Source organism: Nocardioides sp. HDW12B (genome assembly GCF_011299595.1).
Lineage (GTDB): Bacteria > Actinomycetota > Actinomycetes > Propionibacteriales > Nocardioidaceae > Marmoricola_A.
On the sequence record NZ_CP049867.1, the window covers coordinates 3,196,786 to 3,421,695 of the forward strand.

The 224,910-nt window shown below is 72.3% G+C and carries 230 protein-coding genes and 4 tRNA genes (2 of these 234 cut by a window edge); 88 read left to right on the plus strand and 146 right to left on the minus strand.

The annotated features are described in order from the left end of the window. A protein-coding gene (dapE, locus tag G7072_RS14855) for a succinyl-diaminopimelate desuccinylase (protein WP_166087677.1) crosses the window boundary here: on the minus strand, nucleotides 1–305 show its 5' portion. The gene continues 787 nt to the left of window position 1, outside the view; the window shows 305 of its 1,092 coding nt (coding positions 1–305); it begins with the start codon at nucleotides 303–305; the stop codon falls past the left edge of the window. Nucleotides 306–508: 203 nt separating this feature from the next. On the opposite strand from dapE, the gene dapD reads away from it, so the two are divergent. The 4 genes from dapD to G7072_RS14875 all read left to right on the plus strand — a co-directional run bounded on the left by dapD (nucleotide 509) and on the right by G7072_RS14875 (nucleotide 3,287). Next, nucleotides 509–1,396, plus strand: a complete 888-nt coding sequence (gene dapD / locus G7072_RS14860) for a 2,3,4,5-tetrahydropyridine-2,6-dicarboxylate N-succinyltransferase (RefSeq protein WP_240917294.1) — start codon at nucleotides 509–511, stop codon at nucleotides 1,394–1,396. Then, nucleotides 1,383–2,402: a hypothetical protein gene (locus G7072_RS14865; RefSeq protein ID WP_206063146.1), complete on the plus strand. Its 1,020-nt coding sequence runs from the start codon at nucleotides 1,383–1,385 to the stop codon at nucleotides 2,400–2,402. The genes dapD and G7072_RS14865 overlap by 14 nt, the downstream gene beginning before the upstream one ends. A 164-nt stretch (nucleotides 2,403–2,566) precedes the next feature. Further along, nucleotides 2,567–2,854, plus strand: coding sequence for a hypothetical protein (locus tag G7072_RS14870; protein WP_166087681.1), 288 nt, complete (start codon nucleotides 2,567–2,569; stop codon nucleotides 2,852–2,854). Nucleotides 2,855–2,996: 142 nt separating this feature from the next. Further along, complete coding sequence (locus G7072_RS14875) at nucleotides 2,997–3,287, plus strand: hypothetical protein (RefSeq protein ID WP_166087683.1); 291 nt, start codon at nucleotides 2,997–2,999, stop codon at nucleotides 3,285–3,287. Nucleotides 3,288–3,290: 3 nt separating this feature from the next. On the opposite strand, the gene dapC is transcribed toward G7072_RS14875, so the two are convergent. Together dapC and fdxA are read right to left on the minus strand one after the other, a co-directional pair. Next, nucleotides 3,291–4,424 (minus strand): succinyldiaminopimelate transaminase, encoded by a 1,134-nt coding sequence (dapC, locus tag G7072_RS14880; RefSeq protein WP_277343375.1) that lies wholly within the window; start codon nucleotides 4,422–4,424, stop codon nucleotides 3,291–3,293. A gap of 26 nt (nucleotides 4,425–4,450) precedes the next feature. Next, nucleotides 4,451–4,777 (minus strand): ferredoxin, encoded by a 327-nt coding sequence (gene fdxA / locus G7072_RS19825; protein ID WP_206063149.1) that lies wholly within the window; start codon nucleotides 4,775–4,777, stop codon nucleotides 4,451–4,453. Nucleotides 4,778–4,934: 157 nt separating this feature from the next. On the opposite strand from fdxA, the gene G7072_RS14885 reads away from it, so the two are divergent. After that, on the plus strand, nucleotides 4,935–5,981 hold the full coding sequence (locus G7072_RS14885; RefSeq protein WP_166087687.1) for a GNAT family N-acetyltransferase: 1,047 nt from the start codon (nucleotides 4,935–4,937) through the stop codon (nucleotides 5,979–5,981). A gap of 46 nt (nucleotides 5,982–6,027) precedes the next feature. On the opposite strand, the gene G7072_RS14890 is transcribed toward G7072_RS14885, so the two are convergent. Next, the gene (locus G7072_RS14890) at nucleotides 6,028–7,821 is read right to left on the minus strand and encodes a VanW family protein (protein ID WP_166087690.1); all 1,794 of its coding nucleotides are present in this window, start codon (nucleotides 7,819–7,821) and stop codon (nucleotides 6,028–6,030) included. Between the two features lie 95 nt (nucleotides 7,822–7,916). Further along, nucleotides 7,917–8,825, minus strand: coding sequence for an N-acetyl-1-D-myo-inositol-2-amino-2-deoxy-alpha-D-glucopyranoside deacetylase (gene mshB, locus G7072_RS14895; RefSeq protein WP_166087692.1), 909 nt, complete (start codon nucleotides 8,823–8,825; stop codon nucleotides 7,917–7,919). A 57-nt stretch (nucleotides 8,826–8,882) separates the two neighbouring features. Here mshB and G7072_RS14900 point away from each other — a divergent pair, with 57 nt between their 5' ends. After that, complete coding sequence (locus G7072_RS14900; protein ID WP_166087694.1) at nucleotides 8,883–9,980, plus strand: hypothetical protein; 1,098 nt, start codon at nucleotides 8,883–8,885, stop codon at nucleotides 9,978–9,980. Between the two features lie 149 nt (nucleotides 9,981–10,129). Here G7072_RS14900 and G7072_RS14905 read toward each other — a convergent pair whose 3' ends face one another. From G7072_RS14905 to G7072_RS14915, 3 genes are all read right to left on the minus strand, one after another. Then, nucleotides 10,130–10,537, minus strand: coding sequence for a hypothetical protein (locus tag G7072_RS14905; RefSeq protein WP_166087696.1), 408 nt, complete (start codon nucleotides 10,535–10,537; stop codon nucleotides 10,130–10,132). 173 nt (nucleotides 10,538–10,710) lie between these two features. Beyond that, nucleotides 10,711–11,871, minus strand: coding sequence for an acyl-CoA dehydrogenase family protein (locus G7072_RS14910; RefSeq protein WP_166087699.1), 1,161 nt, complete (start codon nucleotides 11,869–11,871; stop codon nucleotides 10,711–10,713). Further along, nucleotides 11,871–12,899 (minus strand): LLM class F420-dependent oxidoreductase, encoded by a 1,029-nt coding sequence (locus G7072_RS14915; protein ID WP_166087701.1) that lies wholly within the window; start codon nucleotides 12,897–12,899, stop codon nucleotides 11,871–11,873. Before G7072_RS14915 ends, G7072_RS14910 begins: the two co-directional genes overlap by 1 nt. A gap of 108 nt (nucleotides 12,900–13,007) precedes the next feature. Here G7072_RS14915 and G7072_RS19830 point away from each other — a divergent pair, with 108 nt between their 5' ends. Both G7072_RS19830 and G7072_RS14925 read left to right on the plus strand, forming a co-directional pair. Next, on the plus strand, nucleotides 13,008–13,760 hold the full coding sequence (locus tag G7072_RS19830) for a MerR family transcriptional regulator (RefSeq protein WP_206063151.1): 753 nt from the start codon (nucleotides 13,008–13,010) through the stop codon (nucleotides 13,758–13,760). 12 nt (nucleotides 13,761–13,772) lie between these two features. Further along, nucleotides 13,773–14,654, plus strand: coding sequence for a hypothetical protein (locus tag G7072_RS14925; protein WP_166087703.1), 882 nt, complete (start codon nucleotides 13,773–13,775; stop codon nucleotides 14,652–14,654). A 161-nt stretch (nucleotides 14,655–14,815) separates the two neighbouring features. Here G7072_RS14925 and G7072_RS14930 read toward each other — a convergent pair whose 3' ends face one another. The 6 genes from G7072_RS14930 to G7072_RS14955 form a co-directional block, all read right to left on the minus strand. After that, a complete protein-coding gene (locus G7072_RS14930; RefSeq protein ID WP_166087705.1) occupies nucleotides 14,816–15,163 on the minus strand; it encodes a hypothetical protein in 348 nt (115 codons plus the stop codon). Between the two features lie 144 nt (nucleotides 15,164–15,307). Next, nucleotides 15,308–16,087 carry a fructosamine kinase family protein gene (locus G7072_RS14935; RefSeq protein WP_240916973.1) on the minus strand — a complete coding sequence of 260 codons (780 nt, stop codon included), beginning with the start codon at nucleotides 16,085–16,087 and terminating at the stop codon, nucleotides 15,308–15,310. Further along, complete coding sequence (locus G7072_RS14940) at nucleotides 16,066–16,533, minus strand: isoprenylcysteine carboxylmethyltransferase family protein (RefSeq protein WP_166087707.1); 468 nt, start codon at nucleotides 16,531–16,533, stop codon at nucleotides 16,066–16,068. Before G7072_RS14940 ends, G7072_RS14935 begins: the two co-directional genes overlap by 22 nt. A 9-nt stretch (nucleotides 16,534–16,542) precedes the next feature. Beyond that, nucleotides 16,543–16,947, minus strand: coding sequence for an NUDIX domain-containing protein (locus tag G7072_RS14945; protein ID WP_166087709.1), 405 nt, complete (start codon nucleotides 16,945–16,947; stop codon nucleotides 16,543–16,545). Between the two features lie 7 nt (nucleotides 16,948–16,954). Then, on the minus strand, nucleotides 16,955–17,788 hold the full coding sequence (locus tag G7072_RS14950) for an MOSC N-terminal beta barrel domain-containing protein (protein WP_166087711.1): 834 nt from the start codon (nucleotides 17,786–17,788) through the stop codon (nucleotides 16,955–16,957). A gap of 9 nt (nucleotides 17,789–17,797) precedes the next feature. Continuing rightward, nucleotides 17,798–18,481 (minus strand): phosphatase PAP2 family protein, encoded by a 684-nt coding sequence (locus tag G7072_RS14955; protein WP_166087713.1) that lies wholly within the window; start codon nucleotides 18,479–18,481, stop codon nucleotides 17,798–17,800. 106 nt (nucleotides 18,482–18,587) lie between these two features. Between G7072_RS14955 and G7072_RS14960 the strand changes: the two genes are divergently transcribed. Genes G7072_RS14960 through G7072_RS14975 form a run of 4 tightly spaced genes read left to right on the plus strand, consistent with a single transcriptional unit; the run spans nucleotide 18,588 to nucleotide 20,464 of the window. Next, complete coding sequence (locus G7072_RS14960) at nucleotides 18,588–18,902, plus strand: antibiotic biosynthesis monooxygenase (RefSeq protein WP_166087715.1); 315 nt, start codon at nucleotides 18,588–18,590, stop codon at nucleotides 18,900–18,902. Nucleotides 18,903–18,907: 5 nt separating this feature from the next. After that, the gene (locus tag G7072_RS14965; protein WP_166087717.1) at nucleotides 18,908–19,093 is read left to right on the plus strand and encodes a hypothetical protein; all 186 of its coding nucleotides are present in this window, start codon (nucleotides 18,908–18,910) and stop codon (nucleotides 19,091–19,093) included. A 56-nt stretch (nucleotides 19,094–19,149) separates the two neighbouring features. Then, nucleotides 19,150–20,103 carry an acyl-ACP desaturase gene (locus G7072_RS14970; RefSeq protein ID WP_166087719.1) on the plus strand — a complete coding sequence of 318 codons (954 nt, stop codon included), beginning with the start codon at nucleotides 19,150–19,152 and terminating at the stop codon, nucleotides 20,101–20,103. Nucleotides 20,104–20,119: 16 nt separating this feature from the next. Further along, a complete protein-coding gene (locus tag G7072_RS14975) occupies nucleotides 20,120–20,464 on the plus strand; it encodes a VOC family protein (RefSeq protein ID WP_166087721.1) in 345 nt (114 codons plus the stop codon). 16 nt (nucleotides 20,465–20,480) lie between these two features. Here the strand turns inward: G7072_RS14975 and G7072_RS14980 are convergent, their stop codons facing one another. From G7072_RS14980 to ychF, 5 genes are all read right to left on the minus strand, one after another. After that, on the minus strand, nucleotides 20,481–21,140 hold the full coding sequence (locus G7072_RS14980; protein WP_166087723.1) for a class I SAM-dependent methyltransferase: 660 nt from the start codon (nucleotides 21,138–21,140) through the stop codon (nucleotides 20,481–20,483). A gap of 3 nt (nucleotides 21,141–21,143) precedes the next feature. Further along, complete coding sequence (locus G7072_RS14985; RefSeq protein ID WP_166087725.1) at nucleotides 21,144–21,869, minus strand: hypothetical protein; 726 nt, start codon at nucleotides 21,867–21,869, stop codon at nucleotides 21,144–21,146. Between the two features lie 3 nt (nucleotides 21,870–21,872). Continuing rightward, nucleotides 21,873–22,778, minus strand: coding sequence for an NAD(P)-dependent oxidoreductase (locus tag G7072_RS14990; protein WP_166087727.1), 906 nt, complete (start codon nucleotides 22,776–22,778; stop codon nucleotides 21,873–21,875). Nucleotides 22,779–22,837: 59 nt separating this feature from the next. After that, the gene (locus tag G7072_RS14995) at nucleotides 22,838–23,356 is read right to left on the minus strand and encodes a hypothetical protein (RefSeq protein ID WP_166087729.1); all 519 of its coding nucleotides are present in this window, start codon (nucleotides 23,354–23,356) and stop codon (nucleotides 22,838–22,840) included. 184 nt (nucleotides 23,357–23,540) lie between these two features. Beyond that, nucleotides 23,541–24,617, minus strand: coding sequence for a redox-regulated ATPase YchF (gene ychF / locus G7072_RS15000; protein WP_166087731.1), 1,077 nt, complete (start codon nucleotides 24,615–24,617; stop codon nucleotides 23,541–23,543). 64 nt (nucleotides 24,618–24,681) lie between these two features. Between ychF and G7072_RS15005 the strand changes: the two genes are divergently transcribed. After that, a complete protein-coding gene (locus G7072_RS15005) occupies nucleotides 24,682–25,935 on the plus strand; it encodes a cysteine desulfurase-like protein (RefSeq protein WP_240916974.1) in 1,254 nt (417 codons plus the stop codon). 177 nt (nucleotides 25,936–26,112) lie between these two features. Continuing rightward, on the plus strand, nucleotides 26,113–27,306 hold the full coding sequence (locus tag G7072_RS15010; protein ID WP_166087735.1) for a GAF domain-containing sensor histidine kinase: 1,194 nt from the start codon (nucleotides 26,113–26,115) through the stop codon (nucleotides 27,304–27,306). 26 nt (nucleotides 27,307–27,332) lie between these two features. Here the strand turns inward: G7072_RS15010 and G7072_RS15015 are convergent, their stop codons facing one another. Continuing rightward, complete coding sequence (locus tag G7072_RS15015; RefSeq protein ID WP_240916975.1) at nucleotides 27,333–28,649, minus strand: DUF2252 domain-containing protein; 1,317 nt, start codon at nucleotides 28,647–28,649, stop codon at nucleotides 27,333–27,335. Between the two features lie 76 nt (nucleotides 28,650–28,725). On the opposite strand from G7072_RS15015, the gene G7072_RS15020 reads away from it, so the two are divergent. Genes G7072_RS15020 through G7072_RS15030 form a run of 3 tightly spaced genes read left to right on the plus strand, consistent with a single transcriptional unit; the run spans nucleotide 28,726 to nucleotide 31,380 of the window. Further along, nucleotides 28,726–29,517 carry an exodeoxyribonuclease III gene (locus G7072_RS15020; RefSeq protein ID WP_166087740.1) on the plus strand — a complete coding sequence of 264 codons (792 nt, stop codon included), beginning with the start codon at nucleotides 28,726–28,728 and terminating at the stop codon, nucleotides 29,515–29,517. Nucleotides 29,518–29,564: 47 nt separating this feature from the next. Beyond that, nucleotides 29,565–30,728 carry a DNA recombination protein RmuC gene (locus G7072_RS15025; RefSeq protein ID WP_166087742.1) on the plus strand — a complete coding sequence of 388 codons (1,164 nt, stop codon included), beginning with the start codon at nucleotides 29,565–29,567 and terminating at the stop codon, nucleotides 30,726–30,728. A 19-nt stretch (nucleotides 30,729–30,747) separates the two neighbouring features. Next, the gene (locus G7072_RS15030; protein ID WP_166087744.1) at nucleotides 30,748–31,380 is read left to right on the plus strand and encodes a DUF6542 domain-containing protein; all 633 of its coding nucleotides are present in this window, start codon (nucleotides 30,748–30,750) and stop codon (nucleotides 31,378–31,380) included. Nucleotides 31,381–31,386: 6 nt separating this feature from the next. Here the strand turns inward: G7072_RS15030 and G7072_RS15035 are convergent, their stop codons facing one another. Continuing rightward, the gene (locus G7072_RS15035; protein WP_166087747.1) at nucleotides 31,387–32,406 is read right to left on the minus strand and encodes a 4-hydroxy-3-methylbut-2-enyl diphosphate reductase; all 1,020 of its coding nucleotides are present in this window, start codon (nucleotides 32,404–32,406) and stop codon (nucleotides 31,387–31,389) included. Between the two features lie 47 nt (nucleotides 32,407–32,453). Here G7072_RS15035 and xseA point away from each other — a divergent pair, with 47 nt between their 5' ends. Further along, nucleotides 32,454–33,707, plus strand: coding sequence for an exodeoxyribonuclease VII large subunit (gene xseA / locus G7072_RS15040; RefSeq protein WP_166087749.1), 1,254 nt, complete (start codon nucleotides 32,454–32,456; stop codon nucleotides 33,705–33,707). Continuing rightward, nucleotides 33,704–33,934: an exodeoxyribonuclease VII small subunit gene (locus G7072_RS15045; protein ID WP_166087751.1), complete on the plus strand. Its 231-nt coding sequence runs from the start codon at nucleotides 33,704–33,706 to the stop codon at nucleotides 33,932–33,934. The genes xseA and G7072_RS15045 overlap by 4 nt, the downstream gene beginning before the upstream one ends. A 45-nt stretch (nucleotides 33,935–33,979) precedes the next feature. Here G7072_RS15045 and G7072_RS15050 read toward each other — a convergent pair whose 3' ends face one another. Next, nucleotides 33,980–34,516 (minus strand): DUF4245 domain-containing protein, encoded by a 537-nt coding sequence (locus G7072_RS15050; RefSeq protein ID WP_166087753.1) that lies wholly within the window; start codon nucleotides 34,514–34,516, stop codon nucleotides 33,980–33,982. Nucleotides 34,517–34,663: 147 nt separating this feature from the next. Here G7072_RS15050 and G7072_RS15055 point away from each other — a divergent pair, with 147 nt between their 5' ends. The 6 genes from G7072_RS15055 to G7072_RS15080 are packed head-to-tail and all read left to right on the plus strand — an operon-like array spanning nucleotide 34,664 to nucleotide 39,771. Then, nucleotides 34,664–35,071 carry a TOBE domain-containing protein gene (locus G7072_RS15055; protein ID WP_166087755.1) on the plus strand — a complete coding sequence of 136 codons (408 nt, stop codon included), beginning with the start codon at nucleotides 34,664–34,666 and terminating at the stop codon, nucleotides 35,069–35,071. After that, a complete protein-coding gene (gene modA / locus G7072_RS15060) occupies nucleotides 35,068–35,829 on the plus strand; it encodes a molybdate ABC transporter substrate-binding protein (protein ID WP_166087757.1) in 762 nt (253 codons plus the stop codon). The genes G7072_RS15055 and modA overlap by 4 nt, the downstream gene beginning before the upstream one ends. After that, a complete protein-coding gene (locus G7072_RS15065; RefSeq protein WP_240916976.1) occupies nucleotides 35,826–36,641 on the plus strand; it encodes an ABC transporter permease in 816 nt (271 codons plus the stop codon). Before modA ends, G7072_RS15065 begins: the two co-directional genes overlap by 4 nt. After that, on the plus strand, nucleotides 36,638–37,768 hold the full coding sequence (locus G7072_RS15070) for an ABC transporter ATP-binding protein (RefSeq protein ID WP_206063152.1): 1,131 nt from the start codon (nucleotides 36,638–36,640) through the stop codon (nucleotides 37,766–37,768). The genes G7072_RS15065 and G7072_RS15070 overlap by 4 nt, the downstream gene beginning before the upstream one ends. 5 nt (nucleotides 37,769–37,773) lie before the next feature. Continuing rightward, the gene (gene glpX / locus G7072_RS15075; RefSeq protein WP_166087762.1) at nucleotides 37,774–38,799 is read left to right on the plus strand and encodes a class II fructose-bisphosphatase; all 1,026 of its coding nucleotides are present in this window, start codon (nucleotides 37,774–37,776) and stop codon (nucleotides 38,797–38,799) included. A gap of 12 nt (nucleotides 38,800–38,811) precedes the next feature. Then, entirely contained in the window at nucleotides 38,812–39,771 is a 960-nt protein-coding gene (locus tag G7072_RS15080) for a carbohydrate kinase (RefSeq protein WP_166087764.1), read from the plus strand. Nucleotides 39,772–39,866: 95 nt separating this feature from the next. Here G7072_RS15080 and G7072_RS15085 read toward each other — a convergent pair whose 3' ends face one another. Beyond that, a complete protein-coding gene (locus G7072_RS15085) occupies nucleotides 39,867–40,727 on the minus strand; it encodes an alpha/beta fold hydrolase (protein WP_166087766.1) in 861 nt (286 codons plus the stop codon). Between the two features lie 89 nt (nucleotides 40,728–40,816). Here G7072_RS15085 and G7072_RS15090 point away from each other — a divergent pair, with 89 nt between their 5' ends. Continuing rightward, nucleotides 40,817–41,752: an alpha/beta hydrolase gene (locus G7072_RS15090; protein ID WP_166087768.1), complete on the plus strand. Its 936-nt coding sequence runs from the start codon at nucleotides 40,817–40,819 to the stop codon at nucleotides 41,750–41,752. 140 nt (nucleotides 41,753–41,892) lie between these two features. Here G7072_RS15090 and ugpC read toward each other — a convergent pair whose 3' ends face one another. Then, a complete protein-coding gene (ugpC, locus tag G7072_RS15095; RefSeq protein WP_166087771.1) occupies nucleotides 41,893–42,972 on the minus strand; it encodes a sn-glycerol-3-phosphate ABC transporter ATP-binding protein UgpC in 1,080 nt (359 codons plus the stop codon). Nucleotides 42,973–43,094: 122 nt separating this feature from the next. On the opposite strand from ugpC, the gene G7072_RS15100 reads away from it, so the two are divergent. From G7072_RS15100 to G7072_RS15120, 5 genes are all read left to right on the plus strand, one after another. Beyond that, nucleotides 43,095–44,792, plus strand: coding sequence for a fumarate hydratase (locus G7072_RS15100; protein ID WP_166087773.1), 1,698 nt, complete (start codon nucleotides 43,095–43,097; stop codon nucleotides 44,790–44,792). Nucleotides 44,793–44,868: 76 nt separating this feature from the next. After that, nucleotides 44,869–45,324 (plus strand): DUF3817 domain-containing protein, encoded by a 456-nt coding sequence (locus G7072_RS15105; RefSeq protein WP_166087775.1) that lies wholly within the window; start codon nucleotides 44,869–44,871, stop codon nucleotides 45,322–45,324. 148 nt (nucleotides 45,325–45,472) lie between these two features. After that, nucleotides 45,473–45,973, plus strand: coding sequence for a DUF427 domain-containing protein (locus G7072_RS15110; RefSeq protein ID WP_166087777.1), 501 nt, complete (start codon nucleotides 45,473–45,475; stop codon nucleotides 45,971–45,973). A gap of 46 nt (nucleotides 45,974–46,019) precedes the next feature. Further along, nucleotides 46,020–46,790 (plus strand): hypothetical protein, encoded by a 771-nt coding sequence (locus G7072_RS15115; protein ID WP_166087779.1) that lies wholly within the window; start codon nucleotides 46,020–46,022, stop codon nucleotides 46,788–46,790. Further along, nucleotides 46,787–48,187 (plus strand): class II fumarate hydratase, encoded by a 1,401-nt coding sequence (locus G7072_RS15120; RefSeq protein WP_166087781.1) that lies wholly within the window; start codon nucleotides 46,787–46,789, stop codon nucleotides 48,185–48,187. The genes G7072_RS15115 and G7072_RS15120 overlap by 4 nt, the downstream gene beginning before the upstream one ends. A gap of 165 nt (nucleotides 48,188–48,352) precedes the next feature. On the opposite strand, the gene G7072_RS15125 is transcribed toward G7072_RS15120, so the two are convergent. From G7072_RS15125 to G7072_RS15135, 3 genes are all read right to left on the minus strand, one after another. Next, a complete protein-coding gene (locus G7072_RS15125) occupies nucleotides 48,353–49,072 on the minus strand; it encodes a lytic transglycosylase domain-containing protein (protein ID WP_206063154.1) in 720 nt (239 codons plus the stop codon). A 333-nt stretch (nucleotides 49,073–49,405) separates the two neighbouring features. Then, a complete protein-coding gene (locus G7072_RS15130; protein ID WP_240917295.1) occupies nucleotides 49,406–50,677 on the minus strand; it encodes a PhoH family protein in 1,272 nt (423 codons plus the stop codon). A gap of 386 nt (nucleotides 50,678–51,063) precedes the next feature. Next, on the minus strand, nucleotides 51,064–51,849 hold the full coding sequence (locus G7072_RS15135) for an isoprenyl transferase (RefSeq protein ID WP_166087784.1): 786 nt from the start codon (nucleotides 51,847–51,849) through the stop codon (nucleotides 51,064–51,066). A gap of 102 nt (nucleotides 51,850–51,951) precedes the next feature. On the opposite strand from G7072_RS15135, the gene G7072_RS15140 reads away from it, so the two are divergent. The 12 genes from G7072_RS15140 to G7072_RS15195 all read left to right on the plus strand — a co-directional run bounded on the left by G7072_RS15140 (nucleotide 51,952) and on the right by G7072_RS15195 (nucleotide 65,824). After that, entirely contained in the window at nucleotides 51,952–52,686 is a 735-nt protein-coding gene (locus G7072_RS15140; protein ID WP_166087787.1) for a hemolysin III family protein, read from the plus strand. Nucleotides 52,687–52,943: 257 nt separating this feature from the next. Further along, complete coding sequence (locus tag G7072_RS15145; protein ID WP_166087789.1) at nucleotides 52,944–54,440, plus strand: MFS transporter; 1,497 nt, start codon at nucleotides 52,944–52,946, stop codon at nucleotides 54,438–54,440. Beyond that, nucleotides 54,440–56,542 carry a molybdopterin oxidoreductase family protein gene (locus tag G7072_RS15150; RefSeq protein ID WP_166087791.1) on the plus strand — a complete coding sequence of 701 codons (2,103 nt, stop codon included), beginning with the start codon at nucleotides 54,440–54,442 and terminating at the stop codon, nucleotides 56,540–56,542. Before G7072_RS15145 ends, G7072_RS15150 begins: the two co-directional genes overlap by 1 nt. Continuing rightward, nucleotides 56,539–58,131 (plus strand): FAD-dependent oxidoreductase, encoded by a 1,593-nt coding sequence (locus G7072_RS15155; protein WP_240916977.1) that lies wholly within the window; start codon nucleotides 56,539–56,541, stop codon nucleotides 58,129–58,131. The genes G7072_RS15150 and G7072_RS15155 overlap by 4 nt, the downstream gene beginning before the upstream one ends. Before the next feature lie 41 nt (nucleotides 58,132–58,172). Then, nucleotides 58,173–60,806 (plus strand): nitrite reductase large subunit NirB, encoded by a 2,634-nt coding sequence (gene nirB, locus G7072_RS15160; protein ID WP_166087793.1) that lies wholly within the window; start codon nucleotides 58,173–58,175, stop codon nucleotides 60,804–60,806. Beyond that, nucleotides 60,803–61,150, plus strand: a complete 348-nt coding sequence (gene nirD, locus G7072_RS15165; protein WP_166087795.1) for a nitrite reductase small subunit NirD — start codon at nucleotides 60,803–60,805, stop codon at nucleotides 61,148–61,150. Before nirB ends, nirD begins: the two co-directional genes overlap by 4 nt. Continuing rightward, complete coding sequence (locus tag G7072_RS15170) at nucleotides 61,063–62,346, plus strand: uroporphyrinogen-III synthase (RefSeq protein ID WP_240916978.1); 1,284 nt, start codon at nucleotides 61,063–61,065, stop codon at nucleotides 62,344–62,346. Before nirD ends, G7072_RS15170 begins: the two co-directional genes overlap by 88 nt. Continuing rightward, nucleotides 62,343–63,047: a CbiX/SirB N-terminal domain-containing protein gene (locus tag G7072_RS15175; protein ID WP_166087797.1), complete on the plus strand. Its 705-nt coding sequence runs from the start codon at nucleotides 62,343–62,345 to the stop codon at nucleotides 63,045–63,047. Before G7072_RS15170 ends, G7072_RS15175 begins: the two co-directional genes overlap by 4 nt. Nucleotides 63,048–63,213: 166 nt before the next feature. Continuing rightward, on the plus strand, nucleotides 63,214–63,603 hold the full coding sequence (gene trxA, locus G7072_RS15180; protein ID WP_166087799.1) for a thioredoxin: 390 nt from the start codon (nucleotides 63,214–63,216) through the stop codon (nucleotides 63,601–63,603). A 14-nt stretch (nucleotides 63,604–63,617) separates the two neighbouring features. Continuing rightward, nucleotides 63,618–64,226: a class I SAM-dependent methyltransferase gene (locus G7072_RS15185; RefSeq protein WP_166087801.1), complete on the plus strand. Its 609-nt coding sequence runs from the start codon at nucleotides 63,618–63,620 to the stop codon at nucleotides 64,224–64,226. Nucleotides 64,227–64,348: 122 nt separating this feature from the next. Further along, nucleotides 64,349–64,780, plus strand: coding sequence for an organic hydroperoxide resistance protein (locus G7072_RS15190; protein ID WP_166087803.1), 432 nt, complete (start codon nucleotides 64,349–64,351; stop codon nucleotides 64,778–64,780). Between the two features lie 135 nt (nucleotides 64,781–64,915). Continuing rightward, on the plus strand, nucleotides 64,916–65,824 hold the full coding sequence (locus G7072_RS15195) for an oxygenase MpaB family protein (protein ID WP_166087805.1): 909 nt from the start codon (nucleotides 64,916–64,918) through the stop codon (nucleotides 65,822–65,824). Between the two features lie 79 nt (nucleotides 65,825–65,903). Here G7072_RS15195 and G7072_RS15200 read toward each other — a convergent pair whose 3' ends face one another. Further along, nucleotides 65,904–66,227 (minus strand): hypothetical protein, encoded by a 324-nt coding sequence (locus G7072_RS15200; RefSeq protein ID WP_166087808.1) that lies wholly within the window; start codon nucleotides 66,225–66,227, stop codon nucleotides 65,904–65,906. Continuing rightward, nucleotides 66,224–67,099, minus strand: a complete 876-nt coding sequence (gene mca / locus G7072_RS15205; RefSeq protein ID WP_166087810.1) for a mycothiol conjugate amidase Mca — start codon at nucleotides 67,097–67,099, stop codon at nucleotides 66,224–66,226. The genes G7072_RS15200 and mca overlap by 4 nt, the downstream gene beginning before the upstream one ends. Before the next feature lie 85 nt (nucleotides 67,100–67,184). Here mca and G7072_RS15210 point away from each other — a divergent pair, with 85 nt between their 5' ends. Beyond that, the gene (locus G7072_RS15210) at nucleotides 67,185–67,619 is read left to right on the plus strand and encodes a DUF4307 domain-containing protein (RefSeq protein WP_166087812.1); all 435 of its coding nucleotides are present in this window, start codon (nucleotides 67,185–67,187) and stop codon (nucleotides 67,617–67,619) included. 139 nt (nucleotides 67,620–67,758) lie between these two features. Then, nucleotides 67,759–68,259 carry a transcription elongation factor GreA gene (gene greA, locus G7072_RS15215; RefSeq protein ID WP_206063158.1) on the plus strand — a complete coding sequence of 167 codons (501 nt, stop codon included), beginning with the start codon at nucleotides 67,759–67,761 and terminating at the stop codon, nucleotides 68,257–68,259. A 30-nt stretch (nucleotides 68,260–68,289) separates the two neighbouring features. Here the strand turns inward: greA and ilvA are convergent, their stop codons facing one another. Further along, nucleotides 68,290–69,633, minus strand: a complete 1,344-nt coding sequence (gene ilvA / locus G7072_RS15220) for a threonine ammonia-lyase (protein ID WP_166087816.1) — start codon at nucleotides 69,631–69,633, stop codon at nucleotides 68,290–68,292. Between the two features lie 84 nt (nucleotides 69,634–69,717). Between ilvA and G7072_RS15225 the strand changes: the two genes are divergently transcribed. Beyond that, the gene (locus G7072_RS15225) at nucleotides 69,718–70,263 is read left to right on the plus strand and encodes a MarR family winged helix-turn-helix transcriptional regulator (RefSeq protein ID WP_166087818.1); all 546 of its coding nucleotides are present in this window, start codon (nucleotides 69,718–69,720) and stop codon (nucleotides 70,261–70,263) included. Beyond that, nucleotides 70,260–71,813 (plus strand): MDR family MFS transporter, encoded by a 1,554-nt coding sequence (locus tag G7072_RS15230; RefSeq protein WP_166087820.1) that lies wholly within the window; start codon nucleotides 70,260–70,262, stop codon nucleotides 71,811–71,813. The genes G7072_RS15225 and G7072_RS15230 overlap by 4 nt, the downstream gene beginning before the upstream one ends. A gap of 33 nt (nucleotides 71,814–71,846) precedes the next feature. On the opposite strand, the gene G7072_RS15235 is transcribed toward G7072_RS15230, so the two are convergent. Then, a complete protein-coding gene (locus G7072_RS15235) occupies nucleotides 71,847–72,494 on the minus strand; it encodes a TetR/AcrR family transcriptional regulator (RefSeq protein ID WP_166087822.1) in 648 nt (215 codons plus the stop codon). Between the two features lie 91 nt (nucleotides 72,495–72,585). Between G7072_RS15235 and G7072_RS15240 the strand changes: the two genes are divergently transcribed. Then, on the plus strand, nucleotides 72,586–74,121 hold the full coding sequence (locus G7072_RS15240; RefSeq protein ID WP_166087824.1) for an MFS transporter: 1,536 nt from the start codon (nucleotides 72,586–72,588) through the stop codon (nucleotides 74,119–74,121). A gap of 90 nt (nucleotides 74,122–74,211) precedes the next feature. On the opposite strand, the gene G7072_RS15245 is transcribed toward G7072_RS15240, so the two are convergent. Then, on the minus strand, nucleotides 74,212–75,666 hold the full coding sequence (locus tag G7072_RS15245) for a glutamate mutase L (protein ID WP_166087827.1): 1,455 nt from the start codon (nucleotides 75,664–75,666) through the stop codon (nucleotides 74,212–74,214). Then, complete coding sequence (locus G7072_RS15250) at nucleotides 75,663–76,826, minus strand: cystathionine gamma-synthase (protein ID WP_166087829.1); 1,164 nt, start codon at nucleotides 76,824–76,826, stop codon at nucleotides 75,663–75,665. Before G7072_RS15250 ends, G7072_RS15245 begins: the two co-directional genes overlap by 4 nt. A 124-nt stretch (nucleotides 76,827–76,950) precedes the next feature. Here G7072_RS15250 and msrA point away from each other — a divergent pair, with 124 nt between their 5' ends. Next, nucleotides 76,951–77,598, plus strand: coding sequence for a peptide-methionine (S)-S-oxide reductase MsrA (msrA, locus tag G7072_RS15255; RefSeq protein WP_166087831.1), 648 nt, complete (start codon nucleotides 76,951–76,953; stop codon nucleotides 77,596–77,598). Nucleotides 77,599–77,663: 65 nt separating this feature from the next. Here msrA and G7072_RS20220 read toward each other — a convergent pair whose 3' ends face one another. The 3 genes from G7072_RS20220 to G7072_RS15270 form a co-directional block, all read right to left on the minus strand. After that, nucleotides 77,664–78,239 (minus strand): DapH/DapD/GlmU-related protein, encoded by a 576-nt coding sequence (locus tag G7072_RS20220; protein ID WP_166087833.1) that lies wholly within the window; start codon nucleotides 78,237–78,239, stop codon nucleotides 77,664–77,666. A 5-nt stretch (nucleotides 78,240–78,244) separates the two neighbouring features. Continuing rightward, nucleotides 78,245–78,604, minus strand: a complete 360-nt coding sequence (locus tag G7072_RS15265) for a cyclophilin-like fold protein (RefSeq protein WP_240916979.1) — start codon at nucleotides 78,602–78,604, stop codon at nucleotides 78,245–78,247. Nucleotides 78,605–78,831: 227 nt separating this feature from the next. Continuing rightward, complete coding sequence (locus tag G7072_RS15270) at nucleotides 78,832–79,905, minus strand: zinc-dependent alcohol dehydrogenase family protein (RefSeq protein WP_166087835.1); 1,074 nt, start codon at nucleotides 79,903–79,905, stop codon at nucleotides 78,832–78,834. A 157-nt stretch (nucleotides 79,906–80,062) separates the two neighbouring features. Between G7072_RS15270 and G7072_RS15275 the strand changes: the two genes are divergently transcribed. The 4 genes from G7072_RS15275 to G7072_RS15290 all read left to right on the plus strand — a co-directional run bounded on the left by G7072_RS15275 (nucleotide 80,063) and on the right by G7072_RS15290 (nucleotide 83,277). Next, a complete protein-coding gene (locus G7072_RS15275) occupies nucleotides 80,063–80,932 on the plus strand; it encodes a helix-turn-helix transcriptional regulator (RefSeq protein WP_166087837.1) in 870 nt (289 codons plus the stop codon). 71 nt (nucleotides 80,933–81,003) lie between these two features. Further along, nucleotides 81,004–81,351, plus strand: a complete 348-nt coding sequence (locus tag G7072_RS15280; protein WP_166087839.1) for a PAS domain-containing protein — start codon at nucleotides 81,004–81,006, stop codon at nucleotides 81,349–81,351. Nucleotides 81,352–81,530: 179 nt separating this feature from the next. After that, nucleotides 81,531–82,274, plus strand: coding sequence for a sulfotransferase family protein (locus G7072_RS15285; protein ID WP_166087841.1), 744 nt, complete (start codon nucleotides 81,531–81,533; stop codon nucleotides 82,272–82,274). Between the two features lie 22 nt (nucleotides 82,275–82,296). Further along, a complete protein-coding gene (locus G7072_RS15290) occupies nucleotides 82,297–83,277 on the plus strand; it encodes an NYN domain-containing protein (protein WP_166087843.1) in 981 nt (326 codons plus the stop codon). 33 nt (nucleotides 83,278–83,310) lie between these two features. Here the strand turns inward: G7072_RS15290 and G7072_RS15295 are convergent, their stop codons facing one another. Continuing rightward, nucleotides 83,311–83,751 (minus strand): PaaI family thioesterase, encoded by a 441-nt coding sequence (locus tag G7072_RS15295; RefSeq protein ID WP_206063161.1) that lies wholly within the window; start codon nucleotides 83,749–83,751, stop codon nucleotides 83,311–83,313. Between the two features lie 42 nt (nucleotides 83,752–83,793). Here G7072_RS15295 and G7072_RS15300 point away from each other — a divergent pair, with 42 nt between their 5' ends. Together G7072_RS15300 and G7072_RS15305 are read left to right on the plus strand one after the other, a co-directional pair. Further along, complete coding sequence (locus G7072_RS15300) at nucleotides 83,794–84,147, plus strand: DUF202 domain-containing protein (RefSeq protein WP_166087845.1); 354 nt, start codon at nucleotides 83,794–83,796, stop codon at nucleotides 84,145–84,147. Then, nucleotides 84,144–84,416, plus strand: coding sequence for a DUF202 domain-containing protein (locus G7072_RS15305; protein ID WP_166087848.1), 273 nt, complete (start codon nucleotides 84,144–84,146; stop codon nucleotides 84,414–84,416). Before G7072_RS15300 ends, G7072_RS15305 begins: the two co-directional genes overlap by 4 nt. Here G7072_RS15305 and G7072_RS20270 read toward each other — a convergent pair. Next, nucleotides 84,409–85,032, minus strand: coding sequence for a YigZ family protein (locus tag G7072_RS20270; protein WP_166090252.1), 624 nt, complete (start codon nucleotides 85,030–85,032; stop codon nucleotides 84,409–84,411). The two genes, G7072_RS15305 and G7072_RS20270, sit on opposite strands and share 8 nt — an antisense overlap. Then, complete coding sequence (locus G7072_RS15315) at nucleotides 85,029–85,811, minus strand: TSUP family transporter (protein ID WP_166087850.1); 783 nt, start codon at nucleotides 85,809–85,811, stop codon at nucleotides 85,029–85,031. Before G7072_RS15315 ends, G7072_RS20270 begins: the two co-directional genes overlap by 4 nt. A 222-nt stretch (nucleotides 85,812–86,033) precedes the next feature. On the opposite strand from G7072_RS15315, the gene G7072_RS15320 reads away from it, so the two are divergent. After that, nucleotides 86,034–87,548 carry a kelch repeat-containing protein gene (locus G7072_RS15320; RefSeq protein WP_166087852.1) on the plus strand — a complete coding sequence of 505 codons (1,515 nt, stop codon included), beginning with the start codon at nucleotides 86,034–86,036 and terminating at the stop codon, nucleotides 87,546–87,548. A gap of 153 nt (nucleotides 87,549–87,701) precedes the next feature. Here G7072_RS15320 and G7072_RS15325 read toward each other — a convergent pair whose 3' ends face one another. From G7072_RS15325 to rpsJ, 29 genes are all read right to left on the minus strand, one after another. Then, nucleotides 87,702–88,688, minus strand: coding sequence for a glycine betaine ABC transporter substrate-binding protein (locus tag G7072_RS15325; RefSeq protein WP_166087854.1), 987 nt, complete (start codon nucleotides 88,686–88,688; stop codon nucleotides 87,702–87,704). 1 nt (nucleotide 88,689) lies between these two features. Continuing rightward, nucleotides 88,690–89,541 (minus strand): ABC transporter permease, encoded by an 852-nt coding sequence (locus G7072_RS15330; RefSeq protein ID WP_166087857.1) that lies wholly within the window; start codon nucleotides 89,539–89,541, stop codon nucleotides 88,690–88,692. Continuing rightward, complete coding sequence (locus tag G7072_RS15335) at nucleotides 89,538–90,779, minus strand: ABC transporter ATP-binding protein (RefSeq protein ID WP_166090254.1); 1,242 nt, start codon at nucleotides 90,777–90,779, stop codon at nucleotides 89,538–89,540. The genes G7072_RS15330 and G7072_RS15335 overlap by 4 nt, the downstream gene beginning before the upstream one ends. A 1-nt stretch (nucleotide 90,780) precedes the next feature. Further along, complete coding sequence (locus G7072_RS15340; RefSeq protein WP_240916980.1) at nucleotides 90,781–91,434, minus strand: ABC transporter permease; 654 nt, start codon at nucleotides 91,432–91,434, stop codon at nucleotides 90,781–90,783. Nucleotides 91,435–91,559: 125 nt separating this feature from the next. Beyond that, nucleotides 91,560–92,987: a cystathionine beta-synthase gene (locus G7072_RS15345; protein ID WP_166087858.1), complete on the minus strand. Its 1,428-nt coding sequence runs from the start codon at nucleotides 92,985–92,987 to the stop codon at nucleotides 91,560–91,562. 119 nt (nucleotides 92,988–93,106) lie between these two features. Beyond that, complete coding sequence (gene map, locus G7072_RS15350; RefSeq protein ID WP_166087859.1) at nucleotides 93,107–93,928, minus strand: type I methionyl aminopeptidase; 822 nt, start codon at nucleotides 93,926–93,928, stop codon at nucleotides 93,107–93,109. Nucleotides 93,929–93,935: 7 nt separating this feature from the next. Next, nucleotides 93,936–94,505: an adenylate kinase gene (locus tag G7072_RS15355; RefSeq protein WP_166087861.1), complete on the minus strand. Its 570-nt coding sequence runs from the start codon at nucleotides 94,503–94,505 to the stop codon at nucleotides 93,936–93,938. Further along, nucleotides 94,505–95,800, minus strand: coding sequence for a preprotein translocase subunit SecY (secY, locus tag G7072_RS15360; protein ID WP_166087863.1), 1,296 nt, complete (start codon nucleotides 95,798–95,800; stop codon nucleotides 94,505–94,507). The genes G7072_RS15355 and secY overlap by 1 nt, the downstream gene beginning before the upstream one ends. A gap of 165 nt (nucleotides 95,801–95,965) precedes the next feature. After that, complete coding sequence (rplO, locus tag G7072_RS15365) at nucleotides 95,966–96,406, minus strand: 50S ribosomal protein L15 (protein ID WP_166087865.1); 441 nt, start codon at nucleotides 96,404–96,406, stop codon at nucleotides 95,966–95,968. Between the two features lies 1 nt (nucleotide 96,407). Then, on the minus strand, nucleotides 96,408–96,602 hold the full coding sequence (gene rpmD / locus G7072_RS15370; RefSeq protein ID WP_166087867.1) for a 50S ribosomal protein L30: 195 nt from the start codon (nucleotides 96,600–96,602) through the stop codon (nucleotides 96,408–96,410). After that, a complete protein-coding gene (rpsE, locus tag G7072_RS15375) occupies nucleotides 96,602–97,201 on the minus strand; it encodes a 30S ribosomal protein S5 (RefSeq protein WP_166087869.1) in 600 nt (199 codons plus the stop codon). Before rpsE ends, rpmD begins: the two co-directional genes overlap by 1 nt. 45 nt (nucleotides 97,202–97,246) lie before the next feature. Continuing rightward, on the minus strand, nucleotides 97,247–97,630 hold the full coding sequence (rplR, locus tag G7072_RS15380) for a 50S ribosomal protein L18 (RefSeq protein ID WP_166087871.1): 384 nt from the start codon (nucleotides 97,628–97,630) through the stop codon (nucleotides 97,247–97,249). 2 nt (nucleotides 97,631–97,632) lie between these two features. Next, nucleotides 97,633–98,175: a 50S ribosomal protein L6 gene (rplF, locus tag G7072_RS15385; RefSeq protein ID WP_166087873.1), complete on the minus strand. Its 543-nt coding sequence runs from the start codon at nucleotides 98,173–98,175 to the stop codon at nucleotides 97,633–97,635. Between the two features lie 37 nt (nucleotides 98,176–98,212). Beyond that, nucleotides 98,213–98,620, minus strand: a complete 408-nt coding sequence (rpsH, locus tag G7072_RS15390; RefSeq protein WP_166087875.1) for a 30S ribosomal protein S8 — start codon at nucleotides 98,618–98,620, stop codon at nucleotides 98,213–98,215. Nucleotides 98,621–98,711: 91 nt separating this feature from the next. Then, nucleotides 98,712–98,897, minus strand: a complete 186-nt coding sequence (locus G7072_RS15395) for a type Z 30S ribosomal protein S14 (protein ID WP_011757321.1) — start codon at nucleotides 98,895–98,897, stop codon at nucleotides 98,712–98,714. 5 nt (nucleotides 98,898–98,902) lie between these two features. Next, nucleotides 98,903–99,478: a 50S ribosomal protein L5 gene (rplE, locus tag G7072_RS15400; protein ID WP_166087877.1), complete on the minus strand. Its 576-nt coding sequence runs from the start codon at nucleotides 99,476–99,478 to the stop codon at nucleotides 98,903–98,905. Beyond that, entirely contained in the window at nucleotides 99,478–99,852 is a 375-nt protein-coding gene (gene rplX / locus G7072_RS15405) for a 50S ribosomal protein L24 (RefSeq protein ID WP_240916981.1), read from the minus strand. The genes rplE and rplX overlap by 1 nt, the downstream gene beginning before the upstream one ends. A 2-nt stretch (nucleotides 99,853–99,854) precedes the next feature. After that, nucleotides 99,855–100,223 carry a 50S ribosomal protein L14 gene (gene rplN, locus G7072_RS15410; protein ID WP_166087879.1) on the minus strand — a complete coding sequence of 123 codons (369 nt, stop codon included), beginning with the start codon at nucleotides 100,221–100,223 and terminating at the stop codon, nucleotides 99,855–99,857. A gap of 91 nt (nucleotides 100,224–100,314) precedes the next feature. Continuing rightward, nucleotides 100,315–100,602 (minus strand): 30S ribosomal protein S17, encoded by a 288-nt coding sequence (rpsQ, locus tag G7072_RS15415; protein ID WP_166087882.1) that lies wholly within the window; start codon nucleotides 100,600–100,602, stop codon nucleotides 100,315–100,317. After that, entirely contained in the window at nucleotides 100,599–100,838 is a 240-nt protein-coding gene (rpmC, locus tag G7072_RS15420) for a 50S ribosomal protein L29 (protein WP_166087884.1), read from the minus strand. The genes rpsQ and rpmC overlap by 4 nt, the downstream gene beginning before the upstream one ends. Beyond that, the gene (gene rplP / locus G7072_RS15425) at nucleotides 100,838–101,257 is read right to left on the minus strand and encodes a 50S ribosomal protein L16 (protein ID WP_166087887.1); all 420 of its coding nucleotides are present in this window, start codon (nucleotides 101,255–101,257) and stop codon (nucleotides 100,838–100,840) included. Before rplP ends, rpmC begins: the two co-directional genes overlap by 1 nt. Before the next feature lie 3 nt (nucleotides 101,258–101,260). Continuing rightward, a complete protein-coding gene (gene rpsC / locus G7072_RS15430; RefSeq protein WP_166087889.1) occupies nucleotides 101,261–102,109 on the minus strand; it encodes a 30S ribosomal protein S3 in 849 nt (282 codons plus the stop codon). Then, on the minus strand, nucleotides 102,109–102,546 hold the full coding sequence (rplV, locus tag G7072_RS15435; RefSeq protein WP_166087892.1) for a 50S ribosomal protein L22: 438 nt from the start codon (nucleotides 102,544–102,546) through the stop codon (nucleotides 102,109–102,111). Before rplV ends, rpsC begins: the two co-directional genes overlap by 1 nt. A gap of 28 nt (nucleotides 102,547–102,574) precedes the next feature. Then, a complete protein-coding gene (rpsS, locus tag G7072_RS15440; protein ID WP_166087895.1) occupies nucleotides 102,575–102,856 on the minus strand; it encodes a 30S ribosomal protein S19 in 282 nt (93 codons plus the stop codon). Nucleotides 102,857–102,869: 13 nt separating this feature from the next. Beyond that, nucleotides 102,870–103,703, minus strand: coding sequence for a 50S ribosomal protein L2 (gene rplB / locus G7072_RS15445; protein ID WP_166087897.1), 834 nt, complete (start codon nucleotides 103,701–103,703; stop codon nucleotides 102,870–102,872). A gap of 35 nt (nucleotides 103,704–103,738) precedes the next feature. Further along, a complete protein-coding gene (gene rplW / locus G7072_RS15450; protein WP_166087899.1) occupies nucleotides 103,739–104,044 on the minus strand; it encodes a 50S ribosomal protein L23 in 306 nt (101 codons plus the stop codon). Then, entirely contained in the window at nucleotides 104,041–104,688 is a 648-nt protein-coding gene (rplD, locus tag G7072_RS15455) for a 50S ribosomal protein L4 (protein ID WP_166087901.1), read from the minus strand. Before rplD ends, rplW begins: the two co-directional genes overlap by 4 nt. Further along, nucleotides 104,685–105,344: a 50S ribosomal protein L3 gene (gene rplC / locus G7072_RS15460; protein ID WP_166087903.1), complete on the minus strand. Its 660-nt coding sequence runs from the start codon at nucleotides 105,342–105,344 to the stop codon at nucleotides 104,685–104,687. Before rplC ends, rplD begins: the two co-directional genes overlap by 4 nt. Nucleotides 105,345–105,354: 10 nt before the next feature. After that, a complete protein-coding gene (rpsJ, locus tag G7072_RS15465) occupies nucleotides 105,355–105,663 on the minus strand; it encodes a 30S ribosomal protein S10 (RefSeq protein WP_007078637.1) in 309 nt (102 codons plus the stop codon). 564 nt (nucleotides 105,664–106,227) lie between these two features. Here rpsJ and G7072_RS15470 point away from each other — a divergent pair. The 3 genes from G7072_RS15470 (at nucleotide 106,228) to G7072_RS15480 (ending at nucleotide 109,602) form a co-directional block, all read left to right on the plus strand. Next, on the plus strand, nucleotides 106,228–107,577 hold the full coding sequence (locus tag G7072_RS15470; RefSeq protein ID WP_240916982.1) for an ABC transporter substrate-binding protein: 1,350 nt from the start codon (nucleotides 106,228–106,230) through the stop codon (nucleotides 107,575–107,577). Between the two features lie 97 nt (nucleotides 107,578–107,674). Then, the gene (locus tag G7072_RS15475) at nucleotides 107,675–108,637 is read left to right on the plus strand and encodes a sugar ABC transporter permease (RefSeq protein WP_166087907.1); all 963 of its coding nucleotides are present in this window, start codon (nucleotides 107,675–107,677) and stop codon (nucleotides 108,635–108,637) included. Next, complete coding sequence (locus G7072_RS15480; protein WP_166087909.1) at nucleotides 108,634–109,602, plus strand: carbohydrate ABC transporter permease; 969 nt, start codon at nucleotides 108,634–108,636, stop codon at nucleotides 109,600–109,602. The genes G7072_RS15475 and G7072_RS15480 overlap by 4 nt, the downstream gene beginning before the upstream one ends. A 73-nt stretch (nucleotides 109,603–109,675) precedes the next feature. Here G7072_RS15480 and G7072_RS15485 read toward each other — a convergent pair whose 3' ends face one another. Beyond that, complete coding sequence (locus G7072_RS15485; RefSeq protein ID WP_166087911.1) at nucleotides 109,676–111,046, minus strand: GH1 family beta-glucosidase; 1,371 nt, start codon at nucleotides 111,044–111,046, stop codon at nucleotides 109,676–109,678. Between the two features lie 47 nt (nucleotides 111,047–111,093). Here G7072_RS15485 and G7072_RS15490 point away from each other — a divergent pair, with 47 nt between their 5' ends. Continuing rightward, nucleotides 111,094–112,449 (plus strand): transaminase, encoded by a 1,356-nt coding sequence (locus tag G7072_RS15490; RefSeq protein ID WP_166087913.1) that lies wholly within the window; start codon nucleotides 111,094–111,096, stop codon nucleotides 112,447–112,449. 128 nt (nucleotides 112,450–112,577) lie between these two features. Continuing rightward, nucleotides 112,578–112,997: a hypothetical protein gene (locus G7072_RS15495; RefSeq protein ID WP_166087915.1), complete on the plus strand. Its 420-nt coding sequence runs from the start codon at nucleotides 112,578–112,580 to the stop codon at nucleotides 112,995–112,997. 22 nt (nucleotides 112,998–113,019) lie between these two features. Here the strand turns inward: G7072_RS15495 and trmB are convergent, their stop codons facing one another. From trmB to G7072_RS15540, 9 genes are all read right to left on the minus strand, one after another. Beyond that, nucleotides 113,020–113,733 (minus strand): tRNA (guanosine(46)-N7)-methyltransferase TrmB, encoded by a 714-nt coding sequence (gene trmB, locus G7072_RS15500; RefSeq protein WP_166087917.1) that lies wholly within the window; start codon nucleotides 113,731–113,733, stop codon nucleotides 113,020–113,022. Beyond that, entirely contained in the window at nucleotides 113,730–114,533 is an 804-nt protein-coding gene (locus G7072_RS15505) for a siderophore-interacting protein (RefSeq protein ID WP_240916983.1), read from the minus strand. Before G7072_RS15505 ends, trmB begins: the two co-directional genes overlap by 4 nt. Nucleotides 114,534–114,660: 127 nt before the next feature. Then, nucleotides 114,661–115,854 (minus strand): elongation factor Tu, encoded by a 1,194-nt coding sequence (gene tuf / locus G7072_RS15510; protein WP_166087919.1) that lies wholly within the window; start codon nucleotides 115,852–115,854, stop codon nucleotides 114,661–114,663. Nucleotides 115,855–115,950: 96 nt separating this feature from the next. Next, nucleotides 115,951–118,062, minus strand: a complete 2,112-nt coding sequence (gene fusA, locus G7072_RS15515; RefSeq protein WP_166087921.1) for an elongation factor G — start codon at nucleotides 118,060–118,062, stop codon at nucleotides 115,951–115,953. 133 nt (nucleotides 118,063–118,195) lie between these two features. Next, on the minus strand, nucleotides 118,196–118,666 hold the full coding sequence (gene rpsG / locus G7072_RS15520) for a 30S ribosomal protein S7 (protein WP_166087923.1): 471 nt from the start codon (nucleotides 118,664–118,666) through the stop codon (nucleotides 118,196–118,198). Continuing rightward, a complete protein-coding gene (rpsL, locus tag G7072_RS15525) occupies nucleotides 118,666–119,040 on the minus strand; it encodes a 30S ribosomal protein S12 (protein WP_056681807.1) in 375 nt (124 codons plus the stop codon). Before rpsL ends, rpsG begins: the two co-directional genes overlap by 1 nt. 363 nt (nucleotides 119,041–119,403) lie before the next feature. After that, nucleotides 119,404–122,175 (minus strand): FAD-binding and (Fe-S)-binding domain-containing protein, encoded by a 2,772-nt coding sequence (locus G7072_RS15530; RefSeq protein ID WP_240916984.1) that lies wholly within the window; start codon nucleotides 122,173–122,175, stop codon nucleotides 119,404–119,406. Then, nucleotides 122,172–123,437, minus strand: a complete 1,266-nt coding sequence (locus G7072_RS15535; RefSeq protein WP_166087925.1) for a hydroxyacid-oxoacid transhydrogenase — start codon at nucleotides 123,435–123,437, stop codon at nucleotides 122,172–122,174. The genes G7072_RS15530 and G7072_RS15535 overlap by 4 nt, the downstream gene beginning before the upstream one ends. After that, nucleotides 123,434–123,910, minus strand: coding sequence for an NUDIX domain-containing protein (locus G7072_RS15540; protein ID WP_166087928.1), 477 nt, complete (start codon nucleotides 123,908–123,910; stop codon nucleotides 123,434–123,436). Before G7072_RS15540 ends, G7072_RS15535 begins: the two co-directional genes overlap by 4 nt. A gap of 59 nt (nucleotides 123,911–123,969) precedes the next feature. Here G7072_RS15540 and G7072_RS15545 point away from each other — a divergent pair, with 59 nt between their 5' ends. Further along, the gene (locus tag G7072_RS15545; protein ID WP_166087930.1) at nucleotides 123,970–127,395 is read left to right on the plus strand and encodes a BTAD domain-containing putative transcriptional regulator; all 3,426 of its coding nucleotides are present in this window, start codon (nucleotides 123,970–123,972) and stop codon (nucleotides 127,393–127,395) included. A gap of 85 nt (nucleotides 127,396–127,480) precedes the next feature. On the opposite strand, the gene G7072_RS15550 is transcribed toward G7072_RS15545, so the two are convergent. The 16 genes from G7072_RS15550 to rplJ all read right to left on the minus strand — a co-directional run bounded on the left by G7072_RS15550 (nucleotide 127,481) and on the right by rplJ (nucleotide 150,238). After that, nucleotides 127,481–129,664, minus strand: a complete 2,184-nt coding sequence (locus G7072_RS15550; RefSeq protein WP_166087932.1) for an MMPL family transporter — start codon at nucleotides 129,662–129,664, stop codon at nucleotides 127,481–127,483. Nucleotides 129,665–129,843: 179 nt separating this feature from the next. Continuing rightward, on the minus strand, nucleotides 129,844–133,683 hold the full coding sequence (locus G7072_RS15555) for a DNA-directed RNA polymerase subunit beta' (RefSeq protein WP_166087934.1): 3,840 nt from the start codon (nucleotides 133,681–133,683) through the stop codon (nucleotides 129,844–129,846). A gap of 128 nt (nucleotides 133,684–133,811) precedes the next feature. Further along, entirely contained in the window at nucleotides 133,812–137,297 is a 3,486-nt protein-coding gene (gene rpoB, locus G7072_RS15560; RefSeq protein WP_166087936.1) for a DNA-directed RNA polymerase subunit beta, read from the minus strand. Nucleotides 137,298–137,600: 303 nt separating this feature from the next. Continuing rightward, on the minus strand, nucleotides 137,601–138,407 hold the full coding sequence (locus G7072_RS15565) for a hypothetical protein (protein WP_166087938.1): 807 nt from the start codon (nucleotides 138,405–138,407) through the stop codon (nucleotides 137,601–137,603). 3 nt (nucleotides 138,408–138,410) lie between these two features. Further along, on the minus strand, nucleotides 138,411–138,968 hold the full coding sequence (locus G7072_RS15570; RefSeq protein ID WP_166087940.1) for a hypothetical protein: 558 nt from the start codon (nucleotides 138,966–138,968) through the stop codon (nucleotides 138,411–138,413). 25 nt (nucleotides 138,969–138,993) lie between these two features. Beyond that, nucleotides 138,994–140,277 carry an MlaD family protein gene (locus G7072_RS15575; RefSeq protein WP_166087942.1) on the minus strand — a complete coding sequence of 428 codons (1,284 nt, stop codon included), beginning with the start codon at nucleotides 140,275–140,277 and terminating at the stop codon, nucleotides 138,994–138,996. Next, entirely contained in the window at nucleotides 140,274–141,566 is a 1,293-nt protein-coding gene (locus G7072_RS15580) for an MCE family protein (protein ID WP_206063163.1), read from the minus strand. The genes G7072_RS15575 and G7072_RS15580 overlap by 4 nt, the downstream gene beginning before the upstream one ends. Further along, complete coding sequence (locus G7072_RS15585; protein ID WP_166087944.1) at nucleotides 141,563–142,825, minus strand: MCE family protein; 1,263 nt, start codon at nucleotides 142,823–142,825, stop codon at nucleotides 141,563–141,565. The genes G7072_RS15580 and G7072_RS15585 overlap by 4 nt, the downstream gene beginning before the upstream one ends. Nucleotide 142,826: 1 nt before the next feature. Then, nucleotides 142,827–143,795 (minus strand): MCE family protein, encoded by a 969-nt coding sequence (locus G7072_RS15590; RefSeq protein ID WP_166087946.1) that lies wholly within the window; start codon nucleotides 143,793–143,795, stop codon nucleotides 142,827–142,829. Between the two features lie 76 nt (nucleotides 143,796–143,871). Beyond that, complete coding sequence (locus G7072_RS15595; protein ID WP_166087948.1) at nucleotides 143,872–144,921, minus strand: MCE family protein; 1,050 nt, start codon at nucleotides 144,919–144,921, stop codon at nucleotides 143,872–143,874. Continuing rightward, on the minus strand, nucleotides 144,918–146,213 hold the full coding sequence (locus G7072_RS15600) for an MCE family protein (protein WP_166087950.1): 1,296 nt from the start codon (nucleotides 146,211–146,213) through the stop codon (nucleotides 144,918–144,920). The genes G7072_RS15595 and G7072_RS15600 overlap by 4 nt, the downstream gene beginning before the upstream one ends. 6 nt (nucleotides 146,214–146,219) lie before the next feature. Beyond that, nucleotides 146,220–147,047, minus strand: coding sequence for an ABC transporter permease (locus G7072_RS15605; RefSeq protein WP_166087952.1), 828 nt, complete (start codon nucleotides 147,045–147,047; stop codon nucleotides 146,220–146,222). Between the two features lie 11 nt (nucleotides 147,048–147,058). Further along, nucleotides 147,059–147,844, minus strand: coding sequence for an ABC transporter permease (locus tag G7072_RS15610; RefSeq protein WP_166087954.1), 786 nt, complete (start codon nucleotides 147,842–147,844; stop codon nucleotides 147,059–147,061). A 5-nt stretch (nucleotides 147,845–147,849) separates the two neighbouring features. Further along, complete coding sequence (locus G7072_RS15615; protein WP_166087956.1) at nucleotides 147,850–148,797, minus strand: ABC transporter ATP-binding protein; 948 nt, start codon at nucleotides 148,795–148,797, stop codon at nucleotides 147,850–147,852. 341 nt (nucleotides 148,798–149,138) lie between these two features. After that, entirely contained in the window at nucleotides 149,139–149,525 is a 387-nt protein-coding gene (gene rplL, locus G7072_RS15620; RefSeq protein WP_166087958.1) for a 50S ribosomal protein L7/L12, read from the minus strand. A 74-nt stretch (nucleotides 149,526–149,599) separates the two neighbouring features. Further along, the gene (gene rplJ / locus G7072_RS15625) at nucleotides 149,600–150,238 is read right to left on the minus strand and encodes a 50S ribosomal protein L10 (RefSeq protein WP_166087960.1); all 639 of its coding nucleotides are present in this window, start codon (nucleotides 150,236–150,238) and stop codon (nucleotides 149,600–149,602) included. Between the two features lie 320 nt (nucleotides 150,239–150,558). Between rplJ and G7072_RS15630 the strand changes: the two genes are divergently transcribed. Next, entirely contained in the window at nucleotides 150,559–151,572 is a 1,014-nt protein-coding gene (locus G7072_RS15630) for a DnaB-like helicase C-terminal domain-containing protein (protein WP_166087962.1), read from the plus strand. 501 nt (nucleotides 151,573–152,073) lie between these two features. On the opposite strand, the gene rplA is transcribed toward G7072_RS15630, so the two are convergent. From rplA to G7072_RS15655, 5 genes are all read right to left on the minus strand, one after another. Next, the gene (rplA, locus tag G7072_RS15635) at nucleotides 152,074–152,787 is read right to left on the minus strand and encodes a 50S ribosomal protein L1 (protein ID WP_166087964.1); all 714 of its coding nucleotides are present in this window, start codon (nucleotides 152,785–152,787) and stop codon (nucleotides 152,074–152,076) included. A gap of 138 nt (nucleotides 152,788–152,925) precedes the next feature. Continuing rightward, nucleotides 152,926–153,360: a 50S ribosomal protein L11 gene (rplK, locus tag G7072_RS15640; RefSeq protein ID WP_166087967.1), complete on the minus strand. Its 435-nt coding sequence runs from the start codon at nucleotides 153,358–153,360 to the stop codon at nucleotides 152,926–152,928. 111 nt (nucleotides 153,361–153,471) lie between these two features. After that, nucleotides 153,472–154,413, minus strand: a complete 942-nt coding sequence (gene nusG / locus G7072_RS15645) for a transcription termination/antitermination protein NusG (RefSeq protein WP_240916986.1) — start codon at nucleotides 154,411–154,413, stop codon at nucleotides 153,472–153,474. A 91-nt stretch (nucleotides 154,414–154,504) separates the two neighbouring features. Then, a complete protein-coding gene (gene secE, locus G7072_RS15650; protein WP_240916987.1) occupies nucleotides 154,505–154,717 on the minus strand; it encodes a preprotein translocase subunit SecE in 213 nt (70 codons plus the stop codon). A gap of 79 nt (nucleotides 154,718–154,796) precedes the next feature. Next, nucleotides 154,797–154,869: transfer RNA gene (locus G7072_RS15655), tRNA-Trp, on the minus strand. Between the two features lie 170 nt (nucleotides 154,870–155,039). Between G7072_RS15655 and G7072_RS15660 the strand changes: the two genes are divergently transcribed. Together G7072_RS15660 and G7072_RS15665 are read left to right on the plus strand one after the other, a co-directional pair. Continuing rightward, on the plus strand, nucleotides 155,040–156,257 hold the full coding sequence (locus G7072_RS15660; RefSeq protein WP_166087971.1) for a pyridoxal phosphate-dependent aminotransferase: 1,218 nt from the start codon (nucleotides 155,040–155,042) through the stop codon (nucleotides 156,255–156,257). Nucleotides 156,258–156,274: 17 nt separating this feature from the next. Next, the gene (locus G7072_RS15665) at nucleotides 156,275–157,330 is read left to right on the plus strand and encodes an adenosine deaminase (protein WP_166087973.1); all 1,056 of its coding nucleotides are present in this window, start codon (nucleotides 156,275–156,277) and stop codon (nucleotides 157,328–157,330) included. A 170-nt stretch (nucleotides 157,331–157,500) separates the two neighbouring features. Here the strand turns inward: G7072_RS15665 and G7072_RS15670 are convergent, their stop codons facing one another. The 6 genes from G7072_RS15670 to G7072_RS15695 all read right to left on the minus strand — a co-directional run bounded on the left by G7072_RS15670 (nucleotide 157,501) and on the right by G7072_RS15695 (nucleotide 159,954). Beyond that, a complete protein-coding gene (locus G7072_RS15670; RefSeq protein ID WP_166087975.1) occupies nucleotides 157,501–158,571 on the minus strand; it encodes a UDP-N-acetylmuramate dehydrogenase in 1,071 nt (356 codons plus the stop codon). Then, complete coding sequence (locus G7072_RS15675) at nucleotides 158,564–158,998, minus strand: MaoC/PaaZ C-terminal domain-containing protein (protein WP_166087977.1); 435 nt, start codon at nucleotides 158,996–158,998, stop codon at nucleotides 158,564–158,566. The genes G7072_RS15670 and G7072_RS15675 overlap by 8 nt, the downstream gene beginning before the upstream one ends. Beyond that, nucleotides 158,995–159,390: a MaoC family dehydratase N-terminal domain-containing protein gene (locus G7072_RS15680; protein WP_166087979.1), complete on the minus strand. Its 396-nt coding sequence runs from the start codon at nucleotides 159,388–159,390 to the stop codon at nucleotides 158,995–158,997. The genes G7072_RS15675 and G7072_RS15680 overlap by 4 nt, the downstream gene beginning before the upstream one ends. Nucleotides 159,391–159,482: 92 nt before the next feature. Then, entirely contained in the window at nucleotides 159,483–159,653 is a 171-nt protein-coding gene (rpmG, locus tag G7072_RS15685; protein WP_166087982.1) for a 50S ribosomal protein L33, read from the minus strand. 105 nt (nucleotides 159,654–159,758) lie between these two features. Then, nucleotides 159,759–159,832: transfer RNA gene (locus tag G7072_RS15690), tRNA-Met, on the minus strand. A gap of 49 nt (nucleotides 159,833–159,881) precedes the next feature. Continuing rightward, nucleotides 159,882–159,954: transfer RNA gene (locus tag G7072_RS15695), tRNA-Thr, on the minus strand. Between the two features lie 260 nt (nucleotides 159,955–160,214). Here G7072_RS15695 and G7072_RS15700 point away from each other — a divergent pair. Together G7072_RS15700 and G7072_RS15705 are read left to right on the plus strand one after the other, a co-directional pair. Then, entirely contained in the window at nucleotides 160,215–160,676 is a 462-nt protein-coding gene (locus G7072_RS15700) for a hypothetical protein (RefSeq protein WP_166087984.1), read from the plus strand. A gap of 31 nt (nucleotides 160,677–160,707) precedes the next feature. After that, the gene (locus G7072_RS15705) at nucleotides 160,708–162,192 is read left to right on the plus strand and encodes a multicopper oxidase family protein (protein ID WP_166087986.1); all 1,485 of its coding nucleotides are present in this window, start codon (nucleotides 160,708–160,710) and stop codon (nucleotides 162,190–162,192) included. Nucleotides 162,193–162,210: 18 nt separating this feature from the next. Here the strand turns inward: G7072_RS15705 and G7072_RS15710 are convergent, their stop codons facing one another. Next, on the minus strand, nucleotides 162,211–163,686 hold the full coding sequence (locus G7072_RS15710) for an FAD-binding protein (protein WP_166087988.1): 1,476 nt from the start codon (nucleotides 163,684–163,686) through the stop codon (nucleotides 162,211–162,213). Between the two features lie 212 nt (nucleotides 163,687–163,898). Between G7072_RS15710 and G7072_RS15715 the strand changes: the two genes are divergently transcribed. The 4 genes from G7072_RS15715 (at nucleotide 163,899) to G7072_RS15730 (ending at nucleotide 167,442) form a co-directional block, all read left to right on the plus strand. After that, nucleotides 163,899–164,846, plus strand: a complete 948-nt coding sequence (locus G7072_RS15715) for a type IV toxin-antitoxin system AbiEi family antitoxin domain-containing protein (RefSeq protein WP_166087990.1) — start codon at nucleotides 163,899–163,901, stop codon at nucleotides 164,844–164,846. 435 nt (nucleotides 164,847–165,281) lie between these two features. After that, nucleotides 165,282–166,397, plus strand: coding sequence for an LLM class flavin-dependent oxidoreductase (locus G7072_RS15720; RefSeq protein ID WP_166087992.1), 1,116 nt, complete (start codon nucleotides 165,282–165,284; stop codon nucleotides 166,395–166,397). Continuing rightward, nucleotides 166,394–167,026, plus strand: coding sequence for an FMN reductase (locus tag G7072_RS15725; protein ID WP_166087994.1), 633 nt, complete (start codon nucleotides 166,394–166,396; stop codon nucleotides 167,024–167,026). The genes G7072_RS15720 and G7072_RS15725 overlap by 4 nt, the downstream gene beginning before the upstream one ends. Nucleotides 167,027–167,049: 23 nt before the next feature. Further along, nucleotides 167,050–167,442, plus strand: coding sequence for a PaaI family thioesterase (locus tag G7072_RS15730; protein WP_166087996.1), 393 nt, complete (start codon nucleotides 167,050–167,052; stop codon nucleotides 167,440–167,442). A gap of 101 nt (nucleotides 167,443–167,543) precedes the next feature. Here G7072_RS15730 and G7072_RS15735 read toward each other — a convergent pair whose 3' ends face one another. Together G7072_RS15735 and G7072_RS15740 are read right to left on the minus strand one after the other, a co-directional pair. Beyond that, the gene (locus G7072_RS15735; RefSeq protein WP_166087998.1) at nucleotides 167,544–168,701 is read right to left on the minus strand and encodes an acyl-CoA desaturase; all 1,158 of its coding nucleotides are present in this window, start codon (nucleotides 168,699–168,701) and stop codon (nucleotides 167,544–167,546) included. Between the two features lie 50 nt (nucleotides 168,702–168,751). Continuing rightward, nucleotides 168,752–169,882: a ferredoxin reductase gene (locus tag G7072_RS15740; RefSeq protein WP_166088000.1), complete on the minus strand. Its 1,131-nt coding sequence runs from the start codon at nucleotides 169,880–169,882 to the stop codon at nucleotides 168,752–168,754. A gap of 106 nt (nucleotides 169,883–169,988) precedes the next feature. Here G7072_RS15740 and G7072_RS15745 point away from each other — a divergent pair, with 106 nt between their 5' ends. Further along, nucleotides 169,989–171,197: a PucR family transcriptional regulator gene (locus tag G7072_RS15745; protein WP_166088002.1), complete on the plus strand. Its 1,209-nt coding sequence runs from the start codon at nucleotides 169,989–169,991 to the stop codon at nucleotides 171,195–171,197. Nucleotides 171,198–171,209: 12 nt separating this feature from the next. Here the strand turns inward: G7072_RS15745 and G7072_RS15750 are convergent, their stop codons facing one another. The 3 genes from G7072_RS15750 to G7072_RS15760 are packed head-to-tail and all read right to left on the minus strand — an operon-like array spanning nucleotide 171,210 to nucleotide 173,943. Further along, nucleotides 171,210–172,550 carry a phosphodiester glycosidase family protein gene (locus G7072_RS15750; RefSeq protein WP_166088006.1) on the minus strand — a complete coding sequence of 447 codons (1,341 nt, stop codon included), beginning with the start codon at nucleotides 172,548–172,550 and terminating at the stop codon, nucleotides 171,210–171,212. Beyond that, nucleotides 172,547–173,539, minus strand: a complete 993-nt coding sequence (locus G7072_RS15755) for an adenylate/guanylate cyclase domain-containing protein (RefSeq protein WP_166088008.1) — start codon at nucleotides 173,537–173,539, stop codon at nucleotides 172,547–172,549. Before G7072_RS15755 ends, G7072_RS15750 begins: the two co-directional genes overlap by 4 nt. A gap of 5 nt (nucleotides 173,540–173,544) precedes the next feature. Continuing rightward, complete coding sequence (locus tag G7072_RS15760) at nucleotides 173,545–173,943, minus strand: cyclic nucleotide-binding domain-containing protein (RefSeq protein ID WP_166088010.1); 399 nt, start codon at nucleotides 173,941–173,943, stop codon at nucleotides 173,545–173,547. Between the two features lie 240 nt (nucleotides 173,944–174,183). Between G7072_RS15760 and G7072_RS15765 the strand changes: the two genes are divergently transcribed. Next, nucleotides 174,184–175,806 (plus strand): GMC family oxidoreductase N-terminal domain-containing protein, encoded by a 1,623-nt coding sequence (locus tag G7072_RS15765; protein ID WP_166088012.1) that lies wholly within the window; start codon nucleotides 174,184–174,186, stop codon nucleotides 175,804–175,806. Between the two features lie 22 nt (nucleotides 175,807–175,828). On the opposite strand, the gene fahA is transcribed toward G7072_RS15765, so the two are convergent. From fahA to G7072_RS15785, 4 genes are all read right to left on the minus strand, one after another. After that, nucleotides 175,829–177,058 carry a fumarylacetoacetase gene (gene fahA, locus G7072_RS15770; protein WP_166088014.1) on the minus strand — a complete coding sequence of 410 codons (1,230 nt, stop codon included), beginning with the start codon at nucleotides 177,056–177,058 and terminating at the stop codon, nucleotides 175,829–175,831. Continuing rightward, entirely contained in the window at nucleotides 177,055–177,657 is a 603-nt protein-coding gene (locus tag G7072_RS15775; protein ID WP_240917301.1) for a TetR family transcriptional regulator, read from the minus strand. Before G7072_RS15775 ends, fahA begins: the two co-directional genes overlap by 4 nt. Nucleotides 177,658–177,779: 122 nt before the next feature. Further along, the gene (locus G7072_RS15780; protein ID WP_166088017.1) at nucleotides 177,780–178,070 is read right to left on the minus strand and encodes a hypothetical protein; all 291 of its coding nucleotides are present in this window, start codon (nucleotides 178,068–178,070) and stop codon (nucleotides 177,780–177,782) included. A gap of 20 nt (nucleotides 178,071–178,090) precedes the next feature. Continuing rightward, entirely contained in the window at nucleotides 178,091–178,312 is a 222-nt protein-coding gene (locus G7072_RS15785) for a hypothetical protein (RefSeq protein ID WP_166088019.1), read from the minus strand. Between the two features lie 146 nt (nucleotides 178,313–178,458). Here G7072_RS15785 and G7072_RS15790 point away from each other — a divergent pair, with 146 nt between their 5' ends. Then, nucleotides 178,459–178,947, plus strand: coding sequence for a hypothetical protein (locus tag G7072_RS15790; protein WP_166088021.1), 489 nt, complete (start codon nucleotides 178,459–178,461; stop codon nucleotides 178,945–178,947). A 53-nt stretch (nucleotides 178,948–179,000) separates the two neighbouring features. Here G7072_RS15790 and G7072_RS15795 read toward each other — a convergent pair whose 3' ends face one another. Then, nucleotides 179,001–179,978 carry a zinc metalloprotease gene (locus tag G7072_RS15795; protein ID WP_166088023.1) on the minus strand — a complete coding sequence of 326 codons (978 nt, stop codon included), beginning with the start codon at nucleotides 179,976–179,978 and terminating at the stop codon, nucleotides 179,001–179,003. Between the two features lie 250 nt (nucleotides 179,979–180,228). On the opposite strand from G7072_RS15795, the gene G7072_RS15800 reads away from it, so the two are divergent. The 3 genes from G7072_RS15800 (at nucleotide 180,229) to G7072_RS15810 (ending at nucleotide 182,490) form a co-directional block, all read left to right on the plus strand. After that, a complete protein-coding gene (locus tag G7072_RS15800) occupies nucleotides 180,229–181,026 on the plus strand; it encodes an alpha/beta hydrolase (RefSeq protein ID WP_206063166.1) in 798 nt (265 codons plus the stop codon). A 133-nt stretch (nucleotides 181,027–181,159) separates the two neighbouring features. Further along, nucleotides 181,160–181,687, plus strand: a complete 528-nt coding sequence (locus tag G7072_RS15805) for a SigE family RNA polymerase sigma factor (RefSeq protein WP_240916988.1) — start codon at nucleotides 181,160–181,162, stop codon at nucleotides 181,685–181,687. Beyond that, nucleotides 181,684–182,490, plus strand: a complete 807-nt coding sequence (locus tag G7072_RS15810) for a hypothetical protein (protein WP_166088029.1) — start codon at nucleotides 181,684–181,686, stop codon at nucleotides 182,488–182,490. Before G7072_RS15805 ends, G7072_RS15810 begins: the two co-directional genes overlap by 4 nt. Nucleotides 182,491–182,518: 28 nt before the next feature. On the opposite strand, the gene G7072_RS15815 is transcribed toward G7072_RS15810, so the two are convergent. The 10 genes from G7072_RS15815 to G7072_RS15860 form a co-directional block, all read right to left on the minus strand. Then, nucleotides 182,519–182,594 (minus strand) — tRNA-Thr (locus G7072_RS15815). Nucleotides 182,595–182,707: 113 nt separating this feature from the next. Next, nucleotides 182,708–182,863, minus strand: a complete 156-nt coding sequence (locus G7072_RS15820) for a hypothetical protein (protein WP_166088060.1) — start codon at nucleotides 182,861–182,863, stop codon at nucleotides 182,708–182,710. Between the two features lie 64 nt (nucleotides 182,864–182,927). After that, nucleotides 182,928–184,478 carry an alpha/beta hydrolase gene (locus G7072_RS15825; RefSeq protein WP_166088062.1) on the minus strand — a complete coding sequence of 517 codons (1,551 nt, stop codon included), beginning with the start codon at nucleotides 184,476–184,478 and terminating at the stop codon, nucleotides 182,928–182,930. Continuing rightward, a complete protein-coding gene (locus tag G7072_RS15830; protein WP_166088064.1) occupies nucleotides 184,475–185,623 on the minus strand; it encodes a DNA polymerase III subunit delta' in 1,149 nt (382 codons plus the stop codon). The genes G7072_RS15825 and G7072_RS15830 overlap by 4 nt, the downstream gene beginning before the upstream one ends. Next, a complete protein-coding gene (gene tmk / locus G7072_RS15835; protein ID WP_240916989.1) occupies nucleotides 185,620–187,647 on the minus strand; it encodes a dTMP kinase in 2,028 nt (675 codons plus the stop codon). The genes G7072_RS15830 and tmk overlap by 4 nt, the downstream gene beginning before the upstream one ends. 295 nt (nucleotides 187,648–187,942) lie before the next feature. Further along, nucleotides 187,943–190,690, minus strand: a complete 2,748-nt coding sequence (gene topA, locus G7072_RS15840) for a type I DNA topoisomerase (protein ID WP_240916990.1) — start codon at nucleotides 190,688–190,690, stop codon at nucleotides 187,943–187,945. A 157-nt stretch (nucleotides 190,691–190,847) separates the two neighbouring features. Then, nucleotides 190,848–192,329 (minus strand): methyltransferase, encoded by a 1,482-nt coding sequence (locus G7072_RS15845; protein ID WP_166088066.1) that lies wholly within the window; start codon nucleotides 192,327–192,329, stop codon nucleotides 190,848–190,850. Nucleotides 192,330–192,399: 70 nt separating this feature from the next. After that, a complete protein-coding gene (locus G7072_RS15850; protein ID WP_166088068.1) occupies nucleotides 192,400–194,739 on the minus strand; it encodes a sodium-translocating pyrophosphatase in 2,340 nt (779 codons plus the stop codon). Between the two features lie 205 nt (nucleotides 194,740–194,944). Continuing rightward, entirely contained in the window at nucleotides 194,945–195,355 is a 411-nt protein-coding gene (locus G7072_RS15855; protein WP_166088070.1) for an ATP-binding protein, read from the minus strand. 24 nt (nucleotides 195,356–195,379) lie between these two features. Then, nucleotides 195,380–195,718 (minus strand): anti-sigma factor antagonist, encoded by a 339-nt coding sequence (locus G7072_RS15860; RefSeq protein WP_166088072.1) that lies wholly within the window; start codon nucleotides 195,716–195,718, stop codon nucleotides 195,380–195,382. A 169-nt stretch (nucleotides 195,719–195,887) separates the two neighbouring features. Between G7072_RS15860 and G7072_RS15865 the strand changes: the two genes are divergently transcribed. Then, nucleotides 195,888–198,263: a DEAD/DEAH box helicase gene (locus G7072_RS15865; protein WP_240916991.1), complete on the plus strand. Its 2,376-nt coding sequence runs from the start codon at nucleotides 195,888–195,890 to the stop codon at nucleotides 198,261–198,263. Between the two features lie 98 nt (nucleotides 198,264–198,361). On the opposite strand, the gene G7072_RS15870 is transcribed toward G7072_RS15865, so the two are convergent. The 7 genes from G7072_RS15870 to ssd all read right to left on the minus strand — a co-directional run bounded on the left by G7072_RS15870 (nucleotide 198,362) and on the right by ssd (nucleotide 203,575). Next, nucleotides 198,362–198,715, minus strand: coding sequence for an Rv3654c family TadE-like protein (locus G7072_RS15870; RefSeq protein ID WP_166088077.1), 354 nt, complete (start codon nucleotides 198,713–198,715; stop codon nucleotides 198,362–198,364). Continuing rightward, nucleotides 198,712–199,182: a TadE family type IV pilus minor pilin gene (locus G7072_RS15875; protein WP_240916992.1), complete on the minus strand. Its 471-nt coding sequence runs from the start codon at nucleotides 199,180–199,182 to the stop codon at nucleotides 198,712–198,714. Before G7072_RS15875 ends, G7072_RS15870 begins: the two co-directional genes overlap by 4 nt. A 3-nt stretch (nucleotides 199,183–199,185) precedes the next feature. Further along, nucleotides 199,186–199,488 (minus strand): DUF4244 domain-containing protein, encoded by a 303-nt coding sequence (locus G7072_RS15880; protein ID WP_166088079.1) that lies wholly within the window; start codon nucleotides 199,486–199,488, stop codon nucleotides 199,186–199,188. A gap of 166 nt (nucleotides 199,489–199,654) precedes the next feature. Then, complete coding sequence (locus G7072_RS15885) at nucleotides 199,655–200,443, minus strand: type II secretion system F family protein (protein ID WP_166088081.1); 789 nt, start codon at nucleotides 200,441–200,443, stop codon at nucleotides 199,655–199,657. Further along, on the minus strand, nucleotides 200,440–201,348 hold the full coding sequence (locus G7072_RS15890) for a hypothetical protein (RefSeq protein ID WP_166088083.1): 909 nt from the start codon (nucleotides 201,346–201,348) through the stop codon (nucleotides 200,440–200,442). The genes G7072_RS15885 and G7072_RS15890 overlap by 4 nt, the downstream gene beginning before the upstream one ends. After that, nucleotides 201,345–202,502 (minus strand): TadA family conjugal transfer-associated ATPase, encoded by a 1,158-nt coding sequence (locus G7072_RS15895; protein ID WP_206063464.1) that lies wholly within the window; start codon nucleotides 202,500–202,502, stop codon nucleotides 201,345–201,347. Before G7072_RS15895 ends, G7072_RS15890 begins: the two co-directional genes overlap by 4 nt. Then, nucleotides 202,496–203,575 carry a septum site-determining protein Ssd gene (gene ssd / locus G7072_RS19835; RefSeq protein ID WP_206063167.1) on the minus strand — a complete coding sequence of 360 codons (1,080 nt, stop codon included), beginning with the start codon at nucleotides 203,573–203,575 and terminating at the stop codon, nucleotides 202,496–202,498. The genes G7072_RS15895 and ssd overlap by 7 nt, the downstream gene beginning before the upstream one ends. A gap of 386 nt (nucleotides 203,576–203,961) precedes the next feature. Here ssd and G7072_RS15900 point away from each other — a divergent pair, with 386 nt between their 5' ends. Next, nucleotides 203,962–204,810, plus strand: coding sequence for an HAD-IB family hydrolase (locus G7072_RS15900; RefSeq protein WP_166088085.1), 849 nt, complete (start codon nucleotides 203,962–203,964; stop codon nucleotides 204,808–204,810). A gap of 337 nt (nucleotides 204,811–205,147) precedes the next feature. On the opposite strand, the gene G7072_RS15905 is transcribed toward G7072_RS15900, so the two are convergent. Continuing rightward, nucleotides 205,148–205,882, minus strand: a complete 735-nt coding sequence (locus G7072_RS15905; protein ID WP_166088087.1) for an oxidoreductase — start codon at nucleotides 205,880–205,882, stop codon at nucleotides 205,148–205,150. A 44-nt stretch (nucleotides 205,883–205,926) separates the two neighbouring features. Beyond that, nucleotides 205,927–206,481 carry a hypothetical protein gene (locus G7072_RS15910; RefSeq protein WP_166088089.1) on the minus strand — a complete coding sequence of 185 codons (555 nt, stop codon included), beginning with the start codon at nucleotides 206,479–206,481 and terminating at the stop codon, nucleotides 205,927–205,929. A 65-nt stretch (nucleotides 206,482–206,546) separates the two neighbouring features. Between G7072_RS15910 and G7072_RS15915 the strand changes: the two genes are divergently transcribed. Further along, complete coding sequence (locus G7072_RS15915; protein WP_166088091.1) at nucleotides 206,547–207,464, plus strand: class I SAM-dependent methyltransferase; 918 nt, start codon at nucleotides 206,547–206,549, stop codon at nucleotides 207,462–207,464. Nucleotides 207,465–207,470: 6 nt separating this feature from the next. Here G7072_RS15915 and G7072_RS15920 read toward each other — a convergent pair whose 3' ends face one another. Then, a complete protein-coding gene (locus tag G7072_RS15920; RefSeq protein WP_166088093.1) occupies nucleotides 207,471–207,680 on the minus strand; it encodes a hypothetical protein in 210 nt (69 codons plus the stop codon). Between the two features lie 81 nt (nucleotides 207,681–207,761). Here G7072_RS15920 and G7072_RS15925 point away from each other — a divergent pair, with 81 nt between their 5' ends. The 7 genes from G7072_RS15925 to acs all read left to right on the plus strand — a co-directional run bounded on the left by G7072_RS15925 (nucleotide 207,762) and on the right by acs (nucleotide 215,878). Next, complete coding sequence (locus tag G7072_RS15925) at nucleotides 207,762–208,898, plus strand: histidine kinase (RefSeq protein WP_166088095.1); 1,137 nt, start codon at nucleotides 207,762–207,764, stop codon at nucleotides 208,896–208,898. Continuing rightward, nucleotides 208,895–209,635 (plus strand): LytTR family DNA-binding domain-containing protein, encoded by a 741-nt coding sequence (locus G7072_RS15930; RefSeq protein ID WP_206063169.1) that lies wholly within the window; start codon nucleotides 208,895–208,897, stop codon nucleotides 209,633–209,635. Before G7072_RS15925 ends, G7072_RS15930 begins: the two co-directional genes overlap by 4 nt. Continuing rightward, nucleotides 209,632–210,036, plus strand: a complete 405-nt coding sequence (locus tag G7072_RS15935; protein ID WP_166088098.1) for a hypothetical protein — start codon at nucleotides 209,632–209,634, stop codon at nucleotides 210,034–210,036. The genes G7072_RS15930 and G7072_RS15935 overlap by 4 nt, the downstream gene beginning before the upstream one ends. Then, on the plus strand, nucleotides 210,033–211,586 hold the full coding sequence (locus G7072_RS15940; protein WP_166088100.1) for a cation acetate symporter: 1,554 nt from the start codon (nucleotides 210,033–210,035) through the stop codon (nucleotides 211,584–211,586). The genes G7072_RS15935 and G7072_RS15940 overlap by 4 nt, the downstream gene beginning before the upstream one ends. A gap of 185 nt (nucleotides 211,587–211,771) precedes the next feature. Next, a complete protein-coding gene (locus G7072_RS15945; RefSeq protein WP_166088103.1) occupies nucleotides 211,772–212,125 on the plus strand; it encodes a DUF485 domain-containing protein in 354 nt (117 codons plus the stop codon). Nucleotide 212,126: 1 nt separating this feature from the next. Continuing rightward, nucleotides 212,127–213,758 (plus strand): cation acetate symporter, encoded by a 1,632-nt coding sequence (locus tag G7072_RS15950; RefSeq protein ID WP_166088105.1) that lies wholly within the window; start codon nucleotides 212,127–212,129, stop codon nucleotides 213,756–213,758. Between the two features lie 128 nt (nucleotides 213,759–213,886). Next, nucleotides 213,887–215,878: an acetate--CoA ligase gene (gene acs / locus G7072_RS15955; RefSeq protein ID WP_166088108.1), complete on the plus strand. Its 1,992-nt coding sequence runs from the start codon at nucleotides 213,887–213,889 to the stop codon at nucleotides 215,876–215,878. 148 nt (nucleotides 215,879–216,026) lie between these two features. On the opposite strand, the gene G7072_RS15960 is transcribed toward acs, so the two are convergent. From G7072_RS15960 to nth, 5 genes are all read right to left on the minus strand, one after another. Then, nucleotides 216,027–216,452: a phage holin family protein gene (locus G7072_RS15960; RefSeq protein WP_166088110.1), complete on the minus strand. Its 426-nt coding sequence runs from the start codon at nucleotides 216,450–216,452 to the stop codon at nucleotides 216,027–216,029. An 84-nt stretch (nucleotides 216,453–216,536) separates the two neighbouring features. Next, nucleotides 216,537–217,709 (minus strand): MarP family serine protease, encoded by a 1,173-nt coding sequence (locus tag G7072_RS15965; RefSeq protein WP_166088112.1) that lies wholly within the window; start codon nucleotides 217,707–217,709, stop codon nucleotides 216,537–216,539. Beyond that, the gene (locus tag G7072_RS15970) at nucleotides 217,706–218,503 is read right to left on the minus strand and encodes a CoA pyrophosphatase (protein ID WP_240916993.1); all 798 of its coding nucleotides are present in this window, start codon (nucleotides 218,501–218,503) and stop codon (nucleotides 217,706–217,708) included. Before G7072_RS15970 ends, G7072_RS15965 begins: the two co-directional genes overlap by 4 nt. A 9-nt stretch (nucleotides 218,504–218,512) precedes the next feature. Next, entirely contained in the window at nucleotides 218,513–219,235 is a 723-nt protein-coding gene (locus tag G7072_RS15975) for a TlpA disulfide reductase family protein (protein ID WP_166088114.1), read from the minus strand. Beyond that, nucleotides 219,232–219,924, minus strand: coding sequence for an endonuclease III (gene nth / locus G7072_RS15980; protein WP_166088116.1), 693 nt, complete (start codon nucleotides 219,922–219,924; stop codon nucleotides 219,232–219,234). The genes G7072_RS15975 and nth overlap by 4 nt, the downstream gene beginning before the upstream one ends. A 155-nt stretch (nucleotides 219,925–220,079) precedes the next feature. On the opposite strand from nth, the gene G7072_RS15985 reads away from it, so the two are divergent. Further along, on the plus strand, nucleotides 220,080–220,757 hold the full coding sequence (locus G7072_RS15985) for a Crp/Fnr family transcriptional regulator (protein WP_166088118.1): 678 nt from the start codon (nucleotides 220,080–220,082) through the stop codon (nucleotides 220,755–220,757). A gap of 71 nt (nucleotides 220,758–220,828) precedes the next feature. Here the strand turns inward: G7072_RS15985 and G7072_RS15990 are convergent, their stop codons facing one another. The 5 genes in view from G7072_RS15990 to G7072_RS16010 are tightly spaced (at most 55 nt apart) and all read right to left on the minus strand, a layout consistent with a single transcriptional unit that may run on beyond the window. After that, nucleotides 220,829–221,605, minus strand: a complete 777-nt coding sequence (locus G7072_RS15990) for an MBL fold metallo-hydrolase (RefSeq protein WP_240916994.1) — start codon at nucleotides 221,603–221,605, stop codon at nucleotides 220,829–220,831. Continuing rightward, complete coding sequence (locus tag G7072_RS15995) at nucleotides 221,602–222,486, minus strand: NUDIX hydrolase (protein WP_206063170.1); 885 nt, start codon at nucleotides 222,484–222,486, stop codon at nucleotides 221,602–221,604. The genes G7072_RS15990 and G7072_RS15995 overlap by 4 nt, the downstream gene beginning before the upstream one ends. Before the next feature lie 35 nt (nucleotides 222,487–222,521). Then, nucleotides 222,522–222,980, minus strand: coding sequence for a RidA family protein (locus tag G7072_RS16000; protein WP_166088120.1), 459 nt, complete (start codon nucleotides 222,978–222,980; stop codon nucleotides 222,522–222,524). Further along, entirely contained in the window at nucleotides 222,977–223,132 is a 156-nt protein-coding gene (locus tag G7072_RS16005) for a DUF4177 domain-containing protein (RefSeq protein WP_166088121.1), read from the minus strand. The genes G7072_RS16000 and G7072_RS16005 overlap by 4 nt, the downstream gene beginning before the upstream one ends. A 55-nt stretch (nucleotides 223,133–223,187) precedes the next feature. Further along, nucleotides 223,188–224,910, minus strand: the 3' portion of a protein-coding gene (locus G7072_RS16010; RefSeq protein ID WP_166088123.1) for an ATP-binding protein. 32 nt of this gene lie beyond the right edge of the window; 1,723 of the gene's 1,755 nt are visible here — the last part of the coding sequence; its start codon lies off the right edge, out of view; it ends in the stop codon at nucleotides 223,188–223,190.

A 224,910-nucleotide genomic window follows, 5' to 3' on the forward strand; every position in this document is an offset into this window, starting at 1 on the left:
GTGCCGAGGCCGTGCAGGATGCCGTCCTCCAGGCGCGACGGCAGGTTGTCGTGCTCGGGCACGGTGTCGAGGTGCCCGGCGAGCACCACCCGGTCGGCCCGGCCGAGCTGCGTCCGGGCGACGACGGTGTGGCCGAACCGCTCGACCTCGAGGTGCGGGTAGCGGCGCAGCAGACCCTCGACGGCGTCGGCGATCGCCTGCTCGTCGCCGCTCACCGAGGGGATGTCGACCAGCCGGCGGGTCAGCTCGAGCGGGTCCCCGACGGCGTCGGCGAGGTGGTCGGACAGAGGGGTGGCAGGGGACATGTCGACCATCCAACCTCATGGCACCGACGCACCCCGCCGTACGCCGTGGCGGGGCCGGGACGGTTGCCCGACTTCGGTAGCCTGCCCCCGTGAGCACCCCCTCCTCCGGCCCGTCCGCCACGCCCTCGTCGACGTCGTCCACGCCCGCCGTCGAGGCCCACGGATCCGCCCTCGTCACCCGGGTCGCCGGAGGCGAGGGCACCGTGCTCGACGCGTGGTTCCCCGCCCCGGCGCTGGGCGCCCCCGCGGCGGGCCACGCAGCACCGGCCGAGCTCGCGTCGCTGGCCGGCGAGGACGAAGTGCGCGGCGTCGTCCGCGAGGTCGTCGAGGTCCACGTCACCGACCTCCAGTCGCCGCCGACCGACACCGTCGACGCGTGGCTGCGCCTGCACCTGCTGAGCCACCGGCTCGTGCGCCCCCACGGCGTCAACCTGGACGGCGTCTTCGGGCTGCTGACCAACGTGGTGTGGACGAGCGTGGGTCCCTGCGCCGTCGAGGGCTTCGAGCAGACCCGGCTGCGGCTGCGGGCCGCCGGCCACCACGTGACCGTGCTGGGGGTCGACAAGTTCCCCCGGATGACCGACTACGTGCTGCCCTCCGGCGTCCGCGTCGCCGACGCCGACCGGGTCCGGCTCGGCGCCCACCTGGCCTCCGGCACCACCGTCATGCACGAGGGCTTCGTGAACTTCAACGCCGGCACGTTGGGCTCCTCCATGGTCGAGGGCCGCATCAGCGCCGGCGTCGTCGTCGGCGACGGCTCCGACGTCGGCGGGGGCTCCTCGATCATGGGCACGCTCTCGGGCGGCGGCACCCAGGTCATCTCGGTCGGCGAGCGGTGCCTGCTCGGCGCCAACGCCGGCCTCGGCATCACCCTCGGTGACGACTGCGTCGTCGAGGCCGGCCTCTACGTCACCGCCGGCACCAAGGTGCTCGTCCACGAGGGCGACGGCACCCGCGTCGCCAAGGCGCGGGAGCTCTCGGGCGCGAGCAACGTGCTGTTCCGACGCAACTCCACCACCGGCGCGGTCGAGGCCGTGCCGTGGAAGGGCGACGGCATCGCCCTCAATGCCGCCCTGCATGCCAACGACTGACCCCGACGCCGGGAGGTCGGGCGACGCGCGGGAGAACGGCCGGGTCCTGCTGCCGCTGCTCGCCGTCGTCGTGGTGGTCGTGCTGGGGGTCGCGCTCGCCGTACGCCTGGGGGCGGGGCCGTTCCCGGACTCCGAGGTGTGCCGCGCCGAGGTCGGCGACGTCACCGCGGAGCTGAGCGGCGAGCAGGCCGAGAACGCCAGCCTCATCGCCGGCATCGGCGTACGGCGAGGTTTGCCGGCCCGCGCGGTCTCCATCGCACTCGCGACGGCGTTCCAGGAGAGCAAGCTGGAGAACCTCGAGGGCGGCGACCGCGATTCCCTCGGGCTGTTCCAGCAGCGGCCCTCGCAGGGCTGGGGCAGCGCCGAGCAGATCAGCGACCCGGTCTACGCCACGAACGCCTTCTACGACGGGCTGGTGGAGATCGAGGGCTACGAGGACATGCGGATCACCGAGGCCGCCCAGGCGGTGCAGCGCTCGGGCTTCCCCGAAGCCTACGAGGAGCACGCCGAGGGGGCGCGCGCGCTGGCGTCTGCCCTGACCGGCTACAGCCCCGGGGCGTTCTCGTGCGTGGTGCGCCACGGTGACCTGGAGGCCGAGGAGCCGGGCGAGCGTGGCCTCACCGCGCGCGCCGAGGCCGCGGTGGTCGACGTGGAGCGGGTCTTCGGAGAGCTGCCACTCGGGGGGTTCTCGCCCGAGGGCGTCACCACCGGGCACATGGAGGGCTCGGCGCACTACGCCGGCCGCGCCGTCGACGTCTTCTTCCGGCCGGTGAACGACGCGAACCTGCGACGCGGGTGGGCCGTCGCGCAGTACCTCGTCGCGAACGCCGAGCGCCTCGGCGTCGACCACGTCATCTTCGACGACCGCATCTGGTCCAGCGGGCTGCGCTCCGAGCAGGGCTGGCGCGACTACGACGCCCCGGTCGAGTCCTCGACGGCGCCGGCCACCCGCGTGATCCTCGAGCACCGCGACCACGTCCACCTCGACGTGGTCGAGGGCGGCTGACGGCTGCTGAGGGCGGGACCTTCGCCCCCCGTCGGTCCTGACCTTCCCCGGATCGGCACCTGCCCCCTCGCCCTGGGCGGCTCCCGAGCCCCACACTGTCGTCAGTCGGGTGGGGTGCTCGGCGGGGGACGCCGGACGTGGGCCGGCAGGCAAGAGGAGCAGACATGGGATCGACCTCGATGATGTACACGATGGGCATGGCGCTCGACCGGGCGGCGGACGGCGGGCACCCGGTGAGCATCCTCGTGGAGGGCTCGTGGGTCGACGGCCAGATCGCCGCCGTCGACAGCATGGGGGTCGTCCTGGAGGGCAACGACGGCGACCACACCGTCATCCGCGTCGACCGGGTGGCAGCGGTGAAGGTGCACGCGGAGTCGCCGTTCCGCACGTCGATCTCGCGGGCACCGGCGGCGCCCGAGGCGCGTCCCATGCCCGGCCCGCGGACCGCCTGAGGCACCTCCGGCCGGGCACCCGATCGGTCAGACTTGGCGGGACCTTGGTCCGGAATCGGGTTTGTCCGCTTTCGTCACGACTGTCGGTTGCGCCATCCTGAGGACGTGCCGCGGGGGCGCGGCCACCAGGAGGGGACGAGACATGCAGACGTCGATGCTCTACACGATGGGGATGGCCCTGGACCGGGCCGCCGAGCACGGACACCCGGTGCGGTTGCTGGTCGAGGGGGCCTGGCTCGACGGCAGCATCGCCGCCGTCGACAGCCTCGGGGTCGTGCTCGAGACGGCTCAGGGCCACCACTCGGTGGTGCGCCTCGAGCGCGTCGCCGCCGTCAGCGTCGCCTCCGAGTCGCCCCTGCGGGCGCCGATCGCGCGCACGCCGTACCGCGAGGAGACGGTCGTGCGCCCGATGCCGGGCGCACGCACCGCCTGAGCCTCAGGCGGGCCGGCCCAGCCGCGCGACCGCGGCGCCGACGCGCTCGTCGGTCGCGGTGATCGCGACGCGCACGTGGCGGGTCCCGGCGGTGCCGTAGAAGTCGCCGGGCGCGACGAGGATGCCGCGGTCGGCCAGCCAGGCGACCGTGTCCCAGCAGGGCTCGTCGCGCGTCGCCCACAGGTAGAGCGCTCCCTGCGAGTGGTCGACGGTGAAGCCGGCGCCCAGCAGCGCGTCGCGCAGCGCCGTACGCCGTGCCGCGTAGCGCTCGCGCTGCTCCGCGACGTGGGCGTCGTCGTCGAGGGCGGCAGCCATCGCGACCTGCATCGGACCGGGCAGCATGAGCCCCAGGTTCTTGCGCACCGCCGTCAGCTCCGCGACGACCGTGGGATCGCCGGCGACGAAGGCGCAGCGGTAGCCGGCCAGGTTCGACCGCTTCGACAGCGAGTGCACGGTGAGGATCCCGGTGACGTCGCCGTCGCAGACGTCGGGGTGCAGCACCGAGACCGGCTCGGCGTCCCAGCCGCTCTCGAGGTAGCACTCGTCGGAGACCAGCAGCGCCCCGCGCTCGCGGCACCACGCCACGACCTTGCGCAGGTGCTCGACGGGGAGGACCTGACCGGTCGGGTTCGACGGCGAGTTGATCCACACCAGGGTCGGGCTCTCCGGACCGAGGCTGGTCAGCGCGTCGGCGGCCACGACGCGGGCCCCGGCGAGCGCGGCGCCCACGGTGTACGTCGGGTAGGCCAGCCGCGGGGCGACCACGAGGTCACCGGGGCCGAGCCCCAGGTGGGTCGCCAGGCCGGCGATCAGCTCCTTGGAGCCGACGCTCGGCAGTACTTGGCGCGGCTCGAGGCCGACCGCCCCGGCGCGCCGCTCGAGCCAGCCGACGATCGAGGCGCGCAGGGCCGGCGTGCCGATGGTGAGGGGGTAGCCCGGGGAGTCGGAGGCGTCGGCGAGCGCCTGACGCACGACGGCCGGGGTCGGGTCGACCGGGGTGCCGACCGAGAGGTCGACGATGCCGTCGGGGTGCGCCCGAGCGCGATCGCCCATCGGGACCAGCGCGTCCCAGGGGAAGTCGGGGAGCCGCCCGGAAACCGGACGTGCCGCCCACCGGGGAGCCCCGGGAGACGGCACGGTCGAGTCGTTCGAGGACCCCGAGGTCACTCGTCGTGCTCCTGCGGGGGCAGCGCGGCGACGACGGGGTGGTCCTTCTCGATGACGCCCATCTTGGCGGCGCCGCCGGGAGAGCCGAGGTCGTCGAAGAACTCCACGTTGGCCTTGTAGTAGTCCTTCCACTGCTCCGGGGTGTCGTCCTCGTAGTAGATGGCCTCCACCGGGCAGACGGGCTCGCAGGCTCCGCAGTCCACGCACTCGTCGGGGTGGATGTAGAGCATGCGCGAGCCCTCGTAGATGCAGTCGACAGGACACTCGTCGACACAGGCGCGGTCCTTCAGGTCCACACAGGGCTCGGCGATGACGTAGGTCACCTGGTTCCTCCTCGACGGGTGCGCCCGTGGCAGTCACGGGCGGAGATGCTGGCTCCGACAGCCTAGTATCCACACGCGCCGTTGACGCGGCGCCCTCCCGAAGTCTCGCTCCGCGTCGCCCGACGTCCCGCTCCCACGCTTCCCGAAGAAGGACCCCGTGCCCCTGCCGACCGCCCTCGGGCCCGCCTGCCTGGGGCTGCGCGTCGTCGTACGGCGCGTGCTGCCCGGCGAGACCGGCCCGAGCGGCGGGCCGGCGATGACCGACGTGCTCGGGGTGCTGGAGAGCTGGGAGGACGACGCGCTGACGGTGCGGCGCGAGGACGGCTCAGTCGTCCGGGTCGACCGGTCGACGCTGGTCTCGGGCAAGGCAGTGCCGCCGCGGGCGTCGGTGCGCCACCGGGTGCCGGCCGAGGTGGCCGCCCGGAGGGCGCTGGGCTCGTGGCCGGCCGTCGAGGCCGAGCCGCTCGGCGACTGGGTGCTGCGGGCGTCGGGGGGCTTCAGCGCCCGGGCCAACTCGGTGTTCCTCACCGGCGACCCGGGGATGCCCTGGGACGAGGCCGTGGCGCGGGCACGGGCGTTCTACGCCGAGCGCGACCTGCCGGCGTGGGCGCAGGTCGTCGTCGGCTCCCCCGAGGACCTGCGCGCCGACGCCGAGGGGTGGCACCAGGCCCGCCCCGGTGAGGCCGACTCGCTGCTGCAGGTCGCCTCGGTCGCCCAGGCCGTCCGTCAGGCGCGCGAATTCCGTTCACAAGAACGTTCAGACCCTCCCCGTGACGGCGTGGACGGGGATCTGAACGTTCTTGTGAACGAGATGTTCGTCCGAGAGGAGATGACCGACGGGTGGCTGGCGACCGACGAGCGGGCCCGCGAGCGGCCGGAGGCGTCGCGGGCGGTGCTGGAGGGGCCGGACCACGTGGCGTTCGTGACGCTCGAGGTCGACGGCGCGGTCGTGGCGCGGGCCCGGGCGGCGATGCCCGACAGCGACGACTGGGTCGGCCTCACCGACGTGTGGGTCGACCCCGAGCGGCGCCGCGGCGGGCTGGCCCGGTCGGTGGTGGGCGCGCTGATGCCGTGGGCGGCCGAGCGGGGCGCGAGCACGGCGTACCTCCAGGTCCGCGCGGACAACGCCGCCGGGCTGGCGCTCTACCAGCGGTTCGGGTTCGTCACCCACCACGCCTACCGCTACCTGCGCCTGCCGGACTGACCCCCGAGTACGTCGCTCCGCTCGGAGCGACGCTCGCCGGGCGGGCTCACTCGCAGATGACGGTGTCCGAGGGCGTGTAGACGGTCGTGTCCTTCTCGCGCTTCACGACCTCCGACGAGCCGGGCTCGCGGAAGATCCGGGTGACGTCGACGGTGAAGCCGCCGTACCCCTCGTTGGGCACGCAGTCCTCGCCGCTGCCGTAGCGGGTGTCGGGCGAGGTGAAGTCGTACTGCCCGCTGGTGACCGACTCGATGTCCCACACCTTGGTCGACCACATCCGCACCGTCAGCCCGCCGGTGCCGCCGGGAGCGCTCGGGCTGTGGATGGCCTGGATGAGCACCCCGTAGTCGGTGTCGTTGCGGAACTTCAGGTCGACCACCGGGAACGCGACGGTGGCCTCGCGCCCCATCGGGTAGCGGTCGATGTAGAACGAGTGCGGCTTGTGCTCGACGTCCTCGAGCCCGGCGAAGAACGCCGCGTTGTACGTCGTGGTGGCCACCTGGCTGACCCCGCCGCCGAGCTCGGACTTGAAGACGCCGTCGCTGATGATGAAGCCCTCGGTGAAGCCGTTCGCCCGGGTGCGCTCGCCGACCGTCTCGTTGAGGCTGAAGGTGTCGCCCGGCGCCAGCACGGTGCCGTCGATCAGCTCCGCCGCCCGGCCGATGTTGGTGTTGCGGTAGTCCTCGTGCGGGTAGTAGGTCGGGAACTCCGAGACCTTCTCGCGGATCTGCCAGTCGCGGGCCTCCGCGGTGCTGATCGCCGGGTCGACGGGACGCGGGTCGATGCGGGCGCGTCGGTCGGCTCCGGTGCCGGTGAGGAGATCGGGCAGGACCTCGACGATGCGGTCGCGGTCGATGGTCGCGCCACGACGTCCGGGCACGACCTCGGGCCGCCCGTCGCGGATCGCGACGGTCGCGTCCACCGGCTCGCGCGCCACCGACCGGGTCGCGGGGCCGAAGAGCCGCAGCAGCCGGTCCTCGTCGACCCGCGGCACGAGCTCGCCGTCGTCGACCTCCATGGAGAGCGCGTCGGCGAACTGGGCCGGGCGGACCGTGACGTCCCGGGGCCCGAAGCTGTAGACGACCGACGCGGACATCGCGGGGTTCGCGAAGTCGCGCATGGCCTCGCTGACCTGCCGCGCGGAGAGCTCGGGCCGCGCGTTGCGCACGGGCAGCGGCACCACCTCGCGGGTCGGGAACGACGCCACCACCTGCGCGACCGCCGCCGACACGTCGAGGCGCCGACCCGGCTCGGGGTAGACCGGGCGCGCCCGTCCGTCGCCGAACTCCACGTCGCCCTCGACCGGCGCGACGTCGACGCGACCGGCCACCTCCTCGAGCCGCTGCTCGAGGAGGTCGTCGATCGTCACCACGACGGGGTCGTAGTCCTCGCCCCCGACGAACGACTCCCAGATGTCGGCCGGGTGCCAGCTGCGGCCCACCGGGACCTGCTCGACGGAGGCAGCGGCATCGACCTCGAGCCCCACCTCCTCGGGGTCCAGGGCGAACTCACGGTCGGAGGCGGCCACCACCAGCGGGCGGCGCTGCGCGTCGGCGAGCCCGCGACGCAGCTCCGCCGCCGCGGCCTGGGGCTTGAGCCCTCCCACGTCGACGCCGGCCACGGTCGTGGCGCGCGGCAGCCGGTCGCTGGCCAGCACGTAGCCGGCGAGGTAGAAGCCGCCCACGATCACCGCCACGGCCACCGTGAGCCACACGAGGATCCGTCGGTCCCGTCGCCGCCGTGACCGCTCGCGCTCCTGCTCCCGCGCGTCGTCGGCGTCGTCGGGGCGGTCAGGGTCGTCGGCGCGGTCGTCGAGCCACGATGTCGGTCCGGAGGTCACGGGGTCCAGGGTACGAACACCCGCCGACGTACGCCGCCCGACGCTCTCAGCCGAACGGTCCCGACCTGGCGCTCACCCGGCCGCCGGGCCGGGCGTCACAGACCGGCGAAGAGGTCGCTCTCCCAGCCACGCTCGTCGACCGGGCCCTTCGTGCCCTTCGCCAGCCGGTAGACCTCGGTGCCCCAGACCTGGTTGCCGAGGTTGTTCGACAGCGCGAAGAACGGCCCGTCGACCTCGATCTGCGTCGCGTGGGCGGCCATGGCGGCCATCTTCTGCTCGGCGTACGCCGTGCCGTCGACCTCGCAGGCGATCGCCTCGTCGGGGACCATGAACCGCGGCGGGTTGTCGTAGTCCATGTCGGAGAACGGGTTCTCGATCCCGTTCTCCTTCATCATGCGTGCGCCCTCGCGCATCTTGGACAGCGACATCGCCGTCCAGTAGATCTTCGCGACGTCCCAGGGCTCGCCCAGGTCGAGACGGTAGTGGGGCACTGCCGCGAGCTGTGCGGCGTACATCGCGACACGGTGGGCCTGGATATGGTCCGGGTGACCATAATTGCCGAACTCGTCGTAGGTGACGAGGACCTGCGGGCGCACCTCGCGGATGACCTCGACCAGCAGATGAGCCGCCTCGGTCAGGTCCGCGCGCCAGAAGATGTCCGTGCGGTCGGTCTCGGCCGGCTTGGCGTGGCCGGTCTCGTCCCACTCCATGCCGGAGTCGCGGTAGTGGCCGGGGCCTCCGAGGAAGCGGTGGTCGGTGACGCCGACCTCCTTCATCGCCGCCTCGAGCTCGCCGACGCGGTGGGCGCCGAGCCCGTCCTCCTTGTCGGCGGCCAGGTGGGCGAGGTCGGGGACCAGCACCTCCCCCTCCTCGCCGAGGGTGCAGGTCACGAGCGTGACACCGCGCCCCTCCGCGACGTAGCGCGCCATGGTGGCGCCATTGTTGATCGACTCGTCGTCGGGGTGCGCGTGCACCAGCAGCAGCCGCTGCTCGGGGGACTCCATAGGGTCACTGTAGGAGCAGCGCCGCGGCCCCGCGCCCGCGGCAGGAGGAGGTCGACGATGACGAGCCCGTCCCGCAGCGCACCGACCCTGGTCCCGGGCCTCGCGGCCGACGACGCCATCGACGCGCTCGTCGAGGCCAGCGGCGGCCGCGTCGGCCTCACGGGCGTGCTCGGGCACCTCAACCGCGTCGCCGAGCCGGCCTGGGGGCCGGGGTCGGCGGTGAGCCACGCCTTCGCGTGGGACGAGGCCGACCAGCGCAGCCGCCGGTGGTGGCCCCAGGGCGTCACCTCCTCGTCCGAGGCGCGCCTGCCCCGAGGTGACCCCTGGCCCGGGCCGCCGGTGCTGCTGACCACGTCCTACGCCAAGAAGGTCGGCGGGCTGGACAAGGGCTCCCGCATCACGGTGGCCGACCTCGGCGACCCCGACCGGGTGCGCTACCGGCACGTGCTGCTGGTCCGCGCCGTGCGCGACGACACCGGCGCCGTCGACCTGCGCCCGGTGAAGGCGCACGCCGGCGGGGTGGTGTGGCACGGGCCCTGGCTCTACGTCGCCGCCACCCGCCGCGGCGTCCTGGCCTTCCGCCTCGACGACGTCGTGCGCGTGTCCCCCGCACCACCGGATCGTCTCGGGCGCCACGAGGACGGTGACGGGCTGGCCGGGTTCGGGCACGGCTACGCCCTGCCGCTGCACCACGTGCTCGGCCCGCCGGAGCCCTCGGACGGGGAGGCCGCGACCCCGCCGGCGATGCGCTACTCGTTCCTCTCCCTGGCGCGCGGGCTCGACGGCAGGACGGCGCTCCTCGCCGGGGAGTACGACGCGGGCGGCGGCACCCGGCGCCTGGTCGTCTTCGACCTCGACGCGACGGGCGCTCCGGTCACCGACCCGTCCGGGGTGGCGGCCTCGACCCACGTCGCCGACGGGGTCGATCGCATGCAGGGTGCGGTGTGGCTGCCCGACGGTCGGCTCGCGGTCACCGCCAGCGACGGTCGCTACCGGCGCGGGCACCTGTGGGTCGGTGCGCCGGGCGCGCTCGAGCGGCGGCGGAGCGCCGTACCGGTGGGGCCGGAGGACCTGACGTCCTGGCCGGAGCGGGGCGAGCTGTGGACCGCCACCGAGTACCCGGGCCACCGCCTCGCCGTGGCCCTCCACCTCTGAGCCGCTCCACCCGGTTTCACCCACCCCACCCCTTCTGCCGGGTTGTCGGTTTCACTAGGTACCTAGTGATCCTGGCGCTTCCCGAGCGAAGTTTCGTGCGGGAAGCGCCGGTTTCACTAGGTACCTAGTGAAACCGACACGGCACCGGCTCAGTCGGCGGCGACGCGCTGCGCGGGGACCCGCGCCTGCTGGGCGACGATGTGGACGGTGACGTAGTGGCCGTTGCTGCCGGCGCGGGTGGCGCCCTGGAACTCGATCTGGTCCTTGTCGACGAGCAACGAGTGGGCCTCCCAGAACGGGTAGCGCAGGCGGTCCTCCCACATGAGCTCGAGGCGCCGGGCGACCTCGCTGCGCGAGAGCTGCTCGGGGAACGTGAACATCGCGATGACGAGCTGGTCGAGGTCGTCGGTGTACTCGACCTCCACCTCCTCGAAGAGGCCGACGGAGGCGAGCGCGGTGCGCAGGTCGGACTGCACGGCGCGGAGCTCCTGGGCCGACCCAGGGCTGGCGTTGACCTGCACCGCCCGACGCATCTTGTGGTACTGCGCGATCTCCACGACCTTGGTCCCTTCCCTCGTCCCCTGGGTTCCCATGATGGTGCGCGCACACGGGACGTTTCCAGGGAAGATGCCGGGCCCGGGCATATTCAGGACCTAGGGCACAGGTCAGTTCAGGACCTTCGGGTCCGCCCGGATCGGGCGACTGGTCCCGTGGGGCCCGGGACGGGGTCTCAGAACCCCAGGGACCGCCCGATGATCTCCTTCTGGATCTCGGTGGTGCCCCCGTAGATCGTCTGGATTCGGCTGTCGAGGAACGCCTGCGCGATGGGGTACTCCAGCATGTAGCCGTAGCCGCCGTGCAGCTGCACGCCGCGGTCGACGATCTTGGTCTGGAGCTCGGTGGTCCACCACTTCGCCATGGCCGCCCCCACGGCGTCGAGCCGGCCCTCGTTGTGCCGACGCACGCAGTCGTCGACGTACACCTGGCAGACCTCGGTCTCGGTGGCCATCTCCGCAATGAGGAACCGGTTGTGCTGGAAGACGCCGATCGGCTTGCCGAAGGCGGTGCGCTCCTTGGCGTAGGCCATCGACATGGCGAGCACCTGCTGGCAGGCCGCGGCCGCCATCATCGCGATCGAGAGCCGCTCCTGCGGCAGGTTCATCATCAGGTAGATGAACCCCTGGCCCTCCTCGCCGAGCAGGTTCTCCTTGGGCACCACCACGTTGTCGAAGAACAGCTCGGCGGTGTCCTGGGCCTTGAGGCCGACCTTCTCGAGGTTGCGGCCGCGCTCGAAGCCCTCCATGCCGCGCTCGACGACGAGCAGGCTGATGCCCTGGTGGCCGGCCTCCGGGTCGGTGCGCACGACCACGACGACGAGGTCGGACAGGATGCCGTTGCTGATGAAGGTCTTCGACCCGTTCACCACGTAGTGGTCGCCCTTGTCGACCGCGGTGGTGCGGATGCCCTGCAGGTCGCTGCCGGCGCCCGGCTCGGTCATCGCGATGGCCGTGATGAGCTCGCCGCTGACGCAACCGGGCAGCCAGCGCTGCTTCTGCTCCTCGGTCCCGAGCGACGAGAGGTAGGGGACGATGATGTCGGTGTGGACGATGAAGCCGGGCCCGCTGGCTCCGGCCCGGGCCGACTCCTCGGCCATCACCTGGTTGTAGCGGAAGTCGCTGACGCCGGCGCCGCCGTACTCCTCGGCGACGTCGAAGCAGAGCAGGCCCTGCTCGCCGGCCTTGCGCCACACCTCGCGGGAGACGACGCCGTCGGCCTCCCACTGCTTGTGGTGGGGCACGACCTCGCGCTCCATGAAGGTGCGCACGGTCTGGCGGAACGACTCGTGCTCCTCGGTGAACAGGTCGCGCTTCTCCTGCGTCGCTGCGGTCATCAGCTGATCCACTCCTTGAGCTGCGAGATCGTCTTCGCGGGGTCCTCGCTGGCCGGGACGACGTTCAGGTGCGTGACGCCGGAGGCCTGGAAGGCCGCGATGCGCTCCTTGATGTAGGACTCCGGTCCCACGAGGTTGCACATCTCCAGCAGGTCCTCCGGTACGGCGGCCGCCGCCTCGTCCTTCTTGCCGTCGAGGTAGAGGTCCTGGATGAGCTCGGCCTCCTTCTCGTAGCCGTACTGCACGCACAGGTCGTTGTAGAAGTTCTTGCCCTTGGCGCCCATGCCGCCGATGTAGAGCGCGAACATCGGACGGGCGAAGTCGAGCATGCCCTTGACGTCCTCACCGATCGACACCATGCCGCCGGCCGCGATCTGCAGCGGGCCCAGCTCGGCCGAGCGCTTCGCCGCTCCGGTGGCGAGCGAGTCGCCCCACACCTTCTCGGCCAGCTCGGGAGCGTAGAGGTGCGGCAGCCAGCCGTCGGCGTACTCGGCGGTGGCGGCGACGTTCTTCTGCCCCAGCGAGGCGATCCAGATCGGGATGGTGTCGCGCTCGGGCTTGGTGAGCATCTTGAGCGGCTTGCCGAGACCGGTGCCCTGCCCCTCGGGCAGCGGCAGCTTGATGATGCCGTCGTTCTCGAGCTTCTCGCGCTTGAGCGCCCGGCGGACGAGGTCGACGACCTCCCGGGTGCGGCCCAGCGGCTTCTCGTAGGGCAGGCCGTGCCAGCCCTCGATGACCTGGGGGCCGGAGGCACCGAGGCCGAGGATCGCGCGGCCGCCGGAGATGTTGTCGAGACCGGCGGCGGTCTGCGCGATCAGCGCGGGCGTGCGCGAGTAGATGTTGAGGATGGCCGAGCCGATCTCGACGGTCTCGGTCTTCGCCGCGAGGTAGCCCATGAGCGTCGGCGAGTCGAAGCCGTAGGCCTCCGCGACCCAGACGGTGTCGAGGCCGGCCTTCTCCCACGCCACGACCTGGTCGGCGGCGTTGCGGGGGTTGCCGTCGTACATCAACGGGGTGGAGAGCTTCATGGACCGTCCTCGGCTGTGGTGGTGGGTCGGGGCTGTGCTGCGGAGCCTAAGACCCTGACAGTAATACTGTTAGAGTCCGTGGGGAACACCACAGCAGGAGGAAGTCCGGTGACCGAGCGCGAGGCCGCGGATGGCACGGAGGAGCACACGCTCACCGTCGACGAGCTCGCCGCCGCGACGGGCCTGACGGTCCGCAACACCCGCTACTACGCGAGCCTGGGCCTGCTGCCCCCGCCGGTACGCCGCGGACGGGTCGCCTTCTACGGTCCCAGCCACCTCGCCCGCCTCGAGCTGGTGCGGGCCCTGCAGGACCACGGCTTCACGCTGTCGGCGATCGAGCGCTACCTCGCCAACGTCGCCGAGAGCGCGACGCCGGCCGAGCTCTCGGTCCAGCGCGCCGTGCTCACCGCGTGGCGGCCCAGCCGGCGCGAGGACGTGCGGGCCGAGGAGCTCGCCGAGCGTGCCGGCCGCCCGCTGAGCGAGGACGACGTCGCGTGGCTGGTCGACGTCGGGGCGCTGCGCCGGGTCGGTCGCGACTTCCAGGCCCTGCCGGTGCTGCGGCTCGCCGTCGAGCTGCTCGACGTGGGCATGCCGGTCGCCGGCATCCGGGCCGCGGACCGCGCCGTACGCCGTCACATGGGTGAGCTGGCCGACGAGCTGCAGGGCATCCTCGACGACGTGCTGGCCGGCTACGACGTGGCTGCCATGTCGCGCGACGAGGCGCGTGAGCTCGAGCAGGCCCTGGGGGCGCTGCGGACGCTGACCCTGGACTCGATCGTCGAGAGCTTCCAGCACGCCGCCCACCAGCTGGCGACGCGGTCGCTGACCACGTCGCCCCTCTCGGACACCGCGCACGGCTGAGGCGGGTACGACGTGGGGCTGGGCGGGCGGCTGGGCGAGCGGCTGGGCGGGCGACACCTGGTCACCGCGCTGGTGCTCGTCGTGCTGCTGACCTCTGCCGGGTGCACGACGCAGGAGGCGTCCGACGAGACCTCCGCGGTCCGGGCGCCGCGCCTGACCCTGGGGCTGACGCAGCTGATCCCGGAGGAGGGCACCGACCAGGCGCTGCTGCGCGTCACCAACGACGGCGACGAGCCGCTGCTGGTGACGGCGGTCGGTCTCGACTGGGCGGGGTACGGCCCGGCCTTCGCCGTGCCCAACGACGCGACCGTCGCGCCCGGGCAGACGCTCGACCTGCGGACGACGCTGCCGGAGCCGGTGTGCGACGACCGCTCCCCCGAGCCCGCCGCCGGTGTCCTCGACACCAGCACCGGCCGGGTGGTGGTGCCGCTGAAGGACCTCAGCCAGGACTACCTGCGCCGGCTCTGGCGCACGCAGTGCGACGCCCGGCTGGTCGCCGAAGCGCTGTCGGTGGACTTCGAGGGCGGGTGGAGCCAGGAGGGCGTCGGCGACGACGCCTCGACCGCGAGCACCCTGGTCCTGACACGGCGCTCCGGCGACGAGCCGCTCGAGGTGCGCCGGGTCGACGGCAGCGTGCTCTACGACCTGGCGCTGGACGCTCCGCTGCGGGTCGCTCCCGGCGAGGCCGGCGGCCGCACGACCGTGCGCATCCTGCCCGGCAACCGATGCGACGAGCACGCCCGCGGCCAGGCGACGGCGCCGTTCGACTTCGAGCTCGGCCTCGTCGTCGGGGACCGGCGCGTGACCGTGCCGTTCCCGGTCTCCACCGCGACCTCCAACGCCGCCCAGACCATGCTCGACCGGGTCTGCGGCAGGGTCACCACCGCAGGGTGAGACGCCGACGGGGACGCCGGACGAGACTCCGGAGCCGCCGGCTGGGACACGGGCGGGGACGTCAGCTGCGACGTCGGCTGAGAGACGGCTGCAGCCTCGGCTGAGACACCGACGGGCGCACCCCCCGCCAGGAGGATGCGCCCGTCGGTCGAACCGCTCGGTCAGCTCGGCGGCGGCGGCGGCGGCGTGTAGGGCTCGCACGCCGAGTGTGCGGGGTTGCCCAGGGCGATTCCCTGGTTGCCGTCGCACTCGTACCCCTGGTTGCCGTCGGACTCGTCAGGCGCCTGGCCCGGCGGGTTCTTGTCGTCGGCGTTGCCCTGCGAGCCGGCGAGGTGAGGCGCCTTGCCCTGGCCGTTGCCCGATGGGAAACCCGGGTTGGGGCAGTAGTTGCCACAGTCGGTGTTGTCGTTGAACGTCGGCTTCCCCGCGTGGGCGGCCGGCGTGGCGAAGGCGAAGACGGCCAACGAGGCCGCCGCGGTCGCGCCGAGGCGCGAGATCGTACGGTTCATGAGATCCCCTTGCTCGGTGCCGCCTCCCGAGTTCCCCCCCGGGTGGATCAGCACATTGGTGGTGTGACGGCCTAACGTTAGGGAGACCGAACGGTCACGCGCCAGGGTCCAAAGGGCCCTTGCGCACCACCCGATCCGTCGTGGTCACGCCCACCGACGCGCGATCCCGTAGGCCTGCGCCCCGTATCCCCCACCGAACAGCACGGCGTGCACGAGCAGGCAGTGCAGCTGGTGCACCCCCACCCGCTCGGACCGCCCGGCGGCCGGTGGGTGCGCCTCGTCGTAGCCGGCCAGCAGCGCGTCGAGGTGCGGCGCCCCGAAGAGCGCCAGCAGCGCCAGGTCGGTCTCGCGGTGCCCGCCGTGGGCGGCCGGGTCGATGAGCACCACCCCGTCCGCGGTCCACATCACGTTGCCCGACCACAGGTCGCCGTGGATGCGTGCCGGGCGGTCGTCGGTGTCCAGCTCCCCGCCGGCGACCCGCTGCACGAGCCGCTCCAGGACGACGACCTCCCCGGCGTCGTACAGCCCGGCGTCACGGCACCGCGCCACCATCGGCGCCAGCCGCGCCTCGGCGGAGAAGGCACCCCAGGTGGCCCAGGCCCCGAGCGGCAGCGGGAGCGGCTGGGACAGCGGTCCGAAGAACCCGGCACCGGTCCATCCCGCGGGCGGGCTCCCCCAGGCGTCGGCGCCGGCGTCGTGGGTGGCGGCCAGGGCACGACCGAACGAACGGGCAGCTTCCCGGGTCGGGGACACCGGGACGAGCCGTTCGAGGTCGAGGTGCCCGTCCGAGCGTGCGTCGACCTCGACGACGCGCGCCCCGTCGGCGGCGCGCAGCCACTCCAGCCCGGCCGCCTCCCAGGCGAAGTAGCCGGGGGGTGCGGTGGGATCGGCCTTGCGGAACGTCAACGCACGGGCCCGACCCACCGCGGCACGGTGGAGCGGTAGGAGGCGTAGCGGTCGCCGAAGAGCTCGGCCATCGACGCCTCCTCGGGCGGGATCTGCAGGTTGTCGATGACGGCCACCCAGGCCAGCAGCGGCAGGGCGGCGGCCGGACGCCCGCGCCACACCGCGTGTGCCGTCAGCACGCCCGCCATGCCGACGTACATCGGGTTGCGGGTGTGGGCGAACGGGCCGTCGACGACGAGCTCGGTGGACTCACCGAGCCTGATCGGGTTCACGGTCGTGCCGCGGCGGCGGAAGCCACCGGCTGCGGAGCCCGCGAGCCCGGCCGACGCGGCCGCGACAGCGACCGCCACGGCACGGCGTGGCGCCGAGGGGCGAGGCCGGGGCACGAGGGCCCGCTGGGCCAGGGCGGCGGCCAGGCCGAGCACGGGCGGTGGGACGGGGAAGCCTCGGGTCGTGTGCGCCATCGACTCAGGCTAGGCCTCGGGCGCCTCTCCCGCGAGCAGCCGCCGGCGCAGCTCGGGCAGGAAGGGGCGGTCCGGCTCCAGCCAGTCGACGTCGCCGAGCTCGTCGGCGCCCAGCGCCCGCACCCGGTCGTGCTCGAGCGGTCGCGGCTCGTCGTCGGTGGCGCACACCGCCACCCGCAGCAGGAGGCTGTCCCCGATGGGCTGCTCACCCGCGAGCCACCCCACCACGCGCGCCTCAACCCCCAGCTCCTCGCGCAGCTCGCGCACGACGGCGGCCTCCGGCGACTCCCCGGGCTCGACCTTCCCACCGGGGAGCTCCCAGCGTCCGGCGGCCGCCGGCGGGGAGGTACGCCGTGCAGCGAGGACCGTGCCGTCGCGCAGCAGGGCGGCGCCGACGACCAGGGTCCTGGTCACCCGGCCCTCACAGCGGCGCCACCGTGTCGCCCACGCGCACCTCGGCGGCCGGGCCCTCGGCGCCCAGCTCCGGGACGAGACGGACGCCGAACCAGGTCGTCGCGTCCCACCTCCGGTGCCGCGCGAGGGTGCGGATCGGCTCGGCGGTGGTCTCGAGGCTGTCCAGCGCGATGGTCGTCATCACGCACCGGTCACAGAGCTCGCCCTGCCGGTACGTCGTGCCGCCGATGCGCAGGCGCTGCCAGCCGTCCTCGGCGAACGGCTCCTCCCCGTCGACGACGACGTTGGGGCGGAACCTCTCCACGGCCTCCTCCGGGTCGAGCCACTCCTCCTGGGACTCCTCGAGCACCCAGTCCCGCAAACGCTGCACTGATGTCTGACTGACAAGAAGAATCGGTCCGGCGTCGGCCAGGCTCATCGACTCCCCGGGCCGCCCGCCGTGGGAGGCGCCGATCTCGCGAGCGGACGGGTCGGCCAGCCGCACGAACCGCAGCGGACGACCCACGAGGTCCGACAGCCACGTGCTCGCACCCGCGTCGCCGAGAGCCAGCCGGCTCACCCGGCTGAAGCCGACCTCCACGGTGGGGGCGTCGGGAGCGACGGTCGGCAGAAGGCACTCCGCCCCCTCGCGCGTGACGAGCCTGACCGCACCGTCGCCGGTGGGCTCAGCCGTGACGCCGAGCAGGGCGTGGCACTCGCGCGCCGTGACCGGGCGCCCGTCCGGGTCGACCAGGGCCCACCGCCGGTCCTCGTGCAGCCCCTGCGGCGTGACGACCGCGTGGTCGGTGCGGGTCCCCGCCATCGACTTCACCGGGTACGTCGTCAGCCGGGTCACCTGCACCCGGTCACCCTAGAGGGCAGGAGCCGTCCTGGCCGGTCGGCGCCGCGACGGCACCAGCGCCTCGCCCAGGCCGGCACAGGCGACGGCGATCAGGACCGACGCGACCACGTCGCTGGGTCGGTGCCAGGCGAGCACCACGGTCGCGAGTCCCACCGCCCCCACGACCGGGAGGGTGACCAGGAGGGTGGGCGCGCGCAGCACCCGCGGCACGGCGAGCACGAGTGCGGCCGCGACACCCGCGACCGCGGCGACGTGCCCGCTGGGGAACGAGTTCATCATCGTGGCGTCGAGCAGCGAGGGCCGCTCGAGACCGGCCTTGAGCACCTGCGAGACCACCACCGTCGTCGCCGCCACCGCCGCCACCACGACCGCGCGCCAGGGTCCGTGCACGGCGCCGGCGAGCGCGGCGACGGCCCCGGTCACGAGCAGCAGCAGCGGCACCTGGCCGACCTCGCCGAGGAGCCGGGCGGCCCAGCCGGTGTCCTCGACGGTCGTCGCCGCCCAGGTCATGAGCCGGTCGTCGACGTGCTGACCGGTGGGCGTCAGCACCGCGAGCAGGTAGACGCCGCCGACCGAGGCGGCCGCGACCAGGGCGGTGGCCCACGCCGCGACGGTCCGGGCCCGGCCACCCCCGACGGGCTCCGGGCGGACGACGGTCCCGGGCTCGCGCGGCGGGGTGGTCAGGGGGCTCATGCACCGACTGTGCCCGGGCGACCTGACAGTTCCCTGTGAGCCCGCTGGCCCGCGGGTGTGAGCCCGGCACCCTGGTGGACGGACCACGCTGGAGGACACTGACCCGGTGATCACCGAGCACGCCCTGCTGCCCGTCGTCCCCGGCCGCGAGGAGGAGTTCGAGCGTGCGCTCGACGACGCCCTCCCGATCATCGCCGGCATGCCCGGGTTCGGCGGCCTGACGGTCAGCCGGGGGATCGAGTCGCCCTCGACGTACCTCCTGCTCGTCGCGTGGGACTCCCTGGAGGACCACACGGAGGGGTTCCGCGGCTCGCCGGAGTACGCCCGTTGGAAGGCGCTGCTGCACGAGTTCTACGACCCGTTCCCGGTCGTGGAGCACTTCGCGGCCGTCGCGACCGTCGCGCCCGATGGGGCACGATAGGGGGCATGCAGGGAGCGATCGTCGGGGACCCGGCCCAGCGCTGGAAGTGCTGGGTGATCACCCACAAGTACGTCCGCATTCGCTACCCCGACAGCCCCGACGGCTACTTCCTGCGTTGCGCGCGCTGCGGCAAGGAGCGGGAGGAGCGTGGCGGCGCCGGCTACTCCGGCGGGATGGACCTCGGCTCCTGACGGGCCCGTCGGCGGCGGCGTACGGTGGAGGAGGGGCCCGACCCGAGGAGCCGCACATGCCGGACACACCGACCAACCTGCTCGAGCAGCTCGAGCCCGTCGTGGCCGAGAACCTCGACCGCCACCTGGGCCTGGCCCAGGAGTGGCACCCCCACGACTACGTCCCGTGGAGCCAGGGGCGCGACTTCGCCTTCCTCGGCGGTGAGGACTACTCACCCGAGCAGTCGCAGCTGTCGGAGACCGCCAAGGCCGCGATGTTCACCAACCTGCTCACCGAGGACAACCTGCCCTCCTACCACCGCGAGATCGCCACCCGCTTCGGGCGGGACGGCGCCTGGGGCACCTGGGTGGGCCGTTGGACCGCGGAGGAGAACCGGCACGGCATCGCGATGCGCGACTACCTCGTCGTCACCCGCGGTGTCGACCCGGTCGAGCTCGAGCGGGCGCGGATGGACTACATGACCTCCGGCTACGACTCCGGCGACAAGACCGCGCTGGAGGCCGTGACCTACGTGTCCTTCCAGGAGCTGGCCACGCGGGTCTCGCACCGCAACACCGGCAAGGTGACCGGCGACCCGATCGCCGACAAGATGCTGGCGCGGATCTCCAAGGACGAGAACCTGCACATGGTCTTCTACCGCAACATCGTCGCGGCGGCGCTCGAGATCGCCCCCGACGAGACGATGCGGGCGATCGCCGACGAGGTCATCGGCTTCGAGATGCCCGGCGCGACCATGGCCGGCTTCCGGCGCAGCTCGATGATCATCGCCAAGGCCGGGATCTACGACCTGCGCCTGCACCACGACGAGGTGATCATGCCGATCCTGCGGCACTGGAAGGTCTTCGACCGCTCCGACTTCGGCCCCGTCGGCGAGCAGGCCCGCGACGACCTGGCCCAGTTCCTGTCCGCGCTGGACAAGCAGGCGGCGACGTTCGTCGACCGGCGCGCGGTCGGGCGCGAGCGCGACATCGCGCGGGGGCGGGACAACTCGGCCGACATCGCCTCCTGAGGGCAGGTACGTCGACGTGCGGCACGTCTTCGCGGGCATCCGCGTCTCCGACCTCGAGGCCTCGGCGGCCTGGTTCGAGCGACTGCTCGGCCGGGCGGCCGACTTCGCCCCCAACGACACCGAGCTGGTCTGGGACCTCAACGAGGGCGGCTCGCTCTTCCTCGAGCGGTCGTCCGAGGGCGCGGGTTTCGCGCGGGTGACGGTGTTCGTCGACGACCTGGAGGCGTTCCTCGCCGCGGCCGCGTCGCGGGGCGTCGAGCCGACGAAGCGCGAGACCTACGACAACGGCGTGCGGCACGCCACCTTCCACGACCCCGACGGCAACGACGTCAGCTTCGGCGACCTGCCCGCTGCTCCCTGACCTGGGTGCGTCACCGTCAGTCGTCGCCGAGGCCGTGCTTGCGCAGCAGCAGCGCCCCGTGGAGGAAGCGCTCGTCGGGACCCGGCTCGCGGACGCGCCGGTGGGTCTCCTCCAGGCCCGCGTCGTGCAGCCGGGCGACCAGCTCGTCGGTGGGCCACAGGTATCCGGTCACGACGCGGTGGTCGTAGGCGACGACCTCGCCGCGCTCTCCGTCCTGGTCCGCCTTGAAGCCGACGAGCAGACGCCCGCCGGGCACGAGCACCCGCGCCACCTCGGCGAGCACCGTGCCGAGGTCCTCCGGCGGCGTGTGGATGAGGGAGAACCAGCAGGCGGCGCCGTCGAGCGTCTCGTCGTCGAAGGGGAGGTCGGACAGCGAGCCGACCTGGACGTCGAGGTCGGGGTGCGCCAGGCGGGCCATCGTCACGAAGACCGGAGAGAGGTCGACGGCGACGACGTCGAGGCCCTGGTCCGCGAGGTGCGCCGCCCAGTGGCCGGGCCCGCAGCCGAGGTCACCGACCCGGACGCCGCCGTCGTCGAGCACTAGCCGGGCGAGCTCGCCGTACGCAGCCCGGTCGGCCGGGTGTGCCCGACGGACGTCGGCGAAGAGCTCGGCGTACTGCGGGGCGAGACGGTCGTAGGCCTCGCTGACGTCGCGTTCGCTCGGGGTGGTCGGCACCGCTCAGCTGCTCGTGGTGCTCCGGCCGAGCGCCTCGAGGAACCGGGGCGCTCCGCCGTAGCGCTGCCAGACCTCGGGCGGCACGTGGCGCCACGGGGCGGCAGCCTTCTCGAGCTCCTCGAACATCTGGTCCTCGCCCGACCAGAACCGCCACGGGGTGACGCGCGTGACCCACCCGGGCTGGAAGGCGAAGCCGAAGCCGAGGTCGTCGATGGCGGCGCGGACCTGCTCGGTCAGGAGAGCCTGGCCGAAGGCCGGGTCGCCCACCGTCTGCCAGCGCCGGTCGAAGCGGCCGTCGCCGACCTCGAACTCCGGCACGTTGGCGGTGAGCTGCTCGCGGCCCATCTTGTGGTTGCCGCGCACCACCGACAGACGCGGGAAGTCCTGCTCGACGGCGATCGCGACGATGTTGTAGCTCTCGGAGTCGGTCTGCCCCTCGCCGGGGTCCGGCTCCTGCTGCGTCCACCGCAGGCTCATGAACCGCACGCCCTGGTGCTCGCCGACGACCGCGTCACGGATTCTGCCGCCGGGCCGGATCGCGCGGGCGAAGGGCCAGCCCTCCCAGCCGCTGAGCGCCTCGAAGCTGTCGTCGGGCAGGCGCTGGAAGCCACGCTCCTCGATGGCGGCCTTGCCGCGCTGGGTGCGACGCACCGAGCGGACGACGACGAGGACCATCGCCAGGGCGAGCAACGCGAAGGCGGATCCGAAGATGATCGCGGGGAGCGGCACGGGTCACGCCCGTCCGGTGCCGGGGTCGTCGAGGACGTCGCGCCACGAGTGCTGCGGGTCGAAACCCACCAGCTCACGCGCCTTGTCGATGGCGTAGAACGTCTCGTCGCGCCCCATCTCCCGGCGCACCTCGACGCCGTCGTAGAACCGCTCGATGACCTCGCTCGTCGTCGCGGTCACGGACATGTCGGCGTTGGCGACGTTGAACACCTGGTAGCCGAGGCCGTCGGTCTCCAGGCAGCGCTGGACCATCTGGCCCAGGTCGCGCACGTCGATGTAGGCGAAGATGTTGCGCCGCCGCAGGGACGGGTCGGTCAGGAACGGCGGGAACATCTCGGCGTACTCGTGGGGCTCGATGACGTTGTTGATCCGCAGGCCGTAGACGTCGGCGCCCGTGCGGCGCTGGAAGGAGCGCGCCGTCACCTCGTTGGCCACCTTCGACGTCGCGTAGGAGTCCTCCGGGACCGTTGGGTGCTCCTCGTCGACGGGGACGTAGAGCGGCTTGCGCTCGCCCTGCGCGAAGCAGACGCCGTACGTCGTCTCCGAGGACGCGAAGATGACCTTCTTGATCCCCAGGCGGGTGGCGGCCTCGAGCACGTTGTAGGTGCTGACCGTGTTGGTGGCGTACGTCGTGGCGTCACTGGTCACGAGGATCGCCGGGATGGCGGCGAAGTGGACGACGGCGTCGTACGACGGCTTCTCGTCCAGCTCCAGCTCGTCGAAGGAGGCCGTGCCCGCGAGGGCGGAGTAGACCTCCCCGGCGTTCGTGAGGTCGACGCGGAGGTCGTTGACGTGGGGGTGCTTGAGGGGGACGAGGTCGGCGTTGGTGACCTGGTGACCCTGCTCGGCGAGGTAGGGCGCGACGTGCTTGCCGGCCTTGCCGCTGCCACCGGTGAAGAGGATGCGCATGGCGTCTGTCTACCCCTCGTGGCCGGGGTCCAGTCCTCCCCGGCCACGCGGGCAGCGGCTCAGGACGTGACGCAGTGGTGCCAGAACAACTGGCCGGAGGCGTTGGTGACGCTGAAGCCAAAGCTGTCGAGGGCGATGGGCGTGTGCGGGTACTCCGTCGTGAAGTCTCCGCTGAACTCGTACTGACTGAGGTTCCCGTCCGCCCACGTGTACTCGTCGTGCGTCGCGATCCACCGGAGCTCGGCGATGGTCGGGAGCCGGCCGCCGCGCCGGTTGCAGTCGTCGACCGCGGACTGGTGGCTCGTCGGGCCGGTGGCGACGCGACGGACACAGCCCCCGAACGCCTTGGACTCCCCGGTGGCGCATCGGGTGTTCAGTCGATCGCGCGGGATCGACCCGGGAGCGACGTCGCGGCCTGCGATCGTGCCGTCGCGGATGTCGCGACTCTGGACCGTGTCGTCCTTGATGTCGCTCGAGGTGATCTGCCCGGCGGCGTAGCCCACCCCGCCCGAGGCGAGGACGAGCGCGGCGACGACGAGGAGCAACGAGGGGGTCAGGCGGTGTCGAGGTCTCGGCATGCCTCACGGTATTTCTCGCTCCGCGACGCGTGCAGGGACAGAGGTCCTGGGGCGTTGCCCCTCGCGGACTGCCTCCGGTCTCGGACTCGATGGTTCGCCGTGGTCGCGCGATCGTGTGCGATCGGAGTCACCCTGGCGGCAGCAGATGCACACGATCCGGGCTCGGCCGCGCCGGCCTCCGCCGTCAGACGTTGAAGCGGAACTCCACGACGTCTCCGTCGGCCATGACGTAGTCCTTGCCCTCCATGCGGACCTTGCCGGCCGACTTGGCCGCGGCCATCGACCCGGACCCGACGAGGTCGTCGAAGGACACGACCTCGGCCTTGATGAAACCCTTCTGGAAGTCGGTGTGGATGACGCCGGCGGCCTCGGGAGCGGTGGCGCCCTTGCGGATCGTCCAGGCGCGCGACTCCTTCGGCCCGGCGGTCAGGTAGGTCTGCAGGCCGAGGGTGTCGAAGCCGACGCGGGCCAGCACGTCCAGGCCGGGCTCGTCGATGCCCATCTCGGCGAGCATCTCGCGCGCCTCGTCCTCGTCGCCGAGCTCGACGAGCTCGGACTCGAACTTCGCGTCGAGGAAGATCGCCTCGGCCGGCGCCACGATGTCGCGCATCTGCTGCTTGAGGTCCTCGTCGCCGAGCTCGTCGGCGTCGCAGTTGAAGACGTAGATGTAGGGCTTCGCCGTGAGCAGCGACAGCTCGCGGATCAGGTCGCGGTCGATCGTCGTGGCGATGATCGGCGTGCCCGCCTCGAGCGCCTCCATCGCCTCCTTGGTGGCGTCGAGGTTAGCCTTGAGCTCCTTGCGGCCGCGCGCATCCTTCTCCAGACGCGGGATCGCCTTCTCCACGGTCTGCAGGTCGGCCAGGATCATCTCGGTCTGGATCGTCGAGATGTCGGAGGCCGGGTTCACCTCGCCGTCGACGTGGGTGACGTCCTCGTCGCGGAAGACGCGCGTGACCTGGCAGATCGCGGCCGACTCGCGGATGTGCGAGAGGAACTTGTTGCCCAGCCCCTCCCCCTGCGAGGCGCCGGCGACGATGCCGGCGATGTCGACGAACTCGACGGTGGCGGGCAGGATCTTGGCCGAGGAGAAGATCTCGGCGAGCTTCGCCAGGCGCGGCTCGGGCACACCGACGATGCCGACGTTCGGCTCGATGGTCGCGAAGGGGTAGTTCGCCGCGAGCACGTCGTTCTTGGTGAGCGCGTTGAACAGGGTCGACTTGCCGGCGTTGGGGAGACCGACGATCCCGATGGTGAGTGCCACGTGCCGGGATTCTACGGCGGCGCAGGACGCGGAGCCGAATCGTGCACGACGTACCGTCTGCCGGGTGAGCAGCGACCAGCCGAGACCCGAGACCGCCGCCGAGTTCACCGCCCGCGTCCGGGCCGCGTTCCCGGCCCTCAGCGACACCGGTGACGGTACGGCGTACTTCGACGGGCCCGGCGGGTCCCAGGTCCCGGCCGTCGTGGCGCGGGCCGTCGCCGACGCCATGACCGCGGGGCTGTCCAACCGCGGCACCGTGACCGCGTCCGAGCGTCGCGCCGAGGAGGTCGTCGTCGCCGCTCGCGCCGCCCTCGGCGACCTGCTCGGCAGCGACCCCCGCGGCGTGGTCCTCGGCCGCTCGATGACGCAGCTGACCTTCGACGTCGCCCGCACGCTCGCCGACGACTGGGGCCCCGGCGACGAGGTGATCGTCACGACGCTCGACCACGACGCCAACCTCCGCCCGTGGGTCACCTGGGCCCAGCGCGCCGGCGCCACGGTCAAGCGGCTCGGCTTCGACCCTGTTACCGCCGAGCTGGACGACGTCACGCCCCTGCTGTCCGACCGCACCCGGCTCGTCGCGGTCACCGCCGCCTCCAACCTGTTCGGCACCCGGCCCGACGTCCGCGCCATCGCCGACGCCGCCCACACCTCCGGTGCCCTCGTGTACGTCGACGCGGTGCACCTGACCCCGCACGCCGTCGTCGACCGCGCGGCCCTCGGCGCCGACTTCCTGGCCTGCTCGCCCTACAAGTTCTTCGGGCCGCACCTCGGCGCGGTGGCGGCCGACCCGGCGCTGCTGGAGATCCTGCGGCCCAACAAGCTGCTGCCCTCGACCGACACCGTCCCGGAGCGGTTCGAGCTCGGGACGCTGCCCTACGAGCTCCTCGCCGGCGTGACCGCGGCGGTCGACTTCATCGCCGACCTCGCGCCGGGCACGGCCACGACCCGTCGGGAGCGCATCGTCGCCTCGATGACCCACCTCGAGGTGCACGAGGGCGCGCTGTTCAGCACCCTGCTGCACGCGCTCGCGGGGATCGACGGCGTCACCCTCCACGGCAACGCCACCCACCGCACCCCCACGGCGCTCTTCTCGGTCGCCGGCCGCACCGGCCGGGAGGTCCACGAGGCGCTGGCGACCGAGGGGGTCAACGCCCCGGCCAGCCACTTCTACGCCCTCGAGGCGTCCCGCCACGCCGGTCTCGGGGACGCCGGCGCCGTCCGGGCGGGCCTCGCGCCGTACACCTCCGAGAGCGACGTGGAGCGCCTCCTGACGGGCGTCGGGAGGCTCGCCGCCGCGGCCTCGAGCGTGCCCTGAGCGTCCACGGGGCGGGCGTCCGTGTAAGACAACGCCGCATGTCAGCTCCGGACCCCCTACCATCGAGGTGGGGCAAGGGTCGGCGAGGGGTCGTCGACCGGAGCGGGACGGGAGTGTGCCGGGGTGGCAGTCGTGCAACCGACCGCTGAGCCCGTACGGGTGAGGGCGGTGGCGCCGATGAGATCGGCACCGGACGAGCTGGAGGCGAGGGCGGAGCGCGCCCTGGCCCGTGACGTCCTCGCGACCTCGCAGGACACCGACGTCCAGGAGATCGTCAACCTGCTGCACAGCATCTGCGACGTCGACATCGCCGCGGTGGCCGTGCCCGACAACGGCCAGTTCCACTACCTGGTCACCGCCGGCATCGACCCGCTGGCCAGCGACGCCGCCGACACGATGTGCCAGCACACGATGCGTGCCGACCAGCTCGTGGTCGTGCCCGACACCGCCGAGGACCCGCGCTTCGCCGTGAGCCCCTTCGCCGACGGGCGGATCATGTCGCTGCGCTTCTACGCGTCGGCTCCGCTGCACGCACCCACGGGCACCATCGTGGGTCGGCTCTGCGTCTTCGACACCAGCCCGCGCGACCTGACGCCGCTGCAGGAGCAGGCGCTCCTGACGCTGGCCGACAGCGTCTCCTCCATCCTCGACCTGCGCCAGCGCAAGCTCGACGCCCCGGCGGCCGCGGAGGCGGCCGCCGCACGCGGGGCGCACGACGAGGTCGTGAGCGTGGCCTCCCAGGTCAGCCACGACCTGCGGGTGCCGCTGACGGCGCTGAGCACCAGCCTCGGGATGCTCGAGGAGTCGACGCCGCCCGACGAGTCGCCGCTGCGCCGCAACCTGCTGGCCAGCGCGCTGCGGAGCACCGCCCGCATGGCGAGCCTGGTGGACGGGCTGCTGCGGCTCAACGACGTGCAGCGCGGCCTCGACCTGGTCGAGGTCGACCTCGGTGAGGCGGCGCGGCAGGTGGTCCTCGACCTGGAGGGCCTGATCACCGAGACCGGCGCGACGGTGTCCGTCGGGGCGATGCCCTCGGTGCGCTGCGACGAGGGACTGATCGCCGCGGCCCTGCTGAACCTCGTCAGCAACGCCGCGAAGTTCGCCCGCCCCGGCGTCGCCCCGGTCATCGAGGTCGCGGCACGACGTACGGCGTTCGGGGTGCGCGTGCTCGTGCGCGACAATGGGATCGGGATCCCGCCGGAGGACCGGCACCGCGTCTTCGCGCTCTTCTCACGGCTCACCCACACGCCCGGTCACGGCATCGGCCTGACGACGGTCGCCCGGGTCGCCGAGGCCCACGGCGGGATGGTCGGCATCGACGACGGCCCCTCGGGCGTCGGCTCCGAGATCTGGTTCGAGCTCCCCGCCTGACCCGCCACCGGGGCGGGTCGCGCCGGTCAGGTGGCGGCGATGCCGATCCGGCCGGTGCGGAACGCGTCGACGAACAGCGCGTGGTCGTGGCGGACCTTCTGGGCGTAGTCCACGCCGAACTCGGTCACCGCCTCGACGAACGCGCGACGACGCCCCTCGAGGCTCTCGCTGATGGCGTCCTCGACCTGGAAGCTGACCAGCGACTGGTCGCTGTCCTCGTCGGAGGCGCAGTGCACCTTGGCGGTGGCGCGGCCGAGCTGCTCGACGACCGGAGCGATCTCCGACGGCTCGTAGAGCGAGCCCCAGTCGAGGTCCATCTCGTACGGCGAGATCTCCGCGACGACGTAGCCGACGCCGTCGACCGTGGTGAACCCGAGGTTCGGGTCGGTGTGCGACTGCAGCGCCCGCTGGCTGACGACCGTGCGCTGGCCCTCGTGCTCGAAGTAGCGCTCGACCTTCTTGGTGTCGACGAAGCGGCTGACGGCCGGCACGTTGGCCTGCTTCATCGACAGCACCACGTCGTTGTCGAGCGACTGGCTGAAGCCCTCGACGAGCACGTTGTACGCCGGGAGCCCGGCGCTGCCGATGCCGAAGCCGGACATCCCCACGATGTCGCGGACGTCGTAGAACAGCGAGCGGTTGATGCGCTTGGTGTCGGGGATGGACTCCAGGTAGGCGTCGAACGCCTTCTCGATCTTGCGCCGCTCGGTCTTGGACAGGTGGCGGGCCGCTCCCCCCTCCTTGAACATGCGCACGCCGGTGTCCTGGCTGGTCATCCCGTCGAGCATGGCCGCACGGGTGGACTGGCGCGCCTTCTGCAGCAACGCCTGGACGGGCCCGTCGGTGTTGTGGAGCTGGAGAGCGAAGTCGTCGTCCTCGACGACCTCGGTGTAGTGCGTGACCTGGGCGAGGTAGCCGCGCAGGTAGCGCCCGATGAGGGACCGGACGTCCTCCTCCGGCAGCGCCTTGCTCCAGCCCAGCAGCGCCAGGCTCGCGCTGAAGCGCTTGAGGTCCCACGTGTAGTGCCCCAGGTAGGCCTCGTCGAAGTCGTTGACGTCGAAGACGAGCCGGCCGTCGGCGTTCATGTAGGTGCCGAAGTTCTCGGCGTGCAGGTCGCCGTGGATCCAGATGCCGCCGCTGCGCTCGTCGACCCAGGGGTCCTCCTCCGGGGTGACGTCGGCGTAGAACAGGCACGCGGTGCCGCGGTAGAACGCGAAGGGGTCGACGGCCATCTTGCGGTACTTCACCCGGAACGCCGCGGGGTCGGCCTTCATCAGCGGCGCGAAGGCCTCGCCGAGGACGTCGATGATCTGCTTCTGGCGGCGGTCGTCGGCTTTCGTCACCCCGACACCATGCCCGCTCGCACCGGGGAGCACACGCCGCTGTGGACCGCGTCGGGCCGGGGGTAGCCTGCCCGGCGTGCGCCTGGCCACATGGAACGTCAACTCCGTCCGCTCCCGCATCGACCGCGTGGAGGCGTTCCTGACCCGCCACGACGTCGACGTCCTCGCCCTGCAGGAGACCAAGGCCCGTGACGACCAGTGGCCCACGATGGGGCTGCAGGCGATGGGCTACGAGGTCGCGACCAACGGCTACAACCAGTGGAACGGCGTCGCGATCGTCTCCCGCGTCGGGCTGGAGGACGTGACGCCCGGCTTCTCCGCCATGCCGGAGTACGGCGACCCGCCGGTCAGGGAGGCGCGCGCGCTCGCCGCGACCTGTGGCGGCGTACGGCTGTGGTCGCTGTACGTGCCCAACGGACGCAAGGTCGGCGACCCGCACTACGACTACAAGCTGGCCTGGCTGGAGGCGCTGCGCGCGGAGGCGACCGCCTGGTCCCGGGCCAACCCCGAGGTGCCGGTGGCGCTGGGCGGCGACTGGAACGTCGCCCCGCAGGACGAGGACGTGTGGGACATGGCGGTCTTCGCGACGAGCACGCACGTCACCGAGCCGGAGCGGGCGGCCTTCCGCGCCTTCGTCGACGACGGGTTCACCGACGTGGTGAGGCCCTACGACCCGGGCCCGGACGCCTTCACCTACTGGGACTACTACCGCCAGCGCTTCGAGCGGAACAAGGGCATGCGCATCGACTTCGTGCTGGGGTCCGCCGCACTGTCCGAGCGGGTCGTGGACGCGTTCGTCGACCGCGAGGAGCGCGCCGGCAAGGGCGCCTCCGACCACGCCCCGGTCGTGGTCACGCTCGCGGACTGAGGGCGCCGCGCGACTCTTCTGTCGGACGTCTCGGGCAGGGTGGGCCCATGACTGACGCGATGCTTCTCGGCCTGCTGCTGGCGGCCGCCCTCGGACTCGTGGTGGGCCTGCTCGTCGGTGCCTCGGTCACCGGTCGGCGCGGCCGCTCCGCCGAGGAGCTGTACGTCGACCGGTCCCGCGTCGAGGGCGAGGCCGTCGTCGCCGAGCGGCTGGCGCAGCTCCAGGGGCAGATGCAGGCGCTCCAGGTCGACCGCGCCTCGTGGCAGAGCCAGCTGCGCCAGCAGGTCGAGGACATGCAGCACTCCACCGACCTGCTGCGCCGCGAGACCCAGTCGCTGTCGAGCGCGCTGCGCCGTCCGTCGGTCCGCGGCCGCTGGGGCGAGCTGCACCTGCGCCGCGCCGTGGAGCTGGCCGGGCTCGTCGCACGGTGCGACTTCGACGAGCAGGTCGCGACCAACGACGCCGAGGGCCAGGTGCGCCGCCCCGACCTGGTGGTCCGTCTCGCCGGCGGGCGCAGCGTGGTCGTCGACGCGAAGGTGCCCCTGGACGCCTTCCTCGACGCCACCGAGGCCGACGACGAGGACGAGCGGCTGGCCCACCTGCGCCGGCACGCCCGCCAGCTGCGGGCCCACGTCGACGTCCTCGCGGCCAAGTCCTACTGGCGGGCGCTGGAGCGGACCCCGGAGTTCGTCGTGCTGTTTGTGCCCGGGGAGTCGTTCCTGTCGGCCGCCCTGGAGAGCGACCCCTCGCTCCTGGAGACAGCGGCCGAGCGTCGGGTCATCCTGGCGACGCCGACGACCCTCATCGCGCTGCTGCGCACCGTCGCGCTGGGCTGGACCCAGGAGGCGCTGGTCGAGCGGTCCGAGGACATCCTCCAGGTCGGTCGGGAGCTCCACGAGCGCCTGTCGACGATGGGCGCGCACCTGGACAAGGTCGGCCGTTCCCTGGGTGCTGCGGTCGGCGCCTACAACCAGGCGCTGGGCTCGCTGGAGAGCCGGGTGCTCGTGACGGCACGGCGGTTCAACGCCCTGGGCATGACCGACCGGGAGCTGGCTTCTCCGGCCCCGCTCGAGGTCGCCCCGCGCACCCCGACGGCCGAAGAGCTCGTGGCCGACCCGCGGGCGGGGGTCGCCGACCCGGAGCGCGGCGTCCCGACGTCGGGGCGCGGACCGCTCCCGGGCACCGGCGTGGCGGACGTGTCGTCGGCCTGATGCGCCGTACCTTGGGCTCGTGCACAGCCGCGTGCCCCACGAGCCCGCCGGCGCCGTGACCGTCGAGGTCACCGACGCCCCCGCCTCCGCGCCCGGACCGCGGGACGGCCTTCCCGCCGCCGAGCGCCTCGACGACACCGGACCGGTCACTGCTCCCCCGTCGGTCGACCCGTCGTCCAGCACGCCGACCGCGACGGCACCACCGTCGGAGGGCCGACACCCTGCGCGGCGCCCGGCCCGTCCGACGCTGTGGATGCAGGGGCACCACCCGGGCCGTCTCGTCCTCCGCGCGACGTCGCTGATCCTGCTCGCCGTGCTCGGCCTCAACCTCCTCGTGACCGGCAGCATGGGCCTCGGGTTCGACCTGGCGTTCGTCGCGGCCTGCGCCGTGATCGCGCTGTGGGTGCGCCCGCGCGACTTCTTCATGATCGGCGTCTTCCCGCCGATCTTCCTGGGCGTCGTCGTGATCGTGCTCGGCATCGCCGACCCGGCCTCGGTGGCCCGCGCCTCCGACAACGCCGGCCAGGCGGTCGTCTCGGGCCTGGCCCACCAGGCCCAGACGCTCGTCCTCGGCTACGGCCTGACGCTCGCCGTCATCGCGCTGCGCCAGGTGGCGATCCGCAACGGCGGCCGCCTCCGCGTCCGCCGCTGACCGCTCCTAGGCGCTCGAGGCTGCCTTCTCGGCCGCGCGGATGTCGCGCCGCAGCTCCGGCGGCAACGCGAAGATCAACGACTCCTCTGCGGTGTGGACCGCCTCGGCGTCGGGGTAGCCCCGCTCGGCCAGGAAGGACAGCACGCCGTCGACCAGGTCCTCGGGGACCGAGGCGCCCGAGGTGACGGAGACCCGCTCGACACCCTCGAGCCACGCCTCGTCGATCTCGCTCGCGTCGTCGACCCGGTAGGAGGCCTTGGCCCCCGCCTCGAGGGCGACCTCGACCAGCCGCACCGAGTTCGACGAGTTGCCGGACCCGACCACGATGACCAGGTCGGCGGCCTTCGAGATCTCCTTCACGGCCATCTGCCGGTTCTGCGTGGCGTAGCAGATGTCGTCCGAGGGCGGGTCGAGCAGCAGCGGGAAGCGCTCGCGGATGGCGTCGACCACGGCCAGAGTCTCGTCGACCGACAGCGTGGTCTGGCTCAGCCAGGCCACCTTGGCCGGGTCGCGGACCTCGATCGCGGCGACGTCCTCGGGCCGCTCCACGAGCTGGATGTGCTCGGGCGCCTCCCCGGCGGTGCCCTCGACCTCCTCGTGGCCGGCGTGGCCGATGAGGAGGATGTCGTAGTCGTCGCCGGCGAAGCGCTTCGCCTCGTGGTGGACCTTGGTCACCAGCGGGCAGGTGGCGTCGATCGTCTTCAGCGCGCGCTCGGCGGCCTCGGCGTGAACCATCGGCGAGACGCCGTGGGCGGAGAAGACGACCGTGGCGCCCTCGGGCACCTCGTCGAGCTCCTCGACGAAGACCGCCCCGCGCTCCTCGAGACCGGCCACGACGTGCTTGTTGTGGACGATCTGCTTGCGGACGTAGACGGGCGCGCCGTACAGGTCCAGCGCCTTCTCGACGGTGATGACGGCCCGGTCCACCCCGGCGCAGTAGCCCCGCGGCGCAGCCAGCAGCACCGCCCGCTCGTCGGCGCGGTCGGCGGTCAGCACGGGAGGCATCCCCAGGTCAGCACTGCTCATGACCCCATCGTAGGAGGCCGGTCGGAAGTCGGGGCTAGGGTGCCTGCGTGGCACTCGAGACCAGCCCCGAGCAGCCGGCCCCTGTCCGGCAGATCGCCACCCTGCTCACGAGCTGGATCGACCGCCTCGGCGCGGTCTGGGTCGAGGGTCAGATCACCCAGCTCAACCGTCGCCAGGGCATGGCCACCGTCTTCATCGTGCTGCGCGACCCCCTCGGCGACATCTCGATGTCGGTCACCTGCCAGCGCCAGGTCATCGACTCCGCCGACCCGCCCGTCGTCGAGGGCGCGAGCGTCGTCGTGCACGGCCGTCCGCGCTACTACACCAACCGCGGCACCCTCAGCCTCGTCGCCGACGACATCCGCATGGTCGGCCTCGGCGAGCTGCTGGCCCGCCTCGAGCGGCGGCGCCAGCTGCTGGCCGCGGAGGGCCTCTTCGCCCGGGAGCGCAAGCAGCGCCTCCCGTTCCTGCCGCACCGCATCGGGCTGGTGACCTCCCGTGGCTCTGCGGCCGAGCGCGACGTGCTGGAGAACGCGCGCCGCCGGTGGCCGGCGGTCGCCTTCGAGACCCGGTACGCCGCCATGCAGGGACCCAGCTGTGCCCGGGAGGTGATGGAGGCCGTCCAGCGGCTCGACGCCGAGAGCAGCGTCGACGTCATTCTCGTCGCCCGCGGGGGCGGGTCCATCGAGGACCTGCTGCCCTTCTCCGACGAGGGGCTCGTGCGGGTCGTGGCGAAGGCCCGCACCCCGGTCGTCTCCGCGATCGGGCACGAGCCCGACACGCCTCTGCTCGACCTGGTCGCCGACGTCCGCGCCTCGACCCCGACCGACGCGGCGAAGATGCTGGTGCCCGACGTCGGCGAGGAGCTCGAGCGGGTCGCCGAGCTCCGGCGCCGTGCCCGGCGGCACCTCAGCACCTTCCTGGCCCACGAGCTGTCCCAGCTGGCCAACCTGCGAGCCCGCCCCGTGCTGGCCGCCCCCACCACGGTGCTCGAGCAGCGTGCGGCCGAGGTCGACGAGCTGGTGGCCCGCGCCCGCCGTACGCTCGGCCACCGGCTGGACCGGGCCGCCGACGACCTCGACCACTCTCGCGCCCGGGTGCGGGCGCTGTCGCCGCGCGAGACCCTGAGGCGCGGCTACGCCGTGGTCCAGGACGCGGACGGGCACGTGCTCACCAGCACCGACCAGACCGCGGCGGGCGCCCACGTCACCGCGCGGCTCTTCTCCGGCCACCTGGCGATGACCGTCGACGGTCTCGCGCCCGAAGCACACCCCGACCCCGAGGACGAGGACGACGCATGAGCGAGGACACCACCACCGGAGTCGCGGACGACATCGGCGGCGAGGGAGCACTGGGCTACGAGGAGGCGCGCGCCGAGCTCCTCGACGTCGTGCGCACCCTCGAGCAGGGCGGAGCCTCCCTGGAGGACTCCCTCGCGCTCTGGGAGCGCGGCGAGCGCCTGGCCCAGGTCTGCCAGGAGTGGCTCGACGGGGCCCGGCAGCGGCTCGAGGCCGTCACCGACCGCTGAGCGCCGCGCCGCCTGCGCGACCGGCGTCTCGCGTGAGGAGGTGGGTCAGGGCGTCGTCAGCGAGGCGGCGTACGCCGTGAGCGTGTCCTCGTCGACCGACCCGACCACGACGGTCACGACGTCGGAGTCCTCGGTGACCAGCGCGAGGTCGTCGTCCGCGGTGTCGCGGAACAGCTGCCAGGCCGTGCCGTCGACGTCGACCTCGCCGGCCTCCTCGGTCTCCTCGCCGACGAAGGCGGCGACCAGGTCGCCCACGGACCGGTCGGCCTGCTCGAGGCCGATGTACTTCTCGTCGTCGGTCAGCACCCCGAGGTGCCAGGTCTGGTCGCGGCCCTGGTCGAAGCGCACGCTGGTCGCCTTCCAGCCGTCCGGCAGCTCGTCGGGCACGAGCACGGTGAAGTCGGCCGTGTCCTGGGCGTAGTCGGCCGGACCGGCGTAGTCGACGGCCTCGATCTCGACCGTGGCGTCGTTGCGGTTGACGGCCCGGAAGGCCACGAAGGCCAGCACCACCAGGACGAGCACGACCATGGCGCCGATCATCCCGGAGAAGGACCGGTTGTACTTCGCTGGTTGCTCGCTCACCCCGTCATTGTCCCAGGCGCCCCGAAACCGCCCGACCACGCTCTGCAGGGCCCGTGCGGGAGCCCGATCACGGTGCCACACCGCACGTGGGCCCGCAGATGCGGCTGATCGGTCGCTTTCGGGCCGCAGGTGCGGCATGATCGCCGGGTGCCCGACTACCGCATCACCGAGGCGGCCGCCGTCCTCGGCCTCAGTGACGACACCCTCCGACGCTGGGTCGACGCCGGCCGCGTCGCCTCCCACCGTGACGCCGACGACCGCGTGCGGATCGCCGGCACGGACCTGGCCGACCTGGCGCGCAGCATGGCCGAGACCGGGCCGCCGGGGCTGTCGGACGGCCGGCGCGCCGCCTCCGTCAGCGCCCGCAACCGGATGCGGGGCGTCGTGACCCGGGTCGTGCACGACAGTGTGATGGCCCAGGTCGAGATGGTCTGCGGCCCCTACCGCGTCGTGTCGCTCATGAGCTCCGAGGCCGCCCTGGAGCTGGGCCTGAGCCCCGGCGTCATCGCCGTTGCCTCGGTGAAGTCCACCAACGTGGTGGTGGAGCTGCCGTGAGGGCCGTTGCCGTCGTCCTGGTCGCGCTCGCCACCCTGACCGCCTGCGGCGGGTCCGGCCGGTCCGGCGGGTCGGGTGCCGAGGACGTCACCCTGGACGTCCTGGCCGCCTCGTCCCTGACGGAGTCCTTCGAGGCGCTTGCCGAGGACTTCGAGGCCGACAACCCCGGCGTCACGGTGCGGCTGTCCCTCGGGTCCTCTTCCGCCCTGGCCCAGCAGGTCACCGAAGGAGCACCCGCCGACGTCCTGGCGACCGCCGACCTGCCGAGCATGGAGCTGGCCGGCGACGACGTGGCGGCGGCCACCGAGTTCGCCACCAACGAGCTCGTGCTCGTGACCCCGTCGGACGACCCCGGGGGGATCTCGTCCCTCGACGACCTTGCCGACGCCCAGTTCGTCACCTGCGTCGACTCCGCCCCCTGCGGCGCGCTGGCCGACCAGCTGCTCGAGGACGCCGGCGTCACCGCCGAGCCGGTCTCCCGCGAGGCGGACGTCAAGGCGGTGCTGGCCAAGGTCACCTCCGGCGAGGTCGACGCCGGCTTCGTCTACGTCACCGACGCGGTCGCGGCCGGCGACGAGGTCCGTCGGGTCGAGGTGCCCGGCGCGGCCGACCTGCCGGCGCGCTACGCCGTCGCCACCGTCACCGAGGCGCGGGAGCCCGAGCTGGCCGAGGCGTGGGTCGACCTCGTCCTGGGCGAGGACGGTCAGCAGGCGCTCGCCGACGCCGGGTTCGGCCCACCCGTCGACGGGTCCCCGTGACCCCACCCGCCACGGTCGATCGGCCCGCCCTGGGCCGCCCGCCCGCCCTGCTCGTCGTCCCGGCCGTCGTCGCGGTCGTGCTGCTGGTGCTGCCGCTCGTCGGACTGGTGAGCCGCTCGCCCTGGACCCGGTTGCCCGAGCTGCTCGGCGACCCCGACGTCCGCAGCGCCCTGGTGCTCTCCCTCGGCGTCGCGACCACCACCGCCGTCCTGTGCGTGCTGCTCGGCCTGCCGCTGGCGTGGCTGCTGGCGCGGGTCGAGGTGCCCGGCAAGGGCGTGCTGCGTGCGCTCGTCACCGTGCCGCTGGTGCTCCCGCCCGTGGTGGCCGGCGTGGCGCTGCTCGCGTCGCTGGGTCGCAACGGGCTCCTCGGGGCCCCGCTGCGCGAGACGTTCGGCGTCACGATCCCCTTCACCACCACGGCGGTGGTGCTGGCCCACACCTTCGTGGCGCTGCCCTTCTTCGTGCTCAGCGCGGAGGGAGCGCTGCGCGCCGCCGGGCGCGAGTACGACGCCGTGGCCGCCACCCTGGGCGCCGGACGCTGGCGGGCGTTCCGCACCGTCACGCTGCCGCTCGTCCTGCCGGGCGTACTGGCCGGCACGCTGCTGGCGTGGGCCCGCTCGCTGGGCGAGTTCGGCGCCACCATCACCTTCGCCGGCAACTACCCGGGCATCAGCCAGACGATGCCGCTGCTGGTGTTCGAGAAGCTCCAGCGCGAGCCGGAGGCGGCGTACGCGACCAGCCTCGTGCTGCTGGCTGTGTCCGTGCTGGTCCTCGGGCTGCTGCGCGAGCGCTGGCTCGGAGCGCTCCGGTGACCGGACCGCGGGAGGACGGTCTCGACGCGCGGGTGGTCGTCCGGCGGCCCGGCCACACCCTCGACGTCCACCTGACCGTGGCGCCCGGCGAGACCGTGGCGGTGGTCGGGCCCAACGGCTCGGGCAAGACGACCCTGCTGCGGGCGCTGGCCGGGCTGGTGCCGCTGAGCGCGGGCCACGTGAGGTACGGCGACAGCGTCTGGGAGGCGGCCGACCCGGACCGGCCGCGTGAGCGCCGCACCGTGCAGGAGCGCCGCGTCGGGGTCGTGTTCCAGTCGCTGCTGCTCTTCCCGCACCTGTCGGCGCGCGACAACGTCGCCTACGGTCCCCGCTCGCGCGGCACCACGCGCACCGAGGCACGGGCCCGGGCGCAGCGCCTGCTGGAGCAGCTCGGCGTGGCCGAGCTGGCCGACCGGCGCGCCTCGGCGCTCTCGGGCGGCCAGGCGCAGCGGGTCGCCATCGCACGGGCGCTGGCGACCGACCCGCGGCTGCTCATGCTCGACGAGCCGCTGGCCTCGCTCGACGTCGCCGTCGCGATGTCGCTGCGCATCGAGCTGCGCCGCCACCTCGACACCTTCCCCGGCGCCACCCTGCTGGTCAGCCACGACGCGCTCGACGCCCTGTCGCTGGCCGACCGGGTGGTGGTGCTGCAGGACGGCCGGGTCGCGCAGGACGGCACCCCCGACGAGGTCGCGCGCCAGCCGCGCACCGCCCACGTGGCCCGGCTCGTCGGGCTCAACGTCCTGCACGGCGCCTCGCGGGGGGCCCTGGTCGACCTCCCGGACGGCAGCACCCTCGTCACCACCACGGCGTACGACGGGCCGACCGACGTCACCTTCTCCCCCGCTGCGGTGACCCTCGGCGTCGACCCGCCCACGGGCAGCGCCCGCAACCACTGGCAGGGCCGCGTGGTGTCGGTGGTGCCCCAGGGGCTCGCGGTGCGGGTGCACCTCGACGCCCTCGGCGGGCTGATCGCCGACGTGACGGTGGAGTCGGCCACCGCGCTCGGGCTGGTCCCCGGGCGCGTCGTGCACGCCAGCGTCAAGGCCACCGACGTGGTCGTCCACGGGGCCCCGGGGACCACCCCCAGGGAGGCCTCCGGGACGGACACCGCTCCGCTAGCCTGACCTGCATGACGGACCTCCCTGAGCCCCTGACCCCGTCCGCCTCCGCCCCCGACCGCAACCTCGCGCTCGAGCTGGTGCGGGTCACCGAGGCGGCGGCCATGGCCGCGGGACGCTGGAGCGGCAAGGGCGACAAGAACGGCGCCGACGGGGTCGCGGTCAACGCCATGCGCGTGCTGATCTCCACCGTCGGCATGCGCGGGGTCGTGGTCATCGGTGAGGGCGAGAAGGACAACGCCCCGATGCTCTACAACGGTGAGGAGGTCGGCGACGGCACCGGCCCCGAGTGCGACGTCGCGGTCGACCCGATCGACGGCACCACGCTGGCGGCCAAGGGCATGAACAACGCCATCGCGGTCATGGCCGTCTCCCCGCGCGGGTCGATGTACGACCCCTCCGCGGTGTTCTACATGGAGAAGCTCGTCACCGGCCCCGAGGCCCGTGACGTGGTCGACATCCGCCTGCCGGTCCGCGAGAACATCCAGCGCGTGGCGAAGGCGAAGAACACCGCGCCCGAGGACGTCACCGTGGTGCTGCTGGACCGCCCCCGCCACGAGGGCCTCGTCGACGACATCCGCGCCGCGGGGGCGCGGATCAAGTTCATCTCCGACGGCGACGTCGCGGGCGCCATCATGGCCGCCCGCAACGGCACCGGCATCGACCTGCTGCTCGGCACCGGCGGCACGCCGGAGGGCATCATCGCCGCCTGCGCCATGAAGTGCCTCGACGGCACCATCCAGGCCCGCCTCGCCCCCAAGGACGACGAGGAGCGGCAGCGCGCCCTCGACGCCGGCCACAACCTCGACCCCGACTTCGTCCTCACCACCGACGACCTGGTCAGCGGCGACGACTGCTTCTTCGTCGCCACGGGCATCACCGACGGCGAGCTGATGCAGGGCGTGCGCTACCGATCCGGCGGGGCCACCACCCACTCGCTGGTGATGCGCTCGCGCAGCGGCACCATCCGCAACATCCTCTCCGAGCACCGGCTGGAGAAGCTCCGCTCCTACGCCAGTGTCGACTTCGACCACTGAGGCCTGGGTGGCATGACGGACACGACCGGCACCACCGACACGACCGACTCGGCGGGCACGACCCGCGGAACCTTCGTCGCCGCCGGTGAGGCGCTGGTCGACATCGTGGTCCCCCACGACGGTCCGGCCCTCAGCGCACCCGGCGGCTCCCCGCTCAACGTCGCGGTCGGTCTGTCGCGCCTCGGCCACGACGCCCTGCTGCTGACCCAGCTCGGCGACGACGACCGGGCGACCCTGATCCGCGACCACCTGGACCGCAGCGGCGTACGCCTGGCGCCGGAGTCGGTGCTGCCGGGCTTCCCCACCAGCGCGGCCACCGCCCGCCTCGACGAGCACGGCGCCGCGTCGTACGTCTTCGAGCTGGAGTGGTCGATGCCGGCCGCCACGCTGCCCGCCGACGCCGTCGCGCTCCACGTCGGCTCCATCGGCGTCGCGCTCTCACCCGGGCGAGCCAGCGTCATGGGCCTGGTGCAGCAGGCGCGCGACCGCGGCCTGCTCGTCACCTTCGACCCCAACGCGCGCCCGGCCTTCACCCCCGACGCCGACCGCGCGTGGGCCGACGTCCGCGAGACCGCGTCGTACGCCGCGCTGGTCAAGATGAGCGACGAGGACCTGGAGTTCTACCGGCCGGGCGCCACGCCTGAGCAGGTCGCCCGCGAGCTGCTGGGACCGGTGACCCGCCTGGTCGTCCTCACCCTGGGCGGCCGGGGCGCCCTCGCCTTCACCGCCGAGCACGCCGTCGAGGTGGCCGGCCGCACCACCACGGTGGTCGACACCGTGGGCGCCGGCGACTCGTTCATGGCGGCCCTGGCCACCGTCGCGCTCGAGCACGGCCTCGACGACCTGGGACCGGAGACGCTGCGAGGCCTGCTCGCGGCCGCCCACGAGGTCGGCGCCATCACCGTGTCCCGACGCGGAGCCGACCCGCCGCGGCGCGACGAGCTCTCCCCCGGCTGGCCGCACCGCGCCTGAGCGGCCGGACCAGCAGTCACCAGCCCCGGATCAGCCGGGCACCAGACGGACACCAGACGGACACCAGCCGGGCACCAGACGGGGCCGCCGGAGGATCAGCCGGCGTCGGCGGCGGTGATCGGGTCGACCCAGGCCCAGCGCCGCAGCGCCTCGGGCCGGGCCTGCACCTGCTGCAGCGTCTCGGTGACGAGGTCGAAGACGACCGGGTCCAGGGCCATGCCGCAGTGGCTGGTGCGGACCTCGGCGGCCTGCGCGGCAGGGTCGATGCACGCGCGCCAGTCGGTGATGCCGTCGCGCTTGGAGTAGACGGCGAGGAACGGGAAGTCCTGCGGCAGCGGGCGCCGCGACTCCTCGAACATCGTCAGGGCGCAGGAGCCGGAGGTGCAGTCCTCGCCCATCAGGCGCGAGAGCCCCATGCCGGAGAGCCGGCGCAGCAGACCGACCTGGGCGATGAGCAGGTCGTGGGCGGCACCCGGCGCGAGCATCGGGCTGCCCATGGTCACGATGCCGGAGACGAGGTCGGGCCTCCGTGCGGCGAGCCCCCGGGCGATCATGCCGCCGAGGCTGTGGCCCACCACGGTGACCTTGCGCTCGCGACGGGCCGCGATCTGCTCGACCCGACGCTCCAGCGCCTCCGTGCTGCGGTCGATGCAGCCGACGTTCGCCACGATGCCCGAGCGGTAGACGCGGAAGCCCTGACGGCGCAGGTGCCGGTTCATCCCGGTCAGGGTGTAGTCGCCGGCCAGGAAGCCGGGCACCAGCAGCACCGGGTCGCCGGTCTCACGGGTGCGCTGCGCGTAGGAGACGGTGCGGCGGGTGGCCCGGTCGGCGTTGACGCGGCGGCGGTAGCGGACCGCCTCGCTCACCACGCTGCCCTCGCGAGCCAGCGCCCGCAGCCCGCGGGGGCCGGCGAAGCCCTCCGGGACGAGGAAATCAGCGAGTGGTGAACCGTCCATCCTTCGAAAGTAGCGCCGTCAGGGCGTTCCGGCAGCGAAATCGTGCGGGCCTGGGGAGAGACGCGGAGTCGCTGGCTACCCTTCCTCCCATGTCGTCCGACGCCCGCGAGGCCGCCCCCTCCCCTGCTGTCACCACCTCGGAGGAGCAGGTGGCGACGATCGCCGAGGGCGTCGAGATCTGCTTCCAGACCTTCGGCGACCCCACCGGTGACCCCCTGCTGCTGGTCATGGGGCTGGGCGGACCGCTGACCTGGTGGCCGGCAGCGCTGTGCGAGAAGCTGGCTGCGGCCGGCTTCTTCGTCATCCGCTACGACAACCGCGACACCGGCCGCTCGACGATCTTCCGCGACGGCCGGGTCACCCGCCAGCACCTCGTCGCCGCCTTCCTCGGCCGGCGCGTCCCCGTGCCCTACTCGCTGCGTGACCTGGCCCAGGACGGCCTGGCGCTGCTCGACCACCTCGACCTGCCGGCAGCGCACGTCGCCGGCGTGTCGATGGGCGGGATGATCGCCCAGTCCATGGCCATCGAGGCGCCCGACCGGGTGCTGTCGCTGACCTCGCTCTCCTCCACCACGGGCAACCGCCGGGTCGGGTTCCAGGACCCCCGGCTGCTGCCGCACCTGCTGCGCCGTGCCGGTCGCACCCGCGACGAGTACGTCGCCGGCTCGGTGGCGTTCTGGCGCCGCATCTCCTCGCCCGGCTACCGCGACGCCGACGCCGAGGCGCGCGAGCGTGCCGAGGTCACCTACGACCGCGGCATCAGCCTGAGCGGCGTGATGCGCCACATGATCGCGGTCCTGACCCAGCGCGACCGCACCGAGGCGCTGCGCTCGCTGCAGGTCCCCACCGCGGTGATCCACGGCCTCGCGGACCGGATGGTCCACGTCTCGGGCGGCCGTGCGACGGCCAAGGCCGTCCCGGACGCCGACCTGGTCCTCGTGCCGGGTATGGGCCACGACCTGCCCGCCGGGCTCCACGACGTCTTCGTCGAGACGATCCGCCGCACCGCCGACCGGGTCCGCTGAGGCGCCACGCGCCACGCCCCTCACGTCCCGACACCCCGCGGCGCTCCGGACGCGGAACGACCGGGCCGGCGGTGCCGGCCCGGTCGCCCGGTGGATCGATCGCAGTGCCTCGTCAGCCTCGGTCGGCCTCGGAGACGGCCTCAGTCGCTGAGGCGGTCACCGGTGTCGGTGTCGAAGACGTGCACGTGGTGCGGGTCGGTCGTGATGTACATCGTCTCGCCCTTGCGGGGGTGGTCCCGGCCGCTGACGCGGATGATGACGTTGGACGGGACGCCCTCGACGTCGCTGGTGCCGTAGACGAAGCTGTCGGCGCCGAGCTCCTCGATGACGGTCACGTTGACCGGCAGGCCCTCGCTCTCGCCGACGAGCCGCCAGTTCTCCGGCCGCACCCCGACGGTGACGTTGCCCTCCATCTTCTTCGCCGCGGTCTCGTCCACGGGCACGGCGTACTGGCCGAGCGCGACCTTGCCGCCGGCGGCCTTGCCCTCGAGCAGGTTCATGGCCGGGGAGCCGATGAAGCCCGCGACGAACAGGTTGCGGGGCTTGTCGTAGAGCCGCAGCGGGGTGTCGACCTGCATGAGGTGACCGTCCTTCATGACCGCGACCCGGTCGCCCATCGTCATGGCCTCGACCTGGTCGTGGGTGACGTAGACGGTGGTGACGCCGAGCTCGGCCTGCAGCTTGGCGATGTCGGTGCGGGTCGCGACGCGCATCTTGGCGTCGAGGTTCGACAGCGGCTCGTCCATGCAGAAGACCTGGGGCGAGCGGACGATCGCGCGGCCCATGGCGACCCGCTGGCGCTGACCACCGGAGAGCGCCTTCGGCTTGCGGTCGAGGTACTCCGTCAGGCCGAGGATCTTGGCGGCGTCCTCGACGCGCTTGCGGCGCTCCTCGTCCTTGACCTTCGCCATCTTCAGCGCGAAGCCCATGTTGTCGGCGACCGACATGTGCGGGTAGAGCGCGTAGTTCTGGAACACCATCGCGATGTCGCGGTCCTTGGGCGGCATCGTGGTGACGTCGCGGTCACCGATGTAGATCTTGCCCTCGTTGACCTCCTCGAGCCCGGCGAGCATCCGCAGGGTCGTGGACTTGCCGCACCCGGACGGGCCGACGAGCACCATGAACTCGCCGTCGGCGATCTCCAGGTCGATGCCCGGCACCGCGGGCTTGTCGGCCCCGGGATACCAGCGCTGGGCCTTCTCGAACCTCACTACTGCCATGCTGAAAACGCCTCCTCCACCGGCAGGAACGTGCCGGACGATCCGTTGTGAGAGTGATGTGCGTCACCAACCTAGGGGGGAAGGGGAAAGTGCGTCCAGAGCCCTCGCTCTACGCTCGTGCGATGAGCGCGTCCCCGACCCCTGACCTGCCCGCCTCCGACCTGCTGCCGAGCGGCCCGGACCGTACGCCGTACCGGCTGCTGACCAGCGAGGGCGTCCGGGTGGAGCAGGTCGGCGGACGACGGTTCCTCCACGTCGACCCGGAGGCGATCCGGCTGCTGACCGACGAGGCCATGCACGACATCGCGCACTTCCTCCGCCCCGCCCACCTGGCCCAGCTGCGGCGGATCATCGACGACCCCGAGGCCAGCGGCAACGACCGCTTCGTGGCGCTGGACCTGCTGAAGAACGTCAACATCTCCGCCGGCGGCGTGCTGCCGATGTGCCAGGACACCGGCACCGCCATCGTCATGGGCAAGAAGTCGGAGGGCGTGCTCACCGGCGCCGACGACGCGGCGTGGATCAGCCGCGGCGTGGCCGACGCCTACACCCGGCTCAACCTGCGCTACTCCCAGCTCGCACCGCTGACGATGTGGGAGGAGAAGAACACCGGCACCAACCTGCCGGCCCAGATCGAGCTGTACTCCACCCCGGGTGGAGCGGAGCACGACCCGTCGTACAAGTTCCTGTTCATGGCCAAGGGCGGCGGCTCGGCCAACAAGTCGTTCCTGTTCCAGGAGACCAAGGCGGTCCTCAACCCGAAGCGGATGCTCGAGTTCCTCGACGAGAAGATCCGCTCCCTCGGCACGGCCGCCTGCCCGCCGTACCACCTGGCCGTGGTCATCGGCGGCACCAGCGCCGAGTTCGCCCTGAAGACCGCGAAGTACGCCTCCGCGCACTACCTCGACGACCTGCCCACCGAGGGCTCGATGGCGGCCCACGGCTTCCGTGACCTCGAGCTGGAGCAGCAGGTCTTCGAGCTCACGCAGTCGTTCGGGATCGGGGCGCAGTTCGGCGGGAAGTACTTCTGCCACGACGTCCGCGTCGTGCGCCTCCCCCGCCACGGCGCGTCCTGCCCGGTCGCGCTCGCGGTGTCCTGCTCGGCCGACCGCCAGGCGCTCGGCAAGATCACCGCCGAGGGTGTCTTCCTCGAGCAGCTCGAGACCGACCCGGCGCAGTACATGCCCGAGGCCGGCGTCGCGCGCGACGTGGCCGGCGGCGAGGTGGTCCCGATCGACCTCAACCGGCCGATGGACGAGATCCTCGCCGAGCTCTCGGGGCACCCCGTCAAGACCCGGCTCTCGCTGACCGGTCCGCTCGTCGTGGCGCGCGACATCGCGCACGCGAAGATCAAGGAGCGGCTCGACGCCGGCGAGGAGATGCCGTCCTACCTGCGCGACCACCCCGTCTACTACGCCGGCCCGGCCAAGACGCCCGACGGCATGGCGTCCGGCTCGTTCGGCCCGACGACGGCGGGCCGCATGGACTCCTACGTCGAGCAGTTCCAGGCCGCCGGCGGCTCGAAGGTGATGCTGGCCAAGGGCAACCGATCGGTGCAGGTGACCCGGGCCTGCGAGGCGCACGGCGGGTTCTACCTCGGCTCGATCGGTGGACCGGCCGCCCGGCTCGCCCAGGACTGCATCACCTCGGTCGAGGTGCTGGAGTACGAGGAGCTCGGCATGGAGGCCGTCTGGAAGATCGAGGTCCGCGACTTCCCGGCCTTCATCGTCGTCGACGACAAGGGCAACGACTTCTTCGCCGACCCGGCCGGTCAGACGACGGTGCCGCTCAGCGGGATCCGGGTGCGCTCGAAGGAGTGAGCCCGCACCGAGGGGTGTGAGCAGGGTCATCGGTCAGCGGCGTGGGCGAGGACGCCTCGGCTGGCACGATCGAGACGTGCACCCACGACCGCTGTTCCGCCGGCTCGCCCGTCTGGAGGCCCTCACCTGGGCGCTCCTGCTGACGGGCATGTTCCTCAAGTACGTCACCGAGACCACCGAGCTCGGCGTACGCGTCTTCGGCATGGTCCACGGCGTCGTCTTCGTCGCCTACTGCGTGGGGGCCGCGACCGTCGCGGTCGACCGTCGCTGGTCGCCCGGCCGGACGCTGCTCGCGCTGCTGGCGGCGGTACCGCCCTTCGCCACCCTCGCCTTCGAGCGGTACGCCGAGCGGCGCGACGCCCTGGGCGGCCCCCACGAACCCTGGCGCCTGCGCACCGAGCCGCCCCGGACGGTCCTCGAGCGGGTCGTGGCGTGGCTCGTGCGCAACCCGGCCCTCGGTGCCGGAGCCGGAGCCCTGGCCGTCGCCGGCCTCACCGCGGTGGCCCTCGCCGTCGGTCCACCCGTCGGCTGACCCTCGCGCGTGCACGAGTGCACGTTTCGCGCGTGCACGACTGACGCATCGCGCGTGCACGCCTGACGCTTCGCGCGTGCACGCCTGACGCTTCGCGCGTGCACGCGCGACGCTTCGCGGGTGAACGGGGCGGTGGCAGGCTGGCGAGGTGAGCTACCCCCCGCCCCGTGACCCCGTCCGCCCCGGCCAGCTCTCGGTCTGGGACTTCCCCCGGCCCCCGGCGGCCGAGCAGTGGCACGAGCGCGTCGTGCTGCGCCTCGGCGGGCAGGTCATCGCCGAGACGACCGAGGCGTGGGTCGTGCTGGAGACCTCCCACCCGCCGACGTACTACCTGCCGCCGACCGCCTTCGCCGACGGTGCGCTGCGACCGGCCCGCGGGTCGTCGTACTGCGAGTGGAAGGGGCAGGCGACCTACCTCGACCTCGTCGGCGGGGACGTGGTCGCCGAGCGCGCCGCGTGGACCTACCCCGACCCGACGCCGGCGTTCCGGATGCTGCTGGACCACGTCTCGCTCTACCCCGCCGCGCTGGACTCGGTGACCGTCGACGACGTCGAGGTCGATCCCCAGCCGGGCGGCTTCTACGGCGGCTGGATCACCCCGCGGGTCGCCGGCCCCTTCAAGGGGTCTCCGGGCACCCTCGGCTGGTGACACCCGGCACGTCCCGCCCGGGGTGCGATGGGGGCAGGATGGCCCCATGACGTACGTCGACGTGGCTCGGGCCACCTCGGAGCGGGGCGAGGTGGTGCTCCGCCGGCGCGCCGCGGACGACGACGTCACGACCACGGCGTACGGCGGAGGGCACGTCGGGGGCCACGTCGGAGGCCCCACGGTCCTGGAGCTGCGGGTCAACGGCGTCTTCGTCATGGACTCGGCCGAGAACGCCTCCGAGGTGGCCATGGCCCGCGTCGCCCTGGAGCGCTGCCCGACACCCCGCACCGTCCTCGTCGGCGGGCTCGGCCTCGGCTTCACCACGCACGAGGTGCTCGCCGACGACCGGGTCGAGCGCGTCGTGGTGGCCGAGATCGAGGAGGCGCTCGTCGGGTGGTTCCGCGACGGCACCGTGCCGCACGGCCCGACGTACCTCGCCGACGAGCGGCTGCACGTCCACGTCGGCGACGTGCGCCAGGTCGTCGCCGAGTCGCCCCCGGCGTCGGTGGACCTGGTGCTGCTCGACGTCGACAACGGGCCCGGCTTCCTCGTCCACGCGGGCAACAGCCTGATCTACCAGGGGCCGTTCCTGCGGCAGGTCCACGACCTGCTGCGGCCCGACGGCGTGGTCGTCGTGTGGTCCTCCACCGACGACGAGGCCCTGACCGACGCGCTGACCGACGTGTTCGGCACCTGCACCGTCGAGTCCCACCCGGTCCGCCTCCAGGACCGCGACGAGCAGTACTGGCTGCACCTGGCCCAACGACCGGCCCAACGACTGGCCCAACGACCCACCGACCCGAGGGAGACCCGATGAGCGCCCCGCTCGACACCGACGAGACCCGCACCGAGCACGACAGCATGGGAGAGGTCCAGGTGCCCCGGGACGCGCTCTGGCGGGCGCAGACCCAGCGGGCGGTCGAGAACTTCCCGATCTCCGGCGTCGGGCTCGAGCACGAGCACGTGCAGGCGCTGGCCTACGTCAAGGCCGCCGCGGCCCGCGTCAACGGGCGGCTGGGGATCCTCGACGACGACGTCGCCGAAGCGGTCCGCACCGCGGCCCTCGAGGTCGCCGGCGGCGAGCACCTCGACCACTTCCCCGTCGACGTGTTCCAGACCGGCTCGGGCACCAGCTCGAACATGAACATGAACGAGGTGCTGGCCTCGCTGGCCTCGCGGGCCGGCACCGAGGCCCACCCCAACGACCACGTCAACGCCAGCCAGTCCAGCAACGACGTCTTCCCGACCTCGATCCACGTCGCGGCCACCCGCTCGGCCACCCTCCACCTGCTGCCCGCGCTGGACCACCTCGCCACCGCCCTGGAGGCCAAGGCCGAGGAGTTCGCCGACACCGTGAAGTCGGGCCGCACCCACCTCATGGACGCCACCCCGGTGATGCTCGGCCAGGAGTTCTCCGGGTACGCCGCCATCGTGCGGCTGGGCATCGACCGCGTGCGCAGCAGCCTGCCGCGGGTCGCCTCGCTGCCGCTGGGCGGCACGGCGGTCGGGACCGGCATCAACACGCCCGAGGGCTTCCCGGCGGCGGTGATCGAGGAGCTCGCCGAGCTGACCGACCTGCCCTTCACGGAGGCGGAGAACCACTTCGAGGCCCAGGGCGGGCGCGACGCGCTCGTGGAGCTGTCGGGGCAGCTGCGCACCCTCGCGGTCGGTGTCACCAAGATCTGCAACGACCTGCGGTGGATGTCCTCGGGGCCGCGCACCGGGCTGGCCGAGATCGCCCTGCCCGACCTCCAGCCGGGCTCCAGCATCATGCCCGGCAAGGTGAACCCGGTGCTGCCGGAGGCCACGCTCATGGTGTGCGCCCAGGTCGTCGGCAACGACGCCACGGTCGCCTTCGCCGGCGCGAGCGGCTCCTTCGAGCTCAACGTGATGATGCCGGTCATGGCCCGCAACCTGCTCGAGTCGATCCGGCTGCTGGCCAACGCCTCGACGCTGCTGGCCGACCGCTGCATCGACGGGATCACCGCCCACGAGGAGCGGATGCTGACCTACGCCGAGTCCTCCCCGTCGGTCGTGACGCCGCTGAACCGCTACATCGGCTACGAGAACGCCGCCAAGGTCGCCAAGACCGCGCTGGCCGAGGAGAAGACCATCAAGGAGGTCGTCCTGGCGATGGGGTTCGTGGAGAACGGCGACCTCACCGAGGAGCAGCTCGACGCCGCGCTCGACGTACGCCGCATGACGCGTCCCTGAAGCCGCGCGGGGCACGGAGCGGCACGAAAAAGGGCTCGACCCCGCCACGCACGAGGCGTGACGGGGCCGAGGCGGTTGGTGGGGGGATACCAACCGCAGACCGGTCCCGGAGGGGATGTGGACCGGTCGTTCGGGGGCAGGCGCCGTTGCGCCCGGGGTCGACGGTCAGTACCAGCCGTTGGCCTGGGAGTGGCTCCAGGCGCTGCACGGGCTGCCGTAGCGCTCCGCGATGTAGCCCAGGCCCCACTCGATCTGGGTGGCCGGGTTGGTCTCCCAGTCGGCGCCGGCACTGGCCATCTTCGAGCCGGGCAGCGCCTGCGGGATGCCGTACGCCGAGCTGGTGGGGTTGGCGGCCTGGGGGTCCCAGCCGCTCTCCTTGACCCACAGGGAGTCGAGGCAGCCGAACTCGCTGGAGGACCAGCCGTAGTCGGCGAGCATGGCCTGCGCGATCTCGCGCGGGTCGCCCAGCTCGACGGTCCGGGTGCGGGACTCCTGCGGGCCGGGGCGGGCCTCGGCGCGCAGGGCCTGGGCCTTGGCCGGGTCGGCGGCGCGGCCGCCCGAGCGGGAGAGCCGCTCGTCGCCGCGGGACTCGGCCAGCCGAGCCAGCTCCGCGGCGTTCGGCGTCGGCAGCACGACGTCGGTGGTGCTCGCCGCGGTCCGGGCGACGACGGGCTCGTCGGAGGTCTCGGCGCTGAGCGCGGTGGCGCCGACGACGACGCCGGCGAGGACGGCGGTCAGCGCGACGCCGCGACGCACGCGGCGGCCGAGCTGGAGGGAGGCTCCAGGGCGGTCGTCGGTCGTCCCCGCGTCAGGCGCGGAGGACTCGACGGAGGTCGCGGTCAGGTCGGACAGGTGCTTCGGCGTTCGGTTCGGACGCAGGGGCACAACTCACTCACAGACGGTGGACGACAAGGTCATCGGCGCTCCGAGTGGCACCGGGGCCGCGCCTCGACGGACGCGGGGTGAACCACCACCATGACCCGATGTCGGTCGATCGTCCAAATCCTCCGGCTGTGAGGTGAGTCGCGCGTGACCCTGCGCGTCGTCGGTCGTTGGGACCGGTCCGACCGGGGTCGGCGCCACCTCTGTCACACCTGCACCGGTCGTCACGGCCCTGGTGATCCAGATCTCGTCGCACGCGATCGGCGGAGCCGATCGGCAGCGACACGCGAGCGGGGGTAGAGCCGGCCCGCCCGGCCCACCCCCGCCCGACGTACCTCAGACGACGACGCTCTCGAGCAGGTCGGTGACCAGCGCCGCGATGGGCGAGCGCTCGGAGCGGGTCAGCGTGACGTGGGCGAAGAGCGGGTGGCCCTTGAGCTTCTCGACCACCGCCACGATGCCGTCGTGGCGTCCGACCCGCAGGTTGTCGCGCTGCGCGACGTCGTGGGTCAGGACCACCTTGGAGTTCGCCCCGATGCGCGAGAGCACGGTGAGCAGCACGTTGCGCTCCAGCGACTGGGCCTCGTCGACGATGACGAAGGCGTCGTGCAGCGAGCGGCCGCGGATGTGCGTCAGCGGCAGCACCTCGAGCATCCCGCGGTCGAGGACCTCGTCGATCACGGCCGGGGAGGTCATCGCACCCAGGGTGTCGAAGACCGCCTGCGCCCACGGCGACATCTTCTCGCTCTCGGAGCCGGGCAGGTAGCCGAGCTCCTGGCCGCCGACGGCGTACAGCGGACGGAACACCACGACCTTCTTGTGGTGCCCGCGCTCGAGGACGGCCTCGAGACCCGCGCACAGGGCGAGCGCGGACTTGCCGGTGCCCGCGCGACCGCCGAGCGACACGATGCCGACGTCGGGGTCGAGCAGCAGGTCCAGCGCGACGCGCTGCTCCGCCGAGCGCCCGTGCAGCCCGAAGGCCTCCCGGTCGCCGCGCACCAGCTGCACGCCCTTGTCGGGCGTCACCCGACCGAGGGCGCTGCCGCGCTCGGAGAGCAGCACGAGACCGGTGTGGCACGGCAGCTCGGCCGCCTCCTCGAGGTCGACCCTGCCGGCGTCGTAGAGGTCGTCGACGTCCGCGGCGGCCACCTCGACCTCGACCATGCCGGTCCACCCCGACTCGGGCGCCAGCTCGGCGCGGTACTCCTCGGCGTCGAGGCCGACCGCCGAGGCCTTGATCCGCAGCGGCATGTCCTTGCTGACCAGCGTGACCCGGGCGCCCTCGTTGGCGAGGTTCTGCGCCACCGCGAGGATCCGGGTGTCGTTGTCGCCGAGCCGGAAGCCCGAGGGCAGCGATGTGGGGTCGGTGTGGTTCAGCTCGACGCGGACCGTCCCGCCCGCGTCGCCGATCGGCACCGCCCGGTCGAGCCGGCCGTTCTCGACCCGCAGCTCGTCGAGGCGTCGCAGCGCGGCGCGGGCGAAGTAGCCGAGCTCGGGGTGGTGGCGCTTGGCCTCCAGCTCGGTGACCACGACCACCGGGAGGACGACCTCGTGCTCATCGAACCGGCCCAGGGCGGCCGGGTCGGCGAGGAGGACGCTCGTGTCCAGGACGTAGGTCCGCGGACCGTCCGGGTGGGGCGTGCCGGTCGCGTCCGGGACGGAGGCGGCCGATGAGGCGCTGCGTACGTGAGCCACTGGTTGCTCCTCGCGAGACCGCACGCGCACTCGGCGCCCGGCCTCAGATCGTTGTCTGGAACCGGGACCGGGCCCGAAAGTCCGAGTGCGGACCTCCGGATGGTGCTGGATCGTGAGCTCTCACGAACGGGCCTCCCGTCGCCCCGGGCTTCCCCACCCGGTGCTGCTGCCGACGCTACGACCGGGGGTCGTCGATCACGCGACGACACGCCTGACGACACGTGGCGTTCACGAGGCGAGTCGGGTCCGGTCGCGTCAGGTCGCGTCGGGCCGTGCTGTCGCGCTCGGGTCGCGTCGGGTCACTGACCGAAGCGGCGGTGGCGCACGGCGTACGCCCGGAGCGCGCGCAGGAAGTCCACGCGGCGGAAGTCGGGCCAGTAGGCCTCGCAGAAGTAGAACTCGCTGTGCGCGCTCTGCCAGAGCAGGAACCCGCCGAGCCGCTGCTCACCCGACGTGCGGATGACGAGGTCCGGGTCGGGCTGGCCGCGGGTGTAGAGGTGCTCGGCGATGTGGTCGACGTCGAGGACCTCGGCCAGCTCCTCGATCGAGGTGCCCTGTCCGGCGTGGTGCTGCAGCAGGGACCGTACGGCGTCCGCGATCTCGCGCCGGCCGCCGTACCCGACGGCGATGTTGACCAGCGTGCCGTCGACGTCGTGCGTGGCGTCGGCGGCGTCCTTGAGGACCCGGGCCGTCGCGGGCGGCAGCAGGTCGAGCGCACCGACCGGGTTGATCCGCCAGTGGCCGGCGGCCGCGAGCTCGGTGACGACGTCCTCGATGATGCCCAGCAGCGGCGCGAGCTCCTCGGCGGGACGGTTCAGGTTGTCGGTCGACAGCAGCCACAGCGTGACCACCTCGACGCCGAGGTCGTCGCACCAGGCCAGGAACGGCGAGATGTTCGCCGCGCCGGCGCGGTGGCCGGCGGCGGTGTCGGCGCCGACCGCGCGCGCCCAGCGTCGGTTGCCGTCGAGCATGACCCCCACGTGCTTGGGGAGCCGGTCGGACCCCAGCGTCTCCAGCTGACGCACCAGCCGGGCCTCGTAGGTGGGGTAGAGCACGCGCTTGGCCGCGTCCTTGAAGGTGCCCACCGGCTCAGCGTAGCGACGAGGTGCCCGCTCCGGGGGCGCCTGCGGGTCCACCGATCCGGCCTTCGGCTGAAGCACCCACCTGGCGCCCGTACCCTGGAGCCCATGGAACGCCGACCGATGAGCCACCTGAGGCAGGACGCAGCGACCCACGCCGCCGATGCCGTGGACTACCTCGGGGAGCACCTCGCCGCCGTCGTCGCGGAGGTCAAGCCCAAGCTCCGCGGGTGGCTGCACGCCGTGACCTCACCGCTCACGCTGGCCGCCGGCGTCGTGCTCATCGTGCTGTCCCCGACGGCCGCGAGCCGGGTCGGCTCGGCGGTCTTCATGGGCTCGGCGGTGCTGCTGTTCAGCGTCTCGGCGATCTACCACCGGGGCACCTGGAGCCCGCGGGTCTGGTCGGCGCTGCAGCGCTTCGACCACGCGAACATCTTCCTGCTGATCGCCGGCAGCTACACCCCGTTCACGCTGCTGCTGCTCGACGGCGCCACCCGCACGGTGATGCTGAGCGTCGTCTGGGGCGGTGCCGGCCTCGGCGTCGCGCTGCGGCTGTTCTGGCGCACGGCCCCGCGGTGGGCCTTCGTCCCGATCTACCTCGCGCTGGGCTGGGCCGCGGTCTTCGTCGCCCCCCAGTTCGCGGCCTCGGCCAGCACCGCGGTCATCGTGCTCATCGCCGCCGGCGGCCTGCTCTACACGGTCGGCGGGGTCGTCTACGGCTTCCGCAAGCCCGACCCGTTCCCGTCGTGGTTCGGCTTCCACGAGGTGTTCCACACCCTCACCATCGCGGCGTTCACCACCCACTACGTGGGCGTCTCGCTCGCGACGTACTCCCTGCGCTGACCCCCGCCCTTCTCGCATGTAACGCGGGGTTATGGACGGGTCACTCGGGGCGCACGCCTTGGGCGGCGTCCATAACCCCGCGTTACATGTGTCCGGGTGTCTGGGGTGTGAGCCCGTGAGGCCTGTGAGGTCGTGAGGAAAAGTTGACCTCGAGGAGACGCCGGACGGTCCGAGCCGGAAACCTTCGCGCACCAGATTGATGCCCGGCGCGGTGATCGCGCCCCTCGACGCGCATCACCTGCGAAGGAGCACGACCAGTGGCCACCCTCCACGACGCCCCCACGACCCGGACCGAGCCGGGCCCGGACGCCCCGGCCCGGCGCACCCGCCGCTGGATCGACGACTGGCGCCCCGACGACACCGACTTCTGGGAGGGCGGCGGCAAGAAGGTCGCCCGCCGCAACCTGCTCTGGTCGATCTTCGCCGAGCACCTCGGCTTCTCGGTCTGGCTGATCTGGAGCGTCTCGGCCGCCCTGCTCCTGGCCACCGGCTTCGACTTCACCCCGCAGCAGCTCTTCCTGCTGGTGGCCGCGCCCAACCTCGTCGGTGCGCTGATCCGGGTGCCCTACACGTTCGCGGTGCCGACGTTCGGCGGCCGCAACTGGACCGTCGTCAGCGCGCTGCTGCTGCTGGTACCGACCCTGCTCTTCGTCTGGGCCGTGCAGAACCCCCAGACGCCGTACTGGGCCTTCGTCGCGATCGCAGCCACCGCCGGCCTCGGCGGCGGCAACTTCGCCTCCTCGATGGCCAACATCAACGCCTTCTACCCCGCCGACAAGAAGGGCGCCGCCCTCGGGCTCAACGCCGCCGGCGGCAACCTCGGCGTCTCGGTCATCCAGTTCTTCCTGCCGATCGTCGTCGGCGGCGCGGGCGCCTTCGGCCTGGTCGCGGCGTCCGGCTCGATCCACCTCGAGCGCGCCGGCTGGCTGTACGTCGCTCTCGCGGTGGTCGCTGCCCTGGCGGCGTACTTCCTCATGGACAACCTGGGCACGGCCACCGCCTCGACCAAGCAGACCGCGGCCGTGGTGAAGCGGCCCCAGACCTGGGTGATGTCGGTGCTCTACATCGGCACCTTCGGGTCGTTCATCGGCTACTCCGCGGCGATGCCGCTGCTGATCAAGCTGAACTTCTGGGTGCCGGCCGGCGGTCCGACGGGCACCGGCATCAACTTCGCCTACTTCGCCTTCCTCGGCGCGCTGATCGGCTCCTTCACCCGGCCCTTCGGCGGATGGCTGGCCGACCGCTTCGGCGGCGCCCGCGTCACCGTCGGCGCCTTCCTGGTGATGATGGCCGGCACCGTCGTGGTGCTGTGGACGCTGACCCGTCTGACGCCCAACCCCGAGGCGCTGGCCGCGGTGGCGCAGGACAACACCTCGTGGTTCCCGCTGTTCCTCGGCTCCTTCATGGTCGTGTTCGCCGCGACCGGCGTGGGCAACGGCTCGACGTACCGCATGATCCCGGCGATCTGGCGCCACCGGGCCGAGAAGGCCACCCTGCCGGGCACCCCCGACCGCGAGCTGTCGCTGGCCGCGGCGGTCAAGGAGAGCAGCGCGGCCGTCGGCATCATCGGCGCCGTCGGCGCGCTCGGCGGCTTCGGGATCCCGATGATGTTCGGCGCCCCCTGGATCGACGACCCGGTCTCGGCGGTCCGCACCGCGTTCGTGCTCTTCATCGGCTACTACGCCCTCTGCGCGCTCGTCACCTGGGCGGTCTACCTGCGACGCGGCGCCGCGCTCGCCGAGGCCGGGGTCTGATGACGGGCACCCCGCGTGGCGCCTCCCCCGGGGCGGCGGCGGGCACGGCCGTCGAGACGCACTGCCCCTACTGCTCCCTGCAGTGCGGGATGCGGCTGGCCGGTCGTCGCACCCTCGAGGTGCGGCCGTGGGAGGAGTTCGCGGTCAACGAGGGCGGCCTGTGCCGCAAGGGCTGGACGGCGGCCGGGCTCACCGGCCACCGCGAGCGGCTCACCACCCCGCTGGTGCGCGACCGCGCCACCGGCGAGCTGCGTCCGGTCGGCTGGGAGGCCGCGCTCGACCTGGTCGCCGAGCGGCTGGGCACGATCCGGGACACCCACGGCAACGACGCCGTCGGGGTCTTCGGGGGCGGCGGCCTGACCAACGAGAAGGCCTACCTGCTCGGCAAGTTCGCCCGGGTCGCGCTCGGCACCAGCCAGGTCGACTACAACGGCCGCTGGTGCATGAGCTCGGCGGCCTCGGCGGCCAACCGCGCCTTCGGCGTCGACCGCGGCCTGCCCTTCCCGCTGGCCGACGTCGAGCAGACCGACGTGCTCGTGCTCGTCGGGTCGAACCTCGCCGAGACCATGCCCCCGGCGGCCCGCCACCTCGACCGGCTCCGCGCCCGCGGCGGTCGCGTGGTCGTGATCGACCCGCGGCGCACCCCGACCGCGGACCGCGCCGACGTGTTCCTCCAGCCCGTCCCCGGCACCGACCTCGCGCTCGCCCTCGGCGTCCTGCACCTGCTCGTCGCCGGCGGCCACGTCGCCGAGGAGTACGTCGACTCGCGCACGTCCGGCTTCGAGGCCGTCCGCGACTCGGTGGCGTCGTGGTGGCCGGAGCGCACCGAGCGGGTGACCGGGGTGGCGGCGACCGAGGTCCGCGCCCTCGCCGACCTGCTCGCCGGTGCTCCCAAGGTCACCGTGCTGACCGCCCGCGGCGCCGAGCAGCACGCCCAGGGCTCCGACACCGTGCTGGCCTGGATCAACGTGGCGCTGGCGCTGGGCATGTGCGGGGAGCCGCACGCCGGCTACGGCTGCCTCACCGGGCAGGGCAACGGCCAGGGCGGCCGCGAGCACGGCCAGAAGGCCGACCAGCTGCCCGGCTACCGCTCCATCACGGACCCCGCGGCCCGGGCCCACGTGGCCGGCGTCTGGGGCGTCGACCCCGACAGCCTGCCCGGCGCGGGCCGCTCGGCGTACGAGCTGCTCGACGCGCTCGGCACCCCCACCGGCCCCCGCGCCCTGCTGGTGCACGGCTCCAACATCGCCGTCTCGGCCCCGAACGCCAGCCACGTCGTCGACCGTCTCGCCGCCCTCGACCTGCTCGTGGTCTGCGACCTCGTGCTGTCGGAGACCGCGGCGCTGGCCGACGTCGTGCTGCCCGTCACGCAGTGGTCGGAGGAGACCGGCACGATGACGAACCTCGAGGGTCGCGTGGTGCTGCGCCGCCAGGCCCGGTCGGCGCCCGAGGGCGTCCGCTCCGACCTCGACGTGCTCGCCGGCCTGGCCGAGCGGCTCGGCTGCACCGCTGCCTTCCCGACCGACCCGGAGGAGGCCTTCGCCGAGCTGGGACGAGCCTCGGCCGGTGGACCGGCCGACTACAGCGGCATCACCTACGACCGCATCACCGCCGAGCAGGGCGTGTTCTGGCCGTGCCCGGCGACCCCGGGCGAGGCCCACCCGGGCACCCCGCGGATGTTCACCGACCGCTTCGCCACCCCCGACGGCCGGGCCCGCTTCCTGGCCGTCGAGCACCGCGGCACCGCGGAGCCGGTCGACGCCGGGTTCCCGGTCCACCTGACCACCGGGCGGGTGCTCGGGCAGTACCAGTCCGGCGCCCAGACCCGCCGCGTCCGCGACCTGCCCGACACCGGGCCCTTCGTCGAGATGCACCCGATGCTCGCGGCGCGGCTCGGGGTCGCCGACGGGCTGCCGGTCACGCTGAGCACCCGCCGCGGCGAGCTCCGCGCCCCCGCCCGTGTGGTCGCCACCATCCGCCCCGACACCGTCTTCGTGCCGTTCCACTGGCTCGGCGTCAACCGGCTCACCAACGACGCCCTCGACCCCGCCAGCCGGATGCCGGAGTTCAAGGTCTGCGCCGCGTCGGTGGTGGCGGCGTGACCGGCTCCGCGCCCGGGCCCGAGACCGCCCCCACGACCGCCCCCGCGACCGGCCCAGAGTCCGGCGACGCCCGCCGCGAGCGCCTCGTCGTCGTCGGCAACGGCATGGCCGCCACCCGGCTCGTCGAGGAGCTCGTCGCCCGCGGCTACCCCGGGCACGTCACGGTCCTCGGCGACGAGCCGGCGCCGGCGTACAACCGGATCCTGCTCTCCGCCGTCCTCGAGGGCACCCACGACCGCGGCGCGATCACCCTGCGCCGCCCCGGGTGGTACGCCGAGCACGGCGTCACACTGCGCCTGGGCACGCGGGTGCTCACCGTCGACCGCGAGCACCGCGACGTGATGCTCGTCGACGGCGAGACGATCGGCTGGGACCGGCTGGTGCTGGCCACGGGCGTGATCCCGACGCTGCCGCCGATGCGGGGGCTGGTGCGCGTCGACGGCACCCTGCACCCGGCCGTCCACGCCTTCCGGTCGCTGGCCGACTGCGAGCGCCTCGACGCCGCGGTCAGCGCCGCGACGGGCGCCGCGAGCAGCCACGGAAGCGGCCCCGAGGCCGGCCCGGGAGGCGGCCCCCGGCGCGCCGTCGTCGTGGGCGGCGGCCTGCTGGGCCTGCAGGTCGCCCGTGCGCTCGCGCTGCGCGGCCTGCGCACCGAGCTGATCGAGGGCAGCGAGCACGTGCTGTCGCGCCAGGTGGTGCCGGCGGCCGGGCAGCTGCTCGCGCGGAGCCTGCGCCGGCTCGGCACCGAGGTCTACGTCGGCGCCCGTGGCGTCCGCCTGCTCGACCGCCCCGACCCCGAGGGCCGCCCGGGCGTGGGCGTGCAGCTCGACAACGGGCACGTCCTCGACACCGACCTCGTCGTGCTCACCGCCGGCGGCCGGCCGTCGGTCGCGCTGGCCCGCAACGCGGGCCTCGCCGTCCGCCGCGGCGTGGTCGTCGACGACCAGCTCGCCTCGGTCACCGACGCAGCGGTCCACGCGATCGGCGACTGCGCCGAGCACCGCGAGACGCTCTCCGGCTTCGTGCCGCCGGCGTGGGAGCAGGCCTCCGTGCTGGCCCGCCGGCTGTGCGGGGAGGACGTGGCCTACGAGGGCACCCGGGCGGTCGCCCGGTTGCGCGCCACCGACCTCGACGTCGCCGTCCTGGGCGACCCGGTCCACGCCGAGGGCGAGGTCGTCGAGGTCGCCAACCCGCTTCCCGGCCCGGACCGCGCCGGGAAGCACAGCCGCCTCGTGGTCCGCGACGGCGTCATCGAGGCGGCCTCGCTGGTCGGGGACCTGTCGAAGGTCGGGCTGATCACCCAGCTCTACGACCGGCGCACCCCGCTCGGGCTCTTCGACCCCGGCGAGCTGCTGCTGCCCGACCCGGCCGACGAGCCACTGCGCCCGGTCCTCGGCGAGGACGCGGAGGTCTGCGCCTGCGCCCGCGTCACCGTCGGCCGGGTCCGCGCCTGCGCCGACCTCGACGAGGCCCGGGCCACGACGCGGGCGACCACGGGCTGCGGCGGCTGCCGCGACGACGTCCGCGCGCTCTGCGGGACCAGCACGCGCACGCAGGACCCCCGTCCGCTCAGCCCGACACATTCCTGACACATGCCCCACCTACCGTCGCACCACCGAGAGGGAGAACGATGACCCACCGCCAACGCCTGGTCGTGGTCGGCCACGGGATGGTCGGCCACCGCTTCGTGCAGGCCGCCGTCGAGCGCGGCCTGACCGCCACCCACGACGTCGTCGTGGTCGGCGAGGAGCCGCGCCCGGCGTACGACCGCGTCGCGCTCACCTCCTACTTCGCCGCCTCCGGCGCGGAGGCGCTCTCGCTGCTGCCGGCCGAGGGGTACGGCGACCCCGCCGTCACCCTGCTGCTGGGCACGACCGTCACGGGCCTCGACCGCGACGCCCGGACCCTCACCCTGGACGGCCCCGACGGCGAGCAGGTCATGTCCTACGACCAGCTGGTGCTGGCCACCGGCGCGGCGCCGTTCGTGCCGCCGGTCCCGGGCCGCGAGCTCGACGGCTGCTTCGTCTACCGCACCATCGAGGACCTCGACGCGATCCGCGACGCCTCGCAGCGCACCGGCTCCGGCGTCGTCATCGGCGGTGGGCTGCTCGGGCTGGAGGCCGCCAACGCGCTGGTCCAGCTCGGCCTGGAGACCCACGTGGTCGAGATGGCGCCCCGGCTGATGCCGGTGCAGCTCGACGGTGCCGGCGGCTCCACGCTGGTGCGGCACATCGAGAAGCTCGGCGTCTCGGTCCACACCGGCGTGGTCACCGACCAGATCACCGGCGAGGACGGCCGGGTCACCGGGCTGGCTCTGAAGGACGGCCCCGACACCACCGTGATCGACGCCGGCGTCGTCGTCTTCTCCGCCGGCATCCGCCCGCGCGACCAGCTGGCGCGCGAGGCCGACCTGCCGGTGGCCGAGCGCGGCGGCGTGCTCGTCGACGAGCAGTGCCGCACGGTCGACCCGCACGTGTGGGCCATCGGCGAGTGCGCGGCCCCGGGCGGGCGGATGTACGGCCTGGTCGCCCCCGGCTACGCCATGGCCGAGGTCGTCGTCGACGCGCTGCTCGGGGGCGCCGGGCAGTTCCTCGGCGCGGACATGTCGACCAAGCTCAAGCTGCTCGGCGTCGACGTCGCCTCCTTCGGTGACGCGTTCGCCGCGACCCCCGACTCCCTCGAGCTCGTCTACTCCGACGCCGTTGCGGGGGTCTACAAGAAGCTCGTCGTCACCGAGGACGGTCGCCGCCTGCTCGGCGGCATCCTGGTCGGCGACGCGTCGGCGTACGGCGTGCTGCGGCCGATGGTGGCCAGCGGCATCGACCTGCCCGACAACCCCGAGGAGCTGATCCTGCCGGCGTCGCGCGGCGGCTCGACCGGCTCCGGCGTCGCGGCGCTGCCCGACGACGCCCAGGTCTGCTCGTGCAACAACGTCACCAAGGGCGCGATCGTCGCCGCCGTCTCAGCCGACGGGGAGACCGACGGTCCCGACACCGGCGCCGGGCACGCCTGCGAGGACGTCGCGTGCGTCAAGCGCTGCACCACCGCCGGCACCACCTGCGGCTCCTGCGTCGGCACCGTCAAGGCGATCGTCGAGGACCACTTCGCCAAGGCCGGCAGAGTCGTCAGCAAGGCGCTCTGCGAGCACTTCGCGCTGTCGCGGGCCGAGCTGTTCGAGGTGGTCGCGATCCACCGCTACCGCACCTTCGACCAGATCGTCGAGGCCCACGGCACCGGCCGCGGCTGCGACGTGTGCAAGCCGGCGGTGGCGTCGGTGCTGGCCAGCCAGTTCAACGGCTACGTGCTGTCCGAGGAGACCAGCACGCTGCAGGACACCAACGACGCCTACCTGGCCAACATCCAGCGCAACGGCACCTACTCGGTGGTCCCGCGCATCCCCGGCGGCGAGATCACCCCGGAGAAGCTCATCGTCATCGGCGAGGTGGCCCGCGACTTCAAGCTCTACACCAAGATCACCGGCGGCCAGCGCATCGACCTGTTCGGGGCCCGGATGGAGGAGCTGCCGCTGATCTGGCGGCGGCTGGTCGACGCCGGCTTCGAGTCCGGCCACGCCTACGGCAAGTCGCTGCGCACGGTGAAGTCCTGCGTGGGCTCGACCTGGTGCCGCTACGGCGTGCAGGACTCGGTGACGCTGGCGATCGACCTGGAGCTGCGCTACCGCGGGCTCCGGTCGCCGCACAAGCTCAAGGGCGGGGTCTCCGGCTGTGCGCGGGAGTGCGCGGAGGCCCGCGGCAAGGACTTCGGTGTCATCGCCACCGAGAAGGGCTGGAACCTCTACGTCGGCGGCAACGGCGGCGCCACCCCCGTGCACGCCCGGCTGCTGGCCGGCGACCTCGACACCGCGACGCTGGTGTCCTACCTCGACCGCTTCCTCATGTACTACATCCGCACCGCCGACCGCCTCCAGCGCACGGCCCCCTGGGTCGACTCCCTCGAGGGCGGGCTCGACCGGGTCCGCGAGGTCGTCGTCGACGACGTGCTCGGCCTGGGCGCGGAGCTCGAGGCCGAGATGGCCCGCCACGTCGACACGTACGCCGACGAGTGGGCGACGACGTTGGAGGACCCCGACCGGCTGGCGCGGTTCGTGTCGTTCGTCAACGCCCCCGGCACGCCGGACCCGCACATCAGCTTCGGGGCGACCCGCGACCAGATCGTGCCGGAGGTCGCCGACGGCCCCGTCGTGGTGGCGACCACGATCGGGGTCGGCGCGCCCGGCCTCGAGCCGACGGAGGCCGGACGGTGACGGCCGGGCTGAGCGAGGCGCGGGTGGCCGTCTGCACCCTGGACGCCGTCCCGCGCGAGGGCGGGGTGGCCGCCCTGGTGCACGGCGAGGCGGTCGCGGTGTTCCGCACCCACGACGACGAGGTGTTCGCGCTGTCCAACGTGGACCCGGTCTCACGGGCGTCCGTGATGGCGCGAGGCATCCTGGGGACGCGGGGAGACGCCCCGTTCGTCGCCGGCCCCCTCTACAAGCAGCCGTGGGGGCTGCGTGACGGGGTGTGCCTCGACGACGCCGACCTGCGGGTCGCGACGTACGACGTGGTCGTCGAGGACGGCACCATCTGGGTCGGAGGGAGACGGACCTGAGCACCACGAGCAGCACGAGCAGCACCACCCCGCCGTACGTCGCCGAGGCGGCCGCCGGCCCCCGGCCGCACGCCCCCCTGGCCGGGGGACCGCTCAGCGGCTTCCGCATCGGCGTCACGGCCGCGCGCAAGGTCGAGGAGCAGATCGCGCTGCTGGAGCGGCGCGGTGCCGAGGTCGAGTGGGCGCCGGCGCTGTCGCTCGACCCCAACCGTGTCGACGACTCCGAGCTGCGGCCGGCCACCGAGGCCGTCATCGCCGACCCGCCGGACATGTTCCTGGTCACCACCGGCATCGGCATGCGCGCCTGGCTCGACGCCGCCGCCGGCTGGGGGCTGCGCGACGACCTCGTCGCCGCGCTCGGGAAGGCCGAGATCCTCGCGCGCGGACCCAAGAGCGTCGGCGCCCTGCGCGGCGCCGGGCTGCGCGAGCTGTGGGCGCCCGCCTCGGAGCTCTTCGAGGACGTCCTCGACCACCTCCGCGGACGCGACCTGGGCGGGATGCGCATCGTCGTGCAGGAGCACGGGCAGTCTCTGTCCATGGTGGCCCACGCCCTGCGTCGACAGGGAGCGACGGTCGACGTCGTCACGGTCTACCGCGTCGCCGGCGCGGAGGACCCCCAGCCGATGTTCCGCCTCGTCGACCACGTCGCCGAGGGGGCGCTGGACGCCATCACGTTCACCTCCGCCCCTGCGGTCGCCGCCCTCATGGACGCCGCCGCCTCGGTGGGGCGGCGCGACGACGTCATCAGCGCCTGCCAGGCCGACGTGCTCGCCGTCTGCGTCGGACCGGTGACGGCGGCCGCGTTCGAGCTCTGGGGGATCCCGTCGATCTACCCCGCCGACCGGTCGCGGCTCGGTGCCATGGTCAAGCTGATGGAGACCGAGCTGCCCTCGCGGAGGCAGGGCCTGACGCTGTCGCTGGTCGGCGGCCACCAGCTGCTGCTGCACGGTGATGCCGTGGTCCTCGACGGAGCGGCCGTGGCCCTGTCCCCGGCGCCGGCCGCCGTCCTCCAGGCGCTGGTGGCGAACCCCGGCAACGTGGTGTCGCGCCAGGCCCTCCTGGCGATGCTGCCCAGCGGCACCGCAGGGTCCGAGCACGCGGTCGAGATGGCCGTGGCCCGACTGCGGACGGCGCTCGGGACCAGGTCGGTGCAGACCGTCGTCAAGCGCGGCTACCGGCTGGCGGTGTCCGGGTGAGCGTCCCCGCCGCCGGCTCCGCGACCGTCGCCGGAGCGCACGGCGCAGAGGCGCCCCGCCTCGTGACGGTCGCGCACGGCACGCGTCGGCCCGGGGGCAACGAGACGGCCCGGCGGATCACCGAGGCGGCCGGCCGACGGCTGGGACGGCCCGCCACCACGGCGTACGTCGAGCTCTCCGACCCGCTGCTCACCGACGTGGTCGCGGCGCTGGACGGGCCCGCCGTCGTCGTACCGCTGCTGCTGTCGACCGGCTTCCACGTCCGCGAGGACCTGCCCGCGATGTGTGCGGGCGCAGACGTCGTGCTGGGCCGCCCGCTCGGCCCCGACGCGCTGCTGGCCCGGGCCCAGGTCGCCCGGCTGCAGGAGGCCGGGGCGGCGCCCGGCAGCCGCGTCGTGCTCGTCGCCGCCGGGTCGCGCGACCCGGCCGCCGGCGAGGACCTCTGCGCCGCGGTCGGTCTGCTCGCCGAGCACTGGGACGGCGAGGTGGTGGCGGCCACCCTGTCCGGTCTCGGGGAGCGGCCCGAGGCGGTCCTGCGCCCCGGGGATGCAGTGTCGCCGTACCTGCTCTCCCCCGGGCTGTTCTCCCGCGACGTCGAGGAGGCCGCCCGGGCGGCCGGTGCGTCCGCCTGCGCCGACGTGCTGGGCGATCACCCGCTCGTGGTCGACCTCGTCGTCGAGCGCACCCTGCAGCTCCGCTGACGACGGGCCGGCTCGCCGTACGTCGTCGACGACGTGAGGCCGACCGTCGTACGCCCGGCCGCCGGCCGCCGGTCTCGAGCGAGGCGTCGGCAGCGGAATGCTGGGCAGGCTGGTCGTGTTGAGACCGATGAGTCCCTGGCACCGTCGAAAGGACACCTGTCCCACCATGGCCACCACCACGCTGACCGCGAACGACTTCGAGTCCACCGTCCTGGAGAACGACATCGTCCTGGTCGACTTCTGGGCCTCCTGGTGCGGCCCGTGCCGCCAGTTCGCGCCCACCTTCGAGAAGGCCTCCGAGGCCCACACCGACGTCGTCTTCGGCAAGGTCGACACCGAGGCCGAGCAGTCCCTGGCCCAGGCGGCGAGCATCTCCTCGATCCCCACGCTCATGGCCTTCCGCGAGGGCATCCTCGTGTTCAGCCAGCCGGGCGCGCTGCCGCCGGCCGGTCTCGAGCAGGTCATCACCGCGGTGAAGGACCTCGACATGGACGAGGTCCGCTCCCAGATCGCCGCGCAGGACACCGCCGGGCCCGAGGGCGGCCAGCCCGCCTGACGGGCCGGACACCCATGGACGCGCACGCCTGGGACGAGCGGTACGCCGCTGCCGCGCAGGTCTGGTCGACCACGCCGAACCAGTTCGTCGAGGCGGCGCTTCGCGACCTGCCGCCCGGCGACGCGCTCGACCTCGCGGCCGGCGAGGGCCGCAACGCGATCTGGCTCGCCGCACGCGGCTGGCGCGTCACCGCCGCCGACTTCTCCGCCGTCGCTGTCGACCGCGGCCGTCGCCTCGCGGGTGACCTCGCGATCGAGTGGCGGGTCGGCGACGTGCTGGTCGCGGACCTGCCCGCGGTCGACCTGGTCGTGGTCGCCTACCTCCACCTGGCCGCCGACGAGCGCACGGCCGTCGTACGCCGGGCGTGGTCGGTGCTGCGCCCCAGCGGCACGTTCTTCCTGGTCGCGCACGACCTGACGAACCTCACCGAGGGCACCGGCGGACCGCAGGACGCCTCGGTGCTGTCCACGGCCGGCGACGTCGTCGGCGACCTGGCCGACGAGCCCGGCGTCGAGGTGGTGCGCGCCGAGCGGGTGGCGCGGCTCGTCACCGCCGACGACGCGCACGGCGGCGAGGAGCAGCACACCGCCTGGGACCACGTGGTCCACCTCCGCCGCTCCTGAGTCCTCACCCCCTCACCCGGTGCGCGGCGGGGCTGTCGCGGGCGTGACCCGGGTCTCGCCCACGGGCCGAGACGGTGGAGCCGGAGAGGTGTGGTCCCCGTCGTACCGGAAAGGTTGAAGGTATGACCAACACGCCTGAGAAGATCGTCTACACCGCCCGCGCCACCGTGACCGGCGGCCGTGAGGGCCGCGCCGTCTCCGAGGACGGCATCCTCGACCTGTCGCTGACCGCCCCCAAGGAGGTCGGCGGACCTGGCACCGGCACCAACCCCGAGCAGCTGTTCGCCGTCGGTTACGGCGCCTGCTTCCAGGGCGCGCTCACCATGGTGGCGAAGAAGCACGGCGTCGACGCGTCCGGCTCCGAGCTCGAGATCTCCGTCGGCTTCGGCCCGGAGGGCGAGTCGTTCGCCATCACCGCCGACATCGTCGCCCGCATCCCGGGCGTGGACGACGCCAAGGCCCAGGAGCTCGTCGACGCCGCCCACCAGGTGTGCCCCTACTCCAAGGCCACCCGCGGCAACGTCCCCGTGACCGTCACCGGCAAGGCCGCCTGACGGCTCGTCGGTTTCACTAGGTACCTAGCGAAACCGGCGCTTCCCGAGCGATGTTTCGCTCGGGAAGCGTCGGTTTCACTAGGTACCCAGTGAAACCGGCAGTCCCGATTTGTCGCGAGTGGGCATCATCGGGGCATGGCCCTGATCTCGATCCCCGACGTCCGTGAGCGGGTCGGAGCGGCCATCTTCCACAAGGTGGCGGGGCCTGAGGGCCCGGAGCGTCGCGAGCGCTTCCACGGCCGCGAGGGTGAGCGCTGGTTCCCCGCCGGCAGCCCGATCCACGTCGTCCACGGCGACGCGAGCATGTTCATCGGCGGCCTGCGCGCGCTGATGTACCAAGCCCTCCACCCGGTCGCGATGACCGCCGTGGCCGAGCACTCCGGCTACCGCGGCGACATGTGGGGCCGGCTGGCGCGGACCAGCACGTTCCTGGCCGCCACCACCTTCGCCACCGCCTCCGACGCGCAGGCCTCGGTCGACGTCGTACGCCGCATCCACGACCGGATCACGGGCACCATGCCCGACGGCACGCCGTACATCGCCTCCGACCCGCACCTGTTGATGTGGGTGCACGTGGCCGAGATCGACAGCTTCCTGCGCGCGCACGTCCGCTACGGCAAGCACAAGCTCGACCAGGCCGGCCGCGACGAGTACGTCGCCCAGACCGCGTTCGTGGCCGAGAAGCTCGGCGTGGTCGACGCACCCCGCACCGAGGCCGAGCTTGCCGCGGTGCTGGAGAGCTACCGCCCCGAGCTGCGCGGCACCGACCACGCCCACGAGGCCATCAGTCACCTGGTGTGGCACCCCGACCTGCCGGTGGCGGTGCGTCCGGCGTACCTCGTCATCGCCGCCGCGGCGATCGCGATGATGCCCGGCTGGACCCGCCGCGAGCTGCGGCTGCCCCGCCTGCCGGTCACCGAGCGCACCGGCGTCCGGGTGCTGGGGGCGCTGGCCACCGGCACCATCCGCTGGGCGATGACGCCGCCGACGGACGACGGCGAGGAGGCCGTCCCGGCGGCTCCGAGCCACCCCGCGGCACGCTGACCCCCTGAGCCCCCGGGCCCCCTGGGCCCCTGGGCCACGGGATCCTGCGTCGCCTCTGCGCGGCGCCGACCCGAGCCGCTCAGCCCCGCGGCGTGCCCGACCCGTGCGGGGGCGCGGGCTCGACCGGTGCGTCGTCGGGACCCGGCTCGTCCGGGCCCGAGCCGTCAGCCGACGGGTCGGCCGGGCCGGACCGGTCGACACCGTCGTCGAACTTGATCTTGCCGATCTGCTTGCGCATGTTCATCCACAGCAGGATCGTCACCGCGAAGAGCAGGAAGAACGAGCCCATCGCGACCCACCCGGGGCGCACGTCCTCGGGTGCCGGCACCTCGTCGAGGGCCTCGAGGCTCACGAGGGCGAGCTGCTGCACGGAGTGGGCGAGGGACAGGACGAGGGTGCTCATGAGGATGCTCCGACGTGCTCACGGACGCCTGCGAACAGGTCGTCCTCGGGGGTCGAGGACGCGACGTGGCTGCGCACCAGCTCGTAGTCCTCGGTGGGCCAGACCTTCTCCTGCAGCTCGCGCGGGATCGCGAACCAGAAGCCGTCCGGGTCGATCTGGGTGGCGTGGGCCAGCAGCGCCTGGTCGCGGACGCCGAAGTAGTCCGCGCACGGCACCCGCGTGGTGATGCGGGCGTCCCACTCGGGCTCCACGGTCCACTCCTTGAGCCGCTCCCCCCACGGCGACTCGAGGCCGTGGTCGATCATCGCGTCGTGGATCGCCTGCATGCGCGGACGGTTGAAGGAGTGGTGGTAGTAGAGCTTCAGCACCTGCCAGGGCTCGCCGAGCTCGGGGTAGCGCTCCGGGTCGCCCGCGGCCTCGAAGGCGTGCACCGAGATCTCGTGGCACTTCACGTGGTCGGGGTGCGGGTAGCCACCGCGCTCGTCGTACGTCGTCATCACGTGCGGCTTGAACTCACGGATCAACCTGACGAGGGGCGCGGCCGCCTCCTCGAGCGGCACCAGGGCGAAGCAGTCCTCGGGCAGCGGCGGCTTGGGGTCGCCCTCGGGCCAGCCGGAGTCGACGAAGCCCAGCCAGTCCTGGCGCACGCCGAGGATGTCGCGGGCGCGCTCCATCTCCTGGCGGCGGATCTCGGTGATGTTCTCCAGCACGTCGGGGCGGTCCATCTTGGGGTTGAGGATCGACCCCCGCTCACCACCGGTGCAGGTGGCGACGTGGACGTCGACCCCCTCGGCGACGTACCGCGCGGTGGAGGCGGCGCCCTTGCTGGACTCGTCGTCAGGGTGCGCGTGGACGTGCATGAGGCGCAGCATGGCTCCATTCTAGGTGCCGCTCGCAGGTCCTCCCGCCGCCCCTGCGGCCGCCACCGGGCGTGCCGGGCGGCCGTAGGATGGGCGCATGCCCGACCCCCGCTCCGACGAGGTGTCCGACCCGAGCGACCTGTCCGAGCGCTACGGGTCCACCAGTCCGCGCCAGCGGGTGATCGCGACGGTGCTCATCGTCGTCGTCGCGGTCAGTTCGGTGGGCTTCGTCGGCTGGACGGCGCTGTTCCACAGCACGCCGGAGGTCCAGTCGCGGATGACCTACTTCGACTTCCCCGACGACCGGACCGCCGTCGCGCGCCTCACGGTCGTGCGCGACACCCCGGACACGATCGCCACCTGCCTGCTGCGCGCGGTGTCGGAGGACTTCGCCATCGTCGGCGAGACCGAGATCACGGTGACCACCGGTCCCACGACCCAGGCCGTCGAGGTCGAGATCCCGACCGAGCGACGCGCCACGACCGTCACCACGGACGGCTGCACCTCCAACGACCAGCAACGCCCCCGCTGAGCCGTCCGGGATGAGAAGCCGGGCCTGAGCCGCTACGCTGGGGCACTTGCGTGCCGTCCGCGGCGCGGGATCGTGCATGTGCGCGACCCGCTCTCGCCGCAGTCCGACGCACGCCACCCGAGACTCAGGAGCAGAACCCGTGACCCAGTCACCCGAGAAGGACGTCGTCTGGCTGACCCAGGAGGCCTACGACAAGCTCAAGGACGAGCTGGAGAACCTCCGCGGCCCCGTCCGCGAGGACATCGTGGCCCGCATCAGCGCCGCCCGCGACGAGGGCGACCTCAAGGAGAACGGCGGCTACCACGCCGCCCGCGAGGAGCAGGGCAAGCTCGAGGGCCGCATCCGGCAGCTCGAGGACATGCTCGAGCGCGCCGAGGTCGGCGAGACCCCCAAGGACGACGGCGTCGTCGAGCCCGGCATGGTCGTGGAGATCAAGTTCGCCGGCGAGAGCGAGTCGGAGAAGTTCCTGCTCGGCGCCCGCGAGATGGCCGGCGACTCCGACCTGCAGGTCTACTCGCCGCAGTCGCCCATGGGCAGCGCGCTCATCGGCGCCAAGAAGGGCGACAGCGTCTCCTTCGAGGCCCCCAACGGCAAGACCCTCAAGGTCGAGGTCATCCACGCGGAGCCCTACTCCGGCTGACCCGACGGCCGGCTCCACCGCCGGCCCTGATCACTCCGCCTGCGCGGCGCTCGACTCCTCGGTGACGGGGTAGCCGGCGCCGCGCAGGTGCGTGCGCACCTGCTCGGCGTGCTCCGGCCCGCGCGTCTCGAGCTGCAGCGCCACCTCGACCTCGCCGATGTGCAGGTGCGAGGACGTGCGCTGGTGCACCACGTCGAGCACGTTGGCCTGCACCGCGGCGAGGTCGCCGAGGAGTTTGGCGAGCCCGCCGGGACGGTCGGGGATGCGGACGGCGAGCGCCAGGTAGCGGCCCGAGGTCGCCATGCCGTGGCGGATGACGTTCATGAGCAGGATCGGGTCGACGTTGCCGCCCGAGAGCACCACCACCATCGGCGTCTCGAAGCGCGCCGGGTTCTCCAGCACCGCGGCCACGGCTGCGGCTCCGGCTGGCTCGACGACGAGTTTCGCCCGCTCGATGAGCAGCAGCAGCGCCTGGGACAACGACTCCTCGTCGACCGTGACCAGGTCGTCGACGTACTCGAGCACCGCGGCGAACGGCACGTCGCCGGGCCGGCCGATCGCGATGCCGTCGGCCATGGTCGCCATCGAGGACAGGGCCTGCGGACTGCCGTGCTCCAGCGAGGGCGGGTACGCCGCGGCGCCGGCCGCCTGCACGCCGACGACCCGGATGTCGGGACGCTGGGGCTTGACCCCTGCGGCGATCCCAGCGAGGAGTCCGCCACCGCCCGTGGGCACCACGATCGTGCGCGCCTCGGGGCACTGCTCGAGGATCTCCAGGCCGCAGGTGGCCTGACCCACGACGATGTCCTCGTGGTCGAAGGGGTGCACGAGGACCGCACCGGTCTCGTCCGACCAGGCCCGGGCCTGCACCAGCGCCTCGTCGACGGTCGTGCCGTGGAAGCGGACCTCGGCGCCGTAGCCGCGGGTCGCCCGCTCCTTCACGATCGGCGCTCCGTGGGGCATGTAGACGACGGCCGTGATGCCGAGCATCTGCGCCGCCAGCGCCACCCCCTGGGCATGGTTGCCGGCGCTGGCCGCGACCACGCCGCGGGCCCGCTCCTCCGGGCTGAGACGTGCCATCCGGACGTAGGCGCCCCGGATCTTGAAGGAGCCGGCGCGCTGGAGGTTCTCGGCCTTGAGGTAGACCGGTCCCCCGGCGATCTTCGACAGCCAGCGCGACTCCTCGAGCGGGGTGAGCACCGCGACGTCGCGCAGCAGCTCGGCCGCCGCCTCGATCTCGGCGAGAGTGGGTCCGACGTGCGCGCCGCCCGTCGACGTGGCGTCGCTCGCGTCCTGCGAGCCCGACGACCCGCCGGGGGCCTCGCTCGGCGTCGTCGCGGGTGCCGGGGGCTCGGCCGGTGGGGCGTCCGTCATGGACCTCACCGTATCCCTCCCGTGTGGGCGGCATCACCCCACATTGATTGCGTGCATCATGCAACTACCTGTCACACTCGGACGGTGACCCGCTCCCCCTCCACCCGCCTCACCGACACCGTGCTCCGCCGCGACGACGCGGTCGAGGACACCTTCATGGCCGTCCTCATCGCGGTCGGCTCGGTGCTGCGCCAGCGCCTCCCGGGCGACGAGCACGACTTCTCCCTGCTGCCGGTGCTGGTCGAGCTCGACCGCTGCGGCCCGGTCCGCCTCACCGACCTGGCCGAGCGGCTCCGGCTCGACGCCTCCACCGTGAGCCGCCGGGTGAAGAACCTCGGCGAGCAGGACCTCGTCGCCACCACCACCGACACCGCCGACGGCCGCGCCCGCCGGGTCCAGATCCGACCGGCCGGTCGCCGCGCGCTCGGCCAGCTGCGGGCCCGACGCCGCGACCTGCTCGGCCAGGTGCTGGCCGACTGGCCCGCCGAGGAGCGCGACGCGCTCCAGGCCCTGCTCGCCCGCTTCCTCGACGACCTGACCGCGGACAGCGGCCTGCTCGGCGCCGGCACCCCGACCCTCCCCCCGACCGGATCCCGGTCCACGCCCTCCCCGAAGGACTCCCCCCGATGACCCCCGACGCCCAGGGCTACCTCAGCCACCGCCAGATCCTCGTCGTGATGACGGGACTCATCACGGGCATGTTCCTGGCCTCGCTCGACCAGAGCATCGTCTCCACCGCGCTGCCGACGATCACCAGCGACCTCGGAGGCCTCGACCACCTGTCGTGGGTGGTGACGTCGTACCTCCTGGCCTCGACGGCCTCGACACCGCTGTGGGGCAAGATCTCCGACCTCTACGGCCGGCGACCGATCTTCCAGATCGCCATCCTGACCTTCGTCGCCGGCTCGGTGCTGTCGGGCTTCTCCGCCTCCATGGAGCAGCTGATCGCGTTCCGCGCCATCCAGGGTCTCGGCGGCGGCGGCCTGATGGCGCTCGCCCTGGCCACCATCGGCGACGTCGTCCCGCCGCGCGAGCGGCCCCGCTACCAGGGCTACATCGCCGGCACCTTCGGCGCCTCCAGCGTGCTCGGTCCGGTCCTCGGCGGCTTCTTCGCCGACGGCCCCGGTTGGGAGTGGATCTTCTTCATCAACGTGCCGATCGGGCTGGTCGCGCTGGTCGTGACCTCCTCGGCGCTGACCATGCCGCACGTGCGCCGCGACCACTCCATCGACTACCTCGGCGCCGCGGTCATCGTGGGCAGCGTGAGCTCGCTGCTGCTCTACACCGCGTGGGCCGGTCCCGAGGACGGCTGGGGCAGCCCGCTCGGTCTGGCGCTGCTGCTCGGCGGCCTGGCGCTCGCCGCGCTCTTCGTGCTGGTGGAGCTGCGCGCCAAGGAGCCGATCATCCCGATGCGGCTCTTCCGGATCTCGATCTTCAGCGTCGCCAACGCCTTCGGCTTCCTCATCGGGGCCGCGATGTTCGGCGTCATGGTGTTCATCCCCGTCTACCTCCAGCTCGTCAAGGGCATGAGCCCGACCGAGTCCGGCCTCGGCATGCTGCCGATGGTCATCGGTCTCTTCACCACCTCGATCTGGGGCGGCCGCTGGATGTCGCGCACCGGTCACTACAAGTGGTTCCCGCCCATCGGTGCCTCGGTCGTGCTCGTCTCGGTCGGCCTGATGACCCAGCTGGGCTCGGACTCGCCGTACTGGTTCGCCGGGCTCGCGATGTTCGTCATGGGCTGCGGCCTCGGGCTCACCATGCAGGTGCTCACGGTCGCGGTGCAGAACGCGGTCGACCGCTCCGAGATGGGCGTCGCCACCAGCTCGGTGCAGTTCTTCCGCCAGATGGGCGGCTCCTTCGGCACCGCGCTCTTCGGCGCCGTGCTCAGCACCCGGCTCGCCTCCGAGCTCACCGCCGCCAGCGACCAGGCCGGCGGCGCCATCCCGCTGGACCGCGTCGACGAGCTCACCAGCAACATGAGCCTGGTCGACGCCCTGCCCGCGCAGGCCCAGGCGCTCGTCGTCGACGCCTTCAGCAGCGCGCTGAGCGGCACCTTCCTCGTCGCCGTTCCGATCGTGCTGGCTGCGCTCGTGGTCGGACTGTTCATGAAGGAGATCCCCCTCGGCTCGCGGGAGACCCCGGTCACCGAGACCGAGAAGGTGCCCGACCACGCCTGACCGGCTGCGGGGCCCGCGACCCTTCGGGACGGGTCAGAACCGCAGGTCCTCCGGGCCGACCACGGCGCCGGAGGTGGCGGCGAACGACCGGTCGATGGCGACGAGCACGCGGTCGAGCGCGACGTCGCGGTCGTCCGCGGTCGTCGCGCCCAGTGCGCCGCTGACGCACAGCTCCGAGAACCCGTGCACGCCCGACCAGCAGACGATCTCGGCGCCCACCCGAGCGCCCGGCGCCAGGAAGCCCACGTCCACCAGCTCGTCGAGCACGCGCCCGAGCAGCGCGTAGGGGTCGCGGTCGGCCGAGTCGCCGGCCTGGGCCAGGGCGGAGCTGGAGGAGAAGGCGAGCGAGAACAGCCCCGGCTCCGCGAGCGCGTACTCGACGTAGCCGCGCCCGACCTCGGCGAGCCGCTGACGGGCCCGCAGCACGGGGTCCTCGGTCCGGATCCTGGCCAGGCGACGCTCCATGGTGTCGAGGAGGTGGGCCATCGCCTGGAGGGCGACCTCGGTGACGAGGTCGTCGCGGTGGGCGAAGTGACGGTAGGCGGCGTTGTGTGAGACCCCGACCCGTCGCGCCAGGTCGCGCAGCGACAGGGCGCTCGGCCCCCCGTCCCGCACCGCGACCTCCGCGGCGTCCACCAGGGCCTGCCGCAGGTGGCCGTGGTGGTAGGGGGAGGGAGGCATCTGCGCAGGGTAGCCGAGCCCCGGCGCGAGTTGACACTGCCAACATCTGCGGTCACCCTTGATGTTGACAGCGCCAACACCAGGAGTGCCGATGTCCCGCAAGTCCCTGATCCTGCTCACCGTCTGCATGGCGACGCTCACGATCAACCTCAGCACCATGATCGTGAACGTCGCGCTGCCGACCCTGGCCGCGGAGCTCGACGCCGGCACCCGCGACCTGCTGTGGATCGTCGACGGCTACAACCTCGCCTTCGCCGCGCTGGTGCTGGCCATGGGCAGCCTGTCCGACCGCTTCGGTCGCCGGCCCGCCCTCATCGGGGGACTCGTGGGCTTCGGTGCGAGCAGCGCCGCCGCGGCCCTGACCGACAGCAGCGGCGCGCTGATCGCCTGCCGGGTGGCGATGGGGGTGTTCGCGGCCGTCATCTTCCCGACGACCCTGTCCATCATCTCCAACACGTTCAGCGACCGGCGGGAGCGCGCCACGGCGCTCGGGCTCTGGGGTGCCGCGGTCGGCCTCGGCGTCGCCCTCGGCCCGGTCACCGGAGGCCTCCTGCTGGAGCACTCCTCCTGGCAGAGCATCTTCTGGGCGCAGGTGCCGGTCGCCCTCCTCACCGCAGGTCTCGCCGTGGCCTTCGTGCCGGAGTCGCGCGACCCCTCGGTGCCACCGATCGACCGCGCCGGCTTCGCGACCTCCGTCGCGGCCCTCGGCACACTGACCTGGACCATCATCGAGGCGCCGGAGCACGGCTGGAGCAGCACCGAGACGCTGACCGGTTTCGCGGTCGCCGCCGTGCTGCTGGCAGCGTTCGTGCTCGTCGAGCGCCGGGTCGAGCACCCGATGATCGACGTGACGCTGTTCGCCGACCGGCGCTTCAGCGCCGCGTGCGCCTCGGTCACCATCGCGTTCTTCGCGCTCTTCGGCTTCGTCTTCCTGATCACCCAGTTCTTCCAGTTCGTGCGCGGCTACGACCCCCTCGAGACCGGCCTGCGGTTCCTGCCCGTGGCGCTGGCCATCGCGGTCGCCTCCGTCGTCGGCAGCCAGCTCGCTCCCCGGCTCGGCACCAAGCTCGTGGTCGCACCGGGGCTCTTCCTGCTGGGTGGCGCGTTCCTGTGGATCTCCTTCATCCCCGCGGACGTCTCGTACGCGAGCGTGGTCGTCCCGCAGATGCTGCTCCTCGGCTCCGGGATCGGGCTGGTCAGCACCCCCGCCACCGAGGCCATCCTCCAGGTCCTGCCGCCGGCCCGCGCCGGCGTCGGGTCGGCGGTCAACGACGCCACCCGCGAGCTGGGGGGCACCCTCGGTGTCGCCGTGGTCGGGTCGCTGTTCTCCTCGCTCTACTCCGACAAGCTGCTGGACCTCGTCGAGGGCCGCCTGCCCGCCGACCTGGCCGAGAAGGCGGCCGACTCGGTCGGGTTCGCCGACGTCCTCGCCGCCCGGGTGCCCACGCTCGGCGCAGCGGTCGACACCGCCTTCCTCGACGGGTTCGGCCTGGCGTGCACCGTCGTCGGGCTCCTGTGCGTGGTCGGTGGCACCGCCGCGCTCGTCGCCCTGCCGGGCAACGGCTACGACCCCGCCGAGCAGCAGGCGTCCGACGACGAGCCGGCCCCCGCGACCGCCGCCGGCTGAGCGGGTCGGCCACGTCCTGACCACCTCGGCGCCTGCATCAGCTCGCCGTACGTCTCTCGAGCAGGTGGTCGCTGCACCCGGGCGCGGCTCTCAGCCCAGCGCTGTCAGCAGGGCGTACGCCGCCTCCGGGTGGTCGGCCGCCAGCAGGCCGGCCGGCATGAGCAGGTGGTCGCGGTCGAGCACGACCCGCGCACGCTCGGGCACCTGCCACCCGCCGTCGGCCGCGCCCGGACCGGTGAGGTGCTCGGTGAGCACCGCGACGGCGGCGCCCGGGTCCGCAGCGTGGCGCAGCACCCCGCCGGAGCCGACGACCACGCCCACCTCGCGCAGGTCGGTGCCGGTGCGCTCAACCAGCCGGGCCGGGCCGGAGCCGCCCCCGGAGTCGAAGCGGACCTGGGCGCGTCCCGCGTGACGGCGTACGGCGAGCGCGGCGGACCACCCGGCCAGCCGCAGGTCGAAGCCGCTCTCCGTGACGTCGGAGGCCTCAGGATCGGGATCGCCGTCGGTGGCGGGGACCAGACCCGGGTCGTCCTGACGGGCGAGCGCGCGACGCTCGGCGTCCGCCTGGTCGGCGGCGGGCACGAGACCGGCGGCGACCGCCTCGGCCACGGTCGAGACGGCGCTCCAGCGCATGCCGAGGTCGCCCTCGACGGTGCGGGTGGCCGGCACGAGCCCGACCACGTCCCGCCCGGCCGACTCGGGGTCGACCTCCACCACGGAGTAGACGTCGGTGGTGGCACCGCCGACGTCGACGACGACCACGTCGCCCCAGCCCGCCCCAGCCACGCCGGGGCCGCCGGGGCCGCCCGCCATCAGCTCGACCGCCGCCAGCATGAGGTCGGGGGTGGCACCGCGCACCATCGCCGCGAAGGCCTCGCCGGCCGAGAGGTGCTTGCCGCCGATGACGTGCGACAGGAACATCGCCCGCAGCGCCGCGCGGGCCGGCTCGGGGGTGAAGGCCCCGATCCGCGGCATCACGTTGGCGCAGGTCTGGGTCGGCACCCCGGCGGCCGCGAGGATCCCGGCCACCTCGACGGCGGCGTCGGCGTTGCCGGCCACCACGACCGGGACCGTGGTGATCGCGGGGCCGCTGCCGGCCAGCGCGCGGGCGTTGTGCTCGAGCACCTCGGCGTTGCCGCCGTCGGTGCCGCCCGCCAGCAGCAGCACGTCGGGACGGGCCGCGACCAGCGCCTCGAGGGCCGCAGCGTCGAGGGGCCCCGACGCGACGTGGACCACCCGCCCCCCGCTCGAGAGCGCCACCCGGCGTCCGGCCTCCGAGGTCACCAGCTGCTCGTTGCCGACGACGGCGATGCGCAGGCCTCCCCCGGCGGACGAGCAGGCCAGCACCGGGGCGTCGCCGGCTCCCGGCACCTGCCGCTCGAGGTCGGCCCGGCACGCGGCCCAGCCCTCCAGGACGTCGGTGTCGACGGTGGTGCGGTGCGAGGTGCGGGCCAGGACCTGCGGCGGCCGGGTCGACGTACCGAGGTCGACCACGCAGGCCTTGGTGTACGTCGACCCGAAGTCGACGCAGACCCGCAGGGTCACGCCAGGGCCTGGTCCAGGTCGGCGACAAGGTCGTCGGCGGTCTCGATGCCCACCGAGAGCCGGATGAGGTCGGCGGGCACCTCGAGGTCGGTGCCGGCGACCGAGGCGTGCGTCATCCGGCCGGGGTGCTCGATGAGCGACTCCACGCCGCCCAACGACTCTCCCAGGGTCCAGACCTGGGTCGCGGCGCAGACGTCGAGCGCCTTGGCCTCACCGGCCTTCACGCGGAACGAGACGATGCCGCCGTACCTCTTCATCTGACGGCTCGCGACCTCGTGACCGCTGTGGCTCGCGAGCCCGGGGTAGATCACCTCGCTGACGGCGGGGTGGCTCTCGAGGTGGGCGACGACCGCCTCAGCGTTGTCGCAGTGGCGCTCCATGCGGATGGCGAGCGTCTTGAGGCCGCGGTGGGTCAGGAAGCAGTCGAAGGGGCCGGGCACGGCGCCCAGCGCGTTCTGGTGGAAGCCGATCCTCTCGGCGACGTCGAGGTCGCGGACCACGAGGGCGCCGCCGACGACGTCGGAGTGCCCGCCGCAGTACTTCGTGGTCGAGTGCACGACGACGTCGGCGCCCAGCGTGAGCGGCTGCTGGAGGTACGGCGACGCGAACGTGTTGTCCACGACCAGCAGGGCGCCGGCCTCGTGGGCGAGGTCGGCGATGGCCGCGATGTCGGCGACCGTGAGCAATGGGTTGGTCGGCGTCTCCACCCACACGACCTTCGTCTCGCCGGGCCGGATGGCGGCGGCGACGGCCTCGGTGTCGGCGACGTGCGCCGGGGTGTGGGCCAGCCCCCACGGCTTCTCCACCTTGTCGAAGAGCCGGTAGGTGCCGCCGTAGGCGTCGTCGGGGATGACCACGTGGTCGCCCGGCGCGCAGACCGAGCGCAGCAGGGTGTCCTCGGCGGCCAGCCCGCTGGAGAAGGCGAAGCCGCGCTCGCCGTCCTCCAGGGCGGCCAGGCAGGTCTCAAGCGCGGTGCGGGTCGGGTTGGCGCTGCGGGAGTACTCGTAGCCGCCGCGCAGCCCGCCCACGCCGTCCTGCTTGTAGGTGCTGGTGGCGTAGATCGGCGGGATCACGGCACCGGTGGTGGGGTCCGGCTCGGAGCCCGCGTGGATGGCGCGTGACTCGAAGCCGAGCTTGTCGAGGGAGAGGTGGTCGCTCACCCTCCGCACCCTACTCAGCGGCGCCGGCACCGCCAGTGCGGGCAACCGGCAGGCAACGGGCAGGAATGATCCGGCCCCTTGATCGGTTGCGGAGACTGGAAGGGTCCCGACCCCTGGAGGATCGATGTTCTTCACCCGCACCAAGAGCCAGCTGCCCGAGCCCGGCGAGGCGCTGCCTGGCCGCGAGCAGCCGTGGTTCCACCTGGCCGACAAGCACGTCGTGCTCGACGCGCCCGTCGTCACCGACGAGGTGCCCGAGGGCCACGAGGTGGCGATCTTCGGCCTCGGCTGCTTCTGGGGGGCCGAGGAGATGTACTGGCAGCTGCCGGGCGTCTGGTCCACGAGCGTCGGCTACGCCGGCGGCGAGACGGCCCACCCGTCGTACGAGGAGGTCTGCTCGGGCATGACCGGGCACACCGAGGCCGTGCGGATCGTGTTCGACCCGACCGTGGTGAGCTACGAGACCCTGGTCAAGCGGTTCTTCGAGGTCCACGACCCGACGCAGGGCATGCGCCAGGGCAACGACGTCGGCACGCAGTACCGCTCCGCGATCTACACCACCAGCGACGCCCAGGCCGAGGTCGCCGAGCGCCTCACCCAGGTGTACGGCGACGAGCTGGCCCGTCAGGGCCTCGGCACCATCACCACCGAGGTGCGACCCGCCCCGACGTACTACTACGCCGAGGACCTGCACCAGCAGTACCTCGCCAAGAACCCCTACGGCTACCGCTGCCACGCCAACACGGGCGTCCCCTTCCCCGCGACTGCGTGAGCCGACGCCGGCAGGGGCCGCGCCCGGGCCGGCCGCGGTCAGACGTCCGCGGCTGAGCCCTCCTGTCAGGCGTCGAAGCCGGTCGGGCGGATGAGCCGCGCCGGCACGCCGGCGACGATCACGTCGGCCGGCACGTCCTTGGTCACCACGGCTCCGGCGCCCACGATGGCGCCGTCGCCGATGGTGACGCCGGGGACGACCGTCACCGAGGCTCCCAGCCACACCTGGCGGCCGAGGACGATCGGCGCCGGGACCATGTCGGCCCGCCGAGCGGGGTCCACGGCGTGGTCGAGGGTGGTCAACGTGCTGCCGTGGCCGATGAGCGAGCCGTCACCGATCGTGATGCCGCCGGTGTCCTGGAACCGGCAGCCGAGGTTGATGAAGATGTCCCGGCCGAGGGTGAGGTTCTTGCCGAACTCGGAGTAGAACGGCGGGAAGAGCGTCACCGACTCGTGCACCGGCTTGCCGGTGAGCCGCGTCAGCAGGGCCCGCACCTCCTCGGGCGAGCGGTAGCCGCTGTTGAGCTCGCCGAGGGTCCGCAGCGCCTCCTGCGCGGCGTCCTGCATGAAGCGGTGGTGCGCGGACCCGCCGGCGACCGCACCGCCGGCATCCACGTGGGCGAGGAACTCCTCGACAAGCACGCGACTCACTCCTGTCCGGGCTCGACGACGACGGAGACGGAGCCGCTCAGGGCGCCGATCCGCTCGGCGGCGTCGCCGTCCAACCGTCCCAGGACCACGATGCCGGGGAAGAAGGACTGGTCGCCGTAGTAGAGGACGAGGTCGTTGCCCGGCGCGTAGTAGCCGAGGTCCCCGGGCGACGGGTCGGCCCCCTCGGGCTGACCCTCCAGCGAGAGCGGCTCGGGGAGGCGGCCGGTCTTCTCCACCCCGCCGTGGTCCTCCATGTCGACGGTGACCGGCAGCTGGGCCAGGAGGTCCTCGGCCGCTGCGCTCGGGGTGAGCGTCGCGCTGAGCTGCTCGGCGCCGATGGTCAGGGTGATGCGCACGGAGTCCTCCTCGGGTGCGTCCGCGGTCCGCGCGGACGGGATGGGTCGGTCGGGTCCGTCGCTGCTCCCCGCTGGCGGGGTCGACGGGGTCGATGGGGTGGACGGGCTGTCCGCCTGTCGTCGGTCGTCCGCCGACCCGGACGAGGCACAACTTGAGACCAGCACCAGCGCGGTGGTGACGGCAGCCAGCAGCGTCGGGCGGGGTGCGGGGAGAGCCACGCGTGCTCTCACGTGCCCCGGACGGCCGGCTGCGACCCCAGCTCGCTGACCCTGACCAGCGTCTTGATCGCTCGCCGCTCGTCCATGGCGGCGTAGCCCTCGGGGATGTCCTCGAGGTCGACAGCCAGGTCGAAGACCTTGCCGGGGTTGATCTCCCCGGCGAGCACGGCGGCGATCAGCTCGGGCTGGTAGGCGCGCGCCGGGGCGGGACCGCCCCGGGTCCCGACGTTGCGGAAGAACGGCACGTTCGCGTCGATCGTGGCGTCGTGCGGGATGCCGACGCGGCCGACGACGGCGCCGGCCTTGGCGACGGCGAAGGCAGTGTCCGTCGCGAGCTTGCCGCCGACGCACTCCAGGACGGCGTCGGCACCGTAGCCCCCGGTGAGGTCCTTGAGCTCCTGCACGGCCTCCTCCCCCCGGGCGGTGATGATGTCGGTCGCGCCCCACTCGCGGGCGAGCGCGTGGCGGGACTCGGTCGTGCTGCCCAGCACGATGATCCGCTCGGCACCGAGGAGCCGGGCGGACAGCACCGCGCACAGGCCGACCGCGCCGTCACCGACGACTGCGACGGTGTCCCCGGGAGCGACCTCGGCGCTCACCGCGGCGTGGTGGCCGGTGGCCATGACGTCGGTCAGGGCGAGCAGGGACGCCATGGTCTCGTCGCTGAAGTCGGAGCCCGGGACCTTCACGAGGGTGCCGTCGGCCTGGGGCACCCGGACGAACTCCGCCTGGCCGCCGTCTCCCTCCAGGCCCTGGCCGAAGACGCCGCCGTGGACGCAGGCGCTGGGGAACCCGGCCAGGCAGTTGTCGCAGGTGCCGTCGCTCCACGTGAAGGGGGAGATGACGAAGTCGCCCACCTGGAGGTCCGTCACGGAGTCGCCGACCTGGTCGACCACCCCGATGAACTCGTGCCCGATCGAGCCGTGGGGCAGGTCGGAGACGCCGCGGTAGAACCACAGGTCCGACCCGCAGACGCACGCCAGGACGACGCGCACGACGGCGTCGGTCGGCTCGCCGATGGTGGGCTTCGGACGGTCCTCGACCGAGATGTCGCCCGGGCCGTTGAAGATCGCTGTCCTCATCGTGTGCACTCCTTCGATCCGCACTGCGGGTCCGTTCGGCCCCGCGACACCGAGTCAACCCGCGTGGCTCGCGGGGCGGGAGTCCCTGCCGATGGGTGCACTGACAGGGCACCTCTGAGCCCTCCGCCCGACGCCGTGGCCGCATACCCTCGATGACGTGGACAACCGAGCAGAGGTGCAGGAGTTCCTCACCACCCGTCGCGCCCGCCTCACCCCCGACCAGGTGGGGCTGCCGACGTACGGCACCCGGCGGGTCCCGGGGCTGCGGCGCAGCGAGGTCGCGGCCGTCGCGGGCCTCAGCGTCGAGTACTACGCGCGCCTGGAGCGGGGACAGATCGGCGGCGCCTCGAGCGGCGTCCTCGACGCGCTCGCGCGGGCGCTGCAGCTCGACGAGACCGAGAGCGCCCACCTGTTCGACCTGGCGCGCGCCGCCGACGGCGTCCCCACGTCGGGCCGGTCGCGTCGTCGTACGCCGAGCAGGGCCGCCTCGCGCCCCAGCCTGGGCTGGGTCCTGGACGCCATCACCGAGGGCATCGCCTTCGTCCGGGACCCGCGCCAGAACGTCCTCGCCGCCAACGCCCTGGGACGCGCCTTCTACTCACCCGTGATCGGCGACGCGGGACGGCTGCCGAACCTGGCGAGGTTCCAGTTCCTCGACCCCGCCTCCCGGGACTTCTACCCGGACTGGGAGGAGCTCGCCCGGATGTGTGTGGCCATCATGCGCACCGACGCCGGTCGCGACCCGCACGACCGTGACCTGCAGGACCTGGTCGGTGAGCTCTCGACCCGCAGCGAGACCTTCCGCCGCCTCTGGGCCGACCACGACGTGCGCACCCACGGCACCGGCACCAAACGCTTCCGGCACCCGGTCGTCGGAGAGCTCACGCTCGCCTTCGAGGAGCTGTCGATCGCCGCCGAGCCCGGGCTCGCGCTGTTCGTGTACACCGCCGAGCCCGGCTCGCCCTCCGCCGAGCGGCTGGGACTGCTCGCCTCCTGGGCGACGCCCACCCAGGCCACGGTCGACTGACGCTCCCACCCCGGTGATCCGGTTCCCCGAACCCGCCCTCCCGGCGAGGTGTCGTGAGGCATGGTCGGTGCATGGCAGAACAGGCTGTGGTCGTGACCGACACCGACGGGGTCATCGTGTACTGGAGCCCGGGCGCCGAGGCGCTGCTCGGGTGGGCGGCCGACGACGCGCTGGGCCGACGCGTGGACCTGGTGATCCCACCCCGCTTCCACGCGTCCCACTGGGCCGGCTTCGAGCGAGCCATGTCCGACCCGCAGATCAAGGACATGGCGGCCGACCTCCCGCTGCTGTGCGCGGACGGGTCGGAGAGGCACCTGGCCGGGCGCCTGCTCGCGCTGCCCGACGGGCTCGGGAGCGCGGCCGGCGCCGTCGCGGTCTACACCGACGCCGACGAGACCGGGGTGCGTCCGTTCGGGTGACGGGCGGTGACAGGCGGTGACAGGCGGTGACAGGCGGTGACAGGCGGTGACAGGCAGGGCCGTCCACCAGGAGTCGAACTCCTGCCACGCTCCAGGCATGACGAGCCTCTCGACGGGTAGGTCGAGAAGGACAGAGGGCGCCCGTGGCGCCGCTTCCCGAGTCCGGACGGTGAGCCGCGATGACCCACCCCGTCAGGTTCCTGTGGACCGAGCCCCGCTCGGTGTCCACGTCGTTCGAGCGCATGATGATGGCACGCGGTGACCACACCGTCTTCGACGAGCCGTTCTCGCGCGTCTACTACTACGGGCCCGAGCGGCGCTCCGAGCGGTACGACGAGAGCCTGCCCGAGAGCTCGGTCGACGAGGTCCTCGACCAGATCTGGAAGGCGGCCGAGGAACGGCCGGTCTTCGTCAAGGACATGGCCTACCAGGCGGCGGCGGTGCTCGACGCCGACCTGCTGGCGGGCTTCGAGAACAGCTTCCTGGTGCGGCACCCGTCGGCCACGCTGCGCTCGCTGCACCGCAACTGGCCCGACTTCACCGACGAGGAGGCGGGCTGGGCCGCCCTGGACCGGGCCGCCGACGTGGTGGAGGGGCTCGGCCGGCCGCTGCTGGTCGTCGACGCCGACAGCCTGTGCGCGGACCCCGAGCGGGTGGTCAGCGCGTGGTGCGACGGGGTCGGCGTACCGTTCGTCGCCGAGGCGCTCACGTGGCCCAGCGGCATGCGTGACGAGTGGGAGCTGTGGGACGAGTGGCACGCCTCCACGGCGAGCGCCACCGGCTTCGAGCAGCTCGACCCGCCCCCTGCTCCCCCCGGCCCCGACGAGCCGCGGCTGTTCGAGGCCTACCAGGCCGCACTCCCCGTCTACGAGCGTCTCGCGGCCCGCTCCCTCGGCGCCGACCCGCAGCAGCCCGAGGCCTGACGCACCCGACTACGCTCCGGGGATGGCCACACCGGACAGCACCAGGCTCGCCGTGCTCATCGACGGCGACAACACTACGCCCACCATCATCGAGGCGCTGCTGGCCGAGATCGCGAAGTACGGCAGCGCGACCGTCAAGCGCGCGTACGGCGACTGGACCACACCGAACCTGCGCGGCTGGAAGGAGGCGATCAACGCCCACGCCATCCAGCCGATGCAGCAGTTCGCCTACACGACTGGCAAGAACGCCACCGACAGTGCACTGATCATCGACGCCATGGACCTGCTCTACACCGGCAACCTCGACGGCTTCTGCCTGGTCTCCTCCGACAGCGACTTCACCAAGCTGGCCTCGCGGCTGCGGGAGTCGGGCAAGACGGTCTACGGCTTCGGGGAGCCCAAGACCCCGAAGTCCCTGGTCGCGGCGTGCGACAAGTTCGTCTACCTCGACGTGCTGCGGAGGGCCGAGAAGTCCGAGCAGTCGGGCGAGGAGACGGGTGGGGCCGAGGAGGCACGCGCCCCGCGGGCGCCCTCGCGGCGTACCACCGCGCAGCTGCGCAGCGACGCCACCCTGGTCCGGCTGCTGCGTGAAGGCATCGATGCCTCCTCCGACGACGAGGGCTGGGCCCACCTCGGCGGGGTCGGGACGTACGTCGCCAAGCAGGCCTCGGACTTCGACCCCCGCAACTGGGGCTACGCCAAGCTCGTCGACCTCGTGGCCGCCATCGAGCTCTTCGACGTCAAGCGCGCCTCGGGCCAGGGGGTCCAGGTCCGTGAGCGCCCGAAGGGTCAGACCAAGGGCGCCGCGAAGGCCGCCGCCGCGTCGTCGGCCGAGAAGCCGGCCACGAAGACGGCCGCGCCCGAGGGGGCGAGCACGAGGTCGAGCAAGAAGGCCACCGAGAAGCCGACCCAGGAGGGGACCGAGAAGTCGACGGAGACCGCTGCTGAGAAGCCGGCGAAGCGGGCGTCGAAGAGGGCGACCCGCGGGTCGGGCCCCGCCTGACCCACCGCGGCGACCCCACGGCTCCGCGAGGCCTCAGCCGGGGGCGTCGACGCGGATCAGCGTCGCGGTGATCGTGGCGCAGTGGACCTCGTCCCCGCCGGTGACCGCGTACGCGTCGCCCTGTGCGACGGTCAGGGTCCGGCCGGACCGCACGACCCGGCCGCGCGCCACCACCCGGTCGCCGGCGGCCGGAGCCAGCAGGTTGACCTTGAGCTCCACGGTCAGCACCTCGGACCCCGCGGGCATGAGCGTCAGCCCGGCGTAGCCGCAGGCGCTGTCGAGGATCGTCGTCGTGACCCCGGCGTGCAGGAAGCTCTGCTGCTGCGACAGCTCGGGGCGCGGCACCACCTCGATCTCGACGTGTCCCGGTGCCACCTCGACCAGCGAGGCACCCAGCAGCGTCATGACGCCCTGGGCCTCGAACGACCGGCGGACGGTGGCGGCGTACTCGGGGTTGCGGGGCTCGGTGCTCACGCGGCCATCCTGCCCGCCGGTGCGGGCCCTACGCTGACGGGCATGACACGCTGGCCGAGCTGGGTCTACGAGGAGGGCGACGACCCCGACGCGCGCTTCACGATGGCCAACGAGCGCACCTTCCTGGCGTGGATCCGCACCTCGCTCGGTTTCCTGGCCGCCGGTGTCGCGGTCGACGTGGTCGACCTCGACCTCTCCTCCGGCGTACGCCGGCTCGTCGCCGGCCTCCTCCTCGGCCTCGGCCTCATCAGCGCCCTGACCGCCTGGCTCCGGTGGGCGCGATCCGAGCGGGCGATGCGCCGCCACCAGTCGATCCCGCCGCCGGTCTCGGCCGGGGTGGTGAGCCTGGGGCTGCTCGCCGTCGGCGCCGTCCTGCTCGTGCTCGTCGTCCGATGAGCGAGGCGGCCAGCGGGTTCGCCGAGCGGACGGTCATGGCCTGGCAGCGGACCTCGCTGGCGATCGTCACCCTCGCCCTGCTCCAGCTGCGGCTGACGTCCGGTCACGCCCCGGGCGTGGTGCTGGGCCTCCTCGGGCTCGCCGCGGTCATGGCGGCCCTGGCCGGGGTCGAGGCGCGGCGCCGCGACCGGGGCGGACGCGTCGGTCTGCTGCTGACGTCGGCGGTCGTGCTGCTGACGCTGGTCGAGCTGGGGATCGTCCTCAGCTGAGGTCGACCCAGGTCTCACCCGCCGGCGCGACGACCGCCGATCCTGCGGTGAGCGCGGCGACCTCGTCGTCGACCGGCCACCCCGGCGGCACGGCGAGGGTGAGCACGACCCGCTCGCCGTACGCCGTGTCCTGCACGCGCACGCCTCGGGCACGCAGGTCGTTCTCCAGCCGCCCGGCGTCGGCGTGCTCGACGGTCACCGTCACCAGCGCCAGCCGCCTCCGCTCCACCACGACTGCCTCGTCGAGCGCCGACCGCACCGCGTCGCCGTACGCGCGCACCAGGCCACCTGCGCCCAGCAGCGTCCCCCCGAACCAGCGCACCACCACGGCCACCACGTCGCCGAGGCCGGCGCCGCGCAGCACCTCGAGCATGGGCGCCCCCGCGGTGCCCGACGGCTCACCGTCGTCGGAGGACCGCTCCACCACCCCCCTGCCCAGCACGTACGCCGAGCAGTGGTGGCGGGCGTCGGGGAAGTCGCGACGGGCCGTCGCCACCACGGCCCGCGCCTCGTCCTCCGTGGCGACCCGCTCGAGCAGGCACACGAATCGGGACCGCTTCTCCTCGAGCTCGCCGCTCGCTGGCCCGGCGAGCACCCGGTAGGAGTCCGCGCTCAGCCCCACAGCCCCAGCACCTCGCCACCGATACGGACGATGAAGGCGGAGACCACGACGACGAAGAACACCCGGACGAAGCGGGACCCGCGGGCCACCGCGGTCCGCGCGCCGATCCAGCCGCCCAGCATGTTGGCCGCTCCCATGAGCAGGCCGACCTCCCACAGCACCGCGCCCTGCGGCACGAACACCACGAGGGCCGCCAGGTTCGTGGCCCAGTTGGCCATCTTGGCCTTGGCCGACGCCTCGAGGAACGAGTAGCCCATGAGTCCCACGAGGGCGATGACGAAGAACGACCCGGTCCCGGGCCCGAGCGCGCCGTCGTACAGACCCACCACGAAGCCCGCGGCCATCGCCACCGCCGTGTGCTGGTGACCTGAGAACCGCAGCGCGGTCGCCTCGCCGACCGACGGACGGAACAGCACCCACGCGCCGACCAGCACGAGCACGACGAGCACGATCGGGCTGAACGCCTCCTCCGGGATCTGCGAGGCGACCAGGGCCCCGAGCGCCGAGCCGAGGAAGGCCAGCAGCATCAGGGGCACGAACGTGGCGGCGTGCGGGCGCACCCGCCGGTAGTAGGTGATCGAGCTGGCCGTGGTGCCGCAGATCGAGGCCAGCTTGTTGGTGGCCAGCACCTGCACGGGGCTGGCGCCGGGCAGGCCGAGCAGCAACGCCGGCAGCTGGACGAGCCCACCGCCTCCGACCACGGCGTCGACGAACCCGGCGACCAGCGCTGCGACCCCGAGCAGCGCCAGCGTCGTCAGCGTCAGGTCGTCCACCGGGCAAACCCTACGGAAGGACGGCGGTGGACCGGCGGCGGCGTACGACCGACCGCTGTCGAGGTGACTGACCGTTCGGTCAGCGCCCGGCCAAAGGTCCTCGCGGCAGTCGTGCGGCCCCTACGCTCCGAGCAGACCGCCGACCCCCGCAGCGGTCACGACGCAGAGTCCGCCTCTCCCCTCGCTTCTCGGGACGTCGGCGACGGCTCGGAGAGGCTCGACATGCTCAGACGCACGCCATCCCACCCTGCCCGGAGGCGCTTCGGCGCCCTGGCCGCGACCTTGGGGCTCTCGCTCGCCGCGGCCGCGGTCCCCAGCGGGTCGGCTGCCGCCGCGGGAGACGAGTGGGTCACGGTGGCCCCGATGGCCCAGGCGCGGGAGCGGCACGTCATGGCACCGCTCCCGAACGGCACGGTCCTCGTCGCAGGGGGGATCTCCGGATCCGGCTCCTCCACCCGCAGCGCCGAGGTCTACGACCCGACCGCCGATGCCTGGGCAGCAGTCCCGTCCCTCAGCCGTTTCCGGATCGACGCCACCGCGACCCCGCTGCTCGACGGACGTGTCCTCGTCTTCGCCGGCGAGTCGTTCTCCGGCGTCAGCAGCCCCCCGAGCACCGGCGACGTCTACAGCCCCGCGACCGGCACGTGGTCGACGACCGCCCCGGCGAGCAGGTTCTACGGCGGACAGACCGCCACCCGGCTGCTGGACGGGCGCGTCCTCGTGGTCGGCGGCAACGCGGTGACCGGTGGTCGCGAGACGCGGGCCGAGATCTACGACCCGATCACCAACAGCTGGACCAACGTGGCCCCCATGTCCCAGCCCCGCATCGGTCACACCGGCACCCTCCTCACCGACGGCCGCGTGCTCGTGGCTGGCGGGGTCGGCAACGCCGGCACCGCGGTCGACACCGCCGAGGTCTACGACCCGCTCACCGACGCGTGGACCTCCACCGAGCCGATGCCGGGAGCGCGCGACAGCCAGACCGCCACGCGCCTCGACGACGGACGGGTGCTCCTGGCCGGTGGCACCAGCTCGGGCAGCGCGCCTCTGGCGTCCGCGGTGGTGTACTCGCCCGGGACCAACAGCTTCACCGCCACCGACTCGCTCGACGTGGCCCGCACTTACCACACCGCGGTGGCTCTGACGGACGGCGACGTGCTCGTCGCCGGCGGGGAGAGCAGCGAGGCGTACCTGCCGGTCACCTCGGTCGAGGTCTACGACACCGCGACGAGCACCTGGCGCACCGTGGACGCGATGAACGGCGACCGGTCGCTCCACACGTCCGTCGCGCTGGACGACGGCACGGTCCTGGTGGCTGGCGGCTACGACAACGCGACCTTCGCCGGGGTCAGTTCGGTCGAGCGCTACACCCCCGCCGTCACCGCCGCGCCGGTAGCTGCACGCTCGATCACCGTCTCTGCGCGTGACACCGCGAAGCGCGGCGACGACCGGCTGGTCGTGTCCGGTCGGCTGAGCGTCGAGGACGGCCCGCGGCGCTGCGTCGTCGACGAGCGCGTCCTCGTCCAGCGGTACGACGCCCGCTCCGCGCGCTGGGTGCGTGTCGGGGTCGACCGGACCAGCGGCGGCGAGAACCCCGGTCGCTACCGACTCGTCACGGCCGACGTGCGTGCGACGTACCGTGCCAGCGTCGTCGAGCGCACGGTGACCCAGGGCGAGTCCACCAGCACCTGCTCGGCCGCGAGCGCCGAGGTGCGGCACTCGCACTACGCCGGCTGAGGGCACGGGAGGGGCGTCGGCACGTGCCGGCGCCCCTCTCGGCGTACCTCTGACCGCAGCTCCCAACGGCAGACCGGCACTCCCCACGCTCCGGCCGCCGTGGGGAGCGTCAGTTTCACGACATACCTGGGGAAACCGACGTTCCCGCGCCCGTCAGGCGATGAAGCCCTCGGACTTCAGCCAGTCCAGGGCCACGTCGGTCGGGTCCTGGCCCTCGACGTCGACCCGGGCGTTGAGCTCGATGAGCGTCTCGTCGTCGAGCTTCTCCGCCACCGGCGCGAAGAGCTTCTCGATGTCGGGGTCGTCCTCGAGGGCCTGCTCGCGGAAGACCGGGGCGACGTTGTAGACCGGGAAGAAGTCCCGGTCGTCCTCGAGCACGGTCAGGTCGAGCGCCTTGATGCGGCCGTCGGTCGTGAAGATCTCGCCGAAGTTGCAGTCACCCTGGTCGGTGGCGGCGTAGATCGCGCCGGTGGCCAGCGTCTTCACGTTGCCGGCCGGCACCTCCTTGCCCAGCGGGATGTCGTAGGCCTCGAGCATCGGCTCGAAGCCGTCGTCGCGGTTCTTGAACTCCGACTCCACGCAGAAGGTGCGGTCGGACGCCGGCAGGGTCTTGATCTCCGACAGCTTGGTGATGCCGAGCTCGTCGAGGGTCTCCGTCGGCGTCGCGAACCCGTAGGTGTTGTTCATCGGTGCCGGCGGCAGCCAGACCAGGCCGTTCTCCTCCAGGTCCCGGTCGCGCACGGCCTCGTACTGCTTCTCCGGGTCCGGGATCGGCTTGGTCTCACCGAGGTAGGTGATCCACGCCGTGCCGGTGTACTCCCACTGCATGTCGACCTGGCCGTCGACCTGGGCCAGCCGCGCGCTGGCGCTGCCGGGGATGTTGGTCAGGTCGGTCACCGAGGCGCCGGCCGACTTCAGCAGGATGATCGCGATCTTGCCGAGGATCAGCTGCTCGGTGAAGTTCTTCGACCCGACCGACAGCGAGGCGCCGTCGATCTCGTAGTCGGCGACCGGCCCGGCGAGCTTGCCCGTCGGGGTGAAGCCGGCGGCCGTGCCGAGGCCGCAGCCGGCGAGAGCCAGGCAGCCGGTCACGGCCAGCGCGGCCAGGCGGCCGGAGTACGTCGCACGGGGGCGTGGCATCTCAGAGTCCCTTCGGTCGGAGGGCGGTCTCCAGCACGCGACCCACCCAGTCGACGAGCAGCGCGAGGAGCGCGATGAGCAGGCCCCCGCTGATGAGGATGGAGTTGCGCGACAGGACGACCCCGGTCTGGATGAGGGCGCCGAGCCCACCGGCGTCGACGAAGGTGCCGAAGGACGCGACGCCGACGACGAGGACGAGCGCCGTGCGCACGCCGGCCATGATCACCGGGATGGCGAGCGGCAGCTCGATGCGCAGCAGCACGCCTCGCCCGGACATGCCCATCCCGCGTCCGGCCTCGATGAGGGTCCGGTCGACGCCCTGCAGTCCCACGATGGTGTTGCGCAGGACCGGCAGCACGCCGTACAGCGTGAAGGCGAGCACGGCGGTCCAGAAGCCGAAGTTGATCCAGATCGCGAACAGCACGACGAGGCCGATGGCGGGCGCGGCCTGACCGATGTTGCCGATGCCGACCACGAGCGGCGCGGCCTTGTCGAAGCCCTTGCGGGTCAGCAGCACCCCCAGCGGGACGGCCGCCGCGAGCACGAACACGGTCGTGACCAGGGTGATCTTCACGTGCTCCCACGTGAGGTCGAGCAGCGTGCCCCAGGCGAGCTGACGGCTCTCGATCGCGTCGAGGGAGGCGGTGGCGCGCCACCAGACCCATCCTCCCAGCACGAGCACGACGACCACGGGGATGCCGAGGAGCAGGATGACCTGCTCGCGGGAGATCCGGGATCGCGCCGAGCGCTCGGGGGCGACGTCGGTCTCCCCCGTCAGCTCGTCCCGCTCGCCCGTCTCGGGGGAACCCGTCGGGGCGTCCTCGTCGGGGCGGGTGCGGGTCGCCTCGCTCATGCCGGGGTCCCGCGGTCCAGGCGCTCCGCCTCGGACTCGCTGCTGGCGTCGCCGACGTTCTGGATCCGCTGCGTCACCGACGTGAACGACGCGACGCCGAGGAACTCCTCGCGACGGCCCGTCACGATGGCGCCGGCGTGGCTGGAGGTCAGCATGTCGTCGAGGGCGTCGTTGAGCGTGGCCCGGCGGTCGACGCCGAGCACGTCGTCGCCCCGGGGCTCGGACACGGTGGAGGCGTCCTCGAGGTCGCGCAGCCACACCCAGTCGCGGGGGCGCCGGTTCTTGTCGAGGATGATGACGGAGCGCTCGCCGGCCTCCTTGGCCCGGCGGACGGCCTCCTCGCTGGACTCTCCGACGGTGGCCGTGGGCCAGTCGAGGAGCTCGATGTCGCTGACCCGCATCAGCGTCAGCTGCTTGAGCGACGACCCCGCTCCCACGAAGTCCTCGACGAACCGGTTCGCCGGGTTGGCCAGGATGTTCTCGGGGGTGTCGTACTGCGCGATCTCCGCGCCCTCGCGCAGGATACAGATCCGGTCGCCGAGCTTGATGGCCTCGTCGATGTCGTGGGTGACGCAGACGATGGTCTTGCGCAGCTCGGCCTGGATCGACATGAGCTCGTCCTGCAGCCGCTGCCGCGTGATCGGGTCGACCGCGCCGAACGGCTCGTCCATGAGCACGACCGGCGGGTCGGCGGCCAGGCCGCGGGCGACGCCGACGCGCTGCTGCTGACCGCCGGAGAGCTCGCGGGGATAGCGGTCGCGGTACTTCTTGGCGTCCAGGCTGACCAGGTCGAGCAGCTCGTCGACGCGCTCGTCGATGCGCTTGCCGTCCCACTTGAGGAGCTTGGGCACCATCGCGATGTTCTGGGCGACCGTCATGTGGGGGAAGAGGCTGCCGCCCTGGATGACGTAGCCGATGTGACGGCGCAGCTCGTCGACCGAGCGGCCCTTCACGTCCTCGCCCCCGATGGTGATGGTGCCGGAGGTGGGCTCGATGAGCCGGTTGATCATCTTCAGCGACGTCGTCTTGCCGCAGCCCGAGGGGCCCACGAACATCACGATCTCGCCGGCCGGGATGTGCAGGGTCAGGTGGTCGACGGCCGCCGAGTCCTGTCCCGGGTACTTCTTGACGACGTCGGTGAGCTCGAGGTCGACCCCGCTGATCTCGGTGTCGGCGTTGCGACCGCCGGAGTCGTCCGGACGGTCGGAGGCGCTGGTGTCGGTGGAGGTGGCGGTCATGTCAGACACGGATTCCCTTCGAGGTGGTGACCCGACCGAACACCTGCAGCAGGGCGTCGAGGACGAGGGCGAGGAGGATGACACCGACGGTGCCGACGAGCGCGGAGTAGAGGGCGTTGGCGCTGCCGATCTGCTCGAGACCAGCGTAGATGTAGCCGCCCAGGCCGGGGCCCAGGGCGAAGGCCGCGATGGCGGCGACGCCCATCGACATCTGGGTCGACGTGCGCACCCCGGCCAGGATGACCGGCCAGGCCAGCGGCAGCTGGACGCGCAGCAGGGTGCTGACCGAGCCCATGCCCATGCCGCGGGAGGACTCGAGGAGGGTGGCGCTGACGCCCTGCAGCCCGACGACGGCGTTGCGCAGGATCGGCAGGATGGCGTAGAAGGTCACCGCGATGACCGACGGCCGGGGACCGATGCCGACCAGCGGCAGCAGGAGCCCGATGAGGGCGAAGGAGGGCAGCGTCAGGCCGATCGAGCTGATGGCGTTCGCCACCGGGTCGAGGGCCGGCACCCGGGTGACGAGGACGGCGAGCAGGAAGGCGAGGACGGTCGCGATCGCCACGCACTGCACCACCAACGACACGTGCTGATAGCTGCTGTAGAGGAGCTCGGTCCTCTGGTCGACCAGGTAGTCCCACACGTGGGCACTCACCTCAACCCCGAGTAGATGGCAGAAACGCGTTCTACCTTTGCACGGATCTGCCAGAGGGCCTACGGAACGGGCGAAATGCCGGTGATGTGAGTGACGTGAGAGGTCTCACCCGTCCCGGCCCGTGCTCAGCCCTGGGCGAGGAAGGCGAGCAGGTCCTGGCGCGTCAGCACCCCGATCGGCTTGCCGTCCTCCTGCACCAGCAGGGCGTCGCCCTTCTCCAGCGCCGCGACGGCGGCGTCGACCGGCTCCGAGGCGCCGATGGTCGGGAAGGGCGCGCTCATGTGGTCCTCGACCGCGTCGGACAGCCGTGCCTCGTTGGTGAACAACGCGTCCAGCAGCGCCCGGTCCGAGACGGACCCGGCCACCTCGGCCGCCACGACGGGCGGCTCGGCCCGCACGACCGGCATCTGCGAGACGCCGTACTCGTGGAGGATCGCGATCGCCTCGGCGACGGTCTCCGCGGGGTGGGTGTGGACGAGGTCGGGCAGCCGGTCGTCCTTGCCGCGCAGCACCTGCCCGACCGTCTGGCCGCCGGTGGCGGGCAGGAAGCCGTAGCGGGCCAGCCACTCGTCGTTGAAGACCTTCGTCAGGTAGCCGCGCCCGGAGTCCGGCAGCAGCACCACGACCACCGCGTCGCGCCCCTCCTCGGTGCCGGCCAGCTCGTGCGCGAGCCGCACCGCGGCCACCGCCGCCATGCCGCAGGAGCCCCCGACGAGCAGGCCCTCCTCGCGGGCCAGCCGGCGGGTCATCGCGAACGAGTCGCCGTCGGAGACCTCGATGATGCGGTCGGCGACCTCACGGTCGTAGGCCTCGGGCCAGAAGTCCTCGCCGACCCCCTCCACGAGGTAGGGCCGCCCGGTGCCGCCGCTGTAGACGGAGCCGGCCGGGTCCGCCCCGACGACCTGCACGTCGGGGTTCTGCTCCTTGAGGTAGCGGCCCGTGCCGCTGATCGTGCCGCCGGTGCCGACGCCGCAGACGAAGTGCGTCACCCGGCCCTCGGTCTGGCGCCAGATCTCCGGCCCGGTGGTCTCGTAGTGCGAGCGCGGGTTGGCCGGGTTGGAGTACTGGTCGGGCTTCCAGGCGCCCTCGATCTCGCGGGTGAGCCGGTCCGAGACCGAGTAGTAGGAGTCCGGGTGGTCGGGGTCCACCGCGGTCGGGCAGACGACCACCTCGGCGCCGTACGCCTTGAGGACGTTGCGCTTGTCCTCGCTGACCTTGTCCGGGACGACGAAGACGCAGTGGTAGCCCTTGGCCTGCGCCACCAGCGCCAGCCCGACGCCGGTGTTGCCCGAGGTGGGCTCCACGATGGTGCCGCCCGGCTGCAGCTCGCCGGAGGCCTCCGCCGCCTCCACCATGCGTACGGCGATGCGGTCCTTCACCGAGCCGCCCGGGTTCATGTACTCCACCTTGGCCAGCACCAGCGGCCCGTCCTCGGACGCCGAGCCCGACGCCGCGTCACCGGCACCACCGGGGCCGCTCTCGTCGAGCACCCGGCGCAGCCGCACGAGCGGGGTGTTTCCGATCAGGTCCAGCATCGAGTCCACGTAGTCCACGTCGTGGAGTCTAGGCCCGCCCCTCGACCCCCTGAGAACCGCGCACAAGAGCCCTCATGTGACTCGTGAGCACCTCACACGTCCCGTGACCGGTCTTGTGCGCGGAAATGGCGCCCCGGTCAGTCGCCGCCGTAGGGGACGCCGAGGGCCTCGAGCCGCTCGCGGCCGCCGTCGAGGGCGGTCAGCACCCAGGCGCCGCGCTCGGTGAGCGTGAAGGTGTGCTCGAAGTGGGCCGCCCAGGACCCGTCGAGCGTCGCCACCGTCCAGTCGTCGTCGAGCACGACGCTGTCCTGCGCGCCGGCGGTGACCATGGGCTCGACGGCCAGCGCCAGGCCGAGCACCAGCTTCGGCCCGCGCCCCGGACGGCCGTGGTTGGGCACCGAGGGCGGCTGGTGCATCTGCGAGCCGATGCCGTGGCCGGTGTAGTCGCGCACGATCCCGTAGGGGCCCTCGGCCCGGACCGACGTCTCGACGGCGTGGCTGATGTCGCTCACCCGGCCCCCGAGACGGGCGGCCGCGATCCCGTGCCATAGGCTCGCCTCGGTCACGCGCATCAGCTCGAGCGCCTCGGGCTCGACGGTGCCGACAGCGACCGTCGTCGCGGCGTCGCCGTGCCACCCGTCGACGATCGCGCCGCAGTCGATGGACACGATGTCGCCCTCGACCAGCAGGCGCTCGCCGGGGATGCCGTGCACGATCTCGTCGTTGACCGATGCGCAGATGCTGGCGGGGAACGGTGGTTCGGCGTACCCCTTGAAGGAGGGGACCGCGCCGCGTGAGCGGATGTGGTCCTCGGCCAGCGCGTCGAGCTCGCCGGTGCTCACGCCCGGTCGCGCCGCCGCGCGCAGCAGCTCGAGGGCCTCGCCGACCACGAGGCCGGCAGCGCGCATGCGCTCGATCTGCTCGGGCGTCTTGATCTCGATGCCCCGCTCGCGGAACACCGGGGTGTCAGTCCTGCGTCTCGAGGGCGTCGAAGATGCGCTGGGTCACCGTGTCGACCTCGCCGATGCCGTCGACCTCGACCAGCAGCCCGCGCTCGTCGTAGACCTTGATGAGCGGCGCGGTCTGCTCGTTGTAGACCTCCTGGCGCCGACGGATCACCTCTTCGGTGTCGTCGGTGCGCCCCTCGACCTCGGCGCGCTTCAGCAGCCGCTTGACCAGCTCGTCCTGGTCCGCGGCCAGCGAGACGGCCGCGTCCAGCTTGGTGCCGAGCTCGGCCAGCATGTCGTCGAGCTCGTCGACCTGCGCCAGCGTGCGCGGGTAGCCGTCGAGCAGGAAGCCCGGCTCGGCGTCGGGGAGGTTGACCCGGTCGCGCACCATCGCGTTGGTGATCTCGTCGGGGACGTACTCCCCCGCGTCCATGTAGCGCTGCGCCTCTTGCCCCAGCTCGGTCCGGCCGGCCACGTTCGCGCGGAAGATGTCGCCGGTCGAGATGGCCGGCACGCCGAAGTGCTCGGCCACGACCTTGGCCTGCGTGCCTTTGCCGGCCCCGGGCGGGCCCATGAGGATCAGTCGCATCAGCGGAGGAATCCTTCGTAGTTGCGCTGCTGCAGCTGGCTCTCGATCTGCTTCACGGTGTCGAGGGCGACCCCGACCATGATGAGGATCGAGGTGCCACCGAACGGGAAGTTCTGGTTGGCGTCGACGAGGACCAGCGCGATCAGCGGGATGAGGGCGATCAGACCGAGGTACGTCGCTCCCGGCAGGGTGATGCGGGAGAGGACGTAGCTGAGGTACTCCTCGGTCGGCTTGCCGGCCCGGATCCCGGGGATGAAGCCGCCGTACTTCTTCATGTTGTCCGCGACCTCGGTCGGGTTGAACGTGATCGAGACGTAGAAGTAGGTGAAGAACACGATCATGGCGAAGTAGACCGCCATGTAGAGGGGGTGGTCCCCGGTGGTGAAGTACTTGCCCAGGAAGCTGGACACCGGGTTGTCCTGGTTGGGGTCGAACTGGGTGGCGAGCGCCGGCAGGTACAGCAGGCTCGAGGCGAAGATGACCGGGATGATGCCGGCCTGGTTCACCTTGAGCGGGATGTACGTCGACGAGCCGCCGTACATCTTGCGACCCACCATCCGACGGGCGTACTGCACGGGGATCCGCCGCTGGCCCTGCTCCATGAAGATGACAACGGCGATGATCACGAAGCCGATGAGGATGACCATGCCGAAGACGGCCCAGCCACGGTCCTGGCGCAGCGCCCACAGCGTCGCGGGGAACGTCGCGACGACCTGGGTGAAGATCAGGATCGACATGCCGTTGCCGATGCCGCGGTCGGTGATGAGCTCGCCGAACCACATGATGATCGCGGTGCCGGCGGTCATCGTGATGACCATGATGAGCATCGTCGCGATGCCCTCGTCGTAGAGCAGCGGCAGCGCGCAGCCCTGGATCAGCTGGTCGGCGCGCGCGAGGGCCACGATGCCCGTGGCCTGCAGGATCGCGAGCGCCAGGGTGAGGTAGCGGGTGTACTGCGTGATCTTGGTCTGGCCGGCCTGACCCTCCTTCTTCAGGGTCTCCAGCCGGGGGATCACGACCACCAGCAGCTGCAGGATGATGCTCGCGGTGATGTAGGGCATGATCCCCAGCGCGAAGACCGTCAGCTGCAGCAGCGCTCCGCCGGAGAACAGGTTGATCAAGCCGTAGATGCCGTCGTTCTGCACCTGCGCGACACAGTCCTGCACGTTGGCGACGTTCACGCCGGGTGCGGGGAGCTGGGAGCCGAGACGGAAGATGACGATGATCCCGAGCACGAACAGCAGCTTGCGTCGCAGGTCCGGCGTGCGGAACGCGTTGACGAATGCGCCTAGCACCAAGTCCTCATTTCCTGTGTCTGCCACCGAGGGCGATCTGCCTCGCGCGACGGGTCCCTCGACCCACGGCGGCACGCCTCGGAGAGCCTAACAGGGGCCCCGGCTCCGGTCGGTCGCTTGGTGCGACGTCGGTGCCAGGGCCCCTGTCTCGAGCGTGGAGTCACCTCACAGCTGGGTGATGGAGCCGCCCGCTGCCTCGACCTTCTGCTTGGCCGACGCCGAGAAGGCGTGGGCGCTGAGCTGGACGGCCGTGCTGATCTCGCCGGTGCCGAGCACCTTGACGGGCTGGCCGGCGCGGACCGCACCGCGCGCGGCGAGGTCCTCGACGCCGACGGTGCCGCCCTCGGGGAACAGCTCCGAGACGCGGTCGAGGTTGACGACCTGGAAGGTCACCTTGAAGGGGTTCTTGAAGCCCTTGAGCTTCGGCAGACGCATGTGCAGCGGCATCTGCCCACCCTCGAAGGCGGCCGGGACCTGGTTGCGGGCCTTCGTGCCCTTCGTGCCTCGTCCGGCCGTCTTGCCCTTGCTGGCCTCGCCTCGACCCACGCGGGTCTTGGCGGTCTTGGCGCCCGGTGCGGGGCGCAGGTGGTGCACCTTGAGTGCCATGTCAGTCGACCTCCTCGACGACGACGAGGTGACGCACGGTCTGCACCATGCCCCGGACCTCGGGTCGGTCCTCCTTGACGACGACGTGCCCGATCCGCTTGAGACCCAGCGACCGCAGCGTGTCGATCTGGTTCCTCTTGCAGCCGATCGTGGAACGCGTCTGCGTGACCTTGAGACTCTTCGCGTTGTCCGCCATCAGGAGGTCACCTCCGCACGGGCGCGCAGCAGCGCGGCCGGGGCGACGTCCTCCACGGGCAGACCGCGGCGCGCGGCCACGGCCTCGGGCTCCTCGAGACCCTTGAGGGCCTCGACGGTCGCGTGGACGATGTTGATCTGGTTCGACGAGCCGAGCGACTTGCTCAGCACGTCGTGAATGCCGGCGCATTCCAGCACGGCGCGCACCGGACCACCGGCGATGACACCGGTACCGGGAGCAGCCGGGCGGAGCAGCACGACGCCCGCGGCCTTCTCACCCTGCACGGGGTGCGGGATGGTGCCCTGGACGCGCGGCACGCGGAAGAAGGCCTTCTTGGCCTCCTCCACGCCCTTGGCGATGGCGGCCGGAACCTCCTTGGCCTTGCCGTAGCCGACGCCGACCGTGCCGTCGCCGTCGCCGACGATGACCAGGGCGGTGAAGCTGAAGCGACGACCACCCTTGACCACCTTGGCGACGCGGTTGATCGCGACGACACGCTCGAGGTAGGCGGTCTTGTCTGCAGCCTGGCCGCCGCGACGGTCGTCGCGGTTGCCGCGACGCTCGCCTCCGGCACCCGTACGGCGCTGGGGTCCGCTCATGTCGAGTTCCCTTCTCTCACTAACAGTCTGTGTGGTCGTGCGCGATCAGAACGCGAGCCCGCCCTCGCGGGCGCCGTCCGCGAGGGCCGCGACGCGACCGTGGTACTTGTTGCCGGCGCGGTCGAAGACCACGCCCTCGACACCGGCCGCCTTGGCCCGCTCGGCGAGGAGCTCGCCGACGCGCTTGGCCTTCTCGGTCTTGTCACCGGTGGCGGCCCGCAGGTCCGCCTCCATGGTGCTGGCCGAGGCCAGGGTCTTGCCGACCGAGTCGTCGACGACCTGCGCACCGATGTGGCGCGCGGAGCGGGTGACGACGAGGCGGGGACGCTCGGTCGAGCCGGTGATGCGCTTGCGACCACGGACCTGGCGACGCAGCCGCGACGCGGTGCGCCCGGCGGTGTGCTTGCCCTGCTTGAGTGCGATGGCCATGGTTACTTACCAGCCTTTCCGACCTTGCGGCGGACGACCTCGCCCGCGTAGCGGACACCCTTGCCCTTGTACGGCTCGGGCTTCCGCAGCTTGCGGATGTTCGCGGCCACCTCACCGACGAGCTGCTTGTCGATGCCGGCGACCGAGAGCTTGGTGGGGCCCTCGACGCCGAAGGTGATGCCCTCGGGGGCGTCGAAGATGATGGGGTGCGAGTAGCCGAGCTGGAACTCCAGCTGGGTCGGCCCCTTGGACAGGACGCGGTAACCCACGCCCACGATCTCGAGCTTCTTCTCGTAGCCCTGGGTCACGCCGGTGACCATGTTGGCGATGAGGGTCCGGGTCAGCCCGTGCAGCGAGCGCGACTGACGCTCGTCGTTGGGACGGACCACGGCGATCTCGCCGTCGTCGTTGCGGTCGACCGTGATGGGCTCGGCGACGGTGTGGCTCAGGGTGCCCTTGGGGCCCTTGACCGTCACCACGCTGCTGTCGAGGGTGACCTCGACGCCCGACGGGACCGGGATGGGGAGCTTGCCAATGCGCGACATGCTGTGTGTCTCCTCTACGTCTCTCGTCCGGCCCGGATCACCAGACGTAGGCGAGGACTTCTCCGCCCACGCCCTTCTGGTTGGCCTTGCGGTCGGTCAGGAGACCCTGGCTGGTGGAGATGATGGCGACGCCGAGCCCGCCGAGGACCTTCGGGAGGCCGGTGGACTTGGCGTAGACACGCAGGCCGGGCTTGCTGATGCGGCGCAGGCCGGCGATCGAACGCTCGCGGTTCTGGCCGTACTTCAGCGTGACCGTGAGCGTCTTGCCCACGGCGCCCTCGGGCGCGTCCTCGACGGAGTAGGAGGTGATGTAGCCCTCCTGCTTGAGGATCTCGGCGACCCCCACCTTGAGCTTGCTGTGCGGCATCACCACGGCGTCGTGGTACGCCTGGTTGGCATTGCGCAGACGGGTCAGCATGTCTGCGATCGGGTCAGTCATCGTCATGGCCGTGAGGCCCTTTCTCGTCGTGGTTTCGACTCCGTCAGGAGCCGACCTTCAACGTTCTCTCGAGTGATGGAGGTGGAACGGGGGTGGGTCACCAGGAGCTCTTGGTGACACCGGGCAGCTCGCCGCGGTGCGCCATCTCCCGCAGGCAGATCCGGCAGAGGCCGAACTTGCGGTAGACGGCCTTGGGGCGACCGCAGCGCTGGCAGCGCGTGTAGCCCCGGACGGCGAACTTCGGCTTGCGAGCCGCCTTGACCTTGAGTGCTGTCTTGGCCATCGCTGTCAGTTCTCCTTGAAGGGGAAGCCGAGCTGCTTGAGCAGCGCGCGTCCCTCGTCGTCGCTGGTCGCGGTGGTCACGACCGTGATGTCCATGCCGCGGGAGCGGTCGATCCTGTCCTGGTTGATCTCGTGGAACATGACCTGCTCGGTGAGACCGAAGGTGTAGTTGCCACGGCCGTCGAACTGACGGTCCGACAGACCACGGAAGTCACGGATGCGGGGCAGCGCCAGCGTGAGCAGGCGGTCCAGGAACTCCCACATGCGGTCGCCGCGCAGCGTGACGTGCGCACCGATCGGCATGCCCTCGCGCAGCTTGAACTGCGCGATCGACTTGCGGGCCTTGGTGACCTGCGGCTTCTGGCCGGTGATCGCGGTGAGGTCGGCGACCGCACCGTCGATCAGCTTCGAGTCGCGGGCCGCCTCGCCGACGCCCATGTTGACCACGATCTTGGTCAGGCCGGGCACCTGCATGACGTTGGCGTAGCCGAACTGCTCGTGCAGCGCGGGGAGGATCTCCTCGCGGTACCGCGCCTTGAGGCGCGGCGGCACGGTGGTCGTCTCGTTGTCGGTGGCGGTCATCAGATCTCCTCGCCGGTGGAGCGCGAGACGCGGACGCTGCGCTCAGCGGTGTACGTCGAGCCGTCGGGGCGACGCTTCTCCGAGGACACCCGCTTGAAGCCGACACGCGTGGTGCCGTCCTTCTCGACGAGCATCACGTTGGAGACGTGCACGGCGGCCTCCTGCGTGATGATGCCCCCGGTGTTGCCGGCGCGGCCGCCCTGCTGGATCGCCTTGGTGTGACGCTTGACGAGGTTGACGCCCTCGACGATCACACGGTCGGCCTCACGCAGCACGGAGATGACCTTGCCCTGCTTGCCCTTGTCGGCTCCGGCGATCACCTTGACGGTGTCGCCCTTCTTGATGTTCACGGTCTTCTTCTTCGCGTTGGCCATGCTCACAGCACCTCCGGGGCGAGCGAGATGATCTTCATGAAGCGCTTGTCGCGCAGCTCGCGCCCGACGGGGCCGAAGATGCGCGTTCCGCGCGGCTCGCCGTCGTTCTTGAGGATCACCGCAGCGTTCTCGTCGAAGCGGATGTAGGAACCGTCGGGACGGCGCCGCTCCTTGACGGTGCGGACGATGACCGCCTTGACGACGTCGCCCTTCTTGACGTTTCCGCCCGGGATGGCGTCCTTGACGGTGGCGACGATGGTGTCACCGATCCCGGCGTACCGACGGCCTGACCCACCGAGCACCCGGATGCAGAGGATCTCCTTCGCACCGGTGTTGTCGGCGACCTTCAGCCGCGACTCCTGCTGAATCACTGTCTTCTCCTGGTCTCACTGGTTCTCGGCTCCGTGAAGAGCGAGCCTGGTGGAACTCTGGTCTGTCGGGCCCCTGCGGGGCCCGGCGTGGTTACTTGGCCTTCTCCAGCACACCGACGACGCGCCAGCGCTTGGTGGCGGACAGCGGACGGGTCTCCATGATCTGGACCCGGTCGCCGACGCCACACTCGTTGGTCTCGTCGTGCGCCTTCAGCTTGCTGGTGCGCCGCAGGACCTTGCCGTAGAGCGCGTGCTTGACGCGGTCCTCGACGAGGACGACCACGGTCTTGTCCATCTTGTCGCTGACGACCAGGCCCTGGCGCACCTTGCGGGGCGCCCGCTCCTCGTTCGTTGCGGTCACGTTGCTGTCCTGACTCATGAGTCACCGTCCTGGTTCGGGTTCTGACGGATCCCGAGCTCCCGCTCACGCACCACGGTGTAGATGCGGGCGATGTCGCGCTTGACCGACCGGAGCCGGCCGTGGCTGTCCAGCTGGCCGGTGGCCGACTGGAAGCGGAGGTTGAACAGCTCCTCCTTGGCCTCGCGCAGCTTGGTCTCGAGATCAGCGTTGGTCATCTCGTCGAGCTCGTGGGCCTTGCTCACCTGGCTAGCCATCAGAACTCACCTGCCTCACGGGTGACGAAGCGGCACTTCATGGGGAGCTTGTGCATCGCGCGGCGCATCGCCTCACGGGCGACGTCCTCCTCGACGCCGGCCAGCTCGAACATGACGCGACCGGGCTTGACGTTCGCGATCCACCACTCGGGCGAGCCCTTGCCGGAACCCATGCGGGTCTCGGCGGGCTTCTTGGTCAGCGGGCGGTCCGGGTAGATGTTGATCCAGACCTTTCCGCCGCGCTTGATGTGGCGGGTCATGGCGATACGGGCCGACTCGATCTGTCGGTTGGTCACGTAGTGACCCTCGACCGCCTGGATGCCGAAGTCGCCGAAGGACAGCGTGGTGCCGCCCTTCGCCGCACCTCGGCGGTTCGGGTGGTGCTGCTTGCGGTGCTTGACCCTGCGGGGCATCAACATGGCTCAGGCCTCCCCGGTGCTCGGGCTCGCGGTGGACGACTCCGCGCCGGCCGGAGCCGCAGCGGTGGCCGTCTCGGGAGCGGACTCGGCGGGCGCGTCGGAGCGGGCCGAGCGCGTGGGGCGCTCGGCGCGGGTGCCGCGGCTGGGACGCTCGCCGCCCCGGCTGGGACGCCCGCGACCCGGAGCACCGGCGCGCGCGGCCGCTTGGGCCTCACGCTCGGCGCGGGTCCCGGCGACCTCGCCCTTGTAGATCCAGACCTTCACGCCGATGCGGCCGAAGGTCGTCTTGGCCTCGTAGAAGCCGTAGTCGATGTCGGCGCGCAGCGTGTGCAGCGGGACGCGACCCTCGCGGTAGAACTCCGAGCGCGACATCTCCGCGCCACCGAGACGGCCGGAGCACTGGATGCGGACACCCTTGGCGCCCGAGCGCATCGAGGTCTGCATCGCCTTGCGCATGGCGCGACGGAACGCGACACGGCCGGCGAGCTGCTCGGCGACACCCTGGGCGACGAGCTGGGCGTCGACCTCGGGGTTCTTGACCTCGAGGATGTTCAGCTGCACCTGCTTGCCGGTGAGCTTCTCGAGCTCGCCACGGATGCGGTCGGCCTCGGCGCCACGGCGACCGATGACGATGCCCGGACGCGCGGTGTGGATGTCCACCCGCACACGGTCACGGGTGCGCTCGATCTCGACCTTGGAGATGCCGGCCCGCTCCATGCCCTTGCTGAGCAGCTTGCGGATGGCCACGTCCTCGCCGACGTAGCTCTTGTAGAGCTTGTCGGCGTACCAGCGGCTGCGGTGGTCGGTGGAGATGCCGAGGCGGAACCCGTTGGGGTTGATCTTCTGACCCATCAGGCCTTCCGTCCCTTCTTGTTCGTGGTCGTGGTCTGCGCGACGACGCGCGGCGTGACCACCAGCGTGATGTGGCTGGTCCGCTTGTTGATGCGCGACGCCCGGCCCTGGGCGCGTGCGCGCCAGCGCTTCATCGTCGGGCCCTCGTCGACCATCGCCTTGCTGACCACGAGCGTGCTCGCGTCCAGGCCCTCGGTCGTCTCCGCGTTGGAGACCGCGCTCGCCAGGACCTTGTAGACGGTCTCGGCAGCGGCCTGCGGGGCGAACTGGAGGGTGTTCAGCGCGTCCTCGACGCCCATCCCACGGACCAGGTCGACCACGCGACGGGCCTTCAGGGGCGTGATCCGCACGAAACGTGCGCTCGCGAAGGCACCGGGCTCGTCACCCAGCAGGCTCTCGCGGCGCGCGCTCACCTGCTTGCGCTCCATAGTGCTCATGTCTCTCGTCTCCGTCTCGTCCCCGCGATCAGCGGCGACGGCTCTTCCGGTCGTCCTTGACGTGCCCGCGGTAGGTGCGGGTCGGGGCGAACTCGCCCAGCTTGTGACCGACCATCGAGTCGCTCACGAAGACCGGGACGTGCTTGCGGCCGTCGTGCACCGCGATGGTGTGGCCGATCATCTCGGGCACGATCATCGAGCGCCGCGACCACGTCTTGATGACGTTGTGCGTGCCCTTCTCGTTCTGGTTCTCCACCTTCTTCATGAGGTGGCCGTCCACGAAGGGACCCTTCTTCAGGCTGCGAGGCATGTGTCTTCAGTCCTTATCGACGCTTGCCGGACTTGCGGCGGCGGATGATCTGGGCGTCGGAGGCCTTGCGCTTGCGCGTGCGGCCCTCCGGCTGGCCCCAGGGGGACACCGGGTGACGTCCACCCGAGGTCTTGCCCTCTCCACCACCGTGGGGGTGGTCGACCGGGTTCATGACGACACCGCGGACGGTCGGGCGCTTGCCCTTCCAGCGCATGCGGCCGGCCTTGCCCCAGTTGATGTTCGACTGCTCGGCGTTGCCGACCTCGCCGATCGTCGCGCGGCAGCGGACGTCGACGAAGCGCATCTCGCCCGAGGGCATGCGCAGCGTCGCGCGGCTGCCCTCACGGGCGACCAGCTGGGCCGAGATGCCGGCCGAACGGGCGATCTTGGCGCCACCGCCGGGGCGGAGCTCCACGCAGTGGATGGTCGTGCCCACGGGGATGTTGCGCAGCGGCAGGTTGTTGCCCGGCTTGATGTCGGCGCGGACGCCGGCCTCCACCGTCATGCCCTGCACGAGGTCGCGCGGGGCGATGATGTAGCGCTTCTCGCCGTCGGCGAAGTGCAGCAGCGCGATGCGCGCGGTGCGGTTCGGGTCGTACTCGATGTGAGCGACCTTGGCCGGCACGCCGTCCTTGTCGTAACGACGGAAGTCGATGACGCGGTAGGCCCGCTTGTGGCCGCCACCCTGGTGACGCGTGGTGATGCGTCCCTGGTTGTTGCGGCCGCCCTTCTTGGGCAGCGGACGGGTCAGCGACTTCTCCGGCGTGGTCCTGGTGACCTCGACGAAGTCGGCGACCGACGAGCCACGACGGCCCGGGGTGGTCGGCTTGTACTTGCGGATAGCCATGAGTCTGTGTCCTCGTTAACGATTCTCGGGGCCGGTCAGGAGACCGGTCCTCCGAAGATGTCGATGCGCTGACCCTCGGCGAGGCTGACGATCGCCCGCTTGGTGTCGGCACGCTTGCCCAGGCCGTTGCGGGTGCGCCGCGTCTTGCCCGACCGGTTGAGCGTGTTCACCGAGGTGACCTTCACGTTGAAGATCTTCTCGACCGCGATCTTGATCTCGGTCTTGTTCGCGTCCGGGTGCACCACGAAGGTGTACTTGTTGACGTCGAGCAGGCCGTAGCTCTTCTCGCTGACGACCGGCGCGATGAGCACGTCGCGGTGGTCCTTGTGGAAGGTGCTCACTGCTGGGCCTCCTCGGAGGTAGCGACGGCCTTGACCGACTTGCCGGTCGACGGGCCCGCCACGAACGCCTCGTAGGCGCCCTGGGTGAAGACCACGTCGTCGGCGACGAGGACGTCGTAGGTGTTGAGCTGGTCGACGGCGATCAGGTGCACGCCGGACTCGTTGCGCAGCGACAGCCAGGTGAGGTTGTCGCCCCGCTCGAGCACGACCAGCGCGCGACGCTTCTCGACCAGTCCGGTCAGGGACGCCAGCGCCGTACGCGTCGAGGGCTTGTCACCGTCGATCAGGCCGTCGACGACGTGCACACGACCCGAGCGCGCCCGGTCGGACAGGGCACCGCGCAGGGCGGCGGCCTTCATCTTCTTGGGCGTGCGCTGGCTGTAGTCGCGCGGCTGCGGGCCGTGGACGACGCCACCACCGGCGAACTGGGGAGCGCGGACCGAGCCCTGGCGGGCGCGGCCGGTGCCCTTCTGCTTGTGGGGCTTGCGACCACCGCCGCGGACCTCGCCGCGGGTCTTGGTCGCGTGCGTGCCCTGACGGGCCGCGGCCTGCTGGGCCACGACGACCTGGTGGATCAGGGGGATGTTGACCTGGACGTCGAAGATCTCGGCCGGCAGGTCGACCTTCACGAGGTTCGCGGTCACTGGGCACCACCCTTCTTGGTCGCCGAGCGCAGGACGATCACGCCGCCCTTGGGGCCGGGGACGGCACCCTTGAGCAGCACGAGGCCCTTCTCGGCATCGACGGCGTGGACGACGACGTTCTGCGTCGTGACGGTCTCGCCACCCATGCGACCCGCCATGCGCAGGCCCTTGAAGACCCGGCCGGGGGTGGCGCAGGCACCGATGGAACCGGGCTTGCGGTGGTTGCGGTGAGCACCGTGCGAGGCCGAGACACCGGCGAAGCCGTGACGCTTCATGACACCGGCGAAGCCCTTGCCCTTGCTCGTCCCGGTGACGTCGAGGACGTCGCCGGCGGCGAAGGTGTCGGCCGCGAGCTCCTGGCCCACGGTGTACGACGCGGCGTCCGCGGTGCGGATCTCGATCAGGTGGCGGCGCGGCGTGACACCGGCGGCGGAGAAGTGACCGGCGCGCGGCTTGTTGACCTTGCGCCCGTCGATCTCGCCGAAGCCGATCTGCACGGCGTTGTAGCCGTCCTTCTCGGGACCGCGCACCTGCGTCACGACGTTGGTGCCGGCCGCGACGACGGTGACCGGGACGACGCGGTTGCTGTCGTCCCAGGTCTGGGTCATGCCGAGCTTGGTGCCCACCAGACCCTTGACGTTTCGTTCCATAGTCATATCGCGATCCTCAGAGCTTGATCTCGATGTCGACACCGGCCGGGAGGTCGAGACGCATGAGCGAGTCGACGGTCTTCGGCGTGGGGTCGATGATGTCGATCAGCCGCTTGTGCGTGCGCATCTCGAAGTGCTCGCGGCTGTCCTTGTACTTGTGGGGGGAGCGGATGACGCAGAAGACGTTCTTCTCCGTGGGGAGCGGCACGGGGCCGGCCACCTTCGCGCCCGTCCGGGTCACCGTGTCGACGATCTTCCGCGCCGAGGTGTCGATCACCTCGTGGTCATAGGCCTTGAGCCTGATGCGGATCTTCTGTCCCGCCATCAGCCATCCTTCTTCCTCGTCGTGGAGCGCCCCCCCTCCGCCGACCCCCGCGGTCGGGCGTGTCGCGCCTTCGAGGCACACACGGAGACCGACCTGTTGTTGCGGGAGTCATGGGCGTTGGCACCCGACTCGACGTCGGGATGAGCAGGGGTCTCACGGTGCGGCGCGGGCACGACGAAGGCTCAGCGCTCAGAAACACCGATTCACCAGTCAATGTGCTCGCACCCCGGCGACCCCGCCGGAGCAACCTGACTATCTTGACAGAGGCGTGGGGACAGGGCAAATCCGCCCGGATCTGGGCCCTGAGCGGCCTCCGCGCCCGGCTCCCCAATCGCCCGAACTTCCAGTCCGACCTGCGGCGATGTGGACATGCGGGCGACTTCGTCTCAGCATGTGACCTGCGTTACATCATCGTTACGCCGGGTCCTTGACGAGTGGCCCCCTACCCCACTTGCATCATCTGCAACGAGTGGCCGACGTGTGCGCCCGCTCGCTGACCCACTTCACGATGAAAGGCAAGGCATGAGAACACCTCAAGCTCGCCGCGGCATTGCGTCGGCGGCAGTGCTGGTCCTGACCGGCGTGGGCCTCGCGGCTTGCGGCGGCGGCAGCAGCGAAGGCGGGGGTGAGGCGCAGTCCGCGGGCGGCACCTCCCCCGGCGAGGGCAACCCCGACTGCGAGCAGCTCACCCAGTTCGGTGACCTGACCGGCGAGGAGGTCAGCGTCTACACCTCGATCGTCGCTCCCGAGGACGCCTCGCACAAGGAGACGTACAAGACGTTCAAGGAGTGCACGGGCGCGGACGTCGCCTACGAGGGCTCCAAGGAGTTCGAGGCCCAGCTCGTGGTGCGCGTGCGCTCGGGCAACCCGCCGGACGTCGCGTTCGTCCCGCAGCCCGGACTCCTCAAGACGCTGGTGACCGACACCGGGAAGGTCGTCGCGGCCCCGCAGCCCGTCGAGGACAACGTCGACGAGTTCTTCGGCGAGGACTGGAAGGTCTACGGCACGGTCGACGACACGTTCTACGCCGCTCCCCTGGGCGCCAACGTGAAGTCGTTCGTCTGGTACTCCCCGAAGATGTTCAAGGAGAACGGCTGGGAGATCCCGGAGACCTGGGACGACATGCTCGCGCTCTCCGACGAGATCGCCGGCACCGGCATCAAGCCCTGGTGCGCCGGCATCGGCTCCGGTGACGCCACCGGCTGGGTCGTCACCGACTGGCTCGAGGACGCCGTCCTGCGCGACGCCGGCCCCGACGCCTACGACCAGTGGGTCAACCACGAGATCCCCTTCAACGACCCGCAGGTCGTGGAGTCGCTGGACCGGGTCGGCGGCATCCTCAAGAACGAGGAGTACGTCAACGGCGGCATCGGCGACGTGAAGTCCATCGCGACCACGGAGTTCACCGACGGCGGACTGCCGATCCTCGACGGCGACTGCGCCCTGCACCGCCAGGCCAGCTTCTACGCGGCCAACTGGCCCGAGGGCACGGACGTCTCCGAGAACGGTGACGCCTTCGCCTTCTACCTGCCGACCACCAACGAGGAGTTCGGCCAGCCCGTCCTCGGTGGTGGCGAGTTCGTCGCGGCGTTCAACGACGAGCCGGTCACCCAGGCGTTCCAGACCTACCTCTCGAGCGACGTCTGGGCCAACGAGAAAGCCATCGCCACCACCGGCGGCGGCTGGGTCAGCGCCAACACCGGTCTGGATGTGAAGAACCTGGCCTCGCCGGTCGACCAGCTGTCCGGCGAGATCCTGCAGGACCCCGAGGCGGTCTTCCGCTTCGACGGTTCCGACCAGATGCCGGGCGCAGTCGGAGCGGGCTCGTTCTGGTCCGAGAGCACGGCCTGGATCACGGGTCAGAGCACCCAGGACACCCTCGACAAGATCGAGGACTCCTGGCCGTCCTCCTGACGACCACAGGTGGGGGCCTCCGCTCCGGAGGCCCCCACCTGCACCTCTGCACGACCCGTCCACGTGTGCGTCGCCCGGAGCCCCGGAGGAGGCCCCCATGACAACTCCTGAGAAATTCATCCAGCTCGCCATCGTCATCGCCCTGTTCATCGGCGTGATGACCGCTCTGCTCGTCCTGACCTCGAAGACGCAGAGCAGGCGCGGGGAGCTCTTCCAGTCGCTCGCCTTCGTGCTGCCGGCCGTGCTCATGATCGCGCTCGGCCTGCTCTACCCCGCGATCAGGACCATCATCCAGTCCTTCCAGGACACCGCCTCGATCAACTTCGTGGGCCTGGAGAACTACAAGACCGTCTTCACCAGCGACGACCAGATCCTGGTGCTGCGCAACACGGCGGTGTGGGTCATCCTGACCCCGATCGCGGCGACCTTCATCGGTCTGATCTACGCGATCCTCATCGACCGCTCCCGCTTCGAGAAGTTCGCCAAGGCGCTGATCTTCCTGCCGATGGCGATCTCGCTGGTCGGCGCCTCGGTCATCTGGCGCTTCGTCTACGACTACCGCGCGGCCGAGCAGACCCAGATCGGCCTGCTCAACCAGATCCTCAAGACCCTCGGCATGGACACCTACCGGTTCCTGCTCGAGCCACCGTGGAACACCGTGTTCCTGGTCGTCATCCTGATCTGGGTGCAGGCAGGCTTCGCGATGACGATCCTGTCGGCCGCCATCAAGGCCATCCCCGACGACATGCTCGAGGCCGCTCGCCTCGACGGCGTCAGCGGGCTGAAGATGTTCCGCTACATCACCGTGCCGAGCATCCGTCCCTCGCTGATCGTGGTGCTGACCACGATCTCGATCACCACCCTGAAGGTCTTCGACATCGTCCGGACCGCGACCGGTGGTCAGTTCGACACCAGCGTGGTGGCCTACGAGTTCTACGTGCAGAGCTTCCGCTCGTTCAACAACGGGCTCGGGGCCGCTCTGGCCACGTTGCTGTTCATCCTCGTGATGCCGATCGTCATCTACAACGTGCGCCAGCTGCGAAAGGTGGAGGCCCGATGAGCACCAGCACCCCTCCGAGCATCGACGTCGGCGCCGAGACCGCTGAGAAGCCCTCCCGGGCCGCGGCCGCGAAGCAGAAGCTGTCGTCCCCGTGGGCGTCGTTGTTCGCCATCGTCATCGCGATCCTCTGGACGATCCCCACCCTGGGGCTCTTCATCAGCTCCTTCCGGCCGGAGTCCTCGGTCAAGGGCAGCGGCTGGTGGACGTGGTTCACCGACCCCGAGTTCACGATGTCGAACTACGACGCCGTGCTCAACGGTGGCGACACCAACCTGGCAACGTACTTCGTCAACACGATCGTGATCACGATCCCGGCGGTCGTCATCCCGATCAGCATCGCGGTGCTGGCGGCGTACGCCTTCGCATGGATGAAGTTCCCCTTCCGCGACGGCCTGTTCGTGGCTGTCTTCGCCATGCAGATCGTGCCGATCCAGGTCACGATGATCCCGCTGCTCACCCTCTACGTGAACCCGGGCGGGGCGCTGGGGCTGGAGGACGGGTCGATCCCGTCGCTCGCGGGGCCGGACGCCTTCGGCGGCGGCTTCTACACGATCTGGCTCTCGCACGCGATCTTCGCGCTCCCGCTCGCGATCTACCTCCTGCACAACTTCATGAAGGAGATCCCGGGCGAGCTGATCGAGGCGGCGTTCGTCGACGGCGCCGGGCACGCCCAGGTGTTCACGAAGATCATGCTGCCGCTGATGACACCGGCCATCGCCGCCTTCGGCATCTTCCAGTTCCTCTGGGTCTGGAACGACCTGCTCGTGGCCCTGGTGTTCGGTGGCGGCAACCTGGACGTCTCGCCGCTGACCGTGCGGCTGGCCGAGCTGTCCGGCTCGCGGGGGGCGGACTGGCACCTGCTGTCGGCCGGCGCCTTCGTCTCGCTGATCGTGCCGCTCATCGTGTTCCTCAGCCTGCAACGCTTCTTCGTGCGAGGTCTCCTCGCCGGCAGCGTGAAGGGCTAGCGCGAGCCGCACGCACGACGGCCCGCCACCCCTCGGGTGGCGGGCCGTCCTGCGTCCGGGGTCGTGCCCGCGGTCAGCGGTGGCGCGCGACGTGGTCGGCGTAGAAGTCGAAGGACGCCTTCGGGGTGCGGTCCTGGGTCTCGGGGTCGATGTGGACGAGCCCGAACGTCTTCGTGTAGCCCTCGGCCCACTCGAAGTTGTCCAGCAGCGTCCAGCACACGTAGCCCCGGACGTCCGCTCCCTGCTCGCGCGCCCGCTCGAGCGCGGCCAGGTGGTCGCGCAGGTAGGTGATGCGGTCCTGGTCGTCGACCCGGCAGTCGTCGGCCACCGCGTCGACGCAGGCCGCGCCGTTCTCGGTCACCAGCAGCGGCAGGCCCGTCCGCTCGTGGGTGGCCACGAGCAGCTCGGTCAGCGCGCGGTCGTCGGTCTCCCAGCCGATGTCGGTCAGCGGACCGCGCGGGCGGAAGGTGAGACCCTCGACCCCGGGGTACGCCGCCGCCGCGCCGGCGTCGACCTCGCCCTCGTCCAGCACGTCGGGCCGGTCGGGGGTGTAGTAGTTGACCCCGATCCAGTCCGCCGATCCCCGGATCAGGTCGAGGTCGCCCTCACGCACCACGTCGGGGTCCGCCAGCTCGGGCGCGATCGCCCGCAGCCGCTCGTCGTACGCACCGTCGACCAGGGGGTCGATCCAGACTCGATTGCGGATGGCGTCGACGCCGTCGGCGACGTCGGCCGCCTCCGGTCGCTCGGGCCACACGGTGTTGAGGTTGTGGACGATGCCGACGTCGCCGGCCCCGGCCTCGCGCATCCGGTGCGCGGCCAGGGCGTGCCCCAGGTTGAGGTGGTGCGCCGCGACCAGCGCCCGAGTGCCCTCGGTGCGTCCCGGGGCGTGCACGCCGGCGGCGTAGCCGAGCAGGGCCGCGCACCAGGGCTCGTTGTGGGTGGCCCACAGCCCGACCCGGTCCGCGAGGCGCTCGGTGACCACCATCGCGTAGTCGGCGAAGGCCTCGGCGGTGTCGCGGTTGAGCCAGCCGCCGCGACTCTCCAGGGCCTGCGGGAGGTCCCAGTGGTACAGGGTGACCATCGGGGTGATCCCGCGCTCCAGGAGGCCGTCCACGACCCGGTCGTAGTAGTCCAGGCCGCGGCCCTCGACGTTCCCGACGCCCTGCGGCACGACGCGCGGCCAGGCGACGGAGAACCGGTAGGCGTCCACCCCGAGGCGATCGAGCAGCGCGAGGTCCTCGTCGAGCCGGTGGTAGGAGTCGCACGCCACCGAGCCGTCCTTGCCGTCACGGACGGTGCCCGGCAGCGCGGCGAAGGTGTCCCAGATCGACGGCCCCCGTCCGTCGGCGGTGGTCGCCCCCTCCACCTGGTAGGAGGCCGTGGCCGTGCCCCAGAGGAAGGTCTGCGCGTCAGGGAGCCCCGTGGGCGGTCGAGAGGTCACCCGGTCACGCTATCGCCCGGGTCCAGCGCGGCCACTACGGTGACGACATGCCCACGGCGCCCGATCGAGACCGGTTGACCTCCCTCCTGCGCTCGGAGCAGGAGCGCTTCGTGCGCGACCATCCTCGCTCGCGCGAGCTGGCCGACCGGGCCGCCGGCAGCCTGCTGGCCGGCGTGCCGATGCCGTGGATGACCCGGTGGCCCGGCGCCTTCCCGGTCTTCGTGGAGTCCGCCGAGGGCGCCGGCTTCGTCGACGTCGACGGTCACACCTACGTCGACCTGTGCCTGGGCGACACCGGGGCGATGACGGGGCACACGCTGCCTGCCGTGGCCGAGGCACTCACCGCCCAGGCCCGCCGCGGTCTGACCACCATGCTGCCCAGCGAGGACGCCGCCTGGGTCGGCGAGGAGCTGACCCGCCGCTTCGGCCTGCCCCTGTGGCAGCTCGCGATGACCGCCACCGACGCCAACCGCTTCGTCCTGCGCTTCGCGCGCATGATCACCGGCCGGCCCAAGGTCGCAGTCATGGACTGGTGCTACCACGGCACCGTCGACGAGACCCTGGCCGTGCTCGACGGCGACCGGGTCGTGGCGCGTCCGGGAGCGATGGGCCCGCAGGTGGACGTCGCCCTCACCACCCGGGTGGTGCCCTTCAACGACGTCGCCGCGCTGGACGCCGCGCTGGCGCACGGAGACGTGGCCTGCCTGCTGATGGAGCCGGCCCTGACCAACATCGGCATCGTGCTGCCGGACGAGGGCTACCTCGACGCCGTCCGCGAGGTCACCCGGCGCCACGGCGTCCTGCTGGTGATGGACGAGACCCACACCCTCTGCGCCGGCCCCGGAGGGGCGACCCGGGCCTGGGGCCTGGACCCGGACCTGCTGGTCGTGGGCAAGCCCATCGGCGGCGGCGTCCCGGTGGCGGCGTACGGCATGAGCGCGGACGTCGGCGCCCGCGTGGATCCCTACCTGCGCGGCCACGAGGCCGACGTCGGCGGGGTCGGCGGCACCCTCACCGGCAGCGCCCTGGCGCTGGCCGCCACCCGGGCCACGCTGTCGCACGCCCTGCGCGAGGAGGACTTCGCGGTCGCGGTGCCGCTGGCGGAGCGTTTCGCCGCCGGGGTCGCGGGCGTGATCGAGGAGGCCGGGCTGCCCTGGCACGTCCAGCGGCTCGGCTGCCGGGCGGAGTACTGGTTCTGCCCGCCTCCGCGCACCGGTGCCGACGCGGCCGCCGCCGTCGACGACGAGCTGGAGGAGCTCATGCACCTGTGGGCCCTCAACCGCGGCGTGCTGCTCACCCCGTTCCACAACATGGCGCTGTTCTCGCCGGCCCACACCGTCGCCGACGTCGACCGGCACACCGAGGTCTTCGCCGGGGCCGTGGAGGCGCTGCTCGACCGCTGACCGCGTGACCGCGTGACCGCGTGACCGCGTGACGCCTGTCCGGTCCAGCCGGCACGGACCGGCACGGATCCGCAACGATCCGGCGCAAACCGCTTGCCGGGTCGGGGCCGGCGTCCTAGCGTCACGTCATGGGCGAGCTCATCTCCGCCGTCCTGGTCTTCGGGACGGCCGCGGCGGCGTGGACCGTCGTGCTGCGCGGGACCGAGCGCATCTGGTTCCCCCGCACGCTGCGCCGCGCGGACCGCCTGCTGCTGCGCCTCGGGCTGCGGTCCCCGGCGCCCGAGCCGACCGGCCGCCCGCTCGAGGTGGTCGCCGCCGACGTACGGCGCCTGGCCCGGCGCTTCCGCTGCCCCGCGGAGGGGGCCCGGTTCGCCAAGGTCGAGGGCTACCGACGGGCCTACGACGCGGTGCTGGTGGAGGCCTGCGACGTGCTGGGCGTGCCGACCCTCGTCGGGGTGCTGCCTCCCGGCAGCGAGCTGGACCGCGAGCGCGCCCGGGTCGAGGAGGCGCTCGACGCCGCCGGGCTGTCGGTCGAGGTGTGGCGTTGAGCCGACCGGCCGTCGTCCCTGATCAGACCCGGCGGTAGGTCAGGTCCACCGGGGGCCGACCGGCGTCCAGCCCGCGCCGCTCGAAGCGGGTCACGGGCCGCTCGGCCCACCGCTCGGTGCGCCCCCCGACCAGCTCGGGCACCGTCGCCAGCGTCTGCTCGGCGTGGTCGGCGTAGTCCGGCCAGTCGGTCGCCAGCCGCCACAGCCCTCCGGCGCGCAGGCGCGAGGCGACGACGCCCGCGAACCGGGGGCCCACCAGGCGGCGCTTGTGGTGGCGCTTCTTGGGCCAGGGGTCGGGGAAGAAGGTCCACACCTCCGCCAGCGAGCCCGGCGGCAGCCGGTGCTCGAGCAGCCAGGTGGCGTCGAGCATGACCAGGCGGACGTTCGGCACGTCGGCGGCGAGCAGCCGGCGCAGCGTGCCGGCGACCCCCGGACGCCAGACCTCGACCGCCAGGACGTCCTGCTCCGGGCGGGTGGCGGCGAGGGCGGCGACCGACTCGCCGTCGCCCGAGCCCACCTCGACGACCAGCGGCGCCTCCCGGCCGAACCAGCGACGCTGGTTCCAGGTCTCGTGGGCGACCGCGTCGGTGGGGAGCACCCACCGGTCGGCGGCGGCGTCCCAGGCCTTCTGCTGCGGGCCGTTGAGCCGGCTGCCGCGCCGCGCGTAGGAGGTGACGACCTGCAGGGGCCGGCCGTCCTCGGTGACGCCGGCGCCCGGGCGGGCCGGGTCGCTCACGCGGGTCCGTCCTCGGCGTCCTGGGCCTCCTGGGCCGCGTCGTAGGCGGCCCAGATCTCCGCGTCGCTCCGCCCGGCGGCCTTGCCCTCCCGCCAGATCGGCCCCGGGTCCACCGCCCGTGGCTGCCGGCGCGCGACCGCTCGCCAGTAGCCCATGACGTCGTACGCCGTCGACGGCCAGCGCAGCTCGCGCGAGAGGTGCTTGCGGATGGCCCGCATCTGGGCCGACTCGCCCGCCATCCAGAAGTAGCCGGGGCCCTCGGGCCAGGTCGTCGCCGTCACCACGTCGGCCAGGCCGGACCCGTGGCCGGCGACCCAGGTCACCGCCGTGCCCTGCGGCAGGTAGCCGGGGAGCTCGTCGGGCACCTCGGCGTGCAGGTGGAGGTCCAGTCCCCCGCCCACCCGCTCAGCCAGCGTCTCGCTGATGCGGGCCATGGCCGGCATCGCGGTCAGGTCGCCCACCAGCCGCACCCAGCGGGCGTCGTCGGGCAGCGCGAAGCTGCCCTTGGGCGGCAGCACGGTCACCCGCTCCCCCACCACGTCGCGCCGTGCCCACTCGGTCACGAGCCCCTCGGGGTGCAGCACCACGTCGAGGACCAGCTCCTCGCCGTCCCACGAGCGCACGGTGTAGTAGCGGCTCTGGAACTGGCCCGGCACGACCAGGCCGACCCACTCGTCGGGCATGCCGGTGGAGGCGAAGCCCGCGAGGTCGTCGCCGCCCAGGACCAGGCGGACCAGGTGGGGGGACAACCGCTCGCGCCGGAGGACCTCGGCGTACGACGGGACGGAGCGAGCGGTCACCGAGGCAGGGTAGCCGGTGCCCGGGTCGGGCACGAAAACGGCGGAACCGCCCCGGACCTGCTGGTCCGGGGCGGTTCCGACTGCTCTGGCGAGCGGGCTCAGGTCCGGTGGATCGAGCCCGTCGAGATCACTTGGTGATCTTGGTGACCCGGCCGGCGCCGACGGTGCGGCCACCCTCGCGGATCGCGAAGCGGAGGCCGTCCTCCATCGCGATGGGCTGGATGAGCTCGACGGCCATCTCGGTGTTGTCACCGGGCATGACCATCTCGGTGCCCTCGGGGAGGGTCACGACGCCCGTCACGTCCGTGGTGCGGAAGTAGAACTGCGGACGGTAGTTGTTGAAGAACGGCGTGTGACGGCCACCCTCCTCCTTCGAGAGGATGTAGACGCTCGCCTCGAAGTTGGTGTGCGGGGTCGTGGTGCCCGGCTTGATGACGACCATGCCGCGCTCGACGTCCTCGCGCTTGGTGCCACGGAGCAGGAGGCCGACGTTCTCGCCCGCCTGGCCCTCGTCGAGCAGCTTGCGGAACATCTCGACGCCGGTGACGGTCGACTTCTGCGACTTCTCGCGGATGCCGATGATCTCGACCTCCTCGTTCACCTTGACGATGCCGCGCTCGATACGACCGGTGATGACGGTGCCACGACCGGTGATCGTGAAGACGTCCTCGACGGGCATCAGGAACGGCTTGTCGATGTCACGCTCGGGCTGGGGGATGTAGTCGTCCACAGCCTGCATGAGCTCCGCGATGCTCTCGCTCCACTTCTCGTCGCCGTTCAGCGCCGGGAAAGCGGCCACCTTGACGACCGGGATGTCGTCGCCGGGGAACTCGTAGTCGGACAGGAGCTCACGGACCTCCATCTCGACGAGCTCGATGAGCTCCTCGTCGTCGACCATGTCGCACTTGTTCAGCGCGACCACGATCGCCGGGACGCCGACCTGACGGGCCAGGAGCACGTGCTCCTTGGTCTGCGGCATCGGGCCGTCGGTGGCGGCGACCACGAGGATCGCACCGTCCATCTGCGCCGCGCCGGTGATCATGTTCTTGATGTAGTCGGCGTGACCGGGGCAGTCGACGTGCGCGTAGTGGCGCGTCTCGGTCTGGTACTCGACGTGCGCGATCGAGATCGTGATGCCGCGCTGACGCTCCTCCGGTGCCTTGTCGATCTGGTCGAAAGGCGTGAAGGGGTTCAGGTCCGGGTGCTTGTCGTGCAGGACCTTGGTGATAGCAGCTGTCAGCGTCGTCTTACCGTGGTCGATGTGACCGATGGTGCCGATGTTGACGTGCGGCTTAGTCCGCTCGAACTTAGCCTTGGCCACGGTGGGCTCCTCCTGTTGTTGTTACTTGACTCGTGGTGCGATGTCTCTGGAACGTGATGGTCGTGCGGGTGACGCGGATGAGGCGGGGTCCGGACGTTACTCGCCGCGGACCTTCTTGATGATCTCGTCGGCGACGTTGTTCGGAACCTCGGCGTACGAGTCGAACTCCATCGAGTACGAAGCCTGGCCGGAGGTCTTGGACCTCAGGTCACCAACGTACCCGAACATCTCCGACAGCGGCACGAGGGCGTTGACCACCATGTCGCCGTGACGCTCCTCCTGGGCCTGGATCTGCCCGCGGCGGGAGTTGATGTCACCGATGACGGTGCCGAGGAACGACTCCGGGGTGGTGACCTCGACCGCGAACATCGGCTCCAGCAGGACCGGCTTGGCCATGCGGGCCGCCTCCTTGAAGGCGGCGATGCTGGCGATCTTGAACGCGAGCTCCGAGGAGTCCACGTCGTGGTAGCCGCCGTCCTCGAGGGTGTACTTGACGTCCACCATCGGGTAGCCGGCGAGCACGCCGAACTCCATGGCCTCCTGGCCGCCCTGGTCCACCGAGGGGATGTACTCGCGCGGGACGCGGCCACCGGAGACGTTGTTGACGAACTCGTAGCCCGCGCCGGCGCCGGTCTCGGGGTCGAGGCTCGGCTCGAGCGAGATGATCACCTTGGCGAACTGGCCTGACCCACCGGTCTGCTTCTTGTGGGTGTAGCTGTGGTTCGCGACCTTCTTGCGCACGGTCTCGCGGTAGGCGACCTGCGGCTTGCCGACGGTGGCCTCGACGCGGAACTCGCGACGCATGCGGTCGACCAGGATCTCGAGGTGGAGCTCGCCCATGCCGGCGATGATCGTCTGACCGGTCTCCTCGTCGGTCTTCACCGTGAAGGTCGGGTCCTCGTCGGACAGGCGCTGGATCGCCATGCCCAGCTTCTCCTGGTCGCTCTTCGTCTTGGGCTCGATCGCGACCTCGATCACCGGGGCCGGGAACGTCATCGACTCGAGGACGACCTGGTTCTGCGGGTCGCACAGCGTGTGACCGGTCTTGGTGTCCTTCAGACCCATGACGGCGACGATCTGGCCGGCGCCGACCGACGCGATCTCCTCACGCTTGTTGGCGTGCATCTGGTAGACCTTGCCGATCCGCTCCTTGCGGCCGTTGACCGAGTTGACCACGGTCGAGCCGGCCTCGAGCTTGCCCGAGTAGACCCGGACGTAGATCAGCTTGCCGAGGTGCGGGTCCGAGGCGATCTTGTAGGCGAGACCGGAGAAGGGCTCGTCGTCGTTGGGACGGCGGATCATCTCCTTCTCCTCGTCCTTCGGGTCGTGGCCCACGATGCCCTCGATGTCGAGCGGCGAGGGGAGGTACTTCACGACCGCGTCGAGCAGGGGCTGCACGCCCTTGTTCTTGAAGGCGGTGCCGCACAGGACGGGGTTGACCTTGTCGGCCAGGGTGGCGCGGCGGACCGCGGCCTCGAGCTCCTCGACGGTGAAGTCCTCGCCCTCGAGGTACTTCTCCATGACGGCGTCGTCGGCCTCGGCCAAGGTCTCGAGGAACTTCTCGCGGTACTCGGCGGCCTGCTCGGCCATGTCCGCGGGGATCTCCTCGACCTCGTAGTCCTCGCCCATCTTGGTCTCGCCGCGCCAGGTCAGCGCGCGCATGCCGACCAGGTCGACGACACCGAGGAAGTCCTGCTCCGCACCGATCGGCAGCTGCATGACCAGCGGGGTGGAGTTGAGGCGCTCGACCATCATGTCGACGCAGCGGAAGAAGTCGGCACCCGTGCGGTCCAGCTTGTTGACGAAGCACATGCGGGGCACGGAGTACTTGTTGGCCTGGCGCCACACCGTCATGGTCTGGGGCTCGACGCCGGCGACACCGTCGAACACCGCGACGGCGCCGTCGAGGACGCGCAGCGAGCGCTCGACCTCGGCGGTGAAGTCGACGTGCCCGGGGGTGTCGATGATGTTGATCTGGTGGTTCTTCCACCAGCAGGTCGTCGCGGCCGACGTGATCGTGATGCCGCGCTCCTGCTCCTGCTCCATCCAGTCCATCGTGGCCGCGCCCTCGTGGACCTCACCGATCTTGTAGGTGATGCCGGTGTAGAAGAGGATGCGCTCGGTGGTGGTGGTCTTGCCGGCGTCGATGTGCGCCATGATGCCGATGTTGCGGACCTTGTTGAGGTCGGTCGTGATGTCGACTGCCACCTGGGATATCCCTACTCAGAGTCGGTGTGTGGTTACGTGCGGGCGCGGTCGCGCCGGGGCGGCGTACCGGGTCGTGGCGCGCTCGTGGGCAGGATCGCTGCCCTCGCGCCCGGTGCGACCCGGTGCCGCGGGCTCACCAGCGGTAGTGAGCGAAGGCCCGGTTGGACTCGGCCATCTTGTGCGTGTCCTCGCGACGCTTCACCGCGGCACCGAGGCCGTTGGACGCGTCGAGGATCTCGTTCATGAGGCGCTCGGCCATGGTCTTCTCGCGACGGTCCTGCGAGTAGGAGACCAGCCAGCGCAACGCGAGCGTCATGCCGCGGGTGCCCTTGACCTCGATCGGGACCTGGTAGGTCGCACCACCGACACGGCGGCTCTTGACCTCGAGGGCCGGCTTGACGTTGTCCAGCGCACGCTTGAGCGTGACGACGGGGTCGGTGCCGGTCTTCTCGCGGCAGCCCTCCATCGCGCGGTAGACGATGCGCTGGGCAGTCTGCTTCTTGCCGTCGACCAGGATCTTGTTGACCAGCTGGGTCACGACGGGGCTGCCGTAGACCGGGTCGACGTCGATCGGACGCTTCGGGGCGGGACCCTTGCGCGGCATCAGCTCTTCTCCTTCTTCGCGCCGTAACGGCTGCGAGCCTGCTTGCGGTTCTTGACACCCTGGGTGTCGAGCGAACCGCGGATGATCTTGTACCGGACACCGGGGAGGTCCTTCACCCGGCCGCCGCGGACGAGCACGATGGAGTGCTCCTGGAGGTTGTGACCGACACCGGGGATGTAGGCCGTGACCTCCACACCGCTCGACAGGCGCACACGGGCGACCTTGCGGAGGGCGGAGTTCGGCTTCTTCGGCGTGGTCGTGTAGACGCGCGTGCACACGCCGCGCCGTTGGGGCGAACCCTTCAGAGCGGGCGTCTTGTTCTTCGACACCTTGTCCTGGCGGCCCTTGCGGACCAGCTGCTGGATTGTGGGCACCGCGTCGATCTCTTTCCTCTATGCGATCAGGTCATTGTCCTGCTGAGTCCTGCTGGTCATGCTCGTTCTGCGTCGTGCTGGCTGTGCTCGGTCGTGCTCCTCGTGCGAGCACCCCCGCGGTCGGGCGTGTCGCCCGGCCGGGTCCGCGGCGACGATCCGCTGCGGTGGCTCTCATGAGGACTGCTGCGCGAAGCAGCACGCGACTCGGCTGGTGAGCACGCGTCATGACCTGGCTCGGCCAGGCACGGTTGTCAAGACTACCGGCTGCCCCGAGGAGGGTCAAAACGCCTGCCACACGCCCTCCCGCCGCCCGTCCGACGCCGGTTTCCCATGGTATGCAGGCGTGTTCTCAGGCTCTGCGTCTCAGAGGCGGGAGGCGAGGAGCTCGGCCAGGTGCATCGAGCGTACGGCGGTCAGGTCGGCCAGCTGGGTGCGGCAGGAGAACCCGTCGGTCAGCACCACGGCGTCCGGGCCGGCCGCCTCGACGGCGGGGCCGAGGTCGTGCTCGAACACCGCGACCGAGACCTCGTAGTGGCCCTTCTCCATGCCGAAGTTGCCGGCCAGCCCGCAGCAGCCGCCCACCCGGGTCAGCGTGGCCCCGGCCCTTGTCAGCAGGGCAGCGTCGGTCGACCAGTCGAGCACCGAGGCGTGGTGGCAGTGGGGCTGGGCCACGACCTCGACGCCGTCCAGCGACGGTGGGGTCCAGCCGAGCCCGGCGAGGTGCTCGGCCAGCGTGACCACGCCCGCGAGCGGCTCCCCCAGCAGCTCGCCGGCGTCGTGGCGCAGCACGGCCAGGCACGACGGCTCCAGCACCACCACGGGCACCCCGGCGTCCAGGTGCGGGCGGAGCCGGTCGACGAGGGCACGGAGCGAGCGGCGGGCGGCGTCGAGCTGACCGGTGCTGATGAGGGTCAGCCCGCAGCACTCGTCGCCCTGGGCGTGCAGCTGCACCTGCTGCCCCGCCGCCTCGAGCACCCGGACGGCGGCGTCGGCCACCTGAGGGGTGAAGCGGTTGGTGAACGTGTCGGCCCAGACCACGACGTCGGGCGAGGTCGGCACCGGTCGCGGCGCGCGACGGCTCAAGGGCCGACGCGCGAGCACCGGCAGCGAGCGGCGGGTGTCGACGCCCGACATCCGGGCGGCCAGCCTCGGTGTGCCCTTCAGCCCCAGGTTGGCCAGCGACGGCGGCACCTTGGCCAGCAGCTGCGGCAGGCGACCCAGCGTGTAGTGGGTGAGCGGTCGACGGCGGCCGGCGTACTTCTCGTGCAGCGCGGCCACCTTGTAGGTCGCCATGTCGACCCCGGTCGGGCAGTCGTGGGCGCAGCCCTTGCAGGCCAGGCAGAGGTCGAGCGCCTCCTCCACCGCGGGGTGCGCCATCCCCCCGGGGAGCCGTCCGGTGACCGCGTCCTGGAGCACGCGCGCCCGCCCACGGGTCGAGTCCTTCTCGTCGCGGGTCGCCTGGAAGGACGGGCACATCACGCCCTTGCTGCCGGTGTTGTCGGCCAGGCACTTGCCGACGCCGGTGCAGCGGTGGACCGCCCGGGAGAGGTCGCCGTGGTCGTGCAGCAGCGTGAGGGCGGGGGTCGGACGCGCGCCGGCGACCGCGGCGAGCCGCACGTCGGTGTCGAGGGGGGCTGGGTCGACCAGCACCCCGGGGTTGAGCAGGCCGCGCGGGTCCATCAGCCGCTTGACCTCGGCGAACAGCGCGAGCGCCGGCTCGTCGTACATCAGGGGCAGCAGCTCGGAGCGGGCCCGGCCGTCGCCGTGCTCGCCCGACAGGCTCCCGCCGTACGACGCCGCCAGGCGAGCCGCGTCCTCGACGAAGGCCCGGTAGCCGGCCCGGCCCTCGGTGGTCGAGAGCGCGAAGTCGATGCGGATGTGGACGCACCCGTCGCCGAAGTGGCCGTAGGGCGCGCCGTGGAAGCCGTGCTGGTCGAGGAGCGCGTCGAAGTCGCGCAGGTAGGCCCCCAGCCGCTCCGGCGGCACGGCGGAGTCCTCCCACCCGGCCTGCCCGGGCGGATCGGTGGCGCGCGACGCCAGCCCGGCGCCGTCCTCGCGGATGCGCCACAGCGCGAGCTGCTCGACCACGTCGGTGACCACACGGTGCTCCAGCGCGCCGGCGTCGGCGACGACCGCCCCGGCCCGCGCTGTCGCCTCGGCGAGGGTGTCGCCGGTCAGCTCCACGAAGAGCCACCCGCGGCCCCGCGGCAGCGGCGGTGCGGTCGGCACCAGCCGGGTGATGCGCTCGTCGATGCCCTCGCAGGCGACGGGGCCGTGCGCCAGCAGCGCTGGTACGGCGTCGGCCGCGTCGGCCATGCTCGGGTAGCCCAGCACGGCGAGCACCCGCACGGGAGCGTCCTCGACGAGGCGGACCGTGGCCTCGGTGACCACCGCCAGCGTGCCCTCGGAGCCGACCAGGAAGCGGTCCAGCGAGCGGCCGTTCTCGGGCAGCAGGTGCTCCAGCGAGTAGCCCGACACCTGACGGGTGAAGCGCCCGAAGCGTGGTCGGATGGTGCCGAGGTGCGCGTCGGCCAGCGCTGCGAGGTCACCGGCCCGCTCCCCCGCCGGCCGGCCGTCGACGGTGAGGGCGTCGAGGGCCAGGACGTTGTCGGCCGTGCGGCCGTAGCCGAGGGCACGAGAGCCGCAGGCGTTGTTGCCGACCATCCCGCCGACGGTGCAGCGGGTGTGGGTCGAGGGGTCCGGGCCGAAGCGCAGGCCCACCGCCGCCGCGGCCCGCTGGAGCGTCGCGTGCACCGTGCCGGCCTCCACCACGGCCGAGCGGGCGTCGGCGTCGATCGACACGACCCGGTTCAGGTGGCGCGAGACGTCGACGACGATGCCGGGCCCGACCGCGTTGCCGGCGATGGAGGTGCCGGCGCCGCGCATCGTCAGCGGCACCCCGGTCGTCGTGACGACGTCGAGGACGGCGGCGAGCTCGTCGCGGTGGCGGGGCCGGACCACGACGAGCGGCTCGACGCGGTAGATCGAGGCGTCGGAGGAGTAGAGCGAGCGCGACAGGGCCGAGGCGGAGACGTCGGCGACGCCCCGACGGGCCAGCTCGGCGAGCACCTCGTCGGTGCGGTCGGTCGGGGTCGGGCCGCCGACGGGGTCCACGGAGGTCGCGGCGGTGCTCACCACAGCTCGAGGGACCGGGTCAGGATGCCGGCGAGGTCCTCCTCGGAGGCCTCCTTCGGAGCGGTCGCCAGCAGCCGCTGCTGCTTCACGGTCCCCTCCACGAGGTCGCCGACGTCGGAGGCGTCGTACCCCACGGCGGCGAGGCCGTTGGGCAGGTCGACGTCGCGCATCAGCGTGCTGATCACGTCGGCCAGCGCGTCCGGGCCGTCCCCGTGCACCTCGCCGCGGCCGAGGAGCTCGGCGGCGCGGAGGTGGCGCTCCGGGGAGGCGTCGAACGTGAACCGGAAGGCCTCGGGCGCGGTCAGGGCGACCGCCATCCCGTGCGGCACCATGGGCTCCACGTCGGGGTAGCCGACCGGGTGGAAGTCCTTGACTCGCCCGGCGATCGGGTAGGCGTTGGCGTGCGGGATGTGGACGCCGGCGTTGCCGAAGCCGAGCCCCGCGAACGTCGCGGCGAGTGCCATCTGCTCGCGCGCCTCGGCGTCGTCGCCGTCGGCGACCGCGCGCCGGAAGGACCCGGCCAGCAGGCCGAGCGAGCGCTCCGCCCACAGGTCCGCCACCGGGTTGGCCCCGCAGTAGGGCACCCGCTGCTCCGGCCGCTTGCGCTCGTACGACGAGAACGGCCGGGCCGTCCACGACTCCAGGGCGTGGCAGAGGATGTCCATTCCCGCGGCCGCCGTGACCCCGGCGGGCTGGGTCATCGTCAGGCGCGGGTCGACCACGGCCAGCGTGGGACGCAGCCGCGGGTGGCTGATGCCCGTCTTCACGTGCAGCGACAGCACGTCGAGCACGCAGATGGTCGTGCTCTCGCTGCCGGTGCCGGTCGTCGTGGGCACGGCGACCAGCGGCTTGAGCGCCTTCTCGGGGGTGCGGGCGCGGCCCACGGGGGCGTTGATGTAGTCCATCAGCTCGCCCTCGTTGCTGGTCAGCAGGTTGACCGCCTTGGCGGTGTCGATCGCCGACCCTCCCCCGACGGCGACGAACGCGTCCCAGGGACCCTCGGCCCGGGCCCAGGCGACGGCCTCGTCGAGGCTGACGTCGGTGGGCTCCACGTGGGCGCGGTCGAAGACCCGCACCTCCATGCCGTACGCCGCGATCTGGTCGGCGATGCGCTGCGGGTGCCCGGTCGCCGCCACCCCGGGGTCGGTGACGACGAGGACGCGACGCGCGTCGTAGGTGCTGAGGTCGTGGCCGATCTCGTCGGACGCGCCGGCGCCGAACTTCAGCGCCGGGGCGGCGTAGGTGAAGACGGTCTCGTTCATGGGTGCTCCTCGCGGGTGTCGATCAGGGCGAGCGCGTGCTGGGCGGTGCTGGAGAGCGGGAGCCGGCGGGCCCGACCGAGCGGCACCCAGGCGATCTCACGGGTGGTGCCGTCGACCTCGACGACGTGTGGCTCCACGCCCTCGGACTCGGGGAGCACCGACGCCGCGAAGATCAGCCCGACGCCGTGGAAGTCCTCCACCCGACCGTCGGGGCGGGCCCCGGTGAAGTGGCGCGAGTGCACGTCGAGGACCGGGCCGACCGCGACGCGGAGCCCGCTCTCCTCGTGCACCTCGCGGGCCGCGGCGACCCGTGGGTCCTCCCCGTGGTCGACGCCGCCGCCGGGCAGCGTCCACAGGTCGGCGTGGATGTGGGTGGCGATCCGCGCGAGCAGCACGTCGCCGTCGGACCCCGACCCGCGCCGGAGCACGGCGTACGCCGCGAGCCTCTGGCGTCGGGGCGGAACGTCGGACATGGGTCAGAACCTACCTTCGCCCCTGACGCCGGACACCGCGGCGTTCGTATCCTGCGACGGTGACCGACGACCTGGAGCTGTGCGTCCTCGGGCCCCTGGTGCTCCGCAGCGGCGAGGTGCCGCTGGAGCCCGGTGCCCCCAAGCAGCGTTCCCTGCTGGCTGCCCTGGCCCTCACCCCGGGGCACGCCGTGGCGGTCGACACCCTGGTGGACCTGCTCTGGGGGGAGCGCCCTCCCCCGGGCGTCCTGGCCACCGTCCAGGCCTACGTGTCCGGGCTGCGCAAGGTGCTGGAGCCCGGCCGGGAGCGGCGGGCCCCGGCCCGGGTCCTCGTGACCCAGGCCCCCGGCTACGCGCTGCGCCTCGGTCCCGACGCCTGCGACGCGACGCGCTTCGAGCGGCTGGTGACCCGCGAGCACCGGCGGCTCGCGCTGCCCCTGCTGGGCCCCAGCCCGCTGCCGGCGAGCACCCTCGACACCGCGGTCGCCGTCCTCGACGAGGTGCTCGCGTCGTGGCGCGGGCAGCCGTACGCCGAGCTCGGCGACCTGCCGGCCGTGCTGGCCGAGCGGTCGCACCTGGAGGAGCTGCGGGTGATCGCCCTCGAGGACCGGGCCGCCGCGTGGCTGGCCCTCGGCGACCACGCGACCGCCGCGGCCGAGCTCGAGACCCTCACCGGCCAGCACCCGCTGCGCGAGCGCCTCTGGGCGTTGCGCGTGCTGGCGCTGGTCCGCTCCGGCCGGCAGGCGGACGCCCTCGACGCGCTGGCGCGCGTGCGCTCGGTGCTCGCCGACGAGCTGGGACTCGACCCGGGCGCGGAGCTGCGCGACCTGCAGGCCCGGGTGCTGGCGCAGGACCCGGCGCTGTCCTGGTCGCCGCCTGCCGGCGAGGAGCCGGAGCGCCCCGGCCCTGCGTCCGAGCCCCCGGGAGAGGCGGGCCCGGGAGGTGGGGGCCCGTCCCGCGCGGGGGCGCAGGACGCCGGGTGGCCGCTCTTCGGCCGCGACGACGAGCTCGCCCGGCTGCTCCAGCGGCTCGAGCGGGCCGAGGCCGGCGAGGCGGGCTTCGCGGCCGTCACGGGTGAGCCGGGGATCGGCAAGAGCCGGCTCTGCGCGGAGCTGGCGTCGCGGGCCCGGGCCCGGGGCGCGACCGTGCTGGTGGGTCGCTGCTCGCAGGACGACGGCGCCCCTCCGCTGTGGCCGTGGGAGCTCGCGCTCCGCTCCCTCGGCCGGTCGGCGACCGGCGACCCCGCCGGGGACGGCGACCCGACCGGCGACCCGACCGGTGACCCGACCGGAGACCTCGCCGGGGACGGCACCCGCGAGGGCGACTTCGCCGCCTGGTCGCGCACGGCACGCACCGTGCTGGACGCGGCTCGCGACAGCCTGGTGCTGGTCGTCCTCGACGACCTTCACTGGTCCGACACCGCCAGCCTGCGCGTGCTCCGGCTGCTGGTGGAGCAGGCCGCGAGCGAGCGTCTGCTGCTCGTGGCGACCTGGCGCGACCGCCCCGCCCCCAGCGGCGCCCTGGCCGACGCCGCCGAGACGATGGCGCGCGCCCACGCGGAGCGTGTCGAGCTGGGCGGGCTGGACACGTCGTCGGTCGCCGGGATCCTCGACGCGCTCGGGCACCGCCACCCCACCGCCCACGAGACCGACGCCCTGCGGCGCCGCACCGACGGCAACCCCTTCTTCCTGGTCGAGTACGCCCGGCTCGCCGCCACCCGCCCCGACCTGGGCGGGCTGATCGACGGCGAGGAGCGCCCGCGGGCCGTCCAGGAGGTGCTCACGCGCCGCATCGGCCGTCTCCCCGAGCCGACCCGCCGGGCGCTGAGCGCGGCCGCCGTGATCGGTCGCCGCTTCGACCTGCCCCTCCTGGCGGCGACCACCGGCACCGACGCCGACGACGTGCTCGACGTGCTCGAGCCCGCCCAGGTCTCCGGCCTGGTCTCCGAGGAGGCGGTCGACGTCTTCGTGTTCGAGCACGCCCTGGTCCGCGACACGGCGTACGACGCGGTGAGCCCGACCCGCCGGGCCCGCGGGCACGCCGCGGTGGCCCGGACCCTGGAGTCCCGCGGCGGCCACGCGACCGAGGTCGCCCGGCACTGGCTCGCCGCCGGTCCCGCCCACGCCCCACGAGCCTGGCGGGCGGCGGCGGCGGCCGGAGCGGTCGCGCTCCGTGCGCACGCGCACCCGGAGGCCGCGTCCCTGTTCGACGCCGCCCTCGAGCGCCTCGGTGACGACCCGGGCGCGGGCGCGCGGGACCGCTACGACCTGCTCGTGCAGCGCGCCGTCGCCGAGCGCTGGGGCGCACGGTGGAGCGCCCTCACGGCCACCGTCGAGGACGCCGTGCGCGCGGCCGGGGAGCTCGGGGACCCCGTGCTCGCCGCCGAGGCGGCGACGCTGACGGTGCGCGGCGCGCTGTGGCAGTCGGCCCGGCACAGCGGGGTCCACGACCACATCGTCGACGCGCTGCGCCGCAGCCTCGAGGTGCTTCCCGAGGAGGACTCCCCCGTCCGGTGCCGGTGCCTGCTCGGGCTGGCGCTGGAGCTCTACTACGTGTCCACCGTCGAGGAGCGTCGCGCGCTGGTCGACGACGGGGTCGCGATGGCCCGGCGCCTGGGTGACCCGGGTCTGCTCATCGACGCCCTGTCCGGTGCCTTCAACGCCCTGTGGACGCCGGGGCACGAGGCGGAGCGTCTCGACCTGGCCGACGAGTCGCTCGCCCTGGCGCGCGAGGTCGGCGACGAGCACGCCGAGGGGGTCGCCCTCACCCAACGCGTGATCGCGCTGTGCGAGCTCGGACGTCCCGACGAGATGTGGGAGGCCTACCACCGGGCGGTCGAGGTGTCGGACCGGCTGCGCCTGCTCTACGCGCTCGTCGTGCTCAAGTCGCTGGTCGTCCCCTGGCACGCGATGGCCGGCCGGTTCGAGGAGTGCCACCGGCTCTTCGGCGAGGTCGTGGCCCACGTCGGGCTGGCCGACCTCAGCCAGGCCGAGGAGGCCCTGGCCGGCGTGGTCGGGGCGATGACGCTGTGGGACCCGACCCTCACCTGGTCCGAGGAGGCGTTCGCCACCAGCCAGGCCAGCCCCCTGCCCACCGAGACCACCCTCGCCTTCATCATGTGGCGCCAGGGCGACGAGGAGCGCGCGCGGCAGTGGCTCGTCGAGCACCCGGCCCGGTTGGAGGACCGGGACTGGTTCTCCAAGCTCAACTGGGGCTTCGCCGCCGCCATGTCCGCCTGCACCGGCGACCGGACCCTCGCCCGGGAGGCCTACGACCGGCTCGGCCCGTTCGCCGGGCAGGCGTGCACCGCGGGCTCGGGCTTCGCGTCGGGCCCGGTGGACGCCTACCTCGCGCTGGCCGCCTCGACGACCGGCGACCTCGCCCGCGCGACCCGGCACGCCGACGCCGCCGAACGCCTGGCCGAGGCGTGGCAGATACCGCTGTTCACCCGCTGGTTCCGCGACGAGCGCACCCGCCACGCGTTCTGAGGTGCCGGGCACACCGCCGCGGACGCCACGGGGCCGTGGCCGCTCCAGCGACCACGACCCGTGACGTCCGCGGGGTGGGGGTTCCTCAGGCGTCGACCAGCGGACGCTCGTCGGACGGCGGGACGGTCGAGGTGCCGACCGGATCCGGACCGGCGACCTGCCCGACGGGCGGCTGAGCGGGCCTCGGGGCCGGGTGCGGGAGCTCGGCGTCGATGCGCGGCAGCACGCGGTCCAGCCAGCCCGGGAGCCACCAGTTCCAGCGACCCAGCAACGCCATCGTCGAGGGCACCAGCACCATCCGGACCACGGTGGCGTCGAGGAACACCGCCACCGCCATCCCCAGCCCGATCTGCTTGACGACGGTGTCGCTCTCGGTGGCGAAGCCGAGGAACACCGCGACCATGATGGCCGCCGCCGCCGAGATGACCCGCCCGGTGTCCGCGAGCCCCTGGACCACGCTGCCCCGTGCGTCACCGCTGGCCAGCCAGTGCTCCCGGATGCGGGAGAGCAGGAAGACCTCGTAGTCCATGGACAGGCCGAACAGGATCGCGAAGATCAGGATCGGCACCCAGGCCGAGACCGGCACGCTCTGCTCCAGACCGATCAGGTCCGCGCCCCAGCCCCACTGGAAGACCGCCGTCAACGTGCCGTAGGCCGCACTGACCGACAGCAGGTTCATCAGTGCCGCCTTCACCGGGACGACCACCGAGCGGAACATCATCATGAGCAGGACCACGGAGACGCCGACCACGAAGAGCACCACGACGAGCAGGCGGTCGGCCAGCATCGCCGAGATGTCGGCGAAGAACGGCAGGTCGCCGGTCAGCTCGGCCCCCTCGGGCAGGACGTCGCGCAGGGAGTCCACCAGGCCGGGGATCCGCTCGTCGGTGGCGCCGTACCCCGGGACCACGTCGGCCACGGCGACCTCGCCGTCGGGCGAGACCCGCGGCTCGGAGACCGCGACCACGCCGTCGGTGGCACGCACGTCGCCGAGCGCGTCGTCGAGCGCCGCCCGCGGCACGGCGGAGAGGTCGGCGACGACCACCATGTTCGTGGTCGCACCCGGGCCGAACTCCTCGGTCACGAGGTCGAAGGCCTGACGGGTCGTCAGCTCCTCCGGCTGGCTGCCGGCGTCGTGCGGCCAGGTGCGCATGTCCAGGGTCGGCAGCGCGAGCAGGAGCATCAGCAGCGTCGCCCCCACAGCCCAGGCCGCGGGACGGCGGCTCACCTTGCGGGCCCACCGGGCCGTGGCCGGCTCGGTCGTGCGCACCTTCTGCCTGCGGTCGCCGCGCGGCAGGAGCCGCCGACCGGCCAGCCGGCACAGCGCCGGCACGAGCACGAGGGCGGAGACCAGCACGCACAGCACCGCGATCGCGGTGGCGAAGCCGAAGGCGGAGTACGTCGGCAGGTTCGCCAGCCGCAGGCCGAGGAGGGACACCAGCACGGTGCCGGCCGCGAAGACCACGGCCCGACCGGCGGTCGCCGAGGCGAGCGCCGCCGAGGTGACCACGTCGTGACCGGCCCGGAGGTTCTCCGCGTGCCGCACGGCCATGAGCAGCGCGTAGTCGATGCCGACCCCCAGGCCCACCATCGTGGCGACCATCGGTGCCGACGGGCTCACGTCCATCACCGCCGCCAGCAGCGCCAGACCCCCGGAGGCGCCCACCAGGCCGCCCACCGCGATCGCGACGGGCAGACCGGCCGCGACCACGGACCCGAAGGTGAGGACGAGGATGACCAGCGCGGCCACGATGCCGATCAGCTCGCCGTAGCCCTTCATCGGGGCGGCGGCGGTGTCGGGCAGACCACCGCTCAGCTCGACCTGGACGCCGGTGTCGCGCAGCGGCTCCGCCGCCTCCTCGAGCGGGGCGACGTCCTCGAACAGGTCCGGGTGGGTGACCGGGACGTCGTAGCCCACGTCGACGACGGCGGTGTCGCGGTCGTCGGAGAGCCGCGGCGGCGCGACGGTCGCGACGTGGTCGAGCTCGGACAGCCGGGAGCCCAGCGCCTCCAGGGCGCCGGCCTCCAGCGGCCCGTCGTCGTGGACCACGACGCGGGCGTAGGCGTTGCCCGCGCCGGGCACGTGCTCGCGGAGCAGGTCGGTGCCGACCTGCGCGCGGGCGCCGGGCACGTCCCAGTTCTCCTGGGTGGTGCCGCCCCAGTCGGCCGCCGCCCCGAGGAGGGCACCCAGCAGGGTCAGCCAGACCAGCAGAGCCCGCCACGGGTGGGCGGCGGCGGCGTGGCCGGATCGGTAGAGAAGTCGGTTCATGGTCGTGCTCCTGCACATCGGTCCGTCTCGGATGCTCCGACGATGGCGGAACCCGCTTGAGGGCGACTTGGGACCGACTTGCGGACGCGCTTGCGGACCGACCTGCCCGGGCGGGGCACGACGCGGCGAGGGCCGGGCCCCTGTCGGGACCCGGCCCTCGCCGGTGGTGGTGCGGTGACTCAGTTGTCGTAGCGGAACGGGAAGTCGTCGAGCGCGACCACCTGCTGCTGTCCCACCGACGAGAACTCGTCGTAGTAGGAGTTGTAGCCGCTCACGGTGTAGGCGTTCGCCCGCGCCTCCTCCGTCGGCTCCACCCGGATGTTGCGGTAACGCTCCAGGCCGGTGCCGGCGGGGATCAGCTTGCCGATGATCACGTTCTCCTTGAGACCCATGAGCGAGTCCGACTTGCCGTGGATGGCGGCGTCGGTCAGCACGCGGGTGGTCTCCTGGAAGGACGCCGCCGAGAGCCACGACTCGGTGGCCAGCGACGCCTTGGTGATGCCCATCAGCTGCGGACGACCGGCGGCAGGCTTGCCACCCTCCGACACGACGCGACGGTTCTCGGCCTCGAACGACGGACGGTCCACCAGGTCCGACGGGAGCAGGCGGGTGTCGCCCTGCTCCAGCACGAGGACACGGCGCAGCATCTGCCGCACGATGATCTCGATGTGCTTGTCGTGGATCTGCACGCCCTGGGAGCGGTAGACCTCCTGGACCTCGTCCACGAGGTGCTCCTGGGCCCGGCGCACACCGAGGATCCGCAGGACGTCCTGCGGGTCCGGGGTGCCCTGGGTGATCTTCTGACCGACCTCGACGTGGTCGCCCTCGCCGACGAGCAGGCGCGAGCGCTTCGACACCGGGTAGTCCTGCGGCTCGGAGCCGTCGTCGGGGGTGACGACGACCTTCTTGGCCTTGTCGGTCTCCTCGATGGTGATCCGACCGGCGGCCTCCACGATGGGCGCACGACCCTTGGGCGAGCGCGCCTCGAAGAGCTCGACCACACGGGGCAGACCCTGCGTGATGTCGTCCGCGGAGGCCACACCACCGGTGTGGAAGGTACGCATCGTGAGCTGCGTGCCGGGCTCACCGATGGACTGCGCGGCGATGATGCCGACCGCCTCACCGATGTCGACCAGCTTGCCGGTGGCCAGCGAGCGGCCGTAGCACTTGGCGCACGTGCCGGTCTTGGCCTCGCAGGTCAGGACCGAGCGGACCTTGACCGAGCCGACCCCGGCCTCGATGAGCTCGTCGATCTTGACGTCGCCGAGGTCGCCACCTGCCGCGACCAGCTCCTCGCCGGTCTCGGGGTGCACGACCGCGGTCGCCACCGAGCGGGCGTACGCCGCGGTGTCCACGTGGTCGGCCAGGCGCAGCGCGCCGGACTCGGTGCGGTCGGCGATCACCTTCGGCAGGCCACGCTCGGTGCCGCAGTCCTCCTCGCGGATGATCACGTCCTGCGACACGTCGACCAGACGACGGGTCAGGTAGCCGGAGTCGGCGGTCCGCAGCGCGGTGTCCGCCAGGCCCTTGCGCGCACCGTGCGTGGCGATGAAGTACTCCAGGACGGTCAGGCCCTCCTTGAAGTTCGACTTGATCGGACGCGGGATGATCTCGCCCTTCGGGTTGGCCACCAGACCACGCATGGCCGCGATCTGCCGGACCTGCATCATGTTTCCGCGGGCACCGGAGTGGACCATCATGTAGATCGGGTTCTTCTTCTGGCCCTCGAAGGTCTTCTCGAGCTCCTTGGCGACCTCGTTCGACGCCTGGGTCCAGACCTCGATCAGCTCCTGACGACGCTCGTCGTCGGTGATCAGACCGCGGTCGTACTGCTGCTGGACCTTCGCGGCCTGGCCCTCGAAGGCGGCCAGGATCTCGGCCTTCTGCGGCGGGGTGACGACGTCGTCGATGGAGACGGTGACGCCGGACCGGGTGGCCCAGTGGAAGCCGGTGTCCTTGAGCGCGTCGAGCGCCGCGGCGACCTCGACCTTGGAGTAGCGCTCCGCGAGGTCGTTGACGATGACGCCGAGCTGCTTCTTGCCGACCTCCTCGTTCACGAACGCGTAGTCGTCCGGGAGGGTCTCGTTGAAGAGCGCCCGGCCCAGGGTCGTCTCACGCGTGCCGGTCCCGGGGAAGCGGATCTTGACGCTGGTCTGCAGCTCGATCTCGCCCTTGTCGAAGGCCATGATGGCCTCGGCGGTCGAGGAGAAGCCACGACCCTCGCCGCGGTACTCCTGGCCCTCGTTCTGGTGGGTCAGGAAGTACAGCCCGATGATCATGTCCTGCGTGGGCATGGTGACCGGCCGGCCGTCGGACGGCTTGAGGATGTTGTTCGTCGACAGCATGAGGATGCGGGCCTCGGCCTGCGCCTCGGCGGACAGCGGCAGGTGCACCGCCATCTGGTCACCGTCGAAGTCGGCGTTGAACGCGGTGCAGACCAGCGGGTGGATCTGGATGGCCTTGCCCTCGATCAGCTGCGGCTCGAACGCCTGGATGCCCAGACGGTGCAGCGTGGGCGCACGGTTCAGCAGCACCGGGTGCTCGGTGATGACCTCCTCGAGGACGTCCCACACGACCGGACGGGCGCGCTCGACCATGCGCTTGGCCGACTTGATGTTCTGGGCGTGGTTGAGCTCGACCAGACGCTTCATCACGAACGGCTTGAACAGCTCCAGCGCCATCTGCTTGGGCAGACCGCACTGGTGCAGCTTCAGCTGCGGGCCGACCACGATGACCGAACGGCCCGAGTAGTCCACGCGCTTGCCCAGCAGGTTCTGGCGGAAGCGGCCCTGCTTGCCCTTGAGCATGTCGGACAGCGACTTCAGCGGCCGGTTGCCCGGGCCGGTGACGGGACGGCCACGGCGGCCGTTGTCGAACAGCGAGTCGACGGCCTCCTGGAGCATCCGCTTCTCGTTGTTGACGATGATCTCCGGCGCACCCAGGTCCAGCAGCCGCTTGAGGCGGTTGTTGCGGTTGATGACGCGACGGTAGAGGTCGTTGAGGTCGGAGGTCGCGAAGCGGCCACCGTCGAGCTGCACCATCGGGCGCAGGTCCGGCGGGATGACCGGGACGGCGTCGAGGACCATGCCGACCGGCTTGTTGCCGGTCTTGCGGAAGGCGTCGACGACCTTGAGGCGCTTGAGGGCGCGGACCTTGCGCTGGCCCTTGCCTGTGGCGATGGTCTCCTTGAGCGACTCCACCTCGGCGGTCAGGTCGAAGGTCTCCAGGCGCTTCTGGATCGCGGTCGCGCCCATGAAGCCCTCGAAGTACTTGCCGAACCAGTTCTTCATCTCGCGGTAGAGCATCTCGTCGCCCTCGAGGTCCTGGACCTTGAGGTTCTTGAAGCGCGTCCAGACCTCCTCGAGGCGGTCGAGCTCGCGCTGGCTGCGGTCGCGCAGCTGCTTCATCTCGCGCTCCGCGGCGTCGCGGACCTTGCGGCGCGCGTCGGCCTTGGCGCCCTCGGCCTCCAGCGAGGCGAGGTCCTCCTCGAGCTTCTGCGAGCGGTCGTTGATCTGCGTGTCGCGACGGCCCTCGAGGCGCTTGCGCTCCATGTCGATCTTGGCCTCGAGCGAGGACAGGTCGCGGTGGCGTGCGTCCTCGTCGACCGAGGTGATCATGTAGGCCGCGAAGTAGATGACCTTCTCGAGGTCCTTCGGCGCCAGGTCGAGCAGGTAGCCGAGCCGGCTGGGCACACCCTTGAAGTACCAGATGTGGGTGACCGGGGCGGCCAGCTCGATGTGGCCCATGCGCTCGCGGCGCACCTTGGAGCGGGTCACCTCGACGCCGCAGCGCTCGCAGATGATGCCCTTGAAGCGCACGCGCTTGTACTTGCCGCAGTAGCACTCCCAGTCCCGGGTGGGACCGAAGATCTTCTCGCAGAAGAGGCCGTCACGCTCGGGCTTGAGCGTGCGGTAGTTGATGGTCTCCGGCTTCTTGACCTCGCCGTGGCTCCAGGCGCGGATCTCGTCCGCGGTGGCCAGGCCGATCTTGAGCTGGTCGAAGAAGTTCACATCGAGCACGGTGGCTACTTCCCTGTCTTTCTGTGGGTCTGAGGGGGCCGGGGGCGGCCTGAGGATCGGGCGGGAGGGCGGGGGGTACGTCGAGGCGGCCGGTCAGACCGACGCGGGCTCGACGTACCCCCGCACTCTCAGACCTCCTCGACGCTGGAGGGCTCGCGTCGGGACAGGTCGATGCCGAGCTCCTCGGCCGCGCGGAACACGTCGTCCTCGGCGTCCTTCATCTCGATCGCGGAGCCGTCCTGCGACAGCACCTCGACGTTGAGGCAGAGCGACTGCATCTCCTTGACGAGAACCTTGAACGACTCGGGGATGCCGGAGTCGGGGATGTTCTCGCCCTTGACGATGGCCTCGTAGACCTTGACGCGACCGGGCACGTCGTCGGACTTGATGGTCAGCAGCTCCTGCAGGGCGTAGGCGGCGCCGTACGCCTCCATGGCCCAGACCTCCATCTCGCCGAACCGCTGGCCGCCGAACTGGGCCTTACCGCCCAGGGGCTGCTGCGTGATCATCGAGTAGGGGCCGGTCGAGCGCGCGTGGATCTTGTCGTCGACCAGGTGGTGGAGCTTGAGGATGTACATGTAGCCCACCGAGACCGGGTCGGGGAAGGGCTCCCCGGAGCGGCCGTCGAACAGCTGGGCCTTGCCGTCGGCCTTGACGAGGCGCACCCCGTCGCGGGTCGGCAGGGTCGAGCTCAGCAGACCGGTGATCTCGTCCTCGCGCGCACCGTCGAAGACCGGCGTGGCGACGTTGGAGTCCGCGGGGGCGGAGTCGGCCGCGATCTTGATGAGCCGCTCCTTCCACGAGTCGTCCGTGCTGTCGCCGTCGTAGGCGTTGACGTCCCAGCCGGTCTTGGCGAGCCACCCGAGGTGGATCTCCAGGATCTGGCCGATGTTCATCCGGCCCGGCACGCCGAGCGGGTTGAGCACGACGTCGACCGGGGTGCCGTCCTCGAGGAACGGCATGTCCTCGACCGGCAGGATCTTGGAGATGACGCCCTTGTTGCCGTGGCGTCCGGCGAGCTTGTCGCCGACCGAGATCTTGCGCTTCTGGGCCACGTAGACGCGCACCAGCTGGTTGACGCCCGGGGGCAGCTCGTCGCCGTCCTCGCGGTCGAACACGCGGACGCCGATAACCGTGCCGGACTCGCCGTGCGGGACCTTCATCGAGGTGTCGCGCACCTCGCGCGCCTTCTCGCCGAAGATGGCGCGCAGCAGGCGCTCCTCGGGGGTCAGCTCGGTCTCGCCCTTGGGGGTCACCTTGCCGACGAGGATGTCACCGGTGGTGACCTCCGCGCCGATGCGGATGATGCCGCGCTCGTCGAGGTCGGCGAGCATCTCCTCGCCCACGTTCGGGATGTCGCGGGTGATCTCCTCCGGGCCCAGCTTCGTGTCGCGGGCGTCGACCTCGTGCTCCTCGATGTGGATCGAGGTGAGGACGTCCTGCTGCACGAGACGCTGCGACAGGATGATCGCGTCCTCGTAGTTGTGGCCCTGCCACGGCATGAAGGCGACGAGCAGGTTGCGGCCCAGCGCCATCTCGCCCTGGTCGGTGCAGGGACCGTCGGCGATCGGCGAGCCGACCTCCAGACGCTGCCCCTCGTGCACCAGCGGACGCTGGTTGATGCAGGTGCCCTGGTTGGAGCGGCGGAACTTCTGCATCCGGTAGGTGCGGTGGGTGCCGTCGTCGTTCATGACCTCGACCGCGTCCGCCGAGACGGCGGTGACCGCGCCCGGCTGGTCGGCCGAGACCACGTCGCCGGCGTCGACCGCGGCGCGGAACTCCATGCCGGTGCCGACCAGCGGCGACTGCGACTGGATCAGCGGCACGGCCTGGCGCTGCATGTTGGAGCCCATGAGCGCGCGGTTGGCGTCGTCGTGCTCGAGGAACGGGATGAGGGCGGTCGCGACCGACACCATCTGGCGCGGCGAGACGTCCATGTAGTCGACCTCGGCGGCGAGCACCAGGTCGGCCTCGCCGTGACGGTCACGCGCGAGCACCCGGTCCTCGGTGAAGGAGCCGTCGTCGCTCAGGCCCTGGTTGGCCTGGGCGATGATGAAGCGGTCCTCCTCGTCGGCGGTGAGGTACTCGATGCGGTCGGTGACGGTGCCGTTCTCGACCTTGCGGTAGGGCGTCTCGACGAAGCCGAACGGGTTGATGCGGCCGAACGTCGACAGCGAGCCGATCAGACCGATGTTCGGACCCTCGGGGGTCTCGATCGGGCACATGCGGCCGTAGTGCGAGGGGTGGACGTCACGGACCTCGAAGCCGGCGCGGTCACGGGACAGACCACCGGGACCCAGCGCCGAGAGGCGACGCTTGTGGGTCAGACCCGCGATGGGGTTGGTCTGGTCCATGAACTGGCTCAGCTGGGAGGTGCCGAAGAACTCCTTCAGCGCCGCAACCACGGGCCGGATGTTGATCAGGGACTGCGGCGTGATGGCCTCGACGTCCTGGGTCGTCATCCGCTCGCGGACCACGCGCTCCATCCGGGCCAGGCCGGTGCGGAGCTGGTTCTGGATGAGCTCGCCGACCGTGCGCAGACGGCGGTTGCCGAAGTGGTCGATGTCGTCGGCGTGGACCTCGATGGTGCCCTGGGGCGCCTCGGCCTCGGTCTCGCCGGCGTGCAGCTGCACGATGAACTTGATCGCCGCGACGACGTCCTCGATGGTCAACGTCTGCTGGTCGAAGGCCTGCTCCAGACCCAGCTTCTTGTTGATCTTGTAGCGGCCGACCTTGGCGAGGTCGTAGCGCTTGGAGTTGAAGTAGTAGTTGTCCAGGAGCGTCTGGGCAGCCTCGCGCGTGGGCGGTTCGCCCGGACGCAGTTTGCGGTAGATGTCGAGCAGCGCGTCGTCCTGGCCGGACGTGTGGTCCTTCTCCAGCGTGAGCATCATCGACTCGTACTGGCCGAACTCCTCGCGGATCTGCTCCTCGGTCCAGCCGAGCGCCTTGAGCAGCACGGTGACGTTCTGCTTGCGCTTGCGGTCGAGGCGTACGCCGACCATGTCGCGCTTGTCGATCTCGAACTCCAGCCACGCTCCCCGCGACGGAATGAGCTTGGCGGTGTAGATGTCCTTGTCCGAGGTCTTGTCGGCGGCGCGCTCGAAGTAGACGCCCGGGGACCGGACCAGCTGGGAGACGACGACACGCTCGGTGCCGTTGATGATGAAGGTGCCCTTGTCGGTCATGAGCGGGAAGTCGCCCATGAAGACCGTCTGGCCCTTGATCTCACCGGTCTCGTTGTTGGTGAACTCCGCGGAGACGTAGAGAGGCGCGGAGTAGGTGAAGTCCTTCTCCTTGCACTCGTCGACGGTGTTCTTGGGGTCGTAGAAGACCGGGTTCTCGAAGGAGAGCGACATCGTCCCCGAGAAGTCCTCGATCGGCGAGATCTCCTCGAAGATCTCCTGCAGACCGGACTTGGGGCTGACGTCCTCGCCGGCGTCGGCGCGCTTCTGGACCTCGGCGTCCCACCGCTCGTTGCCGACCAGCCAGTCGAAGCTGCTGGTCTGGAGGGAGAGGAGCTTGGGAACCTCGAGAGGCTCGGAGATCTTCGCGAAGGAGATGCGGCGGGGGGCACTGCTGACGTTGGCGGTGGTGCTGGGGCGCGAGGCGGCCAAGAGGCGTCCTTCCAGAGGCTGGCTCGGTGCTGGGACTGAAGCCTGCCGTCGCCGCGAGGGGCAAAAATGCCACGATCGACGTGAGGGCAGGCGCAACGAGCGAGACTAGCACTCGCTGACGGTGGGCACAACCGAGCGGAGCCTGCCTTCGTCACCCTCGCGGACGGGACCTTCATATGACCCGGCTCGAGAGCCATCAGCGGCTCGTGAACGCTCTGTGAAGTGTGACCTCGCGGGTGCGGCCAGTCAAGCAACTCGCCCGGTTTGCTCCCGGGCGCCCGCTCCGCCCGGGGGCGGCGATCCTCAGAAGGAGAGGATGTCGGACACCTTCCAGGTGTCCCCCTCCTCGACCATGATCATCTCCACGCGGTTGAGCGCGAGCTTCGGCTGCGCGGCGTCCGCGGTCAGCGTGGTCTGGTCGAGGAAGAGCAGCACCCGCACCTTGTCGACGCTGGCGGACAGCACCGCGGAGCCCTGCACCTCGACGCTGACCTGCGCCTTGGACTCGGTCGCGGCGTCGACGACGGCGGTGTCGAAGGTGCCGACGTAGTCCTTCGCGTACTCCTCGGTCATGAACCGGGTCGCCGCGTCGCGGTCCTCCTCCAGGGTGCGGAAGTCGTAGGCCAGCACGGCCCCCGCGGCGCGCTCGGCCGAGGCCTGGGCGGCCCGTCCGGCGGCGGCCTCCTGGTCGGCGCGGTCGAGGTCCGCGACTCCGTCGGTGCCGAGAAGGCCGAGCAGCATCAGGCCGACGTAGAGCAGCAGCACCACGAGCAGGGCGGCCAGCCCCAGGACCAGGCGGCGTCCTCCGGCCACGACGGCGCGGGCGCGAGGAGCCGGGCCGCCGGAGTGGTCCCGACGCGGTCGCGCCGGCGCGACCGGGGTGTCGTCGCGGCGCGTGGACTCGCGTCGTCTCAGGAGCGAGACGCGGCCGGCCGGTCGAGCCTCGGCGGCGTCGGCGCTGCCGGAGGTGGGCGGTGCCGGGGGTGCTCCCGCGCCGGCCCGACGCTGGCTCGGGGTCGCGGTCGGGGTCCCGGTCGCGGAGTCCACCGCGGCAGTACGGCGCTCGCCGGCGATCCGTCGGCGGCGGGGGGTGGGCTGCTGGTTGCTCATGGCTCAGGCCTCTTCGAACTTGTCGACGAGCCACTCGCCGTCGGTCTTGACGAAGCTGATCTGCCACCGCCAGTGACGGACCACCTGCTGGCCCGAGGACACACGCTGGGCGTCGGAGACGACCAGCACCTGGGCGGAGTCGTCGTCCTGGGTCGCGATCCCGACCAGCGGCACCTCGTCCTCGTCGATGAGCACCTTGCCGACCGAGGACAGCTGCTGCTGCTCGATGCCGGTGATGACGTTCTGGGTGGCCTTCTCGAACTCGGCGCGGAACTTCGTCGACAGCAGGGGGCCGACCGAGTCGACGTACTCCTGGGCCTGACCGGCCTCGAAGGTGTTCCAGGTCTCGGTGAAGCGCTCGGCGGCCTGGCGCAGCGCGACCTGGTCCTCGGCGCGCTGCTCGTTCTCGGCCGTCTCGCCCCGCAACCAGAGCGTCACCCAGACGGCGGCCACGAGGGCCGCCACACAGAGCAGCGACAGCGCGGTGGCCACGGACGGGCTCGTGAGCAGCCCACCGGAGCGGTTCTCACCGGTCGGGCGGGGGGTGGGGTCGTCGGTCATCGTGCGACCTCGCGGTCGCGGTCGCTCACTTCTCCGAAGCGAGCGGCTGGATCAACAACCACTTCCATGACTCCTTGCCCAACGCCTCGTGGGCGCCACCGGTGTAGGTCACGTCGCGCGACCCTGTCGGTTCACCGTACTTGACCGTGCCCGTCGCGCTGTCGTACGTCGCGATGGCGGGACCGGCCTCCCAGGGAGCGACGCGGTTCGCGTTCTGCGCGCCACGGGCGTTGCTCACGGTCGCCGGCTCCGCGCAGCGCGCCCGCTCGTTCATCGGCTTGTTGCCGCGCTGCGTGTTCGGGTCGCGCTGGTTGGTGCTCTGGTAGCCGTTGGTGCACGCCTTGGGCTCCTGCTCGAGGATCAGGCCGAAGTGGGCGTTGTTGACGTTGCCCTCGCGGGCGTTGACCACGAAGCCGCCGGCCACGACGTAGGGGTACATGATCAGGACCATCTCGATGCCGGGCAGGTGCCGCAGCTGCACCTCGCCGGTCGTCACGAGGTTGTTGATCAGCTTGCCGAGGTTGACCTCGTTCTCCTCCAGGAACGTGCGCAGCTGGGTCGCCGTCGCGCTGCCGCTGGCGATGACGCGACGCAGGTCGGGGTCGCTGGCGGCCAGGGTGTCGGAGAACAGCGCCAGGTCGCGGGCGAAGGTCCGGATCGCCGAGGCCTTGTCGAGCTGGGTGCCCAGCACCGTGTTGCTGTCCCGGATGAGGTCGCGGGTGACCTCGAAGTTGGCGTCGGCGGCCTCGATGAAGGACGTGGAGCTGTCGATCAGCTGTCCCAGGTCGTCGCCACCGTCGGCGAACGCCTTGCCGAACTCGCTGATGACGGTGCGGAAGTCGTCCTTCGGGATCGAGTTGACCAGCGCCTGGGTGTTCGTCAGCCAGGTCACCGTGGAGATCGGGATCTCGGTGTTGGACTGCTCGATCGTCGAGCCGTCCTCCAGGTAGGGCTCGGAGTCCGACTGGGGCTGGAGCTCGACGTACTGCTCACCGACGGCCGAGCGGTTGCCGACCAGCGCCTTGGCGTCGGCCGGGATGTCGTCGTTGGCGTTCTCGATGTCGAGCGTCACGTCGACGCCGTCGTCGGTGACCTCCATGCCTCCGACGCGGCCGATCGTGACACCTCGGTAGGTGACCTCGGCGCCCTCGAAGATGCCGCCGCTGTCCTCGAAGCTCGCGGTGACCGCGTAGGAGCGGTCCAGCACGAGCCGGTCGAGCTTGGCGTAGCGGGCGCCGACGTAGCTGACGCCGAGGAGCGCGATGATCACGAAGATCACGAGCTGTTTCTTGGTGCGTGCGGTGATCATCGCTGGTCCATCCCCTGCACGAGCAGTCCGGCGAGGCCGAAGATGCGGCGCTCACGGACCTGCATCTCGGTCATCGGCTCACCCGGGGCCGCACGGCCGAGGCCGCCCGGAAGGTTCAGACCGCCACCGCCACCGCCGCCGCCACCACCACCGCCGCCGCCACCGAGCGGGTTGCGGATGCTCGGCCTCGGAATCGCGCTGGTGACGCCTCCGAGGTCGGTCGGGATGACGTCGGTGGGCAGGCCCGTCACGTCGGGCAGCTCGTCGATCAGCGGCAGCGTGCCGACCAGCTCGGTGAGGTCGAGCTGCAGCTCGGCGTTGAGGTTGGTGTAGTCGCCCATCTGCAGGTCGCGCGCCTGCTGGGGGTTCTTGCCGACCACCCCGTCGATGAAGGGGAAGGTCAGCACGATCTGCAGGCTGTTGACGAAGTCGTCGCCCGACTTCGCCAGCTCGGTCAGCACCGGGGCGAGGGAGTTCAGCGACTTGATGGTGCCGGCCTTGGAGGCCTGGATCACCCGCGTGCCGACGCCGCTCAGGCGCGCCAGGGCCTCCAGCATCTTCACCAGGTCGTCGCGCTGGCTGTCGACGGAGGCGATCGCCGACGGCAGCTCGGCGAGGGCGAGGTCGAGGGTGTCGGTCTCCTTGTTGAGTGCGATCGAGAGCGCGTTGACGTTCTCCAACGCGCGCACGATGCCTTCCTTGCCCTCGTCGAGACCGCCCATCAGGGTCGCGAAGCGACGCAGCGTGGACTTCACCTCGTCCTCACGGCCACCGAGGGCTGCGTTGAGCTCCTCGGTCACGATCTTGAGCTGGCCCACGCCGCCGCCGTTGAGGAACAGCGACAGCGCGCCGAGCACCTCCTCGACCTCCGGGTTGCGCCCGGAGTCCTCGAGCTCGATCGTGTCACCGTCCTCGAGCTTGCCCTGCGGCTCGCCGCTGGGCGGTGCGAGGTCGACGAACTTCTCACCGAGGAGGCTGGTCTGGCGGATGCCGGCGATGGCGTTGTCGGGCAGCTCCACGTCGCCGCGCACGAGCAGGGTGACCTCGGCGGTGTAGCCGTCGAGCTTCACGTCGTCGACGCGTCCTACGGAGATGTCGTTGACCTTGACCGCCGACTGCGGCACCAGGTCGAGCACGTCGCGGAACTGGACGGTCACCTCGTAGGGGTTGTCGCCCAGGTCCGCGCCACCGGGCAGCGGCAGGCTGTAGACCGAGAACTCGCACCCGCTGAGCAGCAGGGCGCCCGCGCCTGCCAGCGCAGCGAGTCGGGTACGGCGCAGGGCGCTCATCGGGGGACCTCCACGAGTCCGGCCAGGCTGGTGTCGATCGGCTCGATCTCCACGACGCGGGAGGACACGGTCGGGGTCTTCGCGCCCCGGGTGCCGGCGCGCGGGGCGATGCCGAGCAGGCCACCGCCGCCTCCGCCGTTGCTGGCACCTCCCTCGAGGGCCTCGGGCGACAGCTCGACGCCGAGGTCGGTGAGGATCTGCTCGACGCCGGTGCAGGCCGCGCCCGCGGGCTCTGCCGGCTGGATGAGCGTGCACAGCGCACCGAGCGGGTCCTTCTCCAGATCCGCGATGTTCTCGCCGAGGTTGCTCCGCGTGTCCAGCGTTCCGGCGCCCGGGTTGTAGGTGTGGAACAGGTTGGACAGCGCTGTCGGGGCCGCGGACAGCACCTCGTCGAGGGCGGCGCGCTGCTTGACCAGCACGTCGGTCACCCCGACCAGGCCCTTGATGTTGCGCGACAGCGCGTCCTTGTTCTCCTTGACGAAGCCGGAGACGGCCTCGAGGGCGACGCCGAGGTTGCGCAGAGCAGCAGCCAGCTCCTCACGCTCCCCCTCCAGCACGGTGGAGGCCGAGGCGAGGCTGTCGTTGAAGTCCCGGACGGTCTGGTCGTTGTCGGCCAGCGCCTTGACGAACCGCTCGATCTCGGTGGCGGTGCTGAACAGCGCCTCCTTGTTGTTGTCGAGGGTCTGCGTGAAGCGGCTGAGGTTCGTGATCGTCTCGTTGAACTTCTCGCCCTGCCCGCCGAAGTTGTCGGCGGTGACCTCGAGCAGGCGCGTCAGCGCGCCCTCCTTGTTCGCACCGTTCGGGCCCAGACCCACGGCGAGCTCGTCGAGGTACTTGTAGATGTCGTCGAGCTCGAGCGGGACGGCGGTGTTGCTCATGTCGAGCGTGGCGCCGTCCTCCAGCTTCTCGCCGCCGGTGTAGGCGGGGGTGAGCTGGATGTAGCGGTCACCCACGACGGACGGGGCGACCACGACCGCCTTGGCGTTCGCCGGCACCTCGATCTCGGGGTCGTAGCTCATCTCGACCTCGACCGTGGTGCCGGCCGGGGTCACGGTGTCGACCTGGCCGACCGGGACGCCGAGGATGCGCACCGCGGAGCCCTCGTAGATGGAGACCGTGCGCGGGAAGCTCGCGGTGAGGCGGGCGTCGTCGGAGCCGGGACGCAGGAACACCACGGCGAGCGCGATCACCATCAGCCCGGCGAGCGAGAGCGCTGCGATCCGGCCGGCACCGCTGCTGAAGGAGGGAAGGGACGCCATGTCACTGACCACCCGTCGCGGGCACCGGCGGGATGTTCTCGATGATCGTGTCGAACCACGGGCCGTTGCCCAGCGTGTTGGCGAACACCCGGTAGAACGGCGCCATCAGCCGCAGGCTGTTGTCGAGGTTCTCCCGGTTGGCGTTGAGCGTGTCCACCACGGTCTCCAGGTTGTCCAGCGCGGGGCGCAGGTCGGCGCGGGTGTCGCGCACGAGGCCGGTCAGCTGCACCGACAGCTGGGACGTCGCCACCAGCAGGTCGTGCACGGAGTCACGGCGGGCCACCAGCGCGCGGAAGAGGACGTCGCCGTCCTCCATCAGCGTGACGATGTCCTCCTTGCGGTCGCCCAGGACGCCGGAGACCTTCTTGAGGTTGAGCAGCAGGGTGTTGAGCTCCTCGTCCTTCTCGGCGACGTTGGCCGAGAGGGCGGAGACCCCGCGGAGCGCGGCCCGGAACTCGTCGGGCGTGTTCTGGGTCAGGTCGGCCATCACGTTCAGCGAGTCGGCGAGCTGCTCGGTGTCGATGCCCTCGGAGCGCTCCGCGAGCCCCTCGAAGACGTCGACGACGTCGAACGGCGAGTTGGTCCGCTCGACCGGGATGGTCCCGCCCTCCTCGAGCTGGCCGTCACCGGCGGGCACCAGCGCCACGAACATCGACCCGAGGATCGTCTTGACCTTGATCGCCGCCTCGGTCTCCTCGCCGAACTCGGCGCCCTCGACCTGGAAGCCGACCTTCACCTGGTCGCCGTCGAGCTCGATGCTGCGGACCTTGCCCACGCGGACACCGGCGATCCGGACCTCGTCGTTGGCCTTCAGTCCGCCCGCCTCGGTGAAGTTGGCGTAGTAGGTGTCACCGCCGCCGATGATCGGCAGGTCGCCGGCCTTGAAGGCGGTGACCATCAGCGCCGCGATCACCGCGATGCTGATGGCGCCGATGGTGACGGGGTTGCGCTCCCGGAACGGAGTGCTCATGCGTGCGCTCCCCTCGTGGAATCGGTCATGGACGGGGTGGACTCGTCGGTGCGAGCGATGACGACGTTGACGGCACTCATCCGATGTTGCACCTCGCCGCCTCGGTTCCGTCCGGTGGGTACTCCGGGATCTTGACGGGGGCCACTCCCGGCGCGAGGCGCACGGAGCCGCTGAAGTCACACAGGTAGAAGTTGAACCACGAGCCGTAGATCGCGGTGCGCCCGACCTTTCTCAGCTTGATCGGCAGCACCTTGAGGGCGCGGTCGAGCTCGTCCCGGTTCTTCGCGATGTTGCCGGCCACCGTGCGCAGCTGGGTGATGTCCCGCGACAGCCCGGGCCGGATCCCGGTGACGAGGTCGGCCGTCTGGACCGTGAGGTCCGAGATGGAGTCGAGCGACCCGAGGATCGCCTGACGGTCGTCGGTGAGTCCGCCGATGAAGCGGCGGAACTGGATGATCAGGTCCGACAGCTCCTGGTCTCGGTCGCCGACCGTCTCGAGCGTGGTGTTCAGGTTGGCGATGAGGTCGCTCACGAGGTCGTCACGCGCGGCCAGGGTGTTGGTGACCGAGGCCGTGCTGTCGAGCAGCGACTCGATGGTGCCGCCCTCGCCCTGGAAGACCTGGATGAGCTCCATCGAGAGCTTGTTGACGTCGGCCGGGGTCAACGCGGAGAACAGCGGCTTGAACCCGTTGAACAGCACCGTCAGGTCGAGGGCCGGGCTGGTCCGCTCCATCGGAATGGTGTCGTTCTCCTCGAGCTCGCCCTGCCCGCCCGTGCCCTCGGTCAGCGCGATGTAGCGCTGGCCCACCAGGTTGCGGTAGCGGATCGTGGCGTAGGTGCTCTCGGTCAGGCGGCTGTCGTCGGAGACGTCGAACTCGACGATGGCCTGCGTCTTGTCGTAGATCTCGACGCCGCTGACCGTGCCGACCTTGACACCGGCGATCCGCACGTCGTCGCCCTTCACGACGCCGGTGGCGTCGGAGAACACGGCCTTGTAGTCGGTCGTCGCGCCGAAACTGATGTTGCCGATCGTGATCGCGAGCAGGGTCGTGGCCAGCGTGGTGACGATGATGAAGATGCCCAGGCGGATGGAGTCGCCGGTGGTCTTCTTGTCGAGCAGCTTCATCGGACGGTCACCCCCTTGCCCTGGGCCAACGACCCGATGAGCAGGGTGGTCACGTCGGGGACCTCACTCACGGGTCGTCCCATCGCCGCGGCCGCTGCCAGGTCGATCACGTCCTTCTGAGCCTGGGTGCCGATGACGGAGTCACCGACGGCGACGCGCTTGCCGAGCGGGTAGTTGACGCCGTCACGGATCTGCGGCGAGGTCAGCGAGCGCGGCGGCAGGTTCTCCTGGGAGTACTTGCCGTTGATGGCGGCGTACATGTCGTTGCAGTACTTGAACGGCCCGCGGCTGTCGGTGAACGCAGGCTGGTCCCCGGCGTTGTAGCCGCGGGGCTGCGGCACCGTCTCGAGCTTGATGTGCAGGGTCTTGTTGCGGAAGGCGCTCTCGTTCGGCGCGATGCTCGCGACGGCCCCGCGCAGGAAGCACTTGTACTCGGGCGCGTAGCGGGCCAGCAGGGGCAGGATCCGCGCCCCCTGGTTCGACAGGGTGATGATGTTGTCGCCGTTCTCCTCCAGGAACCCCCGGGTGGTGTCGGCGAAGCCGGCCACGTCGTCGAAGAGGACCTCGACACGGTCCTCCTCGCTCTCGAAGGTCTGCGTGGTCTTGACCGTGTTGCGCAGCAGGCGGGCCAGCTCGGGCACGACGTCCTCGTAGACGCCCGAGACCTGGCCGAGCCGGTCGAGGCTCTCCACCAGCGCCGGGACCTCGGGGTTGAGCTTGCCGAGGTAGGAGTTGAAGGTCTCCAGGCCCTCGCCGAGCTTGTCACCGCGGCCCTCGAGCGCGGTGGCGATCGCGTTGAGGGTGACGTTGAGGTCGCCCGGTCGCACGGCGCGCAGCAGCGGGAAGAGGTCGTTGAGGACCTCCTCGACCTCGATGGCCACCTCGGACTGCTTGATGACGGCGCCCACGGCGATGGGCTCGGCCCCGGCCGCCTCGCCGTCGGGCACCTCGAGCGACACGTACTTCTCACCGAAGAGCGTCTTGGGCAGGATGCGCCCGGTCACGTCGGCGGGCACGGAGTCGCGCATGTCGGGGAAGAGCCCGAGCGTCAGCTTCGCGCCGTCGCCCTCGGTCGTGGTCTCGAGGACCTCTCCGACGATGACGCCCCGGATCTTGACGTCCGCGCGAGCGGGCAGCGACAGGCCGATCTTGGAGGACTGGAGCGTGACCTCGTCGTACGGGGTGAACTTCTTGGTGAACACCGCGTACGTCAGGTAGACGAAGAGCACGCACAGCGCGAGGAACGCCGCGCCGTACACGCGGGCTCCGAGGGCTTTTCCGATCTTGGGCATTGGTCCTTACCCCGCCAGCCGGACGGTCGTGGTCGTTCCCCAGATGGCCATGGACAGCAGCAGGTCGATGACGTTGATCGCGACGATCGACGTACGCACGGCGCGACCCACCGCGACGCCCACGCCCGCGGGGCCGCCGGAGGCGGTGTAGCCGTGGTAGCAGTGGATGAGGATGACGACCACGGCGAAGACGAGCACCTTGCCGAAGGACCACAGGACGTCGCCCGGTGGAAGGAAGAGCTCGAAGTAGTGGTCGTAGGTGCCGGCGCTCTGGCCGAAGAACTGGGTGACGGTCAGCCGCGTCGCGAAGTACGACGACATCAGGCCGACGACGTAGAGCGGCACAATGGCGATGAGTCCCGCGATGATGCGGGTCGTGACCAGGAACGGCAGCGAGGGGATCGCCATCACCTCGAGGGCGTCGACCTCCTCGGAGATGCGCATGGCGCCGAGCTGCGCGGTGAAGCCGCAACCCACCGTCGCCGCGAGGGCGATGCCGGAGACCAGCGGCGCGATCTCGCGGGTGTTGAAGTAGGCCGACACGAAGCCGGTGAAGGCCGACGTGCCGATCTGGTTCAGCGCCGCGTAGCCCTGCAGGCCGACCTCGGTGCCGGTGAAGAACGCCATCATCGTGATGACGCCGACCGTGCCGCCGATGACCGCGAGCGAGCCCGAGCCGAGGGTGACCTCGGCCAGGAGACGCAGGATCTCCTTCTTGTAGCGCTTGATCGCGCGCGGTGCCCACGCGATCGCGGTGATGTAGAACTTCAGCTGGCCACCGAGGGTGTCCAGGCTCTTCAACGGCTTCTGGGCCATCGCCTTCACGTCTGCCATGTCGACTCCGCCTAACCCGTCTTCGGTGGGACGAGCTGGAAGTAGATCGCGCTCATCACGAAGTTGACGACGAACAGCAGGATGAAGGTGATGACGACCGACTCGTTCACGGCGTCACCCACCCCCTTGGGACCACCGGCGGCGTTCATGCCCTTGTAGGCGGCGACGATGGCGGCGATCAGGCCGAAGATCAGCGCTTTCGCCATGCCTTGCCAGAGATCTGGGAGCTGGGCGAGCGCGGTGAAGCTCGCTAGGTAGGACCCTGGTGTCCCGTCCTGGAGCAGCACGTTGAAGACGTAGCCGCCGAGCACGCCGACGACGCTGACGAGACCGTTGAGGAAGACGGCCACCAGCATGCAGGCCAGCACGCGGGGGACGACGAGGCGCTGGATGGGATCGATGCCCAGCACCATCATGGCGTCGAGCTCCTCGCGGATCTTCCGCGCGCCGAGGTCCGCCGCGATCGCGGACCCGCCGGCACCGGCGATCAGCAGCGAGGTCGCGATCGGTCCCGCCTCCCTGACCACCGCGAGCACCGACGCCGACCCGGTGAAGGACTGGGCGCCGAACTGCTTGATCAGGCCGCCGACCTGCAGCGCGATGACGGCGCCGAAGGGGATGGCGACCAGGGCCGTCGGGATGATCGTGACCGAGGCGATGAACCACGCCTGCTGCAGGAACTCCCGCAGCTGGAAGGGGCGCTTGAAGAGCCCCTTGCCGACGTCGAGGCCGAAGGCGAAGAGTCCGCCCGCGGTGCCGATCGGGCGCAGGACGCGCGCCGAGGTGAGTGAGGCCATGACCGTCAGATCGCCCCGGCGTTCTGGTCCTCGAAGGAACCTGGAGGCGGCGTGACGCCGTTCTCCTTGCACCAGGCGCCGGGCTCACGCTGGCTGCGCCGCGGCTTGCCGTTGGTCGGCTCGATCTGGAGCGGGATCGGCGGCAGCGGCGGGAGCTCCTGGTCCTTCTCCGCCTCGAGCTCGTCGGCGTCCTTCTCCTCGGACATGCCGATGGGGCCGACCCGCTGGGCGTTGAGGAACTGCCGCACCACCGGCTCCTCGGAGGACAGGAGCATCTCGCGCGGGCCGAACATCGCCAGGTGCTTGTGGTAGAGCAGGCCGATGTTGTCGGGCACCGTGCGGGCGGTGTTGATGTCGTGGGTGACGATGAGGAACGTCGCGTCGATCTGGGCGTTCAGGTCGACGATGAGCTGGTTGAGGAACGCGGTGCGGACCGGGTCGAGACCGGAGTCCGGCTCGTCGAAGAGCACGATCTCGGGCTCGAGCACGAGGGCCCGCGCCAGCCCGGCGCGCTTGCGCATACCGCCGGAGATCTCGCCGGGGAGCTTCATCTCCGCACCGACCAGACCGACGAGGTCCATCTTCTCCATGACGATGTTGTTGATCTCCGACTCGCTCTTCTTCGTGTGCTCGCGCAACGGGAAGGCGACGTTGTCGAAGAGGTTCATGGAGCCGAACATCGCACCGTCCTGGAACAGCACGCCGAAGAGCTTGCGGACCTCGTAGAGGTCCTTCTCCGAGCAGCTCGCGATGTCGAGGCCCTCGATCATGATCTTGCCGTTGTCGGGCTTTAGCAGCCCGATGAGGGTCTTGAGGAAGACCGACTTGCCGGTGCCGGACGGGCCGAGCATCACGCAGATCTCGCCGGCGGGGATCGTCAGGGTCACGTCGCCCCAGATCAGGTCCTTGCCGAACGACTTGGTGAGGTGCTCGACCTGAATCTCGACGCCCACGGCGATCTCCTCTGCTGACAGGTGGTGGTGCTGGTCCCAGGCGCCGGTGCTGTGGTGCCAGTCACAAGGGGGCCAGCGTACCAACGAGTAACTCTGGGGCGGGTTACGGCTCCGACCCTCGAACGCTAAGGCAAATCAGGGGACGTGTCAGACGTTCGCCCCAGGTGGGGACAACACGGAGGGGCAGTCCGCCCGCCGCGCCCCCGGGTCGGCCCGGGAGACGGTGCTCCCGACTGACAACGCAGACGAGCGGTGGGCACCCGGAGGTGCCCACCGCTCGTTCGGCGTACTGCTGGGGTGGAGCTGTGCTGAGTGCCTCCGAGGAGGCCCTCAGCGCGTCGTCACTTGACGGAGACGGACGCGCCGGCAGCCTCGAGCTGCTCCTTGGCCTTGTCCGCGGCCTCCTTGGAGACCTTCTCCAGGACGGCCTTCGGAGCGGCCTCGACCAGCTCCTTGGCCTCCTTGAGGCCGAGGCTGGTGAGCGCACGGACCTCCTTGATGACGTTGATCTTCTTCTCGCCGGCGCCCTCGAGGACGACGTCGAACTCGTCCTGCTCGGCGACCTCCTCGGCACCGGCGCCGCCGCCGGCCGGGGCGGCCGCGACGGCAGCCGGGGCGGCCGCGGTCACGCCGAAGGTGTCCTCGAACTGCTTCACGAACTCGCTGAGCTCCAGGAGGGTCATCTCCTTGAAAGCGTCGAGCAGCTCGTCGGTGCTGAGCTTCGCCATGATGGCTTCCTTTCCTTGCGTTCAGGTGCGTTGCTGTGGTCCGCCCGGGATCGGCCGGACCGGTGGGTGGTGGGTCAGGCCTCGGTCGAGGCGGCTGCCTCGTCGTCGGCGGGCGTCTCGGTGGAGGTGGACTCCTCCGCGACGGGCTCCTCCGCGACGGCCGCCGGCTCGCCGGCACCACCCTGGAGGATCGAGGGGTCCTGCTCGGCCTTCTGCTGCAGGGCCGCCGCGACACGGGCGGTCTGCGCCAGGGGGGCCTGGAACAGGGCGGCAGCCTGGCTGAGCGAGGCGAGCATGCCGCCCGCGAGCTTGGCCAGGAGGACTTCACGCGACTCGAGGTCAGCGATCTTGCTGATCTCGGAGACGTCGACGGTCCTGCCGTCGAGATACCCACCCTTGATGACGAGGGCGGGGTTGGCCTTGGCGAAGTCACGCAGGCCCTTGGCCGCCTCGACCACGTCGCCGTTGATGAAGGCGATGGCGGTCGGGCCGGTGAGCAGGTCGTCGAACCCGGCGACCCCGGCCTCCTTGGCGGCGATCTGGGTGAGCGTGTTCTTCACCACGGCGTAATGGGCGTTCTCGCCGAGCGAGCTGCGCAGGTCCTGCAGCTGCTTGACGGTCAGCCCGCGGTACTCGGTCAGCACAGCGCCGGTCGACTCCTGGAACGAATCCACGAGCTCCGCGACGGCTGCTGCCTTGTCTGGCCGCGCCATGGGTCTCCTTCCGCGGTTACGGTTCACGGACCAGAGACGGACTCCCGACGTCACCCGGCACAGCCGGAGAGACGACGAACGCCCCGGCGCAGGAGGCACGGGGCGTGGATCTCCGCGAGGCGGAGCACTCGGTGTCACCTGCGCTGGTCGCCCGCGGTGCGGGGCCTTCGACCGACGGGCCCGGGAACGGGCACGCCGACAACCGGCGGTCTCTGGAACAGGTGCCAGCGTACGCCGCCCGCGACGTCACGACCAAATCGGGCACCGGTCCACGCCCGGATCCACCCCACCGCCCCGTCGGCTCTGCTTCCATGGGGACCGTGGACGAGTCACCGGCGGACCTTCAGCTCCAGTCGCTCAGCGACACCATCGACCAGGCCGACCGTCGCGTCCGCGCCGGCGCCGACGCCCCCGAACGGGTCTGGCCCACCGGTTTCGACGTGCTCGACGCCAACCTGCACGGCGGCTTCCGCAGCGGCGACCTCGTCCTGCTCGGCGGGCCCCAGGGCATGGGCAAGACGACCTGGGCCCTCCAGGTGGCCCGCAACGTGGCCCGCCAGGGTCGCCCGGTCGTCTACTTCTGCTACGAGCACGACCAGGCCGCGATGCTCGTGCGGCTCGTCGCCCTCGAGGCCGGGCTGATCGGCGGCATCGAGGCGCCCAGCGTCAGCCAGGTCCGGTCGATCTTCGAGACCAGCGACGGGCTCGGGCTGTCGCTCGACGAGCGGCTCGAGGAGACCACGGGCGGCGGCGAGGCCCTCGAGGTCGTCCGCGAGTACGCCGACCGCCTCCGCATCCACCGCTCGTCCGGGGGCCGCACGACCCTCGACGTCATCAAGCGCACCGTCGCCGACGTCGCCGACCAGCACGGTGCCGCCCCGCTGGTCGTCCTCGACTACCTCCAGAAGGTCCCCGTCGCCGACGCCCCCACCGAGGACGAGCGCATCACCCAGGTCGTCGAGGAGATCAAGGACCTCACCCTCGACCTCGACCTGCCCGCCCTCTGCGTCGTCGCCTCCGACAAGGAGGGCATCGGTGCCGGCAAGCGGATGCGGGTCGGCAACATCCGTGGGTCCTCGGCGCTGGCCTACGAGGCCGACACCGTGCTGATGCTCAACAACAAGTTCGACGTGGTGGCGCGCCACCACCTCGTCTACGACAGCGGCAACGTCGAGCGGTTCCGGCACTGGGCGGTGCTGACCGTCGAGAAGAATCGCAGCGGGCTGACCGGCGTCGACATGGAGTTCGCCAAGCGCTTCGAGCAGTCACGCTTCGAGACCCACGGGCAGCTGGTCCGCGAGAAGCTCGTCGACGAGCGGGTGTTCATCGAGTAGCTGCTCGTCCGGGGATGGCGGGTGTGATCGCCTCTCGGTGGCTGGCTCGGGGTGCGGGCGCCTGCCGGAGGGTGCGCGGAGGCTGGACCTGCGATCGCCCCTCGCGAGCTCGGGGCGCTCTCGGTCCTTGAGGCCGTCCGCCCACCCTCCGTCCGGTGACCGGACCCCGCGGCACCCTCACGTCGGAAACGACGCACGGACAGCCGCCCCACGTCGTCAACGACGGCTGTCCGGCTGCCTGGCGTCGTCAACGACACCAGGACCGTCATGGGTCCCGCTGGGCCGGCCTCACGTCGGGGACGACGTCGGGCGGGGTGGCCGGACGGGGCGGGGGCGGATGGCCTCAAGGGCCGAGAACCCTCCGAGCCTGCGAGGAGGATTCGCAGGTCCAGCCTCCGCCGCCGTCGCGGGAGGCGACCCCGGCCGACGTCGCGCACACCCCCGGGACGCGACGACGGCCCCGAGCGCAGTGCTCGGGGCCGTCGTTCAGGGTGCGGAGCCTCAGGCCTCGTCGGCCTCGGTGAGGTTGCGCGTGCGGTTCGGGTCGACCGGGATGCCCGGGCCCATCGTGGTGGAGACGGTCACCTTGCGGATGTAGCGGCCCTTGGAGCTGGCCGGCTTGAGCCGCAGCACCTCGTCGAGCGCGGCGGCGTAGTTCTCCGCGAGCTGGGTCTCGGTGAAGGAGGCCTTGCCGACGATGAAGTGCAGGTTGGCGTGACGGTCCACGCGGAACTCGATCTTGCCGCCCTTGATGTCGTTGACGGCCTTGGCGACGTCCATGGTGACGGTGCCGGTCTTGGGGTTCGGCATGAGGCCGCGGGGGCCGAGCACCTTGCCCAGACGGGCGAGCTTGCCCATCATGTCGGGGGTCGCGACCGCGGCGTCGAAGTCGAGCCAGCCGCCCTGGACCTTCTCGATCATGTCGTCGCCACCGACGAAGTCGGCGCCGGCCTCACGGGCGGCCTCGGCCTTGTCACCGTTGGCGAAGACGACCACGCGGGCGGTCTTGCCGGTGCCGTGGGGCAGGTTGACGGTGCCGCGGACCATCTGGTCGGCCTTGCGCGGGTCGACACCCAGGCGCATGGCGACGTCGACGGTCTCGTCGAACTTCTTCTTGCTCGCCGTCTTGGCCATCGTGATGGCGGTCAGCGGCGAGTAGAGCTGGTCGGTGTCGACGCCCTTGGCGGCCTCGCGGTAGGTCTTGCTGCGCTGCATGGTCTGGTTCCTCTCACCAGGTCGTGGTCAACGGCCGCAGAGCGGGCCTGCCACTGATCTCTCCCCGACGCAGGGTCGCGCCGGAGTCGTGCGGGTCGTGCGTGCCGGCCGGAGCCGGAGGGGTTCAGCGCCGGGGGTTCAGCCCTCGACGGTGACACCCATGGAGCGGGCGGTGCCCTCGACGATCTTCATCGCGGCGTCGATGTCGCGCGCGTTGAGGTCGGGCATCTTGCCCTCGGCGATCTCGCGCACCTGGTCCTTGGTCAGCTTGCCGACCTTCTCCTTGTGCGGGACGCCGGAGCCCTTGGACAGGCCGGCGGCCTTCTTGATGAGCTCGGCGGCCGGGGGCGTCTTGGTGACGAAGGTGAAGCTGCGGTCCTCGTAGATGGTGATCTCGACGGGGATGACCTGGCCGCGCTGCTGCTCGGTGGCGGCGTTGTAGGCCTTGCAGAACTCCATGATGTTGACGCCGTGGGGGCCGAGGGCCGTACCCACCGGGGGCGCGGGGGTGGCCGCGCCGGCGTTCAGCTGCACCTTGACGAGTGCGGCGATCTTCTTCTTCTTCGGAGGCATTGCTCTCTTCTCTCTCTCGTGGTCATCGCGGGGGTTGGGCCCCTGCCACTACCTACTGGGTGCTGGGTCGTGCTGGGTGGTGCGCGGTGGTGCTGGGTCGTGCGGGCCTGCTCAGACCTTCTGGATCTGGCTGAAGCTGAGCTCGACCGGGGTCTCACGACCGAAGATCTCGACGAGGGCCTTGACCCGCTGCGACTCTGCGTTGATCTCGGTGATCGTCGCGTGGAGCGTGGCGAACGGGCCGTCGACGACCATGACGGAGTCGGAGACGTCGAAGTCGGCGACCTCGACCTTCTTCTTCGTCGGGGTCTGGGCGGTGCCCCCGCCGCTGGCGGCGGCCTCGGACTGCTCCGCGGCGGCGACCACGGCGGGTGCGAGCATCTTCTCGACCTCGTCGAGGCTCAGCGGCACGGGCTGCTGGCTGTGGCCGACGAACCCGGTGACCGACGGGGTGTGTCGCACGGCGGCCCACGACTCGTCGGTGAGGTCCATGCGCACGAGGACGTAGCCGGGGAGGACGGTACGACGCACCAGCTTGCGCTGGCCGTTCTTGATCTCCGCGACCTCCTCGGTCGGGACGACCACCTCGTGGATGTAGTCCTCCATGTTGAGCGAGGTGATGCGGCTCTCCAGGTTGGTCTTCACCCGGTTCTCCATGCCGGAGTAGGTGTGGACCACGAACCAGTCGCCGAACTTGTTGCGCAGGGTCTCGCGGAACTCCTCCAGCGGGTCCACGACGACGTCCTCGACGTCCTCGTCGACCGCCACGGCGGCGTTGTCGTCGAGGTCGCCCTCGAACTCGGGGGTCGCGTCCGCCAGGTCGGCGGCGGTGGCGGCGAGGCCGCCCTCACCCTCGGCGGCGAGGTCGGCCGGGTCGTCGTCGGCCTCGTCGGCCTCGGTCGCGGGAGCGTCGGCGAGGATGTCCTCGGCGATCTCCTCGGCGGACACTCCGGCGGGGTCGGCCTCGGCCTCGGTGACGGCGTCGACCTCCTCGATCACGCCGTCCGCCGAGTCGTCAACGGACTCGGGCTGTTCGTCGTACGGCTGCGACACGGTTGTCAGTCACCTTCATTCGATCGGGATCGGGCGCGGGGCCCGTCGTTGGCGGCTCCGGACGGAGCGGCGTACGTCGTCAGCCTCTCGCCTAGGCGAAGAGGGCGAACATCAGCTTGCCGAAGCCCAGGTCGAGCAGGGAGACCAGCGTCATGACCACGACCACGAACACCAGCACGACCCAGAAGTAGGTCACGAGCTGCTGCCGCGTGGGCCACACGACCTTGCGGAGCTCGGCCACGACCTGGCGCAGGAAGAGCGAGAGACGGGTGATCGGGTTGCCGCGACGTTCCTGCTGTGACACGGACTGGTCCGTCACCGCTGATCACACCCTCTCGTTCTGTCTGTCGGTCCTGTGGGTCCTGCTGGTCACGCTGGATCTGCAGGGCACGAGGGACTTGAACCCCCAACCTTCGGTTTTGGAGACCGATGCTCTGCCAGTTGAGCTAGTGCCCTCCGGTGGCACCTGCCCCGGGCCGCGGCCCACGTGGTCGAGGGCATGACGATCAAGGGTGTGAACCACCAGTCCGGGAGTCTACGGGGAAGGCTGTGGCGAAGTCGAACCGAGGCGGACCATCCCGCGAACCGCCCTGCACACCCCACGGTACGGATGGAACGATGGGCCCATGACTGCCGACCGTCCCGCCTCCACCCCCGCCCGCATCTCCGCCCGCGTCGGCGGCATCGCCGAGTCCGCGACGCTGGCGGTCGACGCCAAGGCCAAGGCCCTGAAGGCCGAGGGCCGGCCGGTGATCGGCTTCGGGGCCGGCGAGCCGGACTTCCCCACCCCGCCCTACATCGTCGAGGCGGCGGTGGCGGCCTGCTCGCAGCCGGCGAACCACCGCTACACCCCGGCCGGCGGCCTGCCGGACCTCAAGAAGGCGATCGCGGCGAAGACCGCCCGGGACTCGGGCTACCAGGTGGAGCCGGCGCAGGTGCTCGTGACCAACGGCGGCAAGCAGGCCGTCTACGAGGCCTTCGCGACCCTGCTCGACCCGGGCGACGAGGTCGTGCTCCCGGCCCCCTACTGGACGACCTACCCCGAGGCGATCCGGCTGGCCGGTGGCGTCCCCGTCGAGGTGCTGGCCGACGAGACCCAGGACTACCTCGTCACCGTCGAGCAGCTCGAGGCCGCCCGGTCCGAGCGCACGAAGGTGCTGCTGTTCTGCTCGCCCTCCAACCCCACCGGGTCGGTCTACCCGCGCGAGCAGGTCGAGGCGATCGGCCGCTGGGCCCTCGAGCACGGCATCTGGGTGGTCACCGACGAGATCTACGAGCACCTGACCTACGACGGCGTGCGCGCCGAGTCGATGCCGGTCATGGTGCCCGAGCTCGCCGACACCTGCGTGGTGCTCAACGGCGTGGCGAAGACCTACGCCATGACCGGCTGGCGCGTGGGCTGGCTCATCGGCCCGACCGACGTGGTCAAGGCGGCGACCAACCTGCAGTCGCACGCCACCTCCAACGTCGCCAACGTCTCGCAGCGGGCTGCGATCGCCGCGCTCGAGGGCGACCTGACCGCGGTCGACGAGATGAAGGTGGCCTTCGACCGCCGTCGTCGTCGCATCGTGGAGATGCTCAACGAGATCGACGGGGTGCTCTGCCCCGAGCCGAAGGGCGCGTTCTACGTCTACCCCTCGGTCAAGGGTCTGCTGGGCCGGGAGGTCGCGGGCCGCACCGCGACGACCACGACCGAGCTGGCCGAGATCATCCTGGAGGCCGCCGAGGTGGCGGTCGTGCCCGGTGAGGCCTTCGGCTCCCCCGGCTACCTCCGGCTGTCCTACGCGCTGGGCGACGACGACCTGGTCGAGGGCGTCAGCCGGCTGCAGAAGCTCTTCGGCTGAGCCGGGCCGGCCGCAGCGTGCCCGCCCCCGACACCGGTCCGGCTCCCGAGGACGCCGGGCGGGAGCGGCGCGACCTCAGCACGCTGCCCAAGGCTCATCTGCACCTGCACTTCACCGGCTCGATGCGCCACGGCACGCTGGTCGAGCTCGCCGAGCGCGACGGTGTCGTGCTGCCCGAGGCGCTGGTCGACGACTGGCCGCCGCAGCTGTCGGCAGCCGACGAGAAGGGCTGGTTCCGCTTCCAGCGGCTCTACGACGTCGCCCGGTCGGTGCTGCGCACGGAGGACGACGTACGCCGGCTGGTGCGCGAGGCCGCCGAGGACGACGCCCGTGACGGTGGTCGCTGGCTGGAGCTGCAGGTCGATCCCAGCGGGTACGCCGCGAAGTTCGGCGGGATCACGGCGATGACCGAGCTGGTGCTCGACGCGGCCCGCGACGCCGCCGCCACCACCGGTGTCGGCATCGGCATCGTGGTGGCCGCCAACCGCACCCGCCACCCCCTCGACGCCCGCACCCTGGCCCGCCTCGCCGTGCAGTACGCCGACGCGGGGGTCGTCGGCTTCGGGCTGTCCAACGACGAGCGCCGGGGCGACACCCGCGACTTCGCCCGGGCGTTCCGCATCGCCCGCGACGCCGGGCTGCGGGCCTTCCCCCACGCCGGGGAGCTCGTCGGGCCCGCCAACATCCGGGTCGCGGTCGAGGAGCTCGGCGCCGACCGGCTCGGGCACGGCGTACGGGCGGCGGAGGACCCGGCGCTGCTCGCGCACCTCGTGCAGCGGGGCGTGGCGCTCGAGGTGTGCCCGACGTCCAACGTCTCCCTGGGCGTCTACTCCGACCTGACGTCGGTCCCGTTGCCGACCCTGCTGGCCGCCGGTGCGACGGTGGCGCTGGGCGCCGACGACCCGCTGCTGTTCGGCTCACGACTGGTGGGCCAGTACGCCGCCATGCGGGCCGCCCACGACCTCGACGACGCCACCCTCGCCGAGCTGGCGCGGATGTCGGTCCGCGCCTCCAGCGCCCCCGACTCGCTCAAGACCGAGCTCCTCGCCGCCGTCGACGCCTGGCTCACCTGAGCCCCCTCGACGCCCCCTCGCGCGGTGGTGCCGCGGCGCCGGGTGGTGCGGACGGCCTCAAGCGCCGAGGAGCCACGGAGCTCGCTCCGGGGCTGCCGAGGTGCAGCCTCCGCACCACCCAGAGCCGCGGCACCACCGCCGACGCACGCGTCGAGGGACCGAGGAGCCCCTCAGAGGGTGCAGGCGACGAGGACGGGCTCGTTCTCGAGGGTGACGCCGAAACGCTCGCGGACGCCGTCACGGACCTCACGGGCCAGCGCCAGGAGCGCCTCGGTGGTGCCGTCGCCGCGGTTGGTCAGGGCGAGCGGGTGCTTGGTGGACAGCGAGACACCGGTGCCCCGGTCGAGGCCGTGCCCCTTGCCGAAGCCGGCGTGGTCGATGAGCCAGGCGGCGCTGGTCTTCACCCGACCGTCCGGCTGCTCGAAGGCGGGCGCCCCCTCGGGCACCGCGTCGGCGTCGAGCACCGGGTTGGTGAAGAAGGAGCCGGCCGACCAGGTGTCGTGGTCGGCGGCGTCGAGCAGCATCCCCTTCGAGGCGCGCAGGCCCCGGACGGCGGCCACGACGTCGGCCGCAGGGGCGCGCTGTCCCACCTCGACTCCGAGCGTGCGCGCCAGCTCGGCGTACCGCACGGGTGCGCCGAGGTCGCCGAACCGGAGCTGGAAGGTCACGGTGAGCACGACGAAGCGGCCGGGCTCCGCCTTGAAGCGGCTGGTGCGGTAGCCGAAGCCGCAGTCGCCGGGGAACATCGTGCGGACCCGCCCCTCGGCGCGGTCCCACACCCGGACCCGGGCGACCGTGTCGGCCACCTCCTGGCCGTAGGCGCCGACGTTCTGGATCGGGGTCGCGCCGACCTTGCCGGGGATGCCCGTCATCGCCTCGATGCCGATCCAGCCCTCGGAGACGGCGCGGTCGACGAGGTCGTCCCACACCTCCCCCGCCTGCACGGTGACGAACGCCCCGCCGCAGGTGTCGCCCTCGACCTCGACGCCGCTGGTGGCGACCTCGAGCACGGTGCCGTCGAAGCCGTCGTCGGCCACGACCAGGTTGCTGCCGCCGCCGAGGACCAGCAGCGGGTCACCGCCGGCGTCCGCGGTGCGGGCGGCGTCGAGCAGGCCCGCCTCGTCGGTCGCGCGCGTCCAGGCCCGGGCAGGACCGCCCAGCCGCAGCGTGGTGCGGTCCGCCAGCCGGTGCCCCGCACCGGAGGCGGACGAGGGCGCGGCGGTCGGGGCCGGTTCAGTCACCGGCGGGGATCCGCAGGACCGCCTTGGGCATCCCGAGGACCTTCTCGTCGCCGCAGCGGACGTCGAGCGTGACGGCGACCCGGTCGTCCTCGACGGAGGAGACCGTGCCGGAGACGCGGACGGTGACGCCCTCGTCGTCATCGGGTACGACGACGGGCTTGGTGAACTTGCAGCCCACCTCGACGACCCGGCCGGGCCCACCGGCCCAGGTGTCGAGGGCGCGGGCCACCAGCGCCATCGTGTACATCCCGTGCGCGATCACGCCCGGCAGACCGACCGAGGTGGCCACGCGCTCGGACCAGTGGATCGGGTTCCGGTCGCCGCTGGCCCCGGTGTAGCGGACCAGGTCGGCGCGCGTGACGACGTACTCCTGGGGGGCGAGCTCGGCCCCCTTCTCGGCGCCCTGCAGGCCGGTCACCGCGGTCACCGGTGCACCAGCACGGCGCGGGCCGTGACGACCGGGGTGCCGTCGCTGTCGGTGATCTCGCTGCGGGTGCCGATGATGTCGGCGCCGCCGATCTGCCGCAGCGAGTCGACGGTCAGCTCGGCGCTCAGGCGGTCTCCGGCGACGACGGGCCGGTGGTAGGTGAAGCGCTGCTCGCCGTGGATGACGTTGTGCAGCGAGATGCCGACCGAGGGGTCCTCCATCAGGCCGGTCATCGCCGCGAAGGCCACCACGATCGGGAAGGTCGCGGGTGCGGGGCCGCCCTCCCAGGAGCCACCGGTCGCGGCGGCGAACTCGGCGATCCGCTCCTCGGTGACGAGGTAGGGATCGGTGGGCGGGAACGTGCGTCCGGCCAGGGACTCGTCGACTGCCATGCGCCGACGCTACCGCCGGGAGCGGAGAAGCACGAAGCGGCGCCTCCTCGGTGAGAGGAGACGCCGCTTCGGGTGTCAGGGTGCGCCCGCGGTCAGCGGGTCTCCTTGTGGGAGGTGTGGGTGCGGCAGCGCGGGCAGAACTTCTTCATGTCCAAGCGATCCGGGTCGTTGCGCCGGTTCTTCTTGGTGATGTAGTTGCGCTCCTTGCACTCCGTGCACGCCAAGGTGATCTTGGGGCGGACGTCACTGCTCTTGCTGGCCACGATGTGCCTCTTCTTCTGGTCGCCGGTCTGCTTCCAGTCTGCCGCACCACGCCAGGCCCCTCCAAATGGAGCGGCTGCGCTGCGATCCGACTGCGTGTGGTCGAGTAGCGGGGGCGGGACTCGAACCCGCGACACCACGATTATGAGCCGTGTGCTCTAACCACCTGAGCTACCCCGCCACAGGGTCGGGGTCCTGCGGCGCTCTCGCGCCACAGGCTCCTCTCCCAGAGCCCCTTTACGGAATCGAACCGTAGACCTTCTCCTTACCATGGAGACGCTCTGCCGACTGAGCTAAAGGGGCAAGCCGGGAGAGAGCATACACACGGCCGGGGCCCGTCATGAAATCGAGTGCCCGCGGCCCTCGCGGGGCCCCGACGCGCGGGTGACGCGCCTCTCAGGAAGGGGCCGCGACGAGCGATTTGAGCGGCTTCGCCCCTTAACACACATCTGCCAGCGGACGCAGCAACACGGCCTTAATTCCCTGGCGGACCGGGACCTTTCGTCGCCATCATGGGAGTGCTGACCGCGGGGCGGCCGCGGCACCGGTGGAAGGGGAGCGTCATGCGTGGTGCGTACAAGGTGCTGGCCAGTGTCCTGGCCGTCCAGATCGTGGTCCAGGCGGCCGCGATGGTCTGGGCGATCGCCGGTCTCTACAACTTCGTCGACGGTGGTGGCACGTTCGACAAGAGCCTGATGGAGGAGGGATCGGAGTCGCCCTTCCCCGAGGTCGCCGGCTTCGCCGTCCACTTCATGAACGGCGCGCTGATCGTCGTCGTCGCCCTGGTCCTGCTGATCGTCTCCTTCTTCGCCAAGGTGCCCAAGGGCGTCCCGGCAGCAGGGGCGATCTTCGGCCTCGCCCTCCTGCAGTTCGCCCTCGGGATCGCCGGGCACTCGCTCCCCTTCGCCGGCATGCTGCACGGCGTGAACGCCCTGCTCCTGTTCGGCGCGACGTTGCACGCCACCCGGCTGCCCGGGAAGGCGACCACGGTCGACCAGACCCACGCCGCCCCGGCGCGCGTCTGACCGCTCGAACGACCGCGGAGGTACGTCGACCATGACCCGTCGGCGGATCTCCGCGGTCGTCGCTGTCCTGGCCACGCTGGCGATCGTGGTCCCGCTGACGTGGATGTGGTGGAGCAGCCGCATGCCCGACGCCTACAACGTCATGGACATGGGGTACGCCGACTACGGCGGCGGTCCCCGCCCGGCCGAGGGTCACGGCTCCCACGGGGCCGGCGCGACCACGGACGCGGGGGTGTCCGTCGAGGACCTCCGCGGGGAGCCGGAGGGGGCGCCCGACGTGCGCGTCGAGCTGGTCGCCGCCGAGGGCACCGTCTCGCTGCCGTCGGGACGCACGGTCGACGGCTTCACGGTCAACGGCACCAGCCCGGGCCCGGTCGTGGAGGCCACCGCGGGCGACCTGGTCGAGGTCCGCTTCCGCAACGAGTCGGTGGCCGACGGCGCCACGCTGCACTGGCACGGGGTCGACGTGCCGAACGGCGAGGACGGGGTCGCCGGCGTCACCCAGGACGCGGTCATGCCGGGCGAGGAGTTCGTCTACCGCTTCGTTGCCGAGGACCCGGGCACGTACTGGTACCACTCCCACCAGGTCTCCCACGAGCAGGTCGTCAAGGGCCTCTTCGGCGCCCTCGTGGTGCAGCCGCGCGACGGTGTCGACCAGGACGTGGAGGCAGTCGCGGTCACGCACACCTTCGGGGACCGCACGCTCAACGGCCTCGAGGGCGACGTGCCGGTGGTGGCGGAGCCCGGCGACACGGTGCGGCTGCGGGTGGTCAACACCGACAACGCGTTGGTCGAGCTCTGGGCCGACGCGCCCTACCGGGTGCTCGCGATCGACGGCTTCGACCTCACCGGGCCCACCCCCGTCGAGGACCAGGCCCTCACGCTCACCGCCGGGGCGCGGGCCGACCTCGAGGTCACGGTCCCCGACACGGGCGCCGTGCGGGTGCAGGTCGGAGGGGCCACGTCCCTGGTCGTGGGACCGGACGGGGTCGACGTACCTCCGGCGCCGGAGCAGCCGGAGTCCGACCTCGACCTGCTCACCTACGGCACCCCCGCGGGCCTGCCCTTCGACGTGACCGACCCCGACCGGCGCTTCGACTACGCCATCGGCCGCCGTCCCGGCTTCGTCAACGGCCGCCCCGGGCTGTGGTGGTCGATCAACGGCCGACTCTTCCCCGACGTGCCGATGTTCGTCGTCGAGGAGGGCGACGTCGCGGTGTTCCGCATCGAGAACGACAGCGGGGAGTCGCACCCGATGCACCTGCACGGCCACCACGCGGTGGTGCTCAGCCGCAACGGTGAGGCCTCGACGGGCAGCCCGTGGTGGGTCGACTCGCTCGAGGTGGCCAGCGGCGACGAGTACGAGATCGCCTTCGTCGCCGACAACCCCGGGGTCTGGATGGACCACTGCCACAACCTCCCTCACGCCAAGGAAGGCCTGGTGGCTCACCTGATGTACGCCGGGGTGACGACGCCGTACGAGATCGGCCCGGACACCGGCAACACCCCCGAGTAGCCGCGCCAGGGAGCTGGGTCAGGCGCCGGCGGCGTGCCGGCCGGCCCGCCGGCCGAAGTACGACGCCTCGCCCAGCTGGGTGCCGCTGGAGTAGCCGGAGCCGTCGAGGGCGATGTTGGCCGCGGCCGCGCCGGCGGCGTACACCCCGGGCACCGGGCTCCCGTCCGGTCGCAGCACCTCGCCGTCCACCGAGACCTTCAGCCCGCCCATCGTGAAGCCGGCGTAGAACGCCTTGCCCGGCGTGAGGTCGTAGGCACCCCACGGCCCCTGGTCGAGCGGCACCAGCCACTCCGCGGCCTTGTGGAAGGCCGGGTCGTGGCCCTCCGCGGCGTGCTTGTCGTAGTCGCGCATCGTCGCCACCAGCGCCCCCTCGGGCATCCCGAGGCCGGCCTCCATCTCCTCGACGGTCTCCCACCCGTCGACGAGCGGCTGGAAGCCGTACGCCGGCTCGACCATCGTGGCGCTGTCGAGGATCAGGTAGCCCTCGGCGCCGGGCTGCTCGAAGAGCGCCGCGGCGGTGCGCGAGTGGTAGCCGTCCTCGTTGACGAACCGCTCCCCGGCGTTGTTGACCACGATCCCCTTGAGGGTCTCGCCCGGCGGGTAGAACGGGCTGGTGAAGAACGCCCCCTCCATGTGCTCGGCCACGCCGCCTACGGACTCCCCCAGGCGGATGCCGAGGCCGTCGTCGAAGGAGTTGCCCAGCGCCATGCCGCGCGCCACGAGGGCCTGCAGCCGGGGCGCGTACGCCGCGATCATCTCGTCGTTCATCACGAACCCACCGGCCGCCACGACGACCGCCCCGGCGCGGACCGCACCGGTCTCGGCGTACCGCTTCCAGGTGGCGCCCACGACCGGCCCGACTGCGGCTCCCGGACCGCCGTCGACCACGAGCGCGGTCACGCCGGTGTCGTAGCGGACCTCCACGCCGAGGCGGGCGCACTCCGCGAGCGCCCGCTCGACGACGAACCCGCCCCCGCCGACGTCGCCGACGAAGGGCGGCTTGTGCCCGCGCGGCGCCGGGCGGGCGAGCTCGCAGAACGGGTGGGCCTTCTCGCTGCCGGTGTACATCAGCCCCTCGGTGCCGGGCTGCACGACGGCCTTGGGGGCGTAGTAGCTGCGCTCGAACTCGAAGCCGAGCCCCTCGAGCCAGTCGAAGTGGTCGACCGACTCCTGGCAGTAGAGCCGGATCTTCTCCGGGTCCGCCTCGGGGCTGGCGGCGCGGAGGTACTTCTCCATCTCCTCGGCGCTGTCGTCGTGGCCGGTCGCCTGCTGGACCGCCGTGCCACCGCCGAGGTAGAAGTCCCCGCCCGACATCGCCGAGGTGCTCGTGCCCGGACCGCCCCGGTCGAGCAGCAGCACCCGCGCCCCGGCTCGGGCCGCCTCGACCGCCGCACAGGTGCCGGCCATGCCCGCGCCCACGACCAGCACGTCGACGTCGTCGGACCAGGAGGCCACGGACGCGGCGGGCGCGGGGGCAGGGATCTCGACGCTCACGTCGCCCATAGTAGAACGCGTTCTACTTCCTGGCGAGGTGTCGGGCAGCAGCTGTGACGTCGGGGACCTTGTGCGGTGGGTTGTGCCCGCTCGGCCGTCTCAAGCCACCGCACAGGGCGGCCCCGGGCCCCGCGCCCTCGGATCCACCGAGTTCTCCACAGGCTGTGGCGCCGCCCTCCCCCCGGAGCCTGTCCGAGGCCGAGGGTGGTGCGATGCACCCCCTCCTGGACCGCCTCCTCGCCGAGCAGGACGGCGTCGTCAGCCGCGATCAGGCCCTGACCGCCGGGGTCCGTGGGGCCGAGATGCGCCGCCTGCTCTCGCGTCGTGAGCTCGTCGCCGTCCACCGCGGGGTGTACGTCAACCACACCGGAGAGCCGACGTGGTCCCAGCGTGCGTGGGCGGGCGTGCTGGCGACCTGGCCGTCCGCCCTGTCGCACACCTCGGCCCTGCGAGCCGCGGAGGGCCCCGGCAGCACCCGGAAGCAGGACGTCATCGAGGTCGCGGTCGATCGCGATCGCCACGTCGCCGGTCGCGCCGGGCTGACCCTGCACCGTTCGGCCCACCTGGAGGAGCGTGTCCAGTGGCACCTCGGTCCGCCCCGGGTGCGCTACCACGACGCCGTTCTCGACGTCGCCGCAGCCGCGCGCAGCGAGCGGGACGCCCTGGCCGAGCTGGCCCGGGGCGTGCAGTCCCGTCGCACCACCGCTGCCCGGATGAGGGAGGCACTCGACGAGCGGCTCCGGACGACGCGCGGACGGTGGATGGCCGAGGTCCTGTGCGACGTGGCGGCCGGGACGTGCTCGGTCCTCGAGCACGCGTACCTCCGCGACGTCGAGCGGGCGCACGGGCTGGTGCCCGCACGTCGCCAGGTGAGGGACCGGATCGGCTCCCACGTGATCTACCGCGACGTGGAGTACCACGTCGGCCTCGTCGTCGAGCTCGACGGCCACCTCCACCACTCCTCGCTGCTGGCGCGCGAGCTCGACATGGACCGGGACCTGCTCTCGGCCGTCGCCGGCAAGGACAGCGTCCGCGTGGGGTGGGGCCAGGTGTGGGACCGGCCGTGCTGGACCGCCGGCTGCGTCGCTGCGCTCCTCGTCGACCGGGGATGGGACGGTCGAGCCCACCCCTGCGGGAAGCCCGCCTGCGCGGTGGGTTGAGACGGCCCAGCGGTCACAACCCACCGCACAAGCAGGCACGAACGGACATCGAGCCCGACCCCCCGTTTGCCATGGGACCCCGGGACGGCGTGACCGGCCCACGCCGGACCGCACCACGCCCGCCTGTCATGGGGCCCCGGGACGGCGTCGACGGCCCCACGTCGGACGGTGCGACGCCCGGGCGCTCACGAGGCGTGGCGTCACGTCGCACGACGCGACCACCGACCGCGCCACCGGACGACACGGCGAGGCCCGGCGCGTCGTACCGGCCGACGCGGACCAGCCACCCCCGACCAGCCACCCCGGCCCGACCTCCTTGCGCGGTGGGTTGAGACGGCCCAGCGGTCACAACCCACCGCACAAGGCACGGTGGGAACATTCGAGGAGCCTCGACGGTTACGATGGTTGACAGTTCAACCTCAAGGAGTGGTCCCCATGCAGCTCGGCATCTTCAGCGTCGGTGACGTCACCACCGACCCCACGACCGGTCGCACCCCGACCGAGCACGAGCGCATCAAGGCCACGGTGGCCATCGCCAAGAAGGCCGAGGAGGTCGGGCTCGACGTGTTCGCCACCGGCGAGCACCACAACCCGCCCTTCATCTCCTCCGGCCCGACCACGACGCTCGCCTTCATCGCGGCGCAGACCGAGCGGATCATCCTCTCGACCTCGACCACGCTGATCACCACCACCGACCCGGTGCTCATCGCCGAGGACTACGCCAAGCTGCAGCACCTCGCCGACGGCCGCGTCGACCTCATGATGGGCCGCGGCAACACCGGCCCGGTGTACCCCTGGTTCGGCAAGGACATCCGCGACGGCATCCCGCTGGCGATCGAGAACTACCACCTGCTCCACCGGCTGTGGCGTGAGGAGGTCGTGGACTGGGAGGGCCGCTACCGGACCCCGCTGCAGGGCTACACCTCGACGCCCCGTCCGCTCGACGGCGTCCCGCCGTTCGTGTGGCACGGCTCGATCCGCTCCCCCGAGATCGCCGAGCAGGCCGCCTACTACGGCGACGGGTTCTTCTCCAACCACATCTTCTGGCCGGCCGAGCACACCGCACGGATGGTCGAGCTCTACCGTCGCCGCTTCGAGCACTACGGCCACGGCTCCGCGGACCAGGCGATCGTCGGGATCGGCGGTCAGGTGTTCATGCGCCGTGACAGCAAGGCGGCGGTCGACGAGTTCCGGCCCTACTTCGACAACGCCCCTGTCTACGGCCACGGGCCGTCGCTCGAGGACTTCATGGAGCAGACGCCGCTGACGGTCGGCTCGCCGCAGCAGGTGCTCGAGCGCACCCTGGGTTTCCGGGAGTACGTCGGCGACTACCAGCGCCAGCTGTTCCTGCTCGACCACGCCGGACTGCCACTGAAGACCGTCCTGGAGCAGCTCGACCTGCTCGGCGAGATCCTCCCCGACCTGCGCGCCGGGTTCGCCGAGGGACGACCGGCGCACGTGCCGGACGCCCCGACCCACGCCTCGCTGGTCGCCACGGGCACGGCGGGCTCGACCACCTCGGACGCGTCCTCCGCCGCGGTCGCGTCATGACGTTCACCGTCGCGGTCGTCTCCGCCGGCCTCTCCCAGCCCTCGTCGACCCGGCTCCTGGCCGACCGGCTCAGCGGTGCCGTCACCGCGGGCGTCCGCGCGGCCGGCCAGGAGGTGCTCGTCGAGAACGTCGAGCTGCGTCCCCTGGCCCACGCGCTGGCCGACAACCTCCTCACCGGCTTCCCGCCGCCCGACCTCGCCGCGGCGGTCCGGTCGGTGACCGAGGCCGACGCGGTCGTCGCGGTCACCCCGGTGTTCGCGGCGTCGTACTCCGGCTTGTTCAAGACGTTCTTCGACGTCGTGGAGAAGGACGCGCTGCGCGGCGTACCGGTGCTGCTGGCGGCCACCGCCGGGAGCGCCCGGCACTCGCTGGTGGTCGAGCACGCCCTGCGACCGCTGTTCGCCTACCTGCAGGCGGTCGTGGTGCCGACCGGCGTCTTCGCCGCCACCGAGGACTTCGGCTCGGTCGCCGGCCGCCGGCTCTCCGAGCGCGTCGAGCGAGCCGCCGACGAGCTCGTCACGCTGCTGGTCGGCCGCGGCCCGTCCCCGCGCCGACGAGAGGCGCAGCGGCGCGCCGACCCCTTCGACGACGTCACGCCGTTCGAGGACCTGCTCCGCGGCGGCGGCTGAGGCCGGTCCGTAGGATCGGCGGCATGGCTTTCGACCCCCGCGACAGCGGCCCCTTCGTCGAGCACCTCGGGCTGAACATCACCGAGGCCAGCGGCGAGCGCGTGACCGCGACCTGGACCGCCGGCGAGAAGCACCACCAGCCCTACGGGATCGTCCACGGCGGCGTGCACGCCAGCGTCGTCGAGACCCTCGGCAGCGTCGGCTCCGCCCTCTGGTACGGCGACGACGGCAAGTGCGTGGGGGTCAGCAACTCGACCGACTTCTACCGCGCCGTGCGCGAGGGCGAGCTGACGTCGGTGGCCACCCCGGTCCATCAGGGCCGCAGCCAGCAGGTGTGGCTGGTCGAGACCCACGACGCCACCGGGCGCCTGGTCTCCCGCGGCCAGCTGCGCGTGCAGAACCTCCCCGCCCGTTGACGCGCACGACCCCCGCGACGCACGAGACCCCCACGGACGCCGTCGGGACCGGTCGGCGAGCGACCGGACCCTGACGTCCGCAGGGGTCGAGGTGGCGCAGGTCAGGCGGCGGCCTTGCGGTCCGAGCGCGTCACCAGCGAGACGACCGGCGCGAGGACCGGGGTCTTGGTGGCGAAGTCGTTCGGCAGCGACAGCCGGATGATCTTGGCCCACGCGGAGGCGACCTGCTTGGGCAGCGGGCCCGTGACGTAGGTCAGCTCGTAGCGGTCGAAGATGTCCTTCACCTTGGGCGCGATCTCCTGGTACCGGTTGCTCGGGAGGTCGGGGAACAGGTGGTGCTCGATCTGGTAGGACAGGTTGCCCGACATCACGTGCATCGCCCGGGAGCCGGAGATGTTGGCGGCGCCGAGCATCTGGCGCACGTACCACTCGCCCTTGGTCTCGCCGATGATCGAGCGGCGCTCGAAGGTCTCGACACCCTCGGGGAAGTGGCCGCACATGATGACCGAGTGGGTCCACAGGTTGCGGACCAGGTTGGCGGTGAAGTTCGCCGCGAGCGTGGTCGGGGCCGAGGGACCGGACAGCAGCGGGTGCACCAGGTAGTCCTTGGTGAACTGGCGACGGATCTTGCCGCCGACCTGCTTGGCGCGGGCCTTGAACTCCGGCTTCTTCCAGCGCCCCTTCTTGAGGTTCTTGCCGAGCTCGAGGTCGTAGGCCGCGATGCCGTACTCGAAGAAGCAGGCGTTGATGAAGTTCCACACCGGCTGGAGCAGGTAGAACGGCACCCAGCGCTGCTCCTCGTCGACGCGCATGATGCCGTAGCCGAGGTCGTTGTCCTTGCCGATGACGTTCGTGTAGGTGTGGTGCAGCTCGTTGTGCGAGTGCTTCCACTGCTCCGACGGGGAGACGTTGTCCCACTCCCACGTGGTCGAGTGGATCTTCGGGTCGCGCATCCAGTCCCACTGGCCGTGCATGATGTTGTGGCCGATCTCCATGTTGTCGAGGATCTTGGCCACGCTCAGGCCGACGGTGCCGGCGATCCACAGCGGCGGGAAGATCGAGCCGAGCAGCACCGCGCGCGAGCCGAGCTCGAGCTTGCGCTGGACGTCGATCACCTTGCGGATGTAGGCCGCGTCGGACTCGCCGCGGTCAGCGATGACCTCGGCGCGGATGGCGTCGAGCTCCTTGCCGATCTGCTCGATGTCGGCGTCGCTCAGGTGGGCGATGGGGTTGTCGGTCTTCTTCTGGATCGTGGTCATGGGATCTCCTCAGAGGTGATCGGTGGTGCCGGGGTGGTGGGTCAGGCAGGTCAGTGGTCGATGCGGCAGGGGCCGGCCGCAGCGTTGATGCAGGTCTGGATCACGACGCCGTCTCCCTCGACGGCGCTGGTGATGTCGCCGCTGCGCAGGTCGCGGACGACGCCCTCGCGCAGCGGGAGCACGCAGCCGAAGCAGACGCCCATGCGGCACCCGCTCGGCATCAGCACGCCGGCCTCCTCGGCCTGCTCGAGGATCGGCTTGTCGCCTTCTGCCTCGAAGGACGTGCCGTTCTCGGTGAAGCTGACGGTGCCGCCCTCGCCGGTGACGAGGGTGGTGAGGCGGAACTGCTCGGTGAGCAGCGTCAGGCCGCGCTCGGTGTGGTGCGCCTCGAGCGCCTCCAGGAGCCCGCCGGGCCCGCAGGCCAGCGTCGTGCGCTCGGCGAGGTCGGGGACGAGGGTGCCGAGGTCGTCGACGTCCAGGACGCCGTGCTCGTCGTCGTAGCGCGCGACCAGGCGGATGAGGCCGGCCGCGTCGAGCTCGCGCAGGTTGTCGAGGAAGATCGAGTCGGGCTCGGTGGGCGCGACGTGCACGACGGTGATGTCGTAGCGCTCGCTCCGCTCGAGACGTACGGCGCCCTCGTCGCTCACCGGGAAGAGGTTGCGCAGCATCCCGATCACCGGGGTGATTCCGGAGCCGGCGGTGAGGAAGAGCAGCTTGCCGCCCTCGGTCGGGAGCACGAACTCGCCGGCGGCCTGCTCGAGGTGCACGAGCGTGCCGGGCCGCGCGTGGTGCACGAGGTGGTTGCTGACCTTGCCGTCGGGCACGGCCTTGACGGTGACGGAGATGCGGCCGTCGCGACGCGGGCCGTGGGTCAGCGAGTAGGCGCGCCACTGGCGGACCCCGTCGACGTCGATGCCGATGCGGACGTACTGGCCGGGGACGTGGCCGGCCCAGTCGGCTCCGGGGCGGATCACGATCGTGGCGGCGTCGGCGGTCTCGGCCTGGACCTCCTCGATGCGCCCCCGCAGGTCGGCGCCGGAGCGCAGCGGGTGGACCAGGTCGAGGTAGTCGGCGGGCAGCAGGGGCGTGGTCGCGGCCTCGGCGAAGCGCACGAGGCGGTCACCGAGGCGGGTACCTCGGTGCCGTGTGCCCGTGGCGGGCGTCGGAGCTGTCGTCGTCATGTGTTCCAGTCTCCTGCCTCGGTGGTCTAAAATCATGACCGGCGAGCGTGAAACGAACGCCTCGATCTGTTCGATACGAACAATCCTCCGCCCGTCTGGAGCCCTGATGCCCCCCACACCCCCCGCTCGCGAGGCGCCGGTCACGTTGAGCCTCGACCCGGCCGTCCTCGTGGCGATGCGCGCCGAGCTGCCCCGGGTCGCCCAGCAGGTCGTGGACGCCATCCGGGCGGAGGTCCCCAGCTACGCCGACCCGTTCTCGGGCGAGATGGGCCGCACCATCGAGAACGCCGTGAAGCTGGCCCTGGGCGGCTTCCTGGACCTCGCCGCCGACGACCCCGACGCCGGTCCCGCGGCCACCGTCGAGCAGGTGTCGGAGGCGGCGTACGGCCTGGGACGGGGCGAGGCCCGCAGCGGGCGCAGCATGGAGGCGCTGCTCAGCGCCTACCGCGTGGGCGCCCGCGTCTCCTGGCGCGACCTGAGCGGCGCCGGCGTGGACGCGGGCCTGTCCGCGGGCACGCTGGCCCGCTTCGCCGAGCTGGTGTTCGCCTACATCGACCAGCTCTCGGCCGCGAGCGCGGCCGGCCACACCGACGAGCTCGCCACCGCGGGGCGGGTGCGCCAGCGCTACCTCGAGCGGCTGACCCAGGCGATCCTGCGCGGCAGCAGCGCGGACGCCCTCGAGGCCGCGGCCGACCGGGCCGACTGGGCCCCGCCCCGCCTGCTGACCGCGGTGGTGCTGCCCGACCGGCTGGCCCGCGGCGTGCTGGGCCAGCTCGACACCGACACGCTGCAGCCCACCGAGCAGGTGCCCGGGCTGGAGGAGCACCCGGACCTGACCGTGCTGCTCGTGCCGAGCACCAGCGGCAAGGCCCGCGCCACCCTGCTGCGGAGGCTCCAGGGCCGGCGCGCCGTCGTCGGCCCCGCCCGGCCCTGGTTGGCGGCGGTCGAGTCCTACGAGCGCGCGCTGCGCACGGTGTCGCTGGGGCTCGTCCCCGACGAGGACCCGGCCGCGGAGCCCCTGGACACCGAGCAGCACCTTCCCCAGATCGTCCTGCGGGCCGACCCGTCGGCGCTGGACGACCTGCGGCGCCAGGTGCTCGCACCCCTGGCCGACCTCAAGCCGGCGGCGGCCGAGAAGCTGCGCGAGACGTTGCGCTCGTGGCTGCTGCACCAGGGTCGACGCGACGCCGTCGCCGCCGACCTCTTCGTGCACCCGCAGACCGTGCGCTACCGGATGCAGCAGCTGCGCGAGCTGTACGGCGAGCGCCTCGAGGACCCCGACTGGGTGGTGGGGCTGACCCTCGCGCTGGCGTGACCCCGCCCCGGGTCAGCCGGCCGGCGCGTAGCCGAACGCCAGCCCGTTCGCGACCGGCCGCTGGTAGCCGTCGGAGGGCGAGTTGAGGACGCCGAGGCGGCCCGAGGCCTTGCGGGCGACCATCGTCGACGAGCCGCCGCCGTCGAGGTTGAGGGCGTCCTCCGCCCCCAGGCTGCGCAGCAGCCGAGCGGTCTCGACCTGGGTGTAGCCGCGGCTGAAGCTCTGCCGTCCGTCGACGACCAGCAGCAGCACGTCGCCGGTGTCCTCGTCGACGCCGACCGCGGTGCGGGGGTGGAGCTCGCGGTCGTCGTTCGTCACGAGCGCCCCGTCCCGCAGCAGCTCGGCGTCGCCGGAGATCGCGACCCGGGGGGCGTCGGTGGTGCCGAGCACCACCGAGGTGCGGGTCCCGACGGGCAGCTCCTGGCGCAGCCGCTCGGCGCCCTCGCCGCGTCCGAGCAGCAGGCGCCCCTCGACGGCGCGGTCGGTCCACACGGTGCGGGTGTTCGAGACGACCCGCCCGTCACGGACGACCACCTGTCGCACGTTGTCGCGCGGCGCGCCCTCGAGCACCCGGTAGCCCGGCGCTCGTCCCCAGATCGGGGTGTAGAGGCCGATGCCCTGCTCGATCACGTGGGGGCCGTTGACGTTGGTGACCCGCAGGCCGGGCCTGGCGGTGATGGTGGTCTGGGTCGGGGACCGCTTGATGACCGGCACGCCGTCGGCGCGCACGACGAAGGAGATGTTCCAGCCCAGCGGCTGCGCCGGCCCGTGCAGGGTCACGCCGTCCTTGACGCCGACGCCCACGGGGGCGCCGGTGTCACTGATGTCGAAGAAGTCGCCGTTGACGCCGGCGACCCCGCGGTCCCCGCGCACCATCGCCTTCACCTTGGTCAGGCTGGCGACGAGGTCGCTGCCGACGTAGTCGACCGCGAGGCCGTCACGACCGAGGTCGGCGCGCAGCAGGTGGGCGCGGATCTTCCCGCGGGCGTCGGTCTGCTCCCAGCGGCGGTAGGTCAGCCCCGGGCCGACCCGGAAGCCCGACTCGTTGGTGACGCGTGCCGCGGTCCGGGCTCCCGGGGCCACCGGCTCGGCGATCGGCCCCACGACGCCGTCGGAGGTCTGGGGGACGCGGCCCCCGGCGTCGGCGGCGGCCTGGTCGCGGCTCGTGCCCGAGCGGTCAGCCGCCCGGTCGGCGGGGCGCTCGGCCGCGGCAGCGCCGCCGAGCAGCGCCAGGGTGAGCGCGCCGGCGAGCGTCCCGGCCGCGAGGGCGGCGGGACGGCGTACCGGGCGACCGGCCCCGTGGGGGTCGAGGGGCCGGCGGCGACGGTGGCGGCGGGCGTGGACGGCGGTCATGAGCTCTCCCGAGGTGGTGTCAGGCTCCAGGTCTCGAGCCTCTTGTAGCCGCGCACGGAGGCGGTCCGGGCACGGCGCAGCCGGAACTGGTCCTCGGCGTGCTCGCGCAGGTGGGCCGACAGCTCCCTGTCGACGAGGATCCGGCCCGGCTTGGCGAGCTTCGTCAGCCGGGCCGCGATGTTGACGACCGGTCCGAAGACGTCGCCCAGCTTGCTCAGCACCGTGCCGTGGGCCAGGCCGACCCGCAGCTCGGGGAAGGTGTCGTCCTCGGCGGCGACCAGGGCCAGGCCCACCCGGGCGGCCTCCACCGGGTCGTCCACGGTGAACATCACCTCGTCGCCGATGGTCTTGATGACCTGTCCGCCGTGCTCGGCCACGATCGAGGCGCTGGAGCTCTCGAAGCTCTCGATGAGCGCGCCGAGCTCCTCGGCGTCCATCGAGCGGCTGCGCCGGGTGAAGTTGACGATGTCGGCGAACCCGACGACGGTCTGGCGCCCCTCCTCGCCCTGCGGACGCAGCAGCAGGCGGCCGGCCGCGCTGGCGAGGTGACGGCGCCAGACGTAGTTCTGCACGTCCTCCACCACCGGGATGAGGCCGACCACGAGCTCCTCGAGCTCCTTCTGGCGACCGGGGCCGGCGGCGAGCGCGGCCGCAGCCATCTCGCCCACCTCCCACTCGGTGAGCCGGGCGTAGGTGCGGCCCATGCTGCGCACCAGGGTCAGCTCGTCGGCCTCCTGCACGAAGCCCTGCTCCACGAGCCAGTCGACCGAGCGCAGCGCCTCGACGTCGGCCTCGGTGAAGAACGTCTCGTCGTCGTCGACGGCGGTGAAGCCGAGCGAGCGCCAGAGCTGGATGGCGCGCTCGAGCGGGACGCCCGCACGCTCGGCGACCTCGCCGCGCGTGAGCGTGCGCTGGCCGCCGAGGATGACGCCCTCCAGCTCCTCGTAGAGCCGTTGGTCGTCGGCCGCGGCGTGCTCCGGCTCGGACACCGGTGCTACTCGGACGGCTGAGAGCGCTCCGCCGTCGACGCCTCGAGGGCGGCCTTGAAGGCGGGGATGGACTCCTCGAGCTCGGTGATCTGGCTGCGCGTGAAGTGCAGGCACTCGAGGCGCGTCAGCGAGACCACGGAGGCGGTGCGCAGCTTCTTGGACACGATGCCCATCTCGCCGAAGATGTCGCCGGGGCCGAGCTGCGCCACCTCCTTGCCGTCCTTGCGCACCGAGACCTCGCCGCTGATGAGCAGGTAGGCCTTGTCGGCCGAGGTGCCCTCGCCCATGAGGCCCCAGTCGGCCGGGACGGTGATGTAGGTGCCCGTCTTGGCGATCTTGCTGACCTCGGCGTCGCTCAGGTCCGAGAACCGGTCGATGTGGTCGAGGCTGATCTTCTCTGCCATGTGCGCGCTCCCTGTCGTGGCCCGGGTGTGCGGCGCTGGGTGCCGCCGGGGGTGTGACGTCCCGATCCTGACGGGACCCTGACCATCGTGTCCTGAAAACCGCCGATCCGGACAGGATCCGGCAGCGGCGTCTGTCACATCGGACGGGGCGGCTCCGGTGGCCGCGCACCCCGGACCGGGCACCAGGCCCGGGCGCGACGACCCTGGCCAGCAAATCTAGAACAGGTTACAGTTTCGCGCATGGCACAGGCGGACTACGTGGTGGTGGGCGCGGGCAGCGCGGGGTGCGCGGTGGCGCGGCGACTGGCGGAGAGCGGCGCCAGCGTCGTGCTCGTCGAGGCGGGCAAGGCCGACGACAAGGGCCTGGCGCGGATGCTGTTCCAGACGCCGGGCGCCATCTCGGTCATGCACTCGACACCCCAGCTGAAGAAGCTGTTCGACTGGGGCTACAAGTCCACCCCGCAGAAGCACGCCTGGGACCGCACCATCCCCCAGACCCGCGGCAAGGTGCTCGGGGGGTCGAGCTCCATCAACGGGATGCTCTTCGTGCGCGGCAACCGCAAGAACTTCGACGACTGGGCCGACGAGGGCTGCAAGGGCTGGTCCCACGACGACGTGCTGCCGGCCTTCAAGAAGCTCGAGGACTGGGAGGACGGCGAGACCGAGCTCCGCGGGTCCGGAGGCCCCGTCCGCATCACCCGCAAGCACGACCTCACCCAGGCCGCGCTCTCGTTCATGGACGCGGCGACCACGAAGCTCGGGATCCCGGCGATCGAGGACTACAACGCCGAGAGCCAGGAGGGCGTCTCCGCCTTCCAGCAGAGCGCCGCCGGGGGCCGGCGCTACTCCGCCGCCGAGGGCTACCTCCACGACCCCGACGCCCGCGCCGGACGCCTGCCGCTGCAGGTGCTCACCGACGCCGTGGTGACGCGCATCGCGATCTCGGGCTCGCGGGCCACCGGGGTCGAGATCGTCACCGGCGACGGCCCGCAGGTCGTCACCGCCGGGCGCGAGGTCGTCCTCGCCGCGGGGGTGTTCGGGTCGGCGCAGATCCTCATGCTGTCCGGTGTCGGGCCGGCCGGGCACCTCCACGACCTGGGCGTCCCCGTCGTGGCCGACCTCCCGGTCGGCGACAACCTCCACGACCACCTCTTCGTGCCCATCTCCTTCCGGATGGACTCCGCGGTGCGCCGGCCGACGCCGGCGTACTTCCTCGGCCACCTGGCCCGCGAGCGGCTGCGCCCCGGCACCACCTGGGCGGCCGGCTCCTCCTTCGAGTCCGTCGCCTTCACGCGGACGTCGTACGCGCGGGAGATCCCCGACCTGCAGCTGCTGAGCCTCTACTGGACCTACCCGGTGCCCAACCAGGACGACCCCACCAAGCGGATCATCCCGCCGACGAACAAGCCGGGGCAGAGCGTCTTCCCGACCCTGATCTACCCCGAGAGCCGCGGCACGGTGCGGCTCGCCTCGACCGACCCGCTGGCGGCGCCGCTCATCGACCCGGCCTACCTGTCCGACCCCCGTGACACCGAGGTGCTCGTCGAGGGCATCGCGATGGTCCGTGACCTGATGGCGGGCGTCGGTGACAACCAGGGTGAGATCGGCCCGGGGTCGCGCTACTTCAGCGACGCGGCGATGCGGCGTGAGCTGCCGAACTTCGTGCACTCGGTCTACCACCCCGTCGGCACCTGCCGGATGGGCGTCGACGAACGTGCCGTGGTCGACCCCGAGCTCAAGGTGCGTGGCGTCGACGGGCTCCGGGTGGCCGACGCCTCGATCATGCCGACCGTCACCGGCGGCAACACCAACGCGCCCGCCATGATGATCGGCGAGCGCTGCGCCGAGCTGATCCTGGCCTGACCCGGGTCGAGCGGTCAGGGGGTCAGCGGGCGGGCAGCACCCGGCCGCGGACCTCGCCGAGCGTGAGGCGACCGCCCGACGTCGAGGGCGCCGCGTAGCGCAGCACCACCTCGTCGCCGTCCTCGAGGAAGCGCCGTGTCCCGGAGCCCACGACGACGTCCTCGGTGCCGCCCCAGCTCAGCTCCAGCAGGGAGCCGCGCTGCTCGCGGCCCGGGCCGCTGATCGTCCCCGACCCGAGCAGGTCCCCGGTGCGCAGCGAGGCGCCGTTGGAGGTCAGGTGGGCGAGCATCTGCCACGGCGACCAGTACATCGAGGCGTACGGCGGACGCGCGACGACCTGGCCGGCGACCTCGACCTCCACGTCGATCGCGAGGCCGGCCGGTCCGTCGACCGCGAGGTGCGGGGCCGGTGGCGGGTCCTGGCCGGGGAGGTCGACCCACGCGGCGTCGAGCGCGGCCAGCGGCGTCACCCACGCCGACACCGAGGTGGCGAACGACTTGCCGAGGAAGGGCCCGAGCGGGACGGTCTCGAAGGCCTGCACGTCCCGCGCGGACCAGTCGTTGAGGCCGACGACGCCGAAGAGGTGCTGCGGCGCCTCCCGCACCGGGACCGGCACACCGTGGGTCGAGCCGACCCCGACGACGAGCCCGAGCTCGGCCTCCAGGTCGAGCCGCCGGGTCGGGCCGAACGTCGGCCCGGCGCCCTCCGGCTCCCGGCGCAGCCCGCGCGGACGCACCACGTCGGCGCCGGACACGACGACGGTCCCGGCCCGGCCGTGGTAGCCGATGGGCAGGTGCCGCCAGCTCGGGTGCAGCGGCTCGGACCCCGGACGGAAGATCCGGCCGACGTTGGTGGCGTGGTGCTCGCTGGCGTAGAAGTCGACGTAGTCGGCCACGGTGAAGGCCAGCCGCGGTGCCACCTCCGCCACCGGGTGCAGGTGGGGCCGGACCCACGTCCGGGCGGTCGGGTCGGCGAGCACCTCGTGCAGCCAGGCGCGCACCCGGTCCCACGCGGGCGGGCCGGCGGCGAGGAACGGGTCGAGGGTGGCGCCACCGAGGAGCCGCGCGGGCTCGGCGTACGGCGTGGGGGCGGCGGTCGCGGCGGAGGCGACGTCGAGCACCCACGGCCCGATCCGCACCCCGCACCGGGGCGGTCCCCCGGCGACGGTCACCACGCCGTACGGGAGGTGGTCCAGGTCGAACCCGGAGCCCGCCGCGTCGGGGACCCAGCTCCCCGGTGCCGGCTCGCTCACGGGACGTCCTCGACCCGGACCGAGGCCAGCAGCGTGCGCGCGACCAGGTCGAGCACGGCGCGCGCCTGGTCCTCGTCGCCCTGTGCGAGGTAGTTGAGCGCCAGCCCGTCCATCGTCGAGAACACGTAGCGGGAGACCACCTCGACCGGCTCGGTGAAGGTGACCCCGAGCGCGGCGGCCGCCGCCTCGAGCAGCTTCTGGTTCTCGCCGAGGTAGTAGGCGTACATCCGGGCCGCCACGTCGCCCATCTCCCCGTCGCGCAGCGCCGCCGTGGTCAGCTCGTAGGTGACCAGGTGCTCCTCCGGGTGCGCGACGACGTGGTCGAAGTAGGCGCGGAGCCCGGCCCGCACGACCGCGGCCAGGTCGCTCTCGCGCCCCGTCAGCACAGCGGCGTCGATGTCGGTCTTGGAGCGGCGCGCAATGGCCTCCGTCACCATCACCATGAGCTCCTGCTTGGAGCGGAAGGCGTAGTGGAAGACGCCGAGCGGCATGTCGGCCTCGGTGGCGATGGCCCGGGTCGTGGCCTTGGCCACGCCCTCGCGGGTCATGACGCGGATGGCGGCGTGCACGAGGAGCTCGCGTCGCTCGTCGGCCGACATGCGTGCCACTGGTGCTCCTGCTGGTTCTCTCCTACCCGTTCCCGGGCGCGGCGGGTGCCGCCGTCGTGCCGCAACCCGTCCGGCCACGGTACGCCGCCGCGGCCCCGTTCAGGGTCCCCGGGTCAGCAGCCGGCGTCGCGCAGCTTCACCTCGATGTAGTCGCGCAGCGGGCTGTTGCGGTCGTCGATCTTCGCGAGCTCGTCCGCCAGCGTGTCGCAGTCGGCCGCGGCGGCAGCCCGGTCGATCTCCTCCTGGGCGCCGTCGCGGTACTTCTGCCAGTCGACCGAGGGCAGCTGCTTCTCGAGCTCGGCGCTGGCGCGGTCCTTGGCCTCGCCGACGGCGTCGTCGACGGCGCGGTCCCGGGCCTCCTCGGAGCAGGCGCCGAGCGCCAGCAGCAGGGGTTCGGCAAGCACGGCGATCGTGCGGGCGGGTCTCACGCGCCCATGCCGTCGGCACCGTCGGGGCCGTTGGGGTTCAGGCTCATGCCGGAGTCCTCGTCGTCGTCCGACGGCGGCTTGGCGAGCGGGTTGTCGTCGGTCGGCTGGAGGTCGTCGGGCAGCTGGTCGTCGGAGATGCCGACGTCCTCGCCCTCGCCCGAGGCGCCGGACGGCTCGGAGGACTGGTCGGAGGTCGGGTTCTTCTCGTCGTCGGTCATGGGTCCTTCATACCCGCCCCGGCCGCGGTCACGCCGCCGATCGTCGGGTGCCGTCGGCTCGTGCAGGGGGTGCGGCGTTCCCGGGACGTCGGGCGACGGCGGACCCTACGGTTGTGGCTCCTGATGTCGATCTCCAGGGGGAACCCGTGCGTCTGTCTGCTGCCCTTCTCGTGCTCTGCTTCGCCCTCTCCGGCTGCGGGGGCGGTGAGGACGAGAGCGCAGGCTCGGAGTCCGGCTCGTCGTCGTCGGAGTCGCCGGAGCAGGCGACCACCGAGGACGCCGGTGACGCCGAGGCGGGCATGAGCGACGCCGAGCTCTGCACCGGGCCGCTCCAGGACTGGCTGGAGGCCGACGCTGCGGCGTCGACCAAGCTGCAGGAGGCCGGCGGCAACCTCGACGAGGCCGAGATCGAGGAGATCCTCGCGGAGTCCGACGCCAGCATCGAGGCGCTCGCCGGCGCCGAGAACGAGGAGCTCGCGTCGCTGGCGGCCGAGATCCCCCAGCTCAACAAGGACTTCGCCCTCGCCTTCGCCGGGGACGGGGCGAGCTCCGCCGAGCAGAGCCAGGCCATCAAGGCCATCACCGACGCCAAGGCGTCGCTGCTCGACACGTGCCTGGACCTCAGCACCCAGTGACGGGTGCCGGGGCCCAGGCCAGGTAGGGCCCGGTCGGGCCCGGTCGTGTCGGATCAGGCGCGGTAGGCCGCCCACGACTCGTTCATGCGGGTGGCCTGACCCGGCGTGAAGCTGTTCATGCACGAGTCCCACGTGTAGTCCATGAAGTTCGTGATCGGGTCGAGGCCGGGTGCGGTGCAGGTGTCGCGTCCCTCCGGGCAGCCGAAGGCCGGCGAGGCCTCTGCGGCGGTGTCGTCGACGAAGTCGCCGCCCTCGCAGCCGCCGTCGAAGGTGTGGAAGAGGCCGAGCCAGTGGCCGACCTCGTGGGTGCCGGTGTCGCCCTCGCCGTACACGTCGTAGGCGAGGTCGCCGATCGGCAGGCTGCGGTAGTCGACGACGACGCCGTCGTAGAAGCGCGGCAGCGGGTCACCGCTCTCACCGGTGAAGTCCCAGGGCAGGTAGGCCCAGCCGAGGAGGCTCTGCGCCAGGGAGGCGGAGTAGATGTTCAGCGTGCGCGAGGTGCCCTCGTGCAGCGCCTTCTTCATCTTCACCTCCTTGCCGGAGCCTCGGTAGAAGCGCGGCTCGGCACCGTTGGCCGACACCAGGTTGAACCACGACTCCTTCGTGGTGCGGGTGACCTTCTGGAGGTCGAAGGAGAAGCCGGAGGGGGCGAAGGCGTCGTTGAGGACGTCGATCTGGGCCTCGATCTGGTCGTCGGTCAGGTTGCCCTTCGCCAACGTCGTGCCCTTGCGGATGACGTGGAACACGACGGGGACCGTCGTCGTCGCCGCGGCGGCGCGGGCCTCGCGAGCCTCGCGAACCTCAGTCCGGTTGCCTGCGCGCCAGGAGGCCAGCGGGTCCTTCGTCACCACGATGCGGTCGTCGCGCGGGATCGAGCCCTTGGGGGCCTGGGGGAGCGAGCCGTAGTCGGTGCAGTCGGTCCGCGGGGCGGCGCCGGCCGGAGCCGTCAGGCCGGAGCCTCCGAAGGTGCCGAGCATGACCAGGGCGGCGGCGACGGCCGCGGTGCGGCGCCCTGCGGGTGACCTGCGCATGGGGTGACCTCTTTCGTGGGTTTTTCCGGACCTTATGCGGACGAGTCGACCCCGCGGTAGCCCCGCAGGGGTGACGCGGGCATGCGGCATGATGGGCGGCGATGCCCTCCGATCCCGCCTCCGACCTCGCCTCGGGTCCGTCCTCGAGACAGCCCGCACCGAGCGCCCCCGCGCGGATCGACGTACCGGTCGACGGCGGCACCCTGGCCGTCTCCGCTACGGCTCGCCCGACGCCGGGTCGGGACGCACCGTGCTGGCAGTGCACGGCATCACCGCCTCGTCGCGGGCCTGGCCCGCCGTCACCCGGGCCCTGCCCGAGGGCTGGAGCCTGGTCGCGGTCGACCTGCGCGGGCGGGGCGGCTCCCGCGAGCTGCCGGCACCCGCTGGGCTCGACCGCCACGTCGACGACCTCGAGCGGGTGGTGGCCCACCTCGACCCGACCGGCAGCGGCGACCTGGTGCTCACCGGTCACTCGCTGGGCGCCTACGTCGCGCTGCTGCTCGCGGCCCAGTCGCCGCAGCACTTCCGACGCCTGGTGCTGGTCGACGGCGGCGTCCCGCTGCCGGTGCCCGACGGTGTCGACCTCGACGACCTGCTCCAGGCCACCCTGGGACCGGCCCTGTCCCGGCTGAGCCAGACCTTCGCCGACGCCGAGGAGTACGTCGAGCTCTTCCGCGCGCACCCCGCCCTGGGTCCGCACTGGAACCCCGACGTCGAGACCTACGTGCGCTACGACGCCCTCGAGACCGGCGACGGCGTCCGCTCCCGCGCCGTCGAGGAGGCGGTGCGGGCGGACGGTCGCGACCTGCTCGGGCTGGGACGTCGCGTCGACGAGGCGCTGCGCGGGCTCACCCTCCCGACCACCCTGCTGGCCGCCCCGCTCGGCATGTTCGGCGAGGCGCCCGGTCTGCTGCCGGCCGACGCCGTGTCGTCGTACGCCGAGATGGTGCCGGCCCTGGAGGCGCACACCGTCGCGGGAGCCAACCACTACACGATCCTGTTCGACCCCGGCGCGGTGGCGCAGGTCGCGGCCGCCCTGACCGCCTGAGCCGCGGGCCGGGGCGCCCCCGGCTGGTCTAGTCCCCTCGTCCTGGCGCACGGGGCGCTGTCAACCGTCCGGCCGCAGCGTCGTCTGATCCGGTATGCATGGGGCGAGCGACGAGATCGACGAGGGGGCCGAGGTGGCGGCGCGTACCCGGTTGCTCCCCCGCGACGGGTCCGCGGCGGTCTCGGACCTCTTCATGGCCCACCACCGCCGACTGGTCGGCCTGGCGGCCCTGCTCGTCGACGACCGTCAGGTGGCCGAGGACGTGGTGCAGGACGCGTTCGCCGCCCTGCACCGCCGCTGGCAGAGCCTCCGCGACCCGAACGCCGCGGTGGCCTACCTGAACCGTGCGGTCGTGAACGGCAGTCGCGACACGCTCCGCCGGCGGCGCCGGGCCGACCGCGCGACCCTCCGGCTGGTGCCGCGCTCCGAGGAGCTCCCGTCGGCCGAGCACGGCGTGGTGACGCACCAGGACGCCGACCGCATGTGGGCCACGGTCACGGCGCTGCCCGTGCGCCAGCGACAGGTGCTGGTCCTGCGCTACTACCTCGACCAGTCCGAGTCCGAGATCGCCGAGACCCTCGGTGTCTCCCGGGGCTCGGTCAAGCAGCACGCGAGCCGCGGACTGGCCGCCCTCGCTCACCAGTGGGAGGAGCCGTCATGACCGTCTCGGACGTCGAGCGTCGACTGACCGCCGTCCTCCACCGACAGGCGGAGGACGCCATGAACCGGACCGACACCCTGACCGAGCTCGACACCTTCCAGCGCCGGGCCGACGGCGACGCCCGGGCCCGCACCCGGCGACGGGCCGGCACCGCGGCGGCGGCCCTGACCGCGGCCGCGGTGGGGGTCGGTGCGTTGTGGCTCGGCGCGGGACCGGACGGGTCACCGGAACCGGCGGTCCCCGCGCCTCCGGCGACGTCGCCGTCCCCCTCCGAGACGTCCGAGGCCCCGCCGGACCCGCCCCAGACACCCGGGAGCAGGGTGGAGGGCTTCGAGGGCTTCGAGTCGTTCCCGATGTCGTTCACGGTCCCCCGGCGGTTCGCCGACCCGTCGTACGACCTCGGGACCCGCGGCTACACCGTCGAGGGCACCAGCGGTGGCGTCGGAGCCTTCCTCATCGACACGTTCGACGGGGTCGAGGCGTCCGACCTGCCCGACGACCTCGCCGCGCACATCGACCGGACCCGCGAGGACCTGCTCGTGAGCGACGTGGGCACGACCGACCTCGCGGGCCGGACGGCCCAGACGTTCACGCTGGCCCAGAAGCCCGACACGGCGCCGTACGACCTGTTCTGTGCCCGGTCCGGGTCCTGCTTCAAGCTCCTGCCCGACAAGCCGATGGACGTGACCGCCCTCCGCACGGGGCGCGGACTGGTGCTCTTCTGGGTGGAGTACCTCCCCGAGGACCGGGCCGAGGTCCAGGGCCCTGTGCAGCAGTGGTTCTCCTCGCTCACCTGGGAGTGAGCGCCCGGACCGAGGTCCGGTGAACGGGTGGAGCCGCCTGTCGGAATCGAACCGACGACCTATTCATTACGAGTGAATCGCTCTACCGACTGAGCTAAGGCGGCCTCGTGGCCAGGCTCCCGGGACGACCCGGGCCTGACCACGCCGGACGAGTATAGGGGGACGCGCCGGTCGCCTCCCAATCGGATCGGGCGGAGCCCCGGCGCCGTCGCGCGTGCTACTCGGCCTCGCCGGTGGCGGGCGAGCCGTGCTCGGGCGGACGCACGGTCGGAGCGGTGTCGCCCTCGGCCGGGTCGGCGGTCTGCTCGTTGTCCTGGCCGGGGTTGTCGCGCACCGGCTCGTCGTTCTCGCTGCCGTGTCCTGGAGTGCTCATGGGTGGGATGTACCCACCCCGGAGCGCGCGACGCGCTCCGGGGCGCACGGACCTCGCACCGCCCTCAGCACTCGACGGTGCCCCCGGGGACGTCGCCGGAGACCAGGTAGCTCTCGACGGCGGAGTCCACGCACTCGTTGCCGGCGCGGTAGCCCGTGTGCCCGTCGCCGTCGCGTCGGACCAGCACGCCGCTGGTGAGCTGGTCGGCGAGTGCCTCGGCCCACACCAGCGGGGTGGCCGGGTCGCGGGTGGTGCCCACGACCAGGATCGGGTCGGCCCCGCGGGCGGTCAGCGGACCGGGCTCGTTGCCGGTCTGCACGGGCCAGTCGCGGCAGCCGGTCAGCCCGACGGCGAAGACCCGGCCGAACGTCGGCGAGGCCTTCTCGATCTGCGGCGCCGCAGCGCGCGCCTCCCGGGGCGAGAGCCCCTGGGGGCGGTCGAGGCAGTTCACCGCCACCAGGGCCTCCAGGGAGTTGTTGACGTAGCCCGAGGGCCCGCGCGAGGTGTAGGCGTCGCTGAGACGCAGCAGGTCGGTGCCGTCGCCGTCGAGCGCCGCGGAGACGGCGCTGTCGAGCAGGCCCCAGTAGGACTCGTCGTAGAGCGGCGCCCAGATGCCGTAGATCGCACGGCCCTCGGTGAGCAGCCGGTCGTCGTCCCCGGCCGGCAACGGCTCGGCGTCCAGGTCGTCGAGCAGCCCGCGGATGCGCTCGAGCCCCTCCTCGACGTCGCTGCCGAGGTAGCAGTCGTCCTCGGCCATGCAGTCCTCGACGTACGCCGTGAGCGCCGTCTCGAACCCGCGGGCCTGGACCGTCGCCTGCTCGACGGGGCCGACCGTGGGGTCGATCGCGCCGTCGAGCACGAGGCGTCCCACCCGCTCGGGGAAGAGGTCGGCGTAGGTCGCGCCGATGAAGGTGCCGTAGGAGGCGCCGAAGTAGGTCAGCTTCTCCTGGCCCAGCACCGCCCGGAGCACGTCGAGGTCGCGGGCCACCTCCTCGGTGGACACGTGGCGGGTCAGGTCGCCGCTGCGCTCGAGGCAGCCCTCGCCGAAGGCGGCGAAGAGCGCGCGGGCCTCCCGCAGCTCGGCGCGGGTCTCCGGGTCCGGGTCGGCGCCGATGTAGGCGTCCAGCTCCGCGTCGGTCCGGCAGTCGACCGGGGTGCTCTCGGCGACGCCGCGCGGGTCGAAGCCGACGATGTCGAAGACCTCGCGCAGCTCCTCGCCGAAGTAGGTGTCGGCGTCGGCGGCGTAGGTCACCCCCGAGACCCCCGGCCCGCCGGGGTTGACGACCAGCGACCCGATGCGGCGGTCGGCATCCTCGGCCGGCACCCGCAGCAGCGCGAGGGTGATCTGCTCACCGCCCGGGTCGGCGTAGTCGAGCGGCACCTGCAGCTCGGCGCACTCGCGGTCGGCGCGGCACTCGCGCCAACTGAGCTGCTGGTCGTAGACCTCGAGCAGCGGGGCGGGAGCGCCGTCGGTGGCCTCCACCTCGGGCAGCGGCTCGCTCGGCAGGTCCTCGTCGCCGAGGAACGAGCAGCCCGCCAGGACGCTCACGCCGATCAGTGCGAGGAGCGCCAGCAGCGCGGAGGCGACCGACCGCGGCGTACGGCGTGGGCTCATCGCGCGGCCCGGCTCGGGACGCGCAGCGCGACCATCATCGACTCCATCGCCAGCAGAGGGGGCACGTTGAACTCCAGCATCTGCTCGCGGGCGGCGTAGACGGCGTCGACCTTGCGCAGCGTCTCCTCCGGGGTCGTGGCCCGGGCCAGCTCGGCCAGCGCCACGCGCTGCTCGTCGTTGACGAGGGGCTGCCCGGCGCCCGTCTGGAGCATGAGGACGTCGCGGAGCACCGAGAGCACGTCCATCAGCGACCGGTCGACGACGTCGAGGACGACCCGCTTCTCGCGGGCCTTCTGGTTGCGCTTCAGGTCGGCCTCGGCCGCCCGGTAGGACCGCGAGGCTTTCGACCGGCGGTCCTCGCCGTAGAGCGTCTCGAGATCGGCGGTCTCGCGCTCGACCGTCGCCCTGGTCCGCGACGCCGCCTCCTGGTTGGCGATGTCGACGAGGTTGGCCGCCGCCGTCATGCAGGCGCCCAGCGAGGTCAGCCGGGTCGGCAGCGTGACGGTCTCGCGGCGCCGGTTGCGGGTGTCCTCCTGGGTGGCGAGCGCCCGTGCCAGGCCGATGTGGCCCTGGCTGGCGCGCGCCGCGTGCGCGGCGAGTCCCGGCTCGACGCCGATCCGCTCACGCAGGAACCCGGTCACCTGCTCCGGCGAGGGCGTGGCGAGGGTGACACGGCGCGAGCGCGACCGGATGGTCGGCAGCACGTCGTCGGGCTGGGGGGCGCACAGGATCCACACCGTCTTGTGGCCCGGCTCCTCGATGGCCTTGAGCAAGGCGTTGTTGGCGCGCTCGTGCAGCCGGTCGGCGTCCTCGACGACGATCACCTGCCAGCGGTTGCGCACCGGCAGCAGCGAGGCGTCGCGCACCCAGCGGCGGGCGTCGTCGACGGAGATGTTGACCTTCTCCGTGCGCTTGACGGTCACGTCGGGGTGCGACCCGGCCAGCACGCTGAGGCACTCGTCGCAGTGCCCGCAGCCGGCGTCGAGGCACTGCAGGGCCGCGGCGAAGGCGACCGCGGCGTTGGACCGGCCCGACCCGGGCGGGCCCGTGAAGAGCCACGCGTGGGTCATGCCCTCGCCGCGCGCGGCCGCCGACAGGGTGGCGATGACGTGCCGCTGCCCCACCAGGCCGTCCCACACGCTCATCGCGGCTCCTCCGGCCCGGTCGCCCGCAGCGTGCGGGTGCCGCCGGACCGCACCGCCTGCTCCAGCAGCGGGGTCACCCGCTCGCGCACCCGGTCGGCGATCTCCGTCACCGAGGCCCCGGCGTCGACGACGAGGTAGTGCTCCGGCTGGGCGGCGGCGAGCCGGAGGAACATCGCCCGCACACGCTGGTGGAACTCCAGCGACTCGGCCTCGATGCGGTCGCGCTCCTCGAAGCGACCCATGCCGGTCGCGGGCTCGAGGTCGAGCAGCACGGTGAGGTGGGGCCGCAGGTCGTCGGTGGCCCACCGGGCGATGCGCTCCACCTCGGCGTCGGCGAGGTCGCGCCCCGCTCCCTGGTAGGCGAGGGTGGAGTCGACGTAGCGGTCGGTGACGACCACGGCCCCCCGCTCCAGCGCCGGGGCCACGACGCGGTCCACGTGCTCGGCCTTGTCGGCGGCGTAGAGCAACGCCTCGGTGCGGTCGGACATGGTGCCCGTCGCCGGATCGAGGACGATGCGGCGCAGCTGCTGGCCGATGGCCGTGTCGCCGGGCTCCCGGGTCAGCACCACGTCGTACCCCTCGGCCTGCAGCCAGTCCTTCAGCTGCCGGGCCTGCGTCGACTTGCCGGCTCCCTCGCCGCCCTCGAGGGCGATGAAGACCCCCAGCGGCGCGTAGCGGCCCGCGGCACGGTCCAGCAGGCCCTGCGGCAGCGCCTGTCCCAGATCGCTCACCAGCGACCGCCCTTCGTCGTCGTTCATCCGACGATAGGCAAGCACACCGACAACGGTCATGCCGACGGCGGCCACCAGCATGGTGAGTGCGGCGCCGCGGTACTCGAACAGCGACTGGCCCGTGGCGTCGACCGGGCCGAAGCGCACGACGCCGATGAGGCCGGCGACGAGCGGGGCGACGGCCAGCACCAGCGCCAGCACGAGACGGACCAGGGTGGCCACGAAGGCGAAGGTCCGCCCGCGCAGCTCGTCGGGCACCTCGAGACCCAGCAGCGTCATCCCGGTCACCCACGCGGCCCCGGCCAGGAAGCCGACCCCGACCGCCAGCGCCGCCACCACCTCGAGATGGGGCACCAGGGCGAGCGGGACCAGCAGCAGGCCGGCCCCCGTGAGGGCCACCCCGAAGACCCGGCGCCGGCTGAGCCGCGCGAGCAGGCGCGGGCCGCGCCACAGGCCCGTGCCCATGCCCACGAACACCGCGCCGAAGAGGACGCCGTACCCGGAGTCGCCGGCGCCGAGGTCGGCGACGTGGGTGCGCGCCAGGCCCACCACGACGCCGCCGGCGGCGAACGCCCCGGCCATGCCGAGCACGAGCGCCCGCACCACCGGGGTGCGGAGGACGTAGGACCAGCCGTTGCCGATGACGCGCCAGACGCTCCCCTCGTCCGCGTGGGCGGCGGGGCCGGACGGGATGCCGGTCAGCCGGGCGATGACGATGCCGGACACGATGAAGGAGAGCCCGTTGACGTAGAGCGCGACGTCGACCGCGCCTCGGTCGAGCCACCCCATGAGGGCGGGCACCACCCGGTCCAGGGCCGTGAGCAGGGCGAAGAGGACGGCTGCGGGCACGGCCGAGCCGTAGGTCGTGGCGATGCTGATCTGGTTGGCCTGCTCGAGCAGGTGGCGCGGCACCAGGTTGGGGACGGTGGCGTCCTTGGCCGGCAGCCAGAGCAGGCTCACGATCTCCACCAGCACGGTCACGACGAAGACCCACCACAGGGTGCCGACGAGCGGGATGGTCAGGAACAGCGCGCCGCGGACGTAGTCGCCCCACACCAGCACGGTGCGCCGGTCGACCCGGTCGGCGACGTAGCCGGCGAGTGGGCCGAACACGATCGCCGGCAGCACCCGCAGGAACAGCACGCCGGCGATGGCGTAGTTCTTCTCCGCGTAGCCGTCGGCCAGCTGGTTGGCCATCGCCGTCAGCGCGAGCAGTCCCAGCCAGTCCCCCAGGCTCGAGAGCCCGAGCCCCACCCACAGCCGTCGGAACGCCGGGATGCGCAGTGCGTTCACCGCCCCACCCTACCGACGCCAGGAGCAGCAGGACGCCGGGTCGGGCGGGGTCGCCAGCGGCCGGGTGCCCGGTCGGGCACTCAGGAGGCGTGGCCGCCTCGTCGCCGGACGCCACCGAGCAGCAGGACCCCGGGTCGGGCGGGGTCGCCAGCGGCCGGGTGCCCGGTCGGGCACTCAGGAGGCGTGGCCGCCTCGTCGCCGGACGCCACCGGGCAGCGGGCCACCGGGCGACACGGCGACGCCCGGCCGGACACCCGGCCGCACTGGCGACCCCGCCCGACCCGGCACCCGGCACTCAGGACTTCTTGGCGGTGGCCTTCTTGGTGGTCGCCTTCTTCGCCGTGGACTTCTTGGCGGTGGCCTTCTTGGTCGTCGTCTTCTTCGCGGTCGTCTTCTTGGCCGGCGCCTTCTTGGCCCCACGCTTGGCGGCCTTCTTGGCCGGCCCCTTGGCCCGACGCTCGGCGAGCAGCTCGGCGGCCCGCTCGAGGGTCACGGTGGCCTGGTCGTCGCCCTGGCGCAGGGTCGCGTTGTACTCACCGTCGGTGACGTAGGGCCCGAAGCGGCCGGACTTCACCGTGATCATCTGCTTGCTGACCGGGTCCTCGCCGATCTCGCGACCCGGGTCGGCCGCGGCGCGCCCGCGCGCCTTCGGCTGGGCGTAGATCTTCAGCGCCTCGTCGAGCGAGATCGTGAGCAGCTGCTCCTCGGAGCCGATCGTGCGCGAGTCGGTGCCCTTCTTCAGGTAGGGACCGTAGCGACCGTTCTGCGCGGTGATCTCCTCACCGGACTCCGGGTCGACGCCCACCACGCGCGGCAGCGTGAGCAGCCGCAGCGCGTCCTCGAGCGTGATCGCGTCCAGCGACATCGACTTGAACAACGAGGACGTGCGCGGCCGCGCCGACTTCGGGGCGTCCTCGGGCAGCTGCTCGGTGACGTAGGGACCGTAGCGACCGTTCTTGGCCACGATCGTCAGGCCCGACTCGGGGTCCTCGCCGAGCACCTGCTCCTGCCCGGCCGGGTTGGCCAGCAGCTCCTTGGCCTTCTCGACCGTGAGCTCGTCGGGCGGCAGGTCCTCCGGCACGTTGCCGCGGTTCTGCTCCTCGTCCTCGACGTAGGGCCCGTAGCGGCCCACGCGCAGGTTGATGCCCTCGCCGATCGGGAAGGTGGCGAGCTCGCGGGCGTCGATGTCGCCGAGCTCGGTGACGAGCTTCTGCAGCCCCTCGACGTCGGCGGAGCCGAAGTAGAACTCGCCCAGCTCGTTGACCCGGTCGCGACGGCCGGACGCGATCTCGTCGAGGTTGTCCTCCATCGAGGCGGTGAACTCGTAGGACACCAGCCGCGGGAAGTGGTCCTCCAGCAGCCGGGTGACCGAGAACGCCAGCCAGGCGGGCACCAGTGCGGTGCCCTTCTTGTAGACGTAGCCGCGGTTGAGGATGGTGCCGATGATCGAGGCGTACGTCGACGGGCGGCCGATCTCGCGCTCCTCCAGCTCCTTGACCAGGCTGGCCTCGGTGTAGCGGGCGGGCGGCTTGGTCTCGTGACCGGCGGCGGCGATGCGGGCCGCCGTCACGACGTCGCCCTCGCGGACGTCGGGCAGGCGGGTCTGGGAGTCGTCGGACTCCTTCTCCGGGTCGTCGGAGCCCTCGACGTACGCCTTGAGGAAGCCGTAGAAGGTGATGACGCGACCGGTGGCGCTGAAGACGACATCCTCGCCGGTGGCGGCGGTGCCGCCGAGCCGGATCGCGACGGAGCGCCCCTGGGCGTCCTTCATCTGCGAGGCGACCGTGCGCATCCAGATCAGCTCGTAGAGCCGGAACTCGTCGCCCGACAGGCCGGTCTGCGCCGGGGTGCGGAAGGACTCCCCCGCGGGACGGATCGCCTCGTGGGCCTCCTGGGCGTTCTTCACCTTGGACTGGTAGGTCCGCGGGGAGTCGGGGAGGTACTCCGCGCCGTACAGCTCGCGCACCTGGCCCCGGGCCGCGTTGACGGCCGAGGTCGACAGCGTGATCGAGTCGGTGCGCATGTAGGTGATGAAGCCGTTCTCGTACAGCCGCTGCGCGATCTGCATCGTGCGTGAGGCGCCGTAGCCGAGCTTGCGGCTGGCCTCCTGCTGCAACGTCGTGGTCCGGAACGGCGCGTAGGGCTTGCGGGTGTAGGGCTTGGCCTCGACGGAGCGCACGGTGAACGCGGTGTCGCTGACGGCCGCCGACAGCGCCTCGGCGCGGGTCCGGTCGAGGTGGACGACCTGCTTGCCGGGCGAGCCCGTCGAGACCAGGTTGGCCTGGGGGTCGAAGTCGGAGCCGCGGGCCACCCGGGCGCCGTCGACGGAGGAGAGCTTCGCCGGGAACATCCGCTCGGCGTGGTCGCTGCCGGCGTCGAAGGTGCCCTCGAGGTCCCAGTACGACGCGACCCGGAAGGCGATCCGCTCGCGCTCACGGTCCACCACCAGGCGGGTCGCGACCGACTGGACGCGACCGGCCGACAGCCGCGGCATGACCTTCTTCCACAGCACCGGCGAGACCTCGTAGCCGTAGAGCCGGTCGAGGATCCGTCGCGCCTCCTGGGCCTCGACGAGGTCGAGGTCGAGGGTGCGCGGGTTGTCCACCGCCTCCTGGATCGCCTGCTTGGTGATCTCGTGGAAGACCATGCGGTGCACGGGCACCTTGGGCTTCAGCTCCTGCTCGAGGTGCCACGCGATGGCCTCGCCCTCGCGGTCCTCGTCCGTGGCGAGGTAGAGCTCGGACGCCTCCTTGAGCAGGCCCTTCAGCTTCGTCATGTGGGGCTTCTTGTCCCGGCTGACGACGTAGTAGGGGGTGAACTCGTTGTCCACGTCGACACCGAGCCGCGCCCACTTCTCGCCCTTGATGGAGGCGGGGACGTCCGCGGCGTCGCGCGGCAGGTCGCGGATGTGACCGATGGACGACTCCACGACGTAGCCCGAGCCCAGGTAGCCGGCGATGGTCTTCGCCTTGGCCGGCGACTCGACGATCACGAGCTTGTGACCCCCTGCGCCGGAGCCTGCCTTGGATCCCTTGCTTGCCACGCGGGCACTCCCTCATCGGTGGTTCGTTGCGTACGGGTGTCGACTGCTGCCCGGCCCTTGACATCACGGCGTTCGTGGGGTCGGTCCAGGACAGTGGAGCACATGACGGTAGCCCCTCGCGTCAACAGGCCGGGGAACGGCCCGCACCGGGTGGGCCTCAGAACAGCAGATACCCGTCGTCGACGAGCGACCTCACCTCGGGCAGCGCGGACGCGACGAGCTCCTCGACGGGCCGCTCGAGGAGCTGGGCGAGAGCCGCCAGGATCTGGTGCAGGCTGAGCTCGCCGTCGCTGGCGCCCAGCACCGCGGCGGTGACGGTGTCGACCTGGCGCGCGCGCCGCAGCCCCCGCTGCTGACGCACCACGATCGTCTCCGGGTCGGCCGCCCCGGGCTCGCCGGTGGTCTCCTCCACCACGTCGCCGCGACGGCGCCAGCGCGCGGCGAGCACGGCGCGGTCGTCGAGGTCGGCCAACCGGTCCACCCGCTCCAGCCAGTCACCGACCGTCGGCCCCAGCGGCTGCTCCACCGCGTGCGGCCAGTCCTCGACCCGGGTCACGGGCCGCGCCCGGTCGGTACGCCGCAGCGTCAGCCACCCGAAGCCGATCCCGCTCACCCCCTGCTCGGCGAACCACTGCAGCCAGGCGTCGTAGCGGCTGACGTAGTCGGGACGGCCGTGGACGCCCGCGTCGCGCAACCACAGCTCGACGTACTCCGCGGGGTCGGCGACCTCGCGCTGCACCACCCAGGCGTCGCAGCCCGACCCGGCGAGCCACTCCTCGAGCCGCTCCTGCCACGGCCGGCCCTCGACGTGCACCCAGTTCGCCAGCACCTGGGCCACGCCCCCGGGGGTCAGGTGCCCCGGCGCCTCGGTGACCACCCGGCGCACCACCTCGTCGCCGGGCAGGCCGGAGTCGCGGTAGACCAGCAGCTCCCCGCCCGGGGGCGAGACCACGAAGGGCGGGTTGGTCACGACCAGGTCGAAGCGCTCTCCGGCGACCGGCTCGTAGAGGCTGCCGGCGCGGACGTCGACCTCGACCCCGTTGAGCGCGGCCGTCGTGCGCGCCATGAGGAGCGCGCGCTCGTTGACGTCGGTGGCCACGACCTCGCCCGCGTGCTCGGCCAGGTGGAGCGCCTGGACGCCGCAGCCGGTGCCGAGGTCGAGCGCGCGCCCCACCGGACGGCGTACGGCGAGCTGGGCCAGCGAACCGGACGCCGAGCTGATGCCGAGCACGTGGTCGGCCGCCACCGCGTTGGGGGCGCCGTCGAGCCCGGGCGTGAGGTCGCTGACGACCCACCACTCCCCGTCGTCGGTGGAGTAGGGGCTCACGTCGACGGCCGCCCGCACGTGCCCGTCGTCCGCGCCGGTGAGCACCCCGGCGGCGAGGAGGTCGGGCAGCAGACCGGGCAGCGCGGCCTCGGCGTCCGGGCGCGCCACGGAGGACTGCAGCAGCCAGAGCCGCGTGAGCGTCTCGCCGGGCGTGCCGCCGGTCGTGGCGCGACGCGCCGCGGTCGTCTCGTTGCGCCCGAGCGCGGCGTGCGCGACGGGCCCGAGGATCTCGGCGACCGAGTCGACGGTGTAGTCGGCGGTGGCCAGCGCGTCACGCAGACGTCGCACGACGTCGGTCTCGAGGGGGGTCACCCGCGCAGCCTAGGGCCGACGCGGACGAGCCGCCCTCCCGGAGGGAGAGCGGCTCGTCGGGCGGATCAGGTCAGACCTGGGTCTTGCGCGGCTCCTCGGCGTCGCCGCCGATGGTGACCCCGCGACGCGAGGACATGATGACCACGCCGGCGATGATCGCCACCGCCACGAGGGCGATGAGGATCCGGAGGGCGTCGTTCGAGTCGTCGCCGACGCTGAGCGAGACCACCGCGCTGGCGATGAGCAGCGAGACCAGGTTCATCACCTTGATGAGCGGGTTGATGGCCGGTCCGGCGGTGTCCTTGAACGGGTCGCCGACGGTGTCGCCGATGACGGTGGCCTCGTGGGCCGGGGAGCCCTTGCCGCCGTGGTGCCCGTCCTCGACGAGCTTCTTGGCGTTGTCCCAGGCGCCGCCGGCGTTGGCCAGGAAGACCGCCATGAGCGTGCCGGTGCCGATGGCTCCTGCGAGGAACCCGGCCAGGGCGGTGGCACCGAGGCCGAAGCCCACCGCGACGGGCGCCATCACGGCGAGCACGCCCGGGGTGATGAGCTCGCGCAGCGAGTCGCGGGTGACGATGTCGACGACCTTGCCGTACTCCGGACGACCGGTGCCCTCCATGATCCCGGGGATCTCCCGGAACTGGCGGCGCACCTCGTAGACGACCGCGCCGGCGGCGCGGGCGACCGCGTTGATGGCGAGCCCGGAGAAGAGGAACACCACGGCCGAGCCGAGCAGCACGCCGACCAGCACCGAGGGGTTGAACACGAAGAAGCTGAGCAGCTCCTGCCCGGTCTCCTCGGCGTCGGCACCGGAGTCGTTGAGCGCCTCGAGCACCGAGGTGGCGTAGGAGCCGAAGAGCGCGGTCGCGGCGAGCACGGCCGTGGCGATCGCGATGCCCTTGGTGATGGCCTTCGTGGTGTTGCCGACCGCGTCGAGCTCGGTGAGGATCTGTGCGCCCTCGGGGCTGACGTCGCCGGACATCTCGGCGACGCCCTGGGCGTTGTCGGAGACGGGACCGAAGGTGTCCATCGCGACGATGACTCCGACGGTGGTGAGCAGACCGCAGCCGGCCAGCGCGACGGCGAACAGCGAGACGGTCAGCGAGGCGCCACCGAGCAGGAAGGAGCCGAACACCGCGGCGCCGATGACCAGGGTCGTGTAGACCGCGGACTCGAAGCCGACCGACAGGCCGGACAGGATGACGGTGGCCGGCCCGGTGAGCGAGGTCTTGCCGACGTCCTTGACGGGGCGGTACTCGGTGCCGGTGTAGTAGCCGGTCAGCGCCAGGATGCCGGCAGCCATCACGATGCCGATGACGACGGCGACGCTGGCGATGAGCGCGGGGTTGCCCTCGGGAGCGCCCGAGATCAGCTCGAGCGAGTTGGTGCCGAGGCCCTCGAAGTCGCTGAAGCTGGTGGGCAGGTAGAGGAACGACAGCACGACCGACCCGAGCGCGGCGACGCCGGCGCTGAGGTAGAAGGACCTGTTGATGGTCGTGAGGCCGTTCTCGCCCGGCTTCGGCTTGGTGAGGTAGACGCCCGCCACCGCGGTGAGCGCGCCGATGGCGGGGATGAGCAGCGGGTAGACCAGGCCCTTGTCGCCGAAGGCCTGCGAGCCGAGGATCAGCGCGGCGACCAGGGTGACGGCGTACGACTCGAAGAGGTCGGCGGCCATGCCGGCGCAGTCGCCCACGTTGTCGCCCACGTTGTCGGCGATGGTGGCGGCGTTGCGCGGGTCGTCCTCGGGAATGTTCTGCTCGACCTTGCCGACCAGGTCGGCGCCGACGTCGGCGGCCTTGGTGAAGATGCCGCCGCCGACCCGCATGAACATCGCCAGGAGCGCGGCGCCGAAGCCGAAGCCCTCGAGCACGTCGGGAGCCTCGTTCTTGAACAGCAGCACCACGACCGCGGCACCGAGCAGGCCCAGACCGACGGTCAGCATGCCCACCATGGCGCCGGTGCGGAGACCGATCGTCATGGCCGGCTCACGGCCCTCGGTGTTGGCCGCAGCCGCCACCCGGAGGTTGGCCTTGACCGCGAGCGACATGCCCAGGTAGCCGACGGCGCCGGAGAAACCCGCGCCGACGAGGAAGAAGATCGAGCGACCGATCCGCACCCCCATGTCGGGGGCGGGCAGCGCCAGCAGCACGAAGAACGCCACGGCGGCGAACACCGCCAGCGTGCGGAACTGCCTGGTCAGGTACGCCGAGGCGCCCTCCTGGACCGCCAGGGCGATCCGCTTCATGTTGTCCGTGCCCTCGCCGGCGGACAGCACCTCGGACCGGAACACGAATGCCATGACCAGCGCGACGACCGCGATGGCAGCGACAATCAGGACCAGGACGAAGTTGCCACCGGAGAGCTCCACGGCTGTCTCGGCGTTCAGGACGCCGAGCGAGACCCGCGACATGCGTTTCCTCCGATTTCGAGCGCTGCGCGCCCTTCGATGGGACACCGGGCACGCCGCCTGAGGGGGACGCACGCAGTGCGGGCAGGCACGCGCCTGCCCCCGACGAACGCTGGGGACTCTACTTCTGCGCCACCCCCGGGGAGGACAGGGGGGTGGCGTGTCTCACACCGGGTTTCGCCGGGGAACGGCTGGCGACAGGTCGGTGTCAGGCCGGCCAGGTCATCGTGACCGTGGCCTGGTCGCCCTCGAGGTCGACGACGACGTCGTCGGTGACCCCGCGCAGCAGGGCCCACGGGTCGATCCCGAGCTCGTCGAGGTCACCGTCGGGGTGCTGGTAGGTCCCGCGGATCTCGACGACGAAGGCGCCGCCGCCCCGGACGGCACCGCGCAGCCCGACGTGGACCATGTCCTCGGTGTGCGGGGTCCCGGGCTCGACCGAGCCGATGAGGATGGCGCAGGCCTCGCCCACGCCGAGCCGCACCTCCTCGATGAGGGCGCCCGAGAGGTCGGCACGGCGCGCGACCGCGGCCGCCACCAGCCGTGCGGTCCGCACCAGCGCCGCGTCGCGGGCGATGGCGATGACCACCTCGTTGTCCGTCCGTGTCACCACCGACATGCCGATCGCGTCAAGAGCTCGCGGTCACGGCGCGGAGAGCGCGGCGGACTGCGAGTCGTGGATCGGGAAGACCTTGCTCAGCCCGGTGATGCGGAAGATCTTGAGCAGCCGCTCCTGGGTGCAGACCAGGTCGAGGTTGCCCTCGACGGTGCGCACGCGCTTGAGGGCGCCGACGAGGACGCCGAGACCGGTGGAGTCCATGAACTCGACCTGCTCCAGGTCGACGATGATCTGACGCTGCCCGTCGTCGACGAGCCCGGAGATGCACTCCCGCAGCTTCGGCGCCGTGTACACGTCGATCTCGCCGCCGACCTCCACGACCGTCCGGTCGTTCTCCTGGCGTGTCTCCAGAGACAGGTCCACAACATCTCCTCGCGTCTGCTCCGGCGGTCCAGGAACGTCCCGATCCGCCCAGACCGCATTCAACCACGCCGCTCCCCAAGGTTCGCGCGAATGTCCCGCACCGCCACCCCGGGTCACCCCTGGGGGTGGGGCGGCACCCCGTGTCGGGCCCGGTTGCGACACTGGGGCGGTGCCCCTCCCCGAGTCCCGCGACCCGCTCGCGCTGGTGCGTCCGCGCGACGAGGGACAGCTGCGGCACGTCGAGACCTTCCCTTCCCGGCCGGGGGTGCACGCCGACTGGCCGGCGTGGGCCGACCCGCGGGTGGTGGCCGCGTTCGGGGCGCGCGGCGTCGATCGCCCCTGGCGGCACCAGGTGCTCGCGGCCGAGTCGGCGCACGCCGGGCGGCACGTCGTGGTCTCGACCGGCACGGCGTCGGGCAAGACGCTGGCCTTCCAGCTGCCGGCCCTCACCGAGGTGCTGGCGGCGCGGCGGCCCAACGGCCGCCCGGGCGCCACCGTGCTCTACCTCTCCCCCACCAAGGCGCTCGCCAACGACCAGCTGCAGGGCCTCGCCGCCCTGGGTCTGCCGCGGCTCGCCGCCGTGACCCACGACGGCGACAGCCCGCCGGAGCAGCGCGAGTGGGCGCGCGACCACGCCGAGTGGGTGCTCACCAACCCCGACATGCTCCACCACTCGCTGCTGCCGGGCCATGCGCGCTGGGCCCGCTTCCTCGGGCAGCTGCGCTACGTCGTGGTCGACGAGTGCCACCACTACCGCGGCGTCTTCGGCGCCCACGTCGCCCAGGTGCTGCGCAGACTGCGGCGACTCTGCGCGGCCCACGGCTCCGACCCGACCTTCGTGCTGGCCTCCGCGACGGTGGCCGAGCCCGGGGTCTCGGCGCAGCGGCTCACCGGGCTGCCGGTCGAGGTCGTCGACGTCGACGACTCGCGCCGCGGTGAGGTGTCGCTGGCGCTGTGGGAGCCCCCGCTGACCGATCTCGTCGGCGAGCAGGGAGCGCCCGTACGCCGCGCCGCCACCGCCGAGACCGCCGACCTGCTCGCCGACCTGGTCTCGGGCGGGGTCCGCACGCTGGCGTTCGTGCGCTCGCGCCGCGGAGCGGAGTCGGTGGCGCTGACGTGCCAGCGGCTGCTGGCCGAGGTGGACCCTTCGCTGCCGGCCACGGTGGCGGCGTACCGCGGCGGCTACCTGCCGGAGGACCGACGGGCCCTGGAGGAGGACCTGCGCTCGGGACGGCTGACCGGGGTCGCGGCCACCAACGCGCTCGAGCTCGGCATCGACATCTCCGGGCTCGACGCCGTGCTCATGTCGGGCTTCCCCGGCACCCGGGCGGCGCTGTGGCAGCAGGTGGGTCGGGCCGGTCGGCGCGGCACCGACGCCCTGGCGGTGCTGGTGGCGCGCGACGACCCGCTCGACACCTTCCTCGTCAGCCACCCCGAGATGCTGGTGGGGGCACCGGTCGAGGCCACCGTGTTCGACCCCGGCAACCCCTACGTCCGCGGGCCGCACCTCTGCGCCGCGGCGGCCGAGCTGCCGCTGCGCGCGGACGACCTCGACCTCTTCGGCGACGGGCCCGACGGCGCCGGCGCGGTCCGCGACGCCCTCGACGCCCTGGTGGAGCACCGCTGGCTGAGGGCACGCGCTGATGGCTGGTACTGGACCCGCAGCGGACGGCCCAGCGACCTGGCCGACCTCCGCAGCACCGGCGGGCGTCCCGTGGAGCTGGTGGAGAAGCGCACCGGTCGCGTCATCGGCACCGTGGACGCCGGCTCGTCGCACGCCAGCGTGCACACGGGCGCGGTCTACCTGCACCAGGGCGAGTCGTACGTCGTCGACGACCTCGACCTCGAGGACGGCGTGGCCGTGCTGGCGGCGGCCGACCCCGGCTACGCGACCTACGCCCGCGACCTCACCGACATCCACGTCGTGGCCGAGGAGCGGGTCGACGAGCAGGTGCCGACGGGGCCGGACGCGTGCACGCTGTCCTTCGGCACGGTGCGGGTCACCCAGCAGGTGGTCGCGTTCCTCAAGAAGGCGATGCCCTCCGGGGAGGTCCTGGGCGAGGAGCCGCTGGACCTGCCCCCGCGGGTGCTGGAGACCAAGGCGGTCTGGTGGACGGTGCCCGCCGGCCTGCTGGCGGCCTCCGGCCTGGCCGAGGCCGACCTGCCCGGGGCCGCGCACGCCGCCGAGCACGCCTCGATCGGCATCCTCCCCCTGGTCGCGACCTGCGACCGCTGGGACATCGGCGGCGTCTCGACCGCCCTGCACCCCGACACCGGCCGGCTGACGGTCTTCGTCTACGACGGCCACCCCGGTGGGGCCGGGTTCGCCGAGCGCGGCTTCACGGCGGCACGGTCCTGGCTGCGCGCCACCCGCGAGACGATCGCGGCCTGCGAGTGCGAGGCGGGCTGCCCCTCCTGCGTGCAGTCGCCCAAGTGCGGCAACGGCAACCAGCCGCTGGCCAAGCGGGAGGCCGGGCTGCTGCTCGACGTGCTGCTCACCGGTCTCGGCCCCGACGGCGAGGGCGCCGGCGCCAGCGTCGGCTGATCACCCGCCTCCCCTGCGCGCGCCCTGCGCCGGTCTCCGACCCCGCCCTCTGCCCGACTTCAGTCGCGCTCTGCGCGTCCCGGCCCCGCGACCGGGGGTCAGAGACCGGTCTGCGGCCCGACCGGTCCGGCGTGGGCCCGCGACCCGACGGTGAGGTCGCGCCCGAGGAGCCGCACGGTGACCGCCGTCGCGACCCTCACCTGCTCCCCCTCCACCCGGCAGGAGACCAGCTCCACGTCGTTGGCCGCGGCCGTCCGGGCCACCTCGGGACAGGCCGGACGCAGGTGCTGCAGGGCCACCGCCCCGGCCAGCGCGGCGAGGTCGGCGGCCGCCGCCGCCCTCCGGCGCTCGACCAGCAGCCGGCCGCCGGCCAGCAGCACGACGGTCGCGAGGACCAGCGCGCACGCCAGCCCCAGCACGAAGGGCGTCGCCGCCCCCCGCTCGGTCCTCACGACGGCTCCTCGACCGCCACGGCGGTCGAGGTGAGCTCCACCGCGGGGAGCACGGCGAAGAGACCCCCGGGACCGCCGACCGTGCTGGTGGCGACGACCCGCACGGTGTCACCGCTGCGACTCACCGACACCCGCACGGGGCCGTCGCCCGAGGCGACGTCCGGTGCGGTCTCGCCCCGCGCGGCCGCGCGTGCGACCTCCCGGGCCGTGTCGACCACCCGGACCTGGGTGGAGGCCAGGCAGATCACCCACAGCAGGCCCCAGGCCAGGGCGAGCAGGAGGGGCAGGACCGCTGCGGCCTCGGCCGTGACGGCGCCCCGCTCACCGCAGCGCGGTGCGACCAGTGGCGTGCCCGGGGACAACGCCGGGGACGTGGCCGCCGACGCAGGGGTCGAGGTGACCGTGGGGGTCCGGCGCGGCGTCGGGGTGGCGCCGCTCCGGGCCCCCACGACCAACTCGTCCGCCACGGCTCAGCCGATCCCGACCATGCCGAGGAAGAACTTCAGCACGCTCTCGAGCAGCTGCTGACCGAAGTCGCTGCTCAGGAGCTTCATCAGGACGCCGGCCAGACCGACGCCGCAGGCCGTGACCGCGGCGTACTCGGCGCTGGCGGCACCGGTCTCGGCCAGGTCGGCGACCGCCGGCTCGAGGGCCTCCGTCGGACGGTGGTCGGCGAGGGTGACGACGGGGGCGAGGTGCTCGACCCGCGCGGGCCCGAGGTCGGTGCCCTCGTCGGTCGTGGACGGGGCGGGGATGGGGGTGATCACGGACATCTGTTCCTCCTGACGTGCCGGGGACTCCCGGCGCTGGGGCCGCCGGTCGGTCCGGCGGCTCTTGACCCGATGAGCCTGCGGCCGGGCGAAACCTCGCGGCAGGGGCCGGTCCCGATCTGGGGACGGCCCGGGCGTCACCTCGGCTGGGGAGGGAAACCGGCGGCCCTCACCCGAGCACCAGCCCGGTCACCGACCCCGCGACGAGCGGCACGATCCCCAGCAGGACGAACGCCGGCAGCAGGCACAGCCCGAGCGGCGCGGCCGCCTTCACCTCGATCTGGCGCACCCGCGCCTCGACCTGTCCGCGCTGGCGGTCCCGCTCGTCCTCGGCCAGGCGTGCGAGCGACTCCGCCACCGGGGCGCCGCTGACCGCCGAGCGCAGCAGGACCTGCCCGAGACGGCCCAGCTGCTCGTGCGTCGCCATGTCGGCCCACACGTCCGTGGGCTCCGAGCCCCACCGCAGCCGGCGCGACCAGCGGCGCAACGCCTCCGCGCCGGCCCCGTCGAGCAGCGCGGTCACCTCGTGGAGGGCGTGGGCCGGCGCCGCCCCGGCGCTGACGGCCGCGCTCAGCAGGTCGACGATGTGGACGACCTCCGCCTCCAGCTCCTCCCGCCGCCGACGCACGCCGCGGTCCTCCCACCCGGCGCTGCGGTGCCACACCAGTCCCCCGGCCAGCACCGCCCCCGCCACGGCGTACCAGCCCGGGAGCAGCACGGCCGCACCGACCGCGGCGCCGCCCGCGGCCGCGAGCCGCAGCCGGGTCGGCGCCCGGCCGTCGTCGCCGACGACGCCGCCCTCCGCCCGTCGCCTCTCGTCGTAGCCGCCGGATCCCTCGCAAGCGTCGGGTCCCGCACGGGGCAGGGCCGCCCGGAGCAGGGCCGGGCGTCGGAGCGTGAGCAGGACCGCGACCGCACCCGCACCGGCCGCGACCAGGGCGGCGACCGCGGCGCTCACGCGGCGCCCCGGGCGGCACGCCCGGCGATGCGGTCGATCCACCACAGCCCGCTCAGCGCGCAGGCCGATCCCGCGGCCAGGCAGACCAGGCCGGGCCAGGAGTCCAGCAGGAACGGCCACGGCTCGGCGCCGATGCCCTGCCCGGCGACCAGGATCATCACAGGCATCAGTCCGAGCATGCGCGCCGTGGCGCGAGCCGAGGCCAGCTCGGCGGCGACGACGTGGCGGGTGGCCTGCTCGGCCCGGGCCGTCTCCAGCACGTGCGCGACCCCGACGGCGAGGCTCGCTCCCGACCCCGCGCAGAGCTGCCAGACCGCCGCCAACCGGGTCACGCTCTCGGCCCCGGGCAGCTGCCCGAGCCGACGCAACGCGTCCGGGACGCTGGCACCCCAGCGCGCAGCGGCGGCAGCCGGCGCGGACTCGGGCCAGGCCTCCACCGCGCGGGCCAGCGCCGCCCCGACCGGCAGGCCTGCGCGCAGCTCGCCCAGCAACGCCTCGGCGTGCAGGACCACCGCCCGGCGACGCTCCTCGGCCTCCTCCGCCGCGCGGCGTCGGATCACGGCGCGGACGACGGCGACCGTCACCGCGAGCAGCACCCCGGCCAGCACGGCCCGCCGCAGCGGGAGGGTCGCCACCAGCACCACGCCCGCCGCCACCAGCAGGACCTGGAGGGGGATGCCGACGCGCCACGTCCGTCCGCCCGCTGTCGTCTCGTGGACCGCGCCCGGACCGCTCGTGCCCGGCGCGCCCGCCCCCGCGCCGGCTGACGGGCGCGGCAGCAGGAGCGCTGCCGCGGTCGCTGCCAGCAGCGCCGCCGCGAGCGCGGGCGGCGTGACGGCGGGAGCGGGTCCGGCCGGCCCACCCGCGACGGTCGCCGCGACCGCCGCCGCGACCGGCCCGGTCACCGAGCGCCCTCGAGGAGGGCCGCCAGCCGGTCGGCGCCTGGCAGGAAGCGTGGCCTCGAGCCGTCGAACCGCACCGCCGGCACCGCGTGCGTGCGGCCGTCCGTGTGCTCGAGCACGGCGATCTCCCCGAGCCGGCGACGGCCACCGTCGCGGACGCAGTGGACCACCAGGTCGAGACCGGCCCGCATCTGGACGTGGGCCGCGCTCGACGGCAGGCCGGCGGCCAGCGCGAGGCCTTCCACCCGCGCTGGGACGTCGACGGCCGAGTTGGCGTGGATGGTGCCGCACCCGCCCTCGTGGCCGGTGTTCAAGGCGGCGAGCAGGTCGACCACCTCCGCGCCGCGGACCTCGCCGACCACCAGGCGGTCGGGTCGCATCCGGAGCGCCTGGCGCACCAGGGTGCGGAGGTCGACGGACCCGACTCCCTCCACGTTGGCCTGCCGGGCCTCCAGCCCGACCACGTGGGGGTGGGCCGGCTGCAGCTCACGGGTGTCCTCGACGAGGACGAGGCGCTCGTCGCCCGGCACCTCCCCGAGCAGCGCGTTGAGCAGGGTCGTCTTCCCCGACCCGGTGCCCCCACTGACCAGGAAGGCCAGGCGGTGGGCCACCACCCGCCGCATCAGGCGCAGCGGCTCCCCGCCCCAGCCACCGGCCGTCGCGAGCTCGTCGAGCGTGAACGTCCGCCGCCGCGGGACCCGCAGCGAGATGGAGGTCCCCGGGCGGGCCAGCGGGGTGAGCACCGCGTGCAGCCGTGTGCCGTCCGCCAGCCGCAGGTCGACGTACGGCGACGCGTCGTCGAGCCGGCGACCCGCGGTGCCGGCGAGCCGTTGGGCGAGCCGGCGGACGGCGGCATCGTCGGCGAAGCGGACCTCCGTCAGCTCCAGGCCGCGTCCCCGGTCGACGTAGACGGCGTCGGGGCCGTTGACCAGCACGTCGGTGACGCCCTCGAGCTCGAGCAGCGCCTCCAGCGGTCCCGCTCCCAGGACGTCGCGCCGGAGGACGTCGAGGACCGCCAGCACCGTGACGTCACCCACCGGTCGGCCGTCGGCGCGCAGCGCGGCGGCGACCACCTCCGGGGTCAGGTCGGCGGTCTCGCGCGCCAGCTGGGAGCGCACCTGCTCGGCGGCCCTCGCCACCGCGGCGGAGGTCACCAGGGCCCCCCGACGACCCGGTCGTCCTCGAGCAGCGCGAGCACCTCGTCGACGGCCCGCACCAGCGACGAGCGGCGCCCGTGGACGGGTCCGAGGCCGGCGTCGACGTGCTCGCCCAGCCGGCGGTCGTGCCCGACCTCCGCGAGCAGCGGCAGGCCCAGGAGACGCGACACCTCGGAGCCCGCCACTGCTGCACCACCGGAGCGCACCACCAGCCCGACCGGCGCGCCGGCCGCCCTCAGCGGTGCGGCGACCCGCGCCGCCGAGGCGACACCGGCGACCGTGCCCGCGACGAGGAGCAGCACGAGGTCGCAGAGCCCGAGGAGGTCCGGGGACCGGGCCGCACCGCGCGGGCAGTCGAGCACCACCCAGTCGTGGCCGCGGGCGCCGGCGGCGACCACCTCCGCGACCAGCCGGTCGTCGAGCGGGACCGCACCGTCGTCCGGCCAGGTCAGCAGGGCGAGGTCGCCGTCGTGCGGGAGGGCTGCGGCCAGCTCGCTGGCCGACAGCCGCCCGTCGACCCCGCCCAGGTCGTCCCACGTGATGCCCTCGCCCGGGCGCCCCCCGAGTACCCGGCCGAGCCCGGGGCCCCACGGGTCGAGGTCGACCAGCAGCGTCGGCTCGACCGCCGCCCGGAGCGCCAGCGCGGTCGCGGTCACGCTCGTCCCGACTCCCCCGGAGCCGCCGGTCACCGCCACCACCCGACCCTGGCGCGGCCGGTCGAGGTCGGCGAGCAGCTCGCTGAGCCGGCCGAGGTCGTCGGGCACGGCCAGGACGCCGAGAGCGCCCGCGTCGAGGGCGCGGCGGAAGACGACGTCGGGCGCCGGAGCGTTGGCCAGCACGTGCAGCGGCACGTCGCGCCGACGGCGTACGGGGCCGGTGTCGAGGTGCGCGACGTCGGCGAGCACGAGCGAGAGCCGCCCCGCGGACGGCCCGTCGACACGCCCCGGTCCGTCGAGCGTGGTCCCCGCGGCGGACGACCGCTCCACCGCCACCCCTGCTGCGGCCGCCAGCTGCTGCACGGTCTGGGCGAGGCCGTCGTCGGAGGTGAGCAGCAGCAGGCTGGATCGCGTCATGGCGCGACTGTGCCGCCCGCGCCCGGTCCGGCGACCCGGCTCCGGCCGGCCTGGGGAGAACCACCGGGTCCGGACACCTGGGGACGGCAACCGGCTCAGGACGGCCCGAAAAAGGGGGCGGGCTCCTGGCCAGGGGGGATAGCCAGGAGCCCAGGGCCCGGACCTGGGGGGGATAGGCCCGGACCTTGACCAGCGATGGGGGGATCGCTGGAAATCGTGGTGCCCGGGCGAGCCCGGGTCGAGGTGGTGATGTGCTTTGAAGTGTAGTCGCGTCGCCTGAGCAAGTGAGCCCGAACGGCCGAAAGAGGGGCGTAGATTGACTATAGGTAAAGAAGTGCCGGTGGTACACACCTCCGTCCGGTACGAGCGCGAGGAGCACTGGAACCGTGACGACCGACGGCGCGACCACCACGCCCCCGCGTGCGCGCCCGCCCGGTCGCCCGGCGGCGTTCTTCGACCTGGACAAGACGATCATCGCGACCTCGAGCGCCCTGGCCTTCAGCAAGTCGTTCTACGCCGGTGGACTGATCAACCGGCGGTCGGTGCTGCGCAGCGCCTACGCGCAGTTCGTCTTCCTGGCCGGTGGCGCCGACCACGACCAGATGGAGAAGATGCGCGCCTTCCTGTCCCAGATGGTCACCGGCTGGCCCGTCGACACCGTCAGCGAGCTCGTCAACGACACCCTGCACAACATCGTGGAGCCCCTCGTCTACGACGAGGCGGTCTCCCTCATCGAGGAGCACCGGCTCGCCGGGCGCGACGTCATCATCGTCTCCGCCTCCGGGCGCGAGATGGTCGAGCCGATCGGGGCGATGCTCGGGGTCGACGCGGTCATCGCCAGCCAGCTGGCCGTCAGCGAGGGCCGCTACACCGGGGAGATCGACTTCTACGCCTACGCGGAGAACAAGGCCACCGCGATGGTCGACCTGGCCGAGGAGCGGGGCTACGACCTGGCCCGCAGCTACGCCTACTCCGACTCGATCACCGACGCCGCCATGCTCGAGGCGGTCGGGCACCCCCACGCGGTCAACCCGGACAAGGAGCTGCGCCGGCTGGCCGTCAGCCGGGAGTGGCCGGTGCTCGACTTCTCGCGGCCGGTGGCGCTGCGCTCGCGCATGCACCTGCCCGAGAGCCGCAGCACGCTGGCCGTGCTCGCCGCCGGCTCGGCGGTCGTGGTGGGCTCGGCGATCTACCTCGGCGCCCGCCGTCGCATCGACCGCCTCACCCACGGCTGACGCACCCACCCGGGACGCCCCACGTCAACCCCGGTGTGGACCGATCCGGTCCTGTTGCGGCGCGTCGTCCACCGACTTCCTCCCAGGGGTTGTCGCCCGGAGGCGGGCGACGTACAAAGGAAGCACACAACTCAAGACCCGCACACGGACGGGAACCCACGCGCTGACCGACCCTTCTGACAGGGCGTCGACCGCCGGGTTCAACCCGAGGCGACACATTGCGTGCACGCTTGGTACCCCGCTTCCCGTGTGCCAGCGGCGGCGCTCTCCTCGTGGGGGCGCCGCTCGCTTGTGCCCGACCTGTCCCGACCTGACCCGACCTGTCCCGTCCGCGCCCTCAGCGCAGCAGCGGGCTGTGGTCCGCACCGGCGGCGTAGGCCTCGGCGGCGTACAGCAACCACGCGTGGGCGGCGGCGAGACCACGGCGCGGGTCACCCGACGCCGACGCCTCGGCGTACGCCGCCGCGCGTGCCTCGTACGCCGGTCGGCCCGCCAGGTGCCCGGCCTCCGGGACGGTGGCCCCCAGCCGGTCCACGCCGCGCTCGAGCAGGATCAGCCGCTCGACGGCGCGCGCCACCAGCCCGTTGTGGGTGGCGAAGGGCTGCGCGCTGAGGATCTCGGCGTGCACGACCGCGGCCACCACCAGCCCGGGCGCGGTGGTGGGCCGGCTCAGCAGCGCGGCCACGTCGGCCAGGCGACGCGCCGAGTCGGCGTCGCGGGGGCGTCCGACGGTGTCGGGCGGCTCGTCGGCGGCGGCGACGGCGTGCAGCCGGGCGAGCGCCTGCAGCGGCGAGCGGGTCAGCACCCCGGTGAGGCCGAGGACGTGGGTGGACAGACGCAGCGAGGCCTGGGCGACCGGATCGCCGCGCCCGTCGCGGAAGGCGTCCTCGTCGCTGGTCGTGCCGGCGAGCACCGCGCTGGCCCAGGCGCCGCGCAGCAGGGACTCCGCTGCCACGTCGGGCGTGGTCTTGCGCAGCCCGCGGTCGCGCAGCAGCACGTCGATGCCGTCGCGGGCGGAGGCCATGGCGGAGGCGACGCCCTCGCGGGCGGTGAGGTCGGCGAGGGGGTCCACGGGGCGCACCCTAGTCGGCCGTGCCCCCGCGCCGGGCGTCGGTCTCAGGCGCGGGGGCCGCGCTCGCGGACCTCGCGCACCCCGGTCATGGCCGCGCGCAGCTCGCCGAGCCAGTCGTCCTCGTGCTGCCCGACCAGCCGCACGCACCAGGCCAGGGCGTCGGCGCGCGAGCGGGCGACCCCGGCCTCGACCAGGGTGTCGAGCACGAGACGCTGCGGCTGCCGCAGGCGGGTCATCACCGGCGCAGCCACGTGGGTCCAGAGCTCGCGGTGGCGGACCCCGTCCCCGGTGTCCTCGGCTGCTCGGGCGCCGATCGCCACCCCCCACGACACCGCGCGGCCGAAGCGACGCTGGGCCGCTTCGGCGACATCCATGCGTCGCTTGCGGGTCTCCTCGCGGAAGGCCTCCGCGCGGGCGCCCCGCGCCTCCGCGGCCACCTCGTCGCTGTCGCCCTCGGCGACCGCGACGTCGGGGAGGCCGATCAGCACGGTGATCTCCTCGCGGTCGACGGTGATCTCCGCCTCGGTCGGCGCCCACTCCTCGGGCAGCCGGGCGCGGAACCAGCCGGTGACGCGGTCGAGCTCGTCCTTCGTCGTCATGATTACATCATTACACGCTTGCACAAGGTCGGTCCGGACCGGTGACCGGTGTAGATTGCGCCGAGATGAACCACCCCTCCTCCGGCCCCGACCCGGCGCTCTCCTTCGCCTCGGTGGCCGACGCCTACGACCGAGCCCGCCCCACCTACCCGCGCCCCGCCGTCGAGTGGCTGACCGGCCGGTCCCCGGCCACCGTCGTCGAGCTCGGCGCCGGCACGGGCAAGCTCACCGACCGCCTGGTCGAGCTGCGTCACGACCTGCTCGTGACCGACCCGCTCGACGCGATGCTCGAGCACGTCCGCGAGCGTCACCCGGGCCTGCGGGTGGTCACCGCCTCCGCCGAGGCGGTGCCGGTCGCGACCCGCAGCGTCGACGTCGTCGTCGCCGCCCAGGCCTTCCACTGGTTCGACGCCGAGGCGGCCCTGCGCGAGGCCGCCCGGATGCTGAAGCCCGAGGGCCGGATCGCGCTGGCGTGGAACGTCCGCGACGAGCGGATCCCGTGGGTCAAGCGGCTCGGCCGCATCATCGGCGAGTCCGGTCCGCCGACCGACCCCAGCGAGACGCTGGTCGCCTCGCGGCACTTCGGGTACGTCGAGACCGAGATGTTCAAGCACTGGATGCCGATGAAGGGCGAGGCCCTGATGGACCTCGTGCGCTCACGGTCCAACGTCGCCGTCATGGACCCCTCCGCGCGCGACCGCGTCCTGCGCAAGGTGGGCGAGCTGTTCGCGGAGTACGACCGCTCCTCCGACGGCCTCATGCTGCCTTACGTCACGCACTGCTACCGCGCGGTCGTCCGCCCGCGCGGCCTCATCGACGAGCCCGAGCACAGCGCCGACCTCACGGCCGCGGCCGAGGCGATCCGCCGCGGCGAGACGCCCCCCGGCTTCGAGGTCGACGAGCAGACGGACGGCTCCGGGCGGCGTACGACGGCGGGCCCGGCCGGCGACGACGACGGCCCCACCCTCATCTCCTTCCGCTGACCAGCCTCAGAGGTCGGTGGGGAGCCAGCCGCCGTAGACGTCGACCATCGCCACGACGTCGGCGTCGAAGGGGGTGACCTCGAGGCGCCACGGCGCGTCGTCGTCCTCGGGCACCGGCCGCAGCACGACGTCGTACCCCTCGGTCGCGAGCGCCTTGTGCAGCTCCTCGGCGTCGTCGGCGGACAGGAACCGGATCTCGCCCCGGGGCTGGCTCATGCCCGGAGGGTACGCCGAGCCAGTCACGACCGCGCCCGCGAGCCCCGCCCCGGTCCGCGCCGGCCCGTCTAGGGTGCCCTCATGGCGGTCTGGCGACGCGGTGCCCGGTGGCGACGCACCGGCCACCTCAGCACCGAGGCAGACCGCGCCACGTTCCGCACCCTGCACACCGCGTCGCTGGCCGCCCCGGCGCTGCGCGGAGGTCTCACCCGCTCGTCCGCCGAGCGCGCCGTCGGCCACCTGCGCGTGCTGCTCGGGACACCGTCGGTGGTCCTCACCGACACCTCCGAGGTGCTCGCCTGGGACGGGTCGGGGGCCCACCACCGCGACCTGGCCGAGCGGTTCGCCCGCGAGCTCGCCAGCGAGGGCAGCGGCGCCACGACCGTCCACGACCGCGACTTCCGCTGCGACCGGCCCGGCTGCGAGGCCGCACACGCGGTGGTCTCGCCGCTGGCCGTCGACGACGTCGTGGTCGGCACCCTCCAGGTCTTCGCGCCCGCGGTCTCGGCCGGTCTGGTGCGCGCGACCGACGAGGTCGCGGCCTGGGTGACCGGACAGCTGGCGCTCGCCGACCTCGAGGAGAGCCGTCGGCGGCTGGTGGAGGCGGAGGTGAAGACGCTGCGGGCCCAGATCTCCCCGCACTTCATCTACAACTCGCTCAACGCCATCGCGTCGTTCGTGCGCACCGACCCCGAGCACGCCCGCGAGCTGCTGCTGGAGTTCGCCGACTTCACGCGCTACTCCTTCCGCAGCCATGGCGAGTTCACGACGCTGGCCGAGGAGCTGCGCTCCATCGAGCGCTACCTCGTCCTCGAGCAGGCGCGCTTCGGCGACCGCCTCCACGTCACCCTGCGCGTCGCCCCCGAGGTGCTCCCCGTCACCGTGCCGTTCCTGTGCCTGCAGCCGTTGGTGGAGAACGCCGTGCGCCACGGCCTGGAGGCCAAGGACGGGCCGGGCCGCATCGAGATCGTCGCCGAGGACCACGCGTCCGAGGCCGTGATCTGGGTCGAGGACGACGGCGTCGGCGACGACCCCGAGCGGGTGCGCCGCGCGCTGGCCGGGGAGTCCGACACCGACTCGGTCGGGCTCGGCAACGTCGACGGTCGCCTCCGCTCGGTGTTCGGCGACGAGTTCGGCCTCGTGGTGGAGACCGCCGTCGGGGCCGGCACCCGGGTCACCGTGCGGGTGCCGAAGTTCGCCCCCGGGGTGCACGCGTGACGACCCCGGCCCTGCTGACGGCCCTCGCCGTCGACGACGAGCGGCCCGCGTGCGACGAGCTCGAGTGGCTGCTGCGCCGCGACCCCCGCATCGGCACCGTGCACACCGCCGGCTCCGCGGCCGAGGCGCTGCGCGTGCTGCAGGAGGAGGACGTCGACGTCGTCTTCTGCGACATCCAGATGCCCGGGCTCACCGGCCTCGAGCTCGTGCAGGTGCTGCGCCGCTTCCGTGAGCCGCCCCGCGTCGTCTTCGTCACCGCCCACGAGCAGCACGCCGTGGAGGCCTTCGACCTCGACGTCGTCGACTACCTGCTCAAGCCGGTGCGCGAGTCGCGGCTGGCCGAGGCCGTGCGCCGGGTCGCGGACGCCGTACCGACGGCGCCGGAGGGCGGCGACGACGCCATCCCCGTCGAGCTCGGCGGCGTCACCCGCTTCGTCCGTCGCGCCGACGTCCGCTACGTCGAGGCGCACGGCGACTACACCCGGCTGCACACGCCCGAGGGCGCGCCGCTGGTCCGGGTGCCGCTGGCGCGGCTGGAGGAGGAGTGGGCCGACGCCGGGTTCGTGCGCATCCACCGCTCCCACCTCGTGGCGCTGGCGCACGTGAGCGAGATCCGCAGCGACGGTGGCCGGGTCACGGTGGTCGTCGACGGCGAGGAGCTGACGGTGGCCCGGCGCCACACCCGTGAGCTGCGCGACCTGCTGGTACGCCGGGCGCGGCCGGGCGGGCGGGCGTGACCACCCCGCCGCGGGTGCGGGTGACCAGCCCGCGCACCGGCGCCGCGAAGGTGCGCCGGGTCGCCCCCAACGTCGAGATCGACCGCCGCACCCGCCTCGGACAGGTCTACCTCTCCTCGCTGGTGCGCACCCAGCTGCTCCTCGCGGCGGGCGTGCTGCTCGTGGGGGTCGGGACCCTGGTCTCCCTCCCGCTGCTGCTGCGGCTCGACGCCGTCGCCGAGCGTGAGGTGCTCGGGATGCCGCTGCCCTGGGTGGTGCTGGGCTTCGCGGTGCACCCCTTCCTGCTGGCCTGCGGCTGGTTCTACGTGCGGCGGGCCGAGCGCAACGAGGAGGCCTTCGCCGACCTCGTCGAGCCGCTCGTCACGGACGGCCCACCGGCCACCGAGGAACGCACCCCGTGAGTCCCGTGTACGGCGCGGTGGCGGTCGCCCTGGTCTCGATCGCGACGTTGGCGATCGGCGCCTACGGCTGGCGCTTCTCGCGCACGACCAGCGACTTCTTCGTGGCCTCCCGCTCGGTGCGGCCGGCGCTGAACGCCAGCGCCATCGGCGGGGAGTACCTCTCCGCGGCCTCGTTCCTCGGCGTCGCCGGGCTGGTGCTCGCCTTCGGCGCCGACATGCTGTGGTACCCGGTCGGGTGGACCGCCGGCTACCTCGTGCTGCTGGTCCTGGTGGCCGCGCCGCTGCGCCGCTCGGGCGCCTACACGCTCGCGGACTTCGCGGAGAGCCGGCTGGAGTCGGAAACCGTGCGGCGGGTCTCGTCGCTGCTGGTGGTCGCCGTCGGGTGGCTCTACCTCATTCCGCAGTTCCAGGGCGCCGGCCTCGCGTTGGGAGTGGTCGCCGACGCCCCCACCTGGAGCGGCGGCCTGCTGGTGGCGGCGGTGGTGCTGGTCAACGTGCTCTTCGGCGGGATGCGCAGCATCACCTTCGTGCAGGCCTTCCAGTACTGGCTCAAGCTCACCGCCCTCCTCGTGCCGGTGTTCTTCCTGCTCTCGGTGTGGTGGGGCGACGGCGCCACCGGTCCCGCCGGGATCGACGCCGCCGGCACGACCGGCGAGGCCTGGCGCGAGGTGGTGGCCCCCGGTGGCGCGACCGGGCTGTACACGACGTACTCGATCATCGTCGCGACCTTCCTCGGCACCATGGGCCTGCCGCACGTGGTCGTCCGCTTCTACACCAACCCCGACGGCCGCGCGGCCCGCCGGACCACGCTGGTGGTGCTCGCGCTGCTGGGCCTCTTCTACGTCCTCCCCCCGGTGTACGGCGCCCTCGGTCGCCTCTACGCCCCCGACCTGGTGGGTGCCGGCACCAGCGACACCGTGGTGCTCGAGCTGCCCGGGCGCATGGTCGAGGGCCTGCTCGGCGAGCTGCTCTCCGCCCTCACCGCGGCCGGCGCGTTCGCCGCCTTCCTGTCGACCTCGAGCGGACTGACCATCGCCGTGGCCGGGGCGCTCAGCCAGGACGTGCTGGGGCGCTCCGAGCGGCTGCGGCGGCGGGGCGGTGTGCGGTCCTTCCAGGTCGCCGCCGTGGTCGCGGTGCTGGTGCCCCTCGCGCTCACCGTGCTGTCCGAGGGCGTCGGCGTGGCCCGCGCCGTGGGGCTGGCGTTCGCCTTCGCCGCCTCCACCTTCTGCCCGCTCATCGTGCTCGGCATCTGGTGGCGACGGCTGACCGACGTCGGGGCGGTCGCGGGCATGGTCGTGGGCGGCCTGCTCTGCGGCGGCGCCGTGATCGACTCCCTGCTCGCCACCGAGCACGACGGCTGGCTCGGCGCACTGCTGGCCCAGCCGGCCGCCTGGACGGTGCCGGCGGCGTTCCTGACCATGGTCGTCGGCTCGCTGCTCACGCCCGGACGGGTGCCGGCCGGGGTCGACACCACGATGGTGCGCCTGCACACCCCCGAGAGCGTGGCCCTCGACCGCGGCCGGGTGGTCCGCCGGCTCGTCGACGGCTGACGCCGTACTCCCTCAGCTGCGCCCGACGCGACCGCTCGTCGTGCCAGACCGACCGTTCGGCGACAGAGCGTCCCCGCCCGACGACGCTCCCGCGCCCACCCCTCGCCCGTCGACGGTGCGACTCCCTACCGTGACAGCGATCACATCGGCGCACCGTGCGCCGACGAGGACGGAAGGACGAGGCCGTGGCCGAAGACGTCGACCGACGCACCCACGAGGTGTACGAGAGCCTCCACGGGACGGAGGAGTTCACCGAGCTGCGGCGCCGCTACCGCGGCTTCGCGATCCCCGCGACCGTGGCCTTCCTGCTCTGGTACCTGACCTACGTGGTCATGTCGAACTGGGCGACCGACTTCATGAACATCCGACTGGTCGGCAACATCAACGTGGCGCTGGTCTTCGGGCTGCTGCAGTTCGCCACCACCTTCCTGATCGCCGTGCTCTACGCCCGCTACTCCAACGCCAAGCTCGACCCGTTGGCCCGCGAGCTCGACGAGCGCTACATCGCCGTGCGCAAGAGCGACCGAGAGGGCCGCTGACATGGATCACCAGTTCCTCACCACCGGGCTCTTCCTCGCCGTCGTCGCGCTGACCGTCGGCATCACGTTCTGGGCCAGCCGGCAGACCTCCGGCGCCGCCGACTACTACACCGGCGGGCGTGGCTTCTCCGGCCTGCAGAACGGCCTGGCCATCGGCGGCGACTACATGTCGGCCGCGTCCTTCCTCGGCATCTCCGGCGCGATCGCGCTGAGCGGCTACGACGGCTTCCTCTACTCCGTCGGCTTCCTCGTCGCGTGGCTGGTCGCGCTGCTGCTCGTCGCCGAGATGCTGCGCAACTCCGGGCGCTACACCATGGCCGACCAGCTGGCCTACCGCATGAAGCAGCGCCCGGTCCGCACGGCGGCCGCCACCTCGACGATCGTGGTCTCGATCTTCTACCTGCTCGCCCAGATGGTCGGCGCCGGCGCCCTCGTGGCGCTGCTGCTCGGCATCGACAGCCAGGCCGCCATCAACTTCACGATCTTCGCGGTCGGCGTCCTCATGGTCTTCTACGTGACCGTGGGCGGCATGAAGGGCACCACCTGGGTGCAGATCGTCAAGGCCGTGCTGCTCATGGCCGGCTCCGCGCTGATCGTCGTGCTGGTGCTGGCGCAGTTCAACTTCAACCTCTCCGAGCTCCTCGGCGCCGCGGCCAGCAACTCCGGCCAGGGCCAGGCGTTCCTGGAGCCGGGCCTGAAGTACGGCGCGAGCACGACGAGCAAGATCGACTTCCTCAGCCTCGGCCTCGCCCTCGTGCTCGGCACCGCCGGCCTGCCGCACATCCTCATCCGCTTCTACACGACGCCGACGTCGCGCGACGCCCGCAAGTCGGTGCTCTGGGCGATCGGCCTCATCGGCACCTTCTACCTGTTCACGCTGATCCTGGGCTTCGGCGCCGCCGCGCTGCTCAGCGGTGACGACATGGAGCGCGTGAGCGCCTCCGGCGGCAACCTCGCCTCGCCGCTGCTGGCCGAGACGGTCGGTGGCGGTGCCGGGACCACCGGCGGCGCCATCCTGCTGGCCGTCATCGCGGCGGTCGCCTTCGCCACCATCCTGGCCGTGGTCGCCGGCCTGACGCTGACCTCCAGCGCCAGCCTCGCCCACGACCTCTACAACAGCGTGTGGCGCAAGGGCCAGGCCTCGGAGAAGGAGGAGCTGAAGGTGGCCCGTCTCGCTGCCGGCGGCATCGGCCTGGTGGCGATCATCCTCGCCATCCCGGCGCAGAAGCTCAACGTGGCGTTCCTGGTCGCCCTGGCCTTCGCCATCGCCGCCTCGGCGAACCTGCCCTCGATCGTCTTCAACGTCTTCTGGCGCCGCTTCAACACCCGCGGCGCGGTCTGGAGCATCTACGGCGGACTGATCTCGTCGGTCGGGCTGGTGGTCTTCTCGCCGATCATGTCCGGCAAGGGCGTCGACCCGGTCTCGGGCAAGAACCTGTCCCTGCTGCCGACGAGCATCGACATCTCGTGGTTCCCGCTGGAGAACCCCGGCATCGTCTCGATCCCGCTGGGCTTCCTGCTCGGCTACATCGGCTCGGTGACGTCGAAGGAGCCCGAGGCCGAGCGTCGCTACAACGAGCTCGAGGTCCGCGCCCTCACCGGTGCCGGCTCGGAGGCCGCGGTTTCGCACTGACCGCCGGAGGGGACGGGTCCTGCAGGGGAAGGTCCTGCAGGACCCGCCCCGTCCCACGACCCCGGCACTAGGGTGCGAACCAGGCCGGGAACCCATCGCGACAACCCGCCGTACGACGAGGAGCGAGCATGACCGAGGAGAAGCAGCAGACGCTGTCGACGCTGGGCACGGAGGACCGCACGTTCGAGCCGCCCGAGGAGCTGGCCGCGGACGCCAACGTCACCGCCGCGGCGTACGACGAGGCGGACGACGACCGGCTGGCCTTCTGGGCCAAGGCCGCCGAGCGGATCTCCTGGGACACCGACTTCACCGAGACGCTCGACTGGTCGAACCCGCCCTTCGCGAAGTGGTTCGTCGGCGGCACCCTGAACGCGGCCTACAACTGCGTCGACCGTCACGTCGAGGCGGGCAACGGCGACCGGGTCGCGATCCACTGGGTCGGCGAGCCCGAGGACGACAAGCGCACGCTGACCTACAGCGACCTCAAGGACGAGGTGTCGCGAGCCGCGAACGCCCTGACCGACCTCGGTGTCGAGAAGGGCGACCGGGTCGCCATCTACATGCCGATGATCCCCGAGACCGTCGTGGCGATGCTCGCCTGCGCCCGCCTCGGCGCCCCGCACACCGTGGTCTTCGGCGGCTTCTCCGCCGACGCCCTCGCCAGCCGCGTCACCGACTGCAGCGCGAAGGTGATCATCACCGCCGACGGCGGCTACCGCCGCGGCGCCCCCTCCGCGCTCAAGCCCGCCGTGGACGAGGCCTGCGGCAAGGTCGAGGACGGCATCGTCGAGAAGGTCCTCGTCGTGCGCCGCACCGGCCAGGACGTGGACTGGGACGACGAGCGCGACGTGTGGTGGCACGACGTCGTCGACGGCGCCTCGTCCGAGCACACCCCCGAGGCGTTCGACGCCGAGCACCCGCTCTACGTCATGTACACCTCCGGCACCACCGGCAAGCCGAAGGGCATCCTCCACACCACCGGCGGCTACCTGGTCGGCACGTCGTACACCCACCACGCGGTCTTCGACCTCAAGCCGGAGACCGACGTCTACTGGTGCACCGCCGACGTCGGCTGGGTGACCGGGCACTCCTACATGGTCTACGGCCCGCTCGCCAACGGCGCGACGCAGGTCGTCTACGAGGGCACCCCCGACACCCCGCACAAGGGACGCTGGTGGGAGATCATCGAGGAGTACGGCGTCACGATCTTCTACACCGCGCCGACCGCGATCCGCACGTTCATGAAGTGGGGCGCGGACCTGCTCGAGAAGCACGACCTGTCCTCGCTGCGGCTGCTCGGCTCGGTGGGTGAGTCCATCAACCCCGAGGCCTACATGTGGTACCGCGAGCACGTCGGCGGCGACCGCTGCCCGATCGTGGACACCTGGTGGCAGACCGAGACCGGCCAGATCATGATCAGCCCGCTGCCCGGCGTCACCGCCGGCAAGCCGGGCTCGGCCATGAAGGCGCTGCCCGGCATCGCCGCCGAGGTCGTCGACGAGGAGGGCACGCCCGTCGGGGACGGCAACGGCGGCTACCTCGTGCTCACCGAGCCGTGGCCGGCGATGCTGCGCACCATCTGGGGCGACGACGACCGGTTCAAGGACACCTACTGGTCGCGCTTCCGCAAGCTCGGCTACTACTTCGCCGGCGACGGCGCGAAGCTCGACGACGACGGCGACGTCTGGCTGCTCGGACGCGTCGACGACGTCATGAACGTCTCGGGCCACCGGCTGTCGACGACCGAGATCGAGTCCGCGCTGGTGTCGCACCCGAAGGTGGCCGAGGCCGCGGTGGTGGGTGCCGCGGACGAGACCACGGGCCAGGCGGTCTGTGCCTTCGTCATCCTGCGGGAGTCCGCGCTCGACGAGGACGGCAAGGCCCCCGACGACCTCATCGAGGAGCTGCGCAAGCACGTGCAGAAGGAGATCGGCGCGATCGCCAAGCCGCGCCAGGTGATGATCGTCCCCGAGCTGCCGAAGACCCGCTCGGGCAAGATCATGCGCCGGCTGCTGCGCGACGTCGCCGAGAAGCGCGAGGTCGGCGACGTCACCACGCTGGCCGACTCGACCGTCATGGACCTGATCTCCGACGGCGCCCAGGACTCCAAGGACGACTAGGCAGGCCGACGCGCGGGTGTCCGTCCGGCCCCCGGACGCACCCGCGGTCGGCTAGGTTCACGACGACGGCCGTCTCTCCCTGGGAGGAGGGACGGCCGTCGCTCACGTGGTGGGTGCGGGGCCCGGAGGGGCCGGGTCCCGCCTCGGGTCAGCCGCGGTTGGTGAGGACCTTCTTGGTCTCCTGCGCCTGGGCGATGGCCCGCTCGGGCGGCCCGACGTTGCGGATCTTCTTGATGCCGACGAAGGCCAGCGCGCCCGCCAGCGCGGCGTAGAGCGCGAAGACGATGAGGTAGCAGAAGGCCAGGTCGAGCCCGGTCAGGTGGATCAGGTAGGCGATGGCGATCGACAGCATGATCACCGCCAGGACCAGCAGGAACCCGGCGGCGGCGAACAGGCCGGCGGCGAGGCCGCCGTTCTTGGCGCTGATCTTCACCTCGGACTTCACCAGCGCGATCTCGTGCTGCAGCAGCGTCGAGAGGTCGGAGGAGATCGTGGCCACGAGCGTGCCGATCGACGGCTCCTCGGGCTGGGTCAGCGGCTCTGGCGCGGACTTCACAGGTGCGGTGTCGGTCATGGGGCTCCCTTCGAGACGCGAGGAGCCTACCCCGCGGCGCGGGGTTGACCCGTCGGCCCGGACGGGCGTCCGACCCGGGGCCGCTCAGGCGCAGCGGCCGGTGGAGACGGCCGACGACGAGCCGATGCCCCGGGCCGCGGCCTCGGCGACCTGGTCGGCGGTGAGGACGTAGCCGGTGTCGGCGTCGGACACCGAGGCGGCGAAGACCACGCCGTACACCTCGCCGTCGAGGGACACCATCGGCCCGCCGGAGTTGCCGGGGCGGATGAGGCCGCGCACGGCGTAGACGTCGCGCACGACGGTGTCCTCGCCGTAGATGTCGAGGCTCTGCAGGCGCTGCTCGGAGCGGATGCGCGCCCCCTGGACGTCGTACGGCCCGTCTTCGGGGTAGCCGAGCACGGCGCCGGGGTCGGCGCTCTCGGCCTCCTTGTCGAAGCGCAGGAACGGCCGGTCGAGGTCCGCCACCGCGAGCACGGCCACGTCGATGTCGGGGTTGTAGTAGACGACCTCCGCGTCCACCTCGCCCTCGTCGAGGATGATCGTGGGATCGGAGACGCCGGCCACCACGTGGGCGTTGGTCATGATCCGGTCGGGCTGGTAGAGGAAGCCGGAGCCCTCGACGCCGCGACCGCAGCGGTTCTCCCCGCGGATCTTCAGCACGCTGACCTCGGCGGCCCGGACCTCGGGGTCGGCGGCGACACCCTGGGGCGGACGCTTGACGTCGACGATGCGCTCCTGCGCGAACGGCTTGAGGTAGCGCGGGAAGAAGCTGGTGCCCACGACCCGGTTGAAGGAGTCGAGCAGCGACGCGGCCTGGTCCGGCACGACGGAGTCGACCCGTGAGAGCACCGCGGACTCGCGCACCTGGTCGGAGACCCACGGCAGCCGCGCGCCGCTGACGGCCACCCCGAGCGCCCAGGCCACGACCAGCACGGCGACGGCGCTGAGCAGGGAGCCGCCCACCGCGTCCACCGCGCGCACCGGTTGCCAGGGGATGCGGTCACGGATCCGGGCCCCGCCGATCTGCAGCACGGCCTGACCGATCGAGGCCGCGACGAGGACCACGAACAACGCCCCGAGCGAGACCCACACCGACGGGTCGGAGTCGCCGAAGATCTCGGGCGCCAACCAGATGCCGAGCAGCCCACCGAGGAGCAGGCCGGTGGTGGCGAAGGCGCCGGTGATGAAGCCCTGCCAGTAGCCGGAGACGGCGTAGGCGAGGAGCAGCAGCACCACCACGATGTCGAGGGCGTTCACCGCGGCCGGTCCTCCTCGTCGACCAGGCCGGCGGCGACCGGGTCGAAGTCCTCGCCCTCGGGCACCTCGATGCCGAGGAACTTCGCGACCCGGTGCCACTCGATGTGCTGGTCGGGCAGGCCGCGGACGTCGTCGGTGTTCCACGGCCGGGTCCAGCCGACGTAGTCGAACAGCCGGCTGATGATGCCGGCGGTGAAGCCCCAGAGCAGCACGTCCTTGTCCGGGCCGATCATCCAGCCCGGACCGGCCCACCCGAGCGGGTGCCGCACGGAGAAGCGGTGGGCCGGGTCGAGCAGGTCGTCGAGGGGCTCGCGGAAGACGGCGTGCACCTCGCGGGTGTTGACGACCCCGATCGGGTCCGGGTCGCGCCAGTAGGCGAGGACGGGAGCCACGGCGAAGTTGCGCGGCGGCAGCCAGAGCCGCGGCAGCTCGGCGAAGACCTCGATCCGCTCGGGGTCGAGGCCGGTCTCCTCCTCGGCCTCCCGCAGCGCGCCCTCGACCGCGGTCTCGTCGCCGTCGAGCGAGCCGCCGGGGAACGACACCTGGCCCGGCTGCGAGCGCATCGTGTGGGCCCGCTCGGTCAGCAGCAGGTCGGGACCCTCGGGCCCGTCACCGAAGAGCACGAGCACGGCGCCCTCGCGCGGGGGCGGGTCCGCGGGCGGCACGAAGCCGGAGAGGTCCTCGGCCTGGATCTCGGCGACGCCGTCGCGCAGCGGGAGCAGCCAGTCGGGCAGGTCGCGCGCCCGCTCCGGCTCGGCGCGTCCTGGGGACGGGGAGCTGGCGGCGTCGGACACGCGCCGAGCCTACCCAGCCGCCACGTCGACACCGGTGTGTTCGCGCACCAACGCGGCCAGCTCCTCGGAGGAGGTGAAGGCGGCGTTGACGAACGTCGCGCGGCCGTCGGCGTCGACGTACACGGTGCCGGGCATGTAGCGGATCCTCAGCTGGTCGGCCAGCGAGCCGCCGGGGTCGGCGAGCTGGGGGTACGTCGCCCCCGCGCGCTCGAGCAGGCCGAGAGCGGCCTGGGGGTCGGGGTCCTGGTAGTCCACACCGAGCACGGTGAGCCGGTCACCCGCAGCGCGGTCCAGCTCGCCCAGCAGCGGCAGCTCCTCCTTGCACGGCCCGCACCAGCTCGCCCAGAGGTTCACCACGGCCGGACCGGCGACGTCGCTGAGCACCGTGTCGGGCCCGCCGCCGAGGCACTCCAGCGTCAGCGGCGGCAGCTCGCTCGCGGACCCGGACGGCGCGGCTCCCGACCCCGACGCCGACCCCGACGGCGACGACGGCGGCGGGCAGTCCTCGATGCCGGCGGCCGCCTTGGCCGCCCGGAGCGCCGGGGTGTCGACGTCCACACGGGTCCGCACCGGCGGCACCGGCAGCCCGGCCTCGCCCCGCTGCTCGGCCATGGGCCCGGTCGGTGAGGTCGTGGCCGGGGTGTCGGGGCCACCACCGCCCACGAAGGTCCAGGTCAGCACGGCGGCCACGACCAGCACGACGGCGACCTGCACCGCGCGCCAGGGGGTCACGCGCGTCCCTCGGTCTTCACCAGACGGGCGGCGACCTCCGGGTCGGTCGGCCCCTCGCCGTACGCCGGGCACCAGCGGGCGACCGGGCAGGCGCCGCACGCCGGCTTGCGGGCGTGGCAGACGCGGCGGCCGTGCCAGATGAGGTGGTGGCTCAGCATCGTCCAGTCGCGCCTGGGGAAGAGCGCCATGATCGCCATCTCGGTCTTCACCGGGTCGGTCTCCTCGGTCCAGCCGAGGCGGCGCACGAGGCGACCGAAGTGGGTGTCGACCGTGAGGCCGGGGATCCCGAAGGCGTTGCCGAGCACGACGTTCGCGGTCTTGCGGCCGACCCCGGGCAGGGTGACGAGGTCCTCGAGCCGTGCCGGCACCTCCCCGTCGAAGCGCTCGACGAGGGCCTGGGCGAGCTTGAGCAGCGACTCCGTCTTGGCGCGGAAGAAACCGGTGGGCTGCACGATGGCCTCGATCCGCTCCCGGTCGCCGGCCGCCATCGCCGTGGCGTCGGGATAGGCGGCGAACAGCGCCGGGCTGACGCCGTTGACCCGCCGGTCGGTGGTCTGCGCGCTGAGCACGGTGACGACCAGGAGCTCGAAGGGCGTGGTGAAGTCGAGCTCGCAGCCGGCGTCGGGGTAGGTCTCGGCGAGGGTGCGGTCGACCTTCCGGGCACGTCGGACGAGGGCGGTGTCAGGCACCCGGCCAGCCTACGTGCGCCCCGGGTCCGGCCTCTTTGGTCCCCTCCGCGCGCATCGCAGGCGAGAATAGGAGAGGATGTGACTCGGGCCACGCGTGCCGTGCGCCCCCGTGACGGTTGCGGCCCCTCGGGGGCCGCGCAAAGGAGGACAGGTTCGTGGATACCGATGTGCTGCGTCAGGCGCCGCTGTTCAGCGCCCTCGACGACGAGGCGACCGCTGCGTTGCAGGGCTCGCTGGGCACGGTGCGGCTCCGCCGCGGCGAGGTGCTCTTCCACGAGGGTGACACCGGCGACAAGCTCTACGTCGTCGCCGACGGCAAGGTGAAGCTCGGCCGCACCTCCTCCGACGGCCGGGAGAACCTGCTGGCCATCCTCGGCCCGGGGCAGATGTTCGGCGAGCTGTCGCTCTTCGACCCCGGCCCCCGCTCGGCCACCGTCACCGCGGTGACCGACACCGTCTTCTACTCCCTGTCCCACGACGACCTGCTGCAGTGGCTCAACGGCCGCGCCGACGTCGCCCACGGGCTGCTGGCCCAGCTCGCCTCCCGCCTCCGCAAGGCCAACGACGTGGTGGCCGACCTGGTCTTCTCCGACGTGCCCGGCCGGGTGGCCAAGGCGCTGCTCGACCTGGCCAACCGCTTCGGGCGCACCGCCGACGACGGCGTGCACGTCCACCACGACCTCACCCAGGAGGAGCTCGCCCAGCTGGTCGGCGCCTCCCGCGAGACCGTGAACAAGGCGCTGGCCGACTTCGCCTCCCGGGGCTGGCTGCGCCTGGAGCCGCGCTCGGTCGTCCTCATGGACGTCGAGCGTCTCTCCCGCCGCGCCCGCTGACCGGTCCTGACCAGCCCCCGACCGGCCCCCGACCGGCCCCCGACCGACCCCCGACCGACCCTGACCGCTCCTCAGGCGCGCAGGTAGTCCAGCTGCGCGCGCACGGACAGCTCGGCCGCGCCCCAGAGCACCGGGTCGACGTCGACGTACACGTGCTCGACGACCGACCGCGGTGAGGCCTCCTCGCCCAGGGTCCGCAGCGCCTCGCGGACCTGCTCGAGGCGGTCGCGACGGTGCGCGAGGTAGAAGTCGAGGGCGCCGAGGGCGTCGTCGATGACCGGGCCGTGCCCGGGCCAGACGTGCCGGAGGTCCTGCTCCTCGCAGAGGTCGCGGAGCCGGTGCAGCGAGTCGAGGTAGGCGCCGAGCTTGCCGTCGGGGTGGGCCACGACGGTGGTCCCGCGTCCGAGCACGGTGTCGCCGGTGAGCACCGCCCGCTCGGACGGCACGACGAACGACAGCGAGTCGCTGGTGTGCCCGGGGGTCGCGACGACGCGGACCTCGAGGTCGCCGAGGGCGACCACGTCCCCGTCGCCCAGGCCCTCGTCACCGAGGCGGTGCTGCGGGTCCAGCGCGCGTACGCCGCACCCGGCGCGCGCGGCGAACTCCTTCGCCGCCTCGGAGTGGTCGGCGTGCCCGTGGGTCAGGAGCACCTGCCCGACCCGGCCGGCGCGGTCCTGCAGCGGCCCGAGGTGCGCCTCGTCGAGCGGGCCCGGGTCGACGACGACCGAGGTGTCGGACCCGGGGGCGCGCAGGATCCAGGTGTTGGTGCCGTCGAGGGTCATGATCGACGGGTTGGGGGCCAGCAGGCACTCGCCGGCCTCGCCGAAGCGACCCCCCGTCCAGCTCACGCCGGGCCGCCCGACCGGCGGGCCGCCACAGACTCCCCCAGCGCCACGAGCCGCTCCGGCAGGTGGAGGTAGCCGCCGTCGGCGTCGACCTGCATCTCCGGCAGGATCGGCGTCCGGTCGCGGCTCCCCGCGGAGGCGAGCGCCTCCTGCGGGTCGGCGAGGTCGTAGAGCTCCAGGCAGGTGGCGTAGGTCGGCGGGAGCATCGCCAGCCGCCCCTCGTCGACGGCGGCCACCACCTCGGGCACCGCCATCCACACCACCTCGTCGGACTCCGTCGACACGTCGCGGGTCACCTGGCCCTCCGGCAGCTCGGCGACGAAGAACCGGGTGTCGTAGCGGCGCGGCTCGAAGACCGGGGTGATCCAGGACCCCCACCAGCGCAGCAGGTCGGTGCGCAGCACCAGCCCGCGTCCGGCGAGGAAGTCGGTGAAGGCGATCTCGCGGGCCTCGAGGCGTCGGCGGTCCCGCTCCCAGTCCTCCCCCGTGGTGTCGGCCACCACCGAGTCCTCGCTCGGCCCGGCCAGCAGCACGCCGGACTCCTCGAAGGTCTCGCGCACCGCGGCGCACACCAGCGCGGTGGCGTGCTCACGGGTCGTGCCCAGCTCGGCTGCCCACGCCTCCGGGCTCGGGCCGGCCCAGCCGGCCACCCCGTCGAAGTCGCGCGGGTCCACGCCGCCGCCGGGGAAGACGCAGAACCCGCCGGCGAAGGCCATGCCGAGGTGGCGCCGCAGCAGGTAGACCTCGATGCCGGCGGGACGCCCGCGCCGCATCAGCACCACCGTGCTGGCGTCGCGCGGCTCGGCCGGCCGGGCCGTGCCGTCGGCGAAGGCGCGTGCGGTCTCGACGAGCGCCTCGGGCAGGCGGCGCGTGGGGTCCACCATCAGCGGGTCACCGTGGTCACCGTGGCCGTCACGGCTCAGCCGACCTCGACGACCATCTCGACCTCGACGGGGGCGTCGAGCGGCAGGACCGCGACGCCGACGGCGGAGCGGGTGTGGCGCCCGGCTTCGCCGAACACCTCGCCGACCAGGTCGGAGGCGCCGTTGGCGACCTTCGGCTGCCCGGTGAAGTCCGGCGTCGAGGCGACGAAGACGGTCAGCTTGACGATGCGGCGCACCTGCTCGAGCGGCACCTGGCTGGCGACCGCGGCGATCGCGTTCAGCACGCACTGCTGGGCGCACGCGGCACCCTGCTCGAGGGTGATCTCGCCGCCGACCTTGCCGGTGTGGATCAGCTCGCCCTCGCGCAGCGGCAGCTGCCCGGAGGTGAAGACGTGGTCGCCGCTGCGCAGCGCCGGGATGTACGACGCCACCGGTGCGGCGACCTCGGGGACGCTGAGGCCGAGCTCGGCCAGCCGCTCCTGGGGCGAGGTCACGAGGTGGGCCGCTTGAAGTAGGCGACCAGGTTCTCGGGGTTCATCCCCGGCACCACCTGGACGAGCTCCCAGCCGTCCTGGCCCCAGTTGTCGAGGATCTGCTTCGTCGCGTGGACGAGGACGGGCACGGTGACGTATTCCCACGTGGTCATGGCCCCGACTCTAGGCCACGGGTCCGCGCCGGGTCAGGCGCCGGTCACGCACCCCTCACTCGCCGAGCGGCGGGGCGGCCCGGTCCCGGACGACGCTCAGCGGCGGGAAGCCGGTGACGGGCCGGGGCTCGTGCACGAGCGCACGCGCCGACAGCGGCAGCCGGAGGGTGAACACCGCTCCCCGGTGGTCGGAGGTGGCGCTCAGGGACCCTCCGTGCTGCTCGGCGATCCGTCGGCACACCGGCAGCCCGCGCCACGGCCCGAGGTCGCCCGCCCCGCTGGACGGCGAGGTGCGGCTCGGGTCGAAGACGGCCTCACGGTTCCCCGGAGGGATGCCGGGGCCCTCGTCGGCGACCGCGATCGCGACGACCTCCTCGTCGCGCTTCACGCGCACCGTGACCACGCCGGAGACCGGGGTGACCGTGACCGCGTTGTCGAGCAACGTCTCCACGAGACGCTCGAGCTGGTTGACGTCGCCCTCGACGACCGCGCGTCCCCGGGTGGACGGGATGCGGATCTGACGCGTGACGATGTCGCGCCGCGCGGCCGCCGGCTGGTGCCGCAGCAGCAGCCCCTCGACGAGCTCGTCGAGGTCGACGTCGCCCGACCTGGAGCGCTCGTCGGGCCCGCCGTGGACGACGACGAGACCGTGGCCGAGGTCCTCCACCACGGTCATGAGCTGCCCGCCGGCCCGGATGATGCGGGCCGCGAGGTCACGCTGGCGGTGGGTGAGCGTGGTGTCCTCGTGCAGCAGGGCGGCGAGCCCGAGCATGCTCTCCAGCGGGTTGACCATCTCCCGGGTGACGTCGTTGACGTGGCGCTGCTGGCTCGGCCCGGAGGCACGCTGGCACGCCTCGAGAGCGCCCTGACCGTCGGTCGCGAACTCGTCGGCCCCGACCAGCCCGACCAGCGCCGGGTTCTGGCGGAAGGGGCGCCCGCCGACCACGACGGGGAGGTGGCGGGTGCGCTCGTCGGCCTTGATGGCCTCGATGACCGAGCGCAGCTCGACGACGTGCTTGAACAACGTGACCGACAGCGCCACCACGTCGGGCCGCACGCGAGCGAGGTCGGCGACGATCCCGTGGTGGTCGACCGCGCCGGGGGCCCTCAGGACCTCCCAGCCGGAGCCCTCCAGCAGGTCCACGACCATGTCGAGCCCGACCGCGTGCCGCTCGTCACCGACCAGTCCGGCGTACACCGTGCGACCGTGCCGGGTGACGACCTTGCGACGTCCGCGCAGCATCGACATCACCCGCTGCGTCAGCGCCGTGGTGTCGTGCTCCTGGCCGATCGAGACGTCGTCGTGCTCCCAGCGCCGGCCGAGCTCGGTCTGCGCCGGGCCGAGGATGCGCAGCAGCACGTCGTGCGGCGCCAGCCCGGAGGCCACCACCACGTCGACGGCCTCGTCGTGGTCGCCGGCCAGGGCGAGGTCGAGGTAGTGGCGGGCGAGGTCGCCGAAGTCGGCGTCCGGGTGGTCGCCGGACCCGGGGTATCCGGACAGCCGGTCGAAGGCCGCCTCGAGGTGGCGGGTGGCCGGCTCGGCGACCTCGTCGCCGAGCCGTTGCTCGACGACGGCGCGGGTGACGTCGGCCAGGTGCCGGGTGTCGAGGCCCGGGGCCAGGACGTGCAGCCGTCGGCTCTGCCACTGCAGCTGGTCGGTCAGGGTGTCGGGGTCGCCGAGGGTCAGCGACGCCGCCAGGTGGTCGACGAAGAAGGCCACCGCCTCGCGGAGCTCGGGCGACAGCGGGGTGTCGAGGCGGGCACAGATGGCCTCGCTC

Bases quoted from the DNA above. Each gene is read 5' to 3' on its own strand.
- G7072_RS15285 (WP_166087841.1), top strand. From the start codon at position 81,531: ATGACCCACCCCGTCAGGTTCCTGTGGACCGAGCCCCGCTCGGTGTCC.
- rplR (WP_166087871.1), bottom strand. From the start codon at position 97,630: ATGGCCATCGCACTCAAGCAGGGCAAGCACACCGCCGGGCGCACCGCG.
- G7072_RS15740 (WP_166088000.1), bottom strand. From the start codon at position 169,882: ATGACGACGACAGCTCCGACGCCCGCCACGGGCACACGGCACCGAGGT.
- glpX (WP_166087762.1), top strand. From the start codon at position 37,774: ATGACGGACCTCCCTGAGCCCCTGACCCCGTCCGCCTCCGCCCCCGAC.
- G7072_RS14940 (WP_166087707.1), bottom strand. From the start codon at position 16,533: ATGGCGCACACGACCCGAGGCTTCCCCGTCCCACCGCCCGTGCTCGGC.
- G7072_RS15240 (WP_166087824.1), top strand. From the start codon at position 72,586: ATGTCCCGCAAGTCCCTGATCCTGCTCACCGTCTGCATGGCGACGCTC.
- trxA (WP_166087799.1), top strand. From the start codon at position 63,214: ATGGCCACCACCACGCTGACCGCGAACGACTTCGAGTCCACCGTCCTG.
- G7072_RS15775 (WP_240917301.1), bottom strand. From the start codon at position 177,657: ATGTCGGCCGACGAGCGACGCGAGCTCCTCGTGCACGCCGCCATCCGC.
- G7072_RS15010 (WP_166087735.1), top strand. From the start codon at position 26,113: ATGAGATCGGCACCGGACGAGCTGGAGGCGAGGGCGGAGCGCGCCCTG.
- G7072_RS15235 (WP_166087822.1), bottom strand. From the start codon at position 72,494: ATGCCTCCCTCCCCCTACCACCACGGCCACCTGCGGCAGGCCCTGGTG.
- G7072_RS15760 (WP_166088010.1), bottom strand. From the start codon at position 173,943: ATGGCAGAGAAGATCAGCCTCGACCACATCGACCGGTTCTCGGACCTG.
- rpsG (WP_166087923.1), bottom strand. From the start codon at position 118,666: ATGCCGCGCAAGGGTCCCGCCCCGAAGCGTCCGATCGACGTCGACCCG.
- rpmD (WP_166087867.1), bottom strand. From the start codon at position 96,602: ATGGCGGACAACGCGAAGAGTCTCAAGGTCACGCAGACGCGTTCCACG.
- rplK (WP_166087967.1), bottom strand. From the start codon at position 153,360: ATGCCTCCGAAGAAGAAGAAGATCGCCGCACTCGTCAAGGTGCAGCTG.
- G7072_RS15785 (WP_166088019.1), bottom strand. From the start codon at position 178,312: ATGACCGACGACGAGAAGAACCCGACCTCCGACCAGTCCTCCGAGCCG.
- G7072_RS15495 (WP_166087915.1), top strand. From the start codon at position 112,578: ATGGGCGAGCTCATCTCCGCCGTCCTGGTCTTCGGGACGGCCGCGGCG.
- G7072_RS15925 (WP_166088095.1), top strand. From the start codon at position 207,762: ATGGCGGTCTGGCGACGCGGTGCCCGGTGGCGACGCACCGGCCACCTC.
- G7072_RS15705 (WP_166087986.1), top strand. From the start codon at position 160,708: ATGACCCGTCGGCGGATCTCCGCGGTCGTCGCTGTCCTGGCCACGCTG.
- G7072_RS14910 (WP_166087699.1), bottom strand. From the start codon at position 11,871: ATGACCGCAGCGACGCAGGAGAAGCGCGACCTGTTCACCGAGGAGCAC.
- G7072_RS15230 (WP_166087820.1), top strand. From the start codon at position 70,260: ATGACCCCCGACGCCCAGGGCTACCTCAGCCACCGCCAGATCCTCGTC.
- G7072_RS15600 (WP_166087950.1), bottom strand. From the start codon at position 146,213: ATGCCCAAGATCGGAAAAGCCCTCGGAGCCCGCGTGTACGGCGCGGCG.
- G7072_RS15140 (WP_166087787.1), top strand. From the start codon at position 51,952: ATGGAACGCCGACCGATGAGCCACCTGAGGCAGGACGCAGCGACCCAC.
- G7072_RS15750 (WP_166088006.1), bottom strand. From the start codon at position 172,550: ATGACCGCCGTCCACGCCCGCCGCCACCGTCGCCGCCGGCCCCTCGAC.
- G7072_RS15475 (WP_166087907.1), top strand. From the start codon at position 107,675: ATGACAACTCCTGAGAAATTCATCCAGCTCGCCATCGTCATCGCCCTG.
- G7072_RS14995 (WP_166087729.1), bottom strand. From the start codon at position 23,356: ATGCCGAGACCTCGACACCGCCTGACCCCCTCGTTGCTCCTCGTCGTC.
- G7072_RS15540 (WP_166087928.1), bottom strand. From the start codon at position 123,910: ATGTCCGACGTTCCGCCCCGACGCCAGAGGCTCGCGGCGTACGCCGTG.
- nirB (WP_166087793.1), top strand. From the start codon at position 58,173: ATGACCCACCGCCAACGCCTGGTCGTGGTCGGCCACGGGATGGTCGGC.
- G7072_RS15960 (WP_166088110.1), bottom strand. From the start codon at position 216,452: ATGACCGACACCGCACCTGTGAAGTCCGCGCCAGAGCCGCTGACCCAG.
- G7072_RS15565 (WP_166087938.1), bottom strand. From the start codon at position 138,407: ATGAGCAACCAGCAGCCCACCCCCCGCCGCCGACGGATCGCCGGCGAG.
- rplL (WP_166087958.1), bottom strand. From the start codon at position 149,525: ATGGCGAAGCTCAGCACCGACGAGCTGCTCGACGCTTTCAAGGAGATG.
- G7072_RS15195 (WP_166087805.1), top strand. From the start codon at position 64,916: ATGGCCCTGATCTCGATCCCCGACGTCCGTGAGCGGGTCGGAGCGGCC.
- rpsS (WP_166087895.1), bottom strand. From the start codon at position 102,856: ATGCCTCGCAGCCTGAAGAAGGGTCCCTTCGTGGACGGCCACCTCATG.
- G7072_RS15290 (WP_166087843.1), top strand. From the start codon at position 82,297: ATGGCCACACCGGACAGCACCAGGCTCGCCGTGCTCATCGACGGCGAC.
- G7072_RS15700 (WP_166087984.1), top strand. From the start codon at position 160,215: ATGCGTGGTGCGTACAAGGTGCTGGCCAGTGTCCTGGCCGTCCAGATC.
- G7072_RS15025 (WP_166087742.1), top strand. From the start codon at position 29,565: ATGACTGACGCGATGCTTCTCGGCCTGCTGCTGGCGGCCGCCCTCGGA.
- G7072_RS15320 (WP_166087852.1), top strand. From the start codon at position 86,034: ATGCTCAGACGCACGCCATCCCACCCTGCCCGGAGGCGCTTCGGCGCC.
- G7072_RS15915 (WP_166088091.1), top strand. From the start codon at position 206,547: ATGAACCACCCCTCCTCCGGCCCCGACCCGGCGCTCTCCTTCGCCTCG.
- G7072_RS15795 (WP_166088023.1), bottom strand. From the start codon at position 179,978: ATGCGCAGGTCACCCGCAGGGCGCCGCACCGCGGCCGTCGCCGCCGCC.
- G7072_RS14915 (WP_166087701.1), bottom strand. From the start codon at position 12,899: ATGAAGCTCTCCACCCCGTTGATGTACGACGGCAACCCCCGCAACGCC.
- G7072_RS15590 (WP_166087946.1), bottom strand. From the start codon at position 143,795: ATGAGCACTCCGTTCCGGGAGCGCAACCCCGTCACCATCGGCGCCATC.
- rplB (WP_166087897.1), bottom strand. From the start codon at position 103,703: ATGGCTATCCGCAAGTACAAGCCGACCACCCCGGGCCGTCGTGGCTCG.
- G7072_RS15950 (WP_166088105.1), top strand. From the start codon at position 212,127: ATGGATCACCAGTTCCTCACCACCGGGCTCTTCCTCGCCGTCGTCGCG.
- G7072_RS15850 (WP_166088068.1), bottom strand. From the start codon at position 194,739: ATGTCGCGGGTCTCGCTCGGCGTCCTGAACGCCGAGACAGCCGTGGAG.
- G7072_RS15995 (WP_206063170.1), bottom strand. From the start codon at position 222,486: ATGGTGGACCCCACGCGCCGCCTGCCCGAGGCGCTCGTCGAGACCGCA.
- rpsQ (WP_166087882.1), bottom strand. From the start codon at position 100,602: ATGAGTCAGGACAGCAACGTGACCGCAACGAACGAGGAGCGGGCGCCC.
- G7072_RS15305 (WP_166087848.1), top strand. From the start codon at position 84,144: ATGAGCGAGGCGGCCAGCGGGTTCGCCGAGCGGACGGTCATGGCCTGG.
- G7072_RS15715 (WP_166087990.1), top strand. From the start codon at position 163,899: ATGCACCCCCTCCTGGACCGCCTCCTCGCCGAGCAGGACGGCGTCGTC.
- rplF (WP_166087873.1), bottom strand. From the start codon at position 98,175: ATGTCGCGCATTGGCAAGCTCCCCATCCCGGTCCCGTCGGGCGTCGAG.
- rplP (WP_166087887.1), bottom strand. From the start codon at position 101,257: ATGTTGATGCCCCGCAGGGTCAAGCACCGCAAGCAGCACCACCCGAAC.
- rplX (WP_240916981.1), bottom strand. From the start codon at position 99,852: ATGGCCAACGCGAAGAAGAAGACCGTGAACATCAAGAAGGGCGACACC.
- G7072_RS15570 (WP_166087940.1), bottom strand. From the start codon at position 138,968: ATGACCGACGACCCCACCCCCCGCCCGACCGGTGAGAACCGCTCCGGT.
- rplO (WP_166087865.1), bottom strand. From the start codon at position 96,406: ATGGCACTCAAGGTGCACCACCTGCGCCCCGCACCGGGCGCCAAGACC.
- rplJ (WP_166087960.1), bottom strand. From the start codon at position 150,238: ATGGCGCGGCCAGACAAGGCAGCAGCCGTCGCGGAGCTCGTGGATTCG.
- G7072_RS15550 (WP_166087932.1), bottom strand. From the start codon at position 129,664: ATGAACCGACTTCTCTACCGATCCGGCCACGCCGCCGCCGCCCACCCG.
- G7072_RS14875 (WP_166087683.1), top strand. From the start codon at position 2,997: ATGCAGACGTCGATGCTCTACACGATGGGGATGGCCCTGGACCGGGCC.
- G7072_RS15720 (WP_166087992.1), top strand. From the start codon at position 165,282: ATGCAGCTCGGCATCTTCAGCGTCGGTGACGTCACCACCGACCCCACG.
- rpmC (WP_166087884.1), bottom strand. From the start codon at position 100,838: ATGGCTAGCCAGGTGAGCAAGGCCCACGAGCTCGACGAGATGACCAAC.
- rpsJ (WP_007078637.1), bottom strand. From the start codon at position 105,663: ATGGCGGGACAGAAGATCCGCATCAGGCTCAAGGCCTATGACCACGAG.
- G7072_RS14965 (WP_166087717.1), top strand. From the start codon at position 18,908: ATGCAGGGAGCGATCGTCGGGGACCCGGCCCAGCGCTGGAAGTGCTGG.
- G7072_RS15100 (WP_166087773.1), top strand. From the start codon at position 43,095: ATGAGCGCGTCCCCGACCCCTGACCTGCCCGCCTCCGACCTGCTGCCG.
- G7072_RS15035 (WP_166087747.1), bottom strand. From the start codon at position 32,406: ATGAGCAGTGCTGACCTGGGGATGCCTCCCGTGCTGACCGCCGACCGC.
- G7072_RS16005 (WP_166088121.1), bottom strand. From the start codon at position 223,132: ATGACCACGTGGGAATACGTCACCGTGCCCGTCCTCGTCCACGCGACG.
- acs (WP_166088108.1), top strand. From the start codon at position 213,887: ATGACCGAGGAGAAGCAGCAGACGCTGTCGACGCTGGGCACGGAGGAC.
- G7072_RS15725 (WP_166087994.1), top strand. From the start codon at position 166,394: ATGACGTTCACCGTCGCGGTCGTCTCCGCCGGCCTCTCCCAGCCCTCG.
- mshB (WP_166087692.1), bottom strand. From the start codon at position 8,825: ATGGAGTCCCCCGAGCAGCGGCTGCTGCTGGTGCACGCGCACCCCGAC.
- G7072_RS15585 (WP_166087944.1), bottom strand. From the start codon at position 142,825: ATGGCGTCCCTTCCCTCCTTCAGCAGCGGTGCCGGCCGGATCGCAGCG.
- G7072_RS15535 (WP_166087925.1), bottom strand. From the start codon at position 123,437: ATGAACGAGACCGTCTTCACCTACGCCGCCCCGGCGCTGAAGTTCGGC.
- G7072_RS15730 (WP_166087996.1), top strand. From the start codon at position 167,050: ATGGCTTTCGACCCCCGCGACAGCGGCCCCTTCGTCGAGCACCTCGGG.
- G7072_RS15280 (WP_166087839.1), top strand. From the start codon at position 81,004: ATGGCAGAACAGGCTGTGGTCGTGACCGACACCGACGGGGTCATCGTG.
- G7072_RS15820 (WP_166088060.1), bottom strand. From the start codon at position 182,863: ATGAGCACTCCAGGACACGGCAGCGAGAACGACGAGCCGGTGCGCGAC.
- G7072_RS15605 (WP_166087952.1), bottom strand. From the start codon at position 147,047: ATGGCAGACGTGAAGGCGATGGCCCAGAAGCCGTTGAAGAGCCTGGAC.
- ssd (WP_206063167.1), bottom strand. From the start codon at position 203,575: ATGACGCGATCCAGCCTGCTGCTGCTCACCTCCGACGACGGCCTCGCC.
- rplV (WP_166087892.1), bottom strand. From the start codon at position 102,546: ATGAGCACTATGGAGCGCAAGCAGGTGAGCGCGCGCCGCGAGAGCCTG.
- G7072_RS15880 (WP_166088079.1), bottom strand. From the start codon at position 199,488: ATGTCCGTGATCACCCCCATCCCCGCCCCGTCCACGACCGACGAGGGC.
- G7072_RS15920 (WP_166088093.1), bottom strand. From the start codon at position 207,680: ATGAGCCAGCCCCGGGGCGAGATCCGGTTCCTGTCCGCCGACGACGCC.
- G7072_RS15150 (WP_166087791.1), top strand. From the start codon at position 54,440: ATGACGGGCACCCCGCGTGGCGCCTCCCCCGGGGCGGCGGCGGGCACG.
- G7072_RS15120 (WP_166087781.1), top strand. From the start codon at position 46,787: ATGAGCGCCCCGCTCGACACCGACGAGACCCGCACCGAGCACGACAGC.
- rpsC (WP_166087889.1), bottom strand. From the start codon at position 102,109: ATGGGTCAGAAGATCAACCCCAACGGGTTCCGCCTCGGCATCTCCACC.
- G7072_RS15395 (WP_011757321.1), bottom strand. From the start codon at position 98,897: ATGGCCAAGACAGCACTCAAGGTCAAGGCGGCTCGCAAGCCGAAGTTC.
- G7072_RS15610 (WP_166087954.1), bottom strand. From the start codon at position 147,844: ATGGCCTCACTCACCTCGGCGCGCGTCCTGCGCCCGATCGGCACCGCG.
- rplC (WP_166087903.1), bottom strand. From the start codon at position 105,344: ATGACTATGGAACGAAACGTCAAGGGTCTGGTGGGCACCAAGCTCGGC.
- G7072_RS15660 (WP_166087971.1), top strand. From the start codon at position 155,040: ATGACTGCCGACCGTCCCGCCTCCACCCCCGCCCGCATCTCCGCCCGC.
- G7072_RS15080 (WP_166087764.1), top strand. From the start codon at position 38,812: ATGACGGACACGACCGGCACCACCGACACGACCGACTCGGCGGGCACG.
- msrA (WP_166087831.1), top strand. From the start codon at position 76,951: ATGTTCTTCACCCGCACCAAGAGCCAGCTGCCCGAGCCCGGCGAGGCG.
- G7072_RS15115 (WP_166087779.1), top strand. From the start codon at position 46,020: ATGACGTACGTCGACGTGGCTCGGGCCACCTCGGAGCGGGGCGAGGTG.
- G7072_RS15765 (WP_166088012.1), top strand. From the start codon at position 174,184: ATGGCACAGGCGGACTACGTGGTGGTGGGCGCGGGCAGCGCGGGGTGC.
- G7072_RS15910 (WP_166088089.1), bottom strand. From the start codon at position 206,481: ATGACGACGAAGGACGAGCTCGACCGCGTCACCGGCTGGTTCCGCGCC.
- G7072_RS14970 (WP_166087719.1), top strand. From the start codon at position 19,150: ATGCCGGACACACCGACCAACCTGCTCGAGCAGCTCGAGCCCGTCGTG.
- G7072_RS15490 (WP_166087913.1), top strand. From the start codon at position 111,094: ATGCCCACGGCGCCCGATCGAGACCGGTTGACCTCCCTCCTGCGCTCG.
- G7072_RS15190 (WP_166087803.1), top strand. From the start codon at position 64,349: ATGACCAACACGCCTGAGAAGATCGTCTACACCGCCCGCGCCACCGTG.
- rplA (WP_166087964.1), bottom strand. From the start codon at position 152,787: ATGCAGCGCAGCAAGACCTACCGCGAGGCCGCCAAGGGCGTCGACACC.
- ilvA (WP_166087816.1), bottom strand. From the start codon at position 69,633: ATGACGGACGCCCCACCGGCCGAGCCCCCGGCACCCGCGACGACGCCG.
- G7072_RS15595 (WP_166087948.1), bottom strand. From the start codon at position 144,921: ATGAAGCTGCTCGACAAGAAGACCACCGGCGACTCCATCCGCCTGGGC.
- G7072_RS15200 (WP_166087808.1), bottom strand. From the start codon at position 66,227: ATGAGCACCCTCGTCCTGTCCCTCGCCCACTCCGTGCAGCAGCTCGCC.
- G7072_RS15855 (WP_166088070.1), bottom strand. From the start codon at position 195,355: ATGTCGGTGGTGACACGGACGGACAACGAGGTGGTCATCGCCATCGCC.
- G7072_RS15185 (WP_166087801.1), top strand. From the start codon at position 63,618: ATGGACGCGCACGCCTGGGACGAGCGGTACGCCGCTGCCGCGCAGGTC.
- G7072_RS14865 (WP_206063146.1), top strand. From the start codon at position 1,383: ATGCCAACGACTGACCCCGACGCCGGGAGGTCGGGCGACGCGCGGGAG.
- G7072_RS15090 (WP_166087768.1), top strand. From the start codon at position 40,817: ATGTCGTCCGACGCCCGCGAGGCCGCCCCCTCCCCTGCTGTCACCACC.
- rpsH (WP_166087875.1), bottom strand. From the start codon at position 98,620: ATGACGATGACTGACCCGATCGCAGACATGCTGACCCGTCTGCGCAAT.
- G7072_RS15045 (WP_166087751.1), top strand. From the start codon at position 33,704: ATGAGCGAGGACACCACCACCGGAGTCGCGGACGACATCGGCGGCGAG.
- G7072_RS15825 (WP_166088062.1), bottom strand. From the start codon at position 184,478: ATGAGCCCACGCCGTACGCCGCGGTCGGTCGCCTCCGCGCTGCTGGCG.
- G7072_RS15745 (WP_166088002.1), top strand. From the start codon at position 169,989: ATGCCCCCCACACCCCCCGCTCGCGAGGCGCCGGTCACGTTGAGCCTC.
- G7072_RS15810 (WP_166088029.1), top strand. From the start codon at position 181,684: ATGACCGTCTCGGACGTCGAGCGTCGACTGACCGCCGTCCTCCACCGA.
- G7072_RS14990 (WP_166087727.1), bottom strand. From the start codon at position 22,778: ATGCGCATCCTCTTCACCGGTGGCAGCGGCAAGGCCGGCAAGCACGTC.
- G7072_RS15330 (WP_166087857.1), bottom strand. From the start codon at position 89,541: ATGAGCGAGGCGACCCGCACCCGCCCCGACGAGGACGCCCCGACGGGT.
- mca (WP_166087810.1), bottom strand. From the start codon at position 67,099: ATGCTGCGCCTCATGCACGTCCACGCGCACCCTGACGACGAGTCCAGC.
- G7072_RS14900 (WP_166087694.1), top strand. From the start codon at position 8,883: ATGACGAGCCCGTCCCGCAGCGCACCGACCCTGGTCCCGGGCCTCGCG.
- G7072_RS15325 (WP_166087854.1), bottom strand. From the start codon at position 88,688: ATGCCACGCCCCCGTGCGACGTACTCCGGCCGCCTGGCCGCGCTGGCC.
- G7072_RS15210 (WP_166087812.1), top strand. From the start codon at position 67,185: ATGCCCGACCCCCGCTCCGACGAGGTGTCCGACCCGAGCGACCTGTCC.
- rpsE (WP_166087869.1), bottom strand. From the start codon at position 97,201: ATGAGCGGACCCCAGCGCCGTACGGGTGCCGGAGGCGAGCGTCGCGGC.
- G7072_RS14955 (WP_166087713.1), bottom strand. From the start codon at position 18,481: ATGAGCCCCCTGACCACCCCGCCGCGCGAGCCCGGGACCGTCGTCCGC.
- G7072_RS15300 (WP_166087845.1), top strand. From the start codon at position 83,794: ATGACACGCTGGCCGAGCTGGGTCTACGAGGAGGGCGACGACCCCGAC.
- ugpC (WP_166087771.1), bottom strand. From the start codon at position 42,972: ATGGCAGTAGTGAGGTTCGAGAAGGCCCAGCGCTGGTATCCCGGGGCC.
- G7072_RS15735 (WP_166087998.1), bottom strand. From the start codon at position 168,701: ATGACCACGATCCAGAAGAAGACCGACAACCCCATCGCCCACCTGAGC.
- G7072_RS14930 (WP_166087705.1), bottom strand. From the start codon at position 15,163: ATGAACCGTACGATCTCGCGCCTCGGCGCGACCGCGGCGGCCTCGTTG.
- G7072_RS15480 (WP_166087909.1), top strand. From the start codon at position 108,634: ATGAGCACCAGCACCCCTCCGAGCATCGACGTCGGCGCCGAGACCGCT.
- G7072_RS15085 (WP_166087766.1), bottom strand. From the start codon at position 40,727: ATGGACGGTTCACCACTCGCTGATTTCCTCGTCCCGGAGGGCTTCGCC.
- G7072_RS15575 (WP_166087942.1), bottom strand. From the start codon at position 140,277: ATGATCACCGCACGCACCAAGAAACAGCTCGTGATCTTCGTGATCATC.
- G7072_RS15680 (WP_166087979.1), bottom strand. From the start codon at position 159,390: ATGGCAGTCGACGAGTCCCTGGCCGGACGCACGTTCCCGCCCACCGAT.
- rplE (WP_166087877.1), bottom strand. From the start codon at position 99,478: ATGACCGCCACCGACAACGAGACGACCACCGTGCCGCCGCGCCTCAAG.
- G7072_RS15335 (WP_166090254.1), bottom strand. From the start codon at position 90,779: ATGACCGCCACCTCCACCGACACCAGCGCCTCCGACCGTCCGGACGAC.
- G7072_RS15270 (WP_166087835.1), bottom strand. From the start codon at position 79,905: ATGAGGACAGCGATCTTCAACGGCCCGGGCGACATCTCGGTCGAGGAC.
- G7072_RS15355 (WP_166087861.1), bottom strand. From the start codon at position 94,505: ATGCGACTGATCCTCATGGGCCCGCCCGGGGCCGGCAAAGGCACGCAG.
- G7072_RS15580 (WP_206063163.1), bottom strand. From the start codon at position 141,566: ATGAGCGCCCTGCGCCGTACCCGACTCGCTGCGCTGGCAGGCGCGGGC.
- G7072_RS14870 (WP_166087681.1), top strand. From the start codon at position 2,567: ATGGGATCGACCTCGATGATGTACACGATGGGCATGGCGCTCGACCGG.
- G7072_RS15830 (WP_166088064.1), bottom strand. From the start codon at position 185,623: ATGAGCGTGTGGGACGGCCTGGTGGGGCAGCGGCACGTCATCGCCACC.